This window comes from Rickettsia asiatica (assembly GCF_007989425.1).
Taxonomy (GTDB): Bacteria; Pseudomonadota; Alphaproteobacteria; order Rickettsiales; family Rickettsiaceae; genus Rickettsia; species Rickettsia helvetica.
On record NZ_AP019563.1, the window covers coordinates 634,387 to 865,072 of the forward strand.

Sequence of the window (230,686 nt, forward strand, 5' to 3'; positions counted from 1 at the left end):
GTTCTTGCCAAGCAATTGAATATTTTACCCGATTATCTTGCACATCCCATTGTTGTAAACAGCCGCTAATAATACAATTTGTTTCAGCCGCAAATAGTTTAACTAATTTTTGTATTACTAAATCTTCTTGTTGTTCTACTTGTATATTATCACAATAAGCTATATGTGAGTTTAAATTATTAGCATAAGCTCGTGATGTTATAGAGACTATAATAGTAAATAATATAATAAAAATTTTCATATGATACCTTATTTATAAAATTTAAATTAATATATTTTAAGATACTTAATAAGAAACTAATAATCAAATATTATTTATTGTACTATATTATCGTTTTAAATAAGATTTGTTTCGGACCTTTGATCTGCTATATTATCGTAAAAAACATTATTTATGGCTGCTGATTATTCTTTTTTGAAACGTTTTGCTGAGTATATCATTGATAAATTAGGTAAAGGTACAGAAGTTCAAATAATATTGCCTAATAATTTCTCATGCCTAGAATTAAAGAAGATTTTAACCGATAAATATAAAATTAAATTACCTATCATTATTCCTTTTAATTCTCTTATTGCAAAAAAAACCGATTCGGATTATGTATCTAAAATAGAAGAACTTCTTATTATATCAAAAATAATTACTGAATATAAAGAATTACCCTTTAATAAAAATGAATCGTTAAAAGCTGCAGAAATTCTAAGAAAATTGTTTAATGACCTTATAATCAATAATATCGACATAAAATTAATTGAAGTCTATAACAATTCTAACTATTGGCAAAAGATTTATAAATTTCTAGAATATTGCTTTTTAAGATGGCAAGAAGAAATATCGTTTACTCAAAAACAAACTAAAGCAGTTTATAAATCAAAGCTATTACAAGAAGAAATAATAAAAATAAAAAAGGGGCATAAGCAGGTAATACTCGCCGGAATATTCAAGCCTAATGTTTTTTTAAAAAGATTTGAAGAAAAATTAAAGGATTACATAATTCACTATAACCCAGCCTCCAAGCAGATTAGCGATGGTATATCTTATCATGAACCTAATGACATTTATGAAGAAGCTACACAAATAGCCTATATATGTAGCAGTAATAAAGATAAACGGATTGCAATCGTTACAGATAATAATAAGCTTAAAAGAGCATATTGTAATTTTTTAGATATAGTCAATTCAGTTGGATTTACATACAAGGAGCGAGAAGCAAAACCTATAACTAATAGGAGAGCAATGAGTGACGATGTAGGAAAGTCCAAATCAATTGACTATAAATATAAAGATCTACTAGGTAATGACTTAAGGCTTACTAATATCAGCGAATTACTAACTTCCATTATTAAAATATTATGTAATAATTTTGATTTAAAACTTCTATTTTTATTACTTAAAAATCCTTTAATTAACTGCCCTACCATACAAAAATTAGAGTTAATGCTATCTAATAAAAACCGTTTTATATCCTCACCGAAATATTTATTGCAATTACAATTTGATAACGAGGATACAAAGGAGTATTGCCGTAACTTAATAGATATTTTATTTACCGATACTCTACATAATATACAAGCTATTCTAACCTTAACTAAAGAAATAGCTGAAAAACTTTTGCCTACTATTTGGGAAAAAGAAGGAGGAATAGAACTACTTGAGTTTTTAACAAATTTAACCGCATATAGTAAACATATAAATTTAACGGATAAAAAGGATTTTCCTAAAATTTTCTCTTTTCTACTTTCTAATATCAAATATTACAAAAATACCGACTCTGCCAATATTATTATAGGATCACCGGAAGATTTAGTATTATGCGAATTTAACTTAATTATATTACCGCATTTTAATAATGAAAATTGGACCCCTACTGCTAAAGCTCACCCATGGCTTAGCAAGAAAGCCTTGCAGATACTAAATATAGATTACGATGAAATCACCCCTACTCTATATTCAGATTACTTCAATTTATTTCTACAAAATAAACAAATAGTTATACTGAATGCTAAAAAATATGATGGGAAGTGGTCAGTGCCGAGTAATTTATTTTTGAAGCTGCAACTTAAGTATGTCATACAGTGGCTTGACCACGGTATCCATGCGATTAATAAAAGTGGCAATATTTTTCTGGATCCCGCGATCAAGTCGCGGGATGACAAAGCAATCCTCAGTACATTTTTCCCAAGCGTCTTATCAGTAACCGACATAGAAACATTAATAAGAAACCCATACGGTTTTTATGCTAAGAAAATTCTTGGACTACGTAAAAAAGATAATATATGGGAAGAGCCTAAAATATCGGATTTCGGTAATTTTATTCATAAAGTTTTAGAGGAATATTCTAAAAATTACGACAAACAATATATTAATTTAAATTTGCTTGATAAACAAAATGCTTTAATAAATATCGGTAATCATATTTTATATAGCACTATTTTACCAACCTATACAAAAAAAACTTGGCAAATAAAACTCACGGCTTTCAGCAAAGCTTTTATTTTATTTGATATAGAACGCCGAAAAAACTGCAAAGAAATCTATTTTGAGGTTAAAGGAGAATTATGCTTAAATATTGCAGATCAAGATATAAAAATAATCGGTATAGCTGACCGAATTGAAATTAATAAATCAAACAATATAACTATACTGGATTATAAAACCGGTGCTATTCCGACTAAGAAAGAAATAGAGCTTGGACTCTCTCCGCAACTTATTATAGAAAGTTTGATGTTACTAGAAAACGGATTTACGGAATGTAATTCTCTGTCCCTTTTATGTCATTCCCGCGAAAGCGGGAATCCAGTTATGAATAACAATATTACTATTGCCTACGTAAAAATAACTAGTACCGATCCCTACATACAAACGACGGAAATAGCTTTAAGCATCGAGACTTTAAATAGACATAAAGCAGGATTAGTAAAATTACTTGAACACTATATTATAAATAAGTTCTTTTCTTATGATTTGAATTTATCAAAATATAATGATTATTTACATTTGAGTAGGTAGAGTTAACTGTAAAAAACGTCATTGCGAGGAAAAACTGTAAGTTTTGACGAAGCAATCCAGTAAAAAATGCTAATTTTTAGCATTTTTTTAATTATTTTCTGGATTGCCACGCTCCTTTCAGTCGCTTGCAATGACGAGGTGGTATCCACGCGGGCAATGCCTGCTCGCAATAGCGTTTACAACCTCATCACTAACTTAAATCCTTTATTTTTAATAATCTTACTATCCGTATTATAAATAATCGGATCGTTAATTTTTTCATGACCGAATCTATTTGTTTTAAATACCGGTACATCTAAACTATCTGCAAAATTACGAAGCACTAACATTGTGTTTTCAGAATCTTTATCAAGTGAACCAAATATTATAGCCTTAACATCCTCAAGCAACCCTGCTTGCTTTAAGTGCAAAAGCTCACGATCTAATCTAAAAGCAACTATATTCACATCTTCTAAAAAAAGAATTTTGCCTTTAGTTTTTATATGCCAATTTGTGCCTATACTAGTTTGCAGCATAGTTAAGTTACCGCCTGTTAGTTTGCCGTTAACAAGATCACTTGATTTTGCTATATCGTTAAGAGGCATTAAATTATCTATAGTAACCTGCTTTACTTTACCTTTTAATATTTCAGCAAGCTTGGTAAAATTACCTTGATCTTTTTCCGACTTTAAGAGATCGGCTATATTACTGCCGTGAATAGTTTTCCATCCCCATTCTTGTGATAGAAAAAGATGTAAAGCCGTTATATCGCTATACCCTATAAAGAATTTCTCTTTATTTGGTTTTGGTAGCTTTAGTAAATCGGGAATTATTCTAGCACAGCCGTAACCGCCTCGTAAACTCCATACTACATTATCAGACTTATCAAATAACGCATCCCGCAGGCAATTAGACCTTACTTCATCGCTACTTGCAAGAAATGGTAACTTGCCTTTGACAAAACACTTAGAGGGAATCTGTAAATTTAGTCCGTTAATATTTTTTAAATCCGATAAAGTCTTATTATCAGCACCTGTTGCCGGAGCAACAACAGTAATAGGGATATCTTTTAGACTATGGCCAGCAGAAAAAGCTGATATTGAAAAGAATAATATTATTAGTAAAGATAAATTTTTAAGAATCATGGAAGATAATTTGTTTTGTGTCATTCCCGCGAAAGCGGGAATCCAGTAACCTTTAATGTCAAATGTCACCTAGTTCGCTTGACTATAGGATCCAAATAAAAATATTATTTTTGGATACCACAGGTACAAGCCATGGTATAACACTGGAAAAATTTAGATTCCCGCTTTCGCGGGAATGACATAAGAAACGAGAACAATATTAAAAAACTAGTCTAAATAAGAATCACCGCCTGTAATCTCTACTTCTTTAGCTTTTATTTCATCAATATTAAGATCGCTATATTCTACAAACCAACTTAATAAGGTTGATGCATTACCAAAAGAATTAATCATATTAACAGTGCTTGATTTATCGATACGACCTTCCTGTATATTATTATATACAAACTGTAATGCTATTTCTTTTTCTAGCGGTTCACGAGTATTATATGGCACTTCTTTTAAAATCATATCCATAAAACCTTTATCAGATAGACATTTCAGAATAGACTTAACTTCAAATTCAGCACCATTAGTAAGCGTTACTTTATCTCCAAGTTTATTCGCCGAAACATCTGATATTTCATCATCTTCAAATTCATCAGTTGAATTTTCGCTCATTCTAAGGTTTTCTATTTTAGTCCATAGCTGTTCAGCTAAATCACAACCACTATCAGCTAGATATTTGTTACTTTCCTCTCTAGGTGGTACAAAAGCATTATCAATAAATTCTTTAACGATCCATTTATTATTAAATTTATTAGAAGCACTTTCTATAAACTCTTCTAAATTATTAGAACCTAACTCTAAGAATTTTTGCTTAAGTTCTAGAGGAATATGACTTTTTGTATCTAACCATATTTGCATTCCTGTTAATATTTCCGCTATTAACTTATTAGTGTCTTGTATCGGTACAGTAATATTATTACTCTTAATAGTAGCATCAAGTGCATTTTTAGTACTAGCATCCAAGTTAGATACTAAGTTTTCATACTGGGCTGGGTTACTTTTAGCTTCTTTTAAAGTTCTTACTATATTCTTAAACATTGGCACTATTTCCGAATGACTACCCGTAGTGCTTGTCATCCAATCCCATTTAAAATATTCAAACCCGCCAGTAGCATGATTTGGAACTTCAACATGTGCAGATTTATGGTCATATTTAATGCCAATTGCATCAAGTTCTTGTTTATATTTCTTTACTTGAGTATTTATATCATTACGCTGCTTTTTAAGGTATTGCTCTATATGTTTTTTCATAATCTCCTCCTTAATTTATGTTTTTTTAGTTCCCATATCATACTTAATATATTACCATATGTCAAAAGTATTAATAAAATTAACTTTTTGATATATCGCAAGCATGTAAGTCACATTTAAAATATAAATTATTATTCTTATTCAAGATTGTTCGGTAAATTTGAATATTTTCAAGTACCCGTTGAACATAATCTCTAGTTTGAGAATACGGTATTAACTCAATCCAGTCAACAATTTTTCTTGTATCTTTTATATCCCTTGGATCACCGAATCTATCGATCCATTTTACTACCTTATGACTTCCAGCATTATAAGAAGCGATAGATAGAATATAGGATCCCTTATGATCATCTAATAGTTTTTTGAAATAATGCGAACCAAGCTTAATATTATATACCGGATTCCTAGTTAAATCTGCTACATTACATTTCATATTTATAGATTTTGCGGTATCACAAGCAGTACCTTTAATAAGCTGCATCAGCCCCATGGCGTTTGCATAACTCACTGCCTTATGGTCAAAGACTGACTCTTGCCTCATTATTCCGTAAGTTAAATGGGATGAAATAGGCAAACCTGCTAGATTATAAGGCGTTGGAAAAGCACAATCTGGAATAAAAGCATTATTTTGAGCGGCAATCTTTGCTACATCAACCATATAATGGGTATTATTACATCCTTTAATAATATTCACAATTATTTGAATTTCTGCAGGGCTTTTAGTATTTTTAATAGCTTCTTTGGAATATATCATGGCTAAGTGGTGTTTATTATATTTAACCAGTAACCTTATTGCTTTAATAATCTCTTTATTTTCTATAGTTTTCCTTTCTTCAGAAGTTATTACGGGAATAGGAGGCAAAACTAACTTTGTCCTATTTAATTCAATATTTGCTACCTGCCCATAAAAGGTAAAAGAATATTTGGCTGCTTGCTCGTAAAATTTTCTAGCCGTTTGCTTATCGCCTTTTGCTTCATAGCTGCGGCCTAACCAATAAAACCCACGTGCCAAACTAATCGGAGTTTTAACTACCTTGATAAACTTATTAAAATGTACTAATGCTTGATCAGGCTTCTTTAAAAAGCTTAAAGAAAGCCAACCTGCAAGCCACTCCTGCTCCCTTATAGTTTCAGGGCAAGTAGCAAAGGGCATCGTTGCCATTCTATAACTGTTGGCAAAATCTTTGTAATCGATGAATTCACGAGCATAATAATATTGAATACGACACCATTTAGCAAAATGTTTACGGTTATTTTTAGCCTTCTTAAATAAAGCAATATCTCCACTCGTCGGTTTTTGCGTTTTTTTAAAATCTAAATAACGATATAATAAACCAGAAGTATAATATTTTTCAGGTATAGTTCTAAAAAGTTTTTCAGCATTTGGCGATTTATTGATAATCGCAATTTGTGCTTTAAAAGAATTATGATAGCATTGATCTACATATTTTAGCGATTGCTCAGCAGACCTAATATCATTTTTCCATAAATGCTCTTCTATTCGCTCTAAATGATCATTTGCCGTTAAATATTTATGCCACTTATTGTAATATGCATTTTCTTCTTCAGGAGTAAAATTAGCATATACCCAAGCCTCTTTAATAACAGGTAGTAATATTTTCTGATCTTTGATTAAACTACTTGCAGCTGCCGCATAAAATTTATAACCTTTACCGGTAAGAGGGGGATGTTTACTAAACCAATCAAAAATTACTTTTTTATTTGTATTATTATTTAGATATTCTTCGGCTCTTTCTTCGAGTAATTTATTTTGAGGCCAATCCGGATTATTGCGTAAAAACCTTATTACTTGCTCAAAACTATTATCTAAATACTTATTATCTAAATATTTCTGAGAAAGTACGATTTTTATTAAAGCTTTATTATTTACCTCACAAGCTAAATCTTCAGCCTGTGACCAGTTTTTTTTATCAATATAGGTAAAAATCTGCTTAATATTATCTACAGGATCAGAATTAGCATTTACTTTTAAAGCTAATAATAAGAATATAGCAATTAATAATTTTATTGTGATTTTCATAAGTTTTATGATTTGTTGCGTGGATACCTAATCGTCATTGCGAGCGACTAAAAGGAGCGTGGCAATCCCAGGAATTTTGTACTGTTTCATGAGATTGCCGCGTCGAGGCTTTGCCTCTCCTCGCAATGACATTTTTAGAATCCTTAAACACCTGTAGAGCCGAAGCCACCGCTACCACGCACTGTTTCCTCAAGCACACTACTTTCTTTCCATAATATACGTTCGTACTTGGATATTATCATCTGTGCAATTCTCATGCCTTTTTCTATAACGAAATCTTCTTTACCGAGATTAATAAGAATCACCTTTATTTCACCTCGATAATCTACATCAATAGTACCAGGCGAATTAGCAACGGTAATACCGTGTTTAACGGCAAGACCCGAACGAGGTCTTATCTGTGCTTCAAACAAATCCGGTAGTGCTATAGCAATGCCCGTTGGAATTAGCTGTATTTCGCCGGCTTTTATTGTTATAGGCTGGTCGTTTGCGGCTATTAAATCCATTCCCGCACTATGCTCTGTAGCATATTCCGGCAAACTGCCTGAAAAATTTTCTAATTTCTTAATTTTAACTTGTGTTATAGTCATATTATTTTATATCAAATTTATCGTTAATAATTTTATTTTCAACTGTATCAATTAAAGAGTTAGCAAAATTATCTGCCAATATTTTACCTGACATACCGAGTTTCTTTTTAAGCCAAGGCTGCTTAGCACATAGATATTGAAACTTAATATTATCGCCGAATTTTTCCTTCATTATGCTATATATATCACCTATACCGTCAATTAAGCCGTAATCAAGAGCCGTTTGTCCTGCCCAAAATTCGCCGTTAAATAAAATCTCGTCTTGTTGTGTTAACTTCCCTACTCTTCTTGTTTTTACATAATCAACGAAATGCTCATAAACCTGCTTTTGCAAATCTTTGATAATTTTAAGATCGTCTTTATTAATAGGTTTAAAAGGATCTAAAATTGCTTTATTTTTTCCTTCCGTATAAACTCTACGCTCTATTCCAAGTTTATTAATCGCTTCATGGAATCCAAATCCGCTTGATACTACTCCGATACTACCAATAACTGAGCTATAAGAAGCATATATTAGGTCTCCACTGCAAGCAAGCCAATATCCGCCTGAAGCCGCCATATCTTCAATAAAACTATAAATTTTTATTTTATTTTCTTTAGCAAGGTCACGAATACGTTTTGCGATAAGTTCAGATTGTACTGGAGAGCCGCCCGGGGAATTAATAATTAAACATAAGGCTTTTAGTTTCTTTATTTTAAAGGCTTTTTCTATTAGCTCATTTAACGATTCTAACGTAAGGCCCGATTGCACGCTACTTACTTTACCGATAATACCGCTAAGACGCAAAACAGCAATTACGTCTTTAGAATCACCGAAAACCGAAGCAAATAACTGCTCTATTTTACTTATCTGACGTTTTGCTATTACCTGCTCAAATTCTGCATTTGCTATAGTTAATTTATTCACTTCATTCATTATTTTGCTCATTTTTAATTATATCCTTTTTTACAGGCGGCAAAGGCTTAGCCGGTTTATTCAAAGATCGCTCGTTATAACTATTTTTAGGCTCAGGATAATTTCCAGGAATGGCAGATAAAATAGTTTTCCTAACTTTTTCGTCATACCAATTTGTATTACCGACAAAGCTAGTGATTATTTTGCCGTTTGGGTCTATTAGTATACTAGTTGGTAAACTAACAACCCCTAAGGCTTTAAATAATTGATTTCTATAATCATGATGAATAGGTAAATATCTTATTTGATAGCTTTTAAAATATTCTTTAACAACTTTTATATCTTGATAATCTTCTGAAATTGGAATTACTGAAAAAGGTAGTTTCCTAAAATCTTTTTGCAATATATCAAGATCAGGCATTTCTTTGACACAAGGAGCACTCCAAGTAGCCCAAAATACTAACAATATAGTTTTTCCTTCAAACTGATCAAGAGAATATTGATTTTTTTCTTCATCAAAAAAAATTATATTATCAGGAACGCTTGAACCTCTTAAAAATTCTAATGTATCTTGATGCTTATTATAAAGCTTAGCATGAATTTTAGGAATAAAAATTATTATAGGTAATAAAAATACTATAATATATAAAAGATATTTATTATAATTTCTTAAGGTCATATAATAATTTATATAATGAAGACATTTTATTTATTCGTATTAGCACTTATATGCGTTGTATTATGTAGTTGCGGGATAAAAAAACCTTTAGAAGCACCAGTGCAAGAAACAAAGCGTCATTGCGAGGAAATTACGTAAGTAATTGACGAAGCAATCTTCTGTCAAAGCTCTGAGATTGCCACGCAGCCGTAGGCTGCGTGGCTCATGACGTTACGAATACAACATCAATACCTCTTAAGCGTCGTACCTTGCAACACTAAATCAAAACAATAAGACTGCATATTTTCTTGCGGTTCAATCAATATCGGATTTACTTCACCGCACTCATTATCACACATATTTTTATCAGACAAATCTAAACGTGTTTCTAGAGTCGTAAGGCTAGGATGCTCTACTCTTATATTTGCACTTCTTAAATAACGGGAAGATTTATAAGGCAACATACTAACAAAGTAATATTCCCCTTGATTATTAGTAGTAGCAGTGCCTGAGCCGGTAAAGCTTGAATCACTTTTATTTGCGAACCTTCTTTTATCTACTCTAGTTTTTAAAGGCTCATAAGGGTATTTACCGCTACTCCCTGCTTGCCATAGATAAACTTTAGCATCTGCAACCGGTACGCAATTTTGATCTAATACTTTTCCTTTAATTAATATTTTTTCACCGTAAAATTTTGATAATCTTCCTGTTTTACGTAATAAGTTATTAGTAGTCTCAAAAACTTTTGGTTCATAATCATTAAATATATTTCTAGTAATTTTACAACGATTAAGCTTATTAGGATAAGTTTTAGAAGCAGCAAATATGTTTAACATCCATAAACATAAAAAACAAAATATAAATTTTTTCACTTTTTACCACTTTATATATTTTAAAAAAATTCTATATTTAAAATTTAGACTAATTGCTTATAATAATCAAATTATTTTTATTCTCATTTGATTATTAAGCAATTGATTGTTATAGTAAACTTTGTTGTATCAAAATATTATATATATGCAGAAATTTTTATCTTTAATAATTGTAATCCTAATACTTTACAATATAGTAAAGTTAAAAATAGCCCCCGACAATAATAATCCTACAACTGTAGAGCAAACGACTTCAAATAATTCATCTACTGATGAAAACCAAACTAGTATAAATAATGAACCCCCTATTTCATTAAACGGTAACTTATTTGAACGTACGGTTTCAAAAATAGTAATAAATGCTCTTAAAACCGAAGAAGGGAAAGCATTTTTTGAAAATATTTTACAACCGTTAAATGGACCTATCAATCCTAATGATTACACTATTGAAGTACGTAAGGATTTAGTAAAAACACTGTTCAAAATTAATACGCTCGGTAGCGGTAATATCGGTCCCACTTCTTGCGGACATGTAGTTACCGTATTTTATCAAATATCAGATATGAACAATACTTTAATATCTGAAGATACTAAGACTTTTACTTTAGGCTCTGCTCCTGTAATGCTTGGCTTAGATAATGTAATAATCGGTATGATGGTAGGAGAAGCACGAGAAGCTATTATTCCAGCAAAATATGCCGTTAATAATAGTAATATTATCTTCGATGATGCTTATAATTATAAAGTTAATGTAATTTTAAAATCCATATTACCGCAAAATTTTGTTAAAAGTAATGAAGTTAAAATTTATGACGATGAAATAGCTTATCGTGTTCCTTTATTATGTGGTGAAAAAGTAAGCTTTAATGCTAAAATTACTCGCTTATCAAACGGTAAAATATTATATGATTCTAAAGAAAAAGGACAACAAATAGATATGAAAATCGGCGATATTACATATCCTTTAATTTTTTCTTATGCCTTGCAAGGTAAAGTAACGGTTGGAACACGCAGTGTTATTGCTGAAGGCAAAACATTTAAAGCCTTAGGTTCTAACATAAATAAAATTATTTCTCATGAATCGTTACCGATCAATGAATATCTTTTGCTTGAACTAGGAGACTTTAAACAAAATTAAATAAATATGAAACAGCCTAAAATATCGGATATTAGCCCTATTTTCAAACTCGCTTATAGAGAGGAATTTAAAGGAGAAACGGCACACAGCACCGCAGCGTACAAAGAAGTACGTGAGGATGCGAGTACCGGATTGACGCATAAATTACCTCTAGAAGTGGAGTTTGAAAATAGGGCTAACAAAAAACAAAAAAATTATATTTTATTATCTATCCTTGTCATAATGATAATAATTGTATATCTTATAGCTTTAATAAAAATTGTAGGATAAATTTGGTGTTTATTAAAAATTTGAAACTCAAATGAAGAATATTTAATTTAAAAAAGAGTAATTAATCTAAATTCCTCGGAGTGTAGCATATATTATTATAAGACTTTGCACCAATTTTTCAAATTAAACGAGTATATAAGAATCTTACTTTAAACTTTAATTAAGCTAGGAGTTTAGTATGGAAATTATTAAAAAAAATATTATTATTATAATAGTAGGTTTAATATTTCTAGCAACAATCATTTATATCTCTACAAATAAGAGTTCCGATAATAAAACAAATGATAATATATTAGAAGTAAGGATAGCTATAAAAGATCATAAGTTTGTTCCGAATATAGTTGAAGTACCAAAATCTACTAAGATAAGGTTAATTGTTCATAATGAAGATGATACGGTAGAAGAATTTGAAAGTCATGATTTACATCGTGAAAAAATAGTTATGCCAAATGAGTCAATAAATATTATACTTGCACCGCTTAATCCTGGAAAATATGAATTTTTTGGAGATTTTCATCAAGATACGGCTCAGGGTTTTATAATTGTTAATGATTAGATAAAAATATGTTTAAAATTGCTTTAGTAGTGTTTCGTGAATGTTTAGAAATATCTTTATTACTTGGTGTAATACTCGCCGTAACAAAACAAATAGAAAAATCTCGTCTTTATATTATTGCCGGAGTAATGCTTGGAGTAGTATGTGCTTCAATTTTTGCATTTTTTACACGTAAATTATCTTTATCTTTTGGCGGAATAGGCGACGAGTTATTCGACTCCGGAATTATGATGCTAATAACAATTCTGATTAGCTGGACAATAATATGGATGCAAGGTTACGGTATAAAAGTAAAGCAACATATAAACGACTTATCGGTAAAAATTCATGAAGGTAATGCCAGTTATTTCATGTTGGTTTTTTTAGTTGCCACTACCATATTACGAGAAGGTGCAGAAATTATTATTTTAGTATATAGCATATCTTCAGTTGAAACAATATCAAGCAGTATTTACTTGCAAGGAGTGATAATAGGTGCTACAAGTGGCTTCTTACTTGGTTTAGTAATATATTTCGGTTTAATTAAGATTGCTAATCAAAAATATATTTTTAAAATCTCTACAGTATTATTAATGCTAATAGCAGGTGGATTTGCAGCAAGTGCTGCAGGTATTTTAACCTCTTCCGGTCTAGTTATGTTTTTATCCGATCAACTTTGGGATAGTTCATGGTTAGTAGCAGATAGAAGTATGATAGGTAAAATCTTACATATTGTTACCGGTTATATTGCAAGACCTAATGGGCTACAAGTACTTGCCTATTTTACTACTATATTACTGATAAATATTTTCATACAAATAAAATTAAGATATTCCAAAAATACCTTAATATCAGTACAAAAAAATGAATCAAATTAATTTGATCAAAGAGAACAATTAAATTAAATATGTTAAAACTTTTATCAGAAATTGGTCCGGTAATAGCATTTTTTGCAGGCTTTTTTTATGGAGGCGGTATACAAAACGCTACTCTTTATATGCTTATTACCTCTGTTATTTGTATTACCCTTTGTTATGTTATAGATAAGAAAGTATCCAAGCTTTCTATTATTTCTATGACTGTTTTATTGGTTTCGGGAAGTATAACTTTAATTAGCGGCGATTCAATGTATATAAAAATCAAGCCTACTATATTATATGTTATTTTTGGAATAATATTTCTCATGAGCGGTATAAGAAAAAATCCTTTTATCAAATATGCTTTAGAGAGTATAGTACGTCTTAAAGAAGAAAGCTGGATAACTTTAAGCTATAGAACAGCGGCTTTTTTCTTTTTTATGGCTGTAGTGAATGAAATAGTTTGGCGTAATTTCTCAGATGAAACATGGGTAAAATTCAAAGTATTCGGCGTAATACCTATTACTTTTATATTTATTTTGCTGCAATTACCTCTTTTATTAAAGAATAAATTACCGGATAGTAAGATATGATATTAAGAATTCTAATTTTTATAGTTCTCTCTTTTAGTCTATCTGCTTGTTTACCTGCTATTTTTACCGCAGCAACCACTACCGGCATTGTTGCTTCAAAAGATCAGCCAATGTCTGAAACATTAAATGATTCAAGGATTTCTGCCGGTATTAAAACTGATTTAGTAAAAAATAATTTTAGAGAGTTAGGGGCTAAAATAAAGGTTGAAGTATCACAAGGAAGAGTATTATTAACAGGAAATATTCAAAAAGAATCGGATGCGTTAAAAGCCGTAGAAATTGCTTGGAATCAAAAAGGCGTAAAAGAAGTTATTAATGAGTTGAAAGTAAATAAAAACAGTAATCATTTTGACTTAGCCCAATATACTAAAGATAGTATGATAACCACGCAAATTAAAGCTAAAAATTTAGTCAGAAAAGACATTAAATTTGCTAATTATACTATTCTAACTATAGATAATATTGTTTATTTATTTGGAGTTGCAAGATCAGAAGAAGAGCTAGAAAAGCTTGCTTCTATTGCATCAAAAATAAAAGGTGTTGAAAAAGTTGTGTGTTATGCTAAAATAATGGATAACTTTAATAAGGCATGATGATGATACAGCGTCATAAGCTACAGCTAAATTCAGACAGCTTCAGACAGGATGAATTTAAGAGTAAGTCTGCGGAGCGTACAATGGTACGTGAGCACAGACTTAACTCAAAAAATTCGCCTGTATCAAGCTGTCTGAATTTAGCTGTAGCTTATGACGCTGTATTACTTTTATTAATTTTTTGTTTTTGTCTAAGCGGTTGTAATACCTCAAAAACATTACCTTATTCCCGTAAATATTCATACAAAGAATTATCAAAAGATGATCCTCATAATCTAACTTATAAAGGATATTATAAAGTTGGAAAAAATTATAAAATAAAAGGAAGGACTTACAAACCTCACAACCCTAAATCTTTTACCGAAACAGGTTATGCCTCATGGTACGGTGGATGTAAAGACGGTTTTCACGGTAAAAAAACAGCTAACGGTGATAGATTTAATAGAAATCTATTAACTGCCGCACATAAAACTCTTCCGCTTCCTTGCTTAGTTAAAGTTACCAACAAAGCCAATAATAAATCAGTAATTTTAATGGTTAATGATAGAGGTCCTTTTAAGAAAAATCGTATAATAGATGTTTCTCAAAAAGCGGCTGAAATTTTAGCATTTAAAAATCAAGGTATCACTAAAGTAAAAATAGAATATTTACCTAATGAAACTGAGAAATTTCTAAAAAATATTAATCTAAAAAAACCACAAAGTAAAACTTTAGCTAAAAACTCTAAAAAATCTTCATCTACTAAAGTTACAAAAAACAATAAATGTAGCATTAATTGTCATATAAAACTTGTAAATTTAAAGTATAAACTGGCAGTAAATCCTTAAAAGGTGTGTGAATATTAAATCATCATTGTGAGCAGTCGTAGGCGTTGTTGCATGGCTTGAAAAACGCGTACGGTGTCATACCGTGGCTTGACCACAGTATCCAAAAAACAACTATAAATACTAATAATTTAGTATTTTTAACTGGACCCCGCGATCAAGTCGCGGGGGGGTGACAATGTGAAAAAACCGCTCCATGCAACAAAGCCCTTTAGTCGCTTGCAGACGATGTATATCAACTATGTATATTCTTTTTCTTTATTATTTTTGATTTAGCTTTTGTAGTAGATTTATTATTAGAAGCAAGCTTGATTGAAGGTTTAGAGACTATAGGCTTAATATTAAAATGCTGATCTAATAATCCAATCATTTTTTGATCACGAGATGCGGCACTTCTGCCGCCTGTAACAACGGCAATCAATGATTTACCGTTCCTAGAAGCAGTAGTTACTAAATTATAACCTGCCGGTGTATGAAAACCTGTTTTCATGCCTTCTGCACCTTGATAATTTTTAGTAACTCTATTATGTCCGTTTACTACGTTTCCACGAAATACAAAGCTGGTTTTAGCAAATAACGGATAATATTTTGGATAATCTCTTTTCAGGGCCATAGCAAGTTTAGCCATATCTCTTGCAGTAGTTTGCTGCAATGGGTCATGCCAACCTGAAGCATTTTTAAAATAGGTATTCTTCATACCGAGCTGCTTAGCTTTAACATTCATTAAATGAGCAAAAGCTTTTTCGGAACCTTTCATATTCTCAGCAACCGTTACGGCAGCATCATTAGCGGATTTTATGATTAATCCATTAATTGCCTCTCGAACGGTTATAGTTTCTCCTGCTTTTAAACCCAGCTTACAAGGCGGCATTTTTGAAGCTTTTGCTGATACAAGTAATTTTTTATCTAAAGGTAACTTACCGGCTTCGATTGCTTCAAACATTAAGTATAGAGTCATTAACTTAGTTAAAGAAGCGGGGTAAATCCGAATTTGTGAATTATGGGCCTGCAACACTTTACCGCTTTTTGCATCAATTACTAAACTAGTTTGAACAGGAAGTTTAGGTGTATTTTTTATAGCTTTCTTCGCTTCGCTTATGGGAGCAAAGAAAAATGTTGCAATAAAAATATAAGGTAATAAAAATTTACTAAACATTTTAAATAAATAAAATATTATTCAAATTAAATCAAGTGTGATTTTTCGTCATTGCAAGGAAAAATTGAAAATTTTGATGAAGCAATCCAGTTAAAAATGCATAGCATTTTTTTATTATTTTTATGGATTGCCACGTTCCCTATGGTCGCTCGCAATGACGATGGAAATAAAATTTAACTATATATTAACCTTTTTATTAAGATACATTAATATAAATAAAGCAGGCAAGGCTAAAATTATAGTAAAGATGAAAAAACCGTCCCAGCCCATCATATTTACGAATTTTCCGGCATAAATAGTGACAGTATTGTTACATAAACTACTAGCACTACTAAGTAAAGCATATTGTGTTGCGGAATATTTTTTATTACATAAATTACCTATATATCCGACTAAAGCAGTAGCACCCATAGCGGCAGCAAAATTCTCTATAGTAATAGCAATTAATAAAGCTTTAAAAGAAGGAGGCTGGTGATTAAGCCAAATAAATGCAAAATGCGTTAAGCTTTGGGCAATACCGGTAATAATCAAACCTTTAAAATTTCCCACTCTATACATTACAATACCACCGGCAAAACCGCCGACTAAGGTTGCAATCAATCCATAAAGTTTAGCTATTATTGCTATTTCGCCTTTTGTATAACCAAGCTCTATATAAAAAGGTGAGGCAACCACTCCAAGCATAGCATCGCCTAATTTAAAAAATATTACCGCAAGTAAAATAGTTATGGCAAATTCTCTTTTGAAAAAATCCTTGAAAGGATTAATTATTGTAGAAATCCATGAAGTAATAGAAATAATATTAATTTTTTCTCTTACTAATTCTTTTTCATTTACCGTTACTATAAATATAGTAGCAACGGCAAATATTATAGCTATAATAAAGAAAGTTAGTTGCCAATTACTTCCGGTTATTTCTGCAAGGTATAAAGCACCTGCCCCTGTAATAAGCATACCGATTCGATAACCGAATACGGCAGTTGCACTAGCTATGCTTTGCGTTTCCTGATCAAATCTATCAATACGTAACGCATCAACAGCAATATCGAACGTGCTGGATAAAAAGCCTAATACTATAGTCAAAAAATATAAAGAAGTTAAAGAAACTTCAGGATTTTCCTTGCTCATAGCAATTAGTACTAAAGCCATTAAAGAGCTACACAATATAAGCCAGCTTTTTCGATGCCCCCACCTACTTAAAAAAGGTATTTTAAAATTATCGACTAACGGTGACCAAAATACTTTTAACGAATATGATAACCTTGCAACCGTAAAAGTAGTAATAACAGCGATATCTATTCCGGATTCTTTTAACCATACCGAAAGAGTAGAAAAAATTATAACCAGCGGCATACCGCTAACCATCCCTAAAATAAATATTTCAAATAATCGATAGTCTTTAAAAATTTTGGTAATGAGCATTATGGTATTCCTTGTGTTGATGTCATTCCCGCGTAGGCGGGAAAGCGTTGTTGCGTGGATACCTAAGTCGTCATTGCTGCGAGGAAAAATTGAAAATTTTGACGAAGCAATCCAGTTAAAAATTCTGTAAAACAGAATTTTTTATTATTTTCCTGGATTGCCATGCTCCTTTTATTCGCTTGCAATGACGATTTAAGCCACACAATAATAATTAATAAAAATTAAGAAATATAAGCTATTTACTTTATAAATCAACTATTTTCTCTTAACTCCTTATGATACAACCTATAATATTCATCTTTATTCTTAAGCAATTGTGTATGAGTTCCTTGTTCACAAATCTCACCGTTTTTCATGACGATAATGTTATCAAGATCGGTAATACTGCTTAAACGATGCGTAATAATTAAAGTGGTTTTTCCTTGGCGTAATTTCTTTAAAGATTCTAGAATTTTCTGTTCGGAAGCTTGATCCAAGCTGCTTGTTGCTTCATCCCAAATTAAAATAGGGGCATCTTTTAAGAAAGCTCTAGCAATAGATAAACGCTGACGCTGACCGCCTGAAAGAGTCGTCCCCTGCATCCCTATCTGCGTGTCGTAACCGTTCGGCAGATGCATAATAAACTCATGAGCATCTGCATATTTTGCTGCTCTAATTATTTCTTCTCTTGTAGCGTTGTCCTGACCGTATGCTATATTTTCGGCAACGCTTGTATCAAATAAATGAGTATCTTGAGTAACTAAGGACATCTGACCTCTAAGTGAAGTAAGCTTAATATCTTTAATATCATGATTATTAATTAAAATTCTTCCTTCATTTGGATCATAAAAACGCACTAATAAATTACTAAGCGACGTCTTACCGCTACCTGAACGTCCGACAAATGCAATCATCTTATGAGGCTCTAGCTTTAAATCTATATATTTTATAGCTATTTTACTCTCAAAACTTAAAGCTAGTTTTTCAAAGGTAATTTGTGGATTATATAAATCTACTTCTTTAGCATCTTCATGATCTTTAATAAGAGGTTCGGTATCCAAAATACTAAATACCCTCTTAGCTGCTGCTATTCCTTCTTGCAAATTAATATTTAACGATACCAAACTTTTAAACGGTCTATAAGCTGCAGCAAAAGCAGCTAAAAAAGCAAAAAGAGCCCCTGGCGTACTTTTCCCCTCAAGGACTAGATTACCTCCGTACCATACCATTCCTCCTACTGCAAGACCGCTTAAACCCTCCATAATCGGTGAAACCATCGCATCTAGCGTAGATGTTTTTTTGTAGAACTCTAAAATATTATTAATAATCAACGATGCTCTATTACTTTCTATTTTTTCGCCTACAAAAGATTTAATAATCTTAATTGACTGAAATGTTTCATCAAGCCGAGAGGTATAATGCCCAAGCTCTTCTTGTGACTGTGCAAATATTCTTCTTATCTTTCTACCCATCCTTTGCACCGGATAAACAGCCAAAGGGAAAATAAGAAAAACTACGCAAGATAATAGCGGTTCTAAATGAAACATCGTTATTATTAAACATACTACAGTTAGGAAATGTTTAGCACATCCGACAAGTAAATTAGAAACAGCCCCACGCATCAAAGAAATATCATTAGTAAAACGAGATATTAAACGTCCTGAAGATTGGTTTTGAATAAAAGAAATATCGGCAAATAACAAATGCTCATACATTTTTATCTGCAAATCGTTTAGTACCCTCTGCCCAACAAATTTTATTAGATAATTCTGATAATACTCTGAAATTCCTTTTATAAAAAAAGTTATAGTAAGCACTATAGGCATTATTATAAGCATTTTCTTATCATGCGTTAAAAAAATCTTATCAATAATAGGTCTCACCGCATGTACGATCACTGCCGTACAAAGTGCTGTAATAACCATACAAAATATCGAAAAATATATTTTATTTGCGTAAGGTTTAACATGATCTTTTATCAGCCTCTTTATAACATCTGCGGCTATATAACTATCATTTAAATTATTATTATTCATTCTCGTTAAAAATATTAAATTGATGATGTGATTGATTCGGTATCGGCATTTTCAAATGCTCAAAAGCGGCAATTGTGATTACCCTACCTCTAGGAGTTCTTTGTAGTAAACCTATCTGTATAAGATAAGGCTCAATGGTTTCTTCAAGTGCGTCACGCTGTTCAGACAATGCAGCTGCGATCGTTTCAATTCCGACAGGACCGCCGTTATAATTATCCGCTATGAATTTCAAATAACGATAATCATTGCTATCAAGTCCTATGCGATCAACTTCCAAGCGATTTAATCCAAAATCAGAGATTTCTTTATCTACTCTTGATTTACCGTCAATTGCTGCAAAATCTCTTATACGACGAAGCAATCTTAATGCAATTCTTGGCGTTCCTCTACTTCTTTTAGCTATTTCTTCAGAACCCAAATCAGTCAAATCAATATCAAGTAATTTACTTGCTCTATTTAGAACTTTCTTCAATTCCTCAGTATTATAAAAATCTAGCCGCATAGGAATACCGAACCTATCACGCAAAGGATTACTAAGCAGCCCAAGCCTAGTAGTAGCCCCGATTAAGGTAAATTTCGGCAAGGTTATTTTCACTGACCTTGCGGCAGGTCCTTCACCGATAATTATATCAAGCTCAAAATCCTCCATAGCAGGATATAAAACCTCTTCAACGGAAGTATTTAGGCGATGAATTTCATCGATAAATAATACGTCGTTTTTTTCAAGATTGGTGAGAATAGCAGCAAGATCAGCTGCTTTAAGTATAGCAGGACCGGAAGTAGATTTAAAATTACCGCCGATTTCGTTAGAGATAATCTTAGCAAGCGTAGTCTTACCAAGTCCGGGCGGACCGTAAAATAAAGTATGATCAAGATGCTCATTTCGAGATTTTGCAGCCTTAATAAACACGGAGAGATTTTCTTTAATTTGTGTTTGCCCGACAAATTCTTGCAAATATGATGGTCTTATCGGCAATTCTTGATCATTTTCACTTTTTTCAGGCGATAATATATTAGTCATTAATTTAAATCGAATATAATGACTAATAATAGCGGAAAAATAGTTTTATGCTATAAATTATTTTAGACTTTTATATTAGCCCTCTTCACAGAAACTAGTTACCCCTTCTCCAAGTTTATCTACGGTTTTAAAAACTTTTTCTGTATCAGTGACTCCTAAGTTTTTTAATTCTTCTTTAAGGTAATTTTTATTTAATCCTTTATATAACTTTAAATAATGACCAAATATCTCATTTGATAATATCATATTAGGATTTTCATAATAATTTTTTAAAACTTCTGCTACATCTTTTAGAGTAAGGTTATTTTCATCAGTTATTTCTGTAATTTGTGCGTCTAATGCTTGTCTATCTTGAGATTTCATTCCTATCTTATACCCTAAAATATTACATCCAATTAAGCTTTTATTCTCTTTTATAGCATCCGATAAGGCTTTCTTTGATTCCTCGCTTACTTCTGTACTTAATGAAAAATTCAATCCGGCAAGTTTAGTATTTTTAACAAATGAGGATAAGGCAGGAACATTATCATTATCAAAAAATATCCCACTTATATCTAAATCGCTTATTTTTGTTTCTTTTATATCTTCAAGTAATTTTATTAAATTTTCTTGTGTTATAGGATTTGATGAAATATCAAGAGCTTCAGTATTAGATTCTTTAAGGAATTTAATAAAATTATTTATTATTCCGTTGTCTAATCTTATATTTATTTTGCAATTCTAAAGTTTTTATAGATTTCTTAGATAAATTATCTATTAATCTATCTAATCCCTTATTTCTTAAATAATTATGAGCTAGTTTAATATTTTCTATAGTTCCATTTACTCCTAAGGCATCTGAAAGAACATCTATTTTATTAACATCATTTAAAGCATCTTCAGGAATTTTAGAGTATCCAGCAGCTGCAAATACCGGTGATTGTGGTACAAAATCAACCTCGGTAATACTTAAGTAGTAGGGTCTTTCTTTAACTCTTTTAATATTCTTTCAGCCCCTATTTTTTCTAAATATTCTATTAACTTTGACATAAATTTATCCTATATAATTTTAGTTACTAAGATTAATATAAAATAACTATTAGTTTATCAACTAAAAATTAGAATTTCGATGAGACTTCTTGCATAACGTAACTAATAAAGAGGAATTTAAAGGAGACACTTCACTGCGAACCGCAGCGCGTACACACTAGTATGTGAGGATTCGAGTACCGGATCGACTTATAAATTACCTTTAGAAGCAAGTTATGCAGAAAGTCTATTTTTTAGAGCTGTTTTGATTAATTCATCAATAGAGATTTCGGGATTTTGGGTAATGATGCCTTGAACGGCGTTTTGAGCTTCAAATCTAGAAAAGCCTAGATTTACTAGAGCTTTTATTACTTCATTGCTTGCGACGGGTGTAATATTCTTAATATTTAAGCTATCTTTAATAATAGCAGAGCCGCTTGATATTTTCGCTACTTTACCCTTCAGCTCTAACACTATACGCTCGGCAAGTTTAGCTCCCACTCCGGATATTGCTTTAAATATATTTTTATCTTCATTATTTATAGCAATTTGGATATCCGAAGGCGTAAGGCTTGATAAGATAGATAAAGCCATTCTTGTACCGATACCGTTTACTGATTGCAGCAAATTAAAAAAACTCTTCTCTTCTAGAGTCAGAAAACCGTAAAGATGAATATGTTCCTCTCTAACATGGGTTTCGATAAATAGTTTATAAAACTCCCCTTCGGCAAGTTTACTTAGAGTTTTACCTGAAGCATAAACAAGATATCCTACCCCGTTTACGTCAATTATAACGTAATCATCGCCTTGGGAATCAACTTTACCGCTTAATTTACCGATCATATATTTACTTTTTCTTTTTACTATATATTAAAATTAGTGTCGGTAAAGCGGTAATAATTGCTGCTAAGATGTAATGAATAACAAGCGGTCTATCCATCATATGACACTGCCCATCATTTGGAATCGTTTGAGCTAAAACCATATAAGCAACTATTATCGTCACTATTATATATAGACCGGTAAAGAACAAATATTTTATAAAATTTTTCATGTTAATCTCCTGTGAATTAACTGTGTCCATGTCAGCATTGTTGCATGGCTTGGAAAACATACTCGATGTCATTCCCGCGAAGGCGGGAATCCAGTAAAACCTATAAAAAACTTGTTTTTTTAGGTTTATTTTGCCAATATTTAAGACTGTTTTCTGGATTCCCGCCTTCGCGGGAATGACATTAAAAACTACACAAACTTATAACAACTCTGATTCTTATCACCTTTACTTATTAAAAGTTTATGCTCTAAACCATATAACAAATCCCTGCTAGCCGTTGCCGTAGAAATATTTTTATGTACATTAATATAATCTTTTCTAGAAAACCATTTATCAATTAAATTAACCTTAGCAAATTCCATTCTAGATAAAGGCGTACTTGCTTCATATGTTATATTATTACTATATAATCTTAATGCTGCAACTATTTTATCAAGCATAAACCCGATAAATAACGTCAATTCACCAAGCTTATCACACTTGCGTAAAACACTATAATACTCACTTTGATTATTTTTAATCAAACTTTCAACAGAGATATATTCAAAAATTTTATTAACTTGCATTAGTAATAATTGCTGCCATAACCTACCGATTCGTCCGTTACCGTCTGAAAAAGGATGGATAAATTCAAACTCATAATGAAATATACAAGCTTTAACTATTCCGGAAACGTTCTTATCTTGTGCTATAAACTCAAATAAATCCTGCATTAATAAAGATACATGGCTTGCCGGAGGTGCAAGATGTATAATCTCCGTGCCTTTAAATATAGCGGCATTACCTTTATGCCACTTTCCGTTATCTTCTACTAATCCTTGCATTAATATCTCATGTGCTTTTAATAATGATTTAATCGAAAAAGGATCAAATATGGTTAATCATTATATAATTTTATAGCATTATTTACTTCTAAAATATCTTTTTCAGGTGCAAGTACACGCTTGCCGTTTATTATATCGGTAATTTGCTCTACGCTTAAACTATTTCCTTCAATTGCTAAAGAAGAATGGATGGTTTTAATTTGATTATTTTTTCTAAGTTTTATAGGTTGAGAGTACAGCTTGCTACCGGCTAAAATACCAAGCTCATAAGAAACATCTTGTGATAACTCCAAGATTTTATTAGTTATTTGAAAAGGTGGTCTGTTATTCATTTTATGATAGTATCATATGATACTATCACTGTCTATGTTATTTGATATAATTAATAAGATTTTCTACCTCAATATCTTCTGTCACTCCGGTTTTACGGTTTTTCAGTTCAACAATATTATTTGCGGCTTTTTTAGGACCGATTATAATTTGATGAGGTGAACCTATAAGATCATGCGTTGCAAATTTACTGCCTGGACGTGCATCAGTATCGTCATATAACACTTCTATATTTTGATCTGATAGCTCTTTATAAACCCTTTCCGCAAGCTCCATGCATTTACTATCATGAATATTCAAATTAATTAGAGACACTTTAAAAGGAGCAACACTAGAAGGCCATATAATACCTTTCTCATCGCAATTTGCTTCTATGATAGCCGCCACTAACCTTGAAATACCTATGCCATAAGAACTCATTTCTACAGGAGTTAATTTACCGTGTTCGTCATTAATAAGAGCATTCATACTAACCGAATATTTTGAGCCGATATAAAAAATATGCCCGACTTCTATTCCTTTACTGCTGGTTATTTCTTGTTCAGATATAGATAATTTATTTACGTCATGTTTTTCTTCAGCTGCCGCGTACCAGCTTTTAATTTCCTCTACATCGATATCAGGATTATCTTTTAGAGTTTTAAATCTTTTATCGTAATAAATAGTACTTTCACCGGTTTCGGCGATAATATGAAACTCATGGCTTAAATTGCCGCCGATTGGACCGTTATCGGCAATAACAGGGATAGCAAACACACCTAAATCCCGAAAAGTATTGATATAAGCCTTATACATTTGATTATAGGTTTTAACAGCACTTTCTTCATTTATATCAAAAGAATAAGCATCTTTCATTAAAAATTCCCGACCTCTCATAACACCAAAACGTGGTCTGATCTCATCACGAAATTTCCATTGGATATGATAAAGATTTTTCGGCAAATCCTTATATGACTTAATATTATGACGAAAAATATCCGTAATCATATCTTCGTTAGTCGGACCGAATAGTAAAGTATTATCGTGACGATCTTGAAACTTTAGCATTTCCTTACCGTAATTATCAAAACGTCCCGATTCCATCCATAAATGTGCCGGTTGAATGCAAGGCATTAGAACTTCTAAAGCTCCTACTTTATTCATATTTAAGCGTACTATATTCTCGATATTCTTTAGTATTTTTAAGCTGAGCGGAAGCCATGTATAAATACCGGCTGCTTGCTGCCTAATCATTCCGCTTCTAAGCATTAATTTATGCGAAGTTACTTGAGCTTCACTTGGCTCTTCTTTTAAAACAGGTAAAAAATATTTTGATAATAACATAGAATTTTTTTAGTTTAATATATTTTTCCGTCATTGCGAGGAAAATTACGAAGTAATTGACGAAGCAATCTTGTGCCAAAGTCCTGAGATTGCCACGCAGCCTACGGCTGCTCGCAATGACGACTCGGCTATCCATGCAACACCATGGGTGCAAGCCACGATATGACAATCGTATTTTACCTTTTCGAGGTAAGATTCAGAAACTCATGGCGATATTTCTGCTGTTCGGCAAATATACCCGTATAATGCATGGTATTCATAGTAATATTAATATCGCTATCTTGCATCATACTATCTTGCATAACGCCCCGCATCGTCATACAGCTATGTAAAGCAGAAATCTTAACGGCAACGCCAAGCGGCTTTAAATTCTCCTGCACGCTTTCTGCTATTTGTACCGTCATTTTTTCTTGAATCTGTAATCTTCTAGCAAAAACATTTACTATTCGTGCAAGTTTACTTATGCCGATGATACAATTATCTGGAATATACGCTATATCTACAGTACCGATAAAAGGAAGCATATGATGTTCACAGAAAGAGGTAAACTTTATATCTTTCAGTAATATAAAATCCTGAAAATTACACGTATCATAAAATTTTGTGCTTAATATTTCTGCTATATCTTTTTCATAACCGGAGAATAGTTCCCTATAGCTATTAATTACTCTATCAGGGGTTTTAAGTAGCCCTTCTCTATTCGGATCTTCGCCGATAAATTTTAGTAACGTTCTTACCGCTTCTTTAGCTTCTTCTCTAGACGGTTTTTCAAGTTTCATAAGTTTATTTGCTTTTTAAAAACATTGTTTTACCACAAATATAAACAAACATCAAGCCGCCTACTATAGCAATAAGCCCTCCTCCACCCATCATACCCATTAATAGCTTAGCAGATAGCGGCATTACGCTATTTGGATCTTTCCGCATCACTCCGTAACCACCGGCGAGTGCTAGCCCCAGTATGTGCAGAATCTGCCCGAATATTAGGAGGTAGAATGTAAAGTTTATAATATTGTCATTGCGAGGATGTACGAAGTACCGACGTGGCAATCTCAGGAATTTTTGTATCGCCTCATAAAATTGCCATGCTCCTTTTAGTCGCTCGCAATGACGTTGATACCCCACAATACTTAAATAACTATACCCCATATAAGCAATGCTAATCCCTACTATAGACCCGTGATAATGAGCAGGGATTACTATATTTATACCTGAGATATTGATTGCTATAAGCCCACCAAGTAGGAATAAAGTAATAGAGCAAAGTAAGATGGTTTTGATTACTTTGCCATCCACCATCAATGTCATTCCCGCGAAAGCGGGAATCCATTCTTTTCTATCTAGATTCCCGCTTTCGCGGGAATGACATAAAGGCACGTGGAAATAACATACCAATTCAAGCCCCATACCAACCAAACATAAAACAGGAGCAATGCCGCCTAGATATTTCATATGATGTGTGTAAAATTCTTTAAATGCTCCATCGATAATATCATAAGATATATGACCGAAAACTATAAGAATACCGAAAATAACATTCAAATAAAGTAAGAATAGATAGAATCTTTGGAATTTTAATTCTCTACCTATTAACTCTCTAAATAAAATAACCCAAATAAATATTAATATTTGAGTATATATAAATTGTAGTAAATGACCTCCGCTCCAAAAAAGTAATTCATAATAAAATTCTATCTCTATAGGAATAATTTGAATAATGTTTTGCAAGCCGTTATAAGAGCATCTGAAACAAACGAAGCTTAAAATAAACATTATAATAGTCGATAATACGGTAAAATTAACTAGACTATTTAAGTTCATCCAATCAAAGAAGTATAAAATATTTATAGCATATAATAGCAGTGTAACGCCAAATAAGCTTAACCCCAAAATAAATACGATATTTTCAAGCATCGGTATATAATTATTCATCACCGGATTATGCCCTGCTACTGGGGAAACAGCGATTAGAAGAGTAGCTAGAAAAGCGAGTTTGGGATAAAGGTGCAACACGTCATTGCGAGCGAACGTAGAGAGCATGGCAATCTCATGAAGAAGTGGAAAGTTCCTGAGATTGCCGCGTCGAGGCTTTACCTCTCCTCGCAATGACATTTCACCCCAAACACTAGCAGTGATAGATAATAACCAAATCAATACCGATAAATTAACATGAATAATTAAAGCAGATTTAAAAATATGAGGATTTGGAAAAAAATCGGCTAATTGCGGGGTACGTAGCACTACCAAAATAACCGAATATAAACCGGCAAGCCCTAAAGACATTATACCAAGCTTAAGCCAAGCAAACATTAAGCTATTATTTTGTGATTGATTGGTAGAATTCATGATTACAGGAAAATATTAAATATAATTTACAAATAGCTCACGGTATTTAAATAAGCAATATTTTTTTATTTGTTTTAGAAATTAACATACGATATTAATAAGTCAATCAAAAGTTAATAGTTAGATATGACTAACCACCCATGCATCGGTATAGGTGCTATAGTTTTTAATAGCAAAAATGAGATTTTACTAGGCAAACGTATTAGTTCTCATGGTGAATCTAGTTATGCTCCAGCCGGAGGACATTTAGAGTTTGGAGCAACATTTGAAGAATGTGCTATCCGTGAAGTTTTAGAAGCAACAAATCTGATTATTGAAAACCCACAATTTATAGCGGTGACTAACGATTTTTTTGAAAAAGAGCAAAAGCATTATGTCTCGATTTTCCTTAAAGCTCATTGTTTAAATGAACATGAATTACAGAATCTAGAATCTCATAAGGTAGAAAGCTGGCAGTGGTTTGCCCTTGATAATTTACCTTCTAACCTTTTTCTGTCTCTAAAAAGACTGATAGAGAAAAAATGTCATTTATATAAAGAAATTATTGATGAACCCAATTTATCTAATTTTAAATATCCGGATGCATATTTATGTAAAACACTAGCAATAAGAGTTTGATAAGGCATTCCTTCTTGTGCTGCAATTCTTTTTATATGATTTAAATCGTATAACGGCAATCTAATATTAATTCTTTCCGATTTTTTAAAAAAATTAGCAGCTGCAATTTTAGCTATATTTTTTTGATTCTCTAGTTCTTTTTCAGGTAACTCTAAAAGCTCATCTTTTTCAAAATAATCTAATATTTCTTGCTCTTCCTCTGTTAATTTATATTTCTTCATAGTTTTTTACCTTTAGCTTTTATATATTCTTTAGTAGCTTTTCTACTTGGAATAATTGTTTTTAAAAAGACTTTGTCCTCATTAATCACACACGATACTAAATAACAATAACCATCTATTTCAACTACATATATTTTCTGATTTGGATATTTACCTTGATTAGGATGGTCCTGTATATTTAATACATAATCCTGTTCTATTAAAGCAATTACCTGTTCAAAACTTATCTCTCTTTCTTTTAACAAGGCAATATTTTTGTCTTGATTAAATTCAAAATAACACTTTTTCTGCATATACTTGATATTATGAGATTTTGCATGCCTTTTGTCAATATCATTCTAACTTTAACAATTTAACATGTAAATAGATTTTGTTGTTGCGGTGGATTGAATGGTGGGTTTGAGAAGACTTGAACTTCCGACCTCACGCTTATCAGGCGTGTGCTCTAACCAGCTGAGCTACAAACCCACAATATAGAGATGTGGTGAGCTCGCCGGGATTCGAACCCGGGACTCTTTGATTAAAAGTCAAATGCTCTACCGACTGAGCTACGAGCTCTTAAATATATTGTAATTAGCAATATGAAGATCAATTTCAAAAAGAGCAAGGAGTCTATAAATCGAGGAACGCAGCGTATATTAATACGTGAGTACTGCAGATTTTATAAGACGACGTAGCCAATATTTTAAAATTCATCGAATATTGAATATATTCAAAAATTATGTTTTACTTTATCGCCGAAAAAGGCTAATCTGTCAACAATTATTTTTTAATTTAAATATAGGCAGTTTATGCAGCATCAGGACGTGGCTATAATTATCCCCTCAAGGCTAAGTTCAACTAGGCTTAAACAAAAACCTTTACAGCTTATCGGCTCTATAACTTTAATCGAGCGGGTATTCAAACAAGTAAATCAAGCTAACCTTGAGCATACATACGTTGCGACCGATTCGGAAGAGATAGCAAAAATTATTAAAAAAGTCGGAGGGAAAGTAATATTTACCGATAGCAATATCCCTACCGGTACTGATCGTACTTATGAAGCTTTTAAATTCATTCCAAATAATCAAAATATTAATTACATAGTTAATGTACAAGGAGATATGCCTTTTATTGAACCTAGCTCTATTTTGAAAATTATAGAATATTTAAAAAACAGCGAATACGATATTATTACACCGGTAGTAAAAGTATATAGGGAATCAGTGGAAGCTAGTAGTAATGTTACCGTAGCGGTTGACTCGGCGGGGAAAGCATTGTATTTTTCGCGTAGTCTTATTCCAAACGGTGCAGAAGAATTTTTATATCATGTAGGCATGTATGGTTTTCGCAAAAACGCTTTAGAAAAATTTGTATCTCTTAAGCCAACTTTTTTAGAAAAAACAGAACGTTTAGAACAACTACGTGTCCTTGAAAACGGCATGACTATAGGTACATGTTTAGTTGAGAATATTCCTATTTCCATAGATACGGAAGAAGACTTAAAAAAAGCAGTAAAATTTTACGAAAATATTAGTAAACTAGGTTTATAATAAATAATGGTACGTTTCATTTTTGTTACCGGCGGCGTTGTTTCATCACTCGGTAAAGGTCTAACTGCTGCATCTCTTGCTATGCTATTACAAGCGAAAGGATTTAAAGTTTGCGTACGCAAACTAGACCCTTATCTTAACGTCGACCCTGGGACTATGAATCCTCACGAACACGGGGAAGTATATGTAACGGATGACGGAGCAGAAACCGATCTAGATCTTGGACATTATGAACGTTTTACTGGAATCCCTGCATGCAAGCATGATAGCATTACAACAGGTGCGATATACTCAAAATTACTTAAAGATGAACGTTTAGGAAATTACACCGGCGTTACCGTTCAAATCATCCCGCATGTTACGAATATAATAAAAGATTTTATACTTTCAAACACCAAGGGTTTTGATTTTATTATTTGTGAAATAGGCGGTACAGTCGGTGATATTGAAGGTCTACCGTTTTTTGAAGCTATAAGGCAAATCGGTAACAACTTAAAAAGCGAAAATTGTTTATTTATTCATTTAACATTATTACCTTATGTTAAAACCGCCCGTGAATTAAAAACAAAACCTACCCAATACTCAGTTAAAGAATTACGTGCTATAGGTATTTCACCTAATATACTAGTGTGTCGTGCAGAACGTAACATTTCAAAAAGTGCAATAGATAAAATAGCTTTATTTTGTAATATAGAATCTGAGTATGTTATTCCGGCAATAGATCAAAAAAATATATATTTAGTACCTATTGCATATTACAATTCAGGTCTTGACAATAAAGTATTAAAATTTTTTAATCTTAATATTACACCGTCTAAATTAGACGAATGGCATGATATAATTGGTAGGCTAAAAGATTCTAATTCAAAAGTAAGAATCGCTATAATAGCTAAATATCATAAATTAAAAGATGCTTATAAATCAGTAATCGAGGCACTTGATCATGCAGGTATTTATTACAAATATAAAATTAATTTAGTATGGATAAATGCTGGAAATCTAACTGAAGAGAATATTAATAAAAAATTATTAGATATAGACGGGATTTTAGTACCAGGCGGATTTGGAGAACGAGCAACTGAAGGAAAAATTATAGCAATAAAATATGCCCGTACTAATAACATACCTTTTTTTGGAATATGTTTCGGTATGCAACTTGCGACGATCGAAATAGCTCAGAATTTAATCGGTATTAAAGATGCAGTCACGGAAGAATTTAAAGTAGACGGTACAAAAATTATTGAGAAAATAAATAAAAACCGTGAAGACTCAAAAATAACAATTGAAAATAGACATCTTTCCAAACTCGCTTATAGGGAGGAATTTGAAGGAGACACGGAACACAGAACCGTAGCGTACACAAACGTACGTGAGGATGCGAGTACCGGATCAACGTACAAATTACCCCTAGAAGTAGAGTTTGGAAAGATGTCTGATATAAAAAAGACTATGCGTCTTGGCTCTTATCCTTGTAGTTTGGTTGCAAATACCATTGCAGCTAATGCCTATAAAAGCCTTGAAATAAATGAGCGACATCGTCATAGATACAAATTTAATAATGAGTTTCAAAATATTTTTGAAAAAAACGGAGTGGTATTTAGCGGTTTTTCAAAAGATGAAGAGATTATAGAAATAATTGAACTACCGGCACTTCGTTGGTTTGTAGGAGTACAATTTCATCCGGAATTTAAATCTAAGCCGTTTGAAGCTCATCCGTTATTTATTGAATTTGTTAAGGCTGCAATTGAGTATAATAAATGTAATTAACAATAAAGTATGAGCTTATTTTAAAAAATCTTGACATAGTTTTTATTATAGTCTAGGTTGCATTAGATTTCTTTCTAAAGTCGCTTATAGGGAGGAATTTGAAGGAGACACGGAACGCAGAACCGCAGCGTACATATAAAGTACGTGAGGATTCAAGTACCGGATCGACGTACAAATTACCCCTAGAAGTAGAGTTTCGAAAGAAATCTATAAAATAAGCTCATAGGTAAATTAATGGATGCCGTGGATTCTAACTTCACAATTTGGAATAAAGCTAGAAACAGTAAATTTAGGCATATAGTATGGCCAATTAGATCGTATGAATTAACTAAATTCATCCCGATGGCTTTACTAATGTTTTTTATTCTACTTAATCAAAACTTAGTTCGTAGTATTAAAGATAGTTTTGTTATTACCTTAATTAGCTCGGAAGTATTGAGTTTTATCAAACTTTGGGGCGAAATGCCGATGGGAATTTTATTTGTTATTCTTTATTCTAAACTCTGTAATATTATGACAACAGAGCAAGTTTTTAGGATAATTACCGGTACTTTTTTATTTTTCTTCGCAATTTTTGGTTTTGTTCTATTTCCGTATAGAGATTTTTTTCATCCCGATCCTGAATTAGTCAAACATTATATAACCCTTCTTCCCCATTTAAAGTGGTTTTTAATAATCTGGGGACAATGGAGTTTGGTATTATTTTATATTATGGGAGAGTTATGGCCGGTTATAGTCTTTACTCTTTTATATTGGCAGCTTGCGAATAAAATTACTAAAGTCGAAGAAGCTCCAAGATTTTACTCGTTTTTTACTTTATTCGGACAAACTAATTTACTCATCTCAGGAACCATAATTATTTATTTTGCTAAGAGTAATCATTTCTTACTTCCTTTATTCTCTCATCTAAACGATACAAATGAAATCCTTTTAAAATCATTTATTACGGTTATTTTAATATCCGGATCAATTTGTCTAGCTCTTCATAAATTTATTGATAAATCAGTCGTAGAAGCTGACAAAAATATTAAATTTAAAAATCAAAGAACGGATATATTAAAATTAAGCTTGGTCGAAAGTGCAAAAGTAATATTAACTTCTAGATATCTCGGTTTTATTTGTCTTCTTGTAATGTCTTATTCTATGAGTATTAGCCTTATAGAAGGATTATGGATGTCAAAAGTAAAACAACTCTATCCTGCTACAAAGGATTTTATATCCTATCACGGTGAAGTGTTTTTTTGGACGGGAGTACTCACGTTAGTTAGTGCGTTTTTAGGAAGTAGTTTAATTAGAATATGCGGCTGGTTTTGGGGAGCTATTATAACACCGGTTATGATGTTTGGAGCAGGCGTTATGTTCTTTTTATGCACGGTTTTTGAAAATCACCTAGGAAATATCGTACATACTCTCGGCTATAGTTCGCTGCTTGTCGTTATAGTTTTTATCGGCGGACTTTGGCATGTACTTTCTAAATCCGTAAAATATTCACTTTTCGATGCTACTAAAGAAATGGTATATATCCCGCTTGATAGTGAAATGAAGACCAAAGGAAAAGCTGCCGTTGATGTTATGGGTACTAAAATCGGTAAATCAATAGGTGCTATTATTCAATTCATATCCTTTAGTATTTTCCCGAACGCTGTACATAATGACATAGCCGGTTTATTGATGTTTAGTTTTATTATCGTATGTCTATTATGGCTATATGGCGTGAAAGTTTTATCGCAATATTATAATAAGATGATAAAACATTAATAGTTTCATTATTGTTGTGTGGCTCGATTTTGTTGTTGTCATCTCGTGGCTTATACCTGCGTTGTTGCATTGCTTAGTTGTCATTCCTGCGAGACATTGTTGCATGGATCAATTCCATCCCTGTCATACCGCGACTTGATCGCGGTATCCAGTTAAAAATACTATATTTTAAGTTGTTTTTTGGATACCGTGGTCAAGGCCACGATGTGACACCGAATGCATTTTTCGATCCCATACAACAACGCTTACGACACATTGCTCGCGTGGATACCAAATCATCATTGTGAGCGAACTTTAGTTCGCGTGGCAATCCAGAAAACAATAATAAAAATTCTGTAAATCAGATTTTTTTCTTCCTTGCTTCGTCAATTGTTATGCAATTTCCTCGCAATGACAGGAAAACCGATCCACGTAATAGTTGATCAAACTACTGTATTTTGAACATCCTCTCCTATTAATCCTTGATCAAGCAAATCAAATGCCTCATCCAAATAATTACTCATCTCGTTTTCTTGAGCTAATTCTAAATAATCTTTAATTCACTCTTGCTCTTGACAAACATTAATAAGTTTAGCTTTTAAATCATCATTCTCTTGATTTTTAATATAATCTAATATTATTTTTGAAACAATTTGATTACCATCCTTCACTTCTTCAGTTTGATATATTAACTCCTTTACTTCTCTAGCTTGTTTTATTAACTGCTTTAACTTTTGACCGTCTTTACATTGTTTTATTAAATTATCTTTTGTATAATCAGTATTATTATGCATTAAGGATTATGACCACAGTGATATAATATTTTACCCATCTGCTGCTTACTGTATACCGTAGCACTATGCTCAAGTAACATTTTGGCAATTTCAAAATTACCTGTAACCTCTAAAACAGTATCACCATTCTCATCTCGTATATTAGGATCAATACCTTTTTAAAGTAACTCTTTAAGATCTGCTAAGTCAGTTATATAATATAGGGTACTTTTGTTTTTTATGCTATCTACCGTATCGAAGCTTACATCTTTACTGTTCTTACTATTAATACTATTGTTAATATTAATGCGTAAATCGTGCAACATTTCTGGAACGGTTTTACATTCTTTTGCATTCATTACTCTCCTTTCCCGTAAAAGATTTATCAACTTAGAAATTTTAGGCATAATTATTTTCTTTTTTTAGTTATTTTATTAAAATTCCATATTTCATGGTATTTTGTTGACTCGGCATTATATTAATCTATTTTAATAAAGTCAATGTGAGTGATTAATTTTTATAAATTAATCACTTAACAATATAATTTAAAAATTCTTTTTTCTTGAATGTATTTGTAATATAGTAATAGGCATATTTAATATTTGTAGAGGGAGTAATGAAAAAAAATCCAAAAATCTCATTAATAGGTAGCGGTAACATAGGTGGTACGCTTGCTCACTTAATTAGCCTTAGAGAAATCGGGGATATCATGTTATTTGACGTGGCTGAAGGAGTGCCGCAAGGAAAAGCACTCGATCTTATGCAAGCAGGGACGATATTAGGCTCTGATATAAAAATAAAAGGAAGTAATGACTATAAAGATATTGAAGGGTCTGATGCAATAATTATTACTGCCGGTTTACCAAGAAAACCAGGAATGAGTAGAGACGATCTCATTAGCGTTAATACCAATATTATGAAAGACATAGCACAAAATATAAAAAAATATGCTCCGAATGCTTTTGTAATAGTAATTACCAATCCGCTTGATGTTATGGTATATGTCATGCTTAAAGAAAGCGGGTTACCTCATAATAAAGTAATCGGTATGGCAGGGGTACTTGACTCATCAAGATTTAATCTTTTTCTTGCTAAAGAGTTTAAAGTATCGGTTAGCAATGTTAATAGCACGGTTCTCGGCGGTCACGGTGATGCTATGGTACCTCTTGCAAGATATTCTACAATATCAGGCGTGCCGATACCCGACCTGATAAAAATGGGCTTATCAAGTAATGAGCGTATTGAGAAAATAATCGATCGTACTAGAAACGGCGGCGGTGAGATTGTTGCATTACTTAAAACAGGCTCTGCTTATTATGCCCCCGCAGCCTCAGCAATAGAAATGCTTGAATCATATTTAAAAGATAAACGTCAAATTCTAACTTGTGCCGCTTATTTACAAGGCGAGTACGGTGTACATGATTTATATGTCGGAGTGCCTATTATTATCGGTAAAGAAGGTGTCCTAAAAGTAATAGAACTACAGTTAACCGCAGAGGAAAAAGCACTATTTGATAAATCAGTCGAGGGAGTTAAAAAACTCATTGAGACGGTGAAATAAATGATAATGATAAAATTATATTATTGAATTAATACTGATTATTAGTGTTGTTAATTTAACATAAATGGTATTACAGTTTGGTTTATTTTTATTAATAGAGGAAAATTATGAAACATAAGAATGAATTAGACCGGCTAATAAGAAATCTTTATTTAATAAAAAATACTAATTTAAATAATATTTTAGAAACAGATAAACTAGCTATAACATGTACAACTAATTTTATAGAAGCTCTAATAAACAAAATAGACCCTAGAAAACCGGGACCGTATGTTTCTCAACAACAAGCTAACTTCAAAGTAGCAAATGATAAAAATATACAGGGTGGTAAGAAAGAAATTTATTTAAAAAACCTACCTATTAGTATTGGTAAAGTTGAAGGCTTTAAGGAAAGACGAAAAAGGTAGAAAAGCAAAGACTCAACTTGATGTCCTAATATCCCCTTCAGATTTTTCAGAATTATTAAGACTAAGTAATTCATTACCGGTCACTAATGAGCAAGGGCTAGAAGTAAAGGGCAATATTAATCTATTGCAATTGATGGAAGAAGTTGTTCAGAAAGTAGGGAAAAAGAGCTTAAATATACAGCAAGATAAAAAAGTACTTACCTCACAAGAAAACGAACAAGCTATAACACACGGTCAACAAAAAGTAGAGCTTAGCCTTAAAAAAGAGATAATAAAGTTAAGGGAAGCAGTTCAAGAAACAATCAAAAATCCAACTAATAATGAAGAATTTAATAAGACATCAAAAGAAATTTTAGATTTGATTAATAATATCAACTCTCATCAACCATCTAGATTACAGGCAGCTAGAAATAAAATCCTGAGTAGTGGAGGAAGCCCTAATACTAAAAATACAAAAATAGAGGAATTTTTTCTTGAACAATATGAATGGGATAAATTTCAAGAATTAAGAGAAAGATTACAAAAAATAAAAGAACCTAGAGAAAAATTAGATGAAATGAAAAATTTTTATGATGTGATTAATTCATTAGATAAAAATATCATTCTAGGAGCAATGCAAGAGAAACAAAAAGTTCAACAAACTTCTAATCAAAAAGCACAAGAGATTATAAGAAGTAAATTTTTTATACCTTGATAATGCCGGGGATTTTTCAGATGGTTTACAAAATTTATGTGAGAAGTTAAAAAATAAAGAAGAGAAAGAGGGAAAAGAACTTATAGAAGCTTCTAAAAATATACTCAGCAAAAAAGTATATCAGTAAATAAAAATTACTTCCGTAATACTAATAATTCAAGCGAATTAGATTTGCAATATAAGATGTTATTAATAGATCATGCAGATAATATCTCGCAAAATATAAAGGAGACTCTAGTCTTATATGCTGGAAGTAATAACAATAACAAGCTTGATATATTATCTGAAGAATTAGCAAATAAATTTAAAAATATATCAAATTTAATAAAGCAAAATGAATCGGTACTACAAAAAGAAACAGGTAAATATTCTCCTTCTTTAGAAACTATACCTGAAGATTCTATACCTAAGTTATCACCGGCAATAGTATATTCCTCAACAGAACTTTTTGCAAAACTAGAAAACTCATTCAATGAACTAGAACAATTCACTGATAAAATATTAATAGATGCCGGCAAATCTTATGTACAACAGGCAAATATTAATCCTAAATCTAATACCGTTTCTAGATCTTCTTCTATTGATTCAGGAATCGGTTCAAGCCAAGAAGAATTATCTACCACATTTGGAAAAAGCGGCTCTACTAATTTAATTGAAGCTCTTGATTTAGCACAAGCAAAAATTTTATCAAATTCAAATACAGCACAAGATAAGTTAACGGCAACAAAAGAACTACAAAAATCTATCCAACAAAAAGAAGTAAACAATGAAAGACTTACTCAAGAAGAAATAGATAATATTTATAAGACACTAGGTATATTTGAAGAAATTAAGGAATATGAAAAGAGCGAAAATTCACGTGATCCTCGTTTGTTAAATAAAAATTACTATAAGCTAACTGATCCGCGTACTGAACATAGAACACATACTTTAAACCGAGATGATACAAGTTTAGATATAATTGACGATAACTCTTTAGAATGGGATGATGAGGGAATGCCAGCTCCTTTCCAAAAATCTTATGGTGCTGGAAATGTTTTAAATAGGTTAAAAGAGGCAGTAGATGATTATATATCTGAGCTACAAAATGAAAAGCTATCTAAAGATATATCCCCAAAACAAGTTGAGGCAATAACTCATCCAATGCAGGAAGCAATACCAACTCCACCTGCTCTTTCCTGGAATACTCATCCTATATTCGGTGATACAATAAAGTTCTTAAAGAGATTTAAAGAAGAGATTGATAAATTTCCGCAAGATTATACTAAAGCCTCTACCATACCTCTATAATTTAAGTAATGTTAATAGAAATTTAGGAAGAAGTGAATTTTTAGCAAGTATGGTATCGACTTCTCAAAAAGATGAGAGAATTAACAATATATTAGATAAGCTTCAAAAAATTTCTACTAATTGCAGTAAGATAAGTAATAGTGATGATAAGTTTAATAAAGAGATTAAAGAATCTTTTGTAGAAATTAATAACACATTAAAAAATATAATAGAATATAAAGGACCTGAAATAGAATATTTAAATTCCAATATAGAATAAAGTTCAAAAGAGTTTATCTAGTTTAGAATCTTTTACTTATGAATTATCTAAAAAGACGACTCCGAAACACACTAAGCAATCAACCCAAGATCAACCTACAATATCTACAGGAGCAGTTACCGGTATAAAAGATAGAATAGCAAAATTTGAAGCAGACTCTGACAGCAAAATTAAAAAATACTGGACAGAAGAAAAGAAACAGACTGTAGAAAAACAACATGAAAATACTCAATCTGACTATATAACTCCTAAGAAAAATTTTGAGTTTGAAAATCGAGGTAAAGAAATTAAAGAGAATAGCACCAAAAATTTAATAAACAAATTTGAAAAAGGCTTTGATAGTAAAATAACAAGATACTGGACCTCACCTGAGGAATGGGATAAATGGGAGGAAGAAAAACAGAAAGGTACAGGGAAAGAGAATGAATTAATAAGACCTCGTACAAAATTTGCAATAGAACATTCTAAACATACTCAATCTAAAGAGCCTATATATAATCCAACTCCTGAAAAATTGAATATTAACGAAATAACTCACGATTTAAAGCTAAAAGGTAATATAAAAAACTCAAAAGACAAATTTGAAAACTTAGCAAAAGAAGCGAAGCAAATTGGAACACAGGCACAGCAAAGATCCAAATCTTCAAGTAGTTCTAGCATAAAACCTACAGGTCGCAGTAAAGACGGAAGAAACATCTAAGGCAATTGATGTCATTCTTGCTTTTGCGAGGTGTTGTTACATGGATCCTGTTATGTCATTCCCGCGTGGCATTGTTGCGTGGATCGATTTTTCCGTCATTGCGAGAAGAAACTGCAAGTTTCGACGAAGCAATCCAGTAAAAAAATTCTGATTTACAGAATTTTTTTAATTATTTTTCTGGATCCCCGCTTTCGCGGGGATGACATAGAGCACATTTTTCGATCCAGGCAACACAACCCTTTTACAAGGATGACATCCTACGTAAAACCAACACTGTACTAATTAATATTATAAGCAAAAATATGAAAAAGCTTAAAGTTAGAGATAGTGACTTAAAATTTTGCCACAACAACATACTAAAGAAAGGAGTAGTTGAGGATAGAATAATACCTCCAAAAGAATGTGATAGACTATAAAGCCTCATTTTAACATTAGTCTTAAACAAAGATTGAACAATAATTTGTAGCGGTACTGCATAAAATGCTGCAAGCCCTATTAATATAACGGGACAGAGAATATTAAATATTTGTTTGTATAACATTATTTGCATTCCTAAAGCAACAATAATGCTGGCAAATAAAGCCCACGTAATCTGTCTTAAAGGGTTTATTTTATCGGCAAGCAGCCCTGCAAAAACGGCTGATATTCCATAGGTAGTAGTAAGAGCTATATTCATAAACCTTATTTCAGGATGATTTATAAAAGCTATTTTTGTTAAAAAAACTCCCAAGAAAATTACTAAAAAGTGATACACTCCTCCAATAGTACCATTTACTAATAATGCTATTATAAAGGATAGTTTATTATCTTTTATAATTTGTTGTACGGTACTTTTTGATGACGTTCTTAAAAACTCGCTACTTTCTTTAAAAAAATTTCTCATCAAAATAGCAAATAAACCAAATATTGCACCGATAAAGAAATTAAAACGCCATAAATATCCGATACTAGAATTACTAGCATAATAATAAGCTATAGCCGCAAGTAATGCACCTATTTGGCTACAGCACGACACTATTCCTATATTTAAATTTTTTCGATTATCTCCTGTTTTTTCAGCTACATAAACCTTTATTCCGTCAACTTCTCCGGCAAGGCTTGCTAAAAAAACCATTCGACATAATGTGAGTATTACCGTAGCAAAAATACCTATCATCTCAAAGGAAGGAGTAATAGCAATTAATCCGGTAGAAATGCTACTTATGAACATTGATATCTTGATAGATTTAGTACGTCCGTATTTATCTCCGATAAATCCAAAAATTAAAGACCCTAAAGGTCGTACTATAACGGCTGTACTAAGAATGGCAAAAAAACCGAGTAGTTGTTTATCCTGCTCTATATTAGGTAAGAAATTTTGTGCAAGAATACTAGCCGATAAACCGAATAGAGCATAATCATAATAACGGATAATCGTTGTAAAAAATGCAACTAAAAAAGCTGAATTAGACATATAATATTTTCTTCCAATGATAACAATATTAGATTCAATATAGAAATATTTTATTTATTTTACTATTGTAGTTTTAATTATAATATTTTATATTTGGTATATATTTAATTTTTAACTATTTTAAAAATATGCACTTAGAATATAAAGTTACTATATCTGAAAATGGCAGAATAAATATTCCTGCAAAAATTCGTGATCAATTACATCTTTCTTCAGGAGATCAGTTAATGCTAATACTTGATAAAGAATTAACATTGATTCCTATAAAAAATAAAATTAAAGAATTTCAAGCATTAGTAAAATCTAGAAATAAAGATAACATATCATTAGTTGACTCTTTAATTGAATCAAGAAGAAAGGAATTTAATAATGAATAAATATATTTTAGATTCATCTGCTTTACTTGCATTATTTAACTCAGAAATCGGTAGTGACAAGGTCGAAGAATTATTACCGTTATCTATTATGTCTACAGTAAATATAGCAGAGGTAGTAGCAGAACTAGATAAAAAATTGAACATATCTTTTATTCAAAGTAAAGAAATGATCTTAGCTTCAATAAATAAAATTGTAGCTTTAGATTTTGATCAAGCTATAGAAATTGGACGCTTAAAGAAAGAAACAGAACAATTTGGTTTATCTCTTGGCAACAGAGCTTGCATTAGTCTAGGATTAATTACAGGCTATCCTATATATACTGCAGATAAAATTTGGGCTAAACTGCAATTAAATTGTAAAATCGTTCTAATTCGCTAGGCTCTATGAAGATTTCTAATTGATTTGCTATTTTGAGGTATTTTTTAACGAAAATTAATAAGATTTTTGAAGGAATAGCTACTCCTATCTCAAAAAAATCTTATAATTTGCAGCAAAAAATAACCAAAATTAAGGGTCTGTCAGATTCTTTGTGTAAGTATGATTTCTCCATTTGCCCAATTTTGTAAAGTAGTATCACAAAGGATTGCAAATTGATTTAAAGCCATCGCCCAATTCTTAATAGGCATTGTCCATTTTTTAGAGGCATTTGTCAACGCCAAAAAGATTATTTTCTGAATCGATTTGTCATCTGGAAACACTCCTTTATTTTTAATAATTTTATGAATTTGACGGTTAGTGGATTCAATAGCATTAGTAGTGTAAATCGCTTTTCTAATGTCTTCCGGAAAGCTAAAAAATGGAGCTATGCCAGACCAATTTCGTTGCCATATGTCAAAAATAACTGGATATTTTTCATCCCATTTTTTGGCAAAATTTTGTAATTCTCTTAATCCCTCTGCTTCATTTATTGCAGAATAAACTGCTTTTAAATCAGCTGTTACCGCTTTTAAATCTTTGTATGATACGTATTTTACAGAATTTCTTACCATATGAACAATACACAACTGCACTATGGTTTTTGGAAAAATGTTATTTATCGCCTCTGGAAAACCCTTAAGACCATCAACACATGCAACATATATTTGTTCAACTCCTCGATTCTTAAGTTCTGTTACTACCTGCATCCAAAATTTAGACCCTTCATCTTGCCTATCCAAATTCCTAATAGCTCTTTCTTGCCCTCCATATTCACTCCAATAGCTATATAAACTGCTTTATTTATTATTACATGATTATCTCTTGCCTTAACATGAATACAATCTAAGTACATTATAGGATATACATTATCAAGTGCTCTATTCTGCCAGGCAGTTACTTCCTCTAAAATACCATCAGTTACCTTTGATATTAACTCAGATGATACCTTGGTGGCATATAGTTCTTCTAAGTGCCATTGTATTTCCCTAATGGTCATTCCCCGAGCATATAAGGATATTACTTTATCATCAAATCCTTCAAATTTACGCACTCCTTTTGGAATTAGTTGAGGTTCAAATTCTCCGTCCCGATCCCTTGGCACTTCTACTTTCAATTTACGACCTTCTGGATCTATTAGAGTCTTTTCATAATTGCCATTATGTCTGTTATCTGAGTCTTTCTCATTTTTAGAATGTTTCTCATAACCTATATGAGATTCCATTTCTTTCTCTAAAATCTTATTTACTATCTGCTTTTTAATTTCCTGAAATATCCCTTCTTTGCCAAATATCTCAGATGGATCACTTTGTGATAGTATTTCTGATACTACTTTTTCTATAGTTGGATTTGATACTTTGCTCTTATTTTTCATATTAGCCTCATGTAAGTTGTTTTAATTAATTTTATTCTTAACTATTTTTATAACTTACATAAACTTTCTGACACCCTCTCTTAAAAAAGAACAAACAGATATTTATCAGTGGATGAAGCAAACCATGCTGCTTAATGCTAATCGAGAGGCTTATGATGATTTAAGAGAGAAGTTTTCGCTATCTAGAATATATCCTCAGTTAGTAAGTATGAATGCTACTCGTGGGTTATTTCAGCAATCATTTTCCTATCTTATTGCAGGAGAAATGGCAGCAAATTTAATGCCTATTTTTTTATAGTCTTTGGAGTTGATATAGGTGGGGGAATAGGGATACCAATTCTAGGCATTGGAGGCGGCATCGGTATAGTACCGCTAGACATAGTTGGAGTATTTTTTGAAGATTGATTAACAGCTTCTGCTTGCTGCTGTTTTATCTTCTCTTCTTTCATACGTTTTATAGCTACTAATGCTCCTTGTTGCTGTAAATCTGCAGTTGTCGGTTCTCTTTTTGTAGGAGTTAAGTGTTTATTTTTATTATCAAACTTTTTTTCTCTATCGGAAGCACTATTAATAGTATTATGTTCTTTTTCTATAGCTTTCAATCGGTTATTAATAGATTCCAATTCTGCAACAATTTTCCATCTTTCTTCTCTAGTAATATTAGAATCGGCTTTTTTTACTTCAAGCTCTGTTTTTCTTTGTTCTAATTTTTTCTGTGTTTGCTTTAATTCTTCTAAACGTTTTGCATGATTATCTATTTTTTCTTCTGTAATCTTTGTTTGCTGCTCGGAAGAATCCTTTACTTGTCTGCTTTGAACCTTTTTCTTTAACTCTTCATCAAAAGAAAGCTGTTTATTTTGAGTAGATTTTCCTAAATCAGAATGTATTAGATCTTCAAAATTTTTTCTAGAAGCTAGCGGTTTTTTAGTGGTATCAGGTATTTGAGGATCATGTTTTCATAAATCTTTTGTAATTTCTTGTATATTTTTATGAAGTGCTGTAATCGAAGCCACTTTACCTCTCACAAGTTAATTGATTTTAAAGATATTAGTAATTAAACCTCTTTTATAGCTTCAACGCAAGCAAAAGTTGCTATTTTTAGTATTTCATTAGCTGTTGCTGTAGCTTGAAGTATTTGAACGGGTTTTTCAAAACCGTTTGTTATAGGACCTATAAAGCTGTTTGATGAAAATTCTTGTAATAATTCAGTAGAAATAACAGCTGAATTTAAACCAGGCATAATTAATACATTTGCAGATCCTGATAATCTACAAAATTTATATAATTTACGTAAATCACCGTCTAAAGCCACCTTAATCGACATCTCTCCGTCATATTCAAAATCTACTTTCATGCCGTTCAGCTCTTCTTTGTCTTCGCTAAAATTATCTAGTATATTTACTGCTTCACGAATACGAGCTGTTTTTTCCTTAGAAGAATTACTGAATGTTGAAAAAGAAAGAAGTGCAACACGAGGAGTGATTCCCATATTTTTAGCAATTTCTGCAGTTTGGGTTGCTATTTGTGCAAGTTCCCAGCTGTTTGGATATTCGGTAATACAATTATCGGCAATAATAATATTATTATCTTTAGCAATCATAATTGAATAGCCAAGGATTCTACGATTAGGTTTTGGTGAAATTACTTTCATGATATCTTCTAAACTATCGATATAACTTTTCGTAACACCGGTTAAAAGAGCATCACCGTCACCGCATGCTACTATACAAGCAGCAAAAATATTCTTATCAGTTTTAACAAGTTTAGCACAATCACGATATAAATAACCTTTTCTCTGAAGTCTTTTATATAAATAATCAACATATTTCTCTAGGCTATCACTTAGAGCGGCATTCATTATTTGAATTCCGTCTAAGCTAATATCTTGACCTATCTTTTTTAACGTAGCCTCAATTCGTTCAACACGGCCAATTATAATCGGATGACCATATTTCTCGTCTCGCATCATAAGAGCGGCAGAAATTACTTCTTCTTCTTCACCTTCAGCAAAAACAATCCGTTTAAGCGGTGCATTATGAATTTTTTCAGCTAAGAAATTCATATAGTTAGCAGTAGGGTTTAATCTGCTACCTAATTCTTTCTTATATTTACCTATATTAAAATCTTTAACCCTAGCAACGCCGCTTTCTATTGCAGCAACGGCAACCGCCGCTGCTACTATGGTAATTAAACGAGGATCAAACGGTACGGGAATGATATATTCCTTACCAAAAACCATCTTACGCCCTGAGTAAGCTTTATACACCTCTTCCGGTACAGGTCTACGGGCTAAATCTGCAATAGCTTTTGCTGCAGCTATTTTCATTTCCGTATTAATAGTCTTAGCTCTTATGTCTAATGCTCCTCTAAAAATATAAGGAAATCCTATAACATTATTAATCTGATTATAATAATCAGATCGCCCTGTTGCTATAATCGCATCATCTCGCACAAGTTTTATATCTTCCGGAGTAATTTCCGGATCAGGGTTAGCCATAGCAAAAATAATCGGATTATTTGCCATTTGACTCACCATATCTTTAGTTACTGCCCCTTTTACCGATAACCCTATAAATACATCAGCATTATTTAAGCTTTCCGCTAAAGTTCTAAACTTGGTATTGCTTGCATATAGCTCTTTCCATTTATTCATACCTTCTAGGCGTCCTTTGTAAACAACACCTTTAGTATCACATAAAATAATCTTTGATTTATCGGCTCCAAGAGCAATTAATAAATCAATGCAAGCAATAGCTGCTGCACCTGCTCCGTTAACTACGATTTTTAGATCTTCAAGCTTGCGATTAGTAAGATACGCAGCATTTATTAGCCCTGCGGCGGTAATAATCGCCGTTCCATGCTGATCGTCATGAAAGACCGGTATATCCATTAAAGATTTTAATTTTTCTTCTATAATAAAACATTCTGGAGCTTTAATATCTTCAAGATTAATACCCCCAAAACTATAACTGAGATACTTCACGGCATTAATAAATTCTTCAGGATCTTCCGTATTCACTTCCAGGTCAATTGCATCAATATCGGCAAATTTTTTGAATAGTACGGCTTTACCTTCCATCACCGGTTTTGAAGCGGCAGCTCCTAAATTACCAAGCCCAAGTACGGCAGTACCGTTAGAGATTACGGCAACTAAATTACCACAAGCGGTATATTTATATATATCCTCTAAATTTTTAGCAATTTCAAGGCAAGGAGCAGCTACGCCTGGGGAATACGCAAGCGATAAATCTTGCTGAGTAACTAAAGACTTTGTTGCAGAAATAGCGATCTTACCAGGCTTATCTTTTTCATGATATTTAAGGGCCTCAGCATAATTTATTTTATTCATTTCATCCATTTTAGAAATTCCTGTTTTTTTTTGTTAATAATGTCATCCCGCGACCAAGTCGCGGTATCTTGTATCATGGATTGTGTCCTGAGATCCCGCGATCAAGTCGCGGGATGACATTCGAACTCCCTACCTCATTATATACATAATAATTGATATAGTAACTACCGAGAAAAAAGTAGTAAATGTTATAATCGACGCCATAGAATCAGGATCACCGTCAAGCTGACGAGATAAAACATAAGCCGTACTCGCACATGGAAGGCAACTATATAATATTCCTACCGATCTATCTAATCCGTCAATAGACATTAACCATAGTACTACTACACTAACTAGAGGAAATGCAACTAATTTAACAAAGCTTGTAAACATTACATTATGTAAAAGCTCTTGTCTAATAGTAAAATTAAGCCCTGCCCCAACATTTAACATACCGATAGCTAAAGCGGCATTAGAAAGGCTATCTAACGTTTTCTTAAGCCCTAAATGTAATTCAAGATTTGAGTAATTAAAAACGAATCCTACTAAACTTGCGATAATTAACGGATTACGCACAATTAATTTCATCATTAAAACAAAACTAGTTCTAATAGTATTAGTAACGGATTTATTAGGGATATAATAAGCGAAAATCATTACCGATAAAATATTGGTAAAAATAATCATATAAGAAGAAATAACAGCGACAATAGAAAGCCCGCTAGGACCAAGCAAAGGGCTACTCACCCCAAAAAAAATGTAGCTATTATAACGAATTGATCCTTGAAAAATGGAAGTAAATTGGACTTTATCTATATTGTATTTTTTTTGGTAAATTATAAGACCGATTGATACAAGAATAGTGGATATAATAAGAGCTACTACTAATTTAATTATGGATGCAACGCTTAAGTCGGCAGTAGATACGTAATTAAACAGCATGGCAGGAAATAGTACAAAATACGATAATTTCTCAATACCACGCCAAAATTCTTCTGAAGTTAACCATTTATTTTTGATAATACTACCAAGAAGCGTAATTAAAAAAATAGGTAACGTACTACAAAAAATTTCATTCATTTGTTAATAATGTCATTCCTGCGAAAGCAGGAATCCAGAAAATTATTCTATTAAATCTTTCCATTCAGGATTAGTTTTTTCTATCAATTCTATTTTCCAGCTACGCTTCCACTTTTTTAATGCTTTTTCTCTAGTGAGAGCCTCTTTAATATCAGTAAATTCTTCTGTATGGGCAAGCTTTATAATATTATATTTTGCTGTAAAACCCTTTACTGTCTTTTGTTTATGCTCATAAGCACGACGTATTATATTATTAGTGACACCAATATATTAAAGTACCATTTCGATTAGAGCATAATATATCTATTTATTTTTACTGGATTCCTGCCTAGGTGGGGATGACATATAACCTACAACTTTTCTTCAATTAATCTCATCGTTTTTTTTATACCGTAAAGCTTTATAAAAGTCCCAAGTCTTGGACCTTCATTCTGCCCAAGCAATATTTGATATAAATCTTTGAAGTAATCACGCAGATTTTCATACCCTGCTTTCATTCCTATATCATATATTGCTTTCTGAATTGCTTCAGCCTCGGTTTGATCAGATATATCAGATAACATATCTAATATATCACGTAAAATAACCTTATGCTTTTCAGAAGGAGCTAAATATGATTTATATGCTTTAATAAAGTCATTATAATATCTTATAGCAAATTCTGCTAAGTGGTCAAGGTAAGGAGTAGTATTTGGGGTTGCTTTTGGCTCATATTTACTAATAAATCCCCAAAGTACCGATTTATCCGAAGGATTACACACAGAAGTAAGATTTAAAAGCAACGAATAGGTAATTCCAAAAGTCTCAATTTTTGGGACATTTCCGTGATGTATGTGATAAACGGGGCTTGCAAAACGCTTTGCCCTATCCTCTTCTAAATGATATTTCTGATTAAAAGTAATATATTCATCAGCATTTTTAGGAATTACATCAAAAAACAAACGCTTAGCTCTAGTCGGATTTTGATACATAAATAATGCCATACTTTCAATAGGAGCATATTTAAGCCAATCATCCACACTAATACTATTACCTTTTGATTTCGAGATTTTCTCACCGTTTTCATCTAAGAATAGCTCATAACATAACTGCACCGGTGGCTTGCCTCCTAGGATTCGGCAAATTTCCGAATAAAGACGAGCATTTGCCAAATGGTCTTTACCATACATTTCGTAATCGACTTTAAGAGCAGCCCAACGCATACCAAAATCCGGCTTCCACTGTAATTTACAATGCCCTCCCGTTACCGGTACTTCTATATAATTACCGGCATCGTCTTTATACGTAACTGTCCCTGCTTTAGCATCCCATTTTTCTATAGGTACTTGCAGTACCTTACCTGTTTTCGGGCATATAGGCATGAAAGGTGAATAGGTAGCCTTTCGCTCTTCTCTAAAAGTCGGTAGCATCAGCTCCATTATCTCGTCATATTTCTCAAGCACTCTTATTAACATCTCATCAAACATACCGGCTTTATAACAGTTAGTACTACTATAAAATTCATACTCAAAGCCGAATTTATCAAGGAATGAGCGAAGCTTTGCATTCATATAATGCCCATAACTTTCACATTCTTTGAACGGATCAGGAATAGAGGTAAGCGGCATATCCATATACTGTACTACCATTTCAGGGTTTGGGATATTACTTGGCATTTTACGAAGCCCATCCATATCATCGGAAAAGCAAATTAGCTTAGTCGGAATATCGGATAATTGCTCAAATGCTTTCTGCACCATCACCATACGAGCATTCTCACTAAAAGTACCGATATGAGGTAAACCTGAAGGACCATAACCCGTTTCAAATAATACATACCCCTTCTCAGGAATTTTACCGTTTAAGCTGTCTAATATCTTCTTAGCCTCGACAAAAGGCCAAGCATTTGACTTAATAGCATCTTCCCAAATTTCTGACATTTATTTTTCTTGCACTTTAATTAATAATCAGTGACAATATACTAAATTTATTTATTTGTAAAATATCACTTGAATTTTTTACGATTTTGAAGCATAAACTAGCGTCATTGCGAGGAGCGAAGCGACGTGGCAATCTCGTCAAACTTCCTGAAATTACCACGCTCCTTGCAGTTGCTCGCAATGACATTAAGAATAAAAAACCCATGCCATTTAATACTATTATAAATTACATCAGAAAAGATAGCTATAAAGTTCTACATTTAGGGCTGATTGCAATTTCTATAATAGCACTTGCTACCGCTTATATTGCTGAATATATATTCCATTATACACCCTGCCCTTTATGCGTTTACGAGAGATTTCCCTATTTAACGCTAATCAAAATTTGCTTAACTGCTTTAATCATCAGACAGTTAAGTAAGTATACTTTAATATTCATTCTCCTAACTATCCTTAGCTCTTGCATATTATCAACCTATCATAGCTTCGTAGAAAGAGGGATAGTACAACCCAGTAGCCTTTGCTCATCAATGATCCGTATCCCGAAAGGCTTGTCTATACAACACATCAAGCAAATGTTTTATAGTCAGCCAATCACTTCCTGCACTAAACCCGCCATCAAAATCCTTGGTATTTCCATGACGGAGTATAATCTGCTCTTAAATATCGGTCTTCTAATCTGTTTACTCCTCGTTTGGTTTTATCCAAAATCTAATAAATAGTTAAAATTTGGTCATTATAAGAACGCTTTGCTTGCGTAGATTAGAAGTGCGTGTGATACCATCCCAACTTTGTTGCATGGATACTAAATCATCATTGCGAGCGAACATAGAGAGCACAGCAATCTAGAAAAAATAATAAAAATTCTGTAAATCAGAATTTTTTACTGGATTGCTTCGTCAATTGCTATGCAATTTCCTCGCAATGACGACTCGGTATCCACGCAGGCAATGCCTATGCGGGAATGATATTACTGCAAATATTAAATTTGATTAATTATTAATTAAAAAATTGATATTTGGTTTGCAAAAATTATAATGCTCGCACGACAAAATAATATTTAAACTTAAAAAGGATATTTATATGATGAATCAACAAATTAATACAAAACTTCCAAACGGAAGTACAGTTTTACATAATGCGGCACGTATAGGAAATGTAAATAATGTTAGACTTTTACTTTCACAAGGGGCAGATGTTAACGCTACAGACGCAGAAGGTAAGAAACCTTTAGAATATGCTTCTAACCCAGAAATTAAAGAATTATTAATTAATTCTGCTAATGCACGCTTAGCACTTCCTGAATTTAAAGCAGAACAAAGACTTTCTGAGATGAAGAAAAATATTAAAAATGAGGACGATAAGAATAAACTTAATTAATGGATTAATTATGAATCCTGAATTTTATTCTGATATGGATGAAGCTACCATAGTAAAATTAATAGAAAAGCTTTTTAATTACAATATTAACGATAATAATCCCGTAACAGCTCTGGTAGCAGCAGCACCAATAACAACAACTACTACAGCAACACCGCTAGAGGAGGATGTACGTGCACCGGATCCTGAAAGATACGACACCTTAATTGAAGCCGAAGACAACCGTACACCGCTTAGTATAGCAGCCTCAGCCGAGAATGCAGATATTGTTAAAGAACTAATTGAGAAAGGTCATGATGTCAATGCTAAGGATGAAAAAGGAAATACAGCTTTATTTTATGCAAGCACTAAAGAAATAGCTCAAATTTTATTAGATAAAGGGGCAAGTTTTGAAGTTGAGAATGAATATCTATACTCACCTATACATTATGCAGCAATAATAGGAAATAAGGAGCTTTTTACTTTTTTACTTGAAAAAGGAGTGGATGTTAATACTAAAGATGGAAATGGGCGTATACCTATACATTATGTAACTTATTCTAAACAGCATGAAATAACTCAAATTTTATTACAGTCCGATAGTGAAATTGATACAGTAGACAATTATGGCGGCACACCTTTTTTCTATTTACTACTAAAGCATGAAGCAGGTCAAAATAAGACGTTACTGGACTTCTTTTTAAATAATAACGTTAATCTTAACATTAATGCGTGGTGGTGAGTCAATTTTTAATCATGCGTTACAATCAAAAGATAAATGGTTACTTGAGAAGTTAATATCTAAAGGTGTTAATATAGGAAAAGGCGTTCTATTGCGTGACCCATTCGATCACAGTATAGAGGAACTTGTAAAGATAGGTGTTGATAAAAAAACGATAGTTTACGCATTAAAAAAATATAATTCTCATATTGATGAGCAAATAAAAATTAACACTATACAAAAATACTTAGGTGAGAAATCAGCCAAAGATTATAAAGACATGAATGTTGACTATTATAATTATGATGCACCGACTCAAGAAGAGTTAGCAAAAAATACAAAAGAAACATTATTAAAGGATATTATGCAACGTCTTCAAAAAGGTGAAGATAAGGATGGTATTATTAATACAATATTTGAGTTTAGTATTGATAGTGCTACAAAAGAAGAGTTAATAGATAAAGTTATAAATTATGACTTTAATGATAATAATTCTGTAGCAGCTCCGGCGATAGTAGCTTCAGTAGCGGTCACACCTGCACCGGTCGGTGGCTACACAAGTACCGACTCGTGCCATAGAGGAAGCAGAAGACAGATTATCTGCCGATATAAAAAAGCGTCTTTTTAATGGTGAAGATCCCATGAAAGTTATGAGCTCATTAGAATACTATCCTGATATCTCGCCAACGAAAATAGAAGAATTAACAAATTATATTTGTGAATACGCTTTTGGTACTAAGTTAGCCGGTGATATTAATATTGAATTATAATATCTCTTTCTATTCTTTCAAAGAAAAACTTGATGGTTTTAGGTAGTCTAGTACTACCTTACCACTATCTAGTACTATAAGCCTTTTGCCGTAATTTACGGCATCTTCCAAATTATGCGTGATCATAACGGAAGTTATCTTATGCTTCTCAATAATCTCTGCTGTTTTTTTCATCACTTCCAAAGAAGCTTTCGGATCTAAATTTGCCGTATGCTCTCTAGAAATAATATTTTAGGCGGATGAGCTATGCTAAGGGCTAGGAGTATAATCTGCTTTTCTCCGCCGGAAAATTTACCTAACGACTGTGAAAGTAAAAGCAAAAAGCGTTTAGGCGAACCTGTAAGCTCTAACACCTCGCTACTTGTTAACCGTTCATTACTAGGGAATCTACTTTCCCATAGAGTAATATTTTCCTCAAGCGTTAGCTCGGTAAATAGCCTTTCTTCAGCCTTTTGTGTTAATGTAACCAAAGTAGAAGCTTTTCTTAGCTTTAGGTATTTTATCGATTCTGATTTGATCTAAAAATACTTTCCCGCTAGTCGGTTTCAAATAATCGGCAAGTATTTTAGCTAAAGTAGACTTACCGCTACCGTTATGACCCAATATTACAACAAACTCTTCTTTAGCAATATTTATAAGTAGTTTCCGCAATTATAGGCTCACTTCTTTCCTTAACTTTGAACTGTATCTTTTCTGCATATAAATAAGGTTTCATAATTTTGTCTTTTTAATTGAAAAACGTGCTAGGTGTCATACCGTGGCTTGACCACGGTATCTAGAAAAAAATTTAAAAATACTGGATACCGCGATCAAGTCGCGGGATGACAATAAGTTTATTGGATTCCCGCTTTTAGCTAGGAATGACATTACAGTATTACTTCTTACCCACCGTACTCAATGAAATAAACAATACTATCCCTAATATAAGCTTAAGGTTTATGGGATCAATGCTAATCTGGAGTAAACTACTAAGAGCAATAAAGTAAAATAATATATCTATGAAACAAGAGAATATCTCTTTAAACGCATTAAAATTATTAGCATGGATTAAAATATGATGCCCTATAACAATTGCACCGATACCGACTAGTGCTACCCCAAAACCCATATTAATATCAGCAAAACCGTTTACTTGTGCAGATAGAGTACCGGTTAAAGCAGCAAGGCAATTACTTATGCTAAGACCGATAGTATGGTAAAGCTCGGCAGGTTTTCCTAAATTAATCAGTAAATCTTTATTAAAACCAAAAGCTCGTAGCAATAAACCAAGCTTACCTTTCAATAAAATTATAACTGCAAATATAATAAGATAATTGATTATTATTAAAGGCACTAACCAATTTTCGAGATCTAATATAGATAACAGAGTCGGCATACCAAGAACCGATATATTAAGGCACTGCATAATTTGTAAGTTCACGGAATAAAGCATAAAACTTGCAAGTATTCCGGCTATAAGTCCGTTAATACGGTTATTCTTCTACATAAAACTAACTATACTGCCGATAATTCCCCCTGCTATTACGGCAAATATTAATGCAGGAAATAACCCAAATGAAAGGCTACGGGCAAATACCACTGCACCAAGCACGTAAGTACCGTCTACGGTAAGATCGGTAATTTTCAGAATTTGATAACTTAATACATCCCTAAAATAAGCGGCAGCATTATTAAGGATTGCTCAAGAGCAGCAACTAAAATGTTCATGTTACTACTCTTCAAGTTCTTTACGAATAAAAGGAATTACGGATAAATTTTCTTTAGTAAGAATATCTTGTTTAACAAAAGATCTAAGATTAACAAATAAAGTTAAGTCTTTCATATCCCCAAATGGAATATTTTTCGGTTCTATTCCTTGCAAGATTTTTTTTGCCATTAAACCTGCTTCTACGCCTATTTGCTTTTCTTGCACTCCTACAGCAATAGTCGCCCCGCTAATTACCGAACCTTCATCGGAAGCAATGATCGGAATACGGCGTTTAAATGCTTCTTGCTTTAAAATATTAATTCCGCTAACTATTAAATGATCTTTCAAAATTATAAAACTCTGCGTATTTTTAGGAGCATTCTTTACAGCGACCGGCATATCATTTAAATTTTGTATCATTACCGTGTACAGAGAAATATTGTTTTTTCCAGTATATAATTTTAACATTTCTACTTCAGATATAACTTTCTCGCTATTGCTATAAATTAAAGTGATATTCTGTAAAAAAGGTAATTTACTAATGGTGTCGGTGATTTTTATCTCATCGTTAACACCGATAACCAAAGGTAGGTTTTTACTATTAATCATAGCAGCAGCACAAACAATCGGTTTATTTGTTATATGAGAAATAACAGTTTGGCTGGCTGTCGTGCCTATTGGAATTATTACATCAATATCCTAATCTTTTATTTGCTTTATAATGGCAAGTAAAATATTAGAATCAGCATAAGCATTTTTAACTATAATTTCTGCATCTATATCTTTTAGAGACTCTTTAATTCCTGATATAATCTCAGTCATTGCAGCATGTTCAAGTGGAACAATGACTGCTACTTTTTTTTGATCCACATAAACTGCAGCTGTGATGAATAAAACAAAAAGAAAAGAAAAAAATTTTTGAAAAATATTAGAGATAAACATTTTAATATCCTGTTATAAATTATAATTTAATAATCAAAATTTAAATTTGCATATAGCAAACCCATAAACGCAAAAAATTATCTATGCCAATGCCAATTTTGTATTAAACTATTAACCTTTAAAGATATCATAAATATTTTTAACTGTAGAAATATAAAGTAAAGATAAAGAACCTATTTTTCTTTGACTAGAAGCTAAATAGCCAAGAAAGCTCCACCTTAATTTTTAATGCTTAGCACCATTTTAAGATTATGTCAATAACCAATAAATAGTATTGCCTAAAAGAATTGCTTGAGATAGCCTATACTTCGATGTCATTACCGCTTTTGCGAAAAGTGATTATTGCATAAAGTTGTTGCACGGCTCGAAAAACCCACTCGATGTCATCCCCATGTAGGCGGGAATCCAGTAAAAAAATTCTGTAAATCAGAATTTTTTTACTTATTTTTCTGGATTGCCGCGTCGCTTCGCTCCTCGCAATGACGGTTCGGGTATCCACGCAACAATGCCACGCAGAAATGACATAAACAAGCCATTCATCCTCTCAATAACGATTCAGTACCCATAAGCAAGGCTTGCAAAATGAAAAAGGAATTCATTTCTCAAACTATGCATTTTCTGTTTGTTCTAATACCGTTTGCCCTAGTAATTGCGATAGAACATCTTGACTTGCTTCAGAGTCCAGCTTACGGGCGGCTCTTCACCTGTTAAACCGGTACCATAACGATCATTAAATACTCTAACTGCTTGCTGAGTAAATTGATCAAATGTACTTGTGGGTTCTATTCCATAGCCATATTCTTTTAAATTTTCTTGTAAAGTATTAACTTTTTCGCCAGTACTATAAGGACTTAATAATACTTATAATACTTTACTCTTTTGCTCTTGCGTAGTCTCAAAATATCTACCAAAACCCGCTTCAGCTAATTCTTTCCAAGGAAATTTTGATCCAGGAGCTATATGAGCATTTCCTTCTCGGTTTACAGTTACTTCACCAAGACCGACTAAATCATGTTTTAAATCTAAATCTGGATATCTTAATTTTATATCCTTAAGGAATTTACATAATTGCCCTATTTGCTCTTCAGGAAAATCACTTTTTGCATCATTAATAAGCATATTCCCAATATCAAACTTATTAACACCTACTTCTCCTTTCCAAATACTCTTACCGGCATAAAAAGCTTGATCTGTTAAATCATTATGATATTCTTTTTGAGTCCCATCCTTATCAATTATGTAATGAACACTTGCACCTCGCTCATCTAATGCTTCACGAGCAGACTTAATATCCTTGCTTACAGAATTAAGTAATTACTACACAGGTAGGTTTTACTCCTTCCGGTCTTGGAGCCATATATTTACCGTTTAGGCTATTTGTATTACTAATACCGTTATTTTCTATAGCTTTACTTTTACTCATAAATTTCCTCCAATATATTTAATAATTGTTAATGGTTCAGAATTTACTAAACCTTAACAAGGGTTAATACTTTGGCAATGCTAAGTCAATGAAAATTTAAATATTATTCACAAGGTATCGATACTGATCTGACAAGTTCAATTATTATTTTTCTAATATTTGGATTTTGTACTCTAGTAAATGCTCTAGTTAACGATAAAAGTTCTCTTTCCATAGTCCTTGATAATTCTTTATAATCAAAAGAGACGTCATTTTCATATTGCCCTTCTTCTTCAGCAATATTATTTAAGAAATCACTTTCTATTTCTTTGAATAGATATTCAATTTTATTATTAGAAGTATTTTCATAGTCAGTTTTTAACTTTTCTTCTTCAGAACTATTAAAGAAATATTTTAAAGGCGTATTTAAAACTTTTGCAAAAACATATAACCTACTTATAGGTATATTACTTAAACCTTCTTCATATTTTTTAACTTGGAGAGCACTAATGTCTAAAGCTTGCCCTAATTCTTTTTGGCTAATATCTACAGCAAGACGTCGTTCTTTTAAACGTTCACTTGCGAGTTTGTCCGGATGTTTTGTTGAATCATTCATTTTAACAATAAGCTTAAATTATTATAAATTAATTATTATAAAGTCTATTCAACTTTAAATGTAGTATATATATTACTTTATATTTAATCAAGTAACTTTATTAAAAACTTAATATAATAATGCTAAAACCCTTTAGTTATCAAGAATCAAGGCTAATAAATAATTAATTAAAAGTATAAAAACGATGAGTAATAGAATAGTAAAATTACTGAATTGCGAGAATATAGTAGGAGAGATTAGTTTTTTAGGAATTAAACCTTGGGTATAATTTATTTCATTTAGATTTAGTTTTTTTATTGTTCTGCCAAAAGGATCTACTATAGCTGAAATACCGTTATTCGCCACTCTAATCATAGGTAAACCGTTCTCTACAGCTCTACTTCTACTAATATGAAAATGCTGATATGGACCACTTGATTTACCATACCATGCATCATTTGTAATATTAATTATTACATCGGCTATTTCATTATTCGTCCGTACAAAATCAGGAAAAATAGATTCATAACAAATTAAAGGTTTAATTTTAAGGTTATATTTTTCAAGATAAACAAGTCCTCCGTCTCCTTCTTTATAATCAATTAAACCGTGAGTTAATTTTTTAAACGGTAGTATCTTTTTAAGAGGCATATACTCACCGAAAGGTACTAAATGTGATTTATGGTATTCAAATAATTTATGATCATTTTTATCAAGAGCATACATAGCTGAGTAAAGTTTAAACTCATCACCTTGTTTTTTATTATCCGAGATCCCTCCTGTTATCAAAATAGCATTTGTAGAATTTAGCATTTTTAATAATTCTGATTTAACTTGCGGTATATCATCAGGTACTACTAATGCTGCTTCAGACCAAATAATTAAATCGGTAGGTTCCGAATTTTCCGATAAATTAATATGTAGCATTAAATTATGCCAAAATTCTTCTTCATTCCATTTTTCGGTTTGAGGGATCGAAGGCTGCACTAATCGCACTTTTATATCAGTGAAATTTGTATGGTTATTACTTAGCCTTACTGCTCCGTAAATGACAATTACGGTTAATACTAGGACTGAACTAGCTAGTAATATTTTTAACTGAGTAAATTGCTTGCTAAATAAAGGATAAGCGGAAGTGGCAATATATATAACTATAAAACTAAGCCCATATATCCCTATTATACTTAAAGGCTGTATTAAAATATCTGAAAACGAAAAAGCATAACCGATCAAATTCCAAGGAAGACCGGTAAAAATCCATGAACGTACCCACTCAAATAATACCCAACATAAACAGAATATAAATTGGTAATATTTATTATTTTTAGCAAAAAAACTAAGCGTGCAACTTACAGATATAAAGAAAGCTAAAACTATAGGTAGTCCAAATAACGCAAAAGGAATTGCCCACCAAAAATCTATAATATAAACGCTAACACCGATACTTATCCAATATATTCCACTTAAAAAATGCCCAAAACCGAATAAATAACCAAATTTTGCAGCTTCTTGCCAATTTTCGGATTTTTGAACTATATAACATAAGTAAGATAACGTTAATAATGCCGGTATAAAGAAAGTCGGAGCAAAAACTAAACCACTTAACATACCTAGCAGTAAACACATGATTTTAGGTTTATACATTTTGATCGATTATTTGTTTACAAAATAATACATCATGCTATCATTTCAGCAAGTTTTAATATAATGAGTAAATAAATGACTACAGGGTTACTACAAGGAACAAAAGGCTTAATTACAGGTATTGCAAATAATATGTCAATATCGTGGGCGATTGCACAGCTTGCTAAAAAACACGGTGCCGAACTATGGTTTACTTATCAATCGGAAGTACTAGAAAAACGAGTTAAACCGCTTGCTGAGGAAATAGGTTGTAATTTTGTTAGCGAACTTGATGTTACGCATCCAAAATCAATTAGTAATTTATTTGATGATATAAAAGAGAAATGGGGTAGTTTCGATTTCTTACTTCACGGTATGGCTTTTGCCGATAAAAATGAATTAAAAGGACGTTATGTTGATACTAGCTTAGAAAATTTTCATAATTCTTTACATATATCATGTTACTCTCTTTTAGAACTCTCAAGATCCGCAGAAGCCTTAATGCATGACGGCGGAAGCATTGTGACATTAACTTACTACGGTGCTGAAAAAGTTATACCTAATTATAATGTAATGGGGATTTCTAAAGCTGCACTTGAGGCTAGTGTAAAATATCTAGCAAACGATTTGGGAGAAAATAATATTAGAGTAAATGCTATTTCGGCAGGACCTATCAAAACTTTAGCATCTAGTGCAATAGGTGATTTTAGTACTATGCTTAAATCTCACGCTGCAACCGCACCGTTAAAACGTAATACTACCCAAGAAGATGTAGGAGGAGCAGCAGTATATTTATTTAGTAATTTATCTAAAGGTGTTACCGGTGAAATTCATTATGTAGATTGCGGTTATAATATTATGGGAAGTAATAAATTATTGTAGGAATTGATATCATTCCCGTGAGGCATTGTTATGTGGACCAGTTTTCGTCATTGTGAGGAAAATTACGGAGTAATTGACGAAGCAATCCAGTAAAAAATGCTAAATTTAGCATTTTTTTATTATTTTTTTTGGATTGCCACGCAGCCTATGGCTGCTCGCAATGACGATTTGGTATCCACGCAACAATACCTTCCCGTGAAAGCGGGAATCCAGTAAAACCTATAAAAAATAAGAAGTTTTTTATAGGTTTATTTTTTCAAATATGTAACGTAATATTTATACCAATATTAAGGTTATTTTTTTCTGGATTCCTGCTTTCGCAGGAATGACATACAAAACCGCGTAACAAAATTACCCCTTAGTATAACTTCTTTTTTTGAGGTGTTCAAATTTTGGAGGAACAAGCGGTTTTTTAGATTTTTCCTGAGCCTTTTTAACCTCTGACGGCAATGTGCCGGATTATTTAATCTATTTAACTCTTTTGAGATTTGTTTTAACTGTTCTTATACTTCTATCTTTAAAGGAGTATGAGAATTTTTAATTTCACTATTTATTATTTTTCCTATTTTCTTAAGATTTTCTTTAGAAATGGAATATGATTTTATATCTATATAATTAACAATCTTTGACCACCAAGTTTGTCTTTTATGTAATCCTTGATATATTAATCTACTAAATCATTTTTTTTGAATGTTAATATATAATCAGAAGCTCCTTCTAAGGATTTAGATAAATGCCTTTTTATTTCTCCTCGTCTCTTATCTTCAATATTTACCTTTTTGTTTTTCTCAAGTGTTGTTATTGCTTTTTCAATTATTGAAGATATCTTAGTCTCTTTTCCTTCATTTGCTTTATTTTCTAAATTTTCTTTGGTATTAAAATGTATATTGGTTCCTATTTTAGCATCTATTAATTGTTTAACATACTTACCGTTAGGATCTTGTATTTTTCGCTCTATCTTAGCAAATTTTAAACCTAATTTTGTATATATCTCTGATCCTCGGAAAAGTGGAGTATATAATAAAAAATTAATACTTTGGGCTATTCTACTATCTACTAAATCTTTAGAATCTCTTTTGGGATAAAATTTTTCTTGTAAAATACGATAATGATCTAATATTTCCTGTGTTATATCTTTTATATCAAGAGATTGTAATTCCCCTTTAGCATTAAATTTTGCTTTCATACCTGAGCGTTTTGCTTCCAATAATAATATTTCTTGAAAAACTTTATTATTAGGAGTACGACAAACAAAATTAGGATCATTATCCGGCATTAATTCATTTGCATTTTCCATTATTGCTTGATTGAGTTTATGTAATTGCTCTTTATTAAGCTTTTTATCTAAAAAACTTATAAAAGCTTCTCTTTGTTTTTGCTTACTTGCAGTACTAAAAGCCTGCTGCATCTTTTGCAAAACACCAAAATCAAAATTTTCGTTACCTATTTCTTTGATAACTAAATTTGCTAAATTTTTTGCTTCAGTATTCACTATTTCTTTTTTATTTTTTGTAGCCATATTTAGTATTAATCTAACCTATAATTATTTAAATATTAATTATAGATTAAATTAACTTCTAGATGTTTTTACTATATGTTATAATCAAAACTTTAAGATAGTATCTAGAAAGTCATACTAGGCATTCGCTATTTCCTAGAATTTCTATTGATTCTATTGTTTCATTATTTGATTGACTATGCATTACTAAATCTAAAATATTTGAAGCTACTAAATTATTAATATAAACACCTTTTACATCATTTAATACATAATCAACCACTAATAATTTAGAATCAGCAGAAGTTCCGTATAATGCCATTTTTTCCTCAAATAATTTTTTAAATATATCTAATTCAAGTAATTCTTCACATACAGCATGTTCTTTAATATCTCTACTTACAAATAAACCCATTATGCTTAGTGCTAAACTATTTTTAATATAAAATTCTTTTAAGCATTCAATACAACTCTCAAAAAAATTTAGTTTTTCAAAAGGAATTTTGAAATCAGGTAATAATTCTTGATATAATTTTTTCTGCAATTCCTCTTCTTCAATTAGTTTTTCAAAAGGAATTTTGAAATCAGGTAACAATTCTTGATATAATTTTTTCTGCAATTCCTCTTCTCCAAATTTTTTCAAATAAAAATTATCAATTAATAGCTTGTAAAGCTCAAGTACCCCGTTAGGAAAGTTAATTTTCAAAGTTCCTTTTTTATCAATTTCTACAGTAAACTTGTTTCCTTTTGCTTCTAAATATATTAGATCTCGAAATATACTATCCTCTTTTGTTCTACGAAGTAAAAAAGCTGAATCTTTAGAATCAACTAAATCTAAAGCATGTTCCATTATTTTTTCATTAAGCTTATGTAACCTATTGTTAGATACCATCTGTTCTATATCTGCTAGAAAAGATTTTTTATCATCTACTTTTAATTTCCTTAAATTTTCTAGCACTTCTAAAGTTATTTCTCCTTGTTGAATTTTTTTAACTAACTCATAATAGTTGCTAGATTCTACTGCTTGATTTTTGTATCCTAACCCAGAATCAACATTGAATCCTGCTTCTTTCTTTTGATCTAATCTAGGATATTCTTTTTTAATTTCTCTAGGTTTACGAATACAAGAGATCATAATTTCTTTTAACTTCATATAATTTATTCCTTAAATTAAAAAGGTATATTATATTTAGTTAAAAAATATTAACAAGCACTTTATAAAAGATTAAGATAAATTAATTTTTATTGAGGGGGTGATGCAATAATGCTTTTTTTAGATGATTAGTTTGAAGATGAGTATATATTTGGGTAGTGGATATATCGGCATGACCGAGTAGTTCTTGAATAACTCTTAAATCTGCTCCGCCCTCAAGCAAATGACTTGCAAAACTGTGACGTAATATATGCGGAGAAATATGCTCAGGGTTAAGTCCTGCATAAAGGGCGATAGATTTTAACAGAATCGCAAAATTTTGCCTAGTCATATAACCCGCTAAAGCTGATGAGGGAAATAAATAAATTAGATTTTTTGGTTTAGCTTTATTCACAAAAACATCTCTAACTGCAAGATATTTAGCAATACTGATAACTGCCTGCTCGTTTATTACTATGACTCTTTCCTTATTACCTTTACCAAGTACCGAAAATATTTTTCTTACTTCTCCTTTAGACGTTTTATTAGTCAGAATATCAGCAAGCTTAAGACTAACAAGCTCTGAGACTCTAAGACCGCTGGCATAAAGCAAATGAATCATCGCATTAAGTCTGATCCCTTCCGGCGTAACGTCTTTGGAGCAATATTCAAGTAGCGATTTAATTTGATCTATAGACAATATTTCGGGAAGTTTATTTTGATATTTCGGTAAATCTACGTTAAGAACCGGATTAAAAGCGGTATGGTTTTCGCTAATTAAAAATTCGTAATAACTTTTTATAGTTGAGATTTTTCGATTGATAGAACGAGCTTGCAAATCATTACCCGCTAAATACTCAATCCAATCTCTAATATTTTCCGTAGTGGTATTTAATTCTGATATTTTTTGTTTAGCAAGATAATTTTGAAAATCGAATAAGTCACGCTTATAGCTAAGTATGGAATTTTTTGATAATGCTCGCTCGGCTAAAAGCATTTCTAGGAATTGTGAAATAAATTCCATAAGATTTTTTAATTTCTATAATGGAGGCCAGGGTCGGAATCGAACCGACGAATAGAGGATTTGCAGTCCACGGCATTACCACTTTGCTACCCAGCCTAGGTTGTTTTTATGGTGTCTATCGTCATTGCGAACGACTGTAAGGAGCGTGGCAATCTCATGAAGCAACACACAATTCCTGAGATTGCCACGTCAAGGCTTCGCCTTTCCTCGCAATGACGTTTTTAAAGCCACTACTAAACTGCAACAATACTACCAACATCCATACAAAAAAGCAACTATTTTTATATTAAACTCCTAATCCTTGCGGGCTGTTTTAGCGATTTATCCTTCATAAAATTCAGGAACTGGCTAACTGAATCTACTATATCGTCATTTTTAATATGAGGAAAATTCAGTAATTCCTTTAAAATTATGCTTGATTGTTTGGGTATTAAAACACTACCTGATTGAAATCAAGGGACTACCGAGGCAAATCTTGTAACTTTATCAAGTCTTGGCTTAATCCCGATCACTCTAATATTATCGCCTAAAAACCCTATATCTTGAATCAATTGTTGACTGCTTGCTTTATCTTCTATTAAGATAAATCTCGGTTTATACTCGTTTGCTAATTTTTCCGTCAAATTCTTAAGCTCAGGATAATTAATTTTTTTCCGTACTAATGATACTAGATAATATTTCTGCTCAAGACTCCCCCATATAGTGCAAACACTATAATCGGAATCTTCGGAAATCTTAATTGCTGTATCCCAGCTTTACACAAAATAATCAAATCTTGAAGGTCAATTTTCATAAAAACTAATATCTTCCATATTAAGTAGCGATGACCCTGTAGCTATAGGTTCTTGCAAATATTGAGCATTATAATTATAGTTACCTATTTCCTGCTCTAATTTCATTAAGCAATCAGAAGGTTCTTTATAGCTATCTAAAATCTCACCGCTAAAATAGCTATATTCTTTTTCTCTGTTATTAGCTGTTAATTTAAAAGAATAGTCTTGAGGAGCAATTGCTGGAACTTTTAAATGATGCCATGAATTGCTATTATTAAGTAGATAACCGGATAAATCATCCATATGAAGACGCACTGCATAACTAAAACTACCGCTCCCTTATTACGATTATTTAGTCTGCTAACAAAAGTTTGCTCAAACCAATCTATAACTTTCTTACGTATTTTATAAGAATGAATTTGCGTAGGATTATGAGGATCATCAATAATTAAGATATCCCTCCCCCACCTGTTGCTGATCCTCCAACCGATGTTGCAAATCTAAAGCCGTTAGCAGTCGTTAAAAATTTACTTTTTTGATTATGGGTTTTACTAAGGATAGTACTTGGAAAAAGTTCCTTATACCAATCAGAATTTAAAATAAACCAACAATCTAGTGAGTGTTTAATGCTAAGTATTTGAGAATAGCTGGCAGCCATAATCCTTTTGGTAGGATCATCCCCAAGTAGATAAGCAGGCCAAGCAACACTCACACAAATAGATTTTAAACTCCTTGGCGGTATATATTAAACGATTAATCTCACCGCTTTGTACAGCATTTAAATAATCAGTAATTATTCTTATATGTTTACTTGGATAATACTCCGTTCCTGGGTTAATAGTATTAAATACCTTAATTATAAAACTGTGAAAATCCTGTCGTAAAATAGAATTTAAGAGTTCTTTAGAGTGGATCATATTGTTTACTTTATTCGTCATTGCGAGAAGAAACTATAAGTTTCAACGAAGCAATCTTGGGAGAATTCCTGAGATTGCCACCCTCCTTTCAGTCGCTCGCAATGACATTAAAACCTTATCATAAATTATCATTGCCATTAATCCCCTATAGTATATAATTTTGAAAAATAATATGTTTATTTATGAAATTACTAAAAATTATTTTTATCATTACTATATGCATTAATTTTCCTATATTCGCAGAAAATTTAGAGTCGGTTACTACAACCGAAGATATTGAAAATGACGTATTTATCCCTCTTGATGAAAATCATCCTATTTTAAATCCAAACGATAATATTAATAATAGTTCTGAATTTAAGAATTATACAAATGGTAAAATTATTGCTCTAAATAAAATTACTGCTACTTCTGAAGAAATTAATTTTAAAGTTGGAGAAGAAAAATATTTCGGTAATATAAAAATCAAATTACATAAATGTATAAAAAATCTTGATCCGTATAATGAAGATAATTATTTGTTGATGACCATAACGGAATATAAAATAGACGAAGATCCTAATTTACTTTTCCAAGGGTGGATGATTTCTTCAAGCATTTCACTTTCAACGTTTGAACACCCAATTTACGAAATTTTTGCTAAAGATTGTTTTTAGATGCAGTATTTAATCACTAGCTTAATATTTTTAATTCCAAGTCTTGGTATGCTTACGGGTTTATCGGTTGCAACTACTGTTACAATTTTTTTGTTAATGTTATTTCTGCAAGGTATCAATCGTCATTGCGAGCGACTGAAAGGAGCGTGGCAATCTCATACAACAGGACTCTTGAGATTGCTTCGTCACAACTTACAGTTTTTCCTCGCAATGACGATAAAAACTGAACTATTATTCACTACTTGGTGCTTTATATCTTGTTTATTCACAATTCATCCTATTAATAGCTTAGCTACTTTTATTCAAGTTTTCATACTCTTATTTCTTGGCTTTGCAGTGAGTAATTCTGCTCCTTTTCAAAATCGCTTACAGCTTAAAAAAGCCTTAATATTCGGAATTCTCACAGCAATATTATTATTCTTCATCGAATATTCTTCTCATGGATTTTTAACAAGAATATTCAAAGCTAGTTTTGGCTTATATATGTTAGATCGGGGCTGTGCTTTACTTTCAATTACTGTTTGGGTAGTGGTTATAATTTTACTCTCTAACGGTAAAAAACGACATGCATTAATGCTATATATATTAGTGCTTTATTTATTAAGTATTTCCGACAGTTTAGCAAGTTTTTTAGGCTTCGGTATAGGCGGAATAATATTTATTTTAACAAGATTTATGAAGCCGATATTTTTCAAATTAATCGCAATAAGTTTAATTACCAGCTCGTTACTATTTCCTGTTATAGCTAAACAAATAGAACCACGAGATTTATCTGAAAGATATTTAACAACTCAAGCATCGGCTGCTCATCGTTTATTTATTTGGCATTTTGTCGCAAACAAAATCATTGAAAAGCCGATTTTAGGCTATGGCTTTGCTTCTTCTAAATATATCAAAGTCAATGATAGTGAAATGATTGATTACAACGGAGAAAAATGGCATCCTTTACCACTTCATCCTCATAATAATATATTACAAATTACTCTTGAACTCGGTATAATAGGGCTAATATTATTTTTAAGCTTAATCTATAAATACTTAAAACAAATTGATAATATAAAGAATAATAATTTTAGGTCAGCTTCTTATGCATGTTTTATCAATTACTATATTATCGGCATGATTTCATATAATATTTGGCAAATATGGTGGATATCAAGCGGTATTTGGGTACTAGTTTTAATGAAGTTACTAGTTAAACCTGATATTGTCGTTGATAATTGATGCTATTTGAGGTAAATATAGATAAATATAGTGTCATTAAACCTACGTCATTGCGAGCAGCCGTAGGCTGTGTGGCAATCTCGTCAAATATCCTGAGATTGCTTCATCGAATTACTTCGTAATTTTCCTCGCAATGACGAAAACTAATAAAAAACATATGCTACAAAACTCAGAACTTTTACAGGAATATCTACCGATTGCTATATTTTTTGGTATTGCGGTATTGATTTCCGGTTTAATAATGATTCTACCTAACCTATTATCGACAAAGAAATATAATAAAGATAAGCTAGAGCCTTATGAGTGCGGTTTTGAGCCTTTTAGCGATGCAAGATCAAAATTTGACATACGTTTTTACTTAGTTGCTATTTTATTTATTATCTTTGACCTTGAAATTGCATTTTTAGTGCCTTGGGCTATTAGCCTTAATATGATAGGTACAATAGGCTTTTTCTCAATGATGTTTTTCTTATGCGTACTTATTATAGGTTTTGTGTATGAATGGAAGACAGGAGCTTTAGACTGGTAGTAATATGAAAAATAATTTTTATCAAGAAGATGAATTATTAAACGGTGAGCTTTCTAATAGAGGGTTCTTATTAACTAAAGTTGATGATGTTATAGGCTGGGCGAGAGCTAATTCCTTATGGCCTATGACTTTTGGGCTTGCTTGTTGTGCTGTTGAGATGATGCAGGCAGCAGCAAGTAGATATGATATGGATCGCTTCGGTATGTTATTTAGACCCAGTCCAAGACAGTCCGATCTTATGATAGTTGCAGGAACGCTTACTAATAAAATGGCACCGGCTCTACGTAAAGTATATGATCAGATGGCTGAGCCTAAATGGGTGCTTTCAATGGGTAGCTGTGCTAATGGCGGCGGCTATTACCACTTTTCCTATTCGGTAGTGCGTGGCTGTGATAGAATCGTACCGGTTGACGTATATGTCCCTGGCTGTCCTCCTACTGCCGAAGCATTAATTTACGGACTTATGCAGCTACAGAAAAAAATTAAACGCACTACAGGTTTTAAGTATGACGCTAGACAAACTCATTGAAAAGCTTACTGCTAAATCTAGCATCTTAATAACTCCGGTCACGGTTAAAGATTACCTAGCTTATAAAATCGAGCCGAATTTTTTATTACTGTTTTTAAAAGCTTTAAAAGAATCAGAAGAATTACGTTTTACTGTACTTACTGATTTATTCGGTTCTGATTTTCCTGAAAGAGATAAAAGATTTGAAGTAGTATATAACTTACTAAGCTTAAAATTAAATAAGCGTTTAATAATAAAAATAGATATATCTGAAAAAGAAACTATACCTTCGGCAATGAATATATTTAGTGCTGCTTGCTGGTATGAGCGTGAAGTTTACGATATGTACGGGGTAATTTTTGATGGCAATGACGATAAAAGACGAATACTAACCGATTATGAATTTGAGGGGCATCCATTACGTAAAGATTTCCCGTTAACCGGTTATACGCAAGTTAAATATGATGAAAAATTAAAGAAAGTAGCTTATGAACCGGTCGATTTAGACATAGAATATCGTGAGTTTGATTTTAGCTCACACTGGCATAGCCCGACTTACGTATTGCCTGGGGATGAGAAGGCTAGGAAGTAACACGTCATTGCGAGCGACTGCAAGGAGTGCGGCAATCCAGAAAAAATTATGAAACAACCAACTGTATATATTTATTGCTAATAAACGAAACGGTACGATTTACGTAGGAGTAACTTCTAATCTTGTCAAACGTATATATGAACACAAAAATAATACAACTAATGGGTTTAGTAAAAAATATGATTGTAAAATACTAGTATTTTATGAAATTCATGAAACTATGGATTCTGCAATAGCTAGAGAAAAACAAATTAAATCAGGCTCAAGAGCAAAAAAGCTTAATTTAATTGAGCAAATGAATGTAAATTGGAAAGATTTATATGATGAAATTATTTAACAACTGGATTGCCGCGTCGCCTACGGCTCCTCGCAATGACGGATACTATGACTAATAACACCAAAACTATAACTCTCAATCTTGGTCCGCAGCATCCGGCAACTCACGGAGTTTTAAGATTAATCCTTGAAATGGACGGGGAAGTAGTAAATAATGCCGATCCTCATATTGGGTTACTTCATCGTGGTACGGAAAAACTTATTGAGCATAAAACATATTTGCAGGCTATACCTTATTTTGATCGCCTTGATTATGTTTCGCCAATGTGCCAGGAACATGCATTTGCTTTAGCTGTTGAGTCGTTATTAGAATGTAAAGTCCCACGAAGAGCTCAGTTTATCAGGGTACTATTCTCAGAACTAACAAGAATTTTGAACCATACTTTGAATATCGGCAGCCAAGCTTTAGATATCGGTGCTACTACTCCTTTATTATGGCTCTTTGAAGAGCGAGAAAAGATCATGGAATTTTACGAGCGTGTTTCCGGCTCTCGTATGCATTCAAACTACTTCAGACCCGGCGGAGTTGCAGAAGATTTACCTGATGGTTTACTTGAGGATATAGATAAGTTTATAGAGCAGTTTCCTCCTAAACTTCAGGATATTGAAAGTCTATTAAATGAAAATAGGTTATGGAAACAACGTTTAGTAGATATCGGTGTTGTGTCTCAAAAAGAGGCAATGGACTGGGGGTTTTCAGGACCGATGCTTAGAGGTTCGGGTATAGTTTGGGATTTACGCAAGTCAAACCCTTATGACGTTTATGATGAAATAGACTTTGAAGTACCGATCGGTAAAAACGGCGATTGTTACGACAGGTATTTCGTTCGTATGCTTGAAATGTATGAATCAATCAAGATAATCAAGCAATGTATAGAAAAAATGCCGAAAGGTGCAGTTAAAACCGATGATCCTAAATTAACACCGCCGACAAGAGCCAAAATGAAAGAATCTATGGAAGCAATGATTCATCACTTTAAGCTTTATACTGAAGGTTATAACGTTCCTGCCGGTGAGACTTATAAAGCAGTAGAGGCTCCTAAAGGTGAATTTGGCGTATATTTATATTCAACAGGCAATAATAGACCTTATAGATGCCGCATTAAAGCCCCGGGCTTTGCTCATTTGCAAGGACTAGATTTTATGTCTAAAGGTCATTTAATGTCAGATGTTATTACTATTATAGCTACGCTTGATATTGTATTTGGTGAGATTGACCGGTGATTCGTTATTGCGAGCAGGCATTGTTGTATGGATACCAAACTGTCATTGCGAGTGACTGCAAGGAGCGTGGCAATCTCAGGATTTTAGTCCGAGATTGCTTCGTCGAATTACTACGTAATTTCTTCTCACAATGACGATGAAAACGATCCATGCAGGAATAATATAAGAGATATATGAGTACAAATTTTACATTTGATAAGAAAAATTTAAATCTAGCAGAAGAGATTATAAAGAAATATCCGCCGGAGGGTAAAAGAAGTGCAATATTGCCGTTGCTTGATCTAGCACAACGTCAAAACGGCGGTTGGCTGCCTGTGCATGCTATCGAATATGTCGCAAATATGTTAGAAATGCCTTATATGCGAGCTTATGAAGTTGCAACATTTTATACTATGTTTAACTTAAAGCCCGTCGGTAAATATCATATTCAAGTATGTACTACTACCCCTTGCTGGCTGTGTGGTAGTGATGATATAATGAAAATTTGCGAAAAGAAATTAGGTGTAAAACTCAAAGAAACTACTGAAGATCAAAAGTTTACTTTAAGCGAGATAGAATGTTTAGGAGCATGCGTTAACGCTCCGGTCGTACAAATTAATGACGATTATTATGAAGATCTAACTCAAGAAAAAATGGAAACTATTATAGATAAGCTGCAAAATGAGTAAAATACTCTTATTAATAATAAAGTTCTATCAATATTTCATTTCCCCGCTACTTGGCAATAATTGCCGATTTCGCCCCACTTGTTCAGAATATGCTAAAGAGGCTATAACATTACATGGTAGTCTAAAAGGACTATGGCTTGCTTTTAAAAGAATCATCAAATGCCAACCGTTTTGCAACGGCGGATATGATACCGTTCCAACCTCTATAAAAAATTCTAAACCACTTAATAAAAAAATATAAATTATGTTTATTGTAAATCTTAAATATACCTTAGGCTTAGACCTTTCTTCCGTCGAAAAATTTATTACGGAACATAGAAAATTTTTAGATAAATGTTATATAAGGGATATTTTATTTTATCAGGTCCTATACATCCAAGAATTGGTGGTATTATTTTAGCTAATACAGAAAAACTAAGTCAGCTTAAAGATATATTAAAACAAGATCCTTTTTATATAAATAATATAGCTGAATATGAAATTACCGGATTTACTCCTACAAAATGGCATAAGAATTTAAATATTTTTTTTCAAAAACATGAATAAATTAATCCCTTTACCTCGTGAATTTTTTGCAAGAGATACTAACTTAGTAAGCACTGAGTTAATCGGTAAAGCTCTTTATTTCCAAGGTAAAGCCGCTATAATCACTGAAACTGAAAGTTATATAGGTCAGGATGATCCTGCTTGCCATGCAGCAAGAGGGCGGACCAAAAGAACGGATGTAATGTTTGGTCCTGCAGGCTTTAGCTATGTCTATTTAATTTACGGAATGTATTACTGTGTAAATTTCGTAACTGAAGCCGAAGGCTTCCCTGCTGCGACCTTAATAAGAGGCATACATGTTATTTCGCCTGGAAATCTATACCTCAATGGTCCGGGTAAATTATGTAAATATCTTGGAATTAATATTTCTCATAATAAATGCGATCTTATAAATAACAACAAATTTTTTGTCGGCGATATCGGCTTAAAACTCCCCTACTCTAATACTACCCGCATCGGTATTACTAAAGGTACGGATAAATTATGGCGTTATATTGTTACAGATATCACTAATTTAATCTCTCAATATAATGTATAGCCTTAATAAGATCATATTGATTAACGGCAAAAAGATCTCGAAAAGGTTTATCTAATATAAATAATAAAAAAGCATTGATGATGAAGTAATACAAACTAAACCAACCGAAATCTTATGTAGATAAAGTTTAGTACCAAGCATACAGACAACAATTAAATGAATAATAGTCATTATAAATATAACTATCCAATATTGGGGATATTCAAAGGAAAATAAGACATTTTAACTCTATTGTACCTCACGGTATAAAGCTCTTTTATCTCTTTAATTATTTCTTTTTTAATGAATATCTGCATTTGATCATTTACTTTATAAGCTTGTAGTCGCTTATTAATATCTTGGAGGAAACTAAGAGCTTCAGGACCGATTTTCTTGCCGTCTTTCATTAATTGCCATTCACGCTGTATTATATCTTTGGTATAATTTTTAATATCTAGATAAATTGCAAGTCTCATTTCATGGGGAAGCCAACCTACACTATCTGCAAGCCTCATCAACACTATAGATTCTGCTGCCACCCCTTCTTGTGCTTTATTAAAATTACCGAGTAAATAAATTAATACAAAACCGGTTGATACCGCATACATACTACCGACTACACCCGATAAAAACCCGCCAAGACTTCCAAGCTCTTCTTTTTGAAAATTATTAGGAATAATGTATTTGTTAAATATAAACATCCCGCACAAAAACTCATCAAAATAATATTTATTATGAAGAATAAAACAATATTAGGAACGGTATAGATGAAGTCAATTATATGATTAACCATAAGCATTGTAATTTTTATGTTATGTCATTCCTGCAGGGCATTGGCGTTGTTGCGTGGACGGGTTTCACCTCTGTCATCCCGCGACTTGACCATGGGATCCAGTAAAAAATACTAAAATTATTAGTATTTTAAGTTATATTTCTGGACCCCGTGGTCAAGCTACGGGGTGACATAGTGGGTTTACCGATCCACACAACAATCTCCACTTGCAATGACAAATCTATAGTTAGTAGGCAGTGTCAACACTACACTTCTGTCTCTTCTAAGACCACCTTAGAATCAGCAAGTTTAGTAATTTTTTCAATTTTTAACCGAGCTTCTTTTAGTTTTTTCTCACAATGATTCTTAAGTAAAATACCTCTTTCAAAGCTATTAACTGCCGTCTCTAGACTCTCTTGTCCGTTATCTATTTTTTTAACAATTTCCTCAAGCTCTTTTAAAGCTTCTTCAAAGCTAATATTTTCTTCTAAAGTTTTAGTATTAGTCATTTATTTTTATTTTTCAATGGTTATCTGTAGTAGTTTTGTCTTCAGTTGTTTGTGGTATAAGTAATTTTTTTAGCTCACTACTATCAAAAGTTTTCTTAGGAGCAAAAATACTCCCTTGCATTTTTATATTAAGATGTGCCAAACTATCTTTATCGGAACTCGTATTTGAGGTATTTAACTTAACAAGCCTTGCCGGTACATAAAATGATAAAATACTAGATGCATCCATATCAAAATTATATATATTAACTGCAAAAGAGGCCGCACCGCTACTATATTGTGTTGCAAATTTTACTTTCTTTAAAAGGGCAATACCTTTTTGTAGTTCAATATCACCGCTTATGCCTCTAATATTTTCTTGTCCTGTGGTTATAGCACTATTTATATCTTTATCTAAATTTTGTACCTTATAATCAGCTGTATTAATTTTTTCTATAAAAGAATCCATTGCAAAATTATTAACATCTATATTGTTTATAGCAAATTGTGATTTTATAGTAAGGTTATATAGCTGGCTTTGAAGAGTGTTACCGTTAGTCCCTAAACTACCGCTTATACTTACTTCTCCGCTACTTGCAGTAAATATTTTAGGCATAAAAGCCGAAACTTTGTCTAAATCTATTGTATTTAAAGCATATACGAAATTTATAGAATAAGGTTCCAATAAAATATTGCCGCTACCTTGAAACTTACCGCCTAATAATTCTGCTTCAATATTATTAAATTGTAATAGATTATTATTATTTGCTACATAAAATTTAACATTTTTCAATATTAAATCATTTTGTGATAATGTTGATAATGTCCCGTAAAATTGCAATGTAGCTTTATCTAAACTATAATCATTTATTAATTTATTTCTTAAATTAAGCATTCCTGCCGGTGATAATAAATCAGTAGTAAGATTACCGTCCTTAATTTCTACGGTCAAAGACGGTAATACACTCGAGACATCCAAGTTCCAGCTAGTTGATAAATAGCTGTTAGCAGTTTTAAAATCTAAATTACTAATTTTTATATTAGCCGGTACGATTTTAGCAAGCAAATTCATTTTGTCAAATACATGATCATCATACTTAATGCTATCTATCAAAATATCTAAATTAGCTAAATATCCTATTATTCTAATAGGAATAAATTTACTTGGATAATCTAAAGTTTTCATATCTTTAGTTAAATTTTTTGTAAATTCGATAAGCGGCGAAATTATTGGATACGTCCTACTGCTTAAGTCAAGCGAAGATATATTAAGCGTAGCATCTAAACGAGGTGTTTGAGCAATAAATTTACTAGAAAAATTTCCTGATAAATTTAAATTATCCGTTTTAAGTAATAACTTTTTAAAAAATAAATCTATTAAAGTGAGTTTTAAATCTGACGACAAGCTAAAAGGAATAGCTTCTTTAATAGTAACATCGTTAAATCCTAAAATATTCAGTAACGAATTTATATCGTTGTGTTTTAAATATAGCTGTCCATCGAACATACTTCTAACAGCATTCTGTGTTACATTACCTGTAAGCTTAAATTCTCCACCTGACTTAATATTACCTGAAAATTCATGTATCTTTAAAGTACCCTTTGATAAGTTAGAAGAAAAGACTATTTTTTCTAGTGCTTCATTATTACTTAAAATTATTTCGTTAATTGCCACGTCTGCTTTAAGTAATTTATCGGCAAAAATAAATCTAATATTTGAAGAAGAAGTATTAAATGTTACCCCTGCATTTGGAGAAATTAACGAACTTAGATCTATTTTAGGAAAATCTAGTTTCACATTAGTAGTAATATTATCATTTTTAGCAATGTTAACAAATCCATTACCTGTAATAAAAGATGATGCTATTACTATGTCTTTTAGCTCTATTTCATCTTCATTATTTGAAATATTAAATTTAACGTTTATTGCCTCATTTTGATTAAATTTATTAAAAAGATGGTTTAAATCCGGTAATATATTATACATTACCGATGCTAAATTTTTAATCTGATATTCACCGCTACCGCTAGTAAGCTTAAAATCTTTGTAAATTTGCAATAACTTAAAACCATAATCATTATTATCAATATTAAGACTAAAATCTACTGTATCGTCACGTTTATTAATTGAACCTGAAATTTTACCTGTATAGTTACTTGTAGTTTTAAATATGTAATTAGACGATAAAGCATTTTCTTTTTTTAATATACAATTATTAAAATTTAAAATAGAATAATCTTGTTTATTAATAATACTTAGATTAGTAACATTTAGATTTATATTTTGTAATTTATATTTAAAGAAATTCTTTATTAACTCTTCATGATTATAAATATTTAATACATTAGAATTTGAATAAAATTTAGCATCTAATATGTCTATTTTATTAATTTTAGGATTAAATTTTATAAGTGACCACAACGAAAAATGAATTCTAATCTGCTCTAAATCTAACTTTCCTTCTTCCCTTATCGTCTCAATAACTAAATAGGGCAAAGGAAATTTATTCATCTTTATTTTTCTGATATTTTCTTTCGCAATTCCTAAATGACCGGTAAAATTATTAGTAACCGAATTATAGTTAACAAATGATAATACACCAAAAATTATAAATAACAATAATGAGAAACAAATTATGAGGCCGGCAGCTATTTTTTTTATCATATTTAGAAATCTGTTAAAAAATTTTTCTTTTAGAGGTTATCTGTAAACTTATTTTAATTGATAATTAAAGAGATTTTGTAGCGAAAATTAATAAGATTTTTGTCGAAATAGCCATTCCTATTTCAAAAAAATCTTATAATTTGCAGCAAAAAAGAATTTAATTAGCTTTAAAATAAGTTTACAGATAATTTCTTAGATATATTATTATAAACTATCAAAATTTAAAGGCAAATTAATGAATTCTTTAGAAAATTTAATTTTAGTCGGTGTAATAAAATCATGTCACGGAATTAAAGGTCATGTAATTTTAAAATCTTTTACCGAACCTGCTACAAGAATACTTGAAAGAAATTTAGTAAATGAGTCAGGAGAAGATATATATATTAAGCTAATTAGCCAAAATGCCAAAGGAGAATTAATTTGTACATTTAAGGATATAGCTACTCGAAATGAGGCTGAAAATTTAAAAGGTTATAAAATATTTTGCTTAAGAGCAAGTTTACCGGAACTAGAAGAAGATGAATTTTATATAGCGGATTTAAACCATTTACCGGTATTAAACCAAGATCATAAAGAAATAGGCAAAATTAAAAATATTTTTAATTTTGGTGCCGGTGATATAATTGAAATAGAATTTTTAGACCAAACAACCGAATTATTACCTTTCAATAAAGAATTTTTTCCTATTATAACTAAAGATTATGTGATTTTAAATTATCAAAGAGAAGTTTGAACAATTTACCGTAGTTTTTAAATCTCCTATTTTTGGAGTTGTTTTTGTAATTCTTCAATTTCTTTTTTTGTAAAACCGGTAAATTCAATAATTTCGTCTAAAGGCTTATTTTTCCTTAACATTTTTTTTGCCATCTCTGCTAATTTCATTTCACCGATTTGTATCGCTTCTTTTCTGCATTCTTGTCTACCTTTTTCTATACCTTCCTGCATCCAGTGATGAGCTAAGCTTACCATAATTTCCTCTTCTACTTTAGGGTTTAAATGTGATTTAAGTATTTTTGCTATTTCTATTTTATCATTTTCCTCAATTCTAGTCAAAGTATAGTATAAAATTAACTCTATATAATCAATGCCGATATTAACCTCGGCAAATTGAGGCAAGAGATCAGCTATTTCTTGCCATCTCTTTAATAAATCACGTTCATGAATATGCTTCATAAAAAATTGTAAAATTCCGGACCAAGCATTTTCTTTCAATTTTTGATCAGACATATCATGCACGTTTATAAGTTGATAATCATTAATCCAGGTATTTTTTACAAGATCGCTATTTTCAAATAATTCCCATAAATTTCGAGGAGCATTATATTTTTATATACCGTTATAAAACACTAAAGGATATATGAAAGGAAATTTTTTGTTTTTTAGTGCTTTCATATGATGTTCGACAATATTTAACATATACCTAAATAACCGAAAAACCATATAATAATCAGGTTTACTTTGATGCTCTAGCAATAAAAATAAGTAACCGTCTTCACCATCAAATTTAGCAGAAAATAGAATATCCAGTATAAATTCTTTAAGATTCGGCTCTATAAAACTATCCTTTTCCATCTTAAGAGTCTCAAATATGAGTGAATCTTTGATATGAGGCGGTAAATGCATCTCGAAAAACTCCCTAGCAACGAAAGGATTTTCAAATGCACTACGAATAATTTTATCATGTTTAAGTTTTTTAGATATAGTTATATTATTGATATATAATACTATAAATTCATTAATAATACAATTATTTCAATCTTTAATTGAGCAAGCTATATGGATTTGACAATTAAGCCTTAAATACTATAATCAATAATATGTATATAAATAGAAGGTTATACTCTATGCCTAAAGCTTTAAAATACTCACTTATTATACTTATAAGTATAATATTATTATTAATTGTTATTCCTTTCTTTATTCCTTTAAATAATTATAAAGGAGTAATAATAGATAAAGTCAAAGAGGCTATAAATAGAGATTTAACTATTAATGGCGATATAAAATTATCTTTATTACCGAATCCTACAATTTCGTTATCAGAAATTAAATTATCATCAATAGACGGCACAAAGGAACCTACTCTAGTTTCCGTTGAAAGTGCTAAAGCTTCATTGCGGCTTTTTCCTCTTTTTAGAGGAGCAATTGAAGTAGCTTCTATCACCTTACAAAAACCTATTATAAATCTAGAAGTCTTGAATAACGGACAAAAAAATTGGCAATTCGTTACATCTAATAATAACCCTAACATAAATAACGTCAGCTCTGTAGAATCTACTGATACTAAAACTGAATTAGAACTTCCTATTTTGATTAGTCATTTTAAAATAATAGATGGCAAAGTAATCTATATAGAAAAAAATAGTGAGAAAATATTTAACGATATTAATTTAGAGACTAAAATTAAAAGCCTTAAAGGACCGATAGATTTTACTTTAGCTTTAAAGGCTTTGGAACAGCAGATTAATATAGATGGAAATATTGAAGAAATCAGGAAAATAATTCCGTTAAGTGCCAATATTAATCTTGCCGGTGAAAAAATTAAAATCGAAGGAAAGTTTGATAGCGAAAATAATTCTTTTATAGGTAACGCAAATATTAAAGGTAATACTAAAACTTTAGGTATGCCGGCTGACTTACAAAATGACTATGAGCTAACTACGGCAATTACTGCCGATAATAAAAATATAACTATCAAAGATGCCAGACTTAATTATCCAAATATAGAATTACTAGCAAATATAAATTATGATATAGAGCGTAATAACCTAAAATCAAATATTATTGTAAACCCTGGTAACATTATAACCGAGATTAGTACTAATTTAGATAAGACAAATATTGTGCTACAAGCTGATAGTTTAAAACCTATACTTGATGCTCTAAAACTAAAGACCGATAAACTACCGCCTATTATTAATCAAAAACTTATACTGACTTCTAATGTAATTTATAACTCCCAAGCAATAAAGCTGCAAAATATTAATTTATCGGCTGCAAATAGTAATCTAACGGGAGATATTGAGCTTAAAAATTTAGCACAAGATATAACTATTTCTCACAATCTAAAAATTAATAATTTTGAGTCGTTTATGTCTCTTATGGGAGTAAGTAATTTAAGTAAGATTGGGGTATTGCAGTTAAACGGGGAAGTACAAAAAATTAAAGATACTTTTCGTATCAATAATAAAATATCTGCTTTTAACACTAATATATCTATTAAAGGCGATATTAATTTAGCAGCTCAGAAGCCAAATTTTAACCTTAACTTATATAGCCCATTGGTTAATTTGGAGAAAATTATTTCAAGCAATAACCCTACTGCTGCTCCAAGTAAAACTAGTAGCCCTACTACTCAAAATACACCTACAGCTAAAAATAATTCTCCTTGGTCAAACAATCCTATTAACTTAGGATTTTTAAATGAAATTAAAGGACAACTAACCGCAAATATTGATAAATTAACTAATGACTCATTAATCATAAATAATTTAAAAGCAAAATTAAATATCACCGGTGGTAAGCTAAATATTACTTCAGTTAATGCGAGCATTTACGGTGGCGAACTAAGTAGCACCGGTTATGTGAGTTCAGGAAAAGATCAAAACGCTGCAATCAAAATCGATTTAAAAAATGCTTACTTAAAAAATTTAACTCCGCAATCGGATAAAATAAAAATAACTGATGGGCGACTAAGCTTTAAAGCGGATCTTACTTCTCGCGGTAATAGCGTTTATACATATATTAATAATCTAAACGGACACTTTAACATAAATAGCGATAATGGAAAAATAAGCGGATTTGATTTAAACAGAATTGCAGATGCGGTAAATAATGCTAAAAATACCGAAGGAGTATTGCGACTTATTAACAGCTCTTTTAGCGGCGGATCAACATCTTTCAAAAATCTAATTGCAAGCGGAAATATAACACAAGGTAAACTTAATTTAAATGAATGTAGTTTAGATGCTTCACCTGCTAAAGCAAATGCAAGCGGTCAAATTAACTTAACGCAATATATGATGGATATTAGTGCAAGCGTTACTATTGCGGATTTACCGCCTATAACCGTTAAATTATACGGATTCATAAATAATCCGCAGCATAAATTAGATGTTCAAGCCCTTCAAACATATTTAGTCAAAAATGTGTTTAATAGTGTTATTAAAGACTTAAAAAGCGGAGAGCAGAAACCTAAAAATATTATTAAAGATGCTTTGGGTCTTAGAAAGAAAAAGGATACAAATGCAGAAGAACAAAACAACCATCCGCCGGAAAACCAACAAGCAGATCCTGTAAACAAACTGCTACAAAAAGGATTGAAGAAATTATTTTAACATCAATGCTCTAATCCTAAAAGAGAAATATCATTTTTTCTCTCAGTATCTAATACCAAATGAGGTATGTTTTTAGGGATATCTTGAATTGCTTCAGTAATTTTTGCTGCTTCTTCACCATAATTTGCCTTTTTCAACAAAATAATAAGGTCTTCATATAATGATTTCCTATTTTGATTTAACCCTATAGCTCTTTTGATGGAAGCGAGTGCTTCCTCCGGATTTATTCTATATAACTTATTAAAAAGCTCTTCGTGGTAGTATGTTACTTGGATCTAGTTCAATAGCTTTCTTTAATGATTTAATCGCATTATCTTGTTGTTTTTCCATTAAAATAGAACTTAAGCTATGAAAAACTTCAACTTCCCTATTGTTATATTTTTCAGTTTTATTATAAGCTGCAATAAAATTTGAAAGTTCTTCAGGATCAGTTTCAACGAATTTTCGTAGATTGTCTTTTTCTTCTTGATATTGATATCTATTATGAAGATCGAAACATTTTTTAAACAAGCTTCACAATTTCATCTTTAGTCATAATCTATCCTCTATTAATCTACTATAATATAAAAAAACTAACTTGGTAAAGCATTAATCAATGCAAGACTAAATTTTAATACAACAAATAGAGCCGATAAATGGACCTCTTATACATCTATAGTTGTTAGCTCTAAATTGTTATTTCTATTTTATTAAGCTAATATTTACCCATATTGTTTTTTCCATTCTATTGTCATCTTTTTATATTTCTTATTATCTTCTGCCTCTTGCCATTTTTTGAAAAATATATCGGCACTTTTCACTTTTTTTGGATCACCTCTTCCTTTTTCTAATTTCTTATAATCATGATCTTTATCATATTTTTTTCCACCTTTATAATTAGCATAACGTCTACTTCTAGTAAAACCCATCTGCAAATATTTACGAGCCATATCAGCTCCAACAAAATCATTATCCTCTAAGTATTTTAAAAATATTTCATATATTCTTTCACTACTTTCTTTAGCAATTTCAGGAGTTTTAAACTTCCAATAAGGCAAAATTTCATTTTTATATGGTTGACAAATTAATACTCCTTGCTCACCTTTACCTACTCTATAGCTTTCCGGGCATTTACGATAATCAATATCATTTTTCCATTTATAATTTTTATTATCAAAATTTAGATAGCTTGGTTTTTCCATAACTTATGATATATTTGTAATTAATAATTTATAACTACAATTTCAAGGTAAGTAAATAAATCTGAAGTTTGTAAAGCTAAGTAAGTATTTTAAATAAACTTTAATTTAAAATCGTATGGTTAAAAAAATAGTACAAAATACGAAAACTTTGCACGTACGTCCTAATGGAAGATCAGCTGATTACATAACACCTAACTTCCTATATGGCTGTGCCGGAGGTTGCAGAAATAGTTATTGTTATGTTATGCGTCATAACTATGAGATATTAATATAAATGAAAATATAGATCAAATACTTGACATATTGGATAAACATATAGCAAGTTTACCGACTGCTACTAAATATGTCAATCCTAAATTACTTAATTTTAATCCTGAAAGCAAAATAAGGATTAGATTTAGTTTGATGCCGGTAAGGATGAGTGAGATATTAGAGCCAAAGACAAGTACAATTATCGAGAGAATAAAAGCGGTGAATATTTTTATTGAAGCAGGTTACGAAGTTCATCTAAACTTTTCTCCTATTATTGCTTATGAAGGCTGGCTCACCTGAATACGCAAAGTTATTTGAAGATTTAGATCAATACATAAATAACCAATATAAACCGTTTATAAAAGCGGAATGTATATTTTTAACGCATAACGATAAGCAGCATGAAAGAAATATTGCCTCAAATAGATTGGAGAGTGAAGCTTTAATTTGGCAACCAAATATACAGGAAAATAAAGTAAGTGAATACGGAGGCAAGGCTGTACGTTATAAAGCCGGTATTAAGAGTAATTTTATCCAACGATGGAGTGTGTTGCATGACACAGGTTGATCCCAGGAATCAAATCCGATATATCTTCTAACTCTTCCTACTTATCAAAATTACGAAACAAAAGCATAAAATTTGAAAATTACAGTTATAAATAAAAAATCACTTGCATGAAAATAAACTTATGATATGTTTCTTCACGTTGGGTTTCAATTTTATCTTCCATAAAAGTCACTCAACACTATTATCTCTCAGCTAATAGGGGATATAGTGTTAGTTGAGTACAAAAGTAAAAATATAAAAAACAAGTAAAATATCGAATAGGCAAAAAATCGTTTAGCTTGTTTGTTATCAGGAGTATCATAGAATAAAGAACCGGCATAATATAGAAATACTAACCCAAGAATACCAGAAATTATTAAATATATAAAATTATTCATTTCGATAAAAAAAGGCATTAGCGAAACAATAAATAAAAGAATGCTGTAAATTAGAATTTGTTTTTTAGTATATAAAGTCCCTTTTACGGCAGGCATCATCGGTACTTTACAGTTTTTATAATCTTCGTTACAGAATAAAGCAAGAGCCCATGAATGCGGCGGTGTCCAAATAAAGATAATCAAAAATAATATAATCGACTCTAGAGATATAGTATTGCTTACCGCTGCATAACCTATCACAGGAGGCAATGCTCCCGATACTCCGCCAATAACGATATTTTGTATAGAACGACGCTTTAACCAAATAGTATAAATACAGATATAATAAAAAATAGTGAATAGCAGTAAAAAGGATGCAAGTAGATTAACACATAAAGCCATAAAAAATACTGCAAAAAATCCCGTTATCAAACCAAAAGATAAAGCCTCATCAGGTTCTATAGCACCTCTGACGATAGGTCTTTTTTGAGTACGTTTCATTAAGCTATCGATGTCTCTATCGTACCACATATTAATTGCCCCAGCACTACCTGCCCCAAGAGCTATACAAGCAACAGCAATAACAGCAATAAAAGGATGCACGGAATAAGGAGCAATCCACATACCTACAAAACCCGTAAAAATCACAAGCGACATCACACGTGGTTTCATTAATAATATATAGTCTTTAACTGTACTCTGAGAGTAATTTATTTTACCTAAATTTATTGATTTTACCGAAGAACTCATACGATTTTTTTATTTAAGTATAAAAAGTTTTAGGTTAAAAATCAATGATTGACTTTGATGTAAGAAATGTATATATTTTCTTACAAAGCTAGATTCAGAAAGCTTTAGACAAGATGAATTGACGACTGAGCCTGCGGAGCGTACAAAAAGTACGTGAGCAAAGGCGAATGTCAGAAAATTCGCTTGTATCAAACTTTCTGAATGACGCTGTAATTCAAATAAAAGTTAAGGATATTATCAGTGACAAAGATTGTTCGTTCTAAATATAAAGCTAGTAGAAGACTTGGGGTAAGTCTATGGGGTGATAGCAAGGATGCTTTCAATACACGAAATTATCGTCCCGGGCAACATGGGCACAATACCATGATTAAAACTTCAGATTACGGTTTACATTTAAAAGCTAAGCAAAGATTAAAATGCCACTACGGTCGCGTCACTGAAAAACAATTTAGAAATATTTTTGCACTTGCTCAAAAAATGAAAGGTAATACCGGTGAAAACTTTATTGGGTTACTTGAAAGTAGACTTGATACGGTAGTTTATAGAATGAATATAGCTCCAACTATTTTTGCTGCAAGACAGTTAGTTTCACACGGACATATTAAATTAAACGGTAAGAAAGCCGATATAGCAAGCATACGACTAAAGGAAGGTGATGTTATAGAAGTTAAAGAATCTGTAAAACAAATACCGCTTATCCAAGAATCCGTTTCAAAACAAGGTCAAACAACACCAGGCTATTTATCATTTGATGTACCTTCATTAACCGGTAAATATTTAAGAATTCCTGCTCTTTCTGATATTCCATATCCTTTTAAAGCAGAAGTTCATTTAGTAATCGAGTTATATTCTCGTTAATAATTACAAAAAGGCAGGCTTTATTTATCTGCCTTTTTACTTTCTTCCCTACACCTACATTTTTTCTTTATACTATAATGCGACTTATCACCTAATTCGGCAATGTTTATTAAAGATAGATTAGTTAAGAATTTAACGTCTGAGTTAAGGAAAAACTGTAAGTTTTGACGAAGCAAGGAAGTATAAAAATGCTAAAGATTAGCATTTTTTTATTATTTTTATGGATTGCCACGCTCTTTTCAGTCGCTCGCAAGGCATTGTTGCGTGGATCAGTAAATGCTCTTTATGTCATTCCCGCTTTCGCGGGAATGACATCGGTATCCACGCAACAACGCCTGCTCGCAATGACGATATCTATTTTTAATAAAAATTAACAATTATGGCATTCTCTTTTTTATTTCGTAAAAATCCGGTAATAAAATCTTTTTCTAACTTAGGCTATAATATAGACGATATAATATCTATAATTTCATCTAATAAGGTAAATTTTAATAAAAATAATGTTGCTTCTACCTTTTCCAAGAAGTTAGCATATGGAACGCATTTAATAATTAGCGGTATAACTGTTTTATTGTAAATGGGACAAAAGGAGAAGCAGTCTTTTTGTTTCGGCAACTCTTGCTGATGAAATCTTAATAACTGCAGGGTATTTTCAGAAACATTATCTTACTTCTGCCACATTTAAAGGAAGTTTAATCTACCCTATTACTATAAATCTCATCACAGCTTTTCCTAATTATTCAGTACCAATTTATTTAACTTCTACAGTTGCAATATTGAGCTTAGCATATTATGGGACTGATTTCTTAAATTATCAGGAAAATTTAAAAGAAATTCAGACAAACTTAACCCCTAATATTAGGGTAATTGATCCTAATATACTTTCTAACAATTTTAAAAATGATTCAAAAAATGAAATTAAAGATGTAATCCAAGGATTTTACCATATTTCTAATAATTGGATTATTAGAAATATGGTTATAACAAATGTTTTAGATTTAATTGAAGCATGCATAAATAGTAGTTTTATTAACTACACCGGAAATGATGGCAATACATTATAATTGCATTAACCTTACTCATACAGGACCCTACTGCTGCTATAGGACCTCTTGTTTTTCAAGGAGCAAAAATCAGTATTTTTATAGTGTGGAAAAAATATAATAAGCACACTATTCCAATCATATAAAACTTCTTTAACACAAAATACTCAAGATTTAATTGAACAAAAAGCTTTGGAACTGTTACTAAACAAGGAATATAAAAGTAAAATCTTAGGATTAAAGGATATAGAAGCTATTACTAATAATTTATTTAATGATCTTAATAATACTTTCACTATTGGAATTTTACAATTAGGGAATTTAACTACTCAAAAAATTATACAGCTTATTGCATTGCAAGATATAATGAATTTAGTTCCAGGAGCTATTATATTTAATGAGTTTGAAAATATTAAGCAAGGATTTTTAAATATATTATATCAACTAGATATTTCTTACAGGAAAGAAGCGGAGAAAATTAACGAAAATAAAGTTTCTATAGTAAGAAATATATCATCTAATACTTCAAATATCTTGTTAACTGATTCTGCTCAATTTGTACAAAATCAATATGCCAAACAACTTAAAGCTAAAAAAGAAGTATCAAAGAAAATGCTGTTTTTAGATAGCACAAAAAATACTATAACCACTATACTAGATATCTCAGATAAATTCATAAAATCACTTTACTATATTTATAAAGTAAAAAATGGAGAAATTACACTTGAGCAAGCTCTACTACTTAATCCTTGGCTTGAAACCTTAAAACCATTCTTATAACAAGTTCCTCATTAAAAATAATCTTTAGTGGAGCAGTTATATCACAAGCGAGAATTACAAAATTAATAGAGGCAATTTCTTCTGAGGATAAAAAAGGAATAACATGGTCTACTAATGATACAAATGATGAACTTGTAATTTCTGATTATAATCTAATTATAGAAGAAAAAACTATTTTGAGTTTTGAAGAATTAGTATTAACATTAGGAGCACATTATCTTCTTGCAGCTTCCTCAGGAAAAGGCAAAACTACTTTTTTAAAGAGTTTAGTAAATTGTATTGCTGATCCATGCCATAGCGTTGGTGAAATTTCCATACCTACCCATTATCAAAATCCAAAAATAATATTTATTGATCAGAATAGTTACATACCGGCTCAATCTACTTTATTTGAAGTAATAACCTCAGGCCTTGATCAATCAATCATTAAAAGTAATAAATAATCATTAGAAGAAAAAATTAACACACTATTTGATCTAGGTACATTAATTACGCACTTAAGTGATAAAAATTATGATGTAATAAATGCACCAAGTGGCGGTCAAAAGAAAAAAATTGGAATCATTAAAGCTATAATTTCAAACCCTAAAATATTAATTTTAGACGAGGTGTTTGCCAATCTTAATAAAATATCTATAGAAAATGCACAACAAGCTTTAAAAGAATTTTTACTGGAAACTTTAATGCTTGTAGTGCATCATGACGGTAAATCTCATGACCATAATAATTTTTATGATCAGTATATAAATCTTGAAGATTTGTATGCTGAAATAAAATTATTAGGAGAATAGCTATTCTATTCAACTCTATATACTTACTTTTCATTTATCATGAGTATATACTAAATCTAGGTGTTCAATTATGGGAGTTTTTTAAGATTTCTTTATAGACTTCAAGGTTTTTTCTTAGCATCAGATCAAGAGAGAAATTATTAATTACCGTATGTCTTGCTGCTTCTTGGATTTTCTTAGCAGTATCAGTGCCTAAAATCGAGAAACAATAATCGATTTTCTGTGCTAACGCTTCGGCATTATTTGGTTCTACGTGGAAACTGGTTATATTATTATTTATTGTTTCTACTGCACCGCCAATATTAGTTGCAATAACAAGCTTCTCCATCGCTTGCCCTTCTATAATAGTACGACCGAAAGCTTCAGGCTCGATTGAGGCAGAAACGATAATATCGGAAATCCCGTATAGGTTTATTATATCCGAATCATTACCAAAAATTTGAATTTTATTTTGAAGTTTTAGAGTAGCTATAAGCTCTTTTACTCTATTAGTAAAATTGGGATGTCTAGATATATCACCGACCATTAAACAATAAAAATCTCTATGTTTTAACTTACTTAATGCTTCTACTAAAACAAGATGCCCTTTCCAGCTTGTCATTCTAGAAGGCATTAATATTATCGGCACGTTACTCGGTGCATCATATTTATTACGACATTTTTTAAGTTTTTCGGGCGTTAAATTTGCCGGATCAAAATAATCACAATTCACTCCACGTTCAATTACTACTATTTTATCTTCATCAATTTTATAGTTTTCGAGCAAGTGTTGTTTTACAAAATTAGACACGGCAATAACTTTTTCGCCTTTTAGCATTATGCTATTATAATATTTTTTAAAACTATTTGGAATATTATAAACCCCATGAAAAGTAGTTAGAAATTTAGCATTCGTCCATTTTGTTGCTAGATATGAACTCCATGCCGGTGCCCTTGATCTTGTATGAACTATATCAACATTATATTTTTTGATTATTTCTGCTATCAATTTTGCATTATTCAGAATTACAAAAGGATTTTTACTGCTACTATTCATTTCAATATGCAATATATCTTCCTTATCTAACTCTTTAACTAAAGTACCGCCTGCTGAAATTATGATAGGAGTATGACCGAGAATTTTAAGATATTTTGCAACTTCTATAGTACCTCTTTCAACCCCTCCCGAAACTAGAGCAGGAACTACTTGCAAAATAGTATATTTATTGTATCGTTTACTTGACTTTAATGAAGGCATTAAATCTCAATCTATTAAAATAATTATTTAAAATGTACAAGCTTTATAATAAAACACAAGACAAATTTATTGTCTATGATAATTATAGAATAATTAATACAAATATTCCATTTGTAATTTTTTTACACAGCTTGATGTCTAGTATGCAATCAACTAAGGCTATCTATTTAATAGATTATTGTAAAAAAAACAATTATAATTTTATTGTTTTTGATAATTTCGGTCATGGAAACGCATCGGGACAATTTGAGGATCAAACAATTAGTGATTGGTTAGAAGGAGTATCACTAATTTTAGATAAATTAATTGATACGGAGGCGATATTAGTAGGTTCGAGCATGGGAGGATGGCTAGCACTTCTTGCGGCTTTAAGATTTCCTGATAAAATAAAAGGGCTTGTGTGTGTAGCCCCTGCTCCAGATTTTACCGAATATATTTGGCAAAATATATCGCTAAATGATCAAAATAAGATGCAAAAAGAGGGAATACTAGAAGTAAGCGGTAAAAATTGCGAGCATAAATATCCTATTAGCTATAAACTGATAGAAGATGCAAAAAAACATTTATTATTAATAAAAAAACAGATTGATATAAATATACCGCTGCATATAATCCATGGAATGTTAGATGAAGATGTGCCTTATAATGTTTCAGTAAAATTATTAGAAAAAATAACGAGTAAACAAATAGTAATGAAGCTAATTAAAGACGGTCACCATAATTTATCTAGAGAAGAAGATTTAAAGGTAATGACAAATTCCTTAGAAGAAGTGATAAGTAATATTAAATAAAAAAACAAATATGTATAGCAAAATAAATAAAGTTCATGATTTTAAAGAAGTTATAGAAGCGGTAAAACAAGCCGATAATACTAGCTTAGTGCTTTTTGATGTAGATGAAGTAATTGTAATGGATAGTGATGAATCTAGGTTAACACATGATTATAGAAAAGCATTAATGAAGGACATTGAAAAAAGACTTACTAGAAAAGAATGTGAATTATTACTTAGCGTTATTCTTAAAGGAAAAAAATCTAGGTTCGTTAATTTAGATATTTTAAAAATATTTGCTCTACTTAAAGAAAAAAATATTCCGGCAATGGGGCTTACTAAACTTCCTACCGATAAATTCGGCGTAATTGAAGATATGATCGAGTGGAGAATTCGTGAACTTGCTGAATTAAAGGTAAATTTTCAAGAATTTTCACCTTTAGAAGATGAAATAATAATCGAGGATTTTAATATCGGCTATGGTAAACCTACGTTAAAAGACGGTATAATTTACACTGCGGAATATGATAAAGGAAGCGTACTTGAATATGTATTACGCAAAACAAATTATTATCCGCAATCAATAATATTTATTGATGATATAGAAGAAAATTTACTATCATTACAAAAAACTTGTAAAGAACTAAAAATTAACTATCAAGGATTTGAATTTATGGGTTCTGCTATCGTTCCTGAACCTGATCTTGATGAACAATTAGAAAAAATTAGATTTGAAATTCTAGAGAAAGAATATAAATGGTTAACAGATACGGAGCTTAAAACACTAAAAAAGTAATTCCATGTTTATAAAGTTTATTAATTTACTTATTTTACTAATTTCATTATCTGCAATAGCAAATAAAGAAGTAATCACAAATATTATCGGTGTAAAAGCAACTAAAGTACAAATTGCCGAGCTTTACGACATATTTAATATTGTAGGGCAATGCCAGAATGATAATAGCCGTGATTATTATGCTAATGCCACCGGAGTAGTTGAAAAAGTCTCGGCACATCAAGGAGAAATAGTAAAAAAAAAAGGATATATTACTAGTTATAGATAAAAACATAGCAGAAACCACTAAATCTCAGCAGCTCTATTAAATACAACACAAAGAAGATTATAATAGAAAAGAAGCTTTATTTGCTAAAAAATTTGTAAGCAACGAGGAATATAAAAGATCAAAAAGCGAACTTGAAGATGCAAAATTTAATTATTCCAAAGCTCTAAAAACATATAACGACATGATAATTACTGCACCCTACTCCGGTAAAATAGGTGTAATTAAGTCTATGGTCGGCAATGAAGTAAAAATAGGCGACTATCTTTTTAGCATTACCGGAACAGAAAACTCACAAAGTATTTTTATTGAATTGCCAGAGTCTTTAAGCGGAAAAGTTGGAGTCGATACTGAAGTTTTAATTGCAGGAAAAATTAAAAGCACAATCGGGGCAGTGTCGCATTACTTATCAGATAACGGTACTTTAACAGCTAAAATTATTTTATCTATGGGTACAAAAATCTTGCATAATAGCTTTGTAGATGTTATGCTTATAATTAATCCACATAAAAATCTAACCGTTCCCGAAAGCTGTATTCAACGAAATAATCAAGGTAATTTTATTTATAAAATAGACGGTGATACAGTAAAACAATTATACGTAAAAATCGGTACACGTACAGAAGGTTTAATTGAAATTACCTCTGACGTAAAGGTGACTTAGTTGTTACGGAAGGTATGACTAAAATCGGCGATGGCTCAAAAGTGAAAATAATTGAGGAATAGTTATTTATATATGCTTTCTAAGCCACCTCTGTATTCTAGAGATTGTTGCACGTATTCCTTCTTGCCTTATAGAAGTAATAGTTAATAAAATCAAAATTTTTGTCACAAAGCAATAGGTTCGTATTTTTTGAATTACATAGTTATTTTTGAAAAAAGAAATATTACTTTTTTTATAGTCTTCATTTTTATTTTCTAGTAATCTTAATTGTGTAACAGCTGCTAATAACAAATTAATAGTAAACGGACTAAATTTACTTAAATAAGAATCATTAAGAACATAAGAAGTAATATTTATTAAACCTACTGAATATTTATTTGGGTCCATAAACGTATTAGTACCACCGCTAATTCGTATTTTAGACAATTCTTTGTCTATACCGCCTATTGAGTTTTTACTAGCAATAGATATCCATAAACAACAATCTTCACCGCTTCTTATATTTTCAGGAAATAAATTTTCTTGGAATAATGTCAAAGTTCCCATAACTGTCGGCATTGCTATTGGACAAGTTTGTATGACTTGAGGAAAAATATTTCCACTAAAAAACCCGGAATGAATAGATTCTATATATTTTCCTTTTTCATTTATTTTTTGATATGAAGTATGAGAAAATATAAAATTATTTTCTTCCATAAACTTTAATTGGATTTCTATTTTATCCCTATAAAATAAATCGTCCGAATCAAGGAAAGCAATATATTTTCCTATAGCATTTTTAATACCTAAGTTACGTGCAGCAGCAGGTCCTTCATTTTTTTTATGAAAATATTTTATTCTTTTATCTTTTTTGCATATTGAAGTTAATTCTGATATATCATCAGTCGATCCATCATCTATTATAAGTATCTCAAAATTTTTGTGTGTTTGAATAAGTACACTTTCTATAGCTTCAATTGCCCAATTTATTCTATTATATACCGGTATAATAACACTAACTTTAGTATCATGTAGTACTTGCTTAGCCATAGTACTTGCTAAATCACAGGCTTTTTTATACGGAGTATTATTTGATAAAAAATTAGCTGTACGAGTTAAAAATAAATAAGAAGAACCTTCCATTTTAATCATTTCGTCTTCTGTTAACTCATGAAGAAACGATGACCATAATACATTACATTCTTCATTATGATTTGATATTTTTTTACTACCTTGCTCTAAATGAAAACGAGATTTAATTAGGATAGACTCGTCAAAATAAATAGGAGCAACACGGAAAATTTTAAACCATAAATCATAATCTTGCGTTGTCGGTAAAGTTTCATTAAATATACCGACTTCATGAAAATATTTAACAGGAATTAATAACGAACAACCATGTATTAATCCTCGTAATAAAGGCAATAAAGAAATATTAAGTTTATTTATAGGTAGCACACTATCCGGTTTAATATAACGTAGAGAGTTTCCTTTTTCATCAATTAATTCATAACCACCGTAAATGATAGTATCTTTATTATCTAATTTATTTAATATGTTAACTTGATGCTCGATTTTATTAGGATAATATATATCATCATGGCTAAGCCATGAAAAATATTCCCCTTTCATGTTTTTTATACCGTAATTTAAAGCCGAACCGCAGCCTCCGTTTTCTTTATGAAAATAGCGTATTTTATCACCATATGATAATGCTACACGTTCTGTCTCTCCATTATCTTTTGAACCATCATTAACAACAATAATTTCAATATTTTTGTAAGTTTGTGCTAAAGCACTATTTATAGCTTCTTTCATATAATTAGCTCCATTATAGACAGGTATAATAATGGAAACTAAAGTATGATAAACATTTAGAGGTTTATCTTTTCTAGTTGTCATAACTTTTAAAAATAATTTATAAAATGTTAGTTTTATTGTTTAAATTTTCTATAGAGCTTTAGAAAAATAGATTTTTCTTCTTCACTAATAATTAGTTTATTTTTAAGAATTTTTATTTCTTCTAAAGCATTATTTAGCTCTGTTACTGTATTATTTAATTTACTTTCATAGTTTAGTTTTTCTCTTCGCTATTTTTAAATGCATCCCTAGTTTGCAGCAATTGTTTTAATATATCTTGGAATTACAAACCTAACTTTTCTAAAAATTCCGGGTTCCAAGCTCAGCTTGGATAGTTAAATAATTGTTTTATAGGCTTTAAATCTGAGTTACTGGATATACAGATTATAGAATTAGGAGGATTTTTTTCAGAATGTGTGTCGTTAGTTACACCATCTACTCCTTCATAGAAAAATTCTTTGTTCTGATATGATTCAAAGTCTTTTTCAGTAATCTAATTAACTAAATGATGTATATTCCCTTCCGGTTCATTAAAAGGTACATTTACTATTAATCGTTTTTTATATTTAAGATTAAGTGCCAGATTTAACCCATCTTCAATATGCTCAAGTGCATGTCGTGATACAATATAATCATATTCTTCTGCCTTTTTAATAAAACTAACTAAATCAGATTTAATATATTTTATATTAGATGCTCCATAATTTTTGTTCAGCATAAATTATAGATTCTTTACTGATATCTATTGCTGTAATTTCTACTCCTAATATATCGCTAAGCATGAAAGTTCCGTGTCCTGTTCCACAACTTATATCTAAAATTTTTATTTTTTGATTTAGCATTAATGGGCTATTAAGTATATCGGCTTCTATAATTTTTTTAAAAATCTTATACTACTTTTATGACGAATTACCTCTAAAATATCATAGTTTCCCCAGGAATTAATCTTTCTCCGTCATTATAAATTTCTTCTAACATAAATTATTTAAACTATTATAATTTTAATAAATATTCGGCGATAAATGCAGCAGGGTTTTCTACAGGATCAAGCATCTTTTTAAATTGATTTCTGCCGCTACTATTTTCATGATAAGGTAAATAATGATTTTGCTTAATAAATTCTATATAGTTAATAATATCTTGCGGCTCATAAGCAAAATACATATATTTTTTTAATTCTTTAGATAGAGCATTGCTATTAAATTCATTATTCCAACCATTACTTAAGTAAATTATAGGCTTATCGGCAACTACTACTTCAGCAAGAGATGAAGTACCGTCACTTATTACAATATCTGACACCATTATATCATCCAGTAACGACCTGAATGCATGTGCAGAAACAGTAACATTCTTTAAAGAATTAAATCTATTTAATATATTATCCATATCACTTTGGCTTAAGTAATTTTTACCGACCGCATAGGTAAATAGTGTAACATGTGGTCTTATAATAAAATGAATATTAGGATGTTGTAATGCATAATTATAGAAAAAATAGTGATAATTTAAGAAAGTAGAACCTCCTTCATATAAATCTCTATTTTTAAATGATAATTCCCATCTAGGAAGCCATAAAATGGTTTCCGAGTTTGGTTTTTCTTTAATATTATAATTTCTTACTTCATAGTATGGTTGATAACCTGAAACAATCACTCTATCCTTAGAAAATTTATAATTACTAATAAAGATATCTTTTGTACTTTCTGAGTCAACAAATACCGTCTCTATGAAACTTGATAACTTATCATCATCAATATTTTTTTGATGAAAGATATGCGGACCATAAACTACATACATAATTTTTGTTTTAGTTCCTCTAAAGCTCTTATACAAATTAGCAGCCGTAAAAGGTTCTGATATATAGCCTTGGAAATTTTCGTAAGGGTTTTGCGTAAAGATAAAATCCGGCTGATAATTTTTTAGTTCAGAAATTTCACATTTTGTATTAACATTTGAATAAGAAGCATACTTACCACATGGATATATCACATCTTGTATATCAAATTTACTAATAAACCTGGTATCTATTCCTCCTTGAATATTAGGATGAGGATGAGGTACTATTACAATTTTGACATCATGACCTATTTTTTTCATCTCATTATACATTGCGTATACGCCTTTGCCGCCGAATGTCTCTGTACTAACAAGGAAAACTATTCTTTTATAAGAATTTTCTTTGGAATAGCAAAAAGAAGATATAAGAGTTATTAGTAAAAAAACACTTAAAAATAAAGTGTTAAGTTTTATTAATTTAAAGAATTTCATGTTTTTGATATGGTAATAATGAATAGGATTACTTTTTAAACCATACTGTACGGTTAACATAATCCACATAACTTAAAACTATACGTAATATTTTCTTTGATACAAGACCTGCTTCAGCATAATCCGGTACAATATCTTGCATATTTTTATTATTCTCGCGTTCTTCCGTAATAGCTTTCACCGATTGCAGTACCCGCTCAGCCTTAAAACCCGACATAATAAGCGTACCGGCGTCCATACCTTCAGGACGCTCATGTGCTTCTCTAATATTTAAAGCAGGTAAATTAAGTATCGATGCTTCTTCGGTAATAGTACCGCTATCGGATAAAATACAAAATGCATTCATCTGAAGCTTAACGTAATCAGTAAAGCCAAAAGCCGGTAAAAACCTTATTTTATCACCAAGTTCCTTAAACCCTTCCAAATCTTCAAGCCTTTTTTTAGTCCTTGGGTGTGTTGAGAAGATTACGGGGAAATTATACTCTTTAATAAGCGTTTGTAAACTACTTAATAATTCTTTCAGATTATTTTTGACGTCGACGTTTTCTTCACGATGTGAACTAATTAAGAAATATTGTTTTGGTGTAAGTGACAATTTATCCAAAATATCCGACTTTAATATTTTAGGCATAAAGCGGTCAAGAACTTCAGGCATATGCGAACCTGATTTAAAAATAAGCTCAGGAGGCAAACCTTCAGAAATTAAATAACGTCTTGCATACTCGGTTAACGTAATGTTAACGTCGCTAATATGATCAATGATTTTACGGTTTATTTCTTCAGGTACACGCTGATCAAAACAACGATTCCCTGCTTCCATATGAAAAATCGGAATTTTACGGCGTTTAGCGGCAATGGCCGATAAGCAAGAGTTAGTATCACCATAAAATAAAACAGCATCGGGCTTTTCTTTCTCAAGTACTGCATCAACTTTTTCGATAATAAGCCCGATAGATTTTGCAGTATTGTCTGCTGCTACTTCTAAGAAATAATCGGGTTTTCTAATTCCCATATCATCAAAAAAAACCTGATTTAATTCATATGCATAATTTTGACCGGTATGAACTAGGATGTGATTAGTATATTTATCAAACTCGGAAATCACGCAGCATAGTTTAATAAGTTCAGGACGAGTACCGACAATCGTCATTACCTTAAGCATTTTTTAGCTCCTCTTGTACATAATCAAGATTTAGTAGCAGCTCTTTTACTTCTTCCAAATTTAAACGTTTTGTATTATGAGAATTGTAATCCTCTAAAAGTGCTACTTTCTTTTCACCTTCAACAAAATATTTTGCATAATTAAGATCGCGCCCGTCCATAGGAATACGGTAATAATCCCCTAAATCATCAGCTTTTGCCATTTCTTCAGATGATACTAACGATTCATAATGTTTCTCTCCGTGACGTGTACCGATAAAGCGTATTTCATTTTTGCTACCGAATATTTCTTGTAACGCTTTTGCAAGTACCTCAATTGTACTTGCCGGAGCTTTTTGTACAAAAATATCGCCTTGACGTCCATGCTCAAACGCATATAAAACTAAATCTACGGAATCTATAAGCGACATTAAAAAACGTGTCATTGAAGGTTCAGTGATGGTAAGGTCTTTATCCTGCTTAATTTGATTGATAAAAAGAGGAATTACCGAACCACGGGAAGCCATAACATTACCGTATCTAGTGACACAAAGCACGGTCTCACCCTGGCTACGCATACGAGCTTTTGCTACTGCTAACTTTTCCATTAACGCTTTAGATAATCCCATTGCATTAATTGGATATACAGCCTTATCAGTACTAAGTACTATAACTTTTGCAACTTTATTATTAATGGCTGCACTTAAAACATTTTCGGCACCTAACACATTAGTATTGATTGATTCCATAGGATAAAATTCGCAAGTCGGAACTTGCTTTAAAGCAGCGGCATGAAATACATAATCTACACCGTGCATTGCCTCATCAATACTTTTATAATTGCGTACGTCTCCGATATAGAATTTAAGTTTCGGATGATTTAAAGCAATACGCATATCCTCTTGCTTTTTTTCATCTCTACTAAAAATTCTAATTTCTTTAATATCGTTAATAATATCGGATTTAAGAAAACGAGAAAGCACCGCATTACCAAACGAACCGGTGCCTCCTGTAATCATTAAAGTTTTATCTACAAACATTATATATAAATACCTATTTTTGAAATTAACTGTCACCCCGTGACTTGATCACGGGGTCTTGTATCACAGACCGTGTCCTGAGATCCCGCGATCAAGTCGCGGGATGAGAAGTATCACCCAAACTCACACATACGCTTTACAAGCTCACGCCATTCAGGCGGAGCATATCCCGTTACCTCGTTAAAACTAGTAGCATCTAGTGAGCGATCTATTACAAGCTCATCTGACGGAATAATATCGATTTCTTTATTATATATTTCCGCTACTAATTTTAATAATTCTAACTTATTAATCGGTTTTGATGCAACATGATAAAGCCCATGCAACTCTTTATTTGGTAATACAAAATCCCTTATTATTCTTGCAAGCTCTACTGTCGGAAATCCTGAATAAATAGCTTTTTCAAAACCTTTCACGTGTCCTTCTGCACTTAAAAACCAATTGATTAAGCTTCTATTGCCTGCTAGCTCATGACCTATAATGGAAGTACGTAGTGTAATAGCATGCGGATAATCTACTTCACCAAGAAATTTTGAACGACCGTAAAGATCATAGCAATCAGGAAAATCACTTTCCTTATAATTACCTTTTTTTCCTGAAAATACACAATCCGTACTAATATGGATTAACCTTGAATTAGTTAGTTTACATAAATTAGCTAATCTATGCGGTAACAAACTATTTATCGGTAATGCTTTTAACGGATCGTTTGCATCAGTTAGTTGTTTTACAAGCCCTATACAATTTATTACTATATCGGGTTTTGTTTTATTAAATACCTCAACTAATGAATCATGGTTCTCAACATCTACATTTATAATTAATTTATCGGATAAATCCTTAGAAAAATAAGAACGAGCGGAATTATTTCGGGCTGTCGCAAAAATATCAAATTTTTTATCACTACTTAAAAACCTGCATATGCTATTACCTAGCATACCGGTAACACCTAAAATTAATATTTTCATGGTATATCTTATTTATTTTGCATCGTTTCTATCATAAATAATATATCTTTACAATAAGGTTTTTGCAAAGCTAGAAAGGCATTACTTTAAAAAGGTGATGTTGTTTTACCCGACTCCTATAAAAGACCTTATTGTCATAGAAATAATTAACTTGCCATAGAAAAAGTTCTTATTCTACTTTCTTTAACTTTCCAACCTTCATCTTCTGCAAGCTCTAAATCATATTGGTTTTGCATATTCATTCCACCAACGAGGATTAACATTAAAATATTTACCTAAACGGAGTGCTGTATCAGCAGTAATTGAACGATGATGCTTAATTATATTATTAATCCTAGTAACAGGTACATCAATATCACGAGCAAGCTTGCTTTGACTAATCCCCATAGGCTCCATAAATTCTTCTAAAAGAATTTGTCCCGGTGAAATAGGAGGTAATTTATTTGTCATAAATTCTTTCCTAATTAAATATTTTTTATAGAATCAAGCACAGTTTCAAGGATCATACTAGCAGCTACGGCATCATCATTATTATTACGGTCTTTTCTTTTAACGCCGAATGATTTAAGAAAATTATTTGCAGCTTTTGTAGTTAGTCTTTCATCTTGTAAGTATATAGGCAAGTTTATAGATTTTGTTAACTCTTCTGCAAATTTCATCACTATATTTGTTTGCTCCGTTACTGCTCCGCTCATATCAATCGGTAGACCTATTACAACACCGCAAACTTTATATTTTTCAATGATATTAAGCAAGGAAGTAATAACAACCTTTTTATTTATCTCGGTTATAGTATTTAAGGGCATAGTAATACTACGTTCTTGATTAGATAATGCGATTCCTAATTTTTTGCTTCCGTAGTCAATAGCGATAAGCGGAGCATTTGGTATTAAAAGCCGATAAAATTCTTGAAGATTTTTTATGATCATGATAGTTATAAAAATTATTTTATTAATTATTATATATGCTAAAAAATATCCAAAAATACATAGATATCAAATTAATTAAATTATCGGCGATTTTAGCCTTTATTTATTGTTTGTTATTTAATACCGCAATATTGATTTATAAATTTGATTATTATAAAGCAACGATCTTTAGAGGGATATTAGAGTTATCAAAAGATTTTTGTTATATTTATATATTTTCTGTTATAGCATTTTTCGGTCTTAGCGTACATAGATTAGTATTAAAAATCGGCGTGGGGTTTTTATTTATAACATCCGCTATTGCTAGTTATTACATTTATTTCTTCAAAATCAATCCTACTAAACAAGTAATAGGTAGTTTTTTCTCAACGGATTTAAACGAAGTTTATGAATTAACCAGCATTAAGTTAATAATATGGATAATTTTTTGCCTTTTTACCTGTTGTTATACTCTCAAATCTTTTGCCGCCGAAAATTCTAAATCATTTGTAATAAAACTATTATCTGCCGCTTGCTTACTTATTTTTGTATATAATATTATTACTCCCTCATTTAAGATACTAAAAAATTATTTTCCCATTCAGTATTTACATAATAGCTACCTTAATTTTGCTGGAAATTTCGGTGATAAAAATTATGCATGTATAGATATTAGCAAACAATATAATTTTATAGATAACTCTGACGCCGATATTATAGGCGTTTTAGTTATAGGAGAATCGGCAAGATTTGATCATTTCGGTATTAACGGTTATGAAAGAGATACGACTCCTTACTTAAAGACTGCTCAAAACCTAATTTCTTTCAAAGCTCAATCTTCTTCTAACCTTACCTATCTTTCCGTACCGTCTTTACTTTCGCGTTATCCTGCAAGTCACATTGAAAATAGTAGACAAGAGAACAGCTTTTTATCAATTTTAACAAATCTTGGCTTTAATACTACCTGGATCGGTACTCAAACTTTAATGAGGAGTTTTGCAAATTTTGACCTCAGTAATATATATAATGACGTTAATTTTATTATAGTACCGGGCGGCTCTGCCCTATTCTCTTTAAATGATCATGATGAAAAAATATTGCCTTTTATAAAAGAAATAATAACAAACTCAAAGAAACAATTTTTAGTAGTTCACACTTCCGGCAGCCATTGGAACTATAATGCGAGATATCCAAAAGAGTTTGAACATTTCACCCCTACCTGCCCTATTAAGGTTAAGGGGGATGCAAGTGATTGCGATAAGCTTGCTTTAGTTAACAGTTATGATAACTCTATTTTATATACCGATTTTTTTTTATCTAATTTAATAGATTTGCTTAAAGAGAAAAATGCATTTTTATTATATGTATCCGATCACGGCGAATCACTAGGAGAAAATGGTTATTACGGTCACGGTGGTCCACTACTTGCAGAACAAATAACCGTACCTCTTATAGTTTGGGTATCAGATGATTTTCAAGCCAAATATCCTGAATCAGTATCTTCAATTAAAAATTATGCTAATACCGAGATTAGCCATGATTATGTATTTCATTCAATCCTTGACTGTTTAAATATAGATTCCGACATAATAGATAAAGACTTAAGTATATGTAAATCTAGTTAAAAATTATTGAATTATTAAAAAATTTATATATAAATTAAGATCTCAATAATTATATGATTTATTATTATATCTGATATACCTAAACTAGACGACTATTATTATAGATTTTTACAAAATATTTTACTTAAAACACTAGAACAAAATAAAGCTGTTGAAACTTATTTATTACAGAAAGATTTTAATAGTGCTTAAATGAGATAAAAAATGTAAATGAATAACTTGAAGAATATTCAAGCATTCTTTCTTTACTCAAAGTAATTAAAACCCATTTTATTGATAAAAAAATATATAATTAAGTACCGTTTAACTTAAATCCTTTTTTTATAATTAAAAATAATATAGAGTGGAAATAAAAAAAGGTATTGAATTATGGAATATGCATTATTAATTTTCAGTATTATAGCGATTTTAGTTATAATACAAATGGTTAAAGTTGTACCACAACAACAAGCATGGGTAGTAGAAAAACTCGGAAAATTCGATAAGGTACTGCAGCCTGGTTTAAATTTACTAATCCCTGTCATTCAAAGAGTAGCATACAAACATACTTTAAAAGAAGAAGCCATAGACGTTACCGCTCAAACAGCTATTTCAAACGATAACGTAACATTATCTATTGACGGTGTTTTATATGTTAAGATCATTGATCCAATGGCAGCATCTTATGGAGTTAATAATCCTTACTATGCCATAACACAGCTTGCTCAAACTACTATGCGTTCGGAAATCGGTAAACTCCCTTTAGATAGAACTTTTGAAGAACGCGAAACTTTAAATGTAGCGATTGTAGCAGCTATTAATCAGGCTGCTATAAATTGGGGCATACAATGTATGCGTTATGAAATTAAAGATATTCAACCTCCGCAAACTATACTTAAAGCTATGGAATTGCAGGTAGCGGCGGAGCGTCAAAAAAGAGCTCAAATTCTAGAATCAGAAGGTAATAGACAAGCAAAAATTAATCATGCAGAAGGTGAAAAAGCACAAATCGTACTGAATTCAGAAGCTTCTTATACCGATCAAGTTAATAGAGCAAAAGGTGAAGCTGAGGCAATCGGTTTAGTCGCTACCGCTACGGCAAATAGTATTGAGATTGTCGCAGCTGCCGTACAAAAAACGGGAGGAAGTGATGCAGTAGCTCTTAAAATAGCCGAACAATATATTAGTGCGTTCGGTAATTTGGCTAAAGATACCAATACCGTAATTTTACCTGCAAACCTTTCAGAACCAAGTAGTTTTGTAACCGGAGCGTTAACTATATTTAACCAATTAAAAGCTTCTTCGGAAAAGAAAATAGATTAAGTAGCAATTTATAAAGATTTATTATTGTAATAATAATTAGTTTTATATATCATATCAGATTATTAATTAATAAAAGGTTATGAATATGTCAGTATTTGTCGGCAAAACTGCTCCGGATTTTACAGCTAAAGCTATTATGCCTAATAATAATATAGACGATAAGTTTAAACTTAGCGATTATGCTGCAGGGGATAATATAGTGTTATTTTTTTATCCCCTAGATTTTACTTTTGTTTGTCCATCGGAAATTATAGCATTTCACAATAAGCTTGGTGAATTTACTGAAAGACGTACTAAAGTAGTAGCTGTTAGCGTTGATTCTCATTTTAGCCATTTAACTTGGAAAAATACTCCGCATAATAAAGGCGGACTTGGACAAGTACAATTCCCAATGGTTTCCGATATAAAAAAGGATATTTCTTCAAAATATAATGTACTTAATGAAGACGGTGTTGCTTTGCGTGGAACTTTTTTAATTGATAAGGATTTCATAGTACGTCACATGCTAGTTAACGACTTACCTATAGGTCGTGATATTAATTATATATTAAAAGTAATCGATGCTTTAACTCATCATCAAAAGCACGGCGAAGTTTGTCCTGCCGGCTGGCATAAAGGTGAGGAAGCAATTACCCCATCACATGAGGGTATAGCACATTATTTAAGCTCACATGCCGAGAAATTGTAGTATACTCGTTTAATTTGAAAAACTGGCGTCGTTGTTTCATATTTTTTGATCCTCACGTAGGTTATCTATGCTGCGGTCAAAAAATATGAAACACCTTGCTCTTTTCCAAATTAAACTTCGTCTACCTAGCAATAACACTCCACTTATGTAAGAAAAACCCTAACCCATATCAAATAACCCTAAATAATGCTAAAAGAATTATTTTCTGTCTCTAATTCTAAAACTTCTTATAGTCTTGAAACAATTAATATTTTACGTCTTATTAGGAGTGAAAATATCGGTCCTAAAACTTTCTTTAGTTTAATTAAATTATTCGGTGATGCAGCAACTGCCATAGATAACGCTCCGGATTTTTCATTGCGAGGCGGCAAGTCAAAACCAATTAAAATTTTTAGTAAAAGTGATGCTGAAAAAGAGTTAGAGCTTCTCGAAAAAGACAATGCTAAGATCATCACATATAAATCTCCGGAATATTCAAAATTGTTACTTGAAATTTATGATCCACCACCAATATTAAGCTATAAAGGTAATATAGAGTTATTAAATCATAATAAATGCGTTGCAATAGTAGGTGCAAGAAACGCTTCTGCAAACGGAAGAAGCTTTGCTCATAAAATTACAAATGATTTAGTAAAAGAAGGTTATATAACCGTTTCAGGTTTAGCACGAGGAATAGATAGCAGTGTACATCAAGCAGCAATTTCTCAAACTATCGGAGTTATTGCAGGCGGTATTGATCATGTATATCCACTGGAAAATAAAAAACTATTTGAAAATTTAGCAGAAGAAGGTTTAATATTAGCTGAGTTACCTATCGGCTCTACACCGCTTGAAAAACATTTTCCACAGCGTAATAGGATAATATCAGGACTAGCCTTAGGAGTAGTGGTAGTAGAAGCAAGCTTAAAATCCGGTTCATTAATAACTGCAAAATTTGCACTTGAACAAAATAGGGAAATATTTGCCGTTCCCGGCTTTCCTTTAGATCCAAGATGTCAAGGTACAAATAAATTGATTAGAGAGGGATCATATTTAGTGGAGTCAGTAGATGATATTGTAGCTAATTTACCACAATATGAAGAATTTATGAAAAAAGATGATGGATTATTTAAGGATTTTGTTGAGCTAGGAACACTAAATACGAGATATGTTAAAGAACCGTCACAAAAGGAGCGTACTGCTATATTGGAATTATTATCGGCAGTACCTATAGATTTTGAATATTTATAAAAAGAAACAGAATTACCGCTTCCTATTATATATACGGTAATATTAGAATTAGAACTCGCCGGCAAAGCACTGCGTCACGCCGGTAATAAAATATCATTAGTTTATCCCTAATGCTTTATGTCATTCCCGCGTAGGCGGGAATCTAGAAAAAAGCGAAATTATTTGAGCTTTTAATTTTAAAAACTTAGTGTGTTTATACTTGTTAGTGACTGGATTCCTGCTTTCACAGGAATGACATAGTCAAGAGTTATGCAAACAATATAGAGTAATTATTTTTATAATCAAATTATATAACAAAAAATAACCATAGATGAAATTAGTAATAGTAGAATCGCCGGCAAAGGCAAAAACAATAAATAAATATTTAGGTGATGAGTTTAAGGTCATTGCATCATTCGGTCATATCAGAGATTTACCTTCTAAAAAAGGCTCTGTGTTACCTGATGAAAATTTTGCAATGAAATATGATATTTCCGATAAAGCCGGTAAATATGTAGATGCCATAGTTAAAGATGCTAAAAAAGCTGATGCAGTATATCTTGCAACCGATCCTGATCGTGAGGGTGAATCTATCTCATGGCATGTTGCAGAGGTAATAAAAGAAAAAAATAAGGTTAAATCTGATAATTTTTTCAAAAGGGTAGCCTTTAATGAGATCACTAAAAAAGCAATTATTCATGCCGTTGAGAACCCTAGAAAACTTGACACTAACTTAGTCAATGCCCAACAAGCAAGAAGAGCTTTAGACTATTTAGTCGGCTTTACCCTTTCACCTCTTTTATGGCGTAAGTTACCGGGATGTAAATCGGCGGGACGTGTGCAGTCCGTGGCTCTGCGATTAATATGTGAGCGAGAAGATGAAATAGAGCGTTTTAAGTCAGAAGAATATTGGGATATTAGCCTTAAAATGCAAAATAATAATAACGAACTATTTACTGCTAAATTGACTCATATAAACGATCAGAAGTTAGAAAAATTCTCAATTATTAATGAAAAAGATGCCAAAGATTTAACCGAAAAATTAAAATCACAAAAATTTCATGTTGATAGGATAGAAAAGAAACAACAAAAACGTCAACCTCAACCTCCTTTTATTACTTCATCACTGCAACAAGAAGCAGCAAGAAAATTAGGTTTTAGTGCTAAAAAAACCATACAAATAGCACAAAAACTTTATGAGGGCGTTGATATAGGTAAGGAAACTATAGGGCTTATTACCTATATGAGAACCGACGGCGTTACATTATCAAATGATGCAATAGCAGATATACGCAAGTTAATCGATAAAAGTTACGGCGATAAATATTTACCGACTAACCCTAGAATTTATAAATCCAAAGTAAAAAATGCTCAAGAAGCTCATGAAGCAATAAGACCGACAAATATCACTTATACTCCAGATAGCTTAAAAGAAAAGCTAGAAAAGGATTATTATAAACTCTATGAACTAATTTGGAACAGAACTATAGCCTGCCAAATGGAAAATGTGATAATGGATTTGGTAGTTGCAAATTTAGCTTCAGACAATAAAGAATATTTGGCAAAAGCAAACGGATCGACTATAGCATTTGACGGATTTTATAAGGTTTATCGTGAAAGTGTAGACGATGAGGCTGAAGAAGAAAATAAGATGCTACCGCTTTTAAAAGAGCAAGAACAGCTTAAAACTAAAGAAGTTATTCCGAATCAGCATTTTACCGAACCGCCTCCAAGATATTCGGAAGCAAGTTTAGTGAAAAAACTTGAAGAGTTTGGGCTTGGTCGTCCTTCGACCTATGCTAGTATTTTATCGGTTTTACAAGATCGAAAATATGTTTCTCTTGAGAAAAAACGATTTATACCTGAAGAGCTTGGACGTTTGGTAACGGTATTTTTAGTTGGTTTTTTCAAAAAATATGTTGAATATGATTTTACTGCAGGACTTGAAAATGAATTAGACGAAATAGCAGCCGGCAAACTTGAGTGGAAGGCTGCCTTAAATAATTTTTGGAGCGGTTTTAACCATAATATTGAATCGGTGAACGCGCAAAAAATAACCGAGATTATTAGCTATGTACAGAAAGCTCTTGATTATCACTTGTTCGGTGAGAATAAAGAATCTAAAATTTGTCCATCATGTAAAACAGGCGAGCTTAGCTTAAAGCTTGGTAAGTTCGGGGCGTTTTTAGCATGTAGCAATTATCCTGAATGTACTTTTAGAAAATCTATTGTTAGCGGTAACGATAATAACGAGAATGAAGGCGAGCCTTCCGCTACTCCTAATGAGAATAAAGTTTTAGGTACGGATAAAGACGGGATAGAAATATATCTGAAAAAAGGACCTTACGGACCTTATATTCAACACGGCGAACAAGAAGGCAAAGTAAAGCCGAAACGTAGCCCCATACCTGCTAGCTTGAACCAAAGCGACATCACACTTGATATAGCATTAAAGCTTCTAAGCTTACCGCTTAAAATCGGTATTCATAAAGATAGTAGCGAGGAAATTATGATAGGATACGGTAAATTCGGTCCTTACATAAAATATACAGGGAAATTTATTTCAATACCTAAAAAATATGATTTTCTAAATTTAAGCTTAGATGATGCAATGCAGCTAATTGAAGACAACAAGGCGAAGTTAGAGAAGAAATAAGCGTAAGAGGATGTCATTCCTGCGAAAGCAGGAATCCATAAAATAAAACTAAAAAACAAAAATGTATTGGGTATATATATTATGCTCTAACAAGAATGGCACTTTATATGTTGGTATTACTAACAATATAATACGTCGTGTTTATGAACATAAACAAAAAATAATAAAAGGTTTTACCTTAAAGTATAATATTACAAAACTTGTTTATACAGAAGAATTTACTGACATTCAAGAAGCACTTACAAGAAAAAAAAACTTAAAAAAATGGAAGCGTAGTTAGAAAACAGAACTAATAGAAAAAACTAATCCTGAATGGAAAGATTTAATTGAATAGCTCTATGGATTCCTGCTTTCGCAGGAATGACATCGATCTTGCTTTTAACTAAAAAAATAAGTAAAAATGACAAAAGTTATAACACGATTTGCTCCGTCACCGACCGGTATGTTACATGTTGGTAATATCAGGGCAGCATTGCTTAACTGGCTATATGCCAAGAAGCATAACGGACAGTTTATTTTAAGATTTGACGATACGGATTTAGAGCGTAGTAAACAGGAATATAAAGATGTTATCGAGGAAGATCTAAAATTTTTAAATATTAATTGGGATCAAACATTTAACCAATTAAGCCGTTTAAGTAGATATGATGAAATCACAAATCTATTACTAAACAAAAAAAGATTATATGCCTGCTATGAGACTCCTGAAGAGCTAGAATTAAAGCGTAAATTTCAACTATCTAAGGGATTACCACCGATTTATGACCGTGCTAGTTTAAATCTAACTTCAGTACAAACACAAAAATATATAGAACAAGGAAGAAAACCGCATTATAGATTTTTGATAAATCATGAACCGATTAGCTGGCATGATATGATCAAAGGCGAAGTTAAATATAACGGCAAGGCTTTAAGCGATCCAATAGTGATAAGAGCAGACGGTAGTATGACCTATATGTTATGCTCAGTTATTGATGATATTGATTATGATATTACTCATATTATTAGGGGTGAAGATCACGTGAGCAATACCGCTATTCAAATTCAGATGTTTGAAGCATTAAATAAGATTCCGCCGGTTTTTGGGCATTTGAGTTTAATAATCAATAAAGACGAGAAAATTTCTAAACGAGTGGGAGGGTTTGAGATCGCAACTCTTAGAAAAGAAATCGGGCTCGAAGATATGGCAATTGCTAGCTTTTTTAGTTTACTTGGTTCATCGGCACAAATCTTGCCTTATAAATCAATGGAGAAGTTAGCAAATCAATTTGAGATAAGTAGTTTCTCTAAAAGTCCAACTATCTATCAGCCGGAAGATTTAGAAAGACTAAATCATAAATTACTTATAAATTTAGATTTTGATGAAGTAAAAGAACGCCTTAAAGAAATAGATGCCGAGTATATTGAGGAAAATTTTTGGTTATCGGTAAGACCTAACTTACAAAAATTACGTGATGTAAAAGACTGGTGGGAAATTTGTCATCAAACTCCAAATGTTCAAAATCTAAATTTAGATAAGGAATATTTAAAGCAAGCAGCAGAATTATTACCGAAAGGTAAAATCACTAAAGATAGCTGGAGCATTTGGATTAAAGAAATAACAAATATAACAGGTAGGAAAGGTAAGGAATTATTTTTACCTCTTCGCCTTGCTTTAACCGGCAGAGAATCAGGACCAGAAATCGCAGGAGTTTTACCTTTGATTGATCGGAAAGAGATAGTAAAACGATTAACGTCATTCCAGTGAAAGGACTCATACCGGACAGTTTATAAAAGACCCGTCATTGTGAACCAGCATTTATGCTGGCGTGGCAATCTCAGGAGTTTTTTTATATTATCTTATGAGATTGCCGCATCGTTGCTAACGCAACTCCTCGCAATGACGATTGAATATAACAATACTTTAGCTATAATACTCTATCATATTGGTATTAATAATAGCACCGGCAAGTTCTGCAGTATCGCTGTAGATATTATCAGCAATAAGAGAAACTATACCCGCTGTTCCTGCTACTAAACCTTCTACAATTTCATAAGCTATATATCCTGCAGTTAGTCCTGCTTTTACTGTATTTTTTACACATTCGATAGAATCGGACGGCAAAATTAAAATTGCTCCTAAGGTAAAAGCACCAATAAGAATCGGAGGATTGTAATAAGCAAAAGTTGCAAGGCTTGCTTGAGCAAATGTGGATACAAAAGAATAATTAGCGTTGTTCACATTAGAAATAAAATCTTGAACGGAGCATACAGCACTCGCACCGTTCTCTAATGTATTAATAGCATGTTCTGTTGCTAAAGGTAGCATAACATTGTGAAATCTGTCGCAGCTTTGGTAGCATTTTGAAAATGAATTGTAGCACTATCAAAGTAACTAGATGTTTTTTTTTGAGGTTTGGGCCCCCCCGTATAGTTTTTTGTCATGATTTTCCCCCTTAAAATTAACGTGACGCAATTATAACTTAAATATTAGATCATGTCAATGGATATTATTAATAAATTAATAAAGGTAAATTAGTGTGTAATTCCCAATTTCTGAGAGGCTATCTGTAAGGTAATTTTAATTAATAATTAAAGAGATTTTATAGCAAAAATTAATAAGTTTTTGAAAGGATGCTGTTCCTATTTCAAAAAAAACTTATAATTTGCAGCAAAAAAGAATTTAATTAGCGTTAAAATTACTTTATAGATAGCCTCTCAAATAACTCATTATCTTTTTTAGGCATTGGATTAGCTGAAGTTAAAAGCTTTTCTCCGTAGAATATTGAATTAACGCCTGCCATAATACATAAAGCTTGTAATTCATCAGACATTTGTTCCCTACCTGCCGATAAACGAATATACGATCTTGGAATCATTATTCTTGCCAAAGCTATTACTCGAATAAAATCAAAAGGATCAATTTCTTGTACATTTTCTAGCGGAGTACCTGGAATTTTTATTAGCTTATTGATAGTTACCGATTCAGCATTTGCAAGAGTCGAGATCATATTAATACGATAGTCATTGGTTTCTCCCATTCCTAAAATACCGCCGCAGCATACTTTCATACCGGAAGCACGAACATAGTGCAAAGTATCTAGCCTATCCTGAAAAGTACGGGTGGTAATAGTTTTATCGTAAAACTCTTTTGAAATATCAATATTATGATTATAAAAATCAAGCCCTGCTTCTTTTAAAATAATTGCTTGATGCTCTTTTAATAAACCAAGCATAACGCAGGTTTCTAAGCCTAATTTTTTGACCTCCTTAATATCATCTCTCACAAACCAGCTTTAAGTCCTCATCACGTGGACCACGCCATGCAGCTCCCATACAAAAGCGAGTACTACCTGCTGCTTTAGCACGTTTTGCTGCCGTAATTACTTCTTCAATTTGCATTAAAGGCTCTTTTTTTACATCAGTTTTATAGTGTGCAGATTGAGGGCAGAATTTACAATTTTCAGGACAACTCCCTGTTTTAATGCTTAAGAGGCTACTTATTTGAACTTTATTCGGATCAAAATTAGTACGATGCACTGTTTGAGCTTGATAGATCAGCTCCATAAACGAAAGGCTAAAGAGCTCTTTAGCCTCGTCAAAAGTCCATTTTTTCATTTCTAAAAATTATTTTCTTTTTAGGCTCTGTGTACAAAATTTAAATTATTTTAAAATATATTATTTTAAATTTTTGTACACAGAGCCTTTATTCTTAACGTACGAAAATAAAGAAGAGAAAACAAAAAGTTTAGCAAGACCGCTGGGAATAAAAATTATAAATCCGCTATAAATTGCTTGTTTTAAGCCTATCATACTTGCAAGCCAGCTAACGCCGAATAGATAAAATATAGTATGACCGATAATACAAATTATAGTAACATTTACAAAATTCTCAGCTAGCTTATCCTTTAAAGCACTCATAACAGGAGTTCCGATTAAGAAGCCGAAATAATAGCCCCCTGCTGCTCCTAAAAAATAATTTATCCCGCTAGAAAATTTACAGAATACCGGCAAACCCATTATACCTACAAAAATGAAAGTTAGTATAGTTAGAAAACTAAGACGTGGACTATAAGTAAAAGCGATAATATAAAGTATTACGCTATGCATCGTAATTGCTACCGGTTTTATAGGAATGCTTATTTGGGACGAAGCAAAAATAGCCGCTACTCCCATAATTATTTTAACAATATCTAGAGCATAAGAATTTGTATTTAAATCTTCTACAACTCTATTCGGATGTAATACTTTTAATAGAGAATTCATTGTACACCTCTTTCTTTAGTGGACATCTTTCGAAACTCTACTTCTAGAGGTTAATTTATACGTCGATCCGGTACTCAAATCCTCACGTACTAGTATGTATACTGCGGTTCGAGGTGAAGTATCTTCTACAAATTCCTCTCTATAAGCGAGTTTGGAAAGATGTCTAGTTTATATTTTATTTTTGGATAATACATAAAAATAAAGGAAAGAAAAGAGATATTTTCGATATAATTCTATTATTAATTGTTAATTATTTTATTGTAAAAGATTTAAAAACTAAAAAACTTTTTGATTTTTAGCTTATCTTCTTCAGACAAATTAGGCTTGAACCTGTATATATCTTTTTTATTAGCACTTTCAGGTCTAAATTTAAACTCGCCTCTAGTTGTTTTGATTGTAACTATCTGATCAGGAGAACCCCATTTAGGAAAATCATATTTTATAACTATGTCCCCGTTTCTAAGTCCAGATTTATAAGCATTACTATTTTCGTCAATATTTTTTATTGTATAATTATTTATTAAAGCATCTCTATCAAAACCACGATCATATGCCCCCATTTTTATTTTCTCGATCGGCAGAACTTTAGCAACATCAGCGAAATCTATAGTTTTACCTTGTTCTGTATATTCGTTTATCTCTTTATATCCCTTTTGGAACATAATTTTTAACTATTTTTTTAAAATAATCGCTTGAAAATTCTTGTTCTTTTGAGGTTTTAAATAAATCAAGCATAACATTATCCAGCGATTTACTCTTATTATTCTCTTTAATGAGGCTGTCCAAATAAAGTGCAAAAACAAACCCACGATAATATGGCAATCTTTGTACTGCATAATCTTTCCAATAATCTGTTTTGATTAAATTATTAGGCTCGTTTATTACAGCTGATAAATAATAATCTTTAAAGAATTGGTTAAATTCTTCTATAAATTCTTCAAGTGTTATAACTGTAGAATGCAAAGCTAAAACACGTGCATAATAATCGGTAAACCCCTCACTCCACCAATAATTTAATCCTTCTAAGTTATTACGTATTTTCTTCCCTATCCAATTATGCAGATGTTCATGAGCAAATAACGTTATATAATCCTGTTTGTCCAAACCTTGAGGAATAAACGCGGTAAAACTATGAGTTAAAACTGTTCCGCCCATATGTCTAGGTTGATCGCCTTCGATTAAGCTTATTAGATAATACGGAAAATCATTATCATGGAAAAATGCTCTTTGTCCCTTAATAATTTTATTTATATAAGAAGATATTTCTTGATCTTTAAGATCAAACTGACCATGTAACGAAAGATATACAGGATTTTTTTGATCAACAATTTTGTAAACACGTAAATCACCTGCTGCATAAACTGCACTATATAATGCAATCGGCATAGCTTTAAATTTCACGCTTTTACCAAGACCATAATCTGATATTGTTTTCCAGCTATCAGAAATATTATTCCATTCAATATTAAACTCTACTATGTCATTTCCATTTAGATCACCGGGAGTAGCAAAAAGCCCATAACCCGGTGAATGAATTAAATTTTGTCTAATTATTGTTTCATGGATATCACAAGGATTACCGGCTTTTTGATATATTTCGTAGCTTAAACGGATAATATTGATTGTTCCCGTATTAAAAATAGCTTCATTCGAGTCCTGATGTCTAAACTGCAACTTGCCGATAGGATATTCTAGCTTAACATTTTTAATTTGCTGATAGTATGAACTGCTTGCCCAAGCATAGGGTAAATCTAAAACAACTGCTCCATCCATATCCCCGATTATTTCGATTTCAATCTTGATAGCAGAAACAGGAGTATTAGATAAGGGGGTTATTTTGTAATTTATCTGCCGATAAGTGTTTGCTAATACTAGATTTGGAATTAGAATTACAAGTATTATCAAAAAATTTTTTAGAAAGTACATTTTCAAAACTCAGGGATTTTAGAGATTATTTAGATTGTTGTGCAACTCTCGACGTCATTCCCGCGTGGATATCGAGTCGTCATTGCGAGCAGCCGTAGGCTGTGTGGCAATCTAGAAAAAATAATAAAAAAATTCTGTAAATCAGAATTTTTGACTGGATTGCTTCGTCAATTACTTACGTAATTTCCTCGCAATGACGGAAAAACCTATCTATGCAACAATGCCTCGTGGGAATGACATACACCTTGCAATTCATAAGCTTCTTCATCTTCAAGCCATTTAGCGTTTTCTATTAAATATGATTCTTGAAATTCGGCAAGTTTTGGATCAGGGATACCTTTTAGATTTTTAAGCCCGTCAAATAAAATACCTAAAAAACCTATATTATTATTTTTACAATAATTCCCTATATCTTCCACATGTTTTTCCCGATCATCAACAAATACAATAAAATAATCTTTTAAATTTAAATCTTTAGAAAATTTTGATAAAGTACCGCTTTTTGAGTGATTACCGGTTATGAATATACCTTTATAAAAAATAGCATCATCATTTTGTCCTGAATTATAAATTGCTAATTTTTCATTATCCAAAAACTCTATACCTAGCTCTTTTAATTCTTTATACCTCCAATCTTGCATCGAAGGAATACTACCGAACTCTCCCGTATTCATTTGTGTAAGAGCATAAACAGGAAACTTTGCCTTGAGCTTGTTTATAACTTCTACCCACTCTTCATCAATTAATATTACTTTTCGCTGCAGCCGCCAATTACTGACAATTTCTTCATAACTGTCATAATTACTTTTATTTTCCTTAATTCTATCAATCATTTGATTATAAGGTGGCTTCTTAAAAGTTTTTGATTTAGGAGTTATAAGGGTATCGTCAACATCAAGGAATATAGATGCATCGGCAGGTGCATTTTTTATTATTAAATCATAAACTTTTTTAGCATTATCGATAGTTTCAAAATCTTTCATATATTATCAAATTTAATATTAAGTTCTTCAGTTAAAATAGCCATCAACTCAAATCCTGCTCCATTTTTCCATTTTCCTTGTTCATAAAAAAAATGATAAGGACCGCTAACCGGCGACGACAACCAAATTTCTTTGGCGGCACTTTGTTTATTTATTACATATATACCTTTATCAGTATCAAGATTTAATATATCGCCTTGTAAATCTACGTCTATACTTGCTTCTTTATCTTGCTCTTCTATCTTTTCTGCTATATATGCAATTGTTATTTCGGCTATTTTACTAAATTCGGTATTATTCATAATTTTCTTTTTATTTTTCAGGATCAATTTCCGGCTCAGCTATTTTAATCAAACTTTTTCGATAAGTTTCAACAAATCTATTATGATCATTAAGATTGTTAGAAAAATTATGCCCGCCTTTACCGTCAACTACAAAAAATAATGCATCCGTTTTAGCAGGTTTTACCACTGCTTCTAAAGATTTTAACGACGGACAAGAAATCGGACCGGGTGGTAAACCTTTTATATAATAAGTATTATAGGGTAGTTCTTGCAATAAATCTTTTCTTGTTAAAGCTCTTGCTAATTTAAATTTACCCTCAGTCAAAGCATATATAGTAGTTGGATCGGCTTGTAGCTTCATATTTTTCTTTAAACGATTAATGAATACTGCTGCTATAATAGGCTTTTCTGCATTTGAGCCGGCCTCTTTTTCAATTATCGAAGCTAGCGTTAATATCTCAAGTCTAGTTTTTAACGGAGAATCCGGTGAAAGATTTTGCATTACCTTATCTAAATTAGCAGACATTAAATTTCTCATTTGATCGATTATCTGCTCTTTTTGATCTCCATAAGAAAAAAAATACGTGGAAGGCATTAAAAAACCTTCCGGTATTATCCCTTTTATCTCTCCTAGTAAACGACTTTCTTCATTAATTTTCTTTATAACCTTACTAACTACCGTACCTTCCGGTACAATTATCTTGTGTATTATAGATTTACCGCTTGCTAATATTCTTAAAGTTTGCAGAGGCGATATATTACGGGTAAACACATATTCACCGCTTTGAAGAGGTCTTTTTATAGAATAAATTTTAGCAATTACCTTAAAAATTCTCGGATATTTGATTACTTCATTAGAATAAAGTTTTGTAACTATTTGATTTACGGATAATTTAGGTTCAATAATTATCGTTTTATTTTGAGTAAGATTACCCGGCACAAAAATATAAAATATACTAAAATTTAGCAAAGTAATAAATATAGTTAGAGATATTATAACTAAAAAAAGTTTAGTTTTTAATAGGTTTTTTAACATAATAACTATTATTTTTATAAGGCTTAGAAATATTGATAAAAAATTACCATGAAATATGGTTTTTTCTTGACATTTGAAACAACATATAGTAAAACTAACTTAAAGTTTGGTTGAAGTTAAATATTTGCTAAATTTAAATTATATAGTTTTTGCTAAATAAATCAATAGTTTTAATATTTGGTAATTAAAATATTAAAACTAGATGATTAATGAGCAACAAATTAATAACGCAAACCAATTTACTATAACAATAGTATACTCCTGTGAAATGAAAAGTTGGAATTTTTATTACAAACAAAAAATATAAATCTTTATTCATAGTTCATATTACTATACCGGCGTTAATACTGATCTTATAATGGACATTATATATTATGATACACGATCACAATACCGATCTAAAACACGAAGAACATACTAAAAGGTTAAAAGCTTTACAAAATAAGTTAGGAAACTTATCCGGTTTCTTGACAACAATGCGTTCTGATAACAATGAGGAATACAAAAAAATTTCCAATGATTTAGAAATTTTAATGAAAAAAATTAATACTATAAGAAAAAACATGGAAATATATTTTGTTATTATATTAATATTAATGTTTATTATAATTCAGAAAACGTTATGGATCACCGGTTCAAGTACTAATCTTTCTCTTTTAACAACTTTATTTTAGGTTCTAAGAACTCCTGTTTAATAATTTCTGCAGCTATATAAGAAGGTACAGCGTCATCTCGATCACTTGATACAAGCGAATTTTCCAAGCTAAACCTATGCTCACGTACTTTTGTACGCCTAGCTAGCTTGCCTTTAAATTCATCGTGTCTAAAGCTTTCTGAATTTAGCTGTAATCGGTTTGATTTAAATCCTAATTGCTGCAAAATTTTTTGGCTTTCTATTACCTGCTCATAAGCTTTTTTAGAATTAAATAATAACTCTTGAAGCTTATTACTAATAAGATTAGCTCGGCAATTAAATTGGATAAATTCCGGAATTATTTCTTTATCAGCTATAATATTTATTAACGTAACATATTTTATTTTTATCAATAGCCTAATGATAAGAAAACTTAAAATATTAATCTTATATGCTACAATCATAGGAGTACCGGAAGCTGCTATCTCTAAAGTATTAGTACCGGATTTTGCTAGAGCTACATCCGCAACAGCATAAGTTTTAAGTCTCTCACTTGAAAATAAATAATTAAACTTAACATCTTCTAAAAACGGTTTTATTATTGCCTCATGAGCAGGATTTGCAAGAGTAAATATAACTTTAAGATTATTACAACTCTTGAATATTTCTTCAATAGAAGAAACAAAAACCGATAAATGCCTTAGAATCTCACCCTTTCTACTACCAAGAGTAACACATAAAACTCTCTCATTCTCATCTATTTTAAACTCTGCATGTAAAGCTATTTTATCACTATAAAACTCTTGCTCCATAATCGGATGACCTATATATCTACAATCAAGACCGACTTTAGTAAAATATGGAGGTTCAAACGGTAGTAAAGCAAATAAACAATCATAAATTTTAGCGTATTTTACTGCCCTACCCTCTTTATATGCCCAAACTGACGGTGCAACGATATGAATCATTTTCAGCTTTGGTAAAAGTTTTCTTACCCGCTTTGCCACACGATAAGTAAACTCTGGTGAATCTATGGTAATTAATAAATCAGCTTTACTATTTATTATATCTTCTACAGTTTTATCAATTAATTTTTTAAGCTTAAAAATATGAGGTAAAATTTCTACAAAACCCATTAAATTTATGGAAGTAATAGGAAATAAGCTTTTAAAGCTACCGGCTTCCTCCATATATTTGCCGCCAACACCAACAAACTTTACTCCTGTATTGTTTCTTAAATGCTGAATTATACGACCACCTACAAAGTCTCCTGACACCTCACCGGCTATAAAGTAAATTTTTGTCATTAAAGATAGTTATTTTTTAAGGTTCTCAATTTCTGCTTTTAATCGCTCTATTTCTTTTATAGATAATTCAGTAATCTCATGTATTTCTTCTATCGAGTGTTTTTTCATTAACATCTTTTTTGCTATTTTATACTTTTTGTAACTTCACCTTCTTGTCTACTTTTTTTCTCCCCTCTTCTATTCCTTTTGCCATACCTTGTTCTCTACCTTTTTCTTCAGCAGAAACTATATAATCACGCTCTTTAAAGCTCTTATTCATGTATGCACAATAAACTATCTGCTCTTTAAGAGTCATCTTAAGTATATTAAGTCGATTTGCGACCTTTTTCATATATGGTGATTTAAAGTCTTTCTTAACTCAGAATGTTTTACTACATATAGCCATTCATCAAATTCATCTCTTATAACATCATTAAATAATGGTACTGATATTACAAAATATTCTGGAAATACATTACATAAATCAAATATTTTACCTCTCATATCTCCCAAAGAAAATTTCATAGGGTGTTTTTTATCAACTTCTCTAAAAATAGTCTTACCGTAATATAAAGGTGCTTTCATATCAGCAAAAGGAAAATATAATAAATTAATATGAAATATTTTTTAATTGTGGAGTAATCATCATTTTTTGAAATACTATCTACTATTAATCTGCTACTATTAAAGCAAGCTTTATGCATAAAAAGATTTGTATAGGATTTATCTATTTCCACTATATATTTATGCCCTTCTTCATCTTCCACAATTACATCTGCTACGCTAGATTTTAAGCTATCATTTTCTTTATTACTGCCACTTTCTAATAAGGCTTTTATTTTAATAGAACTATAACCAGCATCTTTGAGTATTGCCGAGATAAACCCTTCAACTATCTCGTAATCACCTTTGTCCTTAAGCAAATATTTTATAGCGTAATCAAAACTTATTATAGTACTCATATTTTCCTATCTAATTAAATATTATTAAATTCCATTTTACGATAGCTCAAAGCTTCTGCAATATGCATTTTCAAGACCTCATCCGTATTCTCAAGATCGAATCGTACGTGCTACCCTTAATATTCGATTATAAGCACGCATTGATAAACGAAATTTATTTGCCGCTTCATTCTAGTAAATCTCTTCCTTCATCCGCAGGCATAGCGTAATCTATTAATAACTGCCTGTCTAATCTATTATTTGTTTTAATATTATAACCCTCATATCTCTTTTCTTGAATCAAACGCACTTTCTTGACTCTTGCAGCTATATCCTTAGAATTTTCTTCAGAACTATAATCAATAAGATCATAATTATAAACATTAATACTAGAGACTTCTATATGCAAATCAAATCCATCCATAATAGGTCCCGATACTTTCATTTGATAGTCACTAGCACATTTTGGAGCTTTCATACATTCTTTATAAGGATCACCTAAATAACCGCATTTACAAGGATTCATAGCTGCTATTAACTGGAAATTTGCCGGATATTTTATATGAGCGTTTGATCCTGAGATTAGTATTTCACCGTTTTCAATAGGCTGTCTTAATGCATCAATAACATGCTGTGGAAATTCAGGTAGTTCATCTAAACATAATACTCCGTTATGAGCTAGCGTAATTTCCCCAGGCTTTACTTTTTTTCCGACACCGCCGCCGACCATAGCGGCAAGTGAGCATGAATGATGCGGAGTTCTGAACGGCCTTGCTTTGGTAAGTTTACCGTCTAAAAATTTTCCTGCAATACTTGTAATCGTGCTGCATTCTAAAATTTCTTTTGTAGACATTTTAGGTAGTATACTGGGAAGACAGGCAGTAAGCCTTGATTTACCGGTTCTGGGAGGGCCGAACATTAAAAGATTATGTCCACCTGATGCTGCAATTTCTAAAGCTCGTTTAGCAATTTTTTGACCTTTTATATCTTTAAAATCGGGATAATTTATCGGCTCATCTTGCAATTTAGCTTCCGGAGGAGTTAAAACTTGTGAACCTTTAAAATGATTTACTAGTTCAATTAAATTACCTGCAACAAGTATATTAATTACCCGACCAAGCAACTTCCGAGCTGTTTTTACTTGAACAAATGAGACCTTTACCTCTAGCAGAAGCCCCAATCGCTGCAGGTAAAGCTCCGCTTACCGGTAAGATTGAACCGTCTAATGATAACTCTCCTATTATCAAATATTCCGATATTTCAAGCTCCGATAAAATATTCATTGTGTTAAGTATCGAACAGGCAATCGCAAGATCAAAATGGCTTCCTTCTTTTACTAAATCTGCCGGAGCTAAATTTATTAAAATCTTTTTAGTAGGTAGTGCAAGCCCTATAGAAGATAACGCTGCTTTAACTCGTTCTTTTGATTCAGCTATAGTTTTATCGGCAAGCCCTACTATAGTATAAAAGCAGGGATACCCGGTGATATTTGTACCTGCACGTCAACGTCGATAATATCAATTCCATTCAACATTAGACTTGCTATATGAATTATCATGAAATTTTTCTTAAAATGCCATTTTGTCATCCTGCGACTTGATTGCAGGATCTCATCAAATATACTACTACAGACTACTTTATGAGATCCCGTGGTCAAGCCACGGAATGATAGGAATTATCTCAACTATTAATCGGAAAAGCATACTATAGAACAAACTTAGCTAGGTCAAGATTAGTTATTATTTTTGATAATTGATTTTCTACGAATTTATCATCGATAGTTATTTTTTTGCCTTTCATTTCGCTAGCTTCAAAGCTTATATCCTCAAGCAAATTCTCAAGTATAGTATGCAGCCTTCTAGCCCCTATATCTTCGACTTCTAAATTAACGGTGATCGCATAATCCGCTATCTTCTCAATAGCAGAAGCAGCAAATTCAAGACGCACGTCTTCAGTACCTATTAACGCCGAATATTGCTTTATTAAACTAGTTTCAGGCTCAAGCAATATTTTAATCATATCATCTTTGGTAAGCGAATTTAATTCTACTCTAATCGGTAACCTTCCTTGTAACTCCGGTAATAAATCAGAAGGTTTAGCAATATGGAAAGCACCTGAAGCAATAAATAATATATGATCGGTTTTAACCGGTCCATATTTAGTATTAACCGTCGTTCCCTCTATCAAAGGTAGCAAATCTCTTTGCACTCCCTCTCTACTTATTTCGGCATTTTTTGCTCCGGAACTACCAGTCGAAGCTATTTTATCAATTTCGTCAATAAAAACTATACCGTCATTTTCAGCTAAACTTATAGCTTGCTGAATAATTTTTTCTTGGTCTATTAATTTTTCTGATTCCTCAGGTATAATAGTAGCCATAGCATCTTTAACTAGCATTTTTTTTGTTTTAGTCTTACTGCTGCCAAGGGCTCGTCCAATCATATCGCCAAGATTAAGAACGCCCATAGATGCTCCCGGCATGCCCGGTATTTCAAAACTTCCACCGCCGACAGGTGTAGTATCAGCTACGCTAATTTCGATTTCCGTATCATCAAGTTCGCCGTTTAAAACTTTTTCTTTGAACTTTTCTCTAGTCTCACTAGTAGAAGTTTTACCTACTAAACTATCTAATATTCTCTCTATCGCTTTTTCACGGGCATTAATATCTACTTCTGTTTTTGCTAAAGTTTTTTCAGTATTAACGGCTATTTCGACTAAATCACGAATTATTGACTCTACATCACGCCCCACATATCCGACTTCGGTAAATTTAGTTGCTTCTATTTTATAGAAAGGAGAATTAGTGAACTTTGCAAGGCGTCTTGCTATTTCCGTTTTACCGACTCCGGTTGAACCGATCATTAAAATATTTTTCGGTACTATTTCATGACGTAAATTACCTTCTACTCTTTTACGACGACAACGATTTCTAAGTGCAATAGCAACGGCTTTTTTGGCCTTTTCTTGACCTACGATAAACCTATTAAGTTCATTAACTATTTGAGAAGGGGGAAGCCCCATAGGGTCTTTTTTATAAGTAGTTTTAGTAGCTTTCATACAACTTTTTCCATTATAATATTATGATTAGAAAATACACACAAATCTGCAGCTATATTCATAGATTTTAAAGCAATTTCTTCAGCAGTTAGATTATTATCGTAAGACATTAGGGCACGAGCGGCAGATAGTGCAAATAAACCGCCTGAACCTATTGCTGCAACATTATTTTCAGGCTCTACGACATCACCGTTACCGGTTAAAATTAATATATGACTACGATCGGCAACAATCATCATTGCTTCCAAACGTCTCAAATATTTATCGCTACGCCAATCTTTTGCAAGCTCAACTGCACTTCTAAGTAGATTATGTGAGTATTTTTCTATTTTTGCTTCAAGTTTTTCAAATAAAGCAAGTCCATCAGCCGTAGCACCTGCAAAACCGGCAATAATTTTATTGTTTGCTATAGTCCGTAGTTTCCTAGCACCGGATTTTAATATCGTATTGCCGTGCGACACCTGTCCGTCTGCCGCTATAATTATTTCTTCGTTCTTTTTTAAACAAAGTATTGTTGTGCCATGTAAGGCTAAATTATCTGACATAATATAAAATTATATAAAATTTATTGATATTAAGTTGTTAATTAAGTACTATAACGTAATATTTTACTCTGAAGTAAAATGCAGAATTATTATACGAAGATCAACTTCAAAAAGAGCAAGGAGTTCACAAGGCAAGGAACGCAGCGTATACTTAATACGTGAGTACCGCAGCTCTTGTAGAACGACGTAGCCAATTTTTGAAGTTCATCGAGTATACTTGACTAATCCAATTTAGTTAATTATTGTCCCTTGAATTTTCAAGGCTTAAACTTAAATAATGAATATATACGCAATATACATTAACTCCACATAAAAAAATAATAATTTTATTGTTATTGAAGAAGGCTTTTCATGGATAGCTGCTCTTTTAAGTATATTTTAGGCATTATACCATAAAATGTGGTTAGTGGTTGCTATTGCCGTAATAGCGAATATAATCGTTACGGCGATTAATATCGAAGAGTTAAAGTTTATATTTAAGATAGTTTAAATATTAGGCTTCGGCTTTTTTTGCTTCAGATATTAGAGAAAATTATTTAAAAAGAAATAATTACCGACTAGAAGATATAATAATTGCCAACTCTAGCATTGAAGCTGAATTAAAATTTCTAAAACGTAATATACTCGTTTAATGAATAGAAAAATGTCCTTAATGTCATTCCTGCGAAAGCAGGAATCTAGTAAAGCTTAATATTTTTACAAAAATTATTTTTTGATAAAGTAAACATATAAAAACAAGTTTTTATATGTTTTCCTGGATCCTCGTTTTCACGGGGATGACATCGAGTGCGTTTCTCAAGCCATGCAATAAAGCTTTTAACAGGAATAAAATGATATATAATAAAGAAAATATTTTTGCAAAAATTATAGATAAAAATCTTCCGGCAGAAATAATTTATGAAGACGAACAAATTTTAGCATTCAAAGATATAGCACCCGTGCATATTATTAGTAATACCTAAAAATGAATATTATAGATTATGCCGATTTTATCTCTAAAGCTTCCATAGATGAAATAAAACATTTTTTTGCTAAAATTTCTGATATAGCAAATGAAACGGGTTTAGATAAAGACAGTTATCGTTTAATAACTAATAAAGGCGAGAAATCGGGACAAACTATTTTTCATTTCCATTTCCATATTATCGGCGGTGAAAAACTCATCGGATTAATAAATAAAAATGACTAAAAAATACAATATTGCAGTAATCGGAGCTACAGGAAATGTAGGGCGTGAAACTCTAAATATTCTAGCTGAGCGTAATTTCCCCATTAATAAAATTCATGCTATAGCTTCAGATAGCTCTCTAGGGCGGGAAGTAAGCTTTGGAGAAAAAATACTACAAATTAATAGTTTAAAAAATTTAAATTTTGACGATATCGATATTGCTTTTTTTTGTGCAGGTTCAGAAGTTTCAAAAGAATTTATACCAAAAGCTACTGCTAGTAACTGTATAGTTATAGACAAATCCTCACTTTTTAGAGTTGATAATCAAGTGCCGTTAATTATACCTGAGGTTAATTTATCAACACTTAAAGAGTTTAATACTAAAAATATCATAGCTAACCCTAACTGTATAGTAATTCCGCTTGCAGTAGCATTAAAACCGCTAGATAATGAAATAAAGATTAAAAGAGTAGTGATATCTACTTATCAATCAGTATCAGGAGCGGGTAAAGCAGGAATGGACGAACTCTACGACCAAACAAAATCTAAATATGTTTTTGGAGAGAATGATCCTAAGAAATTTCCAAAACAGATTGCATTTAATCTATTTCCTCATATAGGTGATTTAAATAAAGACGGCTATACAAGTGAAGAAGCAAAAATTGCTTTTGAACTAAACAAAATTATAGGCAATCACTTTAAAGCTAGTGTTACTTCCGTGCGAGTACCGGTATTTATCGGTCATTCTATATCGGTTAACATAGAATTTAACGATAAAATTGATGCCAAAGAAGTCGAAGAAATATTACAAGATGCAGATGGAATTGTTACAATTTCTAATAATAATGACCTTGCTTATATCTCACCCGTTGAAGTGGTAGGCGAAGATGCCGTATATGTCTCCCGCATTAGAAATGACATAAGTAAACCTAACACGATAAATCTATGGATCACATGTGATAACTTACGTAAAGGAGCAGCTTTAAACAGTGTCCAAATTGCTGAAGAACTAATTAATAATTATTTATAATATAACTAATATGGATAATAAAAATAATAATCTAAATAAAAAAAACCCGCTAGTAATAGCATTAGGCGAATGTAGAACAGCTTTTTGGATAGTCTTTTGGTTTGCTTTTGTAATTAACTTACTAATGTTAATTACTCCTCTTTACTCACTACAAGTGCTTGATAGAGTCCTTGGAAGCGGTAATCTACAAACATTATTATTTTTATCGATAATAATCGCATATATTTATTTTGTTTATGGATTATTACAAATTGCTCGTTCTTTTACACTTATAAAGGTAGGAGAATGGCTTGATAGAACAGTAGCTCCCGTAATTTTTGCTTCTTCAATTTCTGCAGCTGCAACACGAGCAAATATGGGTTCTAGCCAATTATTACGTGATTTTCAAGCCGTCAAAACATTCCTAACAAGTACCGGAATTAATACTTTATTCGATGCCCCTTGGAGCCTTATCTATATTGTGGTTATTTTTTCAATTCATCCATATATCGGTCTTATTACCGTTTTTGGTGCAATTATCATAGTTTCAACCGCTTTCTTTAACGCAGCGGCTACTAATAAGATGCTAGGTGAAGCTACCGAATTTTCGATAAAAGGTATGACACAAGCCGATATTGCAAACAGAAATGCAGAAGCAATTGAAGCAATGGGAATGATGAAAAATGTTACAAAAAATTGGCATAAATTTAACATATCAGCACTTGATAAGCAATCGGTTGCTAGCTATCGTAACGGTGTTATTTCTAACTTTTCAAGGTTTATCCGTAACATAATGCAAATGGCTGTTACCGGAGTCGGTGCTTACATTGTTGTAAAATCTCACAGTGCAGATATGACTCCCGGTAATATGATTATGAGTTCTATCATAGTCGGTAGAGCTCTTGCTCCTTTCGATAATGCTATTGACCTATGGAAAAGTATGAGCGGTGCTATTAAATCATACAAAAACATTAATAATTTATTTAACACTTATTCTTCTAGAGACGAAGCGATGCCGATTCCGAACGTTGATGGTCATCTTACTGTTGAAAATGTTTATTATGCTCATCCTATACCGAAACATTTACCTCAACCTCCCGTACCGAAATATATCTTAAAAGGTGTTAGTTTTGCAGTACAACCGGGCGAAGTGTTAGCAATTATCGGTCCTTCGGCTACAGGAAAATCAACTTTAGCTAAAATCATAGTCGGGGTATGGAAAGAATCATCAGGTTCCGTACGTTTAGATAGTGCTGAAATTTATCGTTGGAATAGAGAAGATTTCGGTAGACATGTCGGCTATCTTCCTCAAGGAATAGAACTTTTTAGTGGTAGTATTAAACAAAATATAGCTAGAATGGAAGAAAATGCCGACCCACAAAAAGTTATTGAAGCAGCTAAAATAGCCGGAGCTCATGAAATGATATTAAGATTCCCTGACGGTTATGATTCTGATATCGGTCCTGCAGGCTCTAATCTATCAGGTGGTCAAAGACAACGTATCGGGCTTGCTAGAGCTTTTTACGGTAATCCAAAACTCATCATTTTAGATGAGCCTAATGCTAATTTAGATGAGGCAGGTGAAGTTGCCCTTGCAAGTGCCTTAAAACAAGCACAACTTAAAGGAATAGCAGTTCTTGTAATTTCACATAGACCATCTGTATTATCCGTTGTTGATAAAATTCTAATATTACAGGATGGAGCCGTTGCAGTTTACGGAACGGAAGAAGAGATTCAAAAACACTTTAAAACTTTAAAAAGCGGTACAATTCATATTAATAACTAAAATGTCATATCATGGTTTGATTGGCATTATTGCGTGAACCAGTTTTTCCTCGCAATGACGACCTTCAGTATCCACGCAACAATGCCCGCTCGCAATGACGCAAAATACAAACAATGCTGACTAAATATAATAATGATTAAATATTATGCAGGACTTAAAACACAATAAACCTCAAATTACTCCGGAACAATTAAAACAATTATTATCCTTAAGAGAAGATGCGTTAAACCTTAAAGGTCAAAGTTCTAAACGTAAAGCTTTAATAAATACTACATTAAGGAAAACCTCTCATGCTATAGAATTCTTATTAGTAAAACTTGATAGGTTTGTTAATTTTATTACCAAGAAAACCGATAAAGATCGTAATAACGTAGCCCAAGCTGCAAGGTTACCTATACTTTTCGGTATTTATGTTATTATCTTTTTAGTATTAATAGGCGGATTATGGTCAGCTCTTGCTCCGCTTGATAGCGGTGCTGTAGCTGTCGGTATCGTAATGCCAAGCACAAATAAAAAAACGATTCAACATCATGAAGGCGGAATAATCAATGCTATTTATGTTAAGCAAGGTGATAAAGTCAAAGAAGGCGATAAGTTAATAGAACTTGAAGAAACTAGAATAAAAAGCGAACATGAAAATATCCTTGGTCAGTACCGTAATTTTTTAGCAACTGAAAATCGTTTAATTGCCGAACGTGATAATTTAGAACAAATCGAATTCTCTGATTTTCTAATGCAGGATATAAATTTACCGGAAGTAGCTAAAATAATTCATACGCAGGAAAATTTATTTAGATCTAGAAAAGAAGTATATAACTCAGAGAAAGATGCATTACATCAAAATATTGCTCAACTTGAGAAAAAAATTGAAGGTTTAGAAGCAAAAAAAGTTGCCGCCTCCAAAACTGCTGAAGTTTATCAAGACCGTTTAAAAGCTTTAAGAACGTTAAAAGAAAAAGGCTTTGTACAAAAAGCAGCCTTATTAGACCAAGAGGCAAAAGTTGCCGCTTCAAAAAGCGATGTTGCAACAACTGAAGCTGAAATAGCAGGAATACGCCATGCTATTACCGAAACTCAAATTAAAATTATAAATCAACAAAATAAATACATTGAACGGACTTTAACAGAGCTTCGTGAAGCTCAAGTACAAACAGCATCTCTTAAAGAAAAATATAATTCCCTGACGGATTCGCTTAATCGTGTGATAATCAGATCACCTGTTGACGGTATAGTTAATAATTTAAAATATCATACAATAGGCGGTGTTATAGGTCACGGACAAACTATTATGGAAATTTCACCAATTAATGACCCATTAATAATAGAAGCAAAGGTATCTCAAAAAAATATTGACTCAGTACATGAGGGATTAGTTGCAAAAATACGTTTTAGTGCATTTAAATCAAGAACAACTCCAACATTTACCGGTAAAGTAGTAAGCATATCTCCCGATATAGTACAAGATGAAAGACAGCACCCGGGACAACAACAAGATAATTATTATGTTGCAAGAGTTGAAATCGATATGGATGAATTTAACAAAGTTGCTAAAGTTAAAAATCTTGAATTACACCCCGGTATGCAAGCTGAGGTACAAATCGTAACCGGTACTAGAACACTACTTAGATATTTACTTGATCCCGTTACTGATACTGCATTTAAAGCTTTTAGAGAAAAATAGATAATTTAAAAATTTCAGGTTAGATAACTTTACGGAACCTAGATATTTAGTAACAATATTTATTAAAAATTCTTAATTCTTCTATTGACTTTTAACTACAACAGTATAAGCTTATTTTGCAATCTAATTATAATAAAGGTTATGTTAGGCTACGAAATAGAACAAAGAAGTTTCAATAAAGAACAAAAACAAGCTGTCGGATTACTTTCTATAGGTACATTTCTAGAGTATTTTGATCTTATGCTTTATGTGCATATGGCGGTGCTTTTAAATAATTTATTTTTTCCAGAATATGATCCTTTCACTTTTTCGTTGCTTACTGCCTCTTCTTTCTGTTCTACCTATTTGCTAAGACCTATAGGAGCATTAATATTTGGGTATATAGGCGATCATTTTGGACGTAAGATTGTAGTTATTTTAACTACCCTATTAATGGCTATTACTTGTGTGATTATAGGCAGCATGCCAACATATGCACAGATAGGTATAACAGCCTCTTGGGTTCTTACTATATGTCGTATAATTCAAGGTATGTCGGCAACTGCAGAAGCACGAGGTGCAGAGCTGTATTTAACCGAAAATTCATCTCCTCCTATACAATATCCATTAGTAGCAATTATAACCGTATTTTCTGCCGTAGGCACGACGGTAGCACTAGGTATTGCATCAATTTTTACTAATCAAAATATTTATCAATATGAATCAAGTTGGCGTATAGCCTTTTTCGTTGGTGCAACTATCGCTTTTGTAGGTACTATTGCAAGGACTAGTTTAAAAGAAGCAGATGCATTTTCAAATAAAAGAAACAAATTAAAACTAAGACTTCAAGAAAATAATATTATGCTTGAAGACATTGACAAAGATGTTCTAGATCAAAAAGTTCCAAACGCCACTTCTATTTGGTATTTCTTTATCCAGTGTGCTAGACCACCGTGTTTTTATTTCGTGTATATATATTGCGGTGATATATTAAAAAGAGAATGCGGATTTACTCCGAATCAAATTATAAATCAAAATTTTTGGGTATCTATAATAGATTTACTCGGTATTATCGCTCTTGCATTTATTAGCTATAAAATCCATCCTTTAAAAATCCTAAAGGTAAAATTATATCTATTTTTTACCTCTCTCATTTTTTTTCCTATAATGTTAAATTATAACCCTACTCCTTTATATATTTTTATTTTTCAATGTTTAGCTGCATTATTCGTATTTGATCACATACCAGCAGCTCCTATATTTTATAAATATTTTCCGGTTTTTAAGAGATTTACGTATACTAGTATGCTAAGTGCAATAGCAAAATTATTTACTTATATTATAACGTCATTTGGTTTAGTTTATATTACCAATTATTTAGGATATTGGGGATTATTTTTAATTTTCATTCCGGTAGGTATAACTTTCTTCATGGGAGTAACTTATTTTGAGAGAATGGAAAAGAATCAAAATTTATAATTTTATTAAAAGTAGAATCTATATTAAACTTTAAATTATTTTTATAACATTCAGCATATATAAGCTCTGAAACTAAAGGTATTTCAAGCATTTCACTTAATACTAAAAAGCTTTTTAATGTCTCTTTAATTATTTTATGAGCTTTTTCAGGCGATTTTGCTCCTAAAGTTTGTAAATTATGTATTCTATCAAAAAGTTTTATAAGAGCAGTATCGTATCTTTTTTGTTTAATTAATAAAATAAGACTTTTCTCGCTACTTATTTTTCCACAAGATTTAATTCTAGTTAGACCTGCTACATGCCTTGCTACTTCTTCATCAAAAATGTTGCTAATCATTTCTTCAGTAAGTTCAGTATCTTCAATAGTGTCATGAAGTAATGCAGCTTGTAGCATTCTAAAAGTAAAGAGTTTAGGTACTTCTTTTGCTACAAATTCCGCTACCATAATTGTTACTGCGATTGGATGAGAATAATAAGGGTCACCCGATTGACGCATTTGCTCACCATGATATTTACGAGCATAATAAATACCTTTTTTAACTTCTCTAATATCGATAGATTGTTTTACTTGGGTATTGAAAAATAAAAGCCTTTCGATTAATTTATCTGAATACTTACAACTTTCAAAATTCTTTTCCCAATATTCTATATCTTTCATAAAATCTCCCAATTCTATATATTTGGTTTTTCTTATGATTATCTTTTATATTTTCTTTTTAAAATCCAATTATTATTTATTAAAAATCTCTATATTTAATAATTTTTCTATTTTTAATGCTAAAAAATAATTATATATTAAAAATAGTTTTTTACAAAGGTTTATATGTCCATCCTTAACTATCACCTACATTTTTCTCGTTATAACAATCTTAATATCTTTTTTTGTCGTGATAAAAGACCTGCATATTTAGGCATAGGCATTACGATTTTAGCCGCTTTATATCAAGGCGTAATAAAATATTATAGGAGTTTAGGGCTTTATCTATTTTTACTGCTATTACCTATGCCTATTTTAATTTACAGCTAAATAAAGTATTAAAAACCTTATTATTTATATTAATCTCGCTAGGTTTTACTATATTTGCTTTTCATAAAGTTCCAGAATTTTTTAATATCCTTGCTATTGATAAAGTACAGTTATCGGAATTATCCATACCGTTTTCTATGTATCTAAATTTTGATAAGGTAATGCCGGCTTTAATAATTTTCTCTGTCAGTGATTTATATATTAGACATCTTTCCAAACCAGCTTCTAGAGAGGAATTTAAAGGAGACACGGAACGCAGAACCGCAGCGTACACAAGCATACGTGAGGATTCGAGTACCGGATCGACGTATAAATTACCTCTAGAAGCTGGTTTGGAAAGATGTTTTTAGAAAAACAAGAAAGTAAGAATGCTCTAAGGTATACCTTCTTTTCTCTTTCACTCTGTGTATAATGATAATTATGACTCTGTCATTTAATAAGCGGTTACGTCTTATTTGAGCCTAAAATCCCAAGCATACTACCAATATTATGGGCAATTAATAATTTCTTTTTAGTATGTATGGCTGAGGAAGTTTTCTTTCGAGGGTTTTTAACAAAGAACATTACAAAGTCTTTTACCAAAACAGCAGATTTTAGCTGTTATTATAGTATCTTTAATATTTGGGATTGCACATTTTCAAGGCGGGGCATATATAGCTTTAAGCACTATATGCGGTTTTTTCTATGGTTATGCATATTATAAAACAGATAAAATATTATGCTCTATGATAGTCCATTGCGGTCTAAATTTATGCTATTTATTATTATTTACTTATCCTGCTCTTAAAACTTTGTGAAATAAATGTAATTTTAATAGACAAAGTTATAGAGTTTTTTTATTTATAAATAGTAAACATAATAACTAAGTTTTATGAACAAAGACATCCCTATGGATTTATTACCTTCAGAACCTGAGCTAACAAGCTCTAGTAGTGCTGCTTTGACTCTACTTTTAATGTGGGAGCAACCTTATTATTCTTGATAGGTTATTGCTGTTATTATTGCTTCAATAATGAGCCAAAAGATATGGGACTTGAATTAATCGGTGATCACCACGAACATGATAAATAATATTTTTAAATTATTGCATGGTTCTTAATGTCATTCCCGCGAAAGGCTTGCCTGCGTGGTGCGAAAATCGTCATTGCGAGGGAATTGCATAGCAATTGACGAAGCAATCCAGTTAAAAATTCTGATTTACAGAATTTCTTTATTATTTTTTATGGATTGCCATGCAGCCTACGGCTGCTTGCAATGACGATTTGGTATCCACACGGGCAATGCCCAACCTACAATTTACTTGGATCAAAGCTAAAATTAATCTCTTTCCAATGGTTAAAGCGTGCAGGATCAAGGTTTTCAATAGGGCTTGCCTGCCATACCGCTCTAATTGCATTATCCGCTAAAGCTTCACAAATGCTAGCCGGAATATTAGGACAAATTCTTTCTTTAACTTTTGCCTGTTCAACGTTCCCTGCCTTATCTAACGTAATACTAATAATAACTTTTACCTTATTATTACCTCTCACCCCTGCCGGTATATTACTCCAATGTCTTTCAATCTGTCTTTTTATCAAAGATGTTTCACTATCGGAAAGAGGCAGCCCATCCGTATAAACACCTTTAGCTTCTTTTGCATTATCAACTTTTTTTGATCTTTGATGCTTATTGGATTTTACATTATCCCCTTCAGAGGATTGCTCTAAATTCTTCAGTAAAGAATCAAGCTCATCGGTTTTAGGCTCTTGTTTCTTTACCTCTTTTGGTTTCTCTTCAGGCTTTTTGACAACGGCTTCTTCTTTCTTCTCTTCGGGCTTCTTCTTTTTTTCTGCTTGTTTTTTTTCCTCTTCTTTAGGCTTTTCTTCCTTTACTTCTTCTTTTTTCTCAGGCAACGCTTCTTTCGCTTCTTCCGGCTTTGGTTCTTCTATAGGTTTTTTCTCTTCTATTTTAGGCTTTTCTTCTATTGTTTTAGCTTCAGGCTCTTGTGCTTTTTCTTCTTTAGGCAAATCTTGCTGCGGTTCTTCCTCTTTAGGCTTACTCTGCTCAGACTTTTTAGCGTCTTTATTTTCTATAGGGGCTTCTTTTTGCTTTGTTTGGGTTATGATATTTGGTTTATCGCTAACAGGTAACATCTCAAAAGTTATAGTTTGCTGTTCCGGTAATTTTTCAAAAAGCGATGGCATACCGAATAGAAAAAAATATAAAAGAAGTAAGTGTAGAAGAATAGAGAAGCTAAGGAAAACCGTAAAATTATCCTTATTTTGATTACTTTTCATTATTTTTAATATTTGAAATAAGAGCTACACGAGTAAAGCCGGCAGCATGAATTTCAGCAACTATCTCTACCACCTGCCCATAAGAGACATTTCTATCGCCTCTTACAAAAATTCTAGCATCCTTTTTTTCTTTAGTGATATTTGCAAGCTTGTCGGTTAAATGCGTTCTCTCTATTGGCGTTTCAAGCAAGAAAATTTCACCTTTGTTATTGATAGTAACAACCAAAGGCTCATCTTGACTTGAAATCGGGCTTGAATTTGTCTCAGGTAAATCCACATTTACACCTGAAACAAGCATTGGAGAAGTAATCATGAAAATAATTAATAGCACAAGCATCACATCAACAAGCGGTGTAACGTTAATTTCGCTAACTACCGCTCTTTTGCTTTTTCTATTACTTCCGGCAAGCTTTATAGCCATTACATTTTCTCCTGATCAATTGCCTTAGAAAATATAGAGTTTAACTCGCTAATAAAATCTTCAATCTTATTATTGATAAGAGTAATACGGGAAATAAGATAGTTATAAAAAATTACTGCTGGAATAGCTGCAAATAAACCGATAGCCGTTGCAAGTAACGCCTCGGTAATTCCGGGAGCTACTACGGCAAGTGAAGTATTTTTTGAAGTAGCAATCGATTGGAAGCTATGCATAATCCCCCAAACGGTACCGAATAAACCTACGAAAGGAGCACTTGATCCAACAGTTGCCAAGAAGCTCAAATTCTTCTCAAGCTTTTCGACTTCTCTATTTTGAGCTAGATACATTGCACCCGTTATACGCTCTTTATGGTTATTTTTTAATGCATCGGAAAGCCCTTTAGTGTTTAAGCTTTTACACTCATCCATAGCGGATACGAATATTAAAGCTAGCGGATTATTAACCGACCTCTTTATGCTTTCATATAATTGCTCCAATACTCCACCAGACCAAAACACATTTTCAAATGCTCGCATTCTTTTCTGCACTTGCACTAGCTTAAATATTTTATCCAAAATAATAGCCCATGACCAAATGGAGGCAATAAGCAACATCAACATAACCGACTTACCGATAATGTCGGATGAACTTATTAAAGAAAAAATCGATAAATGATCTTGCGTAACAATTTCTAAGCTATCGCTAATATTAGTATCTGCACTCATTGAATGTATATTATTTAATTATTCTAAAATTAAATAATATATTCATATTTTACTTTTGTCATTAGGTTATGTGAAAATTTTTGTCATTGCGAGGAAAAACTGTAAGTTTTGACGAAGCAATCTCAGGAGTTTATTATTATTTCATGAGATTGCCACGCAGCCTACGGCTGCTCGCAATGACGATTTGGTATCCACGCAACAAAGCTTTACGAGGAGTGAAGCGACGTGGCAATCTTGTCAAGCATCCTGAGATTGCTTTGTCAATTACTTTGTAATTTCTTCGCAATGACGTAAACTTTTCAAATTATCAACTTGTTTCTAGGCAATGTCTCATTTTAAATTAAAAAATCTATTGTCTTCTTAAACTCCTTTGTTATTATTTTTAGAATAATCTTTTAATAATAATTCTATGTAAAATTTCAAAATTTTCATCTATACCAACTGTTGGTGCAGCTATAGAAGTAATGCATTATATATTTGGACATTTAAATAGCGAAAAAACTGAAATAGATACCAAAAAAACTATAAAAATTAAGCATTCACTATTGCATAGATTAATGTCTAATTATCCATATGAAAGCTACAAAAATCATGAATTGTTGAAAAATTATAAAATAATATAGAGACCCGGCTTTTTTGAATATAAATTTAGATGGTGAATCCATAAAATGGATACCGGATAAAATCATTCCTAAAACACCTGATACGCTAACTAAAATTCAAGTAATGAGTCTTGCTTTTCAATGTAGTATATTAAATAGATACAATGAAACTGCTAAAGAGATATTTAAATATATAATTACAGCAACAAATTTATATTTTAATCACTTTGCAAAAGAAGTTGAACAATATAGCAAATGTGCAGAATATATACTTCCTGTGCTAAAACTTATTGAACCGGAATCTAAGCTTAAAATTATCCAAGCACTAGTACTATATATAAAATTCAGCTTGGATTTGTCAGGTCAATTCTCTGATTTACTAATGAAAAATAAAAATTTTGAAGAGGCAAAAGCGTTACTTGAAGAATCTATTTTTTTGTTAAATAATAATACTGAAGATCAGGTTTTAGCCCAGTGGTATTATAGAACAGGTTGTGCTTATTGAGGAAACCGGAAACTATTATATGTCCACTAAATGTTATGAACATGCCTTTGTGCTTCTACGCACACATCCAACAGCAGCCTATCATTTATGGTCTAATTATAGAATACAAGGCGAATTTGATAAAGCTAATGACTTAATACAATATGTGCCGATAGAATATATAAAATACATTCTAGAAATGTTAACTAATCCATATGAAATTTCTTATGAGAAGTTAGATTTAATTAAAAAAAATACCTTAGTTCCCTTTTATTTATCAATATATGACGGCTGTGAATACATGGCTTTTTATAACAAAATTTCCAATACATAAACAATTACAAAAAAACAGCAATCAATATTAACCGAAAAACTAAAAGCAATTAGTGATGCCCCAAGCAACATACTTCTAGCATTCTCACTCGCCCTATGTAGTATAAGCAATTTAAAACGGCTTCTGATCTTTTAAATAAGATGCCTGAGCATCAAATAAATTTGTATGAAAAGGCTATTATAAAGCTTTGGAGTTACGTGGACCCAAATTATACATTACCTCAAAATAATACTCTAAATCCCAATGAAAAAGTAGAAGTTCTTAACGCGGTTAATACCGGTTTAATAGCAGATAACGAGACTAAATTAACTTCTGAAAAATCTGAAAAGATTTTCCAAAATGTTGAAAACGCTCTGCAAAATGATTCTTGCAATGAAAATACTTTAGAAATTGGGATAGTTACCGCCTTATTAAATAACAATCAAGAAAAAGTGTAAGATATGCAAGTAAATTAAGTCAAAAAAAACAAGAAGAAATTATTGCAAGCTATTCCCCCGATAACAAGCAAATAGAAAATTTAGAACAATTAATTGATCAATATGATGCAAAAAAATTCATCAATATTATAAACTAAAAAAGAAACATGAATTTTATCTAGCCATTCAAAAGATTACCCACTGCAATAATAATTCTTGGAATATTCCTAAAGAAGGTCAAATTAAAATTGATAATCAGGAAGTAAGAGAAGGTACGGCTAAATTTCTTGGCAAATATAGAGGATTTGATTGTTACGGTACAATTTCTAAAAAAATCTATAATACCTTTGATAAAAGTAAAATTATGTCTTTTATTTCTGCTTTAAAAAAAGGAATAATATATCACAAACACGGAGTAAATGGAGTTAAACTTATTAAGGAAAATGCTTTTAAAGCTAAGTGGGACTGTGATGACCGACTATTTACAAATATATTATATTTTAACGAACAAGGGTTATTATTAAATTTTGATGAGTACGGTAACCATGCTGAAGTAAAAAAGTTTATTAGCGGTCATCATCTGGAGTTTTATAATGTAGAGTGATTAAATTTAAGGTTATGCTTTGTTGTATGACTTGATTTTCATGGTCATTGCAAGGAAAATTACAAAGTAATTGATGAAGCAATCTCAGGATATTTGACGAGATTGCCACGCAGCCTATGGCTGCTCGCAGTGACGATATCTATATTTAATGAGCAATGCCTAAAACTTAGGATAATTTTGTAGTAGAACTTAAATAATCATTACCGTATTTCTCAATATAATCATCATATTTATCTTTAAAATCAACAAGATTTTTTCTATGAGAAAGAGCAATAATTCTTATTGCTATGGATTTTGCAAAATCACGATCGTGCGTTACTAATATTACCGTACCATCAAAATCAATTAGAGATTTTTTAAGAGCTTCTCTTGACTCTATATCAAGGTGATTTGTCGGTTTTCATCAAGAACCAAAATATTACTTTTTTCTAACATCATTTTAGCAAGTAATAACCTTGCACCCTCGCCACCGCTTAAACTCAAAATATTTTTATTTACTTCATCACTATGGAATAATACTTGCCCAAGCGTATTTCTAATAGTATTTTCCGTTTCCTTTTCAGATTGCTTTTTAAGCCAATCAATAATACTAATATTTTCATTAAGTAACTCATAGTGATCTTGAGCGAAATAAGATATTTGTGATTCACCCCACTCATAGCTACCTTGATCTGCTGATATTTTATTCATTAAGATTTTTAATAAAGTAGATTTACCGATACCGTTTGCACCGATAATAATAATTTTTTCTCCTCGTGATACGTTAAAACTAACTTTATTTAATATTTACTTATTCTCAAAATCTTTAGTTATGTGATCGATTTTTAATACTAATTTTCCTGATGATCTTAGTTGTTTAAATCTAAATAACAGACTAATTCTTGAAGATTTCTGTATATCCGGTAATTCTATTTTCTCTAACTGCTTTTCTCGGGAGGCACTTTGCCTTGCTCTCGTCCCTGCTCTAAATTTATCAACCCAAGCCTGCATATTTGCTATTTTCTTTTCTAAAAAATTACGCTTGCTTAGCCTCTGCGTAGCTATTATCTGATTTTCTTGAATAAAATTATCATAATTTTCCGTATATAGTTTTATTTCTCCATAATCTATGTCCAAAATATCCGTTGCGACATTATTTAAAAAAGCTAAATCATGCGATATAAAAATTAATATTCCCTTAAAAGAGTTTTTTAAATAATTCTCAAGCCAATATATTGAAATAATATCTAGGTGATTTGTCGGTTCATCGAGTAGTAAAATATCGGGATTATTAAATAGACTTTGTGCAAGTAAAACACGTAACTTATAACCCCCCGATAAAACAGAAAGCGGCTCATAATGATATTTTTCGTTTATTCCAAGACCTATAAGCAAGCTAGCTGCAAAAATTTCCGCAGTATAACCGTCGTTATCATATATTACTTGCTCAAGTTCACCAAGCTTATACCCATCAATTTTAGTATTTCCATAAAGAAATTGATCTTGTTTTAAACAACTCTTAAAAGACCTTATTGGCATTGCCCGTGTGGATACTGAGGTGTCATTGCGAGCAGCCGTAAGCGTTGTTGCATGGATCAACTCCACCGCTGTCCATATTCCCCATGACTTGATCGCGAATCCAGTTTAAAATACTAAAACCATTAGTATTTTAAACTGTTTTTTGGATACCGTGGTCAAGCCACGATATGACACATCAAGCACATTTTTCGATCCACGCAACAACCTCTCCTCGCAATGATGATATCAACTGCTTCGAGGCAATGCTAATATTTCTTCAATAATTCAAGAGCTTTTGCAAGATCTACTATATATTCTTCTTGTTTTTCTAAATCTTTAAGTTTGAGGCTATTATTTGTCTGTTCTTCATCACCTATGAAAATAATAAATTTAGCATTTTCATTAAGGATGCGTTGTATTCTTTTAGCTATTTTACCTAGAGGTTCTATGATAGTAGCAATATTTTGTGTTCGCAATTTATCTACAATTTCTAAAGCATAACAAATATTATTTTCACCTATAGGTAATACAGCTACTAGACTTAATGACGATATATTATATTCTCGCATTAAAGCAATTCGCTCAATACCAGCGGCAAAACCGATAGCCGGTACATCATCATTATTACCCATGATTTTAGCAAGCCCATCATATCGACCGCCAGCAAGAATAGTAGATTGTGATCCAAGCTTTTTCGTAGTGAATTCAAAAGCAGTATGACAGTAATAATCAAGCCCTCTAACTAAACGTGGGTTTATACTATATTTCACACCTAAAATACCAAGATATTTTAGTAACTCATCAAAATATTCTTTGGATTCATCACTGTAATATTCAGATAAAACCGGTGCTGCAGCTACTATTTTTTGATCAATCTCGCTTTTTGAATCAAGGATTCTCATAGGATTTTTGATCAGCCTTATTTTGCTTTCTTCCGATAATTGATCTTTAAAATCATTTAGATATTCTACTAATTTTTGCTGATACACGCTTCTTGATTCACTGCACCCAAGAGAGTTAAGCTCTAAGGTAGTATCCTGCTCTATTTCGAGTGCTTTAAGTATGTCTACTACCAGCTTTAAAGTTTCGGCATCAGTAATAGCACCTTTAGCTCCGATATACTCGTAATTTAGTTGGTGGAATTGACGTTGACGCCCTGCTTGCGGTCTATCATAACGAAAAACAGGACCGATAGAGAAGAACTTTAAGGGTAATTTATGTTGTAAACCATTTGAGATGAAGCTTCTAATAATACCGGCCGTGAACTCGGGTCTAAGAGCTATAGATTCATTACTTTTATCTAAAAAACTATAGATTTCTTTACTGATTACGTCAGAGCTTTCACCCATTGAGCGGTTAAAGACTTTGGTATACTCCAAAATAGGAGTACTCATTTGTTTATAGCCGTATAATACTCCAACATCTCTTGCCTTATTAATTATATAGTTGTGCACTTTATAATCATCCGGCAAAAGATCTTTCATTCCTCGGAGTGGTTGCAGCTTTTCAGTCATTTGGTTAATTTTGTTTTGTTGTGTGGATCAACGCCATTGCGAGCAGGCATTGTTGCGTGGATAGGTTTTTCCGTCATTGTGAGGAAAAACTGTAAGTTTTGACGAAGCAATCCAGTAAAAAATTCTGATTTACAGAATTTTTTTATTATTTTTCTAGATTGCCACGCAGTCTACGGTTGCTCGCAATGACGATAGGAATAACATCTAGTTCTGCTCTTTTTTCATAAAAAATGATCTTACAATATATAAAACAAATATTGTAATAAACCAATATATTAATGCACGACCTGCCGTTAATAGGTTAAAATTTCCTTTATATATTTCATCACCGTACATTTGTGTAAGTAATAGATAGATACAAGCAAACAAAATAAACGGTGCAATAATAAATACTATAGGACATTTAAATGATCTTTGAGCAGTCGGTAATTTTATCCTAAACATCATTACTATTATTGCTACAGCAATATAATCAATAAGTGCTCCCATTGAAGTTAATTGTGTTATAATTTCAGTAGGACAAAAACCACCTAAAAACGCTGCAAGTGCAGAGAATATTATAATCGTAATATACGGGCTATCATATTTAGGATGCAACTTTGCAAAACTGTTCGGTAGTAAACCGTCACGTGCGATAGCATAAAAAATACGAGAAGTACCGTAAATATTCATCATCAACACCGTCATCATACCGCAAACCGCTCCAGTTGAAACAATTGCTGAACCAATTCTACTATTATTGATAGTCAAGGCATAAGCAAGCGGACGATCATTATTTAGCTGATCGAAAGGAGCTATACCGGTAACTAAGCCTGACATTACCACATATACTAAAGTAGTTAAAACTAGTGATCCTATAATACCGATCATTATATCACGTTTTGGATTTTTACATTCTTCAGCTGCGGTTGCAATTGTTCCAAAACCTGTAAAAGCTAAGAACAAAATAGAAGAACCCATCACGACGCCACTGAAACCGAACGGCATAAAATTACTCCAATTAGTAGCATCAAAATGCGGAGCAGCTGCCACAACAAAAGCAAATATTGCTGCCATTTTTATAAAAACTAAAATAGCATTTATTTTTTTACTATCTTTAGTACCTAAAAATAAAATAAATCCAATAAATGCCGAAATTAAAAATGCCGGTAAATTTATTACTCCACCATTTGAAGGTACGGTAGTTAAGGCTTTTGGTAAGTATACTCCTCCAACCTCTAATATTCCTTGTATATAACCAGACCAACCGGCTGCTACTATTCCGGCAGATACTCCAAACTCTAATATTATAACGCTACCGATCATCCAAGCAAATACTTCGCCGAATGCAACATAGGAATAAGTATAAATACTGCCGGAAGTCGGAAGCATAGCGGCAAGTTCGGTATAAACAAGTGCAACGAAAATACAGGTAATACCGGCAATTATATAAGATATCATCACTGCAGGTCCTGAAAATTTAGCAGCAATTATACCGGTAACGACGAATACGCCCGTACCGATCATTGCACCAAGACCTAGTAATATTAAATCGAATGCTCCAAGCGTTTTGCTAAGACCGCTTGAGCTACCTATCTCCTTTACTGATTCAAAACTTTTCTTCCTTAAAAAACTCATTAGTTTCTCCTATTTTAGTGAGCTTATTTTGTATTGCCTAATGTAATAATTTTTTCGTCATTGCGAGGAAAAATTGAAAATTTTGACGACGCAATCCAGTTAAAAATGCTAATCTTTAGCATTTTTTTATTATTTTTTCTGGATTGCCACAGCCACTTCGTGGCTTCGCAATGACGATTTGGCATCCACTCCTTGCAGGAATGACTACCTTATCTCCCTAGTAATCCATCCGCCGCCAAGCACTCTTTCGCCTGCATAAATAACGCATGCTTGCCCAGGGGCAACGGCTTTTTCTTCGGATAAAAATTTTACTTTCATTTTATCATCACCAAGTTTACTGATTTCGGCTAGACGAGGCGGTCTTGTCGAACGAATTTTAACGGCTACTTCTAGCTTTTCGTTATCTTTAATCTCATCTGCAAGCCAATTCACGTCTTTAATTATAAACTCCTGTACGTTTAATGCGGACTCCGGTCCTACATATACTATATTGTCCTTAGGATCAATCTTTACTACATATAAAGGCTCATTATAAGCTATACCAAGCCCACGACGTTGCCCTATAGTGTAATTAATTATACCGCTATGCTGCTCTCCTAGCTCAAACCCGTTTACGTGAATAATCTTACCGCTTTCACTGCTATCTGGACGTATTTTATTTATTACGCTCTTATAATTTCCGTCAGGTACGAAACAAATATCTTGGCTGTCAGGCTTATCCGCTACCTCAAGCCCAAATTTACTAGCAAGCTTTCGTGTTTCATCCTTAGTAAGTCCCCCAAGAGGAAAGATTAAATATTTTAATTGCTCTTTAGTTGTCGTAAATAAAAAATAACTTTGGTCTTTTGCCGGATCAAGTCCCATATGCAACTCCGCTCCGTTATCACCGTTTATTTTTCGTACGTAATGACCAGTAGCAAGCTTATCTGCCCCAAGCTCTCTAGCCGTTTTAATTAGATCCCTAAACTTTACCGATTTATTACATTGTACGCACGGCAGCGGTGTTTCACCTTGTAAATAGCTATCGACGAAATTATCTATTACCGACTCTTTAAATTTGCTCTCATAATCAAGTACGTAATGAGGAATACCTAGCTTGTTTGCTACCATTTTAGCATCGTAAATATCCTGACCGGCACAACAGGCATTTTTTTTCCCTACTGCCATACCATGATCATATAGCTGCAAGGTAATACCTATAACATTATGTCCCTGTTCATGCAGCATTGCGGCAACCGCCGAACTATCAACCCCGCCCGACATTGCGACAACTATAGTAGACTGCTTATCCCCTAAATTAATCATACCAACCTTAAATAAACAGCAAGTTATACTAAATTTATAATTAAATTACAACACTATCTTTTAACATATTAAAATGCTACAATTGGTGCTGTTTAATAATTATCGATTTCGTCATTGCTTCGTCAATTACTTCGTAATTGACGAAGCAATCCAGTTAAAAATTCTGATTTATAGAATTTTTATTATTTTTCCTGGATTGCCACGCAGCCTACGGCTGCTCGCAATGACGACTCGGTATCAAGGCAACAAAGCTTGCTCACAATGACGTAGCTTAAAGAATTTAAAAAATTAAATTATATGTTATTTAAAATATTATACAAGACGATTATTAAGTTAGCTCTAATTTATTTTATACTGATTATTTTAGAATATGCACGTCAAGGTTTTATTAATGACGTATCGTTACAAAAAGTAGATTTATCTATTCAGAATTCTATAAAAGAACCTATTTATTTAGTTTCTTATGCCGACGGTCCGGAGCATGTTTATCGTAATCAGAATGCAACTACTCACTATGCAATTAATAAAGGTATAGATTTCATATTTAACTATAAGAAAAAACACATAAATCAAGCGTTTATAGAAAAAAATCAAGAAATTTTTAATGAACCTGCAGGAGCGGGGTTATGGCTATGGAAGCCTTATATTATACTTGAAACAATGAAAAATGCACCGGAAGGAGCCATTATAGTATATTTAGATTCGGCTTTTGTTATTAAAAAGCATATCAGTAATTTAACAAATCTTTTAGGCGATAATGATTTATTACTGGTACATGATCGCAATCGTAAAAATGGTAGTTTTGTTAAAGGCGAAACTTTCGCTTTAATGGATTGTCTTACTGACAAATGCAGAAATGATGATCACATTTGGAGTGCCGTTATTATTGTGCGTAATACTAAGCTTTCTCGTTCTTTTGTTGAAAAATGGCTAAAAAGTTGTGAAGATATTAGAATTCTTTCAGGCAAAGATTATAATATCTATCCTAATTACGATGAATATAAATGGCATCATTCCGATCAATCGGTACTTAGCCTTATATATCACAAAAATCCACAATCGGTTAAAGTAATAGAGTATGAAGAAACAACACCTTCTTTATCTTGGTTCCACCGTAAATATTCAAATAGCTCACCGTTAAAGCCGTGGTATAGCATATATGGTATAGAACCTATAATTAACTTTAATACTAACGGCAAAGTTTTACCTTCTACCGCTCTTATAAATACTCTACCGGTTGTTAGACTTCGTAAATGGGTTATCGAGTATACTCGATGAGCCGGTGTTGTTGCATAACTCCAAAATCGTCATTGCGAGCAGCCGTAGGCTGCGTGGCAATCTCATGAAATAATAACAAACTCCTGAGATTGCTTCGTCAATTACTTACATAATTTCCTTGCAATAACGATATCTCTCTTACTTTAAAGAAACTATAAGATAAGGTAAGTACTTTAATGTCTTGCATTTCAGGGTCAAGCTCAAAATCCTTATCTATATAAAATGTAACCGGCATTAAGACTTTTTCGCCGGCTTTTAATAATTGTTCTTCAAAACAAAAACAATGAATTTTTACGAAATATTTTCCTGCTTTATTTGGAGTAACATTATATACGGAAGTACCTATTATATCGTTATCGCTTAGATTTTCCGTTTCATAGAACACTAGAGTATTCTGCCCCGGAATAATTTGCACTCTTTGCTGCCTTGGGATAAAACGCCAAGGCAAATCTTTATCAACATTAGTATCAAACTCGATAATTATAGGTTTAGTGCCTTTTACCTTAGAATATACACTCACTGTTTCTTTTACAGTAGTGCCGCCATATCCTGTAACTTTACAAAATAAATTATAGATAGGTACGGAAGCAAAACTTAGTAACACCATACTAATTATTAATCCCAACAAGGAAAAAGCTAAATTTTTATTGGATTTTTTAGACATTATTTGATTTTATTTAAAAATACTCTAGAAAAAGTTTATTTTAGATCATATATGTGTTAGTATAAAGAAAAATAGTTTTTAAGGTTAGTATGACTAATAATATTAATGCATTAGCAATTTCTAGCGAATCAGGATTTTATAGCTACTTACAGAAAATCAATAAAATTCCTTCACTTACGCAAGAAGAAGAATTTTTATTAGCGAAATCCTATTTAGAGGAGAATGATTTACAAGCTGCACATAAATTAGTAACGAGCCATCTTAAGCTTGTTGCAAAAATTGCAAGCGGCTATAGGACTTACGGTCTTCCTATTACCGAACTGGTTTCAGAAGGTAATATAGGTTTAATGCAGGCAGTAAAAAAATTCAATCCCGAACTTGGTTTCCGCCTATCAACATATGCGATGTGGTGGATTAAAGCAGCCATACAAGAATATATATTAAAATCTTGGTCATTAGTAAAGATGGGAACAACGGCCGCACAAAAAAAATTATTTTTTAGTCTTAATAAAGTTAAGCATAAAATTACTAATTTATACTCAAGGGCTATTACTACCGATGATTTTGCACAAATAGCAGATGAGCTAGGCGTTTCGGTTAATGAAGTTTCTGAAATGAATACTAGAATTTCAGGTCCTGATTTATCGTTAAATAACTCTATAAATAGTGATGATGCAGAATCAGGAGAACTAATAGAACTATTACCGGAAACACGCCCTACTCCCGAAGCTATGGCTGTTAATAAGCAAAATTTTACCAGTAAAAGGAAGTTACTATCAAATGCTATGAAGATTTTAAACGATAGGGAACTTCATATTTTAACAGAGCGTAAATTAACGGATACTCCTAAAACTCTAGATATTCTAAGCAATGAGTATAATATTTCTAAGGAACGTATTAGACAAATAGAAAATACGGCTTTTAAAAAAATAAAGAAGTTTATTTTAAACCATAGTAGAGAAGTAGCTTAACATTCTTAATCGTCATTGCAAGCAGCCGTAGGCCGCGTGGCAATCTCATGAAATAATAACAAACTCCTGAGATTGCTTCGTCAATTACTTACGTAATTTCCTCGCAATGACGACCTTCAGTATCCACACAACAATGCCTGCTCGCAATAACGATTTTGGTATGTCCACGCAGGCAAGCCTTCTCCCAACGATGAAGCATCAATTCAGCACACCTGACCACTCAGGATCAGAAGCATCTGCCGGTGTTATAATTTCTCTTTCATTATGACCTGTTAGATCAATTGCAAAAATTTTATTCTTTCCCGGAGCTTTAGCTCTTGAAGGCCAACCTTTAGCAAACATAATAACTCGTCCGTTAGGCGACCAACAAGGACTTTCGACTAAATATCCGCTTGTTATTATCCTTTCACTATTCTCATCATCTTGGGGGCATGCTTTCATAATTCCGATATTAAAAGTTTTTCCTCCTTCTCCTCTAGTAATCTTAGTAAATGCTATATAGTCTCCTCTAGGCGACCAGCTAGGAGCTGCGTAAGAACCACCGCCAAAACTAATACGCTGAACATCACTTCCATCCGAATTCATGATATATAATTGAGGAACACCGTTTCTATCGGAATTATACACAATTTTTTTACCGTCCGGTGAATAGCTAGGAGAGGTATTAATACCGAATCCGTCAGTTAATTTATGAAGCCGTTTAGTAGCAAGGTCAATTTCATAAATATGCGTCGAGCCGTTTTTAGCTATCGACATTACAGCTTTTCTACCGTCCGGTGAGAATCTAGGAGCAAAAGATATACCGGAAAAATCACCTACTATGCTTTCTTTGCCTGTTTTTAAATCTTTTTCATAAACGAGTGCTCTTCTTTTAGTAGCATATGAAACGTAAAAAATCTTATCCGCTGAACGAGCAAATCTTGGGGTCAAAACTAGTGATTTACCGTTGGTAAGGTATTTATTATTAGCCCCGTCATAATCCATCAAAGCAATTCTTTTTATTTTCGGTAAAGAACTACTTTCTGATACATACACTATTTTGGTGTCAAAATAACCGGCATCACCGGTAATTTTTTCATAAATTTTATCGGCAATTTTATGTGCTGCTCTTCTCCATAGATTTTCCGGTACTTCAAGCATTTCACCGGCGAGCTGTTTTTCAAGCAACGTATCCCATAATATAAAGCTAATTTTAAGTTTACCGCTTTCTAGTTTTTTAACTTCACCGTTTACTAAAAGACTAGCATTAATTTGACGCCATGCAGCAAAAAGCGGTTTATATTCTATTCCTGTCTGCTCTTCTATAAAAGATGCAGAGGAAATAGGACGGAATAACCCCGAAAGCTTTAAATCATTAGAGATAACTTTAACCACATCGTGACCTACTGCGTTATCAGTAGAACTATCAGCATTAAATTTATTTACTGCTATAGGTGTAGGGTCAGCTCGCCCATGCTCAATATTTATTGTTTCAAGTGCATAACCGGTAAAACTAAATAATAGTGATAGTATAAAATATATAATATTTCTCACTCAAAATACTCCTTTTTATAATTAACGTCATTGCGAGGAAATTGCGGCTTTGTTGTATGGCTTAAAAATCGTCATTGCAAACGAACAAAGTGAGTGCGGCAATCCAGAAAATAATTACAAAAATTCTGTAAATTAGAATTTTTGACTGGATTGCTTCATCAAAACTTACAGTTTTTTCTCGCAATGACGGTAAAAATCGAGCCACACAACAACGCCTTTGGTCACTCGCAATGACACCTTGCGAAACTACCCAAAAATCTTCATTAATTCTTCCCATTCTCTTTTAGTCATGCCGCTAGTCTCATGGGTAACTTTCTCACCTTTTATCATTCTTTTAATTATGTCCAAACCTTTACGTGAAATATTTGCTCCCTGCAAACGATATTCCTCAAAAGCTTTGTAAGTAAAAGGTACCCAAGCTTTGACTATCTCAAGCATTTTTTCGGCATAAACTCTAATTTCATATTGAGCATGAGGATCGGCACGCAACCTTAAGAAATGAAGTAAATTATGTAAATTAATCTTCCAATACCATTCAGTATAATAATTTAAAGTTAAATTCATACGGGCAAGCTCTCTTGCTATCCCTGTGGCGTTCTCATCTATAATATTACCCTCTTCATCGGCATTCATCAGCTCCTTATAATGCCCGTAGCACTGTCTAGCATCTTCCTCTAAAATTGTAAGGACCTTTTCAGCAACTTCTTTCGGCAAGCTATCCCCTTCCCTACATTGTTTATTTACGGCAGATTGGGAAGCAATATTTGCCGGTTCAGGTAGATAAAATTCATTGCCTAAAATAGAATATCTTGCCGAATATTCATTAACACTAGCCGTTCTATGTCTAATCCATTGTCTTGCAATAAATATCGGTAGTTTAATATGGAACTTGATGTCACACATCTCAAAAGGAGTGGTATGATAGTGACGAAGCAAGTAGTTTATCAGCCCTTTATCTTGGTTTAATTGCTTCGTACCCTTACCGTAAGAAACACGTGCTGCTTGTACTATAGCACTATCATCTCCCATATAGTCAATAACTCTAATAAAGCCGTGATCTAACACTTTTATAGGCTCATATAAGATTTCTTCAAGTGCCGGAACTGTTGCTCTTTTTGTGGTGTTGTGCATTCTATCCTCTGTATTCTTTAATTATCAGGTGTCATCCCGTGGACAAGCCACGGGATGACATTTCACGACAAATAACTATATAAATTCTTACCGTTTCTTTTTAGCCATAATTTTGCCGGTTGGTATTCAGGATATATATCCTCAACTAACTGCCAAAAATTTTCGCTATGGTTCATTTCTTTTAAATGTGCTATTTCATGAGCTACTAAATATTTCAGTACTTCAAAGGGGGCAAAAACTACCCGCCAATTAAAAGCAAGATTCCCTTTGCTACAACAACTCCCCCAACGGCTAACATTTTCTATTATTCTAATGTTAGAATAAGTCAAATTATGTTTTTTGGATATATTCTCTACTATTATTTTTATTTCTGCTAATAATTTCTTTTTAAGGAATACTTCTATACTAAGTTTTTTTAGTACCTTACTGCAATACACTTCTAACGTAGAATCATTTAGTTTTATCTGATTTTTAGACGAATCAATATGTATTATTTCATAAGATTTACCCAAAATAGAAATCTTATCTTCATCCTTTGGTATCACAGTTACATTACGATGTAATTTTTGCCTAACCCAATATTCTTTACTTAACAAAAAATTATGACCTTTTTCGGCTTTTACCTTAAGAGGTAATACAAGCTCTGCACCTTTAGGCGTAATTCGGATGGCTATATTTTTAGCTTTGCTACTCCTCCTTACTATAACATTTTGAGGTTCGCCGTATTTGGTAAGAGTAATAAAATCTTCCATTTAAAATTCTATATATTTGCTTGGATCAACTGCTATTTTGTTTTTACGCATCGCAAAATATAACTTATGTTCTACATGTCCGATAACACTATTTTTAGCAACTTTATCACCTTTTTTAAGTAATAAATCGTCTAAACTCGCATATGCTACTTCCAAATCGTCTTTATCTAACTTAACTATTACTAAATTACCGAATTGTTTATTAAAGCCTGAATATATTACCGTTCCTGCAGCTATCGATTTAACTTCGCTATATTCTTTAGCTACAATATCTATCCCTTTACTTTTACCGGCTTTAAACTCGGTAATAATTACCCCATTTAACGGTTTTACAAAGTTTAATTGTGCTATCGCTCCTTCATCTTTGTCTTCATTCCGAGATACAGGAATCTCAATATCATCATTATCATCTTCTATAATTTTTGCCTTTGGTTCCTCGAGTCTACCGCTAACTTTTTCTGATGTAGAAGTATCTTCCATAGTTCTTTGAACTATCATTCCCTCATCGTGATCTAGTGCGGTAGAATTATTATTTGCAGTAACATCTCCTACTTTATACTCAATTGGAGCCGGTGGCTGATCAACGCAAGCAACTAAACAAAAACATATAATGATACTAAGTGCAACAGGATATTTCATATATTTAACAAAACTATTATTTACATTAGAAAACAAATCTTAGAGTCTATCTGTAAATAAATTTTAATTGATAATTAAAGAGCTTTTATAGCGAAAATTAATAAGATTTTTGAAGGAATAGTTATTCATATTTCAAAAAAATCTTATAATTTGTAGCAAAAAAGAATTTAATTAGCTTTAAAATTTATTTACAGATAGACTCTTACATAGTATATAATTTTTATCACTATTTTCCATCAAAAAATTAACTATGAAAACTTATAATATTGTCATAGCTAGTGATCATTCAGGTTATGAGCTTAAGTCTAAAATTATCAATTATTTAGAGCAGAAATCTCTCAAGATTTATGACTGCGGAACGAATAATACACAAACCGTTGATTATCCTGATTATGCTAAGAAAGTAGTAGATATTATTATTGAAAAATTAGCTCCTATCGGTATTTTAATTAGTGATACGGGGATTGGTATGTCTATAGCTGCTAATCGTAGTTCGGAAATAAGAGCCGCTTTGTGCAATGAGATATTAACTGCCGAAAATGCTAAAGCTCATAATGATGCTAATATCTTGATACTCGGAGCAAAAACCATAGATCACAAAATAGTATTTGATATTATAGATAAGTTTTTAATCACTAAATTTGAAGGCGGCAGACATAGCACCCGCCTCTCAAAGATAAAGTAGTTTTATAAATTATTAAATATTGTTAGTTCACTTGCTACTTTATCAAAAGTAACAGTATAATTACATCCATTAAATATATTTAGCTTACCTATTAATATATCGGGAAAATCTGTTTTATAATTTTCATATTCTAAAACTGATAACCATAAGACTTGTTGATTCTCAAAACTAAATTCAACTGTACTAAATATTTCTTTTAGTACTAAAATTATTTGCTCTTTTGAATATTTATAACCTTTTTCTAATACCCAAACTAATTCACATATAACTATATTATTTATAAATATTGAATTTTCTTTACCGGAATATTTTTCTATTAATTCTATAGCTTTAATGCTTTGTACTTTATCGTCTCCGGTTAAGTAATGAATGAGAATATTTGTATCAATTCCTATCATATGAACCTTTAATAATTTCATTCATTTCATCTATAGTTAGAGTATTTTTAGGTTTTGGTAAAATATGTTTCAAGTTTTTAACTGATTTATTTATAGGTATTACCATAAAAGAATTATCTTGCACTATTAACTCTAACTTACTTCCTGTGGATAAATTTAATTTCTCTCTAATATAACTTGGAATTGTCATTTGCCCTCTATTAGTGAGAACTACAAGCTGTGTTTTCATAATGATCTAATTTAAATATTTTGAGTATAAATTAATAATAGCAGAAATAATTTAATAATGCAGCATTATAATTAATTTTCCCATAAAAAATATATATTTAACTTGATGAAACATTCCTATATATTTTGATAAACCAATATATAACTTTGCTTAATATGAATCTTCAAGAGTTTAAACAAAAATATAATTACGATGTTGCAACGAAAATGATGCAACAATATCTAGACATTAAATTTGCTCATTTAGATTGCTTACTACTATTTAGAATGGGTGATTTTTATGAGATGTTCTATGAGGATGCAATCTTAGCCAGCAATGTTTTAGGTATTGCCTTAACAAAAAGAGGCAAAAACGGCGAAGAAGAAGTCCCAATGTGCGGCGTACCTTATCATGCACTTGAGAATTATTTAACTAAGTTAATTGAAGAAAACTATAAGGTTGCTATTTGTGATCAACTTGAAACACCTGAAGAAGCAAAAAATAGAGGTGGTTATAAAGCGATAGTTACTAGAGATGTCACACGTATTATAACTCCAGGAACTATAATTGAAGAAAATTTAATTGCTTCAGCCAAACCTAATTATTTAGCAAGTCTCGTAATACCGAAAAATAAAGAAACAGCTAGCCTTTGTTACATTGATCTTTCTACTTCTGAAATTTTTGTAGTTAATATACCGGAAGCCGAAATTCTCAATGAACTTGCCCGTCTAAAACCTCGTGAAATTTTACTTAGCGAAAATCTAAGATCTTCTAATCTTGCGGATAATATCTTCAAACAATTAAATTTTCGTATTACCTATCAAGTTGATAGTTTTTTTGCAGTTAATAAATGTGAAAAAATCATTTTAGATTTTTATAAAATGAAAGATATTAAAGGGATTGGTGAAGTATCTAACGGTCAAATTTGTGCTATAGGTAGCATCTTAGAATATTTATCGTTAACTCAAAAACAAAATATTCCTCATTTACCGATCCCTAGAATTGTCAATTTTCATAGCTATATGACTATTGATTTTGCAACTAGACGCAACCTTGAAATTGTAACAAACTCACAAGGCAGCTCGCAAGGAAGTTTACTAAGCACCCTTAATCATACGGTTACTAAACAAGGCGGACGTTTATTATATAATTTTCTTTCAAGTCCTTTAACCGACATCCTCAAAATAAACCACCGTTTAAATATTGCTGAATTCTTTTATTCTAACTTAGAAATAGTAAAAAAAATTAGAGAACTTCTAAAAAAAACTAGTGATATAGAACGCTGCTTAACACGTATTACGATGAATAGAAGTTCAGGTCGCGATTTACTTAGTATTAAATATACTTTGGAAACAGCAACGATTATTAAAGGAGTATTTTTTGATGCTTACGGTTTTAATTTGCCTGATTTTATTGAAAAAATTATTAAATCGCTGTCAGGTAATGAAGAGTTATATAATTTAATAGACGAAACAATACGTGAAGATGCCCCGAATAATTTAAATGAAGGCGGTATAATAAGGCATGAATATCATCCGAAAGTAGCACAATTACATGATTTAATTAATAACGGGAAATTACATATTGAAAAGCTAAAAGATCAATATCGTAAAGAAACAAATATAGACAGTTTAAAAATATCTCATAATAATGTTATTGGGCTTTTTATCGATATAACTGCTAAAAATGTCAATAAAATCACCGATCCCAAATTTATTCACCGTCAAACCACAGTCAATAATGTCCGCTACACTACTACCGAATTACAAAAGCTTGAAAGCGAGTTAGTCAACGCCAAAACCTTAGTAATAAGCTTAGAAAAAGAATTATATGCGGATATTTGTAGCCAAGTAATCGCAAAAGCTTCCTATTTACGAATGCTTGCAAGCTCTTTAAGCGGACTTGATGTATTTTGTAATTTTGCTTATATCGCTGATGAATATGATTATGTTAAGCCTGAATTTACCGATGATTTAAGCTTTGATATCGTTAAAGGACGACATCCGGTAGTAGAGAAAGCACTACAGCGAGAAAGCAAAAGCTTTGTATATAATGACTGTCATTTATCGGAGCTTGAGCGTATTTGGTTAATTACCGGTCCTAATATGGCAGGTAAAAGTACTTATCTGCGTCAAAACGCCATTATCGCAATCATTGCTCAAATAGGTTCATTTGTTCCTGCAAAAAGTGCTAAAATAGGAGTAGTCGACAAAATATTTAGCCGAATAGGTGCTGCCGATGACTTAATTAAAGGTCAATCAACCTTTATGGCAGAGATGCTTGAAACCTCGGCAATTCTTGCCCAATCTACAAAGAATTCTTTAATCATCCTTGATGAGGTAGGTAGAGGTACTTCCACTTACGACGGTGTATCTATAGCTTGGTCAGTGCTTGAATATATCCATGATAAACTGAAATGTCGCTGTTTGTTTGCAACTCACTATCATGAACTTACCGTTATGAGTAATTTTTTGCCGGCTTTGCAAAATTATACTATTGCTATTGAGGAGTCAGGTAAAGATATTCTATTTTTACATAATATTATCTCAGGTGCAGCTGATAGGTCATACGGTATTCATGTTGCGGCTCTTGCCGGTCTTCCTGCGAGTGTTATAAACAGAGCTGAGCAGATTCTGCTTAAATTTGAAAAAACTTCTACAGGTAAAGGAAAAAATATCTTATCGACGGAATCAAATAATTTGAGTTTGTTTAATCTTGAACCTAATAAAACTACTATAAGCAACAAATTAGATGAAAAATTTAGAACTATCGATCCTGATAAACTATCCCCTAAAGAAGCACTTGAGTTGATTTATGAGTTGAAGAAGTTGGTGTGAGATGTCATTCCCACGAGGGGTATTGTTGCGTGGATACCAAATCGTCATTGCGAGCAGCCGTAGGCTGCGTGGCAATCCAAAAAAAATAATAAAACAATGCTAAATTTAGTATTTGTTACTGGATTGCTGTGTCAATTACTCCGTAATTTTCCTCGCAATGACGAAAACTAGTCCACGCAACAATGCCTTCCCGCGAAAGCGGGAATCCAATAGTCTGTCATACCGCGACTTGATCGCGGTATCCAGTAATATTTAACTACTATAAATGTTTCTAATGGATACCGTGGTCAAGTCGCGGTATGACAGTTTGGATTCTTTTCCAACCAATATTTGCTACAGGCGAAAAAATTAGGATTAGCAAAATTTTCTTTACCGTAAGTAATTTCTTGTCCGTCGCAATCTAAAATATTACCGCCGCCGGCTTTAATTAAAGCATGACCTGCCGCTATGTCCCATTCCATAGTTTGACCGAATTTTGGATATATATCAGCTGTTCCTTCAGCAATTAAGCATAGTTTAATTGAACTACCTATTGCATTTATTTGACCGAATGAATACTTACTTAAAAATTCTTTAGTAGCTTTATTTGAATTATAAAAACCTATTACCGCATTAAGCTCTTCATGTTTAGGTTCATGATTAACAAATACTTCTTTAGAATTCTGTTCGATTTTTAACCGACCGTTTACATCGGTATAATATAGCTTTGCTGTTTCAGGGTGATATATCAAGCCGATGGTCGGAGAACCGTTTTCAATAAGCCCTATATTTAACGTATATGTACTTTTACCGTTTACATAGCTCCGTGTCCCGTCAATAGGATCGATTAACCAAAAAGTATCACTGCTTAATATAGGTAGCGGCTGTTCTTCACATACTATAGCTACTTGAGAGGTTAAGGTTCGTAGAGTTTGATAAATTATTTTACTAATTTCCTTATCGGCATTAGTGACTACTGACCCATCTGATTTAGTATCAGTCAATATTCCTGCCTTTTTTATATCTAGTGCAACCTTGCCGGTATTAATAATTAAATCTTTTAAAGCATTAATTAAATTGTCATTCATAATTATTTATTTAACATCTTTGCAGCTGTATCATCTTCTAACCACTGACCGGTATTTAAAAACGTAGATTGCTGCAACTCAGCGATTTGATGATCAGGTGACCCCGGTAACATTTGCCACCCCAAATATTCAATTCCATAATACCCTATATCAACCATACTTAAATAAGAGTCCATATTTTCTAAATCTTTTTTATTATTTGCAAAAATTACTATTTTTTTAGGTTGTTTTGGTATAATGTTTAAGAACTCTATAAGAGTTTTTACTCTATTTATATTACCGGTAAATATTATACCTAAATAAAAAATAGGGGCTCCAGCATCACTTGGATTAAATCTAAATACATCTTTATCATTAACTTTATTAGTAAAATTAATATTGAGTCCATAAAGTAAGGTATATAACCATCCTTCATAATTTTCAATTAAATTACATGGGGCCGTTATTTCCTGAAGACCTAAAACTGTTGCACCTTGCTGTTTCATCTTATTAATTAAATCTGCCCATTTAGATTCAACAAGCATCATTTGACGCTGCTCTATCAATTTTGCAATAGTTTTATTAACTGATGCGTTATCCGCTGCAAGACTATATAAATATTTAGTAAAATTTATATAAGAATTATCCTGGTATCGAAATAATTTGGATTTCGGTGTTATAATAGTATTATCTATATTTATAAGTACCAGCGTATCTGCATCTATCTTCGGTAATAAATTTTTCATTGTTATCGAATCTATAGAGTAAGTAGGAATAATTTGACCGTAGCCCGCACACGAAATAACTAAGCAAAGTAAACTCAATAAAACTTTATTGATTAGACCTCTTAAATAACATATCTTATAAAGAGGAATTTGAAGGAAACACGGAAGCACTTGCCGCCGCAGCGTACAAAAAAGATCGTGCAGATGCGAGTACCGGATTGACGTACAAATTACCTTTAGCAAGAGGTTATTTAAGAGGTCTACTTTTGTCATAAGGATTTTTACCTTTCGCATTATTATTCTTTAAATGTGGATTATTTCTTTTTACTTTATTTATTTGAGGTATTAAATCACCAATGGTGTTAGTATAATATGCAGCATCTTTATTTTCCGGGGTATTTTTATTATTATAATGATAACCAATAAATAATATATTAGAACTATAACTACTAAGTTGAAATTCCATTGAGCTTAGCAATTCTATGCTACTACTAATCATTATAAAGCATTTCGGTATAAAATTCATTTGAACAAGGAAATTGATCATCATTTCCGCTTCCGATATATTATTACTTGTCAATATACCCTTATAAAATACCGGATAAGTATTAGCAAAACTGTCTAAATTATTAAAAATAATATAATTATTGTTTGGAAAACTATTTGAAAAATCAATATCGAAATTTTTCTTTAAATAATCGGCAAACCATATTTCAAATTTAGGAATATTATTAAAATTACCGGTAAAGCCATCATTTACTGCTATTATAGGGATTTTACTATTACTCATTTCATTTACAAAATTTGGAAAATCAGATTCTTGTAATTCTTTCTTATAACTATCATTAGTTAAAATCAATTGATTTATATAAATAGCTTTTGGATTTTTATTAATATTACGCAAAAGAGGAGTTAGTGTAAGATAAATATCTTTATCAATTTGTTCACCGATAGGCACTAAAGACTTAAACAAAAATTCATCTAAAACTGTTACTACTAATAAATCCTGAGGTACATAATTTTTATTATAATTTTCTTTAAAATCTTGTTTTATTTTATTTAAACTATCCACTTCTATAATCTCTGCTTTAACTAAGGAAGCAATAAGCAATAGTAAGATGAATAAAGATTTTTTAAACATTTATGGTTTCCATTTTTTTAATTTTGTCATTGCGAGGAAAATTACGAAGTAATTGACGAAGCAATCTCGGGAGAATTCCTGAGATTGCCCACGCAGCCTATGGCTGCTCGCAATGACGATGTAGTCTCAGGAATGACATCAATACTATTAGTGTTACCACATCATAATGCTAATATCAATCCATATTAAACTATAATATGGTAAATATGTTTGGAAGTTTTTTTAGTTCGCTTGGCAGTGCTGTTGGAAATGCATTTGGCGGCAGCATATTTTCAAGTGTAGGAAGATTTGCCGACAAAATGCTTGGTGAGTATTGAGATCAACTAAATCACGAACCGATAGAATATGACAATATTAAAAATTTCAAAGAAAGTTTTAAATATGTAACAGCTAATTACGGCGAACCTATACAACTAATTTTTGGTACTGCAAGAGTTAACGGAAAAATAATGTGGGCAGATCAAATTAAAGAGATAGAAAATAGTACCCGTCATAAAGAATATTTCCCTTATTTTCATAACTTAAAATCCGTTACTAATTTCACTGAATATAGCTATTTCTTTTCTTTTGCAGTTAGTATTTGCGAGGGAGAGATTACAGAGATTAATAGAGTATGGGCGGGTGATGAAGTAATAAATTTAGGTAAGTATAATTTTAGATTATATAAAGGCTCAGAAACGCAATTACCCGATCCTTTAATTAAAACCTACCTCGGTAACGGTAAAACTCCTGCTTTTAGATCACTTAGCTATATAGTATTTGAAGAATTACCTTTAGAAGATTTCGGTAATATTATTCCGAGTTTCTCATTTGAAGTAACAAGAAAACCAAATATTTATTTACCGAATAATGATGCAAAAGTTGAAAATTTAATCAGTAGCATTAACATGATCCCGGGATCAGGCGAATTTGTTTACGATACGGCAGTACAATATAAAACTCAAGAAAGTTCTTACGGCGGCGTTGTGAATCACGAAGCTATTAACTCTCATAATCATTATAATATTGCGGATAGCGTATTTAGTCTCAATCAGCTACAAAACACCTGCCCTAATATAAAATGGATAGCCCTGGTAGTTTCTTGGTTTGGCGATAGTTTAGACATAAGCTATTGCAGTATAAAGCCGGCTATAGAGTTTAACGACCCTCTAACCTCATATTCATGTACTTGGCAAGTAGGTCGTTATAATAGAGCAAATGCTAAAATTATCTCTAAAGATGAGCATGACAACCCTAATTACGGCGGCACGGTTAATGATGCTAGTTTAGTGCGTTACTTAACCGAGTTAAAAAGACGTAATTTAAAAATTATGTTTTATCCAATATTTTTCATGGACTTATCAGGTAAACCGTGGCGTGGGCATGTTACAGGTTCTACAAATTCAGTAAATAATTTTTTTCATAAAGCAGATGGCTATAATAATTTCATTCTTCACTATGCAAGGCTTGTTAAAGATTATGTAGATAGCTTTATAATCGGCTCGGAGCTGATCGGCATAACTTCTATAAAAGATGCAGCCAATAATTTTCCGGCAGTAAGCGAGCTTATAAACCTTGCTCGTTTAGTAAAAGAAATAGTAGGAAGTAATGTACAAGTTACTTATGCCGCTGCTTGGTCAGAATATCATCATACTAGCGGCGGGTGGTATAATTTGACCCGTTATTTACCTCCCCTTATATTGATTTTGTCGGAATAGATGCTTATTTCCCTTTAACTCGTTCTTTAAGCTCTCAGATAACTAAAGAAGAAATTATGAAAGGTTGTAACTCAGGCGAAGGGTATGATTATTATTTAGACGGCAACGGTAATACACAGCCTCTATCTGCTCCTTATGCTTGGAAGAATGTAGGGTATTGGTAGGAAAATCATCACTATAATCCTGACAGGAATCGAACGGCTTGGGAGCCAAAAATGAAAAAAATATGGTTTACCGAGTTTGGCTTTCCGTCAATAGATAAAGCACTAAACCAACCAAACGTATTCTTTGATCCTAAATGCACGGACGGCGGCAGCCCTAAATATTCCTCGGCAGGTACGGATTTTTCTGTACAACGCACAGCTATTAAAGGCTTCATAGAATATTGGCAAACGCAAGAATATATAGAAGAAATGTTCTTATGGATATGGGATGCACGTCCCTACCCTGCATGGCCGCATGGGAATATTTGGAGCGATAATCATTTATGGGAAAAAGGACATTGGGTTAACGGCAAATTCGGCTCTTGTAGTCTTGCCGAGATAATCCTTGAGCTATCTGCTAGAAGCGGTATTGACCTACAAAAAATCGATATTTTTACTATTGACGAAGTGGTAGACGGTTTTATTTTGAATAAAATTTTATCTACAATAGATGTTATTAATTCTCTAAGAATATTTTACTTTTTTGATATGATCGCAAGCGAACGTGAAAAAATTAAATTTCTAAAGCGAGGAGCAGGTAATTTAGAGCATCTAAGCAGCGAAAGCTTAATAAAAATTTCAGATAATAGTTATTTAAAGCAAACGGAAATACCTGAAGAAAATATTATTAGCAAGCTTAGTATTAATTTTATCAATCGGTTTAATAATTATGCTCATTCCTATTATCTTATCGCTGCCCGAAATAGAAACAATAGGAGGATTAATCTTAAAAAATGCTTCTATTGAGAGCAAGGTAATCAAATTCTTAATACCTGCACTTTTTCATGGGTTTAAGCCAGGGGATTTCTTAATACTTCATTATAACAAACTTAAATACCAAATTAGAATAGTGAATAAAGAATTACTTTCTCTAACTTCTTATGTTACAGGCGTTATAGATAATTTATCTTCTTATTATTTGCCTGCTGCAAATATTCTATCCGGTTTTGAGAAAACCATAAAGACCGAAGTTAAATGTATTTATACTTGACTTACCTTTTAATGTGGTAGAGGGGAATGATCAGCCTTATCTAGCAGTTTATTTACAGAGTAATATTAATAAAGCCTTATATGTGTCTACAGAAGGCAGAGATTATACCAAAATAGCAAATTTAACTAACCGGACTTTTATAGGTAGCGTAGTCGGTTTTGCTTCAGATTCTCTCACTATTAACTGTAAAAATTTTGAAATACTAGTTAATGATGATTGGAACTTAGCAGCTTTCAATCAGGAAATTATAAAATTCAAAAGATGGGAAAAATTAGATACCTATGATGATAGTTTTTTAAATGCAAGACTCTACTCACCTTGCAAATAGGATCAATCTTATAAATCCTATCACCTTTGTTACTTTTATATTTATAAGCAACTAAATTGTTATGTTCTATAACAAGTTCCGTAGCAAGAGCGGGTAGTAAATAAATCTCTTTAGGGTACGAGTCTAGAGTTGATAAAATATAACTATTACCGAATAATAATTTGCTTGCAATTAGCTCACTAAAAAAATCCGCTCCGGCTTTTTCAGGATTCGGTCTTTTTAGTAAATAATGTACCGGATGGTCTGATATTATTTCTCTGGTTTTACTTTTAAGCACTTTCCACGGAACATGTCCCGCCGATTGTGCAATTAAATTAATACATCTATATACTATAACATTTTCACGATAAGCTTCTATGCCGACTCTGACTCTTTTTAAATTATCGTATGCAATGTCGTTTAGTTCAATAAAATTTTGTGATTTGGTAGTACTATTCTTCCAAAACTTTTTCCAATAATTTTTTATCATAAATCCTAATATATTTATGGCTTTTAGGAGTGGCATTATTGCATGGCTTGAAAAACGCATTCGGTGTCATCCATGCACTTCTGCAGGAATGACATCGAACATGTTTAATGATACATGCAACAACGTTTTCAAGAGTATATAATGATTTGGGAGGTAGACTAAGAGAGCTTAATAAAATATTAATATTTGTTAAGTTTTGTATATAGAAATAATTAAAATTAATTTGGATCTTTTCTTTACATATATAAATAATCGTGCTATAAGAAGCAAGAAATTACCACGAAATATGGTATTTTAATATAGATAAGGGGTAAAAAAATATATCACTCGTAGCACAAGAAATTTTTTCAATTATCGATGGGAATTTAGAATCAATTTATTTCCTTTACAATATAAAAAGCAATATGATTGCTATTAGCTATGTAATCAATCATTTAAATAATATTAGAATTCAACCGTAAGAATCACAAAGTTTAATTAACGAGCTCGAAGAAGAGCTAAAAGAAATAACGGAACTAACAAACACTTTTAAAGAATTAAAAAAATTAACTGAGGCTGAATTACTCCAAATGTGTGCAGAAACTGCAGAATTAATAAAAAATAATACTTTAGAAGAAATTAACACAAAAATAGAATATTTTACAAAAATATCTGGATCTGAACTTGAAAAAGAATATCAAACTAAAGTAACTGAAACTCAGCATAAAGCCGTAGAACGGAAAGAACAAAGCAAAGAGGATCTTGAAAAAGCTTTGCTGTTTAGTGCATTGCTATTTAGTGAAGCAACAAAAATACAGACTTATTAAAAGTATATGAGAATAACCTAAAAGATCAAGAAAGGATCAAGACTGCTGAAGATACAAAAGCTTTAGAAGAATATCTAGAAAAAAAATACGTTCTACTTTTAAACGCTAAGAATTCTGAAGAAGAAAGTAATGAGGGAGTTTCTCTAGTAAAAAAACTATTTGATGCTGCTCGTAACTTTTATGAGAATAATCCTGCACAAGGCTTGCAGGAGCTAATGGACATATCTCACTAAAAAGCTAGTGATTTATTGGGACAAAACATTTTACGGCTGCTTAAAAATAGACAAATTAGTTTTATAGATGTAAATTATATAGAAGCTAGTGCATTAGACAGAATAGATAATATTGAGATTAAACCTCATTACAAATTATTAGAATGTATTATTGCTAGCGGATGCCCCTTAACCTTACAAAAACTTATAAATGACAATAAAATAGATAAATTTAAGAAAGAAGAATTAGATTTAGTAGTTGTACTTTTAAAAAAAGATTCAGGGGCTTTAAGCAAAAGCCCTATTATAAAATTAAATAATGAAATAGGTAAATTATTATTAACTCCAAGTGAAAACTTAGCCTACGAACTAAAGGAACTTATACCTTTTATAAATGTATAAAACCTAGGAAATGAAGTTTTGACCATGGCAGCCTTATGTCAAGAAATAGATATAATGAAGAAAATAGAACAAGAAACTTTAACTTCCAAAATTATATTTAATGCTTTCATTTATGGCATTTACCGCAGTAATTTAGAAATAATAAACTATTTACTTTCTTTAGAAAAAACAAATATCAATGAAAAAGATACAGATAATAATACTCTTTTACATTATGCTATTATTCTAATAATCCTGAAATAGCTGAATTATTACTTAGCCATAAGGATATCAACATTCATAAAAAAATTCACACAATGAGACTCCTTTAGACTTAGCTACTAATAAACCGGAAATATTGAAATTACTAAATGACTATAAAGAGTCTCATGAAATTTCTACGGTTTCTCAAGATCAAGAAGTACAAATTCTAGGTGAAGAATATAATTGTGACACATTTGATGGAGCGTAATTAATCATGCATAAGAGCGTTGTTGCATGGATACCAAATCGTCATTGCGAGCGACTAAAAGGAGCATAGCAATCTAGAAAAAATAATAAAAAAAATGCTAAAATTAGCATTTTTTACTGGATTGCTTCGTCAAAATTTTCAATTTTTCCTCGCAATGACGTTGAAAAGTGATCCACGCAACAATACTTCCGCAGGCAGGACATAAAAGGAAACACACAAACAAAATCTAATCACTAAAATTATAACTAATATTTTTTCTAGCAGAACTTATATCTTTTAAACGTTCACAAACCTTTTCAAACACTTGTTTAGGCAAGATATTTGAAGCATTAATTTGTAAAAATTTATCGTCTTTTAATTTAATCGAAAAAGAAGGTTCTTGGAATTCCGGTCCATCGATCTCTCTAGCAATTTTTATATAATAACCGATTATATGACTGTTGTAATAATCACTTTTACTAATCATTTTCTTAGCTATTTTATTAATCTGCATGTCAGTTTTAGCAGTATAAGTAACTGTAAGGGCAATACCTAGCATAAGACGCTGTCTATGACTAAAAGGAATGTCTGAAGATAATATAAATGCTGAAACAAAATTTGCTCTGAGCGTTTTATCAATATTTTTATTATATTGTGCTAGCATTATAGCGAGTTCAATAATAATAAGAGTCGTGGCATCGGAATTAATTAAAAGATATTGTACTGCTTCAATATATTTTTCAATTTTACATATATTTCTATCAAATTTTACTAATCTCTTTACCCTCTCATAAATAATATCTTTTTCTGTTTCATGAGACGGCAACGAGTCAAATCTTACTCCTTCTTTTAAACCGTAATTTGAGATAATAATTTTTTCCGGTGAAAATACCTTAATCATCGCTTTTATTACTAAAACTGCATTATAATTTATGGCTTTCTGCTCGTAATAACTCAACTTTAATTTATCGATTTGCGATAATTTCTCTAAATATAACTCAAACTCTACACGATTTATTTCAAAATTATGTAAATTTTTAAGGGGATAATTTATAGACTCCATGTATATACGGCTCATTAGACGTAATGCACCGCCGATTAAATATAAATTAGGATAATGTGCAGCTCCAAATTCCTCCTCTAGCATTTTAGTAATCAGCCCAACATCACCAAAATTGCTACTAGCAATAATTTTTGTACCAAGCGGCAATGATTTTAATTTACCGACTTTTTTATTTCCAATCTGTGCAAGCTCAAGACTTCCACCGCCAAGATCGGCTACAATACCGAAAGCATCACTAATACCGGAAATTAATCCGGCAGCAGTTAAATAAGCTTCACGTTCACCTGAGATAATTTCAATATCAATATTGAATCTCTTTTTAATTATAGCTTTGAATTCATCTGCTTTAGGATGCCCCCTAAGTATAGCTGTTGCAACACATCTAATATTAGTAACGGACAGTTTAGTAAAAATATGGATAAGATATTGTAGAGATAAATATGTTTGATGTTTTACGTCTAAATTATCTAAATTAAGTAAATTTGTAAGATAATTTCTAAATTTATAATTAAAAATTTCCGGAGCTCCAAGCTCATCACTTTCATAAACTACAGCTCTTAAAGCATTTGAACCGATATCAATAATAGCTGAACGCATTTTTGGATCTTACTCATTATTTTCCGGAGCAGTTGTTGTTTCAGTCTCTTCAGAAGCCTCATTATTATTTGCCCTAGGGTTAAAAGGTACTTGAGTAGGTATAAAAGTCGGCGGTAATAATCTACTAGTAAAAAACTTATCTTCATAATACTTAATTTTACGAGATTTTATAGGCGGAAAGGATTCTATTAAAACAATTTGCTCATCTCTCGGTAACTGTATTACTTCTTGAGGTAAAAGTAAAGCTCTTTGAACTTGAGAAACATTTTGGGTTCTAGTAGAAATATTAAGGTCAAAAAATAAAGGTTTACTAAATGATCTTTGTTCTACCGTCTTATTACCAACAAGCTGCGATATTAAATTTGCCGTTTCATAGTTATTAGCAGCAAAAGTAATACGATATGTTGCATTAGATAAGAAAGAATTCATCCCTGCATCTTCATATGTTCCTTTTAACTGCTGCGTATCTTGAATAATCAAAAATAACCGAACTCTATAACCTCTAAAATAAGCTATACCGGCTTTAAAAGTATCCATCTTCCCAAGCGTCGGGAACTCATCAAGTAAGAACATTACCCCATGCGGCTCTTCCTTTAAATCCGGCATTTTGCGGCTTAAAAATTCTGTCGCCTGCTGATAAAACACCTGCATTAATTTTTGTAAACGTTGTATATTATCGGGTGTTAACCCTACATATACGGTTGTTTTTACTTTTTTAAATTCTTGTATGTTGAAATCAGAAGATGCAGTAGCTGAATCAATAAGCGGATTTGCCCATAATTCAAGCGATGAGTTCATTGTAGATATTACGCCCGAACGCTCTTTATCGGCTTTTTGCAAAAACGCAGCAATATTCATATATGCAACAGGATGTATTACACTGCCTAAAGTGTCGAGTACGACCGCTAGATTATAAACTACGTCGTCACTTCTCATGGTACGCACTACTTCACCGAAAGATTTAGTTTTAGTAGGATCAGCTATTAAATATAAAGTTACACCTAAAAATAAACTTCGTGCTTCATTATTCCAAAAATCCTTTTCCGGCATTATAAGATTTGAAATTTTTTGAACGTCATCAACCATCTGCCCGGGCTTAGTACTAACCCAATCAATCGGATTGTAACAATGAGTGACACCATCGGGATTAGAAGGTTCCCATACAAAAACTTTCTGACCTTGTTTCTCACGCCAACCGCTCGTCAAACCGTGATTTTCGAGCTTTATGTCATGTACTACTACCGAATCACTCCAAAATAACAGGTTAGGTATCACAAAACCCACACCTTTACCTGAACCGGTAGGAGCAAATAATAAAGCATGCTGGAACCCGTCTGCAACAAAATATCCACCGGCATCAACACCTATTAACATACCTTTTTTGGATCTAAGACCCGCAGCCTCTATATCTGACGGATTAGCCCAGCTAGCATCTCCATATACTTTTTCCGGTTGCTCAAAAAATTGTAATGATTTTATTCTTTCAAAATTTTTAATATAAAATATTATAACAACAATAGCGGGACCAAGAAGAGATGCAATTAGCTTCAATTTTAAATAATTATAGTCGGCAATTTTTAACTGCCCCCAAACGTTAATAAGCCAATAAGCCCACTTATAAGCAATATTTATAGCATTTATATCTACACCTAAAGCTCTAACCTCATTAGTAAAAATTGCAACAAATGCACCGCTTATCCAAATGGTACAAAAAATAACAACTGGATGAATTATAGCATGACCGAATATATTCCTAGTAACTTTAAGTATCTTATACCATTCCATGAATTGATATTCCTAGTTTATTCTATACGTTAGTTTTTGCGTGGAGTAATTTTTACGTCATTGCGAGCGACTGAAAGGAGCATGGCAATCTCAGAAATCTTGTCTAAGATTGGCTTTGTCAATTACTTCGTAATTTCCTCGCAATGACGCTTTTAAACCATCCCCTCAGCATTTTTATTCTTCTTGTAGTACACCTCTGAAACATATCTCTTCCCACCGCTACTGCGTTTTAACTGCACAACGATATCTACAACGGTTAAAATATACTTCTTTACTTCTTCAGGCGGCATACCAAGATCTGCTTGCATAACCATAAGCTTTAACTGCTCAATTGCCATAGCGGGACTATCAGCATGCAGTGTTGATATTGAACCAGGGTGACCTGTATTAATAGCACGCAAAAAACTAAAAGCTTCTTTACCTCGAAGCTCACCGACTATAATTCTATCCGGTCTTAAACGCAAACAGGCCTCTATTAAATCTTGAGTAGTAACATTTGCACGCCCCTGTCCTCCTTTGGAAGCAAGTAAATGTACTCTGTTAGGATGGCTTGATAGCACAACCTCACGAGCATCTTCTACAGTAATTAATCTTTCTATTGCAGGTATTTCAGTAAGTGCCGCATTAGTAAAAGTAGTTTTACCGGTTGAAGTACCACCGCTAATTATGATATTTTTCTTTGAAACAACTGCATGTCTAATAAATTCTTTAATCTTTTTTTCAGCTAAGAAATTATTTAAAATTACTGCATCTTCATCTACTAAACTCTCTGTTGCAGTATCATCAAATGCCCCCATTTTAGCATATTCATCTAAAGTTAGATTCATACCGCTAGGCTTTCTTATAGAATAAATGATTTGTCCTATCTCACAAGCAGGAGGAAATACTATTTGAATACGGTAGCCATTCGGCAAAGTTGCTGAAAGCAGCGGTTTTTCTTCTGAAATCATCTGTTCGGTAGATTGAGCGACTAAACGCCCTAATGAAAGTAGATGTTCGCTATCCAGTTCCGGTATTTGTTTAGAATATATATCGCCTTTTTTTTCAACCCATACTTCTCCAGGCTTATTAACCATAATTTCGTTAATACCGTCTTCAGCAAATAAATTTTTAAAAGGAAGTAAAAACGTCTCTAAGGCTGCAAATTCTTCATTCATTTCATTACCTTCGATTTTAATAAAACGGCTTTTGGGAATTTATAATCCTTATTAACGTATATTCTAACCGGCGTACCTTGATTAACCGTTGTCGTCGGCTTAAACTGCTGCTGAGTTATCATATTTTGTACAACATTCGTCACATCCGTAAAAGCTTGAGTAGAAGCTTGTTGTGCTTGCGTCGGAGTTGATGCTATAGATGTAGTAGTAAGCAAACTTGAAGCTGCCGTATTAACTGCCTGTACTAAGGTTTGAAGTCTCTGCTCAGCAGTATTAGCTGAAGAAGCAGTTTGTGCTGTTGTACATGCTTGAGTCATAGTAGTATAAGCAGTCGAAGTTTTATCGGTAATAGCAGCAAGTATATTAGTACAAATTGTAACTATCCTAGTATTTGCATCCATACCGGTATTAGCAGCGATAGTTTGGGCCGTATTTAATAATTGTGTTGCCGTAGCACTATTGGTAGCCGCTGCCTGCGAATCTATAGGAGGCGGCACTAACTTATCAAGGACTTTAGCAAGACCTATATTAAAGCCGGATTGTAATACAGCATTTGCAAATTGTTCTTTATATTTATTATCGACTCTTCCTTGTAGTCCCGGTCTACCTAAATTATCAACTGCAGGTGAGTCGAATTCTATAGTATAACCGTTAGTTAAATCGATTCTATCCCATATTATAGAAACTCTACCGTAACTGTCTGATGAAGTTGAGGTTGCATATTTACCGAATATTTTTGACCCTTTCGGTATCAATATAACTTTATCTTTCTCAGAAAATACGTCTCTACTAATAATGGCTCTTATTTCACCGCCGAGATCACTGTTAATTGCCGTCTCAAGCACTGCATCAATTAATTTACCGCGTCCGAGAACTAAAGACATATCACCGCGATCTTTAAAGGTCGCTTCTGCCGTAATCTGTTCCGGTGTTTTTTTAGGCTCTACACCACTAACTAACACTATAGCTGATTTTCTTTTTGCTTCACGACGTTGCTTCTCTGCATCGCTCTCAACTAGCATTCCTGAGGTCGAAGGCAACGAAACCGGCGGCAATGGAAGCGTTTTGTCTTTATTCTCTTCTACAGGAGTAGTAGGAGGTAAGACCGGTGGAACTTCTACTACCGGAGGAGGCAGCGGTGGAAGAGCGGTGGGCGTCTCAAGCTTAGGCGGATCAGGTAATTTTGGAATCTCCGGCATATTATCATCAACCTCCGTAACAGGTTTTACAATATTACTCGGTATCTGAGTCTTCGGTATTTCTTCTTTTTTAGTACCGAAAAAAAGAGTATAAAAAATATATATAAAAATACAGCAAATTATGACTACTATCGCAATACTCTTATTAAAGCTAACTGAAACTTTTGATAATTCTCTTTGTACTTCAGGAGAATCTGCTCCTGATAAAGAACCGGTATTATTATTTTGCTCTTCAGCCATATCTAAATTATATTAGTTAAAGTGTTTTATATTAAAAAATTGTCATACCGTGGCTTGACCATGATATCTTTTACCACAGACTGTGTTCTGAGACCCCGCGATCAAGTTGCGGGATGACATTAATTTTTTTCTGGATACCGTAGTCAAGCCGCGGTATGACACCGAGTGCGTTTTTCGATCCATGCAAAACAATGCCTTCCCCGTAGGCAGGAATGACATCGATTAAAACCTTGCCATGTAATTACTATTTTTCTTAGGGTAGTAAAATTTAATTACATATACTAAATCCCTTTCGTTACCCATCATAAGTTCCATAGAAGCGATATCAAATTCATATGTTCTTTTATTAGTTATAATAGTCATATTTGTGCGAATATCTTTTTCAAGAGGCTTAATAAATAATCTATTTGCAAGAGGAGTTATTTTCCACGCATAAGCATCCCCAAGAATTATATTGTGGATTTCTTCGTTTTTAGCAAATTCTATATGCGATTGAAAGCCAAAATGCAAAACTAATAAATAAACTTCATTTGGATTATATATATAAGTTTTTATCCTATTATCTTTAGTTATAGATAAATCATCTACATAATTATTACTACTACTATTGCATGGATCATCTATAAGTGGACATTCTCGTTGTACTGTAAAACCGCTTAATAATATAAAAACTAAAAAATAAAATCTAACTATTGTCATCGTCTACCCTATATCCGTTAACTTGAAACCCTACCGGATTTACATCAAGTTCTGAATCTGTTAATTGCATAGGCACGTAAGCATAACTTACTACCGCTATTTTATTATAAACTAATTGGCTTCCTGATGTTTCATTTACGGAAAATCTAACTATATATTTATCGGCTGCAATTTTTGACCATGATTTTATTACTAAAAATGTAGTATTATCTTCTTTATATTTTATCGTAGGATCAAAATCTTTATTTCTTATATAGCCAAGATAATTATAATAAACACCGCTTGTTGAGAATAATCTTATTGTCGTACGAGCTAAGGTAGTAAAATCAACCGGATTATATGTTTCCCGTGCCGTTATGTATTTCTTTATAAAATACCTTGTAAGAGACTCATCCGCCGTTAACACCGGTGATGAAATAGGTTCTACCACCGAGGCACGTCCGGTATTACTATTAAGCTGAATAACAAAAGGATCAAACTGTTTAGATTTTACTACAAATGCTATTACTAAAGTTGATATAACCATAAAAATGGTTAGTAGTATTATTAATATGATAAGTAAGTTACGTTGAACAATTAACTTATCAGATCGTTCTTCATACCAATTCTGAGTAATTTTTAAAGGATTAGCCGATTTAATACTTTCTTGATTTTGTGTACCTCCTGAACCACTTTGCGAGTTGTTACTTGATTTAAAGAAGCCAAATATATTATTCATATCAAAGGTATTTTTATTATTACATTGTTATTGTGTAAAACTATTACTTTTATGCTATATTTACTGAATTAACCGGTCTTCTTATACAAGGATTTACGCTTAAACTCGATCCATCCTCTATATCAGCAGAAACGCATGGGCTTTTAATTTCATAAGGAGCTGAAGGGGTACATGACAATAATTGAGAAAGCATAATTAATACTAATAGAAATTTTAATGATTTTAACATTCTAATTATACATTATTAAATTATCTTGTTACTATTTTAAAATTACCTTACTATACAATAGTTCACAAGCATTTTTTGAAAAAATCTATTTATAAATATAAAAAAATATTAAAAAGTATTGTAAACTATTATATTCTGAAGTAAATAAAGAGTAGTAATACGAAGTGCAACTTGGGAGCAGAGCGTATACTTAATACGTGGCTACCTGCGGACTTATAAAGACATTGTCGCCAATTTTTCAAGTGGGGCGAGTATAACATAATAACTACCATCAATAATTGTTATTGTATAATTTTAATTTATAATTAATTTATTTTAATTTTAAAGTTAAATAATATTTGGTATTGTAGCAACAATATACACTATAGCTTACATAACATTAAATTAACAAATCATAATCATATTATAATAATTATGGTAGAGTTAAAACAAAATAAAATTAGCTATTAATCTAGTAATTATGGACCCATTAACCAATGCAATACAAGAATATATAAAATCCGGCGAATATTTTATTGATGCAAGAAAATGGTATAATTTTAAGTATATCTTACCGTTAAGTCATAGAAGTCTTCTGCTTTTAATATGCACGATTTTTACCTTATTATTAACCTTAATTTGTATAAATATCAATATATTGCTACCGATAAACGACAAAGTAAGTTATTTAATAAAAGATGATGCTGAAAAACAAGCTACCGTTACTAATACTAAACATTCAACATTAGCAAATCCTTATATTTTTGTTGCAAATATTATGCTTCAGAATTATGTAAAACAACGAGAAGAATACAATTACGATATATTAAAAGAACAATTTACCTTTATCAAAAATGCTTCTACAAGTATTGTTTATATGCAATTTGCTAATTTTATGAATATTGATAACCCATTATCACCGGTCATAAGATATCAAAAATTATATAGACGCTCAATTAATATATTATCAATTAACAATATAAACGATAATGAAGCAGTTGTTACTTTTGAATCATTGGCAAAAAATAGTACGGGTGAAATTTTAGAAAATATGGTATGGGAAGCAAGAATCGGATTTATAATGGATGCTATCAGTACAAGTACATCACCTGATATGCCGTTCAATTTTACCGTTACTAGTTACAAGCTAAAGTTATTAAGGAATAAAAATCAGAAATAATATGAAGCAACTAATAATATTTTGTACTTTTATAATACTTACATTAGATGTATTTGCTCTTACTATATCACGACCTCTAGGTCGAGACCCACGTCTAAGAGTTATGACTTATAACCCTGACGATGTTTTCAAATTCACAGGATATTACGGCTATCAAGCAAGTATAGAACTAGCAAGAGATGAGGAAATAGTAAGTATTTCTATGGGAGATACTACTTCATGGCAAATAGTACCTGCCGGTCATAGGATTTTTATTAAACCGATGGAACCGGATGCTACTACTAATATGACTTTAATTACTAATAAACGGACTTACTTCTTTGAACTATACGCCGCCGAAACTCTTGATATGCGTGATCCTGAAATGGTCTTTAATGTAAAGTTTCTTTATCCGGATGACGAAAATGACAATATGAGCGGTCATATGCAAACTTTTTCTGCTTCCCTAGCAAGTCCTGATCTTACTCATCCTGAAAAATATAACTTTAATTACTATATTAGCGGCAGCGAAGAAATAGCTCCTATTAAAATTTTTGACGACGGCGAGTTTACTTATCTGCAATTTAGGGATAAAAACGCTGAAATTTCCGGTATTTTTGCCGTAGATGATTCACTTCGAGAATCTTTAGTAAATTATCGCCTTGCTCAAGATAATCCTAATATGGTGATCCTTGAACAGGTTTTTCCTAAGCTCGCTATACGTAAGGGTAAAAAAATCACATGCGTATTCAATCAGTCTTTCAAAGCATACTAACTGTCATCTTGCGACTTGATCGCAGGATCCAGTCTTTTTTAAATTTTTTTTTGGATACCGTGGTCAAGCCATGGTATGACAATGTTATGTCGCATTTAATATATTTCTTTGCCTTGATCTTACTAACTAGCGGCTTATTTATAATGCTTACAAGCCGTAATTATATTCATAAAATTATCGGGCTTGGAATCTTTCAAAGTTCGGTGTTAGTATTTTATTTAAGTATCGGAAAAATTAAAACAGGCGGTGTACCTATTTTACAAGAGGGCGTCACTACTTACACTAGCCCTTTGCCTCATGTATTAATGCTAACTGCTATAGTAGTTGGGTTTGCTACTCTGAGCGTAGCTTTAAGTTTAATATATCAAATTTATAAACATTTTGGTACAATATCAGAAAATGAAATTAATTTTGATAAATGATCCTAGCTAACCATTTCCCTATCATACAAATATTATGCCCTTTATTCGGGGCTTTACTCTCAATAATATCTTTTCGCTTTACTACCTTTGCACGAGTAATTACCGTAGTTTGCATTTTATCTAGTCTTTTGGTCAATGTTTATGGATATAGCATTATACAAAATACAGAACTATCTTACACCATGGGAGGATGGACTTCAAAAATAGGAATAGAATATCGGCTAAATTCACTAAACCAAGCTATTATTATTTATCTTAACTTGGTTTTATTATTCTTTTTAGTTTTTTGTCATAAGATTACTAATCGAACTATCTTAAAATATATCAACAATAATAGAAAATCTTTATTTTATAGTATTTTATTATTTGCTCATACCGGCTATTTAGGAATGATTGCTACTCACGATTTCTTTAATCTATATGTATTTATAGAGATTTCGGCACTTAGTAGCTATGTCCTGATAGCCTCAGGTAATAATCCAAAATCTTTAATCGGAGCTTTTGATTACTTGATAATGGGTAGTATCGGAGCGACTCTTATTCTTATATCTATAGGGTTTTTACTGAGCATTACGGGTAGCTTAAATGTGTATGATGTTGCAGCTTATTTGCAAGAACATACTAATTCCCGTATAATCACTATAGCTATTGGTTTTTTCTTAATAGGAGCTATTTTAAAAACTGCCTTTTTCCCTATGCATTTTTGGATGATGAGAGCTTATAATAACACGGCTTCAGTCACTTTAGTATATTTAGCAGGGATTTCTACTATAATAGGAATATATATAATATATAAATTTACTTATATTATTATAGGCTATGAGACGATTAAAACTGCTATTACAAACTTTATAAGACCTATTGCTTTAGCAACTATTATTATAGCCCCGTATTTTGCTTACCAGGCAAAAGACTTCAAGAATATTATAATTTATTCGTGTTTCACTCAAATAGGTTACGTATTTTTATTATACGTAACCGAAAACGGTATAATAGTTTTACCAAGTTTATTACTTGCAGATAGTATAAATAAAATAGCTCTTTTCTTGATAGATGCTTATAATGAAAGCTATAAAAAGAATCCTAACAAAGTTTTAATAATAATTGTTATTATTTGCAGTTGCGGCTTACCCATAAGCCCATTATTTTTTATCAAAATAAATATTCTTGAATTATTATTTAGACAAAAACTATTATTAGATTTTGTTATAATTTTACTCAGCTCCGTAGGATCATTATTTTACCATTATAAAATGGTACTATTGTCATTCCCGCGAAAGCGGGAATCCAGTAACCTTTAATGTCATCCTAGCTCACTTGTAGCGGGATCTAGAAAAAAAAACTTAGGGAGTACATTGTTTTGATGTTTTTACTGGATGCCGTGGTCAAGCCATGGCATAACAATAATTCGCTTTTTCTAGATTCCTGCGATCAACGGAATGACACAACGAACAATATATATAATACCATGATTACACAATTTACTACTCCGAGTCTTTTGATTCTATCAACTTTGCTAGTTGGTGCATTAAACTTAACCAGTCCGTATGCCACTCAAAAAGATAGTTTTATACGTAATTTTTTACTTATTACTATCGCTATTTTTTTCTTCGGTAATATTTTAATTATAGACTGGTTGTTTTTAAAAGGTATTAGAGCAGGATTTGAATTTAATATATTCGGTAATTACTCTATAGGTTTTCATCTTGAACCTTTAGGGCTTATTTTCTTAAGCTTAATAGGCTTTTTATGGATTTGTGCTTTACTTTACACTCCAAAATATCTTGCTATTAATAATATAGAACACTCTTCCAGATTCTTATTTTGCTTTAACTTAACTATTCTAATCGGTGTTTTAATTGCCTTATCTAGTAACTTATTTACGATGTTTATTTGCTATGAGCTTTTAACTATTTCTACAGCTTTTTTAATAGGACATACCAAAAATAATATAGTACTTAGCGGGTTATACAAATATTTAAAAATTCTGATGATTTCTGCCACAATATTATTTTTACCGGCAGTGATAATCATTTATGCTCAAACCGGTAACGGGGATTTTGCAAGCGGTAGCCTAGTAGAAAATTATTTTTCTCAAAGCCAATCCATTATTTTATTATTAATGTTTATTTTCGGTATTGCTAAAACTGCAATTTTTCCGGTACATTCGTGGCTTCCTGCTGCAATGGTTGCACATTATCCCGTTAGTAGCTTACTGCATGCCGTAATAGTGGTTAAAACCGGATTATTTTGTATTTACAAAATCCTATTATATATATTCGGTTTATCATATTTACAAATGATATTTGCCGAGCTTAACTGGTTAATTTTTATACCTATAGTAAGCATATTTTACAGCTCAATCAAAGCACTAGGCACGGATAATATTAAAAAAATACTCGCCTACTCCACTATGAACCAATTAAGCCTCGCATTGCTTAGTGCTTTCATGTTAACGCCTAAGGCACTTGGAGCTGCAATACTCCATTTAGTTTCACATTCTTTTACAAAAATCTGCTTATTTTATAGTATGGGAAGTATTTACAGTTTAAAGAAAGCCGATCAAGTACAGAATTTACATGGTACATCCAAAGAATTTCCTTTAATTTCTTTTATTATATCCATCTCTTCATTATCATTAATCGGTATACCTATCTTTAGCGGATTTATTAGCAAATTCTCAATATTGCTTGCTGTAAGCGAACAAAATCAAATTATCGTTATGATTGTCGTAATAGCTAGTAGTATATTCTCAAGCCTTTACCTTCTCAAAATATTAAGCTCTATTTATAAACCTTCTTTGGTAGAATCTAGCGTAACAAAACCACTCCCCTACTCTATGCAAATTAGTATAATAATTTGCTGCTGTGCCGTAACTCTCTTTTATTTTATTCAAATCTTAATCAGAGAATTTTTAGCTTATATTACATAAACATATTTACATAATTTACATATAATCATATAATATATAAGAGGCTATCTGTAAATATAGTAATTATTTTTGAGGATAAATATGGCACAAATTATTAGAGCAACAGAAGTTGTACGCTCTTTTTCAGATATTATGAATAGAGTTTACTATAAAGGCGAGAGCTTTGACGTTCACAAAGGTAATAATATAGTAGCAAGAATTACGCCTGCAGAAACCAAGCCTTCTATAGCAGTAAGAGACTTAGAGAAAGCCTTTAAAAATGGCCCACACCTTGATCCTGAAGATACCGATCAATTCATGAAAAATATCGAAGAAATAAGACGCAATACTAGACAAGATATTAAAAAATTGGTTGAAAGATGGGATTAATTATTGATACTTCTATAATCATAGCTTTAGAAAGAGGAAAGGTTAAGTACTAAGCAATGGTCACATTATGGTCAGGCTTATATTAGCCCTATTGTGTTAACTGAACTATTAATAGGAGTAGATAGAGTCAATAATGAGAATAAACGTATAAAATGTTTAGCTTTTATAGAATATGTAAAAAGTCTGTTTACTATATTGCCTTTCGGTATTGAAGAAGTATATACATATGCACGTATTATTCATGATTGATACAAACAACGTATAACTATAGGAATTCATGATATGCTCATTGCAGCAACGGCTATTACAAAAGGTTTTCCGATATTAACTTTAAATGTAAAAGACTTTAAAAGAATTCAAGGACTAGAAGTTTTAACAGTTTCTTCTAAAGATTGAAATGTTTATTCAAAACACTCAATTTGCACTTTCGCTAGCTAATTTTGAACTTGCTTTTGACCTTAGCTCTCAAAATCAATTAATAGCTTTAGCATTTCTAATTGTTACTGCTATCTTAAATCTTTATACAATTTCCCAAAATAGAAAATTAGAATGCTTAATAGGTAGTTTATACTGTTTATCCTCTATTATATGCGTATTTGCAGCTGATTTTATTTCCATGATAATCTCGCTTGAATTCATGACGATTTTTGCCTGCATAATTATTTTTTGCGATCAATTAAAGATAAAACCGGCACGTCAATATTTCCTCACTCATTTATTCAGTAGCGGGCTAATTTTAATCGGTATGACTCTTTTAATCCAAACAACAGGTAATACTGCTTTTATTTCTTTAACGGAATCAGTATATAATTTTGAGTTACCAGCAATATTCATACTTGCCGGTTGTTTGATTAATGCCTCGGCTATTTTTGTAAACGGATGGGTGGTTAATTGCTATCCTATAGCTTCAAGTAGCGGTGTTGTATATTTAATAAGTTTTACTACTAAAGTTACTTTAATTATCATTTTAAAATTATTTAGCAGTCTTGAGATACTTAAGTTTTTTGGAATATCAATGATCATTTATGGGTTAGTATTTTCTCTAATCGAGAAAAACCTTAAACGATTGATATGTTATCTTACCGTATCACAGCTTGGTTTTATATTAATGGCTATTAGTATAAACTCTCCAAACATAGCTTATCTTATTACAAGCTTTATATTCATACATATATTATATAACGGGTTATTTGCTTTATATTTCACTTATATAGAAGATGAGTACGACATTAAAAATTATCAAGATCTTCAGAATACTCAAATTAATCTTATTAGACCTCTTCAGAAACGAGGATTTAGGGAGAAATTTGAAGGAGACACGGAACGCAGAACCACAGCGTACAAAAACGTACGTGAGGATTCGAGTGCCGGATCGACGTACAAATTACCCCTAGAAGTAGAGTTTCTGAAGAGGTCTATTCTATTAGGCGGGTTTGTAGTTAGTATATTAATATATACCTCTATACTGCCTATTAGCTCTTCTTATATCAAAGATGGAATTGCTGATCTTTTAGATGCAAATAATATTATTATATTTTCTAAAATAGCAACTTGTACCGTATTATTTGGGTTATTGTTGGAAAGTTTGCTATCGTCATTGCGAGCGACTAAAAGGAGCATGGCAATCCAGGAAAAAAACCGATCTATTTTTACTGGATTGCTTCGTCAAAACTTACAGTTTTTTCTCGCAATGACGTTAAGGGACTTAATCTACCTCTCTTTCTGCATCATAACTTTATGCGTATGTTTATTCTATCCTGTTCAAATATCACATACTACTAACTTTAAGCTAGTTATCCTTGTAATCTCACTATTATTAGCTTTAATATTTAGAAAAATACCACGCATTTCGACAGCAAACATAAACCTTGACCTATACCAATATATCGAAAAACTTATCTATTTCAGTATCGATAAATATAAAGAAACGGTAGACAATAACGAAGATGCGGAAGAATATCTTAATTTTAAGGTTATTTGGGATAATATTTTAAGTAAAATATCTGCTTGGCATAATCAGCAAACTGCTATATTTATTGTATTATTCCTATTAATTAGTTTGATTTATATACTTGTCATTCCCGCGAAAGCGGGAATCTAGTACTTTTTGCTGTCATACCGTGGCTTGACCACGATATCCAGTAAAAAATTAAAAAAGATTGGATCCCGCGATTAAGTTAGCTAGGATGACAACAGAAAACCCGATCCACACAGAAATGACATAAAAGAAGAGTCACAATATGAAACCACCAATAACAGATAAACAAAATTACAGCTTTGAAGTTCACGGAACAACAATAAACGATGATTATCACTGGCTACGTGATCCGAGGTGGCCAAATGTCGAAGGCTCTAAAATTTTAGATTACTTAAAGACCGAGAATAAATATACCAGAAATTTCTTTGCCGATCTGCAAAAGGATAAGGAAAAGATTTTTGAAGAATTAAAAGGACGGGTCAAATTAGACGATGAGTCAGTTTATGTTAAGAAAAAAGATTATTACTATTACCATAGAGTAGAGGGTGATAAAAATTATCCGATATATTGCAGAAAATATCAAAGCATGGAAGCAGGAGAAGAAGTAATATTAGATGTTAACCTTCTTGCTCCAAACGGCAGTTTTACCGATGTTGCCAAAGTCGCAATGTCACCTGATCAAAATTTAATGGCTTATAGCGTTAATTTTACAGGTAATGAGCAATACAATATCAAAATATACAGTCTTAAAGAACAAAACTACTTACCTGATGAAGTAAAGGAAATCGCACCTACTATAATTTGGCATGAAAAATTAAACGGCTTTTTCTATATTACTATTAATGAGAATCAACGCTGGGACAAGGTAATGTTTCATCGTTTAGGCGAAGATTCTACTCAAGATAAATTAATATTTAAGGTAAAAAATCCTCTTCATTTTATCAGCTGTGAGAAATCAGCAAGTAGTAAATATATTTTTATAAATTCAGGCGATCATAATGAAAATGAAATTTACGTAATTTCTATGCAGGATGATAATTTCACTCCTAAATTAGTACGAGCTGCAGAAAATAAAATATTCTATGAAATAGAACATAATGGCGATTATTTTTATATTAAAACTAATTATAAAGCTAAAAATTTCCATGTTGTAAAACTGCCAGTAAATAATTTTGAAAATACTAACTGGGAAGATATTTATATTAAGGAAGAACAGGACAAATATTTAAAAAGCTTTGATGTTACAAATAATTATTTAATCTTAAATTATCGTGACCAAGGTTTACCGCTAATTAAAATAAAGCGATTTAAAGATCTACAAGAAAACATAACTCATTTTCCCGACGAAAGTTTCCAAGCAAATAGTTTTTCTACAAACTTTGAGGAAGACGATATTAGAGTAAATTACTCTTCTCTAGCAAGACCAAATACCACTTATAGCTACGATTTTGATAACGATAAATTAACGATATTAAAGAGCCAAGAAATACCTTCAGGCTTTAATCCGGAGGAGTATAAAGTAGAGAGAATATTTGCAGATAATGAAGATGTCAAAGTACCGATTACTTTATTCTACAAAAAATCTTTATTTAAAAAAGACGGCTCAAATCCTTTATATTTAATGGGATACGGAGCTTACGGGATTAGCATGCCTGTCAATTTTAAAAATACGGCAGTAACGCTTGCCGATCGTGGCTTTATTTACGCAGTTGCTCATATTAGAGGCAGCGATGATCTAGGTCATGATTGGTATGAAGCTGCTAAGTTTTTAACCAAAAAAAGAACATTTGAAGACTTCATAGCTTGTAGTAGAGCTTTAATTAATGAGCAATATACAAGTAACAACAATATAGTAATAATGGGCGGTAGTGCCGGAGGTATGTTAATAGGTTATGTACTCAACGAAAAATCGGAAATTTATAGAGCAGCAATCGCTCATGTGCCGTTTGTAGACGTGCTGAGTACCATGCTTGACGAAAGCTTACCGTTAACTCTCTTGGAATATAATGAGTGGGGTAATCCGAAAGAGAAAGAATATTTTGAATATATTAAATCATATTCCCCTTATGATAACGTAAAAGCACAAAACTACCCTGCTCTATTCATTACTTGCGGTATATCCGACCCACGTGTAGGTTACTGGGAACCTGCTAAATGGGTAGCAAAATTACGAGAACTAAAAACGGACAATAATCCATTATTATTAAAAATAAATATGGATACGGGTCATAAAGGTTCTGCCGGTCGTTTTGATTATCTGAAAGAGGCAGCCGACGAATTAGTATTTATTTTTAAAGTGTTTAATGTGGGGGTTTAGAGATTTTGGATAAATAAACGTCATTGCAAGCGGGTGTTGTTGCATGGACCAAAAAACGCATTCGGTGTCACCCCGTGGCTTATCCACAGTATCCAGTAAAACAACTAAAAAATACTAATATTATTAATATTTAACTAGACCCCGTGGACAAGCCACGGGGTGACAGTGGTGAAACCGATCTACACAGACAATGCCGACTTCCTCCACGGTATGACAAAATAAATATAAAAAACAATGCATAAAAATTATCTAGAACAATTACAAAAATTACCGATTACTTTAATTTTACTAATTAGCTTAATTTGTTGTATTGGTTTCATTGTGCTTTATTCTGCAGCAAATAGTAATTTGCAGCCCTGGGCTTACAAACAAATTATAAATTTTTGTATATTCTTGCCTTTAGCTATTATTATTGCATTAATTGATTTACGAATAATATTTAGGTTCTCGTATATCTTCTATTTTTGCGTGCTAGCTTTATTAGTAGCCGTGGAGCTTTTCGGCTCAACTGCCATGGGCGGTAAAAGATGGATCGATATCGGTATAGTTAAGCTTCAACCTTCCGAACCGATAAAAATCGCCGTTGTACTAATGCTTGCTAGATATTTCCATTCACTAACAATTGATGATCTTACAAAATTTCACAAAATTATCATACCGATTATAGGAGTTTTAATACCGGCTTTTCTAATAATTAGAGAGCCGGATCTCGGTACAGGGATGATTGTCTTAATTGTTTCGGCAATTATATTTTTTACAGCAGGTTTTAGAATAAAATATTTTATAATGCTAGGTCTTGCTGCTCTTATTAGCCTGCCTATTGCTTGGAATATGATGTATAATTATCAAAAAAAACGGGTAATGGTTTTTTTAGATCCCGAACATGATCCGCTCGGTGCTAGTTATAATATTATTCAGTCTAAAATCGCTATAGGTTCAGGTAGCCTATTTGGACGCGGTTTAAATCAAGGTAGCCAAAGCCATTTAGATTTTCTTCCCGAACATCAAACAGACTTTATCTTTGCTACCTTTGCTGAAGAATTCGGCTTTATAGGAGGAATGTTTTTACTAATATTATATTTTGCACTTATAACTATTTCTTTATTAATTGCTGCAAATTGCCGAGAGATTTTTAGTAAATTAATGGTAATAGGTATTACTTCAATTTTATTTAGCCATGTATTTATTAATATAGCTATGGTTATGGGCTTACTCCCCGTAGTAGGCGTACCTTTACCGTTTATTTCTTACGGCGGAACAATGATCACATCCATGCTAATCGGCTTTGGGCTTGTGATGAATGCTCAGGTACACGGACATACCGCTTTAAACTAGTTCAATTATATTTATAAAATTGATAACATAAATTAATAATAAGTTGTACTTCACTTTCTTATGTATCGTATAAAGCAAAATTTCCTATTGACTTTTATATAAAACAGTATAGCATTTTTTTACAATTTAATTTTTTATAAAGAATTGATGCTCGGCTATGAGAAAGAACAGAGAAGGTTAACAAGAGAACAAAAAGAAGCTGTTGGAATATTATCTTTAGGAACTTTCCTTGAGTATTTTGATTTAATGATTTATGTACATATGACAGTACTTCTTAATGAGTTATTTTTTCCAAAAGCTGATACTAAAACTGCTGCTGTATATTCTACTAGTGCTTTTTGTTCTACATTTGTTTTTAGACCTTTTGGTGCTTTATTATTCGGGTGGATGGGTGATAAATATGGGCGTCAATCTACAGTAATTATAACTACAATTTTAATGGCTATTTCTTGTGCTATTATGGCTGGATTACCTACTTATACCCAAATAGGAATTACTGCTACTTGGATCGTTACAATATGTCGTATTATTCAAGGCATGTCGTCTCTAGGCGAGTTAATAGGAGCGGAGCTTTATCTTACAGAAATAATATCACCTCCTAAACAATATCCAATTGTAGCATTGATTGCTTGTTTTTCAGTACTTGGAGGGGTTGCAGCATTAGGGCTAGCTTCATTAATTACTCACTTTGGATTTAACTGGCGTATAGCTTTTTTTATAGGAACAGTAATTGCTATAACAGGAGTTTATGCTAGAACCCGTTTACGCGAAACTAGGGATTTTATAGATGCTAAACAACAAGTTAAAAATAGCTTTAGTAAAGCTAATATGGATATAAAATTACTTGAAAATGATCCGATTTGGAAAGAAAAAGTTCACTGGAAGACATCTTTATCATATTTTCTAATTCAATGCTCATGGCCTGTCACTTTTTATCTTGTATTTTTCTATTGTAGCAATATTTTGAAAGATACTTTTCATTATACTGCTGAACAAGTTATAACTCATAATTTCTTTGTATCTATAATGCAGTTTGGATTAGGTGTAGTCCTTAGATGTTACTTAAGCGGTATAATACATCCTTTAAAGATTCTTAAAGGATTTTTAGCTATATTTTCATTATTTATTGTTATTATTCCGCATTTACTAAATAATATCACTTCTCCTACAGAATTATTTATTATTCAGTTAACGCTAGCTGTTATTGGCTTAGGGGATGTTCCTGCTATACCAATTTTCTTTAAACATTTCCCGGTTTTCAAAAGATTCACTTATTCGAGCTTTTTATACGCCTTATCTCGTGCTTTAATACACATGGTTACTTCGTTTGGTATGATATATTTAGTAAATTATTTTGGTCACTGGGGAGTATTATTTATTGCGATTCCGATAAGTATAGGTTACGGATACGGGTTACTGCATTTTGAGCAGTTAGAAAGGAAAAGTCAGAACTACTTTTAGAAATAACATCATTATCTTCTAATTTTTTTAAACATAGTTCTAACAATTTATTTTTTATTTTTGGTGTTCCTAAATACATACTTAAAATTAAAAACTTTTTTAGTGTCTCTTCAATTATTTTCCTAGCCTTTTCAGCTGACTTAGCTCCTAATGTTTGTATATTATGGATTCTATCAAAGAGTTTTATAAGAGCTGTATCATGTTTTTTTTGTTTGATTAATAGATTTAAACTTTCCTCGCTACTTATTTTTCCGTAAGGTTTTATTCTAGTTAAACCCTCTACGTGCTTTGCTACTTCCGGTCCAAAAATTGCGGTGATCATTTCTTCGGTAAGTTCTGTATCTTCAATAGTATCATGCAGTAAAGCAGCTTGCAGCATAATAGCGTTATAAAGCTTAGGAGCTTCTTCGGCTATAAACTCTGCGAGCATAATTGCTACTTCAATCGGATGAGAGTAATAAGGATCGCCTGATTGACGCATTTGTGAGCTGTGATACTTGCGAGCATAGTAGATACCTTTTTTAACTTCTTCTATATCAACAGGATTTTTTATTTTAGCGTTTAAATATTCGATTTTGTCTAATAGTTTTTTAGCGTAAACGCAAACTTCAAACTTTTCTTTCCAAGAGCTTAAATCTTCCATAAAAGTCATTTCTTATTTTTGTTAATAATAGTTGATTATAATTAAAGCAAAAATTAAAAAATTGCAATAACAAATAGTTTTTTAATTCTAAAGAAGCATGATAATTTTAACTCTTTGGTATTTAAGCAACTTCATTCTGTTTTATTAGTGTTGTTGTTGCATGACTCAAAAAATGTGTTCGATGTCATGCCTGCGATCAACGGAATGACCACTGATCCACGCAACAAAGCCCCCCGTGTAAAGCTTATCTGCCAAAAACTTTCTTTATATTATCTTTTTCTAAACAATAGATCACTTTTTTCATTCAATATATCATCACGGTTTGTATATAAAGATTCGATAAATGAAATAGAATCTTTAAAGCTAGCTGCACAGTTAAATTATCCATATCATGTCTTTTTAAAGCTTTAGGAAACACAAATTCTTTAACCACATTACCTAATTTTTGTATTTTAGGTTGAGATTTCGGGGAACAAGAATTTGATACATGTATTTTTTGGAGATTTATTATTTCGTTTCTACGTTCTTGCGTTTTATTAATAGCTATTTTCTTTAAACTATCATCTAAATCTTCCATTCCAATTTTATTGCGAATAATAATCATTTATACTAATTACTTCATTTCCACGCTTTCTCTCATGCCTTGCTTCTACTATACTGCAAGCCAAATCTTTTAACACATCTGTTAAGAGACCTTTCGTTATTAAATCTAGACTTTTCGACAATATTTTTATTATAGCCTCTTTCTCATTAATATTATTTTTAAATATTTTAGTTTCAGCAATACGGCAAGCTTTTATAATATTGTCTATATTCCCATAAAATGTATTACAGTAATCGTATAATAATGGGCTTTCTTGTGTTAAACTTTTAATTTCTCTATTAATTTCTGCTTTTTATATTGTTCCACTATCTTTTAGTGTTTTATTGTGACTATCTATCTTAATTTCATGAGCCTCTAATCTTTGGTACTTTTACTGTTTTAGACAAGTTTACAATAGCTGCATGCTTAACATCATAGTCAAGATTTATAAGTAATTTTTTAAAAAAAAAGAGTGGCTTCTTGAATAGTCATTGCTTCTATCATCTTAGGCAAAATGTTAATAATTACATACATGATACCACTATAGTTAGAATTTATGAGTAGCTCTTTCACAAAATTAAATACTTCAGGAGCGGGCATTGCTTTTACTGCTTCATCTAAAATACTATAATTTGCGTAATTTAGTACTATTTTATCTAAAGTAGGTTTAGTACTTATTATTTTAGTGAATACTTGATTTACATATTGCTCTAATTCTTCTGAGAACGCAATATTCCAACTATTTGACAATTGTATTAAACTGTTTTAGAATACTGTTTTATCTATTGTTTCGTCTAATATTTGTGCTAATTTTTGTAATAATATCTTCTGCAACCGAATATCCTTAATTTTTCATAAACTTTAGTTTTACTGCCCCATTCATTTCTATTTGCTAAGCCTGCTATTATTCCTACAGATGCTTTTAATTCTTGAAATGCAGATTTTCTTTTTCGTAATTTCTCATTTACTGTTTTAATTATTTTTTCTGATAAATATCCGCTGTCTATTTATATGTTGTTCCCAAATTGTAATATCTTTTAGTACGATCTCATCCATTAAATTTTGGATTTATGTTAGATTTAGTATTCTATCATCAAATTTCTCATTAATTTTGCTTTGAGTTAGTAGATGCATTAATAATATAATCTTTCTTTCAATCCCTAGCTCTAATATATCGTTAATGTTGTAAGTTGTAGCTTCCCAAAATATTTCTATTAACTCTTGATTATTATCATTATTTACTATCCCTGCTAAAAACTTTAGAGCCTAATTAGAGTAAACTAAAATAATTATCAATAAATTGTGAAACTTAAGTCTTTTTCAAGTAATTTAAAGTTAATTAATAATTTATTTTTTATTTATTGCAATTAATAATTATTAATATATAAGAAATTATATACTCAAAAAAATTAGCATTTATTAGTTATGAAATATAAAAGTATGAAACGAATATTTAAAATATTAGCCATAGGGATTTTAATAGCCGGTAATAATATATTTGCACAGGATACGAAGTCTGCTATAGAAATTATGAGAGAAAGTCAATATTAGAATTTTTAGGTTTACCGGAATCTTATCAATTAGTTGAATCTAAATTAGAAGAAGCATTAATCAATAATTTATAACATTTTTTACTTGAACTGTGGAATAATCAGGTTTACTTTGATGTTCTAACAATAAAAATAAATAGCCATCTTCACTATTAAATTTAGCAGAAAATAAAATATCCGATATAGATTTCTTAAGATTAGGCTCTACAAAACTATCCTTTTCCATATCTTTATATATGTGGCGGTAAATGCATTTCAAAAAACTCTTTAGCAACTATAGGGTTTTCAAATGCACTACGTACAATCTCATCATGTTTAGGCTTTTTTTTGCATAATATAATTTTACGAAGAAAATAATTTTAATTACAGGTAGTATTAAAGTTCAATATTATATATAAGTTTGTTGATAAAAAATGATTTATTTACTAATATCTATATTTCCATCAATAACATTAGTTTTATATGCTACTGCTACTTCCTGAAATAACTTTGACTTTAATAGCACTTTTAGGGCAGTTTTTTGCCGTAATGATACCAAATAAAAATAGAATTATTTCTAATATCATTATTTTATTATGCATATTATCAATTTTTCTTACCTTTAAGTACTCAAGCTATGAAGGAGTATGGTACTCATTTGCTACCGGAATAAATATCGGTATTAGTAAAAGCATAGTGCTACTATTCACTATTATATCCATGATTATATACCGTGATTACTCTATTCTTGTTGCTGAGGAATTAAAGTTTGAATTTATTACTTTAATATTATTATCAGTCGTAGGTATTTTTGTTGCAATTTCATCACGGAATTTTCTATTATTATTCTGCGGTATGGAGCTTACTGCTTTAACTTCATATGCACTTGCAGGATTCAAATTAAATGATATTAAATCATCGGAAGGTGCTTTAAAATATTTTATCTTAGGTAGTTTAGTTAGTTGTTTATCATTATTTGGTATTTCTTTTATATACGGATTCGGCGGAAGCCTACAATTTGAGGATATCTTATATAAACTAAATGATAATTCTGGGATGAATCTTGGTTTAATAATTGGTATTGTATTATTTTTAAGTAGTATTTTCTTTAAACTCTCAAGCGTTCCACTTCATTTTTGGGTCCCTGACGTATATGAAGGATCACCGATTACTTCGGTTACTTATTTCACCACTGCCTCAAAAATAGGTATGGTTATTGTTTTATTAAATATTAGCAAATTAATTATAGGTAACTACCACCCTATTAATTATAATTTAATAAAGATAATTGCTATATTATCTATGCTGTTTGGAGCTTTTAGAGCTATTCGTCAAACTTCTCTAAAAAGATTAATGGCTTATAGTACTATTTTAAATATCGGTTATGTATTAATCGGCGTTCTTCTGCATAATCAAGAAGGATATAAAGCAGCTTTACTATATATTCTAATATATGCAGTAGGAAGTATAGGATTTTTTACTTGCTTAATTATGCTGCTCGGTAAAGACGCCGATAAAGCTAGTTTTAAAACTATACAAGGAATTGCAGAGAACCATAAAACTATAGCTGCCGTAATTAGCATAGTTATGTTTTCAATGATTGGAATCCCTCCTCTTACAGGATTTTTCGGTAAATATTACCTTTTTTACCAAGCAATCAATCAAGAAGAATTCGCATTAGCTTATTGTGGTATTTTTACCAGTATAGTTGCTGCTTTTTATTATCTTAAAGTAGTAAAAGCCATGTATTTTTCTAAAAAGATTGAGATAATTAAGCTGCCTATGCAATATGGGCTTTTACTGATTCATTACTTAGTTGTAGGCTTCTTGTTGCTTGGTTCATTTATTATCTCGTTTTAGATGGTGTAGACTTTTTATTAACAACACTAGGGATAGTAACTTGCGGCTTCATAACCTTTTCTTTTAGATTCTTTATATGTTTTAGATCTTCTTCATCTAATTTTAATAAATCTTGATCTTTCTTTTTAGCTTTTTTAGCTAAACCTAATTGACTTGGAGTAACACTAACAATATCATCCGTTCCGACTTCTTTCTTGAATTTTTCTAGAGCATCTACATATTCTCTGTTTACATCTATATTTGTCTTTACCGATTTTTGTTCTGGTTCTTTCTTTATTTTATCAGAAGAACCAGCTAAATTTCTTTCATTTTTAATATCTTCATTTAAACTTTTTATTGTCTTTATTAAATGTTTTTTCGCACTATCTCTAATACCAAGTATTTCTAAAATTCTTGCAAAATTAGTAGTAACTTTATTTCTTAATTTAAGTTTTTGTCCTCCTTTTTTTCTTTCTTCATAATTAAGCATTTTCTCAAAATAATCAGGATATTCTTTCATTAATGTTTTTAATCCTTGCTCTTTCACTTCATAATAAGGAAAACTATATTTTTTAGAAATTAAACTATTTATTTTAATTTCTAAGCCGTATTCCTTTAAGGATTCTTGCCTTTTTTTCATTGTATCTATTAAACTAGCCTTAATTTCTTCAGGCATTATTTCTTTAGGTTTTTTGTTATTAAATTTCTTGGGCATTGCTTGTTTTGCAAATTCTGCAATTGCTTCATTACTATAATATTTAGTTAATTCATCAAAACTTTTATCAATAGTTTTGCTTAAATCAATTTTAGAAACTACAAGTAAGCTATCAGCAAAATTAGGATTTTTTGTTCTTAAACTAGAGGGAAATTCTCTAAAATGGTTAGTAGGACCGAATCCAGGCAAATGTTTGGCTCTTGAATGCGGATAGATATTATTTGTTAAATTATCAAAACTACTGGCAAAATCAATTCTTACTAATTTAGGTAAAGTTTTTGGATTTTTTTGATCTCTGATAACTCCTATATTTCCAACATGCATATCAAAATCGCCTATCAATAAACTTGCCGGCATAATGTTTTCAAAGTTCTGATACTTAATTTCCTTAAAAGCATTTTCTAAGGTTCTAAATAATTTATTTCTAGCCCCTATAAAAAGCGGTCTACCGCCGTCCTTTCTAAACCAAGAACTCGGTTTAGTTTTAGCAGACATATGTTTATCCATGTCCACATACATATCGCTACTATAATTCTCAAAAAATTCAGATTTGACATATATTTGCGAATCAACGGCTTTAGATTTATTAAAATCATCAGGAGCAATTAAATTAACCTTTGCTCCATTTCCGGGACTTATAGCTTCAAAAATTTGAGATCCTAAAAACTCGGCTATATTTTTTGAGCTTGAAGCCTCTTTTTTTATCATCGCCGTAATTTTACCGTCTGAGCTTTGATATACGCCGCCATGCTCTCCTGCCTCATTAGCTCCGCCTCCTTTAGGTTTTAAAAAATTCCAACCTTTAAATACTGATTTCTTATTTTGCGTCATCCTCGCCTCTTTATAATGATTTATATAAAATTGATAATTTTGATATAATTATAAAACATATCATTCATTTTATATCAAGGACAGAAGCCGTTTTCTACTTAATTTTATTGTTCTTTAATATTTCAGCTACTTCAAGAGCTGCATAGGTAAATATAGCAGTTGCTCCTGCTCGTTTAAAGCTAATTAATGATTCGATCACAGCTCTCTCCCAGTCAATTGCCCCTGCTTCGGCTGCAAATTTTAACATTGCGTATTCTCCGCTAACCTGATATGCAAAAATTTTAGCATTAAAATTATTTGCTGCTTCACGAATAACATCCAAAAACGGCATACCTGGTTTAACCATTACCATATCGGCTCCCTCTGCTATATCATGCTCAATCTCAAGCATTGCTTCCTTAATATTACGCACATCCATTTGATAGCTTGATTTATCTAAATAATTCTTTTTGTTACTCCTAACTGCATCACGAAACGGACCGTAAAAGCTTGAAGCATATTTAGCAGTATAAGCAAGAATTCCAACATTTATAAACCCCTCTTTGTCAAGATATGCCCTTATTGCCCCGATTCTTCCATCCATCATATCAGAAGGTGCAACAATATCTACTCCGGCTTTTGCTAGTACTAATGCTTGATTACACAAGGCTCTTACTGATCTATCATTGTCAACTTCCCCGTGATGCACAATACCGTCATGCGAATGCGTGGTATAAGGATCAAGTGCTACATCGCATATTATACCGATATCAATATTAGCGTTTTTGATGCTTCTAATAGTTCTGCATATTAAATTATCTAAATTATAAGCTTCGTCGGCATTTTCACTTTTTAGACTTTGATCAATACTAGGAAATAATGCAATAGTATTAATACCAAGCTCTGCTGCTTCTTTTGCCGTTTCTACTATTTGATCGATCGATAAACGATATATACCGGGCATAGTCTTAATTTCTTGCCTTTCATTATGTCCTTCAACAACAAATAAAGGCAACACTAAATCACTAACCGATAAATTACTTTCGGCTATTAACTCTCTAAGCCAAAAAGCTTTTCTATTTCTTCTAAGTCTAATAAGGGGGTACATAAAATTCATATCTCATTTTAGTTAATAACTTGGATTCTAATATATAACCTAACTATCCTATAGTAAAAATATTGCATTACAAAAAGAAATTTTGCTTGCAATTTATAAAAAATTTAAGCAAACTAACGAAAATAAAAATATGGTTTAATTATGTAAATAAATATAGGAGTTTAATATGGCACAAGATAATATTCCAAAATCAGTAAAAGATAGAATACAAGAGTGGGAAAAAAAATCAAATATGTCAAATAACCCACCAAAAAATACAAAACCGGCTGTTCCTCCAAAACCTACTTCTGAGCAAATAAAGGCATGGAACGAGGCACATAAAAAACAGACTGATTTAACTATACATTCCCAAGCACTTGATATATTTGTCAATACCCAATCTCCGCAAGTTGAAACCCAAAAGCCTGTTATTCTTTCAAAACCGGCTCCGGAACAAACAAAAGTACCGGAAGAAACGCATAAAAAACAATCTAATTTAACCGTACAAGAAAAAATGGAGAAATTTTTTAAAGATCATAATATTGATACCAAAGATGCTTTTATTCCGGAATTTAGCCGCTATATAGAATTAAGCAATTCTATGGCTGGGAAGCGTCTTGACGTTACTGTTAAAGCTTATGAACAATCATTAGGACGGCTAATAAAACAAGTAGGAGTACCTCAAAAAGAGTTTATTTCTTTTATAGAAGATGATCTAATAAAGAATCATCCACATAAAGATAAATTTGAGAAAATCAATCAACATTATAAATTACCTGAACCACCTAAATTATCTGATATAATTGATAACCTTAGAGAATTAGTAAACAATGATGATATAATAGCTTATTTGAAACAAAGTAGAAAACACATTGAATTTAAAGAAAAAGTAAATAATATTATTCAGATTTATGATGATAATAAACATAATCTAGCTACTACAGCTAAAGTTGAAGCAAAACTGCAAGAGGTAAGTAAATGGTGTGAAGAAACTACAAAAATGGATAATAATCCTATTTGGAAAAATATTGGTAATTTTATAAAATATTCTTTTACCGGCAATAAAGTTAAAGCTGCTTTTTATAAAGATGCTATAAAAAATTCTACTCAAAATACTAAAAAAGCTATAGCAGAAATACAAAAATCTCTTACTAATCCCTCTCCTCATTCATCTAATATTCCACCGTCGAAGAATAAAGGAGAAAGATATAGAAGCTAATAAAAACTTTTAGGATCGATATCTATTTTTAGATGGCAAAAAGAAGGAATTTTTATAAGACTTAGCCAAAATTTTAAATATTTCTGCAAATTAAATTTCTTATCGGCTATAATAAGTATCCGGTAACGATATTTACCGGCGAGCTTTGACATTAATGAGCTTGCTGGTCCTAAAATTTTCACGTTTGCTTTTGGTGCAATTCGGACCATATTCTTAGCAATCTCTACAATTTTAGACTCACTGGAACCTGATAAAATTACCGATGCCGTTTTGGAAAATGGCGGCATATCTGCTGATTTTCTTATTTCAAGTTCATTTGCAAAAAAACTATCTTCATCACCGGCTTTAACATAACTAAAAATTATATTATCGGGATAATAACTTTGTAAATATACCACACCTTTACTATCGCCCCTCCCTGCTCTACCGCCTACTTGATTTAGTAGCTGGAAAGTTCGCTCAGATGCTCTAAGATCGGCGTTATTGCTCCCAAGATCGGCATCTATTACTCCAACTAAAGTAAGATTCGGAAAATGATAACCTTTTGTTATTATTTGTGTGCCTATTAAAATATCAATTTCTAAATTTTCCATTTGATGTAGAAGTCGGGCTATTTTTTCAGGATTTTTAGCATGATCTTTACTTATCATCGCAATTTTACTCTCAGGAAAAAGTGCCTTTGCTTCTTCCTCTATTCTTTCTATTCCTGGACCACAGATAGTTAATGTTTCATCTTTTAGACATTCAGGACAAGAATTAAAAATTTTACTTTGATAACCGCAATGGTGACATTCAAGTTTTTTAGTTGCTTTATGTACCACCATCCAAGAAGAACAATATTTGCAGGTAAATCTGTAACCGCAAGCTTTGCAGAGCATTAGCGGAGCATAACCACGCCTATTAAGAAATAATAATACTTGCTTTTTATTATCTAAATTATCTTTGATAGCTCCTATAAGAATCTTGGATAAATAGGAATTCTTAGGTAGCTTTTCTTTAGTCATGTCGATTATTTCTATATTTGGCAAATCGACATTTTTATATCTATTAACCAATGTAACCAATTGATATTTACCTATTTCTATATTATACATCGTTTCAATAGACGGTGTTGCCGAACACAAAACAATTTGTGCTTTATCAAATGTACCTCTTACGATAGCCGTATCCCTAGCATTATATAATATACCGTCATCTTGTTTATAAGAATCGTCATGCTCTTCATCTATAACCACCAAACCGAGATTTTTAAAAGGTAAAAACAAACTACTTCTAGCCCCGATTACTACTTGAATTTTATTACTTAATATACCTCTTAAAATCATTTTCTTTTGAGCTTTAGTAACGCTTGAGTTCCATATGATAGGTTCAAAACCGAATCGCTCTATAAATCGATTAATAATTTGTGTACTTAAGGCAATTTCAGGCAGCATAACAAGCACTTGTTTACCTTTTGCTAAGTAATCTGCTATTAGATGAAAATATATTTCCGTTTTACCTGATCCCGTAACACCTTTAACAAGTGTTGGCTTATTACTTTCATTTAAAACTGTTACTGCTTGTTTCTGCTCTTCTGACAAATCAGGTAGCACAAAGTTATTATTTACTTTCTGCTCTTTAACTTTAATCGGTTTTTCAGCAATATCTATAGGTAATACTAACTTGGCTATGCTCCCAAGTTCTGACATATAGTAGCTACTCATCCATTTAATTAATTCTAAAACTTCTAAAGTAATATTTAAATTTAACGGTACTTTCGCTCTAATAGTTTTTATTTTTTTTGCCTTGGAATTTGAAGCAAGCTCCCATACTATGCCGGTTAATTCCTTATTTCTAAAAGGCACTACAACAAGATCGCCGATATTTAGCTCTAAATCTTCAGGTATTAAATAATCTAGCGGAAATAATTTTGCTACCGGTAATAATATTTTTGCTATTCGCATATATAATGTATTTTATATTTTTTTTTTTATTATATACTAAAACTAACAGATTGTAGAAATTTAGATGAAAAAAATTGTTATAGCAATTTCCGGAGCTTCAGGAGCAATATACGGTATTCGTTTGCTTGAAGTACTAAAGCAACAAAATATCGAAACTCATTTGGTTATTTCAGAGGGAGCAGCTCTTACTATAAAAATCGAAACTAAATATTCTATAGATGAAGTTAAGCTACTAGCAAATTATTATTATGATGATAAAGATTTAGGTGCTACTATCTCAAGCGGCTCTTTTAAAACTTCAGGCATGATAATAGCCCCTTGTAGCATGAAGACCTTAGCAAGTATCGCTCACTCAATGGAAGATAGTTTAATTAGTAGAGCGGCAGGCGTGGTACTTAAAGATAGAAGAAAACTTATTTTAATGACCCGTGAAACTCCTTTGCATATCGGACATTTAGAAAATATGTTAAAAGTAGCGAGTTACGGCGGCATAATAGCACCACCCGTGCCGGCTTTTTATAATAATCCTGCGAGTATAGATGATATAGTGAATCATTCTATTAGTAGAGTTTTAGATTTTTTTGATATTGAAACTAATTTAATTAAACGCTGGGGTAGTGTTTAAGATAACCAAAATGTCACCCTGTGGCTTGACCACGGGGTCTTGTGTCACTTACTGTGTCCTGAAGATACCGTGGTCAAGCCACGGTATGACACTGTATACTTTTCAACCCCCAATAAACTTTAACAAACAAAATGGCACGTAATAAAATAAATAATGACAAAAATATAGCTGCTAACGAAGAAGCAGATATTCCTATACCAAGAGTTTTACCCTCAAATGTTCAGGCAGAGCAAATGCTACTTGGAGCAATTCTAACCAATAACGAATTACTAAATTACGTATCGGAATTTTTACGTGATGAACATTTTTTTGAACCTATTCATCAAAAAATCTATAACGTAATTGAGAAAATTACTGAAAAAGGGCTGATAGCTACCCCTATTACTTTACGTAGTATGTTAACTCAAGATGAACTATTTCAAGAAATAGAAGGAGCAGAGTATTTAGCAAAATTGATAACTATGTCAATGATGGTAATAAATCCGGTTGATTACGGTAAAATAATATATGATTTAGCCATAAAGCGTAATTTAATAAATATCGGTGAAGAAGTAGTAAATAATGCTTACAGTTCTTCATTAGAAGTTGAAGCAAAGGAACAGATTGAACATGCCGAAGCTAAACTTTATGATTTAGCTAGCGAAGGCTTAAATGAAAAAAGTTTTATCAAAATCGGTATATCTATTTCAGAGTCACTAGCTAGTATTAATAGGGCCATGAAAAATAACGATCATGTAATCGGCATATCTACCGGTTTGATTGATCTAGACAATAAATTATTCGGCTTTCATAATTCCGATCTTATAATTCTCGCAGGACGTCCGTCGATGGGTAAAACGGCATTTGCTATAAATCTTGCACTTAACGCCTGTAATAATATGCGTCTTAAAAATATCAGGGATAATCAAGAAATTCAGTCGGTAGGTTTTTTCTCTTTAGAAATGTCCTCAGAACAGCTAACCACACGTCTACTTTCAATGTGTGCAGAAATTGATTCTACTTCTCTTCGTACGGGGATTCTAGGTGAAGAACAATATAACCGTCTTCACAAGGAAGCAAATACTTTATCGGAATTACAATTTTTTATCGATGATACCCCTGCTCTATCTATTTCCGCTATAAGAACAAGAGCTAGAAGAATGAAACGCAAGCATAATCTCGGTATATTATTTATCGATTATTTACAATTAATTAGAGGAGTAAGTAAATCCGAAAATAGAGTTAGCGAGATTTCAGAAATAACCCAAGGTTTAAAAGCAATAGCAAAAGAGTTAAATATTCCGGTTATTGCGTTATCTCAGCTTTCAAGAGCGGTAGAACTACGTGAGGATAAAAAACCTATGCTATCCGATCTTCGAGAATCGGGAACTATAGAACAGGATGCTGATATAGTAATGTTTATTTATCGTGAAGAATATTATTTAACGAGAAAAGAACCGGCGGCAGGCGACGCTAAACATGCCGAATGGTTAGATAAGCTCAACAAAGTATATAATATTGCCGATATAATTGTTGCAAAACATCGTAACGGACCGGTTGGAAATGTTCCGCTTTATTATGATAGTCAATATTCTAAATTTGGCAATTTGGAGAAAAGAACTTTTAACTCTGCTTAATGTGAGTGTTCACGGATTTTTCACTGTCACTCCGTGGCTTGACCACGGGGTCCAGAAAAAATAACTTCAACATTGTTACTCACACTACATGTTTAACAAAATAAACATATAAAAATTTATTTTTATATGTTTTACTGGATCCCATGAATAAATCACGGGATGACAGAGAGGAATAATAAGCCACGCAACACCCGTGAACGGTCACTGTTTAATTATAAGCACTGTCGTGATCGGTAAATATTGCCATTAATACAAAATAGTTCCCATCTCTATAAGCAGTACCACGATATTTTTGAGAAAATCTAAACGAATAAATATTATTACCTTTTGAAGTTATTTTAGAAGTAATTAATTCCCACCTTATACCTTTATCCTTATATAATTGATCCCAATTTAATTGTTTAATTTTTTTTAAGGTAGCAAGTAATGCATGTTGTGCTATCTTTTCTAAACTAAATAACTGTTCTTGAAAAGCAGGATAGTTCATATCTAATAATATTTTAGTCATGCTTTATAGATTCTAATATTTCATCAAAATTTTCACGTCTTTTATTTTTTTCTACCCATTTTATTGCTTTATCAAGCATCTCATTATTGTTGTGCCTATAAAGCCACATCTCATTATCAGGAATAAACCTACCAGGCTTTATTATTATAGTACCATCACTTAAGGTTAAAACTTGTATCTGTTTTCCTGCATATTTCTTCCCCAAGGATATTTGCCCATTATTCCCTACGTGTTTGATTGTTTCTATATTATTTCCTATTATCATAATATTTATATTTACAAAATTCCTATTTTCCAATATTACAATATTTGTATTTATAAAGCAATAATAAATAGCTTTATTATTATTTAGCTAATATATTAACAAGTTCATAGCCCATTATAAGCATTCCGACAATTACGCATATAATAATTAGATATTGTTTTTGTAATTCAGGATAATAAAACTTATTTATCTTTGCTTTATATAACAGATAAACCGGTAATAAAATTGCAATTATTACAAGAATCATACCGGCAAATCCTAAAATTGTAATAAAAGCATTCGATACTACTATTGCTACAATATAAGCCGGTAATATAGTAACAATAGAAGCGGTCATGTTATGAATTACTAAATTCGGTATCGAATTCATAAACATAGTTTTAAGGGAATCACATAGCCCTCCTACTCCGAGTATTGATGTGGCGATAGCAAGAGTTGAAATTATCCAAACTAATCATTGCATGGACTGCCATTTTGCTATATTACTTAATTAAATCTCCGACTTCTACATTACTTGTAATCATTTATTGGTAAAATGTTGGATTATTATGATATACTACAATAAGAATACTACAAGTCCAAATTATATATACTATTGCAGGAATTAAGCTTCCAAATAAAAATGCCGTCTTTAGCATTTTTGTTACAATAATTAGTTAAGGTATGGAAGATTACTTGGAAACCAAATGAAGTAAAGACTACTGGAGTTACTACACCTCATATAGATATTTCTTTATAATTTGGTGAGAATAAAGGTAAATTATCTCACTGAATCATGGAAACAAGTCCAATAACTAAAATTGCAATTATTATAAGTAATCCGATAAATAGCACCCGATTTATATAATCTACTAACTTTAGAGGTAATAATAATATACCATGCTCCTATATAAGTTATACTTATATTTAAAGCTAATAACTTCTGTAATATTGAAGAGCCTCCATATATAAATACTGCAAGTAAAGCATATGAAAGGAGCTTAAAGCTTACCGTGCCGATGATTTGAGCAGTATGTCCTGAAAAATATTTTCCAAGCATCCCGAGTGTTAAGCCTTTACCTGCTTGAAGATTAAGCTCTAAATTAATTACAGAAGTATAAATTATACTAGGTATTATACCTAATTTTGCTAATACCATGGGTAGTGCTATCATACCGCTACCTATACAAGTACCTGAAATTAACAGGATTGAACCAATAAGTTTTTGCATAATTTAATGAAGTTTGGATTAAAGAAAAAGACTTAATTTTTGCTAAAAAGAAAATCAACTAAAAAAAGAAGATAAGAATTTTAAAGAATAAAAAGTTTTGATAAGTAAAATTAACATTCGTATAATTTTATTAAAATATATGTAACAGCATAATATAATTATATTAATAATTTGACATAAATTATTAATATTGCTTTTTAAGGGTATTTTTATATATTTCTTATTAGACATCTTTCCACACCAGCTTATAGAGAGGAATTTAAAGGAGACACGGAACGCAGAACCGCAGCGTATAGGGACATACGTGAGGATTCGAGTACCGGATCGACGTATAAATTACCTCTAGAAGCGAAGTTTGGAAATAATAAGAAATTGTATTATATTTAAAAATGCATAGATTAGCCAAAATAATTAGTAATGCAGGAGTTTGTTCTAGGCGTGATGCCGAAAAGCTGATAGCTGAAAGGCAGGTAAAAGTAGACGGCATTACAATTTTATCACCGGCTATAAACGTTGATATTAGTAATCAAATTGAAGTATCAGGCATATTAATCAATCAATCGCAAAAACCAAGGCTTTGGATTTATTACAAGCCTGTCGGTTTAATTACCACTCATAAAGACCCTTTATCTCGTAAAACCGTGTTTGAGGATTTAACCGGTTTACCTCGTGTAATTTCAATAGGAAGACTGGATTTAAATAGCGAAGGTTTGTTATTACTAACTAATAGCGGTGATTTAGCTCGTCAGTTTGAGCTACCCTCAAGTAGGTTAAAGCGAGTATATCATGTTAGGGCATACGGGAATCCTAATATTCTACTAAAAAGCAATTATAAAAATTTAGAAATTGACGGTATATTTTATAATCCTCATTCGGTGAAATTACTTAAGCAAAATAAGAGTAATTCTTGGTTTGAAGTAGTTTTATTTGAAGGAAAAAATCGTGAAATTAGAAGAATATTCGAGTATTTTGGACTAAAAGTTAACAAATTAATTAGAGTTCAATATGGTAGTTTTACAATAGATAATCTAAAACCTGGAGATTATAAAGAAATAAATAATAAAATACTGGAAAAATAATTAGTAATATGTTATTACTCACGCATTTTAACTAATCATATAAAAACATATGACAAATCTTAATATATATAAATGTGAAGAAAAAGACTTAAACGATTATCTTGGTTATATAAAAGATAACTCTAATGTTTCACTAAATGATTTTATCAAAAATAAATATTTCGCTGAAGATAATGATAAAATTATCATTACTAGTTTAGAAAATATGGAAATTAACACAGATTTAGCAAATGCTAATTTGCAAGGTACAATACTAACAGATGCTGTATTTAATAATTGTGACTTAGCAAATACCATATTATGTGATTCGGATTTAACAAATGTAGAATTTAATGATTGTACATTTATCGGTACTGACTTTAGAGGAGCAAATCTTCATTACACAGATTTTAATTATAAAGATTATGATTATGATAACTATAAAATTCCTAATCTAAAAGATAAAATACGAGATATAAAACTATCTTTTTCAGATCTTGAAAGATTAAATAAATATATAGATAAAGATTTAGAAAAAGAACGTATCAAAGAAATAGTTATAGATAAAGTTACAAACAAAAAGAAATATATTTTAGCTGGGGAAGACGAAAAAACTTTATGGGAAGTCAAATCAAAAGAGCTAAAGACTAAGCAAGAAGAGTTAGAAACTCTAAAGCAAAACTTAGATAATCCTGGGATTGCTACCAATCTTTTAAATGCCTTTTGGAATAGTACAGAAACTATTGCTCAAAACCGACAAAATGAACTAGGAAAAATCAATAAGTTACAGCATGAAGTAAATAAATTAGAAACTGAAGTACATGCTTTAGATAATCTTAGAATGTTCTGTGGTAAGGGTTTAGATGGTATTTTTGAGCAGCTAAAAGACGAAAAAATACAAGTAAAACTGGATCCTTCATATGTTATAGGTTCAAGTTCAGAAACACGAGATATACCGAAAGAATATATAAAATTAACTTCTGCTGAATTTGATCTATATTTGACTGAAGCAGCAAAACAATCTGACACAAAATTATCTTTTACCGCATTTGTTAGAAAGCAAAAAAACCTTTCAGAAGATTTAAATATAGTTCCTGATCTTTCAGAAATTAATTTATCAGGTAAAACTCTTACTAATCTTAACCTGAAGAATACATTATTTGCTTCAGCCAACTTAGAGAATATTAAAATCTCAAATTGTAATTTAGATTTTACTAATTTTGAAGGAGCTAATTTACAAAATGCCGTTTTTCAAAATGTTACCGCACGTAACGCAGGATTTCTTTTTGCTGATCTTAAAAATAGCAAAATTGAAAATAGTGATATGTCGAGAAACTACATGCCTAAAGTAGATTTATCTGAAGCAGAGATAACAAATAGCAAATTTAATGCGGTTATGATGGTTAATGCTGATGCCGAAAAGTTAATTATTAAAGATTCAGAATGGAAAAATTCTAATCTTACCGGTATATCGCTTGCTTATGCAGATATGCAAAGAGTTCAAATGCAGGGAGTAGTTTTAAATAACGCACTTCTAGAGCAAGCAAATATCGTTTCTACTAATCTTGAAAATGCTTTTATGAATAACGCACATGCGTTAGAAGCAAAATTCAAAGAGCAATGTAACATGCAAGGCATAACTGCAAGGAATGCCTATTTTAGCGATGCTGAATTTGAACATATACTATCTTTAAAAGAAGCTGACTTAAGAGAAGCTATAATGCAGCGTGTTAAACTTAAGAACGCTGATTTAACAAAAGCAAAGCTTGATAAAGCAAATCTTGAATATGCCGATCTTACAAATGCTACGCTTACTAATGCAACTACACAGTTTGCTAAGTTAAGTAACGCTACTTTAGAAAAAGCAGAAGCTGAAGGATTAAATATTTCAGATGCTATTGCTAAAAATATTAATGCTAAGGAAGCTAACTTTAAAAATGCAATTATGCAGCGTGCCGATCTTACTAAAGCCGATTTCACTAAAGCAGTGTTGGAAAATGCTGATATGCAAGCAATGGAAGCAGCCGAGGCTATATTTAAAGAAGCAAATCTAAAACAAGCGAATCTAAAAGCAGCAAATCTAGCTGGAATTAATAAAGAAGGAACAGCTTTTGATAAAGCAAAAATCGACGATGCTACAAAGATGTATGATACTAAAGGTGAGGCTAAAGGGAATTTAGAGCATCAAGATAAAGACGGTAAAAAAACATCTGTCAATGTTAACGAACATGCTAAATTACAAGATAAAATTCATGCAAGAGAGAAAAGCGGTTGGTTTCTGAAAACCGGAGTAGGACAGCTTTGTACAAAACTTGCTAAAAGTACTATATCAGGAATTAGCAGCGTAACAAATTTCTTAGCAAGTAAAAAATTTTTAGTAGGGCTTGCCGTAGTAGCGGGGCTTGCAGTAGCAGCTGCACCTTTCATAGCAATGCCTGTGTTATTAGTCACCGGCACGGCTCTTATTACTAAAGCTGTCATTCTGGGAGCAGGTATTTTGGCCGGAGGGCTAGTCGCTACCGGAACTTATAAATTTACCCAAAAACCTTTACGCAATATTCAAAAATCATTTGAAAATTTGACTAGCAGTATAGATAAATATATCTCACCGCCTCCTGAAAATATTGATGAATTAGTAACAGAAAAACAACAAGCAAGACAAAAAGCTGAGACAGAAAAATCTAAAGACAGGGAAGAAAATTTAAATAATGTAAATAATAATATTGATAAAGCTAAAGAACAAGATATTTTAAAACAAGCACAAAATAATTTAAACCAAGAAACGCCAAAAGTAGAAATAAAAGAAAAGAAAGATAAAACTATAGAAAAACAACAAATAAAATCTAATACATTCGCAGCAAAATTTAAGCCTAACACTAAAGGCAAAGGATTTGCCAAAAAAATAAAAGACGAACAAAAAAATCAAGGTCAACAAAAGAAGCATATAACTAAATAAGTGTTAAAAATAATATCCGGTAAATATAGAAACCAAATTATACCTACCGCTAAAAATATCAAATATCGACCTTCCACAGGTAAGCTCAAAGAGGCAATATTTAGTATATTAACCTCCGGTGAGTTTACCGGTAATAAATTATTTAACGAAAATACCTACATTCTCGATTTATTTGCCGGTAGTGGTAGCCTTGCTTTTGAGAGCCTATCAAGAGGAGCAGGTTTTGCTACCTTAATTGATATTGATACATCCTCATTAAAAATAGCAGAAGGATTTGCTAAATCTCTAAACATTGAAAATAATGTTAATTTCGTTAATATTAATGCCTTAAATCTACCAAAAGCTAATAAAGCTTTTGATCTTGTATTTATCGACCCCCCTTATCATAAAGATATAGTGCCTAAAGTAATGAAATTGCTGATAAAAAATAACTGGCTTAAAGACGGTACTATTATAGTTATTGAGATGGCTAAAACAGATGAATATGTTTTAGATGAAAATATTGAAATTATACGCGAAAAACTATATGGTAATACTAAACTACTAGTTTTGAAATATCTTTAATTTTTTACTCCTCCTTTATTCTGATTTTTTACCAAACTTAACCTGATAAACTATACATCTTCCATCTATAGCTTAATGTAACTAATTCATAATTTATTGATAAATTAAGAAGTTTTTTATTAAAATATGCAAAAAAATTTTAATAAATTAGTAATATGAAAAGAAAAGATCCTGGAGTAGCTTCGCAAGAAATTTATTCCCTAATTGAATTAGATTTAAAAAACATATTTCCATTAGAATATAATAAGCAAGAAGCGGCTATCAAATATATCGCAGAACAGTTAGCAGCTACAGGTTTTATTCAAAAAAGCAATGATTATCCGGAATTAGATGAAGAAATAGATTTAATAAATAATAGAGTTAAATAAAGGATATACAAAAAATTTTACTAAAGAAGAACAAAGAAGTATATACGAGCAAGCTGTAAAGTTAATAGAAAGTAAAATTTTAAGCGATATAGGTCCAAATACAAGAGTTAGAAGAAAAATATTTTTTATGTATCAAACAGCTTCTTTTGAAGAAAAAATAGAGATAATTAATGAATATAAACTATCTCTTGAAAATCTTAATAAACAAAATATACAAAACTTACAAAAACAGCAAAATGATTTAAGAGGTGAAAAAGAAATAACTAATGTTGAAGAACATAAGTTAGTAAAAGATGGGATAGTAATAAAAGAGGAAATAGAGCCATATTTAAGTAACTATGAATTACTAAATACATTAGGAGAATGTAGTAATTTAGCTAATGAGGAAAATATTTTTTTAGTTAAAAAGCTATTCGAGAACGCTCGTAACTTTTACCCTGATAATTCTTTGCAAGGTCTAAAAGAATTAATGGAGTTACCATACAAGAAGGCAATAGATTTATTAGGAGACAATATTTTAGAATTGCTTAACAACAAACAAATTAGCATGTAAGTTATTATTAACACTCAATGAAAGCCTACCTAGATGACCTTTTGCCTTTTATAAATGTACAAGCCTTAGGTAAAGAGCTTTTCCATACAGCTGCTTTTCATCAAATAAAAAATATAATCCAAAGATTAGTAGAAGAAGAAACGAGTAATCTTTCTTCTGAAGTTTTAATTAATTCTTTAGCATCTAATTTTGATAATACAGAAATATTCAATTATATATTGAATATTAAAGATTAATGAAAAAAAATGAAGAAGAACTTACTATTTTATATTTAGCTACTTTAAATGATAAACTGAAATAGTTAAATCTCATCCTGATATCAATTAATGAAAAAAATAAATGTGGATACACGTCTCTACATTCAGCCAGTAGTAATGATAAACCTGAAATAGTTAAAATGCTACTTTCTCATCAAGATATTAATGTTAATGAAAAAGACCAACTAAATCTTGCTAAAATAATAGGTTTAGATATTAATCAAAATCTTACAGATTCTTTCAAGACCACTGAAATGTCAATTTTAGGCATAGAAACAGTAGAGAATCCTGAATTGTAAGGTAAACAATTAATAGCAGATTACTTAGCTAATTTGCTGTTAGTTATCCTAGGTGTATAGTTTCAAAAAATAAAACGTCTTCTAAAATTCTTAAATTGAAATTAGCCTATTAATTTATTATACTGTGAAAAATCATTAGGCATTCTAACAGTAGAGTATTGTCCATTCCTGCTTTCGCGGGAATGACATAGAACCACGTAACAAGACCTTAAAAAACAAACATGAGTAAAGACAAAAAGCATTACATATGTTCTAACTGTGGGAATATTAGTCCTAAATGGTCGGGGCAGTGCTTTGATTGCAGTGTATGGGGTAGTATTGTTGAAGAGATAGTAAGTTCAAATAAAGCAATTGTTAAAACAGGTAACAAGCAAGATTTCGATAAGCTTTCAGGTCACGTAGAGCAGTTACGTATCCCTACTCCTATAGGTGAATTAAATAGAGTGCTTGGCGGGGGTTTAGTGCTTGGTTCTGCTATATTAATAGGAGGAAACCCGGGTATAGGCAAATCTACTTTGTTACTACAACTAGCAGCAAGTAACTTTGCATCAAAGATGAATTGCTTATATATAACGGGCGAAGAATCGTTAGACCAAATAAAATTAAGGGCCATAAGGCTAAATCTAACTAACTATAATACCGATATTTTAGCAGCTACTAATTTGGAAGGTATTATTGCAAGTATAGAAACAAATAAGAATAATATTGATTTAGTAGTGATTGATTCTATTCAAACAATTACCACAAAAGAATTATCCTCGCCTCCAGGTACTGTTTCGCAAATTCGTACATGTGCAAATGAGCTTGTTAATTATGCTAAGCAAAACAATATAATTATTTTATTAAGCTGTCACGTAACTAAAGACGGACAGCTAGCAGGTCCTAAGATACTTGAACATTTAGTTGATACCGTATTATATTTTGAGGGAGATCATAATAATCATTTCCGTATTTTACGCTCATATAAAAATCGTTTTGGCAGTGTGGGTGAAATAGGAGTATTTGAGATGAGCGGCAGCGGGCTTATTGAAGTAACAAATCCGTCTGAACTATTTTTAATGAAGCGAGAGCAGAACGTTATAGGTATGTCTATTTTTGCAGGGATCGAAGGTTCAAGACCTTTACTTATGGAAGTACAAGCTCTCATAGTACCCTCAAATATGGTAACTCCTAGATGCTCTGCGGTGGGCTGGGATGCTAATAGGTTATCAATGATCCTTGCCGTGCTTAGTAGTAGGATAGGACTTAATCTTGCTAATTATGAGGTATATTTAAGCATTGCGGGGGGACTTAAAATTGCCGATCCTGCTTCTGATTTAGCAGTAGCAGCGAGCTTAATATCTGCCGCAACCGGCAAACCTGTACCCGAACATAGCGTATTTTTCGGCGAAATAAGCTTATCGGGTGAAATAAGAAAAACTGCAAAAGCAGAAACAAGAATAAAAGAAGCCGTAAAGCTTGGGTTTAATAAGATTATCTGCTCTAAACTTGAAAATTTAACTTATGACTTTATATCTTCCATCTCACATTTAAAGGACCTAACAGAGATAATCAAATGAGTATAGTTTATGAAATAAGAAATTTGGAAGAAGCACGTAATTTTTTATCTAGTATAGAAGAGCAGCTGATATTAACAAATCATGCCTCTAGCGTAAAATATTACGGTATGCTAGCAATTGATTATATGTTTAAAACTTTAAGTAAAGCATTTCCGGAAAAAGTTTTAGATCTTACCGTAAATGTAGGAGAAGATCACGCCGCTTTATTTACTGCAATCAAACTAGGGTATAAGAATATAGTATATACGGGGGATTCTGAGGAAGCTAGGGGGGTGTTGTGTGAAACCAAAACCGTCATTGCGAGCGATCTTTGATCGCGTGGCAATCTCAAGAATTTGCCTGAGATTGCTTCGTCAATTTACTATTGTAAATTTCCCTCGCAATGACGCAAATTTAATACTAAAAAACCATGAATATCAAAGATATAGGGGTAATAATTGCTAAAAAACCTTTGAAAGAAAATACATTTATTATTACGGTTTTTACTAAAAATCATGGTTTATATTCGGGAGTTACAAAGGAATCTTCTAAAAAGAGCAAATTTATATATCAAGAAGGTAATATTGTAGATTTTCTTTGGCAAGCAAGATTACACGAACATATCGGCATGGCTAAATGTGAACTTATTAAATCTTACACTGGTTATTTTATCACAAATAAAGCTAAATTATATGCCTTTAATTCCGTTATATCTTTAATCAAAGAGTTATTTCATGAAAGAGAAGAGCATTCTAATTTTTTTTCATTTCTAATTAATTATTTAGATAATTTATCAAAGAATTTTTGTTTTCGTGATTATATTAATTTTGAACTGGCTTTACTTGACATAGCAGGTTATAAACTCGACCTTAGCAAATGTGCCGTTAGTAATGTAAAACAAGATTTATACTATGTATCACCTAAATCAGGTAGAGCATTATCATATGAAGTAGGAAAACCTTATAAAGATAAATTATTGATGTTACCAAAATTTTTACTTTCAGATAATAATGAGATTACATTAGAAGAAAAAAGACAAGCTTTAACTCTAACAAACTATTTTTTTAATAGATATTTATTTCATAATAATAGACAGGCTGAAGCACGCCAAATTTTTATTGAATATACTTTAAATAATTCTTAGAGGCTATATTTTTACTTTTATTTTTCTTATTTGATGATACACTTACTTAAGTAATTACTTAAATAAGTATGTAATATGACTAGACTAAGCATAGATATACCAAACGAATTACATCATTTTCTTAAAGTTCACACTGCACATAAAAATGATACTATTATGAATTTTGTAAGAGAAGCGATATATCATAAAATAGAACAGGAAAAAGAATTAAACGCAGAATCAATAAAAATATTAGAAGAATCAGCAAAAGGTTTAAATATTAATAAATATTCTTCATATAAAGAAATGTATAAAAAACTTAATTTAATATGATTCTGCAAACCTCCACTAAACGTTTTGAGAAAGAATTACTACTTATGCATAACGTGGTAAAGACTATAGTATCGGATATTTTTTATTCCATGTCATTCCCGCGAAAGCAGGAATGACATAAGGGTTTTTCAAAAATTTCCTGGTACACTATATACGTACCGGTACACATAATGACTTATTCAAATAATAATCTATGAAAATACTAGCATTTGACACGGCAAATAATACTGCATCGGTGGCAATATCCGCAAATGAGAATATTCTTGCATATATAGAAGAATTACGTCCTTCTATGCAAGCAGAAAATCTAATGCCGATGATAGAAGATGTAATGAAAGCAGCTAAATGTTCATATGATGATCTAGATTATTTAGCGGTAACTAACGGACCCGGTAGCTTTACGGGTATTAGAGTAGGACTCGCTAGTGCTAAAGGTATATTATTTGCCAAGGAAAATATTAAAGCAGTAGTGGTTAGTAATTTTGAATATGCTTACTTTAGAACCGTAACTCAAGTTAAAGATTATGATAAAATATATGTCTTTTTAAACGCTTATCGCTCACAGCTTTATATGCAAGTTTTTCATAAATCAGGAAAAATAGAAGAGCCGTTATTGATAGATTTCGAGTATGCTATAAAGTTGCTTACAAATGAGAAAGGTAATATAGCATGCTGCGGTAGTGGACTCGAATTTATATATCATCAAATTATGCATTTACCGAGTATAATAACCTTGCCGCGTTTTGCACGAGTTAAAGCATGGGTTATTTGTAGATATATTGCTAATAGGTTATCAAGTGATATAAAGTTAAATAGCTCTATCGAACCGCTATATATACGCCCTCCTGATGCTAAACTAGCAATCAATTATGTCATTCCTAGCTAAAAGCAGGAATCCATTTTTTTGTCATCTCGTGGCTACGACCACGGGATCTTGTATCACAGGCTGTGTCCTGAGATCCCGCAATCAAGTTAGCTAAGATAACATTAATTTTTACTGGATTCCTGTGATCAACAAAATGACATAAGAGCTTTATTATACGTATACTACATCATCTTCACAATCAGAACCCAACCCGGAATCACTATCAGATACTTCACCTGATAATTTCATAGTAAAATTACCATTATATGATTCTACTTCTTGCTTTACACACTTCTTATCGTGTATTAAGGCTATTATTTGCCCAACTAATAATTCCGATCAATCATGATTATCCGAATCAATAATATCAACGATTCTTACTAGACTTTCATCTGAGGCGTGATAAATTATTGTTGCTAGCTTATCATTTGAAATATTACTCATGATTCTTTCTAAATTTTTATTTGGAATAATATCAAAATTTTCTGCAAGTTTTTCTTCTCCTGCTAAAATAATTATATTTTCAAGTTGTGCATTGAAAATATCCTTATTCGATAATTTTTTTAGTTCCTGCTCGGTAAGTTCTTCTAAAGAAAGATTATTAGGGTTTTCATTAAATAATTTATCCAACTTATCTCGTGTAATTAAATCTATTACTTTTTCAAGATACCAAGGCATAATATAATTAACTAATTTTTGTGCTTGCTCATCGGAAATATTATTAATTAATTCTGCCAATTTTTCATATGTCATCTTTTCAAAAACTTCATCTAATTCATTTTCAGGCGTGTTTAAAATTTCTTCTACTAACTCATTATCAGAAAGAGTTTTAAGTTGATCTAAGAAATTAAATGTTTCTTCAGCATTACTATTTAAATAAGAGAAAACTTTATTATTCACAAAATTAAAAGTTTCAGCAACTTTAGAAGAAAGAATACTAGATGTATTTTTTATAATATTAAAACTCTTTACTCCAAAATCATAAACTGTTTTTAATGATGAACTAAATGTACTGAAAAAACCTTTGCTTTCATATGTATTAGTTACTTTTTCGCTACCATCAAGCTCATTTAAAATATCTGTAAATCTGATTTGAGAGATACCTAGAGTATCTACCTTATCTTTTACTGCTTCTTGGAAGACTATTTTAGAATTTAAAAAAGGATATTTAGCTTGAGCTTCTACTATTTTTTATTACATCTTGCACTTTTTTCGTCATACTGCTTAATCGCATTATCTAATGCTGCTAAAAAATCAGTATTTTCTTCTTGATTAGTAGTTTGCGTTGGATAAGTTATAAACTCAAATTCATCGTTAGCAAGAATATGAGGCTGGCTTTAGAGAAATATTATGTGTGATTAAATTTTGTAACTTATTAAAAATTGATGTTATTGCCATAATTCTTCCTCATTTCTTATTATAATAATCAGCGCTGCATTATAATAGAAATTATGAGGAGGTCAAGATAAAGGCTAATAATTATTAACTTTTTATTATACTTTACTTAAAATTGATTAAATATATCAGTATGAGAAGATATAATAAAGACCGATATACGAAGAGCAACTTCAAAAAGAGCAAGGAATCCACAAGACGAGGAACGAAAGCCGTTACTTAATATGTGAGTACTGCAGTACTTGTAGGATGACGTAGCCAATTTTTGAAGTTGATCGAGTATATTATAATTGTCTTTGTTCGTGAATTAGCTCAAAAACTTCAACTGTGTCTCCTTCTCTAATATCTTCGTAATTTTCAAATGCTATACCACACTCATATCCTTCTCTAACTTCTTTAACTTCATCTTTAAAGCGTTTTAAAGTTTTGAGTTTTCCTTCATGAATGACTACATTATCACGTAATAAGCGTACGCCCGCTCCTTTCTTAATAATCCCTTTAGTTACATAGCTACCAGCGATTTTGCCGACTTTGGTAATATTGAATATTTGTCTAATTTCTATACTTCCGATATATTGCTCTCTAACGATCGGATCAAGCATACCGCTCATAATGGTTTTTATGTCATCAATTAAATTATATATTATACTATAATATCTAATATCGACTTTTTCTTTTTCTGCAGCAGTTAAAGCATTTGCCCCTGCTCTAACGTTAAAGCCGACAATAATAGCCGAAGAAGCATGTGCAAGAGATACATCGGATTCCGTTATCGGACCTATGCCACTATGAAGTATACGAAGCTTTATCTCATCACTCGGTAATTTTAATAAGCTACCTGAAATAGCTTCAACCGACCCTTGGACATCACCTTTAATAATTAAAGGTAATTCCTTAATTTTACTATTACCGGAAGCTTTTAAAAACAAATCTTCTAAACTTGAACGCGGTGCAATAGATATTTTCTTTTCTTTAGCAAGACGCATTCTATATTCAGCTATATCTTTTGCTTGTTTCTCATTTTGTACTACGTTAAATTTATCACCGGCAAAAGGTACTTCGTTTAAACCTTGAATTTCTACAGGAACAGACGGAGTTGCTTCTACTATTTCTAGCCCCTTATCATTAGTCATCTTTTTAACTTTACCGTAAGAAGTACCGGCTATTATAATATCACCGTTTCTTAAAGTACCTCGCTGAACTAATATAGTGGTTAGTGTTCCTCTTCCTTTTTCAATTTTTGACTCGATTACAACACCGGCAGCTGAACCGAAAGGGCTTGCCTTTAAATCCTGCATTTCTGCAATTAATAAAATTGCTTCTTCAAGTTTATCTAAGTTAATTTTCTTTAGTGCTGAGATAGGAATAACCATAACGTCACCACCTGCCTCTTCGCCGATAATTTCGTGGACATATAATTCGTTCTTTACACGCTCAATATCAATATCAGGCTTATCAATCTTATTAATAGCTACAATTATAGGAACGCCCGCTGCTTTCGCATGATTAATTGCCTCAACCGTTTGCGTTTTGATTCCATCATCTGCTGCGACCACTATAATAACTATATCCGTTACTTTAGCACCTCTTGACCGCATTTCTGAAAAAGCTTCATGCCCGGGAGTATCAATAAAAGTAATTGCTCTACCGTCTGCAAGAGTTACTCTATAAGCCCCGATATGTTGGGTAATTCCGCCTAGCTCACCTGCAGCAATATCTGTAGATTTAAGAGCGTCAAGCAATGAGGTTTTACCATGATCGACATGCCCCATTACCGTCACAACCGGTGCACGTGTTCTTAAATTTTCAACCTTATCATCACTAATTAAAATATTTTCAACATCTGATTCTTGAACTCTTTTTACCGTATGCCCTAAATTTGTTGCAACTAGTTCTGCCGTATCGGCATCTATTGTTTGGCTAGCATTTGCAAGGATACCGAGTTTCATTAATTCTTTAATTACACCAGCCACTCTTTCAGACATAGCATTTGCAAGATCACCGACTCCGATAACTTCCGGTATAGTCACTGCTCTATATACTTTCTCAGGTGCTTGTGATACTAATTTACGTTTTTCTTTTTCTCTAGCTCTTTTTATAGAAGCAAGACTTCTAGTTCTACCGCTGCCGCTTTCGTCGTCACTAAGCATATTGAAAAGATCAGCTTTTTTGAATTTTTTTGGTTCTTCTAGCTTAACCTTTGGTGCGACTACTTTACTCCCTGATGTTTTATCTAACTCTTTCTCTGATTCTATACCGTAACGTGTTTGCATTCCTACTAAAAGAGACTTTACAAAAGTTTCTTCTTTCTTTTTAGGTATTTGTGACGGTATATCTTCATCAGCTTGAACGATTTTAGCTCTAACTTCTACTTTATTTTCTTCAGTATTTTGCTGTTTTTGTTCAACTTCTTTATCAGTTTCTAGCAGTTCTATTTTTGAGTTAGCAGACTGGTTAATACTTGCAAGTTTACTTAAAGTGCTTATTTGTGAAAGGTCATTTAATTTAGATTGCTCAGCAGCTTTTTTAAGAATAGATAAACGTCTGTTAAATTCTTCCTTATTAGCATCAATCACAGTTTGATCTAAGCTATTTCTTTCTTTATTTAATGAAAGGGTAGTAGTACTACCGGTAGAGCTTTTCCTAACTTCTACTAGCGTTTTAGATTTAGCATTAACAAAGCTTTGAGCTCCTGTAAGAGAGTCAAAAGACTTATTAAGCGATAATTTTGAATTGCCAAGTGTCAACTTTTTGGGTTTGATTTCCTGGTTATCCGTCATATTTAAAACCTTTGTGTTTCTGTTTTTTCCATCTACTACTTATTATGTCATTCCCGCAGAAGTGTTGTTGCGTGGATCAGTTTTTTTTCGTCATTGCGAGGAAATTGCATAGCAATTGACGAAGCAATCTAGTAAAAATTCTGATTTACAGAATTTTTTTAATTATTTTCTAGATTGCCACGCAGCCTACGGCTGCTCACAATGACGATTTAGTATCCATGCAACAATATTGCTTTTAGCTAGGAACGACATACATTCCCATCCTCTAACTATCCTTTAATTCACCATGCTGTCTAGCAGTTTTAATCAGCAATTTAATATTTTCGTCCGTTATATTAGAATTTGGAGCTAAATTTTTAAATTCATTTACGCTCATCTCTCCTAAATCTTCTATGGTCTTTATACCATATTCAGCAAATTTTAATATTAATTCAAGCGGTAATTCTAATATATCTATTAATTCTTGCTCAACTCCCAGCTCCTCTAGCTTTTTGATAATCTTTTCATTTTTAAGGTCGACGTAATTAATAGCTCGATTTTTGATCTCTACGGCAAGTTCTTCCTCAAAGCCTTCAATTCTTGTTAAAGTACTAATCTCACTACCGGCAATTTGTTCTACTGAATTAAATCCCGTTACTGATAAAAGCTGACCTATAACTTCTTCAACATCTAAAGCTTCCATAAATAATTCCGTAGAAGTTAAGAACTCTTCATTTCTTCTTTTTGATTCTTGCTCTTCGGTCATTATATCGATATTCCAACCTGTAAGCTTAGAAGCTAAACGAACGTTCTGCCCTCTTCTACCTATTGCAATACTTTGATTTTCTTGCAAAACTACTACTTCTACCTTATGCCTATCCTCATCAATCAAAATTTTTGCGATTTCCCCGGGTGCAAGCGGTGCAAGAGCATTAACTATAAACTGTGCAAGATCATTACTCCATAATACTATATCAATTTTCTCTCCGTTTAACTCATTTGTTACGGCTTTTACTCTATTACCTTTAATACCTATGCATGAACCTACGGGATCTATACTACTATCCGAAGCAAATACCGCTATTTTTGCTTTTGAACCGGGATCACGTGCTACTGATTTTATTTGAATAATATCTTCAAGCATTTCAGGTACTTCTAGCTTAAATAGCTTAACCAGCATTTGGTTATCTACTCTCGACAAGAAAATCTGCGGTCCTTTTGTTTCTTGCCTTACATCCTGTACATATGCTTTTATACGATCATTAGGTTTAAAATTCTCACCCTTAATTAATTGATCTTTTTTTATTATTGCTTCAGCACGACTCAAGTCAACTATTATATCACCGTATTCTATTCTCTTAACTATCCCGTTTATAATTTCGCCTTTTCTATCTTTAAAGTCATGATATTGTTTTTCACGTTCAGCTTCTATAACACGTTGAGTTATAACTTGTTTTGCAGCTTGAGCCGATACTCTAGCATGATCAATCGGCGGTAAATATTCATATATCTCATCACCGATTTTAGCTTCCGAATTCTTTATTAAAGCTTCTTCAAGTGAGATTTGCGTTAAGTAATCTTCTACATTTTCTACTATTTTTAAGATCCTTAAAAGATTTATCTCACCGGTTTTCCTATTTATCTGAGCTTTAATATTATATTCATTACCGTATTTTTTTCGTCCTGCTACTTGTACCGCTTGTTCAACTGTTGAAATCAAAATTTCTTTTGATATTCCTTTCTCACGAGCTACAGAATCTATAATTTGTAAAATTTCTACATTACCTATATTAGACATACATTATCTCTTATTGCTTTAGGTTCTGTGAAGATTTCTAAATACTTCTTCAGTTAAAACTAGATTAGCATTTTTAATTAAATCATAATCAATTAGTACTTCTTGTTCTTCACATTTTAAATATATTTTATTATTTTCGGCTTTAATTATTTTACCCTGATAACGAGTTTTGCCGTTCAATAATTCTTTAAGTTTGATTTTAACTTCTCTTCCTAAAAATCTATTATAATTTTCAAACTTTACTAACGGACGTTCAAGACCGCTTGATGCTACCTCTAAAGAATATGCGTCTTCTATTAAATCTTCAACATCTAGAATAGTGGAGATAGTCCTGCTTGCTTTAGTACAATCTTCCACAGATACTTTTTCGCTGTTTAAGCTATCAATCAATATCTCGACTACTTTAGGGTTAACACCTTTAAACTTAACAAGAACTAACTCAAATCCCATATCCGTCAAGGATTCTTCTATTACATTTGTTATTTGTTGTTCAATAGTTTGCATATTTGATATTTATAACAAAAAAGGTGGGATAAACCCACCTATCTATAATTTTTATAATGCTTATCCGTAACGAAAATACACTAATTAGAATATATAAGCAATATTTAACTTTATATTTTTATAGCAATACCAAAAAACCACAATTAGATTATTTTAAAATATTCTTATAATTTATCTTTAATCTCGTTTATAGTTAGTCTCTGTTTTTTCAATTGTTGAATTTTTTTGCATCGCTCAAGTGCTTCTTTAGAATAAAGTTGATAATTTGAATCGGTAATATCGGCAATTTCAAGCAACCCTGCCTTAGTCCAAAAGCGGATTGTGGAAACATTTTCGTTAACGGCTTTAGCTAGTTCCCCAATTTTCATTAATCTTTCTGATTTTTCAATATCTGACGGCTCTTTGCCCATTATTGCCTTTAAGTAAATATCAAGTGAACGGTTAGCTGCGTTATAAATAATCTTTTGATATTTTTCTTTTGAACCGCCAAGCTGTGCAGTTTCTAAAGACGTAATATAAGGCAATCGTTCTTGAGGTCTTATAATTGCAGGTGGATAGCCTTCTATAATTAAAATTAAATTCATTAATAGACGTGCAGTGCGACCGTTTCCATCTGAAAACGGATGAATTGTTATGAGTCTATAATGAGCTTCCTCTGCAAGCTCAACTGGATGAATATTTTTACCTCCATTTAACCAACTTATAAAATCCGTCATTAATAAGGGTACTTTTGCAGGATTAGGCATTATCACACTAGAGCCTGAAATACGTACGGATACATTTCTATAATGACCTGCATTATAGTCATCAATACCATGTAGAATTGCTGATGTATTGCCAAAATATCTTTTTCGGTGATTTCGTAATATTTCTTTTTAGCAAGTTTGTGGATCATATCTAGAGCTTTTGCATGGTTCATAGCTTCTAAATGTTCTACTAATGCTTTACCTCCTATAGTTAAACCCTTTTCAATAACTATAGCAGTCTCCTTGCGGGATAAAGTATTTCCTTCGATAGCATTACTTGTATAAGTTAATTCTACTTTAAACCATTCCTCTAAGTTTTTAGTTAATTCAGAACTTAATGGACGCAAATCATCTAGTTTCTTCTTTTTTTTTATCTAAAAGATCATATCTCATAAACATAAAGTATTAAGTGTTACTGAATACTTATGTCATTCTTATTTAATTATCAAGGCTTAAAATGTCCCGCTATTAAAAACTCTTTATTCCCTTTAGCCCCTAGTATTGGACTTTCTATTATACCAAATATTTTAAAATTATGCTCTTTCTCAAGCCAATCTTTGATTTTATCGCATACTTTTTGATGTAAGAGAGGATTTTTAATAATTCCTCCCTGCTCTACTTCATGCTTTTCGACCTCAAACTGCGGCTTTATTAAAGCAATAAGCATGCAATCTTCTTTAGCTAAATTTAGTGGAGTCGGTAATATAGTAGTTAAACTAATAAAACTGGCATCACAAACAATTAAATCAGGCTTCGTTGTTATTTGTTTATCGGTTAAATATCGTGCATTAGTCTTCTCAAACACTTTAATTTGTGGATTGCCCCGTAATTTAGGATGAAGTTCGCCATAACCGACATCTACGGTAAAAATTAATTTTGCTTTACGCTCAAGTAATACTTCGGTAAAACCACCGGTGCTACTACCTATATCAATACAAACTAAATTTTCAGGATCAATTTTAAAATAATCCAAAGCAGCAATTAATTTTAATGCCCCTCTTGAAACATAATTATGCTTCGGTAGCTTTACCTTAATGTCGGTATCATTTATATTAACCTGCATCCCGGGCTTAATTAACTGCTCATGTTTGTTATGTACTTTACCTTGAATAATCAAGCTTCGTGCTATGGTAATATTTGTTACAAAACCTTTTTGCAGCAAATATTCATCAAGCCTTATTTTAGTCATTTTAATATCTGGCTAATTCTTTCTAATGGAATTAAATTAGTATTTAAAAAGCTACCGTCTTGTGTTCCATTATAAACTAAATAATTTTCAATATTAGGATCAAATTTAGAAAAATAGGTTAGATTCTTAATAAAATCTTTCTGCAAAGTGGAATTAAATTTAATCTCTATCGCTTTGATCTTACCTCCCCACTCACCAATACAATCTATTTCATGACCTGTTTTATCTCGCCAAAAATAAAAATTCGCCGGTAATCCTAAATTTAATCTACCTTTTAAAAGCTCTAATATAACTAAATTTTCATATAATGCTCCTTTTAGGTAATGAGTTTCTAATTGTTTATCTTGTTCAAGTCCTAACAAATTACAAGCAAGACCGGTATCGTAAAAGTATAATTTCGGCATCTTTATAAGTCGCTTGTTAAAATTTTTATAAAATGGCTGAAGAAAAAAAATAATATAGCTCGCTTCAAGTATGTTAAGCCACTGCCTAGCCGTAGTATGTGAAATACCGCAATCTTGGGCCAAAGATGAAAAACTTATAATCTGCCCTATTCTACCGGCACATAACTTTAAAAAATTATGAAATTGATTTAAATCACCGATATTTTTTAGTTGCCGTACATCTCGTTCAATATAAGTCTGAATATAGCTTTGGTAAAAACGAATTGTTGGTATATTTAAACTATGTAAAGAAGGGTATCCCCCTTTAAATATAGAAGTTAAAGGATTTTCTATTTTTTGAATTTCAGCTAAGCTAAGAGGCAATAAAGTAACCATACCCACACGCCCTGCAAGAGATTGAGTTATCTTATGATTAAGGGCAAAGTTCTGAGAACCGGTAATTACATATCTTCCTTTTTGAGGTGAGTCATCTACTACCCCTTGTAAATAAGATAATAGCTCAGGTACATGCTGCACTTCATCAAAAATAGCTCCATCATAATATTTAGATAAAAATACACGCATATCTTCTTTCGCTTGCATTCTAATATCTAAATCTTCTAACGACACATAAGGTAAATGAGGGAATAACATTTTAGCTAGAGTCGTTTTTCCTGATTGTCTAGGACCGGTAATACCGACTACCGGAAAAAACTGAGCATATTGCTCTACTACTTCTTCTATAGAACGCTGAAACATATCTATACCTATCTAATTGAATTTTATAGTTTCAATTTAGCATATAGTGATTTAATTTTCAAGAATTACCGCTTAAACCCTAACTAATATATGTCTTTTTTTACCGGCAGAGAGCTTTATAACATTTTTATCGAGTAAAAAAGTAGTATTAATTATCATATTCTCATCTGCAACTAACTCATCATTTATCTTAGCTCCCTTTCCTCTTATAAGTTTGCGTGCTTCTGACTTAGAGCTAGCAAGACCTGCTTCGTGAAATAACTCATATGCACTAATTCCTGATTGTAATATTTCCGGTTCTAAAACGACTGTATGCAGATTTTCATCGATTTCTCCTTGTTCAAATATCTTTACTGCAGTTTCTAGAGCTGATTTTGCTGCTTGCTCTGAATGACAAAGCTTGGTTAACTCATAAGCTAGTTGCTTTTTAGCTGCATTAATATCTTCAGCCGCTAAGCTCTCAAATTTATTAAGCTCTTCAGAAGTTAGCTCACTATATAATTTAGCAAATCTAATTACGTCAGCATCCTCGCAGTTACGCCAATATTGGTAATAATCATACGGGCTTAGTAGATCTTCATTAAGCCATACTGCTCCCGCAGCAGTTTTACCCATTTTAGCACCTGAGCTAGTCATAAGTAGCGGCGTCGTCATACCGAATACTTCTTTACCGCTTATTTTACGGATTAAATCCGCTCCCATTACGATATTGCCCCATTGATCGCTACCGCCAAGTTGCAAGCTGCAATTATAATGCTTGCTTAAATAGTAAAAATCATAGGCTTGCAGCAACATATAGTTAAATTCTAAGAAGCTTAAATGCTGCTCACGCTCAAGCCTTAGCCTTACTGAATCCATAGTCAGCATGCGGTTTACCGAGAAATAGCTACCGAAATCCCGTAGGAAATCTAGATAATTAAGGGAATCTAACCACTCTGCATTATCCAGCATAATAGCATCACTTTTACCGTCACCGAACTTGATAAACTTTGACAATGACTTTTTTATACCTTCAGCATTTTTAGCTATATCTTCTTTGCTTAAAATTTTACGTGCTTCGTCTTTCCAAGTAGGATCACCGATTTTACTCGTACCGCCGCCGATAATTACAATAGGCTTATGTCCGTGCTGCTGAAGCAATCGCAGGATCATTATCTGCATTAAACTACCGATGTGAAGCGATGTAGCAGTACAATCAAAACCTATATAAGCAGCTATTTTTGTTTCTTTCATTATACTTGTTAACCGATCTAAATCGGTACATTGATGAAAATATCCTTTGTTTATAAATTCTTCTATAAAGGTCATATATTATTTCTTATTTTTTTAAAAATTCTTTTTTTGCTTTTCTACTAAGAAACAAAGTCTTAAGGAAAACAGTATTTTCGTCTTCTTCTACACATGGCACAGCATATACTTGATCAATCATTCTAACGTATAAAATTTTCTGACCTTTATATTTCTCTTGATTATGATGTAATTTAATAGCTAATAAATTACCATCAGCAATCGACTGTATTATTTCTTCAAAGCCTATATTTCGTTCAAATAATAATTTAGCGTTCTTTTCATGATTATATCTAAATTTGATCATGGTATTTAGAGTTTAGTAGCGTCTGAATGAATTAGCATATTAAGATAGGTTTGATAAGGCAAACCATGCTTAGAAGCTTTAATTTTTATTGCTTCTATGTCATGTTCTGCAATTCTAATAGTAATAGACCGCTTTTTATTAAGATGTGCTTTTGCAGACTTTTGAAATAATGCAATGAGAGCCGGATCATCAATTTTTTGCTGCTTTTCAAAATTATTTTCAATATCTTGTTCATAAGAATCTAGTTTAATACTCATCACACAACCATTTTCAATGTTTAATTTATTATAAATAATGTAAGTACTTTGTCAATACTTGATATATTAGACTACCCTGCGGATGGTTCTAAATCAGTACATTGGATTTTGTGAAGGAAATTTAATCTATTTTTTAGTTCTCTTTGTATCATAGGAAGTAAAATATAAATTAAAACAGGTAATAAAGCAAATTTAAGCAAAAGTGTAAAATTCAATAATATTATTGAATTTTTTATTATAGGAAAAGTTTTATAAAAAAAGAATAACATAGTAAAACTAATAATTATACCTATAGTTTTTTGAGCATTATTTAAGATCAAATCAGAATTATATTTAAAGCAAATATATACGATACCATAACCCACTAAAGTTCCTATTGGTAATAAAAGCAGTAAGGGACAAGGATTGTCTTTCCATAAAAAGAAACATATACCTATCACAAAAGCCAATGTACAATAATAAGATTTAGCACTATTTTCCCATCTACTTATTTGTGCTGGCATAAAATTACTTCTATAAACTAAAATAATTAACACTCCAAAAATCATACCGCCTATAACATCATATATACTATGTACTCCAAGATATAGGCGTGAAAGCATAATATTAATAATCATTGCGATAGATATTATTTTTAACGTTTTTGAATTAAATGATAAAAATATTATCATAAAGAAAACAGTAGCCACCTGTACATCTCCACTAGGGAAACCAAATGATCCATCATTAATAGGTAACATATGTAATGTACTAAGCGGGCGAGGAATAGAAAAAGCCTTTTAAATAATAACATTCAATAATGTTGCAAATGATATAAGCCAGCCTAAATCCAAAAATAATCTATTTCTTGGATTTAACCAGTAGGCAATCGCAATAATTGTAATGTAAAAATAATCACTAGCGAAAAAAGGAAATATTTTAAACCAGCTAGTTAACATTTCACTTCTAAAATTCAATATCCATTCAGGATTTATTTTAAATAACATCATTACATATAATATTTTTTAGAATAGTATAGACATAATCACATATAAGATAGACGGTCAATGATAGAATATGTTTATTAGGTACTACAGTAAAAAATTTATTAATTTTTTAAGAATTATTTAATATTTTCCCTTGACATGTGACAGTCTATTAGTGTATAATGCACTTAAGACAAAAAAGAAACTATCAATAACGCATTATAATATTCAGTTAGGAATATATTAATTGATTATTACTTTTTTAAGTAAAAATTAAATTTAATCAAAATTTTTAAAGGGGAAAAATTATGTTTAGCTATCTATTTTCAAAAAATACAGTTTCTAATAACATATCACCTGAAAAAGTAGTAAATAATTCGACTACATATGCAGGAGTAAAAGTTTCTGAAGCAACATATAACTACTTTGCAAGTGCTACAAAACATTTTGCAGACGCCACAACAGTTGCTGCAAGCTGCGGAAGCTTATGCTACTTACGCTGCTAAAACAGCTGTTCAAGGTATTCTTGGACTCTGTGCTTACAAAGAATTTGCCGCTGAAGTTAATGACCGGACATGCATTTGGTCTCGTTATGCCTGAAGTTGTAAAAACTGTAGTAGGTACAGCTGCGAGTGCTATTTATCACTATCCTATAGCTGTTATGGCAACCTTTGTCACAGCAGCAGTTGTAGCTTCACCGGAAAATGCAGCAGAGTTCGCATATCACGATGCAGCTGGTATATTCAATGCAGCCGCAGGTGTTGTGGAAATCTTATTTATGATAACTTACCAAGCTACAGCGAAGTAACTCCAGTAGATCTAACCGGTAGCATGGAAATTGCATGGGTAGATGCTGTTGCATAAATCTCTAAAATAGCTAATAACTAAAAAAGCTGATTATGTCATTCCTGCAAAACAGGGGCGTTGTTGCATGAATCGGTGTCATTCCCGCTTTCGCGGGAATCCAGTAACTAAAAGATACAAATATATTTAATTTTTCATATTAAAAGCTCAAATAATTTCGCTTTTTTCTGGATTCCCGCTTCCGCAGGAAAGTATTGTTGCGTGGACCAGTAAAATCCACTGTGTCACCCCGTGGCTTGACCATGGGGTCCATAAAAACAATTTAAAATACTAAATTATTAGTATTTTAAGCTGGATCTCGCGATCAAGTCGCGGGATGACAACGGAAAATCGATCCACGCAATAATGCCACGCGGGAATGACATAAAACGATCCACACAATAATACCTCTTCCCTCCCAAAAATCTCTCTAAAATATTCTTCCGTGCTTTTTAAGTAAAAATTTAATGATATTTAACTTAGTTTAATTTAAATTAACTTGTTAACAGCATTAAATAATAGTTTAATAGAATTAATAAACGGTCAAGTCGCTCAAATGAATATGGGCGAGAAAAAAATTTGGTTAACAATATTATATATATATCCGACAAATTATATGAAGATATAGTTATAAACGGAAATAATGGGCTTAAAGATCAGCTAGTAGTAAATATAATTAGACCTGAAATAGCAAAAGCTTTTGGTAATCTTAAATTTAATTTTAAAGCTGAAGATGGTTATAATTATGAAATAACAACTTTAGATAAAAATAAACTAACACCGGAAAATATAGAGAATTTTACTAAAGCAGTAGATAATAAACTTAAAGAGGTGAATGATAGATTAATACTCAATGAGAAAATATTTAAGGGTTTAAAACAAACCAATCCTTCCATTACCGATACTCAAACTAAGCAATATCAAAATGCTTTATCTAAATTAGATATAAAATATTTGGAGGAACATAAAGAATAAAGTGGTTGATTCATTAAAACATCTTCATAAAACAACAAAACTTTCAATTCTTGATCGAATTATTACAACAACTAAAGGACAAGATAAAGAAGAATATTTAGCTGAAAAAGTAGAAAAACTGGCAGTTAAAACGTTTATTAATACTAAGCCTAATCAAGATAATAAGTCTATAATTAATAAAGCTGAAAAAACTAACATTAAAGAAGTTTTAAGTCAACCGTCTCGAAATTTACCTAAAACTATAGAACAAATCAAAAAAATGCAACAAACTTTTAAAAATTATCCAATCACTCAAAGCTCTATATAATCTCCAAAATCTACTCCTTTTTTTAAAAAAATAGTTCAAAACAACATGAAAGATAATTTTCTTCAACCGATAAGATATTGACTCAAATTTTGTAAGGTTCACCTATGCTGTCATAGTACCGGACAGTTTTTGAAAAGCCCTCGATGTCATCCTTGCGAAGGCACATGAATGTCAACTTAAGAGAGGTGTCATACCGTGGCTTGACCACGGTATCCAGAAAAATAACTTAAAGCACAAGTTATTTCTACATTTTCTTGGATCCCGTGATTTATTCACGGGATGACATTGAGTAATATTTCGCTTAAGTTGACACCCATGTGCGAAAGCAGGGATCCAGGCTAAAAAATCTTGATTTTAAAGATTTTCTTATTATATCGTTTTTTTAAAGGTAAAACTTTTAAAAAAGCTTTAAGCACTGGATTCCTGCTTCTAGCTAGGAATGACATAGAATAAAAATTGTCCGGTTACCTTACTGATCTCTGTTATATTTTATAATAATAAAATTTTATTTCGTTGTTTTTAAATGCATCTTTTTTATTCCTAAAACCCTTTTTCAAAGAGCTACAGGAAAAATTAATATTACCGACTTGAGCCGTGTCCGGTCCTTCATTTTTTATTTTCTCTATATCCTTACTACTTGGTACTACAACGGCAATATGGCCCTGCTCTTTTTGGATTAGCATTTTTATATACGGATACAACAAAATATCCTTGATTAGCAAACTTTTGTGCTTGAATAAAACTATCATCATGATTTCCTGCTTTAACAAAATTCCATCCGTTCTTTATTCCGTCTGTTTCAAGCCACTCAGCTTGCTTATTTGATAAAGTAGGTATAAATTTCTTTATCGCTTTCAGGATGAGGAAGTAGAGACTTATTTGGAAGACCTAAGGCTACACTAACAGCATACGCAAAACAACTGCAATGATTCAAACGCTTTAACTTAGGAGAGTTATATTTTTCCGTTTCTTCTAATAAAGTTTCTCCTGACTTACAATTTATTACATTACCTTTCTACCACTTTTCCTTAACATTTAAAGAGTTAATTACCTCTAAATTTTTTTTAGCACTTTCCGATATGATTGTCTGCTTGTGCAGTCATATTAATACAAAGTAAGTAAATTATAATTAATTTTATTTTATTCATTTTTTTCTCATGTTAATTTATGAACCTCTATATACAATATATAATATGATAATTCAAACTATTAATTGTAATTTCTTATATTTTATTATTTAGAAAAATATAAGAACACTCTATGTTTCTTGACAAATGCTATGCTTTTATATATGCTTCTTCGTATGTTAGCAACAAGAAATAAGACTTAGAAATTAAGCACTAAATTTACTTGAAGCTTAGCACCCGTAGCTCAATTGGATAGAGTATATGACTACGGATCATAAGGTTAGGGGTTCGACTCCTCTCGGGTGCGCCATTCTTCATTTTTTGGTATTTCTACAAACATATCAAACGGCGGATGCAACATAAAGTCAAGCTTTTCAGGTTTTAATGTTTGGTTAGCAAATACTAAATTTACTAAATTGCGTTTTTCTATAATTGTCGAACTTTTGAAAGTTTGGTATGCATTTGCAGCTATTTGTATTAGGTCTATCACTCTTAAACTATTTTCTGCCACCAAGTCTCTAAACTAAGCAGCTTCTCTCTTTCTTCTAAATAGTAAATTTATCACCTTATAAAAAAGAAATATTGATAATTTAATTAAGCAATAAGCTGCCTTAATTTCGTTCATCTTTAATTGTGGCAGTGGGAAGTTTCAAGCATCAATATTGCGGCAAAAGTTAAACCGAGGCGAATACGCAAACGCCGCTAACGCGTTACTGCGATGGGTGCATGTTAAAGGCGGTATTAAACTGCAAGGCTTGGTTAAACGTCGGCAACTAGAGAGGTTCATTGTTTTTAAATGAAGCAGGCACAGCCTCAATTGCTAATGAGATTCCCATTACTTCAAATGTAGTCACTGATTGTTTAAAATAATTAACTAATGTACTAAATTATAGATTATAATTATTACTATTTATTAAAACTTCTTATTATTTCCTTTAATTCTTTATATACTCATAAATTCTTTAAATCAACTTCTACTCATTTATTCATATGTCTAGTTAAATTTCTATTGCATTCTTAAAACTCCTTATTATGATTCTGTCTATAAGCTCATTTTTAATAAAATATTAAAATTTATAGAATTTAATAAGGATAAAGATATGAAAGAACTAATAGAATTTCTAGACAAAAGAGGATTAAAGGATAAAGCAGATAGTTTAAGAAAGGGTGGTACGATGCTTGCTCTTGGAGGGGGAGACATAGGCGAGCAAGGTGCAAGGGAACTAGCTAGAACACTTAAAGCTAATAACTCTTTAACGGAGCTTTATCTTTCTAATAACAACATAGGCAAAGTAATTTTATGAGGAGTAGGTACAGCCTATTTCACTAAGGTCTTTACAGTGAGGGTAATCTTTAATATTTAATATAATAAGGCATTCCAAAAATTTAGTATCAAGATCTTAATGGATTAAGCTATACTATCTTTTTAGATAGGTTTAATTTTAAAGCTTCATCTAAAATATAATGCTTGTTCATATTTACTTGCATATTCTCTACTTCATAATCTGCTTTAAAATAATCAGCTGAGCTTGATTTATTCTGCTCTATAATATTTCTGATATTTCTAATTAGTTTAGTTTTATCACCGTTACTTCGTACAAACATTTCGGTAACACCACCCCAGCTGGGAATTAAACCGACACCAAGTTCTACAAGTCCTGTGTTAAGTTCCTGATTTGCTACAATATAGCTTGAGTGCAATAGCAGCTCACACCCGCCTCTAAGTGCTACTCCTTTGGCACAACTAACAATATGAGTCCCCGAATATTTTAAGTGCAACACAGTTTGTTGCCCAACTTTTAATAAATTTTCTAGATCATGAAAATTGTCGTCTTCAATATAGGAAAGAAGAAGCTTTAAATCCGCACCGGCAGAAAAATTATTTCCTTGCGGATAAATATAAAGATTCTTACCATCATTTTCGGCTTTACTTACCGCTTCTTGAAGTAAGTAAAACACATTATGATTTAAACAATTCATTTTTGTAGTAATCACAAAAATTAAATTCTCACGATAATTTATTAGCTTTGCAGAATCGTTTTCTAATACTATCTGACTTTCTTATAAAATATCTTGGTGAGAATTAAATTTTTGTTTATCAATTTTTTGATATTCTTTATTGGCTAAATATTGCGGAAGTGGGATATGCACTACACCGGCATTTTTAGCTACAAATTCCCAGCCGTCTTTAGCCGCTTATAGTCAATAACTCAAAAGGACCGTATTTCCAGCTATAACCAAGCTTCATAGCAGCATCAATATCATAAATATTATCCGGTAAATTTTCTTTGAGCCTTTTAAGAGGTAATGTAGAGGTATTAGAAGCAATAATTGTATCTTCTTTAAGATAAGAGATAATCTTATTATATAATTGGTGTTTGATTTCTAACTTCTCGACAATAACTTCAATAACTAGCTCACATTCTTTAATTAAATCCAAATCATGTTCTAAATTACCGATGGTAATGAAATTTACTTTATCTGGAAAAGACAAAGGAGGAGGTTTTTGTTTATGCAAATTTTCTACGGCATTTTTTACTATTTTATTAGGATCATCGGAATCTTTAGCGATAATATCAAGTAGCACTACTTTATGAGAGGAATTAGCAATTAAAGCCGCAATCCCTGAACCAATAACACAAACTTTTTTTATTTCATTTTGCATAAGTTACTTCACTCCTGATGGTTTTGTTTAATCGTCATTGCGAGCGAACGTAGAGAGCGTGGCAATCCCAGGAATTTTGTACTGTTTTATGAGATTGCCACGTCAAGGCTCCGCCTTTCCTCGCAATGACGATCTACGTCATAGCAACAGACATAACATATACCGATACTGCCCCTGCTTGCCGTAAAATTTTAGCACATTCATTTATAGTAACAGCAGTGGTAACGACATCATCCTCTAATAAGATTTTTTTACTTACAATATTATTATTTTGTGTTAAATTTGATACTACCCTTTATATTATTTTTGCGTTGTTTTCGTGACAGAAAAGTCTGAGACTTGGTCCATTTTGATTTAGTTAAAATATCGGCTTTTAACATTTTATCGGTAACTTTTGCAATTTCCATAGCTAAAATATGAGCAGGATTATACATTCGTAGTAACCTCTTAAATCTATTCATAGGTACAGGTATGATTAGATCAATATCTTTTATATCCTCGCTATATCTATTATATAAAAGCTTAGCAAAGGTCTTAGTAAATATCATCTTATCTTGATATTTAAACTGATGAACTATTTTTTTGCTATGCTCATTAAACTTAAATAGGCTGCGAGCTAGATCATAATTAGGTTTGTTGCTATAACAATTTCCACAAATGCAGTTATCTAAGATTTTTATACTAAATCTTTGTCCGCATATACTACAATAGGGTCTTGCTATAAACTCTAGCTTCTTCCAACAATCGCTACAAAATTCACCGCTTCCCCCTAGTATTTCCGCACAGCTTAAACATCTCTGCGGCAAGATATAATCTATAAGATAATTATAAGATTTAACCAACATTCATTCCCTTTGAAGATTCTTATTTCTTAGATGCACTTTTTGTTGGCGACGGTGTTGATACTCTACTACTGTAAGCACTAACCTTACCGTGTGTTAAATTTTCCTGCATATGATGTACTTTTTCTTCCGCTTTAGCAATTTCGGGAGTTTTTGGCTTTTGAATATTAGGAGTAATAAGAACGGTACTAGGTTTCTGCTCTTCCTTTTTACCATATATTTCTTTTAAATACCCAAATTGCGATTCAACAAAATAACCGACTCCTGCTTTTACTGCTGATTTAGCTTTTTCAAAATTAGTTTTTTCAGACGGAGGTAAAAATTCCTGCCTTTCTGCTACTTTTGCTCTTGTTACATTAAAATGTTCTCTAAGCTCTCTTTCACTTAATTGATCAATTTTAGGGGTTGTAGCTAAAAACTCTTCTAAGGCTTTGGTATCTATTTTTGCTTGCCTTTCTTTTTCAAGCAAGTCTTTTTTATCTTCATAATTTCCTATTGATGTTTTTAAACTATTTATTTGATTTATTTTATCTTTTTTTCGTTCCATACGTACTAATTTTATGTCTGCTTCACCTATAACATTACTTCCTCCTCCAATAAGACCGGCTGCTAAACCGGTTATAATACCACCTGCTGAACCTGCTTGTGCCACTAACGCCGCTACTTCTAAAACATTATCCCAAACTGCTTTTAAAATTTCTTTAGTTCTCGTAGTATTTAACTTTTTAGGTTCAAGAGTTTCTTGATAAATTTTAGGTAATTTAGTATCCAAAAAATTTTTAAGTGTCGGACTATCTTTTGCTTTATCTTTTTGAGTGTTAATTATTAGATCTACTTGTTTTAAATAATTATCCTTAATATTTTCTAAAGTTTTTTTCTCTCTATCTAAATGCTTATCTGCTCTTACTTCTAAAGTTTCTTTTCCGACATTATAAGTAATGGCTGATAAAGAAAGTGCAGCAAGACCAAGCCCAACTGGCGTCGGGTTAAGGGCTAACGACACCATGACACCACCAATTTTTGCCGTACGTTTTACTGCCCTTTCAGCCCCCCGGTAAAGTTTTTATTTTATCAAGCACCTTATCAACAACACCGGGGCTTGGTGGACCTGCTTCTTTAATTTTTGCACCTTGCTGAAGTTTATCAACCGGATCATAAGCTTTTGCTACTTTTTCTCCAACATTAATTACTCCTTCTACTATATGAATAGGACTAGCGACAACTTTACTGCCCTCCTTTACCATTTCGATTGCTACTCCACTTGCAGCGATTCCGGCACGAGCAACTCTAGCACCGTAAAGTGCCGCATCCTCTTTCAGCGTTCTTTTTCCTGCTGGCTTATTTTGCGCTTGCCGTTCCTGTGGAGGCTCAGAAGCTTTTGTTTGTGCTGGCTTCTAAAGGCTCTACTCTTTCAGGGGTATTTATTGAAGATTTAAGCTTATTATCTTCTGCTGCATTTTTTATTCCTTCTTCAGGAGTATTAATAGATGAGTTACTGCTTAAATTTTCTTTTAGATATCTCATAAAATTATATATCATTGTCACCCCGTGGCTTGACCATAGGGTCCAAAAAAAATTAAGAAAGATGGATCCCCCGCGATCAAGTCGCAGGATGACATATTACCGCTCTCCCATTGCATAGCTAGTAATCAAATTCTTAATAGGTTTTAAATTATTTATCGTCTTAAACCCTATTTGCCTTAAACATCTTAAATTTTTGGAATAATTTGAAAAAATATTATTTAACTCATCAGTCAGCTTATACATAATAAAATTATCGTCTTGCCTTAGCTTTTGATATTCTTGTAATGTATCATTATTACTAATGATCATACTCAAAGTCTCTATATCTTTTATACCTTGATTCAGCCCTTGTCCGGCGAGCGGATGTACTGTGTGAGCAGTATCTGCAATAAGCACTATACGGTTATGAAAATATCTATTTGCTATACGGGCTTTTAACGGGAAGCTACTAATCTCACTATCAATAGTAATTTTACCTAGGGAATTACCGGCATTTCTTTGAGTTAAAAATCTAACTTCTTCTACGGGCAAATTAACAATTAAAGCAGCCTGATCAGAAGAAGTTGACCATATTACGGATGCAGCATATTGATCTTTTAAAGGCAGCAAAGCAAAAGGACCAAGCGGCAAAAAATGCTCCATAGCACTATTTTCATGAGGCTTTTCATGCTTAATGTTAAATGTCAGAGCTGTTTGATAAGGTTTTTCTATTTCATTAGCGAAATAATTAGATCTTACTTTTGAATTTGCTCCATCACATATAATTAATAAATTACATTTAATTTGTTTATCATCAAATTTTATAATCGAATAATCGCTATGACTTATAACTTCTTGATATTCATTATTATCAATTAATGTTATTAGCGGATGATCAGTTATTTTCGATAATAATATTTTTTTAAAATTACTATTTTGAACTACATAACCCAGTAAACTATCATTATCATTTCGTAAGTCTAATATCTCCAATGCCTTATTATCTACTACATATACGTCTTGCATTTCTGCCATAAACTTCTCAAGCTCTTCCCATATATCAATAGAGAATAAGAAATTTTTAGAATGCGGTGTTAAAGCAGTCGTTCTTATATCTTTAAAAAACTCTGGACTGTTTACCGATTTACTCTCGAATATAGTAGTTTCTATGCCTTTTTTTGCAAAAGAAAGTGCCGTTAGCATACCGCTAAGACCACAACCTAAAATTGCTATATTAATCTGCTTTGTTTTCATTCGATTCATTTATAAAATATTTTAAATAACCGTTTGTAGCTATAAAGCTTAAAAGCAAATAAATAATTGCTATATCCAAATATGAACTATTTCCTGAGTATAAACCTAAACAGCAAATAAATAAACTCGCTAAAGTCGTGAAGCTATTTAAAATCAATAAATTTGTAAAAATATCCGTTTTTCTGATAAATAGGTAGGTTATTAAGCAAATAAATAATGAAATAATAATTAAAAAGATGTTAAGCATAATTTTTAAAATCGGTTTACTGCTTGTTAAAGGATTTGTTGTATGGACACTTAATCGTCACTGCGAGGAAATTGCATAGCAATTGACGAAGCAATCTCAGGAGTTTGTTATTATTTCATGAGATTGCCACGCTCCCTACGGTCGCTCGCAATGACAACTTGGGTATCCTACCTCTCTTATTATATATAATCATTTATAACACTACAAACTGCAAATAAAATTAATTAAATAATTTTAATATTATGTAATCTTAGCCAACCTTTACACTATAAATAACTATTGTGACAAAAATGTTATAAAAAATGTTGCTTTCTTTTACATTCGGCATTAACATATATATTTAGGTTCTTACGTACGCTTTCTAATTGATTTACTATTTTACGATATTTTTTAGCGAAAATTAATAAGATTTTTGAAGGAATAGTTATTCATATTTCAAAAAAATCTTATAATTTGCAGCAAAAAATAGCCAAAATTCAATCTTTTTAGAAAGCGTACGTAAGAACCTAGTATTAAATATTTTTAAGGTAAATTGTAATGTCATCAATAGATGTTTTAATAATAGACGATGAAGAGGATATACGAAATATTATTGCTGCAATTTTGAACGATGAAGGTTTTAACCCTAAGGTTGCCGCTAATAGTACTCAAGCCCTTAAAATACTTTCCGAAAAACTGGTCTCTGCAGTTATACTTGATATTTGGCTTCAAGGAAGCGAAATTGACGGGCTTGGGATTTTAGAGATAATTAAAAAACGCTATCCTTTAATGCCGGTAATAATTATTAGCGGTCATGGCACTATAGAAACAGCGGTAAATGCTATAAAAATGGGGGCTTACGATTATATAGAAAAACCGTTTAATAATGATAAATTAGTTATTTTACTTAAAAGAGCTTGTGAAGTAACAAAGTTAAAACGTGAAAATATAGATTTAAAATCAAAGGTTATAGATAAAACTGAATTAGTAGGCGGATGTTCGGTAACTTTAAAATATAAAATGGAAATAGAAAAGGCAGCTAGCTCTAGCAGTCGTATAATGATTCACGGTAAAGTCGGTAGCGGTAAAGAACTTGCCGCAAGGTTAATTCATAAACAATCTAAAAGGGTTAATAATCCGTTCATTATTTTCAGCCCAACCTGTATGACTATGGAAAAAATCAATCAAGAATTATTTGGCGAATCGGAAAAGCAGGAAAATAATAATAAACGCCCTACTATCTTAGAATTTGCCAATAACGGTACTTTATATATAGATGAGGTCAGTAATATTCCAATTCCTATTCAAGTAAAATTATTAAAATTCCTTAAAGATCACACTATTACAAAACCTTGCGGAAAAAATATTAAAGTTGATATAAAAATTATCACCGGTACTTCTAAAAATATCCAAGATGAAGTTAATAACGGCAAATTCCTAGAAGATCTATATTATCGCCTTAATGTATCCTCTCTAAAAGTACCTTCATTATATGAAAGAAAAGAAGATATACCGCTACTCGTTAAATATTTTGTTAAGCAACTTTCAAAATTTTCAGGTTTAAAAGAACGTACCTTTGCCGATGAAACTATTGCAGCTCTTCAATCCTATGAATGGCCGGGCAATATTAGACAATTACGTAACGTTGTTGAATGGACTTTAATTATGAATCCGTTAACTACAGGTAATAATGAAATTATCAAACCTTATATGATACCTTCGGAAATATTAGCAAATAGTGCTAATCTCACAAAACTTGAAGATAGCTTTGATATGTTATCTATGCCGCTTAGAGAAGCTAGGGAAGTTTTTGAACGTCAATATCTATCAGCACAAATGAGTCGTTTTAATAATAATATTTCCAAAACATCCTCATTTGTCGGTATGGAAAGATCAGCTTTGCATCGTAAATTAAAATTATTAAACTTACATATACCTCCTATAAATAGAATAAATGAAGAAGAATATGAGGAAGCAAATGCTTAAAGTCATATCAATAATTACTATTTATTTGTTATTAAGCAGCTGTTCCGAGTCTACTCGTGATGCGAATGGATTACTTACAGATAGCCAAAGCACGGTAATTCGGAATTATATAATATCGCAAAATTCTAAAAACCTTAAAGTGAACCTTAAAGAGAAGTTCGGTTCAAATTTAAAAGGAGTAAAATTAATAGGAGTAAAGCTAATAAATGAAGATTTATCAGGAATAGATTTAACTTCCTGCGAAATATTACGTGCTGATTTTGCAGGTAGTAATTTAGAAAAAGCTATACTTACAAATGCTATAATTCAAGAAAGTAATTTTGCAGATTCGGTAATAAAAAATATTTCCGGATATAATTCTGACTTTCAAGGTTCAATTTTTAACAATATAACATTACAAAATACAAATTTTATTCAATCAAATTTTAGCGATACTGCTTTTAATAAAACTACTATAATAAATGTCAACTTTGAAAATTCTAAATTTAGTCATGTATTATGGAGCAATAATACTATCGACGGTGTTAATTTTCAAAAAGCTAACCTAAAAAATAATAGCTTTAAAAATACTAATATAACAAATTCAATATTTTACGGTACGGATTTAGAACAAAGTATAATAAATAATACCAATTTTACTAATAATTATTTTGAATCTAGCGACCTAAGTCAAACTAAATTAACAGCAGTAATAATTAAGGATTCTAACTTCACACAAAGTATCTTTAATGAAGTAAACTTTAATAACGTACAAAGTAATAACTCTTTCTTTTCATATGCTTCCTTTCAAGATTCGACATTACAAAATATTAGCCTTACTAAATGTGATTTACAAAATAGCACAATTAGTAGTTCAATTTTAAATCAGTTTAAAATCGATAATGCTATATTAAATAATATGAGTCTAAACGATAATAAATTTAATAATTTATCAATAAAAAATAGTAATGCTAATTTTGTAAGGATTAATAAAACTAAAGGCTCAAATATTACTTTAGATAATATAAGCTATACTAATAATATTTTTAGCAATAATGACTTTAAACAATTTATAGTGATTAATACCGATTTAACCGGCAGTGAAATAATAAACTCAAATATAACTAACGGGCAATTTAATAATGTAAATTTTTCTAAATCTTTAATACAAAACGTAAATTTTTCAGATGTTAAAATGACTTTAGGCAATTTAAACCAAGTAGCTCTAATAAATTCTAATCTAACAAATACTGCGGTTATTAACTCCATCCTTTCTAATTCACAAATAAATAATATTAACTACCAAGCGTATTCCGGTTTTATTAATACTAATGTTTCTAATAATATCATTTTAAATAGCGATAATTCGAGCAAAATTCCACCAAATAATATAGTAATAAGTTCGGTAAAAGATTTGCAAAAAATAACTAACTTAGCAAATATGAATTTAACAAATCTTGACTTAAGTAGTTTAGTATTTAATGGAGCAGATTTTTCAAATAGTATCTTTAAAAACACTAATTTAACAAATACAGTAATAAAAAATTCTATCTTAAAAAAAGCAAATTTTTCTTTAGCAATACTTACTAAAACAGATTTTTCAAACTCAATATTAACAGATAGCATATTTAAATCAGCTAAAATTGATCAGGCGGGCTTTAGTAACTCCGACCTAACAAATGCCGATTTTACTGAAGCGGTAATTA

The 230,686-nt window shown here is 31.7% G+C and carries 226 protein-coding genes, 4 tRNA genes and 37 pseudogenes (2 of these 267 running past the window's edge); 125 read left to right on the forward strand and 142 right to left on the reverse strand.

What is annotated here, in order from left to right; genetic code table 11:
- Window positions 1-241, reverse strand: the 5' portion of a protein-coding gene (locus RAS_RS03645; protein WP_147142437.1) for a hypothetical protein. The gene continues 80 nt to the left of window position 1, outside the view; 241 of the gene's 321 nt are visible here — the first part of the coding sequence; its start codon is at window positions 239-241; its stop codon lies beyond the left edge, outside the window.
- Window positions 242-394: 153 nt separating this feature from the next.
- Between RAS_RS03645 and RAS_RS03650 the strand changes: the two genes are divergently transcribed.
- Entirely contained in the window at window positions 395-3,007 is a 2,613-nt protein-coding gene (locus RAS_RS03650) for a palindromic element RPE2 domain-containing protein (RefSeq protein ID WP_147142439.1), read from the forward strand.
- A gap of 176 nt (window positions 3,008-3,183) precedes the next feature.
- On the opposite strand, the gene RAS_RS03655 is transcribed toward RAS_RS03650, so the two are convergent.
- The 7 genes from RAS_RS03655 to RAS_RS03685 form a co-directional block, all read right to left on the reverse strand.
- Window positions 3,184-4,131, reverse strand: a complete 948-nt coding sequence (locus RAS_RS03655; RefSeq protein ID WP_147144011.1) for an LD-carboxypeptidase — start codon at window positions 4,129-4,131, stop codon at window positions 3,184-3,186.
- 207 nt (window positions 4,132-4,338) lie between these two features.
- A complete protein-coding gene (locus RAS_RS03660; RefSeq protein ID WP_147142442.1) occupies window positions 4,339-5,370 on the reverse strand; it encodes a hypothetical protein in 1,032 nt (343 codons plus the stop codon).
- Between the two features lie 79 nt (window positions 5,371-5,449).
- Window positions 5,450-7,411 carry a lytic transglycosylase domain-containing protein gene (locus RAS_RS03665; protein ID WP_147142445.1) on the reverse strand — a complete coding sequence of 654 codons (1,962 nt, stop codon included), beginning with the start codon at window positions 7,409-7,411 and terminating at the stop codon, window positions 5,450-5,452.
- A gap of 143 nt (window positions 7,412-7,554) precedes the next feature.
- The gene (dut, locus tag RAS_RS03670; RefSeq protein WP_147142448.1) at window positions 7,555-8,001 is read right to left on the reverse strand and encodes a dUTP diphosphatase; all 447 of its coding nucleotides are present in this window, start codon (window positions 7,999-8,001) and stop codon (window positions 7,555-7,557) included.
- A 1-nt stretch (window position 8,002) separates the two neighbouring features.
- Window positions 8,003-8,917: a S49 family peptidase gene (locus RAS_RS03675; RefSeq protein ID WP_147144014.1), complete on the reverse strand. Its 915-nt coding sequence runs from the start codon at window positions 8,915-8,917 to the stop codon at window positions 8,003-8,005.
- Window positions 8,910-9,575 (reverse strand): TlpA disulfide reductase family protein, encoded by a 666-nt coding sequence (locus tag RAS_RS03680; RefSeq protein ID WP_147142451.1) that lies wholly within the window; start codon window positions 9,573-9,575, stop codon window positions 8,910-8,912. The genes RAS_RS03675 and RAS_RS03680 overlap by 8 nt, the downstream gene beginning before the upstream one ends.
- 224 nt (window positions 9,576-9,799) lie before the next feature.
- Window positions 9,800-10,426, reverse strand: a complete 627-nt coding sequence (locus RAS_RS03685; RefSeq protein WP_147142455.1) for a dioxygenase family protein — start codon at window positions 10,424-10,426, stop codon at window positions 9,800-9,802.
- A 145-nt stretch (window positions 10,427-10,571) separates the two neighbouring features.
- Here RAS_RS03685 and RAS_RS03690 point away from each other — a divergent pair, with 145 nt between their 5' ends.
- From RAS_RS03690 to RAS_RS03720, 7 genes are all read left to right on the forward strand, one after another.
- Window positions 10,572-11,564 carry an FKBP-type peptidyl-prolyl cis-trans isomerase gene (locus RAS_RS03690; protein WP_147142458.1) on the forward strand — a complete coding sequence of 331 codons (993 nt, stop codon included), beginning with the start codon at window positions 10,572-10,574 and terminating at the stop codon, window positions 11,562-11,564.
- 6 nt (window positions 11,565-11,570) lie between these two features.
- Entirely contained in the window at window positions 11,571-11,834 is a 264-nt protein-coding gene (locus tag RAS_RS03695) for a palindromic element RPE1 domain-containing protein (RefSeq protein ID WP_147142461.1), read from the forward strand.
- Window positions 11,835-12,012: 178 nt separating this feature from the next.
- Window positions 12,013-12,390, forward strand: coding sequence for a cupredoxin domain-containing protein (locus RAS_RS03700; protein ID WP_147142464.1), 378 nt, complete (start codon window positions 12,013-12,015; stop codon window positions 12,388-12,390).
- A gap of 8 nt (window positions 12,391-12,398) precedes the next feature.
- On the forward strand, window positions 12,399-13,247 hold the full coding sequence (locus RAS_RS03705; protein ID WP_147142467.1) for an FTR1 family protein: 849 nt from the start codon (window positions 12,399-12,401) through the stop codon (window positions 13,245-13,247).
- Window positions 13,248-13,276: 29 nt separating this feature from the next.
- On the forward strand, window positions 13,277-13,819 hold the full coding sequence (locus RAS_RS03710) for a septation protein A (RefSeq protein ID WP_147142469.1): 543 nt from the start codon (window positions 13,277-13,279) through the stop codon (window positions 13,817-13,819).
- A complete protein-coding gene (locus RAS_RS03715) occupies window positions 13,816-14,412 on the forward strand; it encodes a BON domain-containing protein (protein WP_147142472.1) in 597 nt (198 codons plus the stop codon). Before RAS_RS03710 ends, RAS_RS03715 begins: the two co-directional genes overlap by 4 nt.
- Window positions 14,412-15,239 (forward strand): septal ring lytic transglycosylase RlpA family protein, encoded by an 828-nt coding sequence (locus RAS_RS03720; protein ID WP_408634822.1) that lies wholly within the window; start codon window positions 14,412-14,414, stop codon window positions 15,237-15,239. The genes RAS_RS03715 and RAS_RS03720 overlap by 1 nt, the downstream gene beginning before the upstream one ends.
- Window positions 15,240-15,471: 232 nt before the next feature.
- On the opposite strand, the gene RAS_RS03730 is transcribed toward RAS_RS03720, so the two are convergent.
- From RAS_RS03730 to RAS_RS03750, 5 genes are all read right to left on the reverse strand, one after another.
- Window positions 15,472-16,392 (reverse strand): D-alanyl-D-alanine carboxypeptidase family protein, encoded by a 921-nt coding sequence (locus RAS_RS03730; RefSeq protein ID WP_147142477.1) that lies wholly within the window; start codon window positions 16,390-16,392, stop codon window positions 15,472-15,474.
- A gap of 177 nt (window positions 16,393-16,569) precedes the next feature.
- On the reverse strand, window positions 16,570-17,814 hold the full coding sequence (locus tag RAS_RS03735) for an AmpG family muropeptide MFS transporter (protein WP_147142481.1): 1,245 nt from the start codon (window positions 17,812-17,814) through the stop codon (window positions 16,570-16,572).
- A gap of 251 nt (window positions 17,815-18,065) precedes the next feature.
- The gene (locus RAS_RS03740) at window positions 18,066-19,829 is read right to left on the reverse strand and encodes an ABC transporter ATP-binding protein (protein WP_147142484.1); all 1,764 of its coding nucleotides are present in this window, start codon (window positions 19,827-19,829) and stop codon (window positions 18,066-18,068) included.
- On the reverse strand, window positions 19,822-20,850 hold the full coding sequence (gene ruvB / locus RAS_RS03745; RefSeq protein WP_147142487.1) for a Holliday junction branch migration DNA helicase RuvB: 1,029 nt from the start codon (window positions 20,848-20,850) through the stop codon (window positions 19,822-19,824). The genes RAS_RS03740 and ruvB overlap by 8 nt, the downstream gene beginning before the upstream one ends.
- A gap of 75 nt (window positions 20,851-20,925) precedes the next feature.
- A complete protein-coding gene (locus RAS_RS03750) occupies window positions 20,926-21,213 on the reverse strand; it encodes a hypothetical protein (RefSeq protein WP_147144020.1) in 288 nt (95 codons plus the stop codon).
- Between the two features lie 755 nt (window positions 21,214-21,968).
- Between RAS_RS03750 and RAS_RS03760 the strand changes: the two are divergent.
- Window positions 21,969-22,114, forward strand: a pseudogene (locus RAS_RS03760) (palindromic element RPE1 domain-containing protein); the annotation flags it as partial.
- Here RAS_RS03760 and ruvA read toward each other — a convergent pair.
- From ruvA to RAS_RS11055, 6 genes and pseudogenes are all read right to left on the reverse strand, one after another.
- The gene (gene ruvA / locus RAS_RS03765) at window positions 22,093-22,701 is read right to left on the reverse strand and encodes a Holliday junction branch migration protein RuvA (protein ID WP_147142490.1); all 609 of its coding nucleotides are present in this window, start codon (window positions 22,699-22,701) and stop codon (window positions 22,093-22,095) included. The pseudogene RAS_RS03760 and the gene ruvA sit on opposite strands and share 22 nt — an antisense overlap.
- A 4-nt stretch (window positions 22,702-22,705) precedes the next feature.
- On the reverse strand, window positions 22,706-22,912 hold the full coding sequence (locus tag RAS_RS03770; RefSeq protein WP_010423269.1) for a hypothetical protein: 207 nt from the start codon (window positions 22,910-22,912) through the stop codon (window positions 22,706-22,708).
- A gap of 188 nt (window positions 22,913-23,100) precedes the next feature.
- Window positions 23,101-24,068 (reverse strand): annotated as a pseudogene (locus RAS_RS03775) (Fic family protein).
- A 37-nt stretch (window positions 24,069-24,105) separates the two neighbouring features.
- Window positions 24,106-25,389 carry a proline--tRNA ligase gene (gene proS / locus RAS_RS03780; protein WP_147142491.1) on the reverse strand — a complete coding sequence of 428 codons (1,284 nt, stop codon included), beginning with the start codon at window positions 25,387-25,389 and terminating at the stop codon, window positions 24,106-24,108.
- Window positions 25,390-25,565: 176 nt separating this feature from the next.
- Window positions 25,566-26,168: a GTP cyclohydrolase I FolE gene (folE, locus tag RAS_RS03790; protein ID WP_147142494.1), complete on the reverse strand. Its 603-nt coding sequence runs from the start codon at window positions 26,166-26,168 to the stop codon at window positions 25,566-25,568.
- Window positions 26,169-26,768: 600 nt separating this feature from the next.
- Window positions 26,769-27,735, reverse strand: a pseudogene (locus tag RAS_RS11055) (hypothetical protein); the annotation flags it as partial.
- 126 nt (window positions 27,736-27,861) lie between these two features.
- Here RAS_RS11055 and RAS_RS03800 point away from each other — a divergent pair.
- Window positions 27,862-28,353: a nucleotide triphosphate diphosphatase NUDT15 gene (locus RAS_RS03800; protein WP_269473017.1), complete on the forward strand. Its 492-nt coding sequence runs from the start codon at window positions 27,862-27,864 to the stop codon at window positions 28,351-28,353.
- On the opposite strand, the gene RAS_RS03805 is transcribed toward RAS_RS03800, so the two are convergent.
- From RAS_RS03805 to RAS_RS03820, 4 genes are all read right to left on the reverse strand, one after another.
- A complete protein-coding gene (locus tag RAS_RS03805) occupies window positions 28,260-28,574 on the reverse strand; it encodes a CopG family antitoxin (RefSeq protein WP_147142500.1) in 315 nt (104 codons plus the stop codon). The two genes, RAS_RS03800 and RAS_RS03805, sit on opposite strands and share 94 nt — an antisense overlap.
- A complete protein-coding gene (locus tag RAS_RS03810; protein WP_147142503.1) occupies window positions 28,571-28,867 on the reverse strand; it encodes a BrnT family toxin in 297 nt (98 codons plus the stop codon). Before RAS_RS03810 ends, RAS_RS03805 begins: the two co-directional genes overlap by 4 nt.
- Window positions 28,868-28,965: 98 nt before the next feature.
- Window positions 28,966-29,042, reverse strand: a tRNA-Ile gene (locus RAS_RS03815).
- 14 nt (window positions 29,043-29,056) lie between these two features.
- Window positions 29,057-29,132: transfer RNA gene (locus tag RAS_RS03820), tRNA-Lys, on the reverse strand.
- 233 nt (window positions 29,133-29,365) lie between these two features.
- Here RAS_RS03820 and RAS_RS03825 point away from each other — a divergent pair.
- The 4 genes and pseudogenes from RAS_RS03825 to tlc2 all read left to right on the forward strand — a co-directional run bounded on the left by RAS_RS03825 (window position 29,366) and on the right by tlc2 (window position 33,631).
- A complete protein-coding gene (locus RAS_RS03825; protein ID WP_147142506.1) occupies window positions 29,366-30,106 on the forward strand; it encodes a 3-deoxy-manno-octulosonate cytidylyltransferase in 741 nt (246 codons plus the stop codon).
- 6 nt (window positions 30,107-30,112) lie between these two features.
- Window positions 30,113-31,873: a CTP synthase gene (locus RAS_RS03830; RefSeq protein ID WP_147142509.1), complete on the forward strand. Its 1,761-nt coding sequence runs from the start codon at window positions 30,113-30,115 to the stop codon at window positions 31,871-31,873.
- A 61-nt stretch (window positions 31,874-31,934) separates the two neighbouring features.
- Window positions 31,935-32,091, forward strand: a pseudogene (locus tag RAS_RS03840) (palindromic element RPE1 domain-containing protein).
- Between the two features lie 16 nt (window positions 32,092-32,107).
- Entirely contained in the window at window positions 32,108-33,631 is a 1,524-nt protein-coding gene (tlc2, locus tag RAS_RS03845; RefSeq protein ID WP_147142516.1) for a nucleotide exchange transporter Tlc2, read from the forward strand.
- Window positions 33,632-34,170: 539 nt separating this feature from the next.
- On the opposite strand, the gene RAS_RS03850 is transcribed toward tlc2, so the two are convergent.
- Window positions 34,171-34,404 (reverse strand): hypothetical protein, encoded by a 234-nt coding sequence (locus RAS_RS03850; protein ID WP_010423284.1) that lies wholly within the window; start codon window positions 34,402-34,404, stop codon window positions 34,171-34,173.
- Window positions 34,405-34,999: 595 nt separating this feature from the next.
- Here RAS_RS03850 and mdh point away from each other — a divergent pair.
- The 7 genes and pseudogenes from mdh to RAS_RS03900 all read left to right on the forward strand — a co-directional run bounded on the left by mdh (window position 35,000) and on the right by RAS_RS03900 (window position 39,294).
- Window positions 35,000-35,944, forward strand: a complete 945-nt coding sequence (gene mdh, locus RAS_RS03860) for a malate dehydrogenase (protein ID WP_147142519.1) — start codon at window positions 35,000-35,002, stop codon at window positions 35,942-35,944.
- Window positions 35,945-36,051: 107 nt separating this feature from the next.
- Window positions 36,052-36,351 (forward strand): hypothetical protein, encoded by a 300-nt coding sequence (locus tag RAS_RS03865; protein WP_147142522.1) that lies wholly within the window; start codon window positions 36,052-36,054, stop codon window positions 36,349-36,351.
- The gene (locus RAS_RS09700; protein ID WP_232049348.1) at window positions 36,320-37,045 is read left to right on the forward strand and encodes a hypothetical protein; all 726 of its coding nucleotides are present in this window, start codon (window positions 36,320-36,322) and stop codon (window positions 37,043-37,045) included. Before RAS_RS03865 ends, RAS_RS09700 begins: the two co-directional genes overlap by 32 nt.
- A gap of 183 nt (window positions 37,046-37,228) precedes the next feature.
- Window positions 37,229-38,335, forward strand: a complete 1,107-nt coding sequence (locus RAS_RS09705; protein WP_232049349.1) for a hypothetical protein — start codon at window positions 37,229-37,231, stop codon at window positions 38,333-38,335.
- Window positions 38,336-38,384: 49 nt separating this feature from the next.
- On the forward strand, window positions 38,385-38,594 hold the full coding sequence (locus RAS_RS03890; protein WP_147142527.1) for a hypothetical protein: 210 nt from the start codon (window positions 38,385-38,387) through the stop codon (window positions 38,592-38,594).
- 34 nt (window positions 38,595-38,628) lie between these two features.
- Window positions 38,629-38,964: pseudogene (locus RAS_RS10725) on the forward strand (hypothetical protein); the annotation flags it as partial.
- A 144-nt stretch (window positions 38,965-39,108) separates the two neighbouring features.
- Window positions 39,109-39,294 carry a hypothetical protein gene (locus RAS_RS03900; protein ID WP_147142530.1) on the forward strand — a complete coding sequence of 62 codons (186 nt, stop codon included), beginning with the start codon at window positions 39,109-39,111 and terminating at the stop codon, window positions 39,292-39,294.
- A 241-nt stretch (window positions 39,295-39,535) separates the two neighbouring features.
- Here RAS_RS03900 and RAS_RS03905 read toward each other — a convergent pair whose 3' ends face one another.
- Window positions 39,536-40,747: an MFS transporter gene (locus RAS_RS03905; RefSeq protein ID WP_147142533.1), complete on the reverse strand. Its 1,212-nt coding sequence runs from the start codon at window positions 40,745-40,747 to the stop codon at window positions 39,536-39,538.
- 128 nt (window positions 40,748-40,875) lie between these two features.
- On the opposite strand from RAS_RS03905, the gene RAS_RS03910 reads away from it, so the two are divergent.
- Entirely contained in the window at window positions 40,876-41,124 is a 249-nt protein-coding gene (locus tag RAS_RS03910; RefSeq protein WP_147142536.1) for an AbrB/MazE/SpoVT family DNA-binding domain-containing protein, read from the forward strand.
- On the forward strand, window positions 41,117-41,503 hold the full coding sequence (locus RAS_RS03915) for a type II toxin-antitoxin system VapC family toxin (protein ID WP_147142539.1): 387 nt from the start codon (window positions 41,117-41,119) through the stop codon (window positions 41,501-41,503). The genes RAS_RS03910 and RAS_RS03915 overlap by 8 nt, the downstream gene beginning before the upstream one ends.
- 140 nt (window positions 41,504-41,643) lie before the next feature.
- Here RAS_RS03915 and RAS_RS03920 read toward each other — a convergent pair.
- Window positions 41,644-42,914: pseudogene (locus tag RAS_RS03920) on the reverse strand (IS256 family transposase).
- A gap of 79 nt (window positions 42,915-42,993) precedes the next feature.
- Between RAS_RS03920 and RAS_RS03925 the strand changes: the two are divergent.
- Window positions 42,994-43,203 (forward strand): annotated as a pseudogene (locus RAS_RS03925) (hypothetical protein); the annotation flags it as partial.
- On the opposite strand, the gene RAS_RS09710 reads toward RAS_RS03925, so the two are convergent.
- From RAS_RS09710 to RAS_RS03955, 5 genes and pseudogenes are all read right to left on the reverse strand, one after another.
- Window positions 43,199-43,537, reverse strand: coding sequence for a hypothetical protein (locus RAS_RS09710; RefSeq protein ID WP_232049122.1), 339 nt, complete (start codon window positions 43,535-43,537; stop codon window positions 43,199-43,201). The pseudogene RAS_RS03925 and the gene RAS_RS09710 sit on opposite strands and share 5 nt — an antisense overlap.
- 431 nt (window positions 43,538-43,968) lie before the next feature.
- The gene (locus RAS_RS03940) at window positions 43,969-46,272 is read right to left on the reverse strand and encodes an NADP-dependent malic enzyme (protein WP_147142542.1); all 2,304 of its coding nucleotides are present in this window, start codon (window positions 46,270-46,272) and stop codon (window positions 43,969-43,971) included.
- A 120-nt stretch (window positions 46,273-46,392) separates the two neighbouring features.
- Complete coding sequence (locus RAS_RS03945; protein WP_010423299.1) at window positions 46,393-47,325, reverse strand: AEC family transporter; 933 nt, start codon at window positions 47,323-47,325, stop codon at window positions 46,393-46,395.
- Window positions 47,326-47,367: 42 nt separating this feature from the next.
- Window positions 47,368-47,632: pseudogene (locus RAS_RS03950) on the reverse strand (GIY-YIG nuclease family protein).
- Window positions 47,633-47,675: 43 nt separating this feature from the next.
- Window positions 47,676-49,244: a lysine--tRNA ligase gene (locus tag RAS_RS03955; protein ID WP_147142545.1), complete on the reverse strand. Its 1,569-nt coding sequence runs from the start codon at window positions 49,242-49,244 to the stop codon at window positions 47,676-47,678.
- 203 nt (window positions 49,245-49,447) lie between these two features.
- On the opposite strand from RAS_RS03955, the gene RAS_RS03960 reads away from it, so the two are divergent.
- From RAS_RS03960 to RAS_RS09715, 4 genes are all read left to right on the forward strand, one after another.
- Complete coding sequence (locus RAS_RS03960; protein WP_010423301.1) at window positions 49,448-49,966, forward strand: disulfide bond formation protein B; 519 nt, start codon at window positions 49,448-49,450, stop codon at window positions 49,964-49,966.
- A 361-nt stretch (window positions 49,967-50,327) separates the two neighbouring features.
- On the forward strand, window positions 50,328-50,624 hold the full coding sequence (locus tag RAS_RS03965; RefSeq protein WP_147142548.1) for an ankyrin repeat domain-containing protein: 297 nt from the start codon (window positions 50,328-50,330) through the stop codon (window positions 50,622-50,624).
- A gap of 10 nt (window positions 50,625-50,634) precedes the next feature.
- Window positions 50,635-51,345: an ankyrin repeat domain-containing protein gene (locus RAS_RS03970; protein ID WP_172616126.1), complete on the forward strand. Its 711-nt coding sequence runs from the start codon at window positions 50,635-50,637 to the stop codon at window positions 51,343-51,345.
- Window positions 51,332-51,952 (forward strand): hypothetical protein, encoded by a 621-nt coding sequence (locus RAS_RS09715; protein WP_172616088.1) that lies wholly within the window; start codon window positions 51,332-51,334, stop codon window positions 51,950-51,952. The genes RAS_RS03970 and RAS_RS09715 overlap by 14 nt, the downstream gene beginning before the upstream one ends.
- 151 nt (window positions 51,953-52,103) lie before the next feature.
- On the opposite strand, the pseudogene RAS_RS03980 reads toward RAS_RS09715, so the two are convergent.
- The 6 genes and pseudogenes from RAS_RS03980 to lnt all read right to left on the reverse strand — a co-directional run bounded on the left by RAS_RS03980 (window position 52,104) and on the right by lnt (window position 58,364).
- Window positions 52,104-52,809, reverse strand: a pseudogene (locus tag RAS_RS03980) (ATP-binding cassette domain-containing protein).
- A gap of 159 nt (window positions 52,810-52,968) precedes the next feature.
- Window positions 52,969-53,801, reverse strand: a pseudogene (locus RAS_RS03990) (ABC transporter permease subunit).
- Window positions 53,802-53,805: 4 nt separating this feature from the next.
- Window positions 53,806-54,723, reverse strand: a pseudogene (locus tag RAS_RS03995) (ABC transporter substrate binding protein).
- Between the two features lie 607 nt (window positions 54,724-55,330).
- Window positions 55,331-56,146 (reverse strand): annotated as a pseudogene (locus tag RAS_RS04000) (N-acetylmuramoyl-L-alanine amidase).
- A gap of 103 nt (window positions 56,147-56,249) precedes the next feature.
- Window positions 56,250-56,741: a helix-turn-helix domain-containing protein gene (locus tag RAS_RS04005; RefSeq protein WP_147142551.1), complete on the reverse strand. Its 492-nt coding sequence runs from the start codon at window positions 56,739-56,741 to the stop codon at window positions 56,250-56,252.
- Window positions 56,742-56,873: 132 nt separating this feature from the next.
- The gene (lnt, locus tag RAS_RS04010) at window positions 56,874-58,364 is read right to left on the reverse strand and encodes an apolipoprotein N-acyltransferase (protein ID WP_147142554.1); all 1,491 of its coding nucleotides are present in this window, start codon (window positions 58,362-58,364) and stop codon (window positions 56,874-56,876) included.
- Between the two features lie 75 nt (window positions 58,365-58,439).
- Between lnt and fabI the strand changes: the two genes are divergently transcribed.
- Window positions 58,440-59,225 (forward strand): enoyl-ACP reductase FabI, encoded by a 786-nt coding sequence (gene fabI / locus RAS_RS04015; RefSeq protein WP_147142557.1) that lies wholly within the window; start codon window positions 58,440-58,442, stop codon window positions 59,223-59,225.
- Between the two features lie 46 nt (window positions 59,226-59,271).
- Here the strand turns inward: fabI and RAS_RS11065 are convergent.
- The 9 genes and pseudogenes from RAS_RS11065 to RAS_RS09735 form a co-directional block, all read right to left on the reverse strand.
- Window positions 59,272-59,367: pseudogene (locus RAS_RS11065) on the reverse strand (lytic transglycosylase domain-containing protein); the annotation flags it as partial.
- Window positions 59,368-59,576: 209 nt separating this feature from the next.
- Window positions 59,577-60,744 (reverse strand): annotated as a pseudogene (locus tag RAS_RS04020) (DUF5410 family protein).
- Window positions 60,745-60,856: 112 nt separating this feature from the next.
- Window positions 60,857-61,876 carry a DUF5410 family protein gene (locus RAS_RS04025; RefSeq protein WP_147142560.1) on the reverse strand — a complete coding sequence of 340 codons (1,020 nt, stop codon included), beginning with the start codon at window positions 61,874-61,876 and terminating at the stop codon, window positions 60,857-60,859.
- An 82-nt stretch (window positions 61,877-61,958) separates the two neighbouring features.
- Window positions 61,959-62,879, reverse strand: a complete 921-nt coding sequence (xerD, locus tag RAS_RS04030; protein WP_147142563.1) for a site-specific tyrosine recombinase XerD — start codon at window positions 62,877-62,879, stop codon at window positions 61,959-61,961.
- Between the two features lie 21 nt (window positions 62,880-62,900).
- Window positions 62,901-62,975: transfer RNA gene (locus RAS_RS04035), tRNA-Cys, on the reverse strand.
- Window positions 62,976-63,331: 356 nt separating this feature from the next.
- Window positions 63,332-63,619 (reverse strand): phage terminase large subunit, encoded by a 288-nt coding sequence (terL, locus tag RAS_RS09720; RefSeq protein WP_332094813.1) that lies wholly within the window; start codon window positions 63,617-63,619, stop codon window positions 63,332-63,334.
- A 42-nt stretch (window positions 63,620-63,661) separates the two neighbouring features.
- Window positions 63,662-63,955, reverse strand: coding sequence for a hypothetical protein (locus RAS_RS09725; protein WP_232049123.1), 294 nt, complete (start codon window positions 63,953-63,955; stop codon window positions 63,662-63,664).
- 145 nt (window positions 63,956-64,100) lie between these two features.
- A complete protein-coding gene (locus RAS_RS09730; RefSeq protein WP_232049124.1) occupies window positions 64,101-64,310 on the reverse strand; it encodes a hypothetical protein in 210 nt (69 codons plus the stop codon).
- Between the two features lie 16 nt (window positions 64,311-64,326).
- A complete protein-coding gene (locus tag RAS_RS09735) occupies window positions 64,327-64,590 on the reverse strand; it encodes a hypothetical protein (RefSeq protein WP_232049125.1) in 264 nt (87 codons plus the stop codon).
- Window positions 64,591-64,751: 161 nt separating this feature from the next.
- Here RAS_RS09735 and RAS_RS04045 point away from each other — a divergent pair, with 161 nt between their 5' ends.
- The 11 genes from RAS_RS04045 to RAS_RS04095 all read left to right on the forward strand — a co-directional run bounded on the left by RAS_RS04045 (window position 64,752) and on the right by RAS_RS04095 (window position 71,390).
- Window positions 64,752-65,225, forward strand: a complete 474-nt coding sequence (locus RAS_RS04045; protein ID WP_147142566.1) for a DUF2155 domain-containing protein — start codon at window positions 64,752-64,754, stop codon at window positions 65,223-65,225.
- A complete protein-coding gene (locus RAS_RS04050; protein ID WP_147142568.1) occupies window positions 65,226-66,449 on the forward strand; it encodes an O-antigen ligase family protein in 1,224 nt (407 codons plus the stop codon).
- A gap of 157 nt (window positions 66,450-66,606) precedes the next feature.
- A complete protein-coding gene (locus RAS_RS04055; protein ID WP_147142573.1) occupies window positions 66,607-66,978 on the forward strand; it encodes an NADH-quinone oxidoreductase subunit A in 372 nt (123 codons plus the stop codon).
- 4 nt (window positions 66,979-66,982) lie between these two features.
- Window positions 66,983-67,507, forward strand: a complete 525-nt coding sequence (locus tag RAS_RS04060) for a NuoB/complex I 20 kDa subunit family protein (protein ID WP_147142575.1) — start codon at window positions 66,983-66,985, stop codon at window positions 67,505-67,507.
- Entirely contained in the window at window positions 67,485-68,078 is a 594-nt protein-coding gene (locus RAS_RS04065) for an NADH-quinone oxidoreductase subunit C (protein ID WP_147142578.1), read from the forward strand. Before RAS_RS04060 ends, RAS_RS04065 begins: the two co-directional genes overlap by 23 nt.
- A 97-nt stretch (window positions 68,079-68,175) precedes the next feature.
- Window positions 68,176-68,415, forward strand: a complete 240-nt coding sequence (locus RAS_RS04070) for a GIY-YIG nuclease family protein (protein ID WP_232049360.1) — start codon at window positions 68,176-68,178, stop codon at window positions 68,413-68,415.
- Between the two features lie 47 nt (window positions 68,416-68,462).
- Window positions 68,463-69,638, forward strand: coding sequence for an NADH dehydrogenase (quinone) subunit D (gene nuoD, locus RAS_RS04075; protein WP_147142584.1), 1,176 nt, complete (start codon window positions 68,463-68,465; stop codon window positions 69,636-69,638).
- Between the two features lie 173 nt (window positions 69,639-69,811).
- The gene (gene nuoE, locus RAS_RS04080) at window positions 69,812-70,306 is read left to right on the forward strand and encodes an NADH-quinone oxidoreductase subunit NuoE (protein WP_147142587.1); all 495 of its coding nucleotides are present in this window, start codon (window positions 69,812-69,814) and stop codon (window positions 70,304-70,306) included.
- On the forward strand, window positions 70,299-70,547 hold the full coding sequence (gene yidD, locus RAS_RS04085) for a membrane protein insertion efficiency factor YidD (RefSeq protein ID WP_010423340.1): 249 nt from the start codon (window positions 70,299-70,301) through the stop codon (window positions 70,545-70,547). The genes nuoE and yidD overlap by 8 nt, the downstream gene beginning before the upstream one ends.
- A 92-nt stretch (window positions 70,548-70,639) precedes the next feature.
- A complete protein-coding gene (locus RAS_RS04090) occupies window positions 70,640-70,852 on the forward strand; it encodes a YciI family protein (protein ID WP_147142590.1) in 213 nt (70 codons plus the stop codon).
- The gene (locus RAS_RS04095) at window positions 70,845-71,390 is read left to right on the forward strand and encodes a DNA-3-methyladenine glycosylase (RefSeq protein WP_147142593.1); all 546 of its coding nucleotides are present in this window, start codon (window positions 70,845-70,847) and stop codon (window positions 71,388-71,390) included. Before RAS_RS04090 ends, RAS_RS04095 begins: the two co-directional genes overlap by 8 nt.
- Here the strand turns inward: RAS_RS04095 and RAS_RS04100 are convergent.
- The 3 genes and pseudogenes from RAS_RS04100 to RAS_RS04115 form a co-directional block, all read right to left on the reverse strand.
- Window positions 71,362-72,087, reverse strand: a pseudogene (locus tag RAS_RS04100) (bestrophin-like domain). The gene RAS_RS04095 and the pseudogene RAS_RS04100 sit on opposite strands and share 29 nt — an antisense overlap.
- A 320-nt stretch (window positions 72,088-72,407) precedes the next feature.
- Window positions 72,408-72,650: an exodeoxyribonuclease VII small subunit gene (locus RAS_RS04110; protein ID WP_147142595.1), complete on the reverse strand. Its 243-nt coding sequence runs from the start codon at window positions 72,648-72,650 to the stop codon at window positions 72,408-72,410.
- 13 nt (window positions 72,651-72,663) lie between these two features.
- The gene (locus tag RAS_RS04115) at window positions 72,664-75,294 is read right to left on the reverse strand and encodes an AsmA-like C-terminal region-containing protein (protein ID WP_147142598.1); all 2,631 of its coding nucleotides are present in this window, start codon (window positions 75,292-75,294) and stop codon (window positions 72,664-72,666) included.
- A gap of 235 nt (window positions 75,295-75,529) precedes the next feature.
- Here RAS_RS04115 and rimM point away from each other — a divergent pair, with 235 nt between their 5' ends.
- The gene (rimM, locus tag RAS_RS04120) at window positions 75,530-76,027 is read left to right on the forward strand and encodes a ribosome maturation factor RimM (protein WP_147142600.1); all 498 of its coding nucleotides are present in this window, start codon (window positions 75,530-75,532) and stop codon (window positions 76,025-76,027) included.
- A gap of 26 nt (window positions 76,028-76,053) precedes the next feature.
- On the opposite strand, the pseudogene RAS_RS04125 reads toward rimM, so the two are convergent.
- Window positions 76,054-77,037 (reverse strand): annotated as a pseudogene (locus RAS_RS04125) (Rpn family recombination-promoting nuclease/putative transposase).
- A 101-nt stretch (window positions 77,038-77,138) separates the two neighbouring features.
- On the opposite strand from RAS_RS04125, the gene RAS_RS04130 reads away from it, so the two are divergent.
- Entirely contained in the window at window positions 77,139-79,631 is a 2,493-nt protein-coding gene (locus tag RAS_RS04130; protein WP_147142603.1) for an AsmA family protein, read from the forward strand.
- Between the two features lie 2 nt (window positions 79,632-79,633).
- Here RAS_RS04130 and RAS_RS08600 read toward each other — a convergent pair whose 3' ends face one another.
- From RAS_RS08600 to RAS_RS04140, 3 genes are all read right to left on the reverse strand, one after another.
- The gene (locus RAS_RS08600; protein ID WP_172616089.1) at window positions 79,634-79,771 is read right to left on the reverse strand and encodes a hypothetical protein; all 138 of its coding nucleotides are present in this window, start codon (window positions 79,769-79,771) and stop codon (window positions 79,634-79,636) included.
- Between the two features lie 100 nt (window positions 79,772-79,871).
- Window positions 79,872-80,141 carry a hypothetical protein gene (locus RAS_RS04135; protein WP_232049127.1) on the reverse strand — a complete coding sequence of 90 codons (270 nt, stop codon included), beginning with the start codon at window positions 80,139-80,141 and terminating at the stop codon, window positions 79,872-79,874.
- A 191-nt stretch (window positions 80,142-80,332) separates the two neighbouring features.
- Window positions 80,333-80,812, reverse strand: a complete 480-nt coding sequence (locus tag RAS_RS04140) for a DUF4385 domain-containing protein (protein ID WP_010423365.1) — start codon at window positions 80,810-80,812, stop codon at window positions 80,333-80,335.
- 303 nt (window positions 80,813-81,115) lie between these two features.
- On the opposite strand from RAS_RS04140, the gene RAS_RS11070 reads away from it, so the two are divergent.
- Window positions 81,116-81,364 carry a spore photoproduct lyase family protein gene (locus tag RAS_RS11070; protein ID WP_408634804.1) on the forward strand — a complete coding sequence of 83 codons (249 nt, stop codon included), beginning with the start codon at window positions 81,116-81,118 and terminating at the stop codon, window positions 81,362-81,364.
- Window positions 81,345-81,632: a hypothetical protein gene (locus RAS_RS11075; protein ID WP_197734667.1), complete on the forward strand. Its 288-nt coding sequence runs from the start codon at window positions 81,345-81,347 to the stop codon at window positions 81,630-81,632. The genes RAS_RS11070 and RAS_RS11075 overlap by 20 nt, the downstream gene beginning before the upstream one ends.
- A 188-nt stretch (window positions 81,633-81,820) precedes the next feature.
- Here the strand turns inward: RAS_RS11075 and cyoE are convergent, their stop codons facing one another.
- Window positions 81,821-82,738, reverse strand: a complete 918-nt coding sequence (gene cyoE / locus RAS_RS04150; RefSeq protein WP_010423368.1) for a heme o synthase — start codon at window positions 82,736-82,738, stop codon at window positions 81,821-81,823.
- A gap of 240 nt (window positions 82,739-82,978) precedes the next feature.
- On the opposite strand from cyoE, the gene rpsD reads away from it, so the two are divergent.
- The 6 genes from rpsD to RAS_RS09765 all read left to right on the forward strand — a co-directional run bounded on the left by rpsD (window position 82,979) and on the right by RAS_RS09765 (window position 86,210).
- Window positions 82,979-83,596 carry a 30S ribosomal protein S4 gene (gene rpsD / locus RAS_RS04160; protein WP_147142607.1) on the forward strand — a complete coding sequence of 206 codons (618 nt, stop codon included), beginning with the start codon at window positions 82,979-82,981 and terminating at the stop codon, window positions 83,594-83,596.
- A gap of 379 nt (window positions 83,597-83,975) precedes the next feature.
- The gene (locus tag RAS_RS09745) at window positions 83,976-84,173 is read left to right on the forward strand and encodes a hypothetical protein (RefSeq protein WP_147142609.1); all 198 of its coding nucleotides are present in this window, start codon (window positions 83,976-83,978) and stop codon (window positions 84,171-84,173) included.
- A 199-nt stretch (window positions 84,174-84,372) separates the two neighbouring features.
- The gene (locus tag RAS_RS09750) at window positions 84,373-84,660 is read left to right on the forward strand and encodes a hypothetical protein (protein ID WP_232049129.1); all 288 of its coding nucleotides are present in this window, start codon (window positions 84,373-84,375) and stop codon (window positions 84,658-84,660) included.
- 171 nt (window positions 84,661-84,831) lie between these two features.
- Window positions 84,832-85,419, forward strand: a complete 588-nt coding sequence (locus tag RAS_RS09755; protein ID WP_232049130.1) for a hypothetical protein — start codon at window positions 84,832-84,834, stop codon at window positions 85,417-85,419.
- Between the two features lie 176 nt (window positions 85,420-85,595).
- Complete coding sequence (locus tag RAS_RS04185) at window positions 85,596-85,862, forward strand: hypothetical protein (RefSeq protein ID WP_232049131.1); 267 nt, start codon at window positions 85,596-85,598, stop codon at window positions 85,860-85,862.
- Between the two features lie 165 nt (window positions 85,863-86,027).
- Window positions 86,028-86,210: an ABC transporter ATP-binding protein gene (locus tag RAS_RS09765; RefSeq protein ID WP_232049132.1), complete on the forward strand. Its 183-nt coding sequence runs from the start codon at window positions 86,028-86,030 to the stop codon at window positions 86,208-86,210.
- Between the two features lie 64 nt (window positions 86,211-86,274).
- Here the strand turns inward: RAS_RS09765 and RAS_RS04195 are convergent, their stop codons facing one another.
- Complete coding sequence (locus RAS_RS04195; protein ID WP_147142615.1) at window positions 86,275-87,447, reverse strand: glycosyltransferase family 4 protein; 1,173 nt, start codon at window positions 87,445-87,447, stop codon at window positions 86,275-86,277.
- Between the two features lie 32 nt (window positions 87,448-87,479).
- Between RAS_RS04195 and RAS_RS04200 the strand changes: the two genes are divergently transcribed.
- The 3 genes and pseudogenes from RAS_RS04200 (at window position 87,480) to RAS_RS04210 (ending at window position 90,004) form a co-directional block, all read left to right on the forward strand.
- Window positions 87,480-88,238 (forward strand): alpha/beta hydrolase, encoded by a 759-nt coding sequence (locus RAS_RS04200; protein ID WP_147142618.1) that lies wholly within the window; start codon window positions 87,480-87,482, stop codon window positions 88,236-88,238.
- Window positions 88,239-88,248: 10 nt separating this feature from the next.
- Window positions 88,249-89,013, forward strand: a complete 765-nt coding sequence (locus tag RAS_RS04205; protein ID WP_147142621.1) for a DUF2608 domain-containing protein — start codon at window positions 88,249-88,251, stop codon at window positions 89,011-89,013.
- Between the two features lie 4 nt (window positions 89,014-89,017).
- A pseudogene (locus RAS_RS04210) lies at window positions 89,018-90,004 on the forward strand (efflux RND transporter periplasmic adaptor subunit).
- Between the two features lie 4 nt (window positions 90,005-90,008).
- Here the strand turns inward: RAS_RS04210 and RAS_RS04215 are convergent.
- The 9 genes and pseudogenes from RAS_RS04215 to ruvX all read right to left on the reverse strand — a co-directional run bounded on the left by RAS_RS04215 (window position 90,009) and on the right by ruvX (window position 98,129).
- Window positions 90,009-91,823: a glycosyltransferase family 2 protein gene (locus tag RAS_RS04215; RefSeq protein WP_147142624.1), complete on the reverse strand. Its 1,815-nt coding sequence runs from the start codon at window positions 91,821-91,823 to the stop codon at window positions 90,009-90,011.
- 451 nt (window positions 91,824-92,274) lie between these two features.
- Window positions 92,275-92,759 (reverse strand): annotated as a pseudogene (locus RAS_RS04220) (class I SAM-dependent methyltransferase).
- Window positions 92,760-92,774: 15 nt separating this feature from the next.
- The gene (locus tag RAS_RS04225) at window positions 92,775-94,121 is read right to left on the reverse strand and encodes a hypothetical protein (protein WP_172616127.1); all 1,347 of its coding nucleotides are present in this window, start codon (window positions 94,119-94,121) and stop codon (window positions 92,775-92,777) included.
- Window positions 94,081-95,214: a non-hydrolyzing UDP-N-acetylglucosamine 2-epimerase gene (gene wecB, locus RAS_RS04230; protein WP_147142631.1), complete on the reverse strand. Its 1,134-nt coding sequence runs from the start codon at window positions 95,212-95,214 to the stop codon at window positions 94,081-94,083. Before wecB ends, RAS_RS04225 begins: the two co-directional genes overlap by 41 nt.
- Window positions 95,207-96,232, reverse strand: a complete 1,026-nt coding sequence (locus tag RAS_RS04235; RefSeq protein ID WP_147142635.1) for a polysaccharide biosynthesis protein — start codon at window positions 96,230-96,232, stop codon at window positions 95,207-95,209. The genes wecB and RAS_RS04235 overlap by 8 nt, the downstream gene beginning before the upstream one ends.
- A gap of 113 nt (window positions 96,233-96,345) precedes the next feature.
- On the reverse strand, window positions 96,346-97,200 hold the full coding sequence (locus RAS_RS04240) for a dTDP-4-dehydrorhamnose reductase family protein (protein ID WP_147142638.1): 855 nt from the start codon (window positions 97,198-97,200) through the stop codon (window positions 96,346-96,348).
- Window positions 97,201-97,346: 146 nt separating this feature from the next.
- Entirely contained in the window at window positions 97,347-97,436 is a 90-nt protein-coding gene (locus RAS_RS09770; RefSeq protein ID WP_232049133.1) for a plasmid maintenance system antidote protein, read from the reverse strand.
- Entirely contained in the window at window positions 97,420-97,587 is a 168-nt protein-coding gene (locus RAS_RS04245) for a HigA family addiction module antitoxin (RefSeq protein ID WP_029374813.1), read from the reverse strand. The genes RAS_RS09770 and RAS_RS04245 overlap by 17 nt, the downstream gene beginning before the upstream one ends.
- 77 nt (window positions 97,588-97,664) lie before the next feature.
- Window positions 97,665-98,129, reverse strand: a complete 465-nt coding sequence (gene ruvX / locus RAS_RS04250) for a Holliday junction resolvase RuvX (RefSeq protein WP_147142641.1) — start codon at window positions 98,127-98,129, stop codon at window positions 97,665-97,667.
- A gap of 35 nt (window positions 98,130-98,164) precedes the next feature.
- Here ruvX and RAS_RS04255 point away from each other — a divergent pair, with 35 nt between their 5' ends.
- The 9 genes and pseudogenes from RAS_RS04255 to gltX all read left to right on the forward strand — a co-directional run bounded on the left by RAS_RS04255 (window position 98,165) and on the right by gltX (window position 107,335).
- Entirely contained in the window at window positions 98,165-99,733 is a 1,569-nt protein-coding gene (locus tag RAS_RS04255) for a phosphoethanolamine transferase (protein ID WP_147142644.1), read from the forward strand.
- Window positions 99,734-99,799: 66 nt separating this feature from the next.
- A pseudogene (locus tag RAS_RS04260) lies at window positions 99,800-100,029 on the forward strand (hypothetical protein).
- A gap of 73 nt (window positions 100,030-100,102) precedes the next feature.
- The gene (locus RAS_RS04265; RefSeq protein WP_147142647.1) at window positions 100,103-101,035 is read left to right on the forward strand and encodes an SPFH domain-containing protein; all 933 of its coding nucleotides are present in this window, start codon (window positions 100,103-100,105) and stop codon (window positions 101,033-101,035) included.
- 85 nt (window positions 101,036-101,120) lie between these two features.
- Window positions 101,121-101,723: a peroxiredoxin gene (locus RAS_RS04270; RefSeq protein WP_147144036.1), complete on the forward strand. Its 603-nt coding sequence runs from the start codon at window positions 101,121-101,123 to the stop codon at window positions 101,721-101,723.
- 186 nt (window positions 101,724-101,909) lie between these two features.
- Complete coding sequence (gene dprA, locus RAS_RS04275) at window positions 101,910-102,953, forward strand: DNA-processing protein DprA (RefSeq protein ID WP_232049135.1); 1,044 nt, start codon at window positions 101,910-101,912, stop codon at window positions 102,951-102,953.
- Window positions 102,954-102,992: 39 nt separating this feature from the next.
- Window positions 102,993-103,064, forward strand: coding sequence for a hypothetical protein (locus tag RAS_RS10730; protein WP_332094814.1), 72 nt, complete (start codon window positions 102,993-102,995; stop codon window positions 103,062-103,064).
- A gap of 199 nt (window positions 103,065-103,263) precedes the next feature.
- Window positions 103,264-105,588: a type I DNA topoisomerase gene (gene topA / locus RAS_RS04280; protein ID WP_147142650.1), complete on the forward strand. Its 2,325-nt coding sequence runs from the start codon at window positions 103,264-103,266 to the stop codon at window positions 105,586-105,588.
- 61 nt (window positions 105,589-105,649) lie between these two features.
- Entirely contained in the window at window positions 105,650-105,868 is a 219-nt protein-coding gene (locus tag RAS_RS04285) for a GIY-YIG nuclease family protein (RefSeq protein ID WP_147142653.1), read from the forward strand.
- Between the two features lie 120 nt (window positions 105,869-105,988).
- Complete coding sequence (gene gltX, locus RAS_RS04290; RefSeq protein ID WP_147142656.1) at window positions 105,989-107,335, forward strand: glutamate--tRNA ligase; 1,347 nt, start codon at window positions 105,989-105,991, stop codon at window positions 107,333-107,335.
- A gap of 156 nt (window positions 107,336-107,491) precedes the next feature.
- Here gltX and RAS_RS08605 read toward each other — a convergent pair whose 3' ends face one another.
- The 9 genes and pseudogenes from RAS_RS08605 to mltG form a co-directional block, all read right to left on the reverse strand.
- Window positions 107,492-107,896 carry a hypothetical protein gene (locus RAS_RS08605; protein ID WP_172616128.1) on the reverse strand — a complete coding sequence of 135 codons (405 nt, stop codon included), beginning with the start codon at window positions 107,894-107,896 and terminating at the stop codon, window positions 107,492-107,494.
- 370 nt (window positions 107,897-108,266) lie between these two features.
- Window positions 108,267-109,185, reverse strand: a pseudogene (gene bioB, locus RAS_RS04300) (biotin synthase BioB).
- A 60-nt stretch (window positions 109,186-109,245) separates the two neighbouring features.
- The gene (locus tag RAS_RS04305) at window positions 109,246-109,833 is read right to left on the reverse strand and encodes a biotin transporter BioY (RefSeq protein ID WP_147142659.1); all 588 of its coding nucleotides are present in this window, start codon (window positions 109,831-109,833) and stop codon (window positions 109,246-109,248) included.
- Window positions 109,830-109,998: pseudogene (locus RAS_RS10735) on the reverse strand (palindromic element RPE1 domain-containing protein); the annotation flags it as partial. The gene RAS_RS04305 and the pseudogene RAS_RS10735, both read right to left, overlap by 4 nt.
- Before the next feature lie 104 nt (window positions 109,999-110,102).
- Window positions 110,103-110,495 carry a hypothetical protein gene (locus RAS_RS09780; RefSeq protein WP_232049136.1) on the reverse strand — a complete coding sequence of 131 codons (393 nt, stop codon included), beginning with the start codon at window positions 110,493-110,495 and terminating at the stop codon, window positions 110,103-110,105.
- The gene (locus RAS_RS09785; RefSeq protein WP_232049137.1) at window positions 110,476-111,759 is read right to left on the reverse strand and encodes a M61 family metallopeptidase; all 1,284 of its coding nucleotides are present in this window, start codon (window positions 111,757-111,759) and stop codon (window positions 110,476-110,478) included. The genes RAS_RS09780 and RAS_RS09785 overlap by 20 nt, the downstream gene beginning before the upstream one ends.
- Before the next feature lie 206 nt (window positions 111,760-111,965).
- Window positions 111,966-112,742 (reverse strand): DUF2608 domain-containing protein, encoded by a 777-nt coding sequence (locus RAS_RS04330; protein ID WP_147142663.1) that lies wholly within the window; start codon window positions 112,740-112,742, stop codon window positions 111,966-111,968.
- Complete coding sequence (cyaY, locus tag RAS_RS04335; RefSeq protein ID WP_010423411.1) at window positions 112,739-113,044, reverse strand: iron donor protein CyaY; 306 nt, start codon at window positions 113,042-113,044, stop codon at window positions 112,739-112,741. Before cyaY ends, RAS_RS04330 begins: the two co-directional genes overlap by 4 nt.
- A gap of 10 nt (window positions 113,045-113,054) precedes the next feature.
- Entirely contained in the window at window positions 113,055-114,062 is a 1,008-nt protein-coding gene (gene mltG, locus RAS_RS04340; protein ID WP_147142666.1) for an endolytic transglycosylase MltG, read from the reverse strand.
- 374 nt (window positions 114,063-114,436) lie between these two features.
- Between mltG and RAS_RS04345 the strand changes: the two genes are divergently transcribed.
- Window positions 114,437-114,736, forward strand: coding sequence for a hypothetical protein (locus tag RAS_RS04345; RefSeq protein ID WP_010423413.1), 300 nt, complete (start codon window positions 114,437-114,439; stop codon window positions 114,734-114,736).
- On the opposite strand, the gene lpxB is transcribed toward RAS_RS04345, so the two are convergent.
- The 9 genes and pseudogenes from lpxB to hslV all read right to left on the reverse strand — a co-directional run bounded on the left by lpxB (window position 114,705) and on the right by hslV (window position 120,525).
- The gene (lpxB, locus tag RAS_RS04350; protein ID WP_147142669.1) at window positions 114,705-116,003 is read right to left on the reverse strand and encodes a lipid-A-disaccharide synthase; all 1,299 of its coding nucleotides are present in this window, start codon (window positions 116,001-116,003) and stop codon (window positions 114,705-114,707) included. The genes RAS_RS04345 and lpxB overlap by 32 nt on opposite strands.
- A 9-nt stretch (window positions 116,004-116,012) precedes the next feature.
- Window positions 116,013-116,567, reverse strand: a pseudogene (locus RAS_RS10740) (hypothetical protein).
- Window positions 116,564-116,944, reverse strand: a complete 381-nt coding sequence (locus RAS_RS04370; protein WP_147142678.1) for a PD-(D/E)XK nuclease family transposase — start codon at window positions 116,942-116,944, stop codon at window positions 116,564-116,566. The pseudogene RAS_RS10740 and the gene RAS_RS04370 overlap by 4 nt, the downstream one beginning before the upstream one ends.
- Before the next feature lie 90 nt (window positions 116,945-117,034).
- The gene (locus tag RAS_RS11315) at window positions 117,035-117,085 is read right to left on the reverse strand and encodes a hypothetical protein (RefSeq protein ID WP_232049361.1); all 51 of its coding nucleotides are present in this window, start codon (window positions 117,083-117,085) and stop codon (window positions 117,035-117,037) included.
- 25 nt (window positions 117,086-117,110) lie between these two features.
- Window positions 117,111-118,046 (reverse strand): YifB family Mg chelatase-like AAA ATPase, encoded by a 936-nt coding sequence (locus tag RAS_RS09810; RefSeq protein ID WP_232049138.1) that lies wholly within the window; start codon window positions 118,044-118,046, stop codon window positions 117,111-117,113.
- The gene (locus tag RAS_RS09815) at window positions 118,027-118,410 is read right to left on the reverse strand and encodes a magnesium chelatase domain-containing protein (RefSeq protein WP_332094815.1); all 384 of its coding nucleotides are present in this window, start codon (window positions 118,408-118,410) and stop codon (window positions 118,027-118,029) included. The genes RAS_RS09810 and RAS_RS09815 overlap by 20 nt, the downstream gene beginning before the upstream one ends.
- Window positions 118,380-118,511 carry an ATPase gene (locus tag RAS_RS09820; protein WP_232049139.1) on the reverse strand — a complete coding sequence of 44 codons (132 nt, stop codon included), beginning with the start codon at window positions 118,509-118,511 and terminating at the stop codon, window positions 118,380-118,382. Before RAS_RS09820 ends, RAS_RS09815 begins: the two co-directional genes overlap by 31 nt.
- Before the next feature lie 116 nt (window positions 118,512-118,627).
- On the reverse strand, window positions 118,628-119,980 hold the full coding sequence (gene hslU / locus RAS_RS04380) for an ATP-dependent protease ATPase subunit HslU (protein ID WP_147142681.1): 1,353 nt from the start codon (window positions 119,978-119,980) through the stop codon (window positions 118,628-118,630).
- A complete protein-coding gene (hslV, locus tag RAS_RS04385) occupies window positions 119,977-120,525 on the reverse strand; it encodes an ATP-dependent protease subunit HslV (protein WP_147142685.1) in 549 nt (182 codons plus the stop codon). The genes hslU and hslV overlap by 4 nt, the downstream gene beginning before the upstream one ends.
- 328 nt (window positions 120,526-120,853) lie before the next feature.
- Here hslV and RAS_RS04395 point away from each other — a divergent pair.
- From RAS_RS04395 to RAS_RS04420, 6 genes and pseudogenes are all read left to right on the forward strand, one after another.
- Window positions 120,854-121,157 (forward strand): annotated as a pseudogene (locus RAS_RS04395) (DUF2628 domain-containing protein).
- Between the two features lie 201 nt (window positions 121,158-121,358).
- Window positions 121,359-121,714 (forward strand): annotated as a pseudogene (locus RAS_RS04400) (HIT domain-containing protein).
- On the forward strand, window positions 121,707-122,723 hold the full coding sequence (gene asd, locus RAS_RS04405; protein ID WP_147142690.1) for an aspartate-semialdehyde dehydrogenase: 1,017 nt from the start codon (window positions 121,707-121,709) through the stop codon (window positions 122,721-122,723). Before RAS_RS04400 ends, asd begins: the two are co-directional and overlap by 8 nt.
- 10 nt (window positions 122,724-122,733) lie before the next feature.
- Window positions 122,734-124,488 (forward strand): type I secretion system permease/ATPase, encoded by a 1,755-nt coding sequence (locus RAS_RS04410; protein ID WP_147142693.1) that lies wholly within the window; start codon window positions 122,734-122,736, stop codon window positions 124,486-124,488.
- Window positions 124,489-124,633: 145 nt separating this feature from the next.
- Window positions 124,634-126,169 carry an HlyD family type I secretion periplasmic adaptor subunit gene (locus RAS_RS04415; RefSeq protein WP_147142696.1) on the forward strand — a complete coding sequence of 512 codons (1,536 nt, stop codon included), beginning with the start codon at window positions 124,634-124,636 and terminating at the stop codon, window positions 126,167-126,169.
- A gap of 141 nt (window positions 126,170-126,310) precedes the next feature.
- A complete protein-coding gene (locus RAS_RS04420; protein ID WP_147142699.1) occupies window positions 126,311-127,627 on the forward strand; it encodes an MFS transporter in 1,317 nt (438 codons plus the stop codon).
- Here the strand turns inward: RAS_RS04420 and RAS_RS04425 are convergent.
- Window positions 127,578-128,285, reverse strand: coding sequence for an HD domain-containing protein (locus tag RAS_RS04425; protein WP_010423430.1), 708 nt, complete (start codon window positions 128,283-128,285; stop codon window positions 127,578-127,580). The genes RAS_RS04420 and RAS_RS04425 overlap by 50 nt on opposite strands.
- Before the next feature lie 165 nt (window positions 128,286-128,450).
- On the opposite strand from RAS_RS04425, the gene RAS_RS04430 reads away from it, so the two are divergent.
- From RAS_RS04430 to RAS_RS09825, 4 genes and pseudogenes are all read left to right on the forward strand, one after another.
- Window positions 128,451-128,654 (forward strand): hypothetical protein, encoded by a 204-nt coding sequence (locus RAS_RS04430; RefSeq protein WP_147142702.1) that lies wholly within the window; start codon window positions 128,451-128,453, stop codon window positions 128,652-128,654.
- A 200-nt stretch (window positions 128,655-128,854) separates the two neighbouring features.
- Window positions 128,855-128,983 (forward strand): annotated as a pseudogene (locus tag RAS_RS04435) (palindromic element RPE1 domain-containing protein); the annotation flags it as partial.
- 167 nt (window positions 128,984-129,150) lie between these two features.
- Window positions 129,151-129,357: a hypothetical protein gene (locus tag RAS_RS10745; RefSeq protein ID WP_332094816.1), complete on the forward strand. Its 207-nt coding sequence runs from the start codon at window positions 129,151-129,153 to the stop codon at window positions 129,355-129,357.
- Window positions 129,272-129,451, forward strand: coding sequence for a CPBP family intramembrane glutamic endopeptidase (locus RAS_RS09825; protein ID WP_332094817.1), 180 nt, complete (start codon window positions 129,272-129,274; stop codon window positions 129,449-129,451). Before RAS_RS10745 ends, RAS_RS09825 begins: the two co-directional genes overlap by 86 nt.
- Window positions 129,452-129,943: 492 nt before the next feature.
- On the opposite strand, the gene RAS_RS04455 is transcribed toward RAS_RS09825, so the two are convergent.
- The 3 genes from RAS_RS04455 to tolQ are packed head-to-tail and all read right to left on the reverse strand — an operon-like array spanning window position 129,944 to window position 132,076.
- Complete coding sequence (locus RAS_RS04455; RefSeq protein ID WP_147142708.1) at window positions 129,944-130,930, reverse strand: energy transducer TonB; 987 nt, start codon at window positions 130,928-130,930, stop codon at window positions 129,944-129,946.
- Window positions 130,920-131,351 carry a protein TolR gene (gene tolR, locus RAS_RS04460; RefSeq protein ID WP_147142710.1) on the reverse strand — a complete coding sequence of 144 codons (432 nt, stop codon included), beginning with the start codon at window positions 131,349-131,351 and terminating at the stop codon, window positions 130,920-130,922. The genes RAS_RS04455 and tolR overlap by 11 nt, the downstream gene beginning before the upstream one ends.
- Entirely contained in the window at window positions 131,351-132,076 is a 726-nt protein-coding gene (gene tolQ / locus RAS_RS04465; protein ID WP_147142712.1) for a protein TolQ, read from the reverse strand. Before tolQ ends, tolR begins: the two co-directional genes overlap by 1 nt.
- A gap of 636 nt (window positions 132,077-132,712) precedes the next feature.
- Between tolQ and RAS_RS04470 the strand changes: the two genes are divergently transcribed.
- From RAS_RS04470 to RAS_RS04495, 3 genes are all read left to right on the forward strand, one after another.
- On the forward strand, window positions 132,713-133,183 hold the full coding sequence (locus RAS_RS04470) for a hypothetical protein (RefSeq protein ID WP_147142715.1): 471 nt from the start codon (window positions 132,713-132,715) through the stop codon (window positions 133,181-133,183).
- A gap of 453 nt (window positions 133,184-133,636) precedes the next feature.
- The gene (locus RAS_RS04485; RefSeq protein WP_010423435.1) at window positions 133,637-133,933 is read left to right on the forward strand and encodes a hypothetical protein; all 297 of its coding nucleotides are present in this window, start codon (window positions 133,637-133,639) and stop codon (window positions 133,931-133,933) included.
- Between the two features lie 343 nt (window positions 133,934-134,276).
- A complete protein-coding gene (locus RAS_RS04495) occupies window positions 134,277-134,516 on the forward strand; it encodes a hypothetical protein (RefSeq protein ID WP_147142718.1) in 240 nt (79 codons plus the stop codon).
- Window positions 134,517-134,891: 375 nt separating this feature from the next.
- Here RAS_RS04495 and RAS_RS09830 read toward each other — a convergent pair whose 3' ends face one another.
- The 5 genes from RAS_RS09830 to mnmA form a co-directional block, all read right to left on the reverse strand.
- A complete protein-coding gene (locus RAS_RS09830) occupies window positions 134,892-135,302 on the reverse strand; it encodes an ATP-binding cassette domain-containing protein (protein WP_332094818.1) in 411 nt (136 codons plus the stop codon).
- On the reverse strand, window positions 135,303-136,034 hold the full coding sequence (locus tag RAS_RS09835) for an ATP-binding cassette domain-containing protein (RefSeq protein WP_232049140.1): 732 nt from the start codon (window positions 136,032-136,034) through the stop codon (window positions 135,303-135,305). It lies immediately after the preceding gene.
- 245 nt (window positions 136,035-136,279) lie between these two features.
- A complete protein-coding gene (hisS, locus tag RAS_RS04510) occupies window positions 136,280-137,527 on the reverse strand; it encodes a histidine--tRNA ligase (RefSeq protein ID WP_147142721.1) in 1,248 nt (415 codons plus the stop codon).
- 204 nt (window positions 137,528-137,731) lie between these two features.
- Window positions 137,732-139,144 (reverse strand): amino acid permease, encoded by a 1,413-nt coding sequence (locus tag RAS_RS04515; RefSeq protein WP_147142724.1) that lies wholly within the window; start codon window positions 139,142-139,144, stop codon window positions 137,732-137,734.
- 204 nt (window positions 139,145-139,348) lie between these two features.
- Entirely contained in the window at window positions 139,349-140,449 is a 1,101-nt protein-coding gene (gene mnmA, locus RAS_RS04520) for a tRNA 2-thiouridine(34) synthase MnmA (RefSeq protein WP_147142727.1), read from the reverse strand.
- A 297-nt stretch (window positions 140,450-140,746) separates the two neighbouring features.
- Between mnmA and RAS_RS04525 the strand changes: the two genes are divergently transcribed.
- Window positions 140,747-141,727: a hypothetical protein gene (locus RAS_RS04525; RefSeq protein ID WP_147142731.1), complete on the forward strand. Its 981-nt coding sequence runs from the start codon at window positions 140,747-140,749 to the stop codon at window positions 141,725-141,727.
- A 97-nt stretch (window positions 141,728-141,824) separates the two neighbouring features.
- Here RAS_RS04525 and RAS_RS04535 read toward each other — a convergent pair whose 3' ends face one another.
- A complete protein-coding gene (locus RAS_RS04535; RefSeq protein ID WP_147142736.1) occupies window positions 141,825-142,391 on the reverse strand; it encodes a cytochrome c oxidase assembly protein in 567 nt (188 codons plus the stop codon).
- A gap of 89 nt (window positions 142,392-142,480) precedes the next feature.
- On the opposite strand from RAS_RS04535, the gene rpoH reads away from it, so the two are divergent.
- Window positions 142,481-143,362, forward strand: coding sequence for an RNA polymerase sigma factor RpoH (gene rpoH / locus RAS_RS04540; protein ID WP_147142738.1), 882 nt, complete (start codon window positions 142,481-142,483; stop codon window positions 143,360-143,362).
- A 198-nt stretch (window positions 143,363-143,560) separates the two neighbouring features.
- On the opposite strand, the gene tolB is transcribed toward rpoH, so the two are convergent.
- From tolB to RAS_RS04560, 4 genes are all read right to left on the reverse strand, one after another.
- A complete protein-coding gene (gene tolB / locus RAS_RS04545) occupies window positions 143,561-144,895 on the reverse strand; it encodes a Tol-Pal system beta propeller repeat protein TolB (protein WP_147142741.1) in 1,335 nt (444 codons plus the stop codon).
- A gap of 246 nt (window positions 144,896-145,141) precedes the next feature.
- Window positions 145,142-146,026 carry an FAD-dependent thymidylate synthase gene (thyX, locus tag RAS_RS04550; protein ID WP_147142744.1) on the reverse strand — a complete coding sequence of 295 codons (885 nt, stop codon included), beginning with the start codon at window positions 146,024-146,026 and terminating at the stop codon, window positions 145,142-145,144.
- Between the two features lie 62 nt (window positions 146,027-146,088).
- Window positions 146,089-146,778, reverse strand: coding sequence for a M48 family metallopeptidase (locus RAS_RS04555; RefSeq protein WP_147142747.1), 690 nt, complete (start codon window positions 146,776-146,778; stop codon window positions 146,089-146,091).
- Window positions 146,779-147,453, reverse strand: a complete 675-nt coding sequence (locus RAS_RS04560) for a murein hydrolase activator EnvC family protein (protein ID WP_172616129.1) — start codon at window positions 147,451-147,453, stop codon at window positions 146,779-146,781.
- Window positions 147,454-147,667: 214 nt separating this feature from the next.
- On the opposite strand from RAS_RS04560, the gene rpiB reads away from it, so the two are divergent.
- Window positions 147,668-148,102: a ribose 5-phosphate isomerase B gene (gene rpiB, locus RAS_RS04565; protein ID WP_147142749.1), complete on the forward strand. Its 435-nt coding sequence runs from the start codon at window positions 147,668-147,670 to the stop codon at window positions 148,100-148,102.
- Between the two features lie 2 nt (window positions 148,103-148,104).
- Here rpiB and RAS_RS04570 read toward each other — a convergent pair whose 3' ends face one another.
- Together RAS_RS04570 and RAS_RS04575 are read right to left on the reverse strand one after the other, a co-directional pair.
- On the reverse strand, window positions 148,105-148,500 hold the full coding sequence (locus RAS_RS04570; protein WP_232049141.1) for a PIN domain-containing protein: 396 nt from the start codon (window positions 148,498-148,500) through the stop codon (window positions 148,105-148,107).
- On the reverse strand, window positions 148,487-148,729 hold the full coding sequence (locus tag RAS_RS04575; RefSeq protein WP_010423462.1) for an AbrB/MazE/SpoVT family DNA-binding domain-containing protein: 243 nt from the start codon (window positions 148,727-148,729) through the stop codon (window positions 148,487-148,489). The genes RAS_RS04570 and RAS_RS04575 overlap by 14 nt, the downstream gene beginning before the upstream one ends.
- A 155-nt stretch (window positions 148,730-148,884) precedes the next feature.
- Between RAS_RS04575 and mutS the strand changes: the two genes are divergently transcribed.
- Window positions 148,885-151,545, forward strand: a complete 2,661-nt coding sequence (gene mutS, locus RAS_RS04580; RefSeq protein WP_010423464.1) for a DNA mismatch repair protein MutS — start codon at window positions 148,885-148,887, stop codon at window positions 151,543-151,545.
- Between the two features lie 287 nt (window positions 151,546-151,832).
- Here the strand turns inward: mutS and RAS_RS04585 are convergent, their stop codons facing one another.
- Both RAS_RS04585 and RAS_RS04590 read right to left on the reverse strand, forming a co-directional pair.
- Entirely contained in the window at window positions 151,833-152,612 is a 780-nt protein-coding gene (locus tag RAS_RS04585; RefSeq protein ID WP_147142754.1) for a 3'(2'),5'-bisphosphate nucleotidase CysQ family protein, read from the reverse strand.
- A 2-nt stretch (window positions 152,613-152,614) separates the two neighbouring features.
- Complete coding sequence (locus tag RAS_RS04590; RefSeq protein ID WP_172616180.1) at window positions 152,615-153,451, reverse strand: DUF2608 domain-containing protein; 837 nt, start codon at window positions 153,449-153,451, stop codon at window positions 152,615-152,617.
- 2 nt (window positions 153,452-153,453) lie between these two features.
- Between RAS_RS04590 and RAS_RS04595 the strand changes: the two are divergent.
- Window positions 153,454-153,555, forward strand: a pseudogene (locus RAS_RS04595) (palindromic element RPE1 domain-containing protein); the annotation flags it as partial.
- 8 nt (window positions 153,556-153,563) lie between these two features.
- Here RAS_RS04595 and RAS_RS04600 read toward each other — a convergent pair.
- A complete protein-coding gene (locus RAS_RS04600; RefSeq protein WP_147142762.1) occupies window positions 153,564-154,457 on the reverse strand; it encodes a DUF2608 domain-containing protein in 894 nt (297 codons plus the stop codon).
- A 206-nt stretch (window positions 154,458-154,663) separates the two neighbouring features.
- Between RAS_RS04600 and RAS_RS04605 the strand changes: the two genes are divergently transcribed.
- The 5 genes and pseudogenes from RAS_RS04605 (at window position 154,664) to RAS_RS08610 (ending at window position 157,348) form a co-directional block, all read left to right on the forward strand.
- Complete coding sequence (locus RAS_RS04605) at window positions 154,664-154,774, forward strand: host specificity protein (RefSeq protein ID WP_147142765.1); 111 nt, start codon at window positions 154,664-154,666, stop codon at window positions 154,772-154,774.
- Between the two features lie 132 nt (window positions 154,775-154,906).
- Window positions 154,907-156,154: a baseplate megatron protein TIM-barrel domain-containing protein gene (locus RAS_RS04610; RefSeq protein WP_147142768.1), complete on the forward strand. Its 1,248-nt coding sequence runs from the start codon at window positions 154,907-154,909 to the stop codon at window positions 156,152-156,154.
- 188 nt (window positions 156,155-156,342) lie between these two features.
- A pseudogene (locus RAS_RS11320) lies at window positions 156,343-156,600 on the forward strand (baseplate megatron protein TIM-barrel domain-containing protein); the annotation flags it as partial.
- Window positions 156,601-156,765: 165 nt separating this feature from the next.
- Window positions 156,766-157,104 (forward strand): phage tail protein, encoded by a 339-nt coding sequence (locus tag RAS_RS11325; RefSeq protein WP_458693527.1) that lies wholly within the window; start codon window positions 156,766-156,768, stop codon window positions 157,102-157,104.
- Window positions 157,105-157,207: 103 nt separating this feature from the next.
- Window positions 157,208-157,348 carry a hypothetical protein gene (locus tag RAS_RS08610; protein ID WP_172616131.1) on the forward strand — a complete coding sequence of 47 codons (141 nt, stop codon included), beginning with the start codon at window positions 157,208-157,210 and terminating at the stop codon, window positions 157,346-157,348.
- A gap of 275 nt (window positions 157,349-157,623) precedes the next feature.
- Here RAS_RS08610 and RAS_RS04620 read toward each other — a convergent pair.
- Window positions 157,624-158,145, reverse strand: a pseudogene (locus tag RAS_RS04620) (phage portal protein); the annotation flags it as partial.
- A 569-nt stretch (window positions 158,146-158,714) separates the two neighbouring features.
- On the opposite strand from RAS_RS04620, the gene RAS_RS04625 reads away from it, so the two are divergent.
- From RAS_RS04625 to RAS_RS04635, 3 genes are all read left to right on the forward strand, one after another.
- Complete coding sequence (locus tag RAS_RS04625; protein ID WP_147142776.1) at window positions 158,715-158,951, forward strand: hypothetical protein; 237 nt, start codon at window positions 158,715-158,717, stop codon at window positions 158,949-158,951.
- Window positions 158,952-159,199: 248 nt separating this feature from the next.
- On the forward strand, window positions 159,200-159,565 hold the full coding sequence (locus RAS_RS04630; RefSeq protein ID WP_147142779.1) for a hypothetical protein: 366 nt from the start codon (window positions 159,200-159,202) through the stop codon (window positions 159,563-159,565).
- A 24-nt stretch (window positions 159,566-159,589) separates the two neighbouring features.
- Window positions 159,590-159,808: an ankyrin repeat domain-containing protein gene (locus RAS_RS04635; RefSeq protein WP_010423474.1), complete on the forward strand. Its 219-nt coding sequence runs from the start codon at window positions 159,590-159,592 to the stop codon at window positions 159,806-159,808.
- Between the two features lie 434 nt (window positions 159,809-160,242).
- Here the strand turns inward: RAS_RS04635 and RAS_RS04640 are convergent, their stop codons facing one another.
- The 7 genes from RAS_RS04640 to RAS_RS04675 all read right to left on the reverse strand — a co-directional run bounded on the left by RAS_RS04640 (window position 160,243) and on the right by RAS_RS04675 (window position 167,682).
- Window positions 160,243-161,655 carry a Ppx/GppA phosphatase family protein gene (locus RAS_RS04640; RefSeq protein ID WP_147142782.1) on the reverse strand — a complete coding sequence of 471 codons (1,413 nt, stop codon included), beginning with the start codon at window positions 161,653-161,655 and terminating at the stop codon, window positions 160,243-160,245.
- Window positions 161,656-161,664: 9 nt separating this feature from the next.
- Complete coding sequence (locus RAS_RS04645) at window positions 161,665-163,440, reverse strand: type IV secretory system conjugative DNA transfer family protein (protein ID WP_147142785.1); 1,776 nt, start codon at window positions 163,438-163,440, stop codon at window positions 161,665-161,667.
- 152 nt (window positions 163,441-163,592) lie between these two features.
- On the reverse strand, window positions 163,593-164,597 hold the full coding sequence (virB11, locus tag RAS_RS04650) for a P-type DNA transfer ATPase VirB11 (protein ID WP_147142788.1): 1,005 nt from the start codon (window positions 164,595-164,597) through the stop codon (window positions 163,593-163,595).
- Complete coding sequence (locus RAS_RS04655) at window positions 164,594-166,036, reverse strand: TraB/TrbI/VirB10 family type IV secretion system protein (RefSeq protein WP_147142791.1); 1,443 nt, start codon at window positions 166,034-166,036, stop codon at window positions 164,594-164,596. The genes virB11 and RAS_RS04655 overlap by 4 nt, the downstream gene beginning before the upstream one ends.
- Window positions 166,037-166,258: 222 nt before the next feature.
- Entirely contained in the window at window positions 166,259-166,735 is a 477-nt protein-coding gene (locus RAS_RS04665; protein WP_147142794.1) for a TrbG/VirB9 family P-type conjugative transfer protein, read from the reverse strand.
- A complete protein-coding gene (locus RAS_RS04670) occupies window positions 166,722-167,453 on the reverse strand; it encodes a VirB8 family type IV secretion system protein (RefSeq protein ID WP_147142797.1) in 732 nt (243 codons plus the stop codon). The genes RAS_RS04665 and RAS_RS04670 overlap by 14 nt, the downstream gene beginning before the upstream one ends.
- Before the next feature lie 49 nt (window positions 167,454-167,502).
- Window positions 167,503-167,682 (reverse strand): DUF2706 domain-containing protein, encoded by a 180-nt coding sequence (locus tag RAS_RS04675; protein WP_010423481.1) that lies wholly within the window; start codon window positions 167,680-167,682, stop codon window positions 167,503-167,505.
- Between the two features lie 460 nt (window positions 167,683-168,142).
- Between RAS_RS04675 and RAS_RS04680 the strand changes: the two genes are divergently transcribed.
- From RAS_RS04680 to RAS_RS04735, 12 genes and pseudogenes are all read left to right on the forward strand, one after another.
- Window positions 168,143-168,841 (forward strand): VirB8 family type IV secretion system protein, encoded by a 699-nt coding sequence (locus tag RAS_RS04680; protein ID WP_147142800.1) that lies wholly within the window; start codon window positions 168,143-168,145, stop codon window positions 168,839-168,841.
- Window position 168,842: 1 nt separating this feature from the next.
- Entirely contained in the window at window positions 168,843-169,595 is a 753-nt protein-coding gene (gene virB9, locus RAS_RS04685; RefSeq protein WP_147142802.1) for a P-type conjugative transfer protein VirB9, read from the forward strand.
- Window positions 169,596-169,681: 86 nt separating this feature from the next.
- Entirely contained in the window at window positions 169,682-170,017 is a 336-nt protein-coding gene (locus RAS_RS04690) for a Na+/H+ antiporter subunit C (RefSeq protein WP_010423485.1), read from the forward strand.
- Window positions 170,014-171,318: a proton-conducting transporter transmembrane domain-containing protein gene (locus RAS_RS04695; RefSeq protein WP_147142809.1), complete on the forward strand. Its 1,305-nt coding sequence runs from the start codon at window positions 170,014-170,016 to the stop codon at window positions 171,316-171,318. Before RAS_RS04690 ends, RAS_RS04695 begins: the two co-directional genes overlap by 4 nt.
- 167 nt (window positions 171,319-171,485) lie before the next feature.
- Window positions 171,486-172,949 carry a proton-conducting transporter transmembrane domain-containing protein gene (locus tag RAS_RS04700; RefSeq protein WP_147142814.1) on the forward strand — a complete coding sequence of 488 codons (1,464 nt, stop codon included), beginning with the start codon at window positions 171,486-171,488 and terminating at the stop codon, window positions 172,947-172,949.
- A gap of 81 nt (window positions 172,950-173,030) precedes the next feature.
- The gene (gene vapB, locus RAS_RS04705; protein ID WP_147142817.1) at window positions 173,031-173,318 is read left to right on the forward strand and encodes a type II toxin-antitoxin system antitoxin VapB; all 288 of its coding nucleotides are present in this window, start codon (window positions 173,031-173,033) and stop codon (window positions 173,316-173,318) included.
- Window positions 173,309-173,714, forward strand: a pseudogene (vapC, locus tag RAS_RS09840) (ribonuclease VapC). Before vapB ends, vapC begins: the two are co-directional and overlap by 10 nt.
- A gap of 1 nt (window position 173,715) precedes the next feature.
- Window positions 173,716-174,588 (forward strand): annotated as a pseudogene (locus tag RAS_RS10750) (proton-conducting transporter transmembrane domain-containing protein); the annotation flags it as partial.
- Window positions 174,589-174,735: 147 nt separating this feature from the next.
- Window positions 174,736-175,419, forward strand: a pseudogene (locus RAS_RS10760) (cation:proton antiporter); the annotation flags it as partial.
- A gap of 139 nt (window positions 175,420-175,558) precedes the next feature.
- Window positions 175,559-177,613 (forward strand): S9 family peptidase, encoded by a 2,055-nt coding sequence (locus tag RAS_RS04725; protein WP_147142823.1) that lies wholly within the window; start codon window positions 175,559-175,561, stop codon window positions 177,611-177,613.
- 234 nt (window positions 177,614-177,847) lie between these two features.
- Window positions 177,848-178,948 carry a rod shape-determining protein RodA gene (gene rodA, locus RAS_RS04730; protein ID WP_147142826.1) on the forward strand — a complete coding sequence of 367 codons (1,101 nt, stop codon included), beginning with the start codon at window positions 177,848-177,850 and terminating at the stop codon, window positions 178,946-178,948.
- Between the two features lie 147 nt (window positions 178,949-179,095).
- Entirely contained in the window at window positions 179,096-180,409 is a 1,314-nt protein-coding gene (locus RAS_RS04735) for an MFS transporter (protein WP_147144052.1), read from the forward strand.
- On the opposite strand, the gene RAS_RS04740 is transcribed toward RAS_RS04735, so the two are convergent.
- The 4 genes and pseudogenes from RAS_RS04740 to RAS_RS04765 form a co-directional block, all read right to left on the reverse strand.
- On the reverse strand, window positions 180,324-181,052 hold the full coding sequence (locus tag RAS_RS04740) for an HD domain-containing protein (RefSeq protein WP_147142829.1): 729 nt from the start codon (window positions 181,050-181,052) through the stop codon (window positions 180,324-180,326). The two genes, RAS_RS04735 and RAS_RS04740, sit on opposite strands and share 86 nt — an antisense overlap.
- Window positions 181,053-181,356: 304 nt before the next feature.
- Window positions 181,357-181,656, reverse strand: a complete 300-nt coding sequence (locus tag RAS_RS04745) for a hypothetical protein (RefSeq protein WP_172616111.1) — start codon at window positions 181,654-181,656, stop codon at window positions 181,357-181,359.
- 438 nt (window positions 181,657-182,094) lie between these two features.
- The gene (locus RAS_RS04755) at window positions 182,095-182,385 is read right to left on the reverse strand and encodes a hypothetical protein (protein ID WP_147141986.1); all 291 of its coding nucleotides are present in this window, start codon (window positions 182,383-182,385) and stop codon (window positions 182,095-182,097) included.
- Window positions 182,386-183,282: 897 nt separating this feature from the next.
- Window positions 183,283-183,523 (reverse strand): annotated as a pseudogene (locus RAS_RS04765) (Rpn family recombination-promoting nuclease/putative transposase); the annotation flags it as partial.
- Between the two features lie 124 nt (window positions 183,524-183,647).
- Between RAS_RS04765 and nuoN the strand changes: the two are divergent.
- The gene (gene nuoN / locus RAS_RS04770; RefSeq protein ID WP_147142832.1) at window positions 183,648-185,024 is read left to right on the forward strand and encodes an NADH-quinone oxidoreductase subunit NuoN; all 1,377 of its coding nucleotides are present in this window, start codon (window positions 183,648-183,650) and stop codon (window positions 185,022-185,024) included.
- Here the strand turns inward: nuoN and RAS_RS04775 are convergent.
- Window positions 185,011-186,549, reverse strand: a complete 1,539-nt coding sequence (locus RAS_RS04775) for a hypothetical protein (RefSeq protein ID WP_147142835.1) — start codon at window positions 186,547-186,549, stop codon at window positions 185,011-185,013. The genes nuoN and RAS_RS04775 overlap by 14 nt on opposite strands.
- A gap of 94 nt (window positions 186,550-186,643) precedes the next feature.
- Window positions 186,644-187,636, reverse strand: coding sequence for a porphobilinogen synthase (hemB, locus tag RAS_RS04780; RefSeq protein WP_147142837.1), 993 nt, complete (start codon window positions 187,634-187,636; stop codon window positions 186,644-186,646).
- Between the two features lie 175 nt (window positions 187,637-187,811).
- Here hemB and RAS_RS04785 point away from each other — a divergent pair, with 175 nt between their 5' ends.
- Complete coding sequence (locus RAS_RS04785; protein ID WP_147142840.1) at window positions 187,812-188,843, forward strand: hypothetical protein; 1,032 nt, start codon at window positions 187,812-187,814, stop codon at window positions 188,841-188,843.
- Here RAS_RS04785 and RAS_RS04790 read toward each other — a convergent pair.
- Window positions 188,840-190,786 carry a primosomal protein N' gene (locus RAS_RS04790; protein ID WP_147142843.1) on the reverse strand — a complete coding sequence of 649 codons (1,947 nt, stop codon included), beginning with the start codon at window positions 190,784-190,786 and terminating at the stop codon, window positions 188,840-188,842. The two genes, RAS_RS04785 and RAS_RS04790, sit on opposite strands and share 4 nt — an antisense overlap.
- A gap of 64 nt (window positions 190,787-190,850) precedes the next feature.
- On the opposite strand from RAS_RS04790, the gene RAS_RS04795 reads away from it, so the two are divergent.
- Together RAS_RS04795 and RAS_RS04800 are read left to right on the forward strand one after the other, a co-directional pair.
- Window positions 190,851-191,411, forward strand: a complete 561-nt coding sequence (locus RAS_RS04795) for a UbiX family flavin prenyltransferase (RefSeq protein ID WP_010422212.1) — start codon at window positions 190,851-190,853, stop codon at window positions 191,409-191,411.
- Window positions 191,412-191,542: 131 nt separating this feature from the next.
- On the forward strand, window positions 191,543-193,027 hold the full coding sequence (locus RAS_RS04800; protein ID WP_147142846.1) for a replicative DNA helicase: 1,485 nt from the start codon (window positions 191,543-191,545) through the stop codon (window positions 193,025-193,027).
- A gap of 208 nt (window positions 193,028-193,235) precedes the next feature.
- Here RAS_RS04800 and RAS_RS04810 read toward each other — a convergent pair whose 3' ends face one another.
- The 4 genes and pseudogenes from RAS_RS04810 to RAS_RS09845 all read right to left on the reverse strand — a co-directional run bounded on the left by RAS_RS04810 (window position 193,236) and on the right by RAS_RS09845 (window position 195,010).
- Window positions 193,236-193,535, reverse strand: a complete 300-nt coding sequence (locus RAS_RS04810; RefSeq protein WP_147142848.1) for a hypothetical protein — start codon at window positions 193,533-193,535, stop codon at window positions 193,236-193,238.
- The gene (locus RAS_RS04815; RefSeq protein ID WP_147142851.1) at window positions 193,528-193,800 is read right to left on the reverse strand and encodes a hypothetical protein; all 273 of its coding nucleotides are present in this window, start codon (window positions 193,798-193,800) and stop codon (window positions 193,528-193,530) included. The genes RAS_RS04810 and RAS_RS04815 overlap by 8 nt, the downstream gene beginning before the upstream one ends.
- 184 nt (window positions 193,801-193,984) lie before the next feature.
- Window positions 193,985-194,215, reverse strand: a pseudogene (locus RAS_RS04820) (aromatic amino acid transport family protein); the annotation flags it as partial.
- Window positions 194,216-194,560: 345 nt separating this feature from the next.
- Window positions 194,561-195,010 carry an aromatic amino acid transport family protein gene (locus RAS_RS09845; RefSeq protein ID WP_232049142.1) on the reverse strand — a complete coding sequence of 150 codons (450 nt, stop codon included), beginning with the start codon at window positions 195,008-195,010 and terminating at the stop codon, window positions 194,561-194,563.
- A gap of 389 nt (window positions 195,011-195,399) precedes the next feature.
- Here RAS_RS09845 and RAS_RS04850 point away from each other — a divergent pair, with 389 nt between their 5' ends.
- The 11 genes and pseudogenes from RAS_RS04850 (at window position 195,400) to tsaB (ending at window position 204,945) form a co-directional block, all read left to right on the forward strand.
- The gene (locus tag RAS_RS04850) at window positions 195,400-196,089 is read left to right on the forward strand and encodes a pseudouridine synthase (protein WP_147142860.1); all 690 of its coding nucleotides are present in this window, start codon (window positions 195,400-195,402) and stop codon (window positions 196,087-196,089) included.
- Between the two features lie 49 nt (window positions 196,090-196,138).
- Window positions 196,139-199,020: pseudogene (locus RAS_RS04855) on the forward strand (pentapeptide repeat-containing protein).
- Between the two features lie 4 nt (window positions 199,021-199,024).
- Window positions 199,025-199,588 (forward strand): 16S rRNA (guanine(966)-N(2))-methyltransferase RsmD, encoded by a 564-nt coding sequence (gene rsmD, locus RAS_RS04860; protein WP_010422196.1) that lies wholly within the window; start codon window positions 199,025-199,027, stop codon window positions 199,586-199,588.
- Between the two features lie 155 nt (window positions 199,589-199,743).
- The gene (locus tag RAS_RS04865) at window positions 199,744-199,956 is read left to right on the forward strand and encodes a hypothetical protein (RefSeq protein WP_147142866.1); all 213 of its coding nucleotides are present in this window, start codon (window positions 199,744-199,746) and stop codon (window positions 199,954-199,956) included.
- Between the two features lie 298 nt (window positions 199,957-200,254).
- A pseudogene (locus tag RAS_RS11095) lies at window positions 200,255-200,739 on the forward strand (hypothetical protein); the annotation flags it as partial.
- A gap of 92 nt (window positions 200,740-200,831) precedes the next feature.
- Window positions 200,832-201,065, forward strand: coding sequence for an ankyrin repeat domain-containing protein (locus RAS_RS09850; RefSeq protein WP_269473023.1), 234 nt, complete (start codon window positions 200,832-200,834; stop codon window positions 201,063-201,065).
- Between the two features lie 221 nt (window positions 201,066-201,286).
- Entirely contained in the window at window positions 201,287-202,624 is a 1,338-nt protein-coding gene (gene radA, locus RAS_RS04885) for a DNA repair protein RadA (RefSeq protein WP_147142879.1), read from the forward strand.
- Window positions 202,621-202,938, forward strand: coding sequence for a hypothetical protein (locus RAS_RS04890; RefSeq protein ID WP_147142882.1), 318 nt, complete (start codon window positions 202,621-202,623; stop codon window positions 202,936-202,938). The genes radA and RAS_RS04890 overlap by 4 nt, the downstream gene beginning before the upstream one ends.
- Window positions 202,939-203,033: 95 nt before the next feature.
- Window positions 203,034-203,747, forward strand: a complete 714-nt coding sequence (recO, locus tag RAS_RS04895; protein ID WP_147142886.1) for a DNA repair protein RecO — start codon at window positions 203,034-203,036, stop codon at window positions 203,745-203,747.
- Between the two features lie 75 nt (window positions 203,748-203,822).
- Window positions 203,823-204,059 carry a hypothetical protein gene (locus RAS_RS04900; RefSeq protein WP_010422183.1) on the forward strand — a complete coding sequence of 79 codons (237 nt, stop codon included), beginning with the start codon at window positions 203,823-203,825 and terminating at the stop codon, window positions 204,057-204,059.
- 193 nt (window positions 204,060-204,252) lie between these two features.
- Complete coding sequence (tsaB, locus tag RAS_RS04905) at window positions 204,253-204,945, forward strand: tRNA (adenosine(37)-N6)-threonylcarbamoyltransferase complex dimerization subunit type 1 TsaB (protein WP_147142889.1); 693 nt, start codon at window positions 204,253-204,255, stop codon at window positions 204,943-204,945.
- Window positions 204,946-205,095: 150 nt separating this feature from the next.
- Here tsaB and RAS_RS04910 read toward each other — a convergent pair.
- The 12 genes and pseudogenes from RAS_RS04910 to RAS_RS04965 form a co-directional block, all read right to left on the reverse strand.
- Window positions 205,096-206,322, reverse strand: a pseudogene (locus RAS_RS04910) (hypothetical protein).
- 281 nt (window positions 206,323-206,603) lie between these two features.
- The gene (gene infB / locus RAS_RS04920) at window positions 206,604-209,099 is read right to left on the reverse strand and encodes a translation initiation factor IF-2 (protein ID WP_147142893.1); all 2,496 of its coding nucleotides are present in this window, start codon (window positions 209,097-209,099) and stop codon (window positions 206,604-206,606) included.
- Between the two features lie 265 nt (window positions 209,100-209,364).
- Window positions 209,365-210,876, reverse strand: a complete 1,512-nt coding sequence (nusA, locus tag RAS_RS04925) for a transcription termination factor NusA (RefSeq protein ID WP_147142896.1) — start codon at window positions 210,874-210,876, stop codon at window positions 209,365-209,367.
- Between the two features lie 18 nt (window positions 210,877-210,894).
- Window positions 210,895-211,380, reverse strand: a complete 486-nt coding sequence (gene rimP / locus RAS_RS04930) for a ribosome maturation factor RimP (RefSeq protein WP_147142899.1) — start codon at window positions 211,378-211,380, stop codon at window positions 210,895-210,897.
- Between the two features lie 164 nt (window positions 211,381-211,544).
- Window positions 211,545-212,204 carry a Fic family protein gene (locus RAS_RS09855; protein ID WP_332094819.1) on the reverse strand — a complete coding sequence of 220 codons (660 nt, stop codon included), beginning with the start codon at window positions 212,202-212,204 and terminating at the stop codon, window positions 211,545-211,547.
- The gene (locus tag RAS_RS09860) at window positions 212,129-212,473 is read right to left on the reverse strand and encodes a Fic family protein (RefSeq protein WP_232049144.1); all 345 of its coding nucleotides are present in this window, start codon (window positions 212,471-212,473) and stop codon (window positions 212,129-212,131) included. Before RAS_RS09860 ends, RAS_RS09855 begins: the two co-directional genes overlap by 76 nt.
- A 98-nt stretch (window positions 212,474-212,571) precedes the next feature.
- Entirely contained in the window at window positions 212,572-213,315 is a 744-nt protein-coding gene (locus RAS_RS04940) for a TlyA family RNA methyltransferase (protein WP_147142902.1), read from the reverse strand.
- Window positions 213,312-214,457, reverse strand: a complete 1,146-nt coding sequence (locus tag RAS_RS04945; RefSeq protein WP_147142905.1) for an ATP-binding protein — start codon at window positions 214,455-214,457, stop codon at window positions 213,312-213,314. The genes RAS_RS04940 and RAS_RS04945 overlap by 4 nt, the downstream gene beginning before the upstream one ends.
- Window positions 214,458-214,529: 72 nt before the next feature.
- The gene (gene tyrS, locus RAS_RS04950) at window positions 214,530-215,765 is read right to left on the reverse strand and encodes a tyrosine--tRNA ligase (protein WP_147142908.1); all 1,236 of its coding nucleotides are present in this window, start codon (window positions 215,763-215,765) and stop codon (window positions 214,530-214,532) included.
- A gap of 10 nt (window positions 215,766-215,775) precedes the next feature.
- Complete coding sequence (locus RAS_RS04955) at window positions 215,776-216,051, reverse strand: hypothetical protein (protein WP_147142912.1); 276 nt, start codon at window positions 216,049-216,051, stop codon at window positions 215,776-215,778.
- A gap of 5 nt (window positions 216,052-216,056) precedes the next feature.
- A complete protein-coding gene (locus RAS_RS04960; protein ID WP_010422161.1) occupies window positions 216,057-216,308 on the reverse strand; it encodes a CopG family antitoxin in 252 nt (83 codons plus the stop codon).
- 71 nt (window positions 216,309-216,379) lie between these two features.
- Complete coding sequence (locus RAS_RS04965) at window positions 216,380-217,048, reverse strand: phosphatase PAP2 family protein (RefSeq protein WP_232049145.1); 669 nt, start codon at window positions 217,046-217,048, stop codon at window positions 216,380-216,382.
- Between the two features lie 533 nt (window positions 217,049-217,581).
- Here RAS_RS04965 and RAS_RS04970 point away from each other — a divergent pair.
- The 4 genes from RAS_RS04970 (at window position 217,582) to RAS_RS04985 (ending at window position 219,398) form a co-directional block, all read left to right on the forward strand.
- Window positions 217,582-217,779 carry a hypothetical protein gene (locus RAS_RS04970; protein WP_232049146.1) on the forward strand — a complete coding sequence of 66 codons (198 nt, stop codon included), beginning with the start codon at window positions 217,582-217,584 and terminating at the stop codon, window positions 217,777-217,779.
- A gap of 86 nt (window positions 217,780-217,865) precedes the next feature.
- Complete coding sequence (locus tag RAS_RS04975) at window positions 217,866-218,081, forward strand: hypothetical protein (protein ID WP_232049147.1); 216 nt, start codon at window positions 217,866-217,868, stop codon at window positions 218,079-218,081.
- Window positions 218,082-218,695: 614 nt separating this feature from the next.
- Window positions 218,696-219,091 carry a hypothetical protein gene (locus RAS_RS04980; RefSeq protein WP_197734668.1) on the forward strand — a complete coding sequence of 132 codons (396 nt, stop codon included), beginning with the start codon at window positions 218,696-218,698 and terminating at the stop codon, window positions 219,089-219,091.
- A gap of 1 nt (window position 219,092) precedes the next feature.
- The gene (locus RAS_RS04985) at window positions 219,093-219,398 is read left to right on the forward strand and encodes a hypothetical protein (protein ID WP_147142915.1); all 306 of its coding nucleotides are present in this window, start codon (window positions 219,093-219,095) and stop codon (window positions 219,396-219,398) included.
- A 482-nt stretch (window positions 219,399-219,880) separates the two neighbouring features.
- Here the strand turns inward: RAS_RS04985 and RAS_RS09865 are convergent, their stop codons facing one another.
- Window positions 219,881-220,081 carry a hypothetical protein gene (locus tag RAS_RS09865; RefSeq protein ID WP_232049148.1) on the reverse strand — a complete coding sequence of 67 codons (201 nt, stop codon included), beginning with the start codon at window positions 220,079-220,081 and terminating at the stop codon, window positions 219,881-219,883.
- A 677-nt stretch (window positions 220,082-220,758) separates the two neighbouring features.
- Between RAS_RS09865 and RAS_RS04995 the strand changes: the two genes are divergently transcribed.
- Window positions 220,759-220,835: transfer RNA gene (locus RAS_RS04995), tRNA-Arg, on the forward strand.
- Here the strand turns inward: RAS_RS04995 and RAS_RS05000 are convergent.
- Entirely contained in the window at window positions 220,806-221,036 is a 231-nt protein-coding gene (locus tag RAS_RS05000) for a recombinase RecB (RefSeq protein ID WP_147142918.1), read from the reverse strand. The genes RAS_RS04995 and RAS_RS05000 overlap by 30 nt on opposite strands.
- Window positions 221,037-221,139: 103 nt before the next feature.
- Here RAS_RS05000 and RAS_RS05005 point away from each other — a divergent pair, with 103 nt between their 5' ends.
- Both RAS_RS05005 and RAS_RS05010 read left to right on the forward strand, forming a co-directional pair.
- On the forward strand, window positions 221,140-221,325 hold the full coding sequence (locus tag RAS_RS05005) for a glycoside hydrolase family protein (protein WP_147144064.1): 186 nt from the start codon (window positions 221,140-221,142) through the stop codon (window positions 221,323-221,325).
- Between the two features lie 300 nt (window positions 221,326-221,625).
- On the forward strand, window positions 221,626-221,829 hold the full coding sequence (locus RAS_RS05010) for a hypothetical protein (protein WP_147142921.1): 204 nt from the start codon (window positions 221,626-221,628) through the stop codon (window positions 221,827-221,829).
- Window positions 221,830-221,938: 109 nt separating this feature from the next.
- Here RAS_RS05010 and RAS_RS09870 read toward each other — a convergent pair whose 3' ends face one another.
- From RAS_RS09870 to RAS_RS05050, 8 genes and pseudogenes are all read right to left on the reverse strand, one after another.
- Window positions 221,939-222,520, reverse strand: coding sequence for an enoyl-CoA hydratase/isomerase family protein (locus RAS_RS09870; protein ID WP_232049150.1), 582 nt, complete (start codon window positions 222,518-222,520; stop codon window positions 221,939-221,941).
- Window positions 222,521-222,713: 193 nt separating this feature from the next.
- Window positions 222,714-223,190, reverse strand: a complete 477-nt coding sequence (locus RAS_RS09875; protein ID WP_232049151.1) for a 3-hydroxyacyl-CoA dehydrogenase NAD-binding domain-containing protein — start codon at window positions 223,188-223,190, stop codon at window positions 222,714-222,716.
- A 266-nt stretch (window positions 223,191-223,456) separates the two neighbouring features.
- Window positions 223,457-224,035: a ComF family protein gene (locus RAS_RS09880; protein ID WP_232049152.1), complete on the reverse strand. Its 579-nt coding sequence runs from the start codon at window positions 224,033-224,035 to the stop codon at window positions 223,457-223,459.
- 19 nt (window positions 224,036-224,054) lie between these two features.
- Window positions 224,055-225,035, reverse strand: coding sequence for a hypothetical protein (locus RAS_RS09885; protein WP_232049153.1), 981 nt, complete (start codon window positions 225,033-225,035; stop codon window positions 224,055-224,057).
- Between the two features lie 40 nt (window positions 225,036-225,075).
- Complete coding sequence (locus tag RAS_RS09890) at window positions 225,076-225,276, reverse strand: hypothetical protein (protein ID WP_232049154.1); 201 nt, start codon at window positions 225,274-225,276, stop codon at window positions 225,076-225,078.
- Between the two features lie 8 nt (window positions 225,277-225,284).
- A pseudogene (locus tag RAS_RS08625) lies at window positions 225,285-225,556 on the reverse strand (hypothetical protein).
- 96 nt (window positions 225,557-225,652) lie between these two features.
- Entirely contained in the window at window positions 225,653-226,798 is a 1,146-nt protein-coding gene (gene ubiH / locus RAS_RS05045) for a 2-octaprenyl-6-methoxyphenyl hydroxylase (protein WP_172616134.1), read from the reverse strand.
- Window positions 226,770-227,036, reverse strand: a complete 267-nt coding sequence (locus tag RAS_RS05050; protein WP_010422124.1) for a monovalent cation/H+ antiporter complex subunit F — start codon at window positions 227,034-227,036, stop codon at window positions 226,770-226,772. The genes ubiH and RAS_RS05050 overlap by 29 nt, the downstream gene beginning before the upstream one ends.
- A gap of 537 nt (window positions 227,037-227,573) precedes the next feature.
- Between RAS_RS05050 and RAS_RS05060 the strand changes: the two genes are divergently transcribed.
- Both RAS_RS05060 and RAS_RS05065 read left to right on the forward strand, forming a co-directional pair.
- Window positions 227,574-229,001: a sigma-54-dependent transcriptional regulator gene (locus RAS_RS05060; RefSeq protein WP_147142926.1), complete on the forward strand. Its 1,428-nt coding sequence runs from the start codon at window positions 227,574-227,576 to the stop codon at window positions 228,999-229,001.
- Window positions 228,994-230,686: the 5' portion of a pentapeptide repeat-containing protein gene (locus tag RAS_RS05065; RefSeq protein ID WP_147142929.1), read on the forward strand. The gene runs 62 nt beyond the window's last position; only the first 1,693 of its 1,755 coding nucleotides appear in the window; the start codon lies at window positions 228,994-228,996; its stop codon lies off the right edge, out of view. The genes RAS_RS05060 and RAS_RS05065 overlap by 8 nt, the downstream gene beginning before the upstream one ends.

Coding starts and splice junctions, on each gene's coding strand:
- RAS_RS03650 (WP_147142439.1), top strand. CDS start 395: ATGGCTGCTGATTATTCTTTTTTGAAACGTTTTGCTGAGTATATCATT.
- RAS_RS03655 (WP_147144011.1), bottom strand. CDS start 4,131: ATGATTCTTAAAAATTTATCTTTACTAATAATATTATTCTTTTCAATA.
- RAS_RS03660 (WP_147142442.1), bottom strand. CDS start 5,370: ATGAAAAAACATATAGAGCAATACCTTAAAAAGCAGCGTAATGATATA.
- RAS_RS03665 (WP_147142445.1), bottom strand. CDS start 7,411: ATGAAAATCACAATAAAATTATTAATTGCTATATTCTTATTATTAGCT.
- dut (WP_147142448.1), bottom strand. CDS start 8,001: ATGACTATAACACAAGTTAAAATTAAGAAATTAGAAAATTTTTCAGGC.
- RAS_RS03675 (WP_147144014.1), bottom strand. CDS start 8,917: ATGAATGAAGTGAATAAATTAACTATAGCAAATGCAGAATTTGAGCAG.
- RAS_RS03680 (WP_147142451.1), bottom strand. CDS start 9,575: ATGACCTTAAGAAATTATAATAAATATCTTTTATATATTATAGTATTT.
- RAS_RS03690 (WP_147142458.1), top strand. CDS start 10,572: ATGCAGAAATTTTTATCTTTAATAATTGTAATCCTAATACTTTACAAT.
- RAS_RS03695 (WP_147142461.1), top strand. CDS start 11,571: ATGAAACAGCCTAAAATATCGGATATTAGCCCTATTTTCAAACTCGCT.
- RAS_RS03700 (WP_147142464.1), top strand. CDS start 12,013: ATGGAAATTATTAAAAAAAATATTATTATTATAATAGTAGGTTTAATA.
- RAS_RS03705 (WP_147142467.1), top strand. CDS start 12,399: ATGTTTAAAATTGCTTTAGTAGTGTTTCGTGAATGTTTAGAAATATCT.
- RAS_RS03710 (WP_147142469.1), top strand. CDS start 13,277: ATGTTAAAACTTTTATCAGAAATTGGTCCGGTAATAGCATTTTTTGCA.
- RAS_RS03715 (WP_147142472.1), top strand. CDS start 13,816: ATGATATTAAGAATTCTAATTTTTATAGTTCTCTCTTTTAGTCTATCT.
- RAS_RS03720 (WP_408634822.1), top strand. CDS start 14,412: ATGATGATACAGCGTCATAAGCTACAGCTAAATTCAGACAGCTTCAGA.
- RAS_RS03730 (WP_147142477.1), bottom strand. CDS start 16,392: ATGTTTAGTAAATTTTTATTACCTTATATTTTTATTGCAACATTTTTC.
- RAS_RS03735 (WP_147142481.1), bottom strand. CDS start 17,814: ATGCTCATTACCAAAATTTTTAAAGACTATCGATTATTTGAAATATTT.
- RAS_RS03740 (WP_147142484.1), bottom strand. CDS start 19,829: ATGAATAATAATAATTTAAATGATAGTTATATAGCCGCAGATGTTATA.
- ruvB (WP_147142487.1), bottom strand. CDS start 20,850: ATGACTAATATATTATCGCCTGAAAAAAGTGAAAATGATCAAGAATTG.
- RAS_RS03750 (WP_147144020.1), bottom strand. CDS start 21,213: ATGAAATCTCAAGATAGACAAGCATTAGACGCACAAATTACAGAAATA.
- ruvA (WP_147142490.1), bottom strand. CDS start 22,701: ATGATCGGTAAATTAAGCGGTAAAGTTGATTCCCAAGGCGATGATTAC.
- RAS_RS03770 (WP_010423269.1), bottom strand. CDS start 22,912: ATGAAAAATTTTATAAAATATTTGTTCTTTACCGGTCTATATATAATA.
- proS (WP_147142491.1), bottom strand. CDS start 25,389: ATGTTATTATCAAAATATTTTTTACCTGTTTTAAAAGAAGAGCCAAGT.
- folE (WP_147142494.1), bottom strand. CDS start 26,168: ATGAAACTTGAAAAACCGTCTAGAGAAGAAGCTAAAGAAGCGGTAAGA.
- RAS_RS03800 (WP_269473017.1), top strand. CDS start 27,862: ATGACTAACCACCCATGCATCGGTATAGGTGCTATAGTTTTTAATAGC.
- RAS_RS03805 (WP_147142500.1), bottom strand. CDS start 28,574: ATGAAGAAATATAAATTAACAGAGGAAGAGCAAGAAATATTAGATTAT.
- RAS_RS03810 (WP_147142503.1), bottom strand. CDS start 28,867: ATGCAGAAAAAGTGTTATTTTGAATTTAATCAAGACAAAAATATTGCC.
- RAS_RS03825 (WP_147142506.1), top strand. CDS start 29,366: ATGCAGCATCAGGACGTGGCTATAATTATCCCCTCAAGGCTAAGTTCA.
- RAS_RS03830 (WP_147142509.1), top strand. CDS start 30,113: ATGGTACGTTTCATTTTTGTTACCGGCGGCGTTGTTTCATCACTCGGT.
- tlc2 (WP_147142516.1), top strand. CDS start 32,108: ATGGATGCCGTGGATTCTAACTTCACAATTTGGAATAAAGCTAGAAAC.
- RAS_RS03850 (WP_010423284.1), bottom strand. CDS start 34,404: ATGCATAATAATACTGATTATACAAAAGATAATTTAATAAAACAATGT.
- mdh (WP_147142519.1), top strand. CDS start 35,000: ATGAAAAAAAATCCAAAAATCTCATTAATAGGTAGCGGTAACATAGGT.
- RAS_RS03865 (WP_147142522.1), top strand. CDS start 36,052: ATGAAACATAAGAATGAATTAGACCGGCTAATAAGAAATCTTTATTTA.
- RAS_RS09705 (WP_232049349.1), top strand. CDS start 37,229: ATGTTATTAATAGATCATGCAGATAATATCTCGCAAAATATAAAGGAG.
- RAS_RS03890 (WP_147142527.1), top strand. CDS start 38,385: ATGGTATCGACTTCTCAAAAAGATGAGAGAATTAACAATATATTAGAT.
- RAS_RS03905 (WP_147142533.1), bottom strand. CDS start 40,747: ATGTCTAATTCAGCTTTTTTAGTTGCATTTTTTACAACGATTATCCGT.
- RAS_RS03910 (WP_147142536.1), top strand. CDS start 40,876: ATGCACTTAGAATATAAAGTTACTATATCTGAAAATGGCAGAATAAAT.
- RAS_RS03915 (WP_147142539.1), top strand. CDS start 41,117: ATGAATAAATATATTTTAGATTCATCTGCTTTACTTGCATTATTTAAC.
- RAS_RS03940 (WP_147142542.1), bottom strand. CDS start 46,272: ATGGATGAAATGAATAAAATAAATTATGCTGAGGCCCTTAAATATCAT.
- RAS_RS03945 (WP_010423299.1), bottom strand. CDS start 47,325: ATGAATGAAATTTTTTGTAGTACGTTACCTATTTTTTTAATTACGCTT.
- RAS_RS03955 (WP_147142545.1), bottom strand. CDS start 49,244: ATGTCAGAAATTTGGGAAGATGCTATTAAGTCAAATGCTTGGCCTTTT.
- RAS_RS03960 (WP_010423301.1), top strand. CDS start 49,448: ATGCCATTTAATACTATTATAAATTACATCAGAAAAGATAGCTATAAA.
- RAS_RS03965 (WP_147142548.1), top strand. CDS start 50,328: ATGATGAATCAACAAATTAATACAAAACTTCCAAACGGAAGTACAGTT.
- RAS_RS03970 (WP_172616126.1), top strand. CDS start 50,635: ATGAATCCTGAATTTTATTCTGATATGGATGAAGCTACCATAGTAAAA.
- RAS_RS09715 (WP_172616088.1), top strand. CDS start 51,332: ATGCGTGGTGGTGAGTCAATTTTTAATCATGCGTTACAATCAAAAGAT.
- RAS_RS04005 (WP_147142551.1), bottom strand. CDS start 56,741: ATGAATGATTCAACAAAACATCCGGACAAACTCGCAAGTGAACGTTTA.
- lnt (WP_147142554.1), bottom strand. CDS start 58,364: ATGTATAAACCTAAAATCATGTGTTTACTGCTAGGTATGTTAAGTGGT.
- fabI (WP_147142557.1), top strand. CDS start 58,440: ATGACTACAGGGTTACTACAAGGAACAAAAGGCTTAATTACAGGTATT.
- RAS_RS04025 (WP_147142560.1), bottom strand. CDS start 61,876: ATGAAGTTAAAAGAAATTATGATCTCTTGTATTCGTAAACCTAGAGAA.
- xerD (WP_147142563.1), bottom strand. CDS start 62,879: ATGGAATTTATTTCACAATTCCTAGAAATGCTTTTAGCCGAGCGAGCA.
- RAS_RS09725 (WP_232049123.1), bottom strand. CDS start 63,955: ATGGATGATTTATCCGGTTATCTACTTAATAATAGCAATTCATGGCAT.
- RAS_RS09730 (WP_232049124.1), bottom strand. CDS start 64,310: ATGGCTGCCAGCTATTCTCAAATACTTAGCATTAAACACTCACTAGAT.
- RAS_RS09735 (WP_232049125.1), bottom strand. CDS start 64,590: ATGACGAATAAAGTAAACAATATGATCCACTCTAAAGAACTCTTAAAT.
- RAS_RS04045 (WP_147142566.1), top strand. CDS start 64,752: ATGAAATTACTAAAAATTATTTTTATCATTACTATATGCATTAATTTT.
- RAS_RS04050 (WP_147142568.1), top strand. CDS start 65,226: ATGCAGTATTTAATCACTAGCTTAATATTTTTAATTCCAAGTCTTGGT.
- RAS_RS04055 (WP_147142573.1), top strand. CDS start 66,607: ATGCTACAAAACTCAGAACTTTTACAGGAATATCTACCGATTGCTATA.
- RAS_RS04060 (WP_147142575.1), top strand. CDS start 66,983: ATGAAAAATAATTTTTATCAAGAAGATGAATTATTAAACGGTGAGCTT.
- RAS_RS04065 (WP_147142578.1), top strand. CDS start 67,485: ATGACGCTAGACAAACTCATTGAAAAGCTTACTGCTAAATCTAGCATC.
- nuoD (WP_147142584.1), top strand. CDS start 68,463: ATGACTAATAACACCAAAACTATAACTCTCAATCTTGGTCCGCAGCAT.
- nuoE (WP_147142587.1), top strand. CDS start 69,812: ATGAGTACAAATTTTACATTTGATAAGAAAAATTTAAATCTAGCAGAA.
- yidD (WP_010423340.1), top strand. CDS start 70,299: ATGAGTAAAATACTCTTATTAATAATAAAGTTCTATCAATATTTCATT.
- RAS_RS04090 (WP_147142590.1), top strand. CDS start 70,640: ATGTTATATAAGGGATATTTTATTTTATCAGGTCCTATACATCCAAGA.
- RAS_RS04095 (WP_147142593.1), top strand. CDS start 70,845: ATGAATAAATTAATCCCTTTACCTCGTGAATTTTTTGCAAGAGATACT.
- RAS_RS04110 (WP_147142595.1), bottom strand. CDS start 72,650: ATGACTAATACTAAAACTTTAGAAGAAAATATTAGCTTTGAAGAAGCT.
- RAS_RS04115 (WP_147142598.1), bottom strand. CDS start 75,294: ATGATAAAAAAAATAGCTGCCGGCCTCATAATTTGTTTCTCATTATTG.
- rimM (WP_147142600.1), top strand. CDS start 75,530: ATGAATTCTTTAGAAAATTTAATTTTAGTCGGTGTAATAAAATCATGT.
- RAS_RS04130 (WP_147142603.1), top strand. CDS start 77,139: ATGCCTAAAGCTTTAAAATACTCACTTATTATACTTATAAGTATAATA.
- RAS_RS04140 (WP_010423365.1), bottom strand. CDS start 80,812: ATGGAAAAACCAAGCTATCTAAATTTTGATAATAAAAATTATAAATGG.
- RAS_RS11075 (WP_197734667.1), top strand. CDS start 81,345: ATGAAGGCTGGCTCACCTGAATACGCAAAGTTATTTGAAGATTTAGAT.
- cyoE (WP_010423368.1), bottom strand. CDS start 82,738: ATGAGTTCTTCGGTAAAATCAATAAATTTAGGTAAAATAAATTACTCT.
- RAS_RS09745 (WP_147142609.1), top strand. CDS start 83,976: ATGGCATTCTCTTTTTTATTTCGTAAAAATCCGGTAATAAAATCTTTT.
- RAS_RS04195 (WP_147142615.1), bottom strand. CDS start 87,447: ATGCCTTCATTAAAGTCAAGTAAACGATACAATAAATATACTATTTTG.
- RAS_RS04200 (WP_147142618.1), top strand. CDS start 87,480: ATGTACAAGCTTTATAATAAAACACAAGACAAATTTATTGTCTATGAT.
- RAS_RS04205 (WP_147142621.1), top strand. CDS start 88,249: ATGTATAGCAAAATAAATAAAGTTCATGATTTTAAAGAAGTTATAGAA.
- RAS_RS04215 (WP_147142624.1), bottom strand. CDS start 91,823: ATGACAACTAGAAAAGATAAACCTCTAAATGTTTATCATACTTTAGTT.
- RAS_RS04225 (WP_172616127.1), bottom strand. CDS start 94,121: ATGTGGATTATGTTAACCGTACAGTATGGTTTAAAAAGTAATCCTATT.
- wecB (WP_147142631.1), bottom strand. CDS start 95,214: ATGCTTAAGGTAATGACGATTGTCGGTACTCGTCCTGAACTTATTAAA.
- RAS_RS04235 (WP_147142635.1), bottom strand. CDS start 96,232: ATGTTTGTAGATAAAACTTTAATGATTACAGGAGGCACCGGTTCGTTT.
- RAS_RS04240 (WP_147142638.1), bottom strand. CDS start 97,200: ATGAAAATATTAATTTTAGGTGTTACCGGTATGCTAGGTAATAGCATA.
- RAS_RS09770 (WP_232049133.1), bottom strand. CDS start 97,436: ATGCAAAACCAATATGATTTAGAGCTTGCAGAAGATGAAGGTTGGAAA.
- RAS_RS04245 (WP_029374813.1), bottom strand. CDS start 97,587: ATGGGGATTAGTCAAAGCAAGCTTGCTCGTGATATTGATGTACCTGTT.
- ruvX (WP_147142641.1), bottom strand. CDS start 98,129: ATGATCATAAAAAATCTTCAAGAATTTTATCGGCTTTTAATACCAAAT.
- RAS_RS04255 (WP_147142644.1), top strand. CDS start 98,165: ATGCTAAAAAATATCCAAAAATACATAGATATCAAATTAATTAAATTA.
- RAS_RS04265 (WP_147142647.1), top strand. CDS start 100,103: ATGGAATATGCATTATTAATTTTCAGTATTATAGCGATTTTAGTTATA.
- RAS_RS04270 (WP_147144036.1), top strand. CDS start 101,121: ATGTCAGTATTTGTCGGCAAAACTGCTCCGGATTTTACAGCTAAAGCT.
- dprA (WP_232049135.1), top strand. CDS start 101,910: ATGCTAAAAGAATTATTTTCTGTCTCTAATTCTAAAACTTCTTATAGT.
- topA (WP_147142650.1), top strand. CDS start 103,264: ATGAAATTAGTAATAGTAGAATCGCCGGCAAAGGCAAAAACAATAAAT.
- RAS_RS04285 (WP_147142653.1), top strand. CDS start 105,650: ATGTATTGGGTATATATATTATGCTCTAACAAGAATGGCACTTTATAT.
- gltX (WP_147142656.1), top strand. CDS start 105,989: ATGACAAAAGTTATAACACGATTTGCTCCGTCACCGACCGGTATGTTA.
- RAS_RS08605 (WP_172616128.1), bottom strand. CDS start 107,896: ATGCTACCTTTAGCAACAGAACATGCTATTAATACATTAGAGAACGGT.
- RAS_RS04305 (WP_147142659.1), bottom strand. CDS start 109,833: ATGAATTCTCTATTAAAAGTATTACATCCGAATAGAGTTGTAGAAGAT.
- RAS_RS09780 (WP_232049136.1), bottom strand. CDS start 110,495: ATGTTCCAAAAGGGATATAAAGAGATAAACGAATATACAGAACAAGGT.
- RAS_RS09785 (WP_232049137.1), bottom strand. CDS start 111,759: ATGTACTTTCTAAAAAATTTTTTGATAATACTTGTAATTCTAATTCCA.
- RAS_RS04330 (WP_147142663.1), bottom strand. CDS start 112,742: ATGAAAGATTTTGAAACTATCGATAATGCTAAAAAAGTTTATGATTTA.
- cyaY (WP_010423411.1), bottom strand. CDS start 113,044: ATGAATAATACCGAATTTAGTAAAATAGCCGAAATAACAATTGCATAT.
- mltG (WP_147142666.1), bottom strand. CDS start 114,062: ATGTTAAAAAACCTATTAAAAACTAAACTTTTTTTAGTTATAATATCT.
- RAS_RS04345 (WP_010423413.1), top strand. CDS start 114,437: ATGATACACGATCACAATACCGATCTAAAACACGAAGAACATACTAAA.
- lpxB (WP_147142669.1), bottom strand. CDS start 116,003: ATGACAAAAATTTACTTTATAGCCGGTGAGGTGTCAGGAGACTTTGTA.
- RAS_RS04370 (WP_147142678.1), bottom strand. CDS start 116,944: ATGAGTACTATAATAAGTTTTGATTACGCTATAAAATATTTGCTTAAG.
- RAS_RS09820 (WP_232049139.1), bottom strand. CDS start 118,511: ATGACAAAATGGCATTTTAAGAAAAATTTCATGATAATTCATATAGCA.
- hslU (WP_147142681.1), bottom strand. CDS start 119,980: ATGAAAGCTACTAAAACTACTTATAAAAAAGACCCTATGGGGCTTCCC.
- hslV (WP_147142685.1), bottom strand. CDS start 120,525: ATGTCAGATAATTTAGCCTTACATGGCACAACAATACTTTGTTTAAAA.
- asd (WP_147142690.1), top strand. CDS start 121,707: ATGACTAAAAAATACAATATTGCAGTAATCGGAGCTACAGGAAATGTA.
- RAS_RS04410 (WP_147142693.1), top strand. CDS start 122,734: ATGGATAATAAAAATAATAATCTAAATAAAAAAAACCCGCTAGTAATA.
- RAS_RS04415 (WP_147142696.1), top strand. CDS start 124,634: ATGCAGGACTTAAAACACAATAAACCTCAAATTACTCCGGAACAATTA.
- RAS_RS04420 (WP_147142699.1), top strand. CDS start 126,311: ATGTTAGGCTACGAAATAGAACAAAGAAGTTTCAATAAAGAACAAAAA.
- RAS_RS04425 (WP_010423430.1), bottom strand. CDS start 128,285: ATGAAAGATATAGAATATTGGGAAAAGAATTTTGAAAGTTGTAAGTAT.
- RAS_RS04430 (WP_147142702.1), top strand. CDS start 128,451: ATGTCCATCCTTAACTATCACCTACATTTTTCTCGTTATAACAATCTT.
- RAS_RS04455 (WP_147142708.1), bottom strand. CDS start 130,930: ATGAAAAGTAATCAAAATAAGGATAATTTTACGGTTTTCCTTAGCTTC.
- tolR (WP_147142710.1), bottom strand. CDS start 131,351: ATGGCTATAAAGCTTGCCGGAAGTAATAGAAAAAGCAAAAGAGCGGTA.
- tolQ (WP_147142712.1), bottom strand. CDS start 132,076: ATGAGTGCAGATACTAATATTAGCGATAGCTTAGAAATTGTTACGCAA.
- RAS_RS04485 (WP_010423435.1), top strand. CDS start 133,637: ATGCCTGAGCATCAAATAAATTTGTATGAAAAGGCTATTATAAAGCTT.
- RAS_RS04495 (WP_147142718.1), top strand. CDS start 134,277: ATGTCTTTTATTTCTGCTTTAAAAAAAGGAATAATATATCACAAACAC.
- RAS_RS09835 (WP_232049140.1), bottom strand. CDS start 136,034: ATGCCAATAAGGTCTTTTAAGAGTTGTTTAAAACAAGATCAATTTCTT.
- hisS (WP_147142721.1), bottom strand. CDS start 137,527: ATGACTGAAAAGCTGCAACCACTCCGAGGAATGAAAGATCTTTTGCCG.
- RAS_RS04515 (WP_147142724.1), bottom strand. CDS start 139,144: ATGAGTTTTTTAAGGAAGAAAAGTTTTGAATCAGTAAAGGAGATAGGT.
- mnmA (WP_147142727.1), bottom strand. CDS start 140,449: ATGATTAATTTAGGGGATAAGCAGTCTACTATAGTTGTCGCAATGTCG.
- RAS_RS04525 (WP_147142731.1), top strand. CDS start 140,747: ATGTTATTTAAAATATTATACAAGACGATTATTAAGTTAGCTCTAATT.
- RAS_RS04535 (WP_147142736.1), bottom strand. CDS start 142,391: ATGTCTAAAAAATCCAATAAAAATTTAGCTTTTTCCTTGTTGGGATTA.
- rpoH (WP_147142738.1), top strand. CDS start 142,481: ATGACTAATAATATTAATGCATTAGCAATTTCTAGCGAATCAGGATTT.
- thyX (WP_147142744.1), bottom strand. CDS start 146,026: ATGCACAACACCACAAAAAGAGCAACAGTTCCGGCACTTGAAGAAATC.
- RAS_RS04555 (WP_147142747.1), bottom strand. CDS start 146,778: ATGGAAGATTTTATTACTCTTACCAAATACGGCGAACCTCAAAATGTT.
- rpiB (WP_147142749.1), top strand. CDS start 147,668: ATGAAAACTTATAATATTGTCATAGCTAGTGATCATTCAGGTTATGAG.
- RAS_RS04570 (WP_232049141.1), bottom strand. CDS start 148,500: ATGATAGGAATTGATACAAATATTCTCATTCATTACTTAACCGGAGAC.
- RAS_RS04575 (WP_010423462.1), bottom strand. CDS start 148,729: ATGAAAACACAGCTTGTAGTTCTCACTAATAGAGGGCAAATGACAATT.
- mutS (WP_010423464.1), top strand. CDS start 148,885: ATGAATCTTCAAGAGTTTAAACAAAAATATAATTACGATGTTGCAACG.
- RAS_RS04585 (WP_147142754.1), bottom strand. CDS start 152,612: ATGAATGACAATTTAATTAATGCTTTAAAAGATTTAATTATTAATACC.
- RAS_RS04600 (WP_147142762.1), bottom strand. CDS start 154,457: ATGTTTAAAAAATCTTTATTCATCTTACTATTGCTTATTGCTTCCTTA.
- RAS_RS04605 (WP_147142765.1), top strand. CDS start 154,664: ATGTTTGGAAGTTTTTTTAGTTCGCTTGGCAGTGCTGTTGGAAATGCA.
- RAS_RS04610 (WP_147142768.1), top strand. CDS start 154,907: ATGTGGGCAGATCAAATTAAAGAGATAGAAAATAGTACCCGTCATAAA.
- RAS_RS04625 (WP_147142776.1), top strand. CDS start 158,715: ATGTGTGCAGAAACTGCAGAATTAATAAAAAATAATACTTTAGAAGAA.
- RAS_RS04635 (WP_010423474.1), top strand. CDS start 159,590: ATGGCAGCCTTATGTCAAGAAATAGATATAATGAAGAAAATAGAACAA.
- RAS_RS04640 (WP_147142782.1), bottom strand. CDS start 161,655: ATGCGTTCAGCTATTATTGATATCGGTTCAAATGCTTTAAGAGCTGTA.
- RAS_RS04645 (WP_147142785.1), bottom strand. CDS start 163,440: ATGGAATGGTATAAGATACTTAAAGTTACTAGGAATATATTCGGTCAT.
- virB11 (WP_147142788.1), bottom strand. CDS start 164,597: ATGAATGAAGAATTTGCAGCCTTAGAGACGTTTTTACTTCCTTTTAAA.
- RAS_RS04655 (WP_147142791.1), bottom strand. CDS start 166,036: ATGGCTGAAGAGCAAAATAATAATACCGGTTCTTTATCAGGAGCAGAT.
- RAS_RS04665 (WP_147142794.1), bottom strand. CDS start 166,735: ATGACAATAGTTAGATTTTATTTTTTAGTTTTTATATTATTAAGCGGT.
- RAS_RS04670 (WP_147142797.1), bottom strand. CDS start 167,453: ATGAATAATATATTTGGCTTCTTTAAATCAAGTAACAACTCGCAAAGT.
- RAS_RS04675 (WP_010423481.1), bottom strand. CDS start 167,682: ATGTTAAAATCATTAAAATTTCTATTAGTATTAATTATGCTTTCTCAA.
- RAS_RS04680 (WP_147142800.1), top strand. CDS start 168,143: ATGGACCCATTAACCAATGCAATACAAGAATATATAAAATCCGGCGAA.
- virB9 (WP_147142802.1), top strand. CDS start 168,843: ATGAAGCAACTAATAATATTTTGTACTTTTATAATACTTACATTAGAT.
- RAS_RS04690 (WP_010423485.1), top strand. CDS start 169,682: ATGTCGCATTTAATATATTTCTTTGCCTTGATCTTACTAACTAGCGGC.
- RAS_RS04695 (WP_147142809.1), top strand. CDS start 170,014: ATGATCCTAGCTAACCATTTCCCTATCATACAAATATTATGCCCTTTA.
- RAS_RS04700 (WP_147142814.1), top strand. CDS start 171,486: ATGATTACACAATTTACTACTCCGAGTCTTTTGATTCTATCAACTTTG.
- vapB (WP_147142817.1), top strand. CDS start 173,031: ATGGCACAAATTATTAGAGCAACAGAAGTTGTACGCTCTTTTTCAGAT.
- RAS_RS04725 (WP_147142823.1), top strand. CDS start 175,559: ATGAAACCACCAATAACAGATAAACAAAATTACAGCTTTGAAGTTCAC.
- rodA (WP_147142826.1), top strand. CDS start 177,848: ATGCATAAAAATTATCTAGAACAATTACAAAAATTACCGATTACTTTA.
- RAS_RS04735 (WP_147144052.1), top strand. CDS start 179,096: ATGCTCGGCTATGAGAAAGAACAGAGAAGGTTAACAAGAGAACAAAAA.
- RAS_RS04740 (WP_147142829.1), bottom strand. CDS start 181,052: ATGGAAGATTTAAGCTCTTGGAAAGAAAAGTTTGAAGTTTGCGTTTAC.
- RAS_RS04745 (WP_172616111.1), bottom strand. CDS start 181,656: ATGATTATTATTCGCAATAAAATTGGAATGGAAGATTTAGATGATAGT.
- nuoN (WP_147142832.1), top strand. CDS start 183,648: ATGCTACTGCTACTTCCTGAAATAACTTTGACTTTAATAGCACTTTTA.
- RAS_RS04775 (WP_147142835.1), bottom strand. CDS start 186,549: ATGACGCAAAATAAGAAATCAGTATTTAAAGGTTGGAATTTTTTAAAA.
- hemB (WP_147142837.1), bottom strand. CDS start 187,636: ATGTACCCCCTTATTAGACTTAGAAGAAATAGAAAAGCTTTTTGGCTT.
- RAS_RS04785 (WP_147142840.1), top strand. CDS start 187,812: ATGGCACAAGATAATATTCCAAAATCAGTAAAAGATAGAATACAAGAG.
- RAS_RS04790 (WP_147142843.1), bottom strand. CDS start 190,786: ATGCGAATAGCAAAAATATTATTACCGGTAGCAAAATTATTTCCGCTA.
- RAS_RS04795 (WP_010422212.1), top strand. CDS start 190,851: ATGAAAAAAATTGTTATAGCAATTTCCGGAGCTTCAGGAGCAATATAC.
- RAS_RS04800 (WP_147142846.1), top strand. CDS start 191,543: ATGGCACGTAATAAAATAAATAATGACAAAAATATAGCTGCTAACGAA.
- RAS_RS04810 (WP_147142848.1), bottom strand. CDS start 193,535: ATGACTAAAATATTATTAGATATGAACTATCCTGCTTTTCAAGAACAG.
- RAS_RS04815 (WP_147142851.1), bottom strand. CDS start 193,800: ATGATAATAGGAAATAATATAGAAACAATCAAACACGTAGGGAATAAT.
- RAS_RS09845 (WP_232049142.1), bottom strand. CDS start 195,010: ATGCAAAAACTTATTGGTTCAATCCTGTTAATTTCAGGTACTTGTATA.
- RAS_RS04850 (WP_147142860.1), top strand. CDS start 195,400: ATGCATAGATTAGCCAAAATAATTAGTAATGCAGGAGTTTGTTCTAGG.
- RAS_RS04865 (WP_147142866.1), top strand. CDS start 199,744: ATGAAAAGAAAAGATCCTGGAGTAGCTTCGCAAGAAATTTATTCCCTA.
- radA (WP_147142879.1), top strand. CDS start 201,287: ATGAGTAAAGACAAAAAGCATTACATATGTTCTAACTGTGGGAATATT.
- RAS_RS04890 (WP_147142882.1), top strand. CDS start 202,621: ATGAGTATAGTTTATGAAATAAGAAATTTGGAAGAAGCACGTAATTTT.
- recO (WP_147142886.1), top strand. CDS start 203,034: ATGAATATCAAAGATATAGGGGTAATAATTGCTAAAAAACCTTTGAAA.
- RAS_RS04900 (WP_010422183.1), top strand. CDS start 203,823: ATGACTAGACTAAGCATAGATATACCAAACGAATTACATCATTTTCTT.
- tsaB (WP_147142889.1), top strand. CDS start 204,253: ATGAAAATACTAGCATTTGACACGGCAAATAATACTGCATCGGTGGCA.
- infB (WP_147142893.1), bottom strand. CDS start 209,099: ATGACGGATAACCAGGAAATCAAACCCAAAAAGTTGACACTTGGCAAT.
- nusA (WP_147142896.1), bottom strand. CDS start 210,876: ATGTCTAATATAGGTAATGTAGAAATTTTACAAATTATAGATTCTGTA.
- rimP (WP_147142899.1), bottom strand. CDS start 211,380: ATGCAAACTATTGAACAACAAATAACAAATGTAATAGAAGAATCCTTG.
- RAS_RS04940 (WP_147142902.1), bottom strand. CDS start 213,315: ATGACTAAAATAAGGCTTGATGAATATTTGCTGCAAAAAGGTTTTGTA.
- RAS_RS04945 (WP_147142905.1), bottom strand. CDS start 214,457: ATGTTTCAGCGTTCTATAGAAGAAGTAGTAGAGCAATATGCTCAGTTT.
- tyrS (WP_147142908.1), bottom strand. CDS start 215,765: ATGACCTTTATAGAAGAATTTATAAACAAAGGATATTTTCATCAATGT.
- RAS_RS04955 (WP_147142912.1), bottom strand. CDS start 216,051: ATGATCAAATTTAGATATAATCATGAAAAGAACGCTAAATTATTATTT.
- RAS_RS04960 (WP_010422161.1), bottom strand. CDS start 216,308: ATGAGTATTAAACTAGATTCTTATGAACAAGATATTGAAAATAATTTT.
- RAS_RS04965 (WP_232049145.1), bottom strand. CDS start 217,048: ATGTTACCTATTAATGATGGATCATTTGGTTTCCCTAGTGGAGATGTA.
- RAS_RS04970 (WP_232049146.1), top strand. CDS start 217,582: ATGTTTAGCTATCTATTTTCAAAAAATACAGTTTCTAATAACATATCA.
- RAS_RS04975 (WP_232049147.1), top strand. CDS start 217,866: ATGCCTGAAGTTGTAAAAACTGTAGTAGGTACAGCTGCGAGTGCTATT.
- RAS_RS09865 (WP_232049148.1), bottom strand. CDS start 220,081: ATGCTAATCCAAAAAGAGCAGGGCCATATTGCCGTTGTAGTACCAAGT.
- RAS_RS05010 (WP_147142921.1), top strand. CDS start 221,626: ATGAAAGAACTAATAGAATTTCTAGACAAAAGAGGATTAAAGGATAAA.
- RAS_RS09875 (WP_232049151.1), bottom strand. CDS start 223,190: ATGCAAAATGAAATAAAAAAAGTTTGTGTTATTGGTTCAGGGATTGCG.
- RAS_RS09880 (WP_232049152.1), bottom strand. CDS start 224,035: ATGTTGGTTAAATCTTATAATTATCTTATAGATTATATCTTGCCGCAG.
- RAS_RS09890 (WP_232049154.1), bottom strand. CDS start 225,276: ATGGTAAAGGAGGGCAGTAAAGTTGTCGCTAGTCCTATTCATATAGTA.
- ubiH (WP_172616134.1), bottom strand. CDS start 226,798: ATGAATCGAATGAAAACAAAGCAGATTAATATAGCAATTTTAGGTTGT.
- RAS_RS05050 (WP_010422124.1), bottom strand. CDS start 227,036: ATGCTTAACATCTTTTTAATTATTATTTCATTATTTATTTGCTTAATA.
- RAS_RS05060 (WP_147142926.1), top strand. CDS start 227,574: ATGTCATCAATAGATGTTTTAATAATAGACGATGAAGAGGATATACGA.